The sequence below is a fragment of the Sinanaerobacter chloroacetimidivorans genome (genome assembly GCF_018128545.1).
Lineage (GTDB): Bacteria > Bacillota > Clostridia > Peptostreptococcales > Anaerovoracaceae > Sinanaerobacter > Sinanaerobacter chloroacetimidivorans.
Genome location: NZ_JAGSND010000009.1, coordinates 1 through 201858, shown reverse-complemented (window position 1 = coordinate 201858; position 201858 = coordinate 1). Strand labels below are relative to the sequence as shown.

General features: G+C 42.5%; 168 protein-coding genes, 1 tRNA gene and 5 riboswitches. Of the genes, 42 read left to right on the top strand and 127 right to left on the bottom strand.

Features of this window, described 5'->3' with window-relative positions; genetic code table 11:
• Positions 1 to 230: hypothetical protein (locus tag KCX82_RS14150; protein WP_227019131.1), on the top strand; the 230-nt coding region annotated here is incomplete at its 5' end.
• On the opposite strand, the gene KCX82_RS14145 is transcribed toward KCX82_RS14150, so the two are convergent.
• The 9 genes from KCX82_RS14145 to KCX82_RS14105 form a co-directional block, all read right to left on the bottom strand.
• Positions 218 to 293: transfer RNA gene (locus KCX82_RS14145), tRNA-Arg, on the bottom strand. The two genes, KCX82_RS14150 and KCX82_RS14145, sit on opposite strands and share 13 nt — an antisense overlap.
• Positions 294 to 354: 61 nt before the next feature.
• Positions 355 to 1245 (bottom strand): YitT family protein, encoded by an 891-nt coding sequence (locus KCX82_RS14140; RefSeq protein ID WP_227019130.1) that lies wholly within the window; start codon positions 1243 to 1245, stop codon positions 355 to 357.
• Positions 1242 to 2582, bottom strand: coding sequence for a DNA methyltransferase (locus KCX82_RS14135; RefSeq protein WP_227019129.1), 1341 nt, complete (start codon positions 2580 to 2582; stop codon positions 1242 to 1244). Before KCX82_RS14135 ends, KCX82_RS14140 begins: the two co-directional genes overlap by 4 nt.
• Positions 2579 to 4597: a YgiQ family radical SAM protein gene (locus KCX82_RS14130; RefSeq protein WP_227019128.1), complete on the bottom strand. Its 2019-nt coding sequence runs from the start codon at positions 4595 to 4597 to the stop codon at positions 2579 to 2581. The genes KCX82_RS14135 and KCX82_RS14130 overlap by 4 nt, the downstream gene beginning before the upstream one ends.
• Before the next feature lie 83 nt (positions 4598 to 4680).
• Entirely contained in the window at positions 4681 to 5640 is a 960-nt protein-coding gene (locus KCX82_RS14125; RefSeq protein ID WP_227019127.1) for an ABC transporter permease, read from the bottom strand.
• Positions 5637 to 6860: an ABC transporter permease gene (locus tag KCX82_RS14120; RefSeq protein ID WP_227019126.1), complete on the bottom strand. Its 1224-nt coding sequence runs from the start codon at positions 6858 to 6860 to the stop codon at positions 5637 to 5639. Before KCX82_RS14120 ends, KCX82_RS14125 begins: the two co-directional genes overlap by 4 nt.
• A gap of 20 nt (positions 6861 to 6880) precedes the next feature.
• Positions 6881 to 8410, bottom strand: coding sequence for an ABC transporter ATP-binding protein (locus tag KCX82_RS14115; RefSeq protein WP_227019125.1), 1530 nt, complete (start codon positions 8408 to 8410; stop codon positions 6881 to 6883).
• A 285-nt stretch (positions 8411 to 8695) separates the two neighbouring features.
• A complete protein-coding gene (locus tag KCX82_RS14110; protein WP_227019124.1) occupies positions 8696 to 9784 on the bottom strand; it encodes a BMP family lipoprotein in 1089 nt (362 codons plus the stop codon).
• A 165-nt stretch (positions 9785 to 9949) separates the two neighbouring features.
• Entirely contained in the window at positions 9950 to 10756 is an 807-nt protein-coding gene (locus KCX82_RS14105) for a carbon-nitrogen hydrolase family protein (RefSeq protein ID WP_227019123.1), read from the bottom strand.
• A 140-nt stretch (positions 10757 to 10896) separates the two neighbouring features.
• On the opposite strand from KCX82_RS14105, the gene KCX82_RS14100 reads away from it, so the two are divergent.
• Positions 10897 to 11442 carry a hypothetical protein gene (locus KCX82_RS14100; RefSeq protein WP_227019122.1) on the top strand — a complete coding sequence of 182 codons (546 nt, stop codon included), beginning with the start codon at positions 10897 to 10899 and terminating at the stop codon, positions 11440 to 11442.
• 81 nt (positions 11443 to 11523) lie between these two features.
• Here the strand turns inward: KCX82_RS14100 and KCX82_RS14095 are convergent, their stop codons facing one another.
• The 6 genes from KCX82_RS14095 to rlmN form a co-directional block, all read right to left on the bottom strand.
• On the bottom strand, positions 11524 to 12303 hold the full coding sequence (locus KCX82_RS14095) for a CAP domain-containing protein (RefSeq protein ID WP_227019121.1): 780 nt from the start codon (positions 12301 to 12303) through the stop codon (positions 11524 to 11526).
• A 193-nt stretch (positions 12304 to 12496) separates the two neighbouring features.
• Positions 12497 to 13123 carry an NUDIX hydrolase gene (locus KCX82_RS14090; RefSeq protein ID WP_227019120.1) on the bottom strand — a complete coding sequence of 209 codons (627 nt, stop codon included), beginning with the start codon at positions 13121 to 13123 and terminating at the stop codon, positions 12497 to 12499.
• Positions 13101 to 14039, bottom strand: a complete 939-nt coding sequence (locus KCX82_RS14085; RefSeq protein ID WP_227019119.1) for a DMT family transporter — start codon at positions 14037 to 14039, stop codon at positions 13101 to 13103. Before KCX82_RS14085 ends, KCX82_RS14090 begins: the two co-directional genes overlap by 23 nt.
• Complete coding sequence (locus KCX82_RS14080; RefSeq protein WP_227019118.1) at positions 14036 to 14749, bottom strand: HAD family hydrolase; 714 nt, start codon at positions 14747 to 14749, stop codon at positions 14036 to 14038. The genes KCX82_RS14085 and KCX82_RS14080 overlap by 4 nt, the downstream gene beginning before the upstream one ends.
• Before the next feature lie 144 nt (positions 14750 to 14893).
• Complete coding sequence (locus tag KCX82_RS14075; RefSeq protein ID WP_227019117.1) at positions 14894 to 15313, bottom strand: hypothetical protein; 420 nt, start codon at positions 15311 to 15313, stop codon at positions 14894 to 14896.
• Positions 15314 to 15392: 79 nt separating this feature from the next.
• On the bottom strand, positions 15393 to 16418 hold the full coding sequence (rlmN, locus tag KCX82_RS14070) for a dual-specificity RNA methyltransferase RlmN (RefSeq protein ID WP_227019116.1): 1026 nt from the start codon (positions 16416 to 16418) through the stop codon (positions 15393 to 15395).
• Positions 16419 to 16552: 134 nt separating this feature from the next.
• On the opposite strand from rlmN, the gene KCX82_RS14065 reads away from it, so the two are divergent.
• Complete coding sequence (locus tag KCX82_RS14065) at positions 16553 to 17257, top strand: response regulator transcription factor (RefSeq protein ID WP_227019115.1); 705 nt, start codon at positions 16553 to 16555, stop codon at positions 17255 to 17257.
• A 126-nt stretch (positions 17258 to 17383) separates the two neighbouring features.
• Here KCX82_RS14065 and KCX82_RS14060 read toward each other — a convergent pair whose 3' ends face one another.
• The 5 genes from KCX82_RS14060 to KCX82_RS14040 all read right to left on the bottom strand — a co-directional run bounded on the left by KCX82_RS14060 (position 17384) and on the right by KCX82_RS14040 (position 23670).
• Positions 17384 to 18508 (bottom strand): 2-aminoethylphosphonate aminotransferase, encoded by a 1125-nt coding sequence (locus tag KCX82_RS14060; protein ID WP_227019114.1) that lies wholly within the window; start codon positions 18506 to 18508, stop codon positions 17384 to 17386.
• A gap of 89 nt (positions 18509 to 18597) precedes the next feature.
• Entirely contained in the window at positions 18598 to 19908 is a 1311-nt protein-coding gene (locus KCX82_RS14055; protein ID WP_227019113.1) for an MFS transporter, read from the bottom strand.
• Between the two features lie 110 nt (positions 19909 to 20018).
• Positions 20019 to 20864, bottom strand: coding sequence for an HAD hydrolase-like protein (locus tag KCX82_RS14050; protein WP_227019112.1), 846 nt, complete (start codon positions 20862 to 20864; stop codon positions 20019 to 20021).
• 361 nt (positions 20865 to 21225) lie between these two features.
• Complete coding sequence (locus tag KCX82_RS14045) at positions 21226 to 22362, bottom strand: alkaline phosphatase family protein (RefSeq protein ID WP_227019111.1); 1137 nt, start codon at positions 22360 to 22362, stop codon at positions 21226 to 21228.
• Positions 22363 to 22383: 21 nt separating this feature from the next.
• Complete coding sequence (locus tag KCX82_RS14040; protein WP_227019110.1) at positions 22384 to 23670, bottom strand: MFS transporter; 1287 nt, start codon at positions 23668 to 23670, stop codon at positions 22384 to 22386.
• Positions 23671 to 23806: 136 nt separating this feature from the next.
• On the opposite strand from KCX82_RS14040, the gene KCX82_RS14035 reads away from it, so the two are divergent.
• Complete coding sequence (locus KCX82_RS14035; RefSeq protein WP_227019109.1) at positions 23807 to 25582, top strand: sensor histidine kinase; 1776 nt, start codon at positions 23807 to 23809, stop codon at positions 25580 to 25582.
• On the opposite strand, the gene pduL is transcribed toward KCX82_RS14035, so the two are convergent.
• From pduL to KCX82_RS13970, 13 genes are all read right to left on the bottom strand, one after another.
• Positions 25574 to 26137 carry a phosphate propanoyltransferase gene (gene pduL, locus KCX82_RS14030; RefSeq protein ID WP_227019108.1) on the bottom strand — a complete coding sequence of 188 codons (564 nt, stop codon included), beginning with the start codon at positions 26135 to 26137 and terminating at the stop codon, positions 25574 to 25576. The two genes, KCX82_RS14035 and pduL, sit on opposite strands and share 9 nt — an antisense overlap.
• A 15-nt stretch (positions 26138 to 26152) precedes the next feature.
• Entirely contained in the window at positions 26153 to 26773 is a 621-nt protein-coding gene (locus KCX82_RS14025; RefSeq protein ID WP_227019107.1) for an undecaprenyl diphosphate synthase family protein, read from the bottom strand.
• 97 nt (positions 26774 to 26870) lie between these two features.
• Positions 26871 to 27890, bottom strand: a complete 1020-nt coding sequence (gene namA, locus KCX82_RS14020) for an NADPH dehydrogenase NamA (protein WP_227019106.1) — start codon at positions 27888 to 27890, stop codon at positions 26871 to 26873.
• A gap of 111 nt (positions 27891 to 28001) precedes the next feature.
• Complete coding sequence (gene ileS / locus KCX82_RS14015; RefSeq protein ID WP_227019105.1) at positions 28002 to 31103, bottom strand: isoleucine--tRNA ligase; 3102 nt, start codon at positions 31101 to 31103, stop codon at positions 28002 to 28004.
• 270 nt (positions 31104 to 31373) lie between these two features.
• Positions 31374 to 31871: a regulatory protein RecX gene (locus KCX82_RS14010; RefSeq protein WP_227019104.1), complete on the bottom strand. Its 498-nt coding sequence runs from the start codon at positions 31869 to 31871 to the stop codon at positions 31374 to 31376.
• On the bottom strand, positions 31861 to 32709 hold the full coding sequence (locus KCX82_RS14005) for an MBL fold metallo-hydrolase (RefSeq protein ID WP_227019103.1): 849 nt from the start codon (positions 32707 to 32709) through the stop codon (positions 31861 to 31863). Before KCX82_RS14005 ends, KCX82_RS14010 begins: the two co-directional genes overlap by 11 nt.
• Positions 32702 to 33646 (bottom strand): DMT family transporter, encoded by a 945-nt coding sequence (locus KCX82_RS14000; RefSeq protein WP_227019102.1) that lies wholly within the window; start codon positions 33644 to 33646, stop codon positions 32702 to 32704. Before KCX82_RS14000 ends, KCX82_RS14005 begins: the two co-directional genes overlap by 8 nt.
• A gap of 23 nt (positions 33647 to 33669) precedes the next feature.
• Positions 33670 to 34296 carry a 4'-phosphopantetheinyl transferase family protein gene (locus KCX82_RS13995; protein WP_227019101.1) on the bottom strand — a complete coding sequence of 209 codons (627 nt, stop codon included), beginning with the start codon at positions 34294 to 34296 and terminating at the stop codon, positions 33670 to 33672.
• Between the two features lie 218 nt (positions 34297 to 34514).
• Positions 34515 to 36605 carry a heavy metal translocating P-type ATPase gene (locus KCX82_RS13990; protein ID WP_227019100.1) on the bottom strand — a complete coding sequence of 697 codons (2091 nt, stop codon included), beginning with the start codon at positions 36603 to 36605 and terminating at the stop codon, positions 34515 to 34517.
• Positions 36606 to 36640: 35 nt separating this feature from the next.
• On the bottom strand, positions 36641 to 37009 hold the full coding sequence (locus tag KCX82_RS13985) for an ArsR/SmtB family transcription factor (RefSeq protein ID WP_227019099.1): 369 nt from the start codon (positions 37007 to 37009) through the stop codon (positions 36641 to 36643).
• Positions 37010 to 37244: 235 nt separating this feature from the next.
• Positions 37245 to 37823 (bottom strand): GDSL-type esterase/lipase family protein, encoded by a 579-nt coding sequence (locus KCX82_RS13980; RefSeq protein WP_227019098.1) that lies wholly within the window; start codon positions 37821 to 37823, stop codon positions 37245 to 37247.
• 49 nt (positions 37824 to 37872) lie between these two features.
• Positions 37873 to 39390 carry a sodium:solute symporter family transporter gene (locus tag KCX82_RS13975; protein ID WP_227019097.1) on the bottom strand — a complete coding sequence of 506 codons (1518 nt, stop codon included), beginning with the start codon at positions 39388 to 39390 and terminating at the stop codon, positions 37873 to 37875.
• 115 nt (positions 39391 to 39505) lie between these two features.
• A complete protein-coding gene (locus tag KCX82_RS13970) occupies positions 39506 to 39802 on the bottom strand; it encodes a YerC/YecD family TrpR-related protein (protein WP_227019096.1) in 297 nt (98 codons plus the stop codon).
• A 332-nt stretch (positions 39803 to 40134) separates the two neighbouring features.
• On the opposite strand from KCX82_RS13970, the gene KCX82_RS13965 reads away from it, so the two are divergent.
• From KCX82_RS13965 to KCX82_RS13935, 6 genes are all read left to right on the top strand, one after another.
• Complete coding sequence (locus KCX82_RS13965; RefSeq protein ID WP_227019095.1) at positions 40135 to 42795, top strand: cation-translocating P-type ATPase; 2661 nt, start codon at positions 40135 to 40137, stop codon at positions 42793 to 42795.
• Positions 42796 to 43014: 219 nt separating this feature from the next.
• On the top strand, positions 43015 to 43230 hold the full coding sequence (locus tag KCX82_RS13960; protein ID WP_227019094.1) for a helix-turn-helix domain-containing protein: 216 nt from the start codon (positions 43015 to 43017) through the stop codon (positions 43228 to 43230).
• A 43-nt stretch (positions 43231 to 43273) separates the two neighbouring features.
• Positions 43274 to 44377, top strand: coding sequence for a type I restriction endonuclease (locus KCX82_RS23385; protein WP_465250660.1), 1104 nt, complete (start codon positions 43274 to 43276; stop codon positions 44375 to 44377).
• Between the two features lie 160 nt (positions 44378 to 44537).
• Complete coding sequence (locus KCX82_RS13945; protein ID WP_227019093.1) at positions 44538 to 45710, top strand: iron-containing alcohol dehydrogenase; 1173 nt, start codon at positions 44538 to 44540, stop codon at positions 45708 to 45710.
• 160 nt (positions 45711 to 45870) lie between these two features.
• Positions 45871 to 46353: a Cys-tRNA(Pro) deacylase gene (gene ybaK, locus KCX82_RS13940; RefSeq protein ID WP_227019092.1), complete on the top strand. Its 483-nt coding sequence runs from the start codon at positions 45871 to 45873 to the stop codon at positions 46351 to 46353.
• Entirely contained in the window at positions 46334 to 46885 is a 552-nt protein-coding gene (locus KCX82_RS13935; protein WP_227019091.1) for a nitroreductase family protein, read from the top strand. The genes ybaK (KCX82_RS13940) and KCX82_RS13935 overlap by 20 nt, the downstream gene beginning before the upstream one ends.
• Before the next feature lie 205 nt (positions 46886 to 47090).
• Here the strand turns inward: KCX82_RS13935 and KCX82_RS13930 are convergent, their stop codons facing one another.
• Together KCX82_RS13930 and KCX82_RS13925 are read right to left on the bottom strand one after the other, a co-directional pair.
• Positions 47091 to 47567, bottom strand: coding sequence for a transposase (locus KCX82_RS13930; protein WP_227019090.1), 477 nt, complete (start codon positions 47565 to 47567; stop codon positions 47091 to 47093).
• 17 nt (positions 47568 to 47584) lie between these two features.
• Positions 47585 to 48184: an IS110 family transposase gene (locus tag KCX82_RS13925; RefSeq protein WP_227019089.1), complete on the bottom strand. Its 600-nt coding sequence runs from the start codon at positions 48182 to 48184 to the stop codon at positions 47585 to 47587.
• 270 nt (positions 48185 to 48454) lie between these two features.
• Between KCX82_RS13925 and KCX82_RS13920 the strand changes: the two genes are divergently transcribed.
• From KCX82_RS13920 to ybaK (KCX82_RS13905), 4 genes are all read left to right on the top strand, one after another.
• A complete protein-coding gene (locus KCX82_RS13920; protein ID WP_227019088.1) occupies positions 48455 to 48880 on the top strand; it encodes a DUF2871 family protein in 426 nt (141 codons plus the stop codon).
• A 1-nt stretch (position 48881) separates the two neighbouring features.
• A complete protein-coding gene (locus KCX82_RS13915) occupies positions 48882 to 49334 on the top strand; it encodes a VOC family protein (protein ID WP_227019087.1) in 453 nt (150 codons plus the stop codon).
• A 136-nt stretch (positions 49335 to 49470) separates the two neighbouring features.
• Complete coding sequence (locus tag KCX82_RS13910) at positions 49471 to 51723, top strand: ATP-binding cassette domain-containing protein (RefSeq protein WP_227019086.1); 2253 nt, start codon at positions 49471 to 49473, stop codon at positions 51721 to 51723.
• A gap of 14 nt (positions 51724 to 51737) precedes the next feature.
• On the top strand, positions 51738 to 52199 hold the full coding sequence (gene ybaK / locus KCX82_RS13905; protein ID WP_227019085.1) for a Cys-tRNA(Pro) deacylase: 462 nt from the start codon (positions 51738 to 51740) through the stop codon (positions 52197 to 52199).
• A 318-nt stretch (positions 52200 to 52517) separates the two neighbouring features.
• Here the strand turns inward: ybaK (KCX82_RS13905) and KCX82_RS13900 are convergent, their stop codons facing one another.
• From KCX82_RS13900 to KCX82_RS13890, 3 genes are all read right to left on the bottom strand, one after another.
• A complete protein-coding gene (locus tag KCX82_RS13900) occupies positions 52518 to 52781 on the bottom strand; it encodes a helix-turn-helix domain-containing protein (RefSeq protein WP_002593789.1) in 264 nt (87 codons plus the stop codon).
• 15 nt (positions 52782 to 52796) lie between these two features.
• Positions 52797 to 53981, bottom strand: a complete 1185-nt coding sequence (locus KCX82_RS13895) for a type IV secretory system conjugative DNA transfer family protein (RefSeq protein ID WP_465250659.1) — start codon at positions 53979 to 53981, stop codon at positions 52797 to 52799.
• Positions 53982 to 54086: 105 nt separating this feature from the next.
• Positions 54087 to 55195 (bottom strand): IS3 family transposase gene (locus KCX82_RS13890; protein WP_227019084.1). Its coding sequence is split into 2 segments (ribosomal slippage): positions 54087 to 54931 and positions 54931 to 55195, totalling 1110 coding nucleotides; the frame shifts between segments, so codons are not numbered across the junction.
• 291 nt (positions 55196 to 55486) lie between these two features.
• Between KCX82_RS13890 and KCX82_RS13885 the strand changes: the two genes are divergently transcribed.
• Positions 55487 to 55717, top strand: a complete 231-nt coding sequence (locus tag KCX82_RS13885) for a DUF6550 family protein (RefSeq protein ID WP_227019083.1) — start codon at positions 55487 to 55489, stop codon at positions 55715 to 55717.
• Between the two features lie 38 nt (positions 55718 to 55755).
• Here KCX82_RS13885 and KCX82_RS13880 read toward each other — a convergent pair whose 3' ends face one another.
• Positions 55756 to 56889, bottom strand: coding sequence for a DUF6076 domain-containing protein (locus tag KCX82_RS13880; RefSeq protein WP_227019082.1), 1134 nt, complete (start codon positions 56887 to 56889; stop codon positions 55756 to 55758).
• 211 nt (positions 56890 to 57100) lie between these two features.
• Here KCX82_RS13880 and KCX82_RS13875 point away from each other — a divergent pair, with 211 nt between their 5' ends.
• From KCX82_RS13875 to KCX82_RS13850, 6 genes are all read left to right on the top strand, one after another.
• A complete protein-coding gene (locus KCX82_RS13875) occupies positions 57101 to 58174 on the top strand; it encodes an AAA family ATPase (protein WP_227019081.1) in 1074 nt (357 codons plus the stop codon).
• Positions 58175 to 58365: 191 nt separating this feature from the next.
• The gene (locus tag KCX82_RS13870) at positions 58366 to 58578 is read left to right on the top strand and encodes a hypothetical protein (protein ID WP_227019080.1); all 213 of its coding nucleotides are present in this window, start codon (positions 58366 to 58368) and stop codon (positions 58576 to 58578) included.
• A gap of 3 nt (positions 58579 to 58581) precedes the next feature.
• Positions 58582 to 59046 (top strand): plasmid mobilization protein, encoded by a 465-nt coding sequence (locus KCX82_RS13865; RefSeq protein ID WP_227019079.1) that lies wholly within the window; start codon positions 58582 to 58584, stop codon positions 59044 to 59046.
• Positions 59046 to 60206, top strand: coding sequence for a relaxase/mobilization nuclease domain-containing protein (locus KCX82_RS13860; RefSeq protein ID WP_227019078.1), 1161 nt, complete (start codon positions 59046 to 59048; stop codon positions 60204 to 60206). Before KCX82_RS13865 ends, KCX82_RS13860 begins: the two co-directional genes overlap by 1 nt.
• Before the next feature lie 11 nt (positions 60207 to 60217).
• Complete coding sequence (locus tag KCX82_RS13855) at positions 60218 to 60466, top strand: hypothetical protein (protein WP_227019077.1); 249 nt, start codon at positions 60218 to 60220, stop codon at positions 60464 to 60466.
• Between the two features lie 74 nt (positions 60467 to 60540).
• Positions 60541 to 62196, top strand: a complete 1656-nt coding sequence (locus KCX82_RS13850) for a recombinase family protein (protein ID WP_227019076.1) — start codon at positions 60541 to 60543, stop codon at positions 62194 to 62196.
• A 147-nt stretch (positions 62197 to 62343) separates the two neighbouring features.
• Here the strand turns inward: KCX82_RS13850 and KCX82_RS13845 are convergent, their stop codons facing one another.
• The 3 genes from KCX82_RS13845 to KCX82_RS13835 all read right to left on the bottom strand — a co-directional run bounded on the left by KCX82_RS13845 (position 62344) and on the right by KCX82_RS13835 (position 66003).
• Positions 62344 to 63696 carry an aminotransferase class III-fold pyridoxal phosphate-dependent enzyme gene (locus KCX82_RS13845; protein ID WP_227019075.1) on the bottom strand — a complete coding sequence of 451 codons (1353 nt, stop codon included), beginning with the start codon at positions 63694 to 63696 and terminating at the stop codon, positions 62344 to 62346.
• 53 nt (positions 63697 to 63749) lie between these two features.
• Positions 63750 to 64979 (bottom strand): aspartate aminotransferase family protein, encoded by a 1230-nt coding sequence (locus KCX82_RS13840; protein WP_227019074.1) that lies wholly within the window; start codon positions 64977 to 64979, stop codon positions 63750 to 63752.
• Between the two features lie 163 nt (positions 64980 to 65142).
• Positions 65143 to 66003, bottom strand: coding sequence for a MerR family transcriptional regulator (locus KCX82_RS13835; protein WP_227019073.1), 861 nt, complete (start codon positions 66001 to 66003; stop codon positions 65143 to 65145).
• A 287-nt stretch (positions 66004 to 66290) separates the two neighbouring features.
• On the opposite strand from KCX82_RS13835, the gene KCX82_RS13830 reads away from it, so the two are divergent.
• Entirely contained in the window at positions 66291 to 67856 is a 1566-nt protein-coding gene (locus tag KCX82_RS13830) for a Na+/H+ antiporter NhaC family protein (RefSeq protein WP_227019072.1), read from the top strand.
• A gap of 123 nt (positions 67857 to 67979) precedes the next feature.
• Here KCX82_RS13830 and KCX82_RS13825 read toward each other — a convergent pair whose 3' ends face one another.
• The 8 genes from KCX82_RS13825 to lysA all read right to left on the bottom strand — a co-directional run bounded on the left by KCX82_RS13825 (position 67980) and on the right by lysA (position 75185).
• The gene (locus KCX82_RS13825; RefSeq protein WP_227019071.1) at positions 67980 to 68660 is read right to left on the bottom strand and encodes a polysaccharide deacetylase family protein; all 681 of its coding nucleotides are present in this window, start codon (positions 68658 to 68660) and stop codon (positions 67980 to 67982) included.
• A 149-nt stretch (positions 68661 to 68809) separates the two neighbouring features.
• The gene (locus KCX82_RS13820) at positions 68810 to 69340 is read right to left on the bottom strand and encodes a hypothetical protein (protein WP_227019070.1); all 531 of its coding nucleotides are present in this window, start codon (positions 69338 to 69340) and stop codon (positions 68810 to 68812) included.
• A 179-nt stretch (positions 69341 to 69519) separates the two neighbouring features.
• Positions 69520 to 70212 (bottom strand): 2,3,4,5-tetrahydropyridine-2,6-dicarboxylate N-acetyltransferase, encoded by a 693-nt coding sequence (dapD, locus tag KCX82_RS13815; RefSeq protein WP_227019069.1) that lies wholly within the window; start codon positions 70210 to 70212, stop codon positions 69520 to 69522.
• A 5-nt stretch (positions 70213 to 70217) separates the two neighbouring features.
• Positions 70218 to 70937, bottom strand: coding sequence for a 4-hydroxy-tetrahydrodipicolinate reductase (gene dapB, locus KCX82_RS13810; protein ID WP_227019068.1), 720 nt, complete (start codon positions 70935 to 70937; stop codon positions 70218 to 70220).
• A 7-nt stretch (positions 70938 to 70944) separates the two neighbouring features.
• A complete protein-coding gene (gene dapA / locus KCX82_RS13805) occupies positions 70945 to 71814 on the bottom strand; it encodes a 4-hydroxy-tetrahydrodipicolinate synthase (RefSeq protein ID WP_227019067.1) in 870 nt (289 codons plus the stop codon).
• A 28-nt stretch (positions 71815 to 71842) separates the two neighbouring features.
• Positions 71843 to 72673 (bottom strand): diaminopimelate epimerase, encoded by an 831-nt coding sequence (dapF, locus tag KCX82_RS13800; protein ID WP_227019066.1) that lies wholly within the window; start codon positions 72671 to 72673, stop codon positions 71843 to 71845.
• Positions 72674 to 72675: 2 nt separating this feature from the next.
• On the bottom strand, positions 72676 to 73881 hold the full coding sequence (locus KCX82_RS13795) for an aspartate kinase (protein WP_227019065.1): 1206 nt from the start codon (positions 73879 to 73881) through the stop codon (positions 72676 to 72678).
• Entirely contained in the window at positions 73878 to 75185 is a 1308-nt protein-coding gene (gene lysA, locus KCX82_RS13790; RefSeq protein WP_227019064.1) for a diaminopimelate decarboxylase, read from the bottom strand. The genes KCX82_RS13795 and lysA overlap by 4 nt, the downstream gene beginning before the upstream one ends.
• Positions 75186 to 75431: 246 nt before the next feature.
• A riboswitch (Lysine riboswitch) is annotated at positions 75432 to 75597 on the bottom strand.
• Positions 75598 to 75831: 234 nt separating this feature from the next.
• On the opposite strand from lysA, the gene KCX82_RS13785 reads away from it, so the two are divergent.
• Entirely contained in the window at positions 75832 to 76965 is a 1134-nt protein-coding gene (locus KCX82_RS13785) for a M20 metallopeptidase family protein (RefSeq protein WP_227019063.1), read from the top strand.
• A gap of 123 nt (positions 76966 to 77088) precedes the next feature.
• Here KCX82_RS13785 and KCX82_RS13780 read toward each other — a convergent pair whose 3' ends face one another.
• The 9 genes from KCX82_RS13780 to KCX82_RS13740 all read right to left on the bottom strand — a co-directional run bounded on the left by KCX82_RS13780 (position 77089) and on the right by KCX82_RS13740 (position 88972).
• Positions 77089 to 78267, bottom strand: a complete 1179-nt coding sequence (locus KCX82_RS13780) for a S41 family peptidase (protein WP_227019062.1) — start codon at positions 78265 to 78267, stop codon at positions 77089 to 77091.
• A gap of 133 nt (positions 78268 to 78400) precedes the next feature.
• Positions 78401 to 80047 carry a single-stranded-DNA-specific exonuclease RecJ gene (gene recJ, locus KCX82_RS13775; RefSeq protein WP_227019061.1) on the bottom strand — a complete coding sequence of 549 codons (1647 nt, stop codon included), beginning with the start codon at positions 80045 to 80047 and terminating at the stop codon, positions 78401 to 78403.
• A 1-nt stretch (position 80048) separates the two neighbouring features.
• On the bottom strand, positions 80049 to 81164 hold the full coding sequence (locus KCX82_RS13770) for a murein hydrolase activator EnvC family protein (protein ID WP_227019060.1): 1116 nt from the start codon (positions 81162 to 81164) through the stop codon (positions 80049 to 80051).
• 62 nt (positions 81165 to 81226) lie between these two features.
• Entirely contained in the window at positions 81227 to 82120 is an 894-nt protein-coding gene (gene ftsX / locus KCX82_RS13765; RefSeq protein WP_227019059.1) for a permease-like cell division protein FtsX, read from the bottom strand.
• Positions 82110 to 82847 (bottom strand): cell division ATP-binding protein FtsE, encoded by a 738-nt coding sequence (gene ftsE, locus KCX82_RS13760; RefSeq protein ID WP_227019058.1) that lies wholly within the window; start codon positions 82845 to 82847, stop codon positions 82110 to 82112. The genes ftsX and ftsE overlap by 11 nt, the downstream gene beginning before the upstream one ends.
• A gap of 178 nt (positions 82848 to 83025) precedes the next feature.
• The gene (locus KCX82_RS13755; protein ID WP_227019057.1) at positions 83026 to 83844 is read right to left on the bottom strand and encodes a hypothetical protein; all 819 of its coding nucleotides are present in this window, start codon (positions 83842 to 83844) and stop codon (positions 83026 to 83028) included.
• A gap of 159 nt (positions 83845 to 84003) precedes the next feature.
• On the bottom strand, positions 84004 to 85824 hold the full coding sequence (locus KCX82_RS13750; protein WP_227019056.1) for an amidohydrolase: 1821 nt from the start codon (positions 85822 to 85824) through the stop codon (positions 84004 to 84006).
• 41 nt (positions 85825 to 85865) lie between these two features.
• Positions 85866 to 87566: an APC family permease gene (locus KCX82_RS13745; protein WP_227019055.1), complete on the bottom strand. Its 1701-nt coding sequence runs from the start codon at positions 87564 to 87566 to the stop codon at positions 85866 to 85868.
• A gap of 59 nt (positions 87567 to 87625) precedes the next feature.
• Entirely contained in the window at positions 87626 to 88972 is a 1347-nt protein-coding gene (locus tag KCX82_RS13740) for a saccharopine dehydrogenase family protein (RefSeq protein WP_227019054.1), read from the bottom strand.
• A 77-nt stretch (positions 88973 to 89049) separates the two neighbouring features.
• Between KCX82_RS13740 and KCX82_RS13735 the strand changes: the two genes are divergently transcribed.
• Positions 89050 to 89331, top strand: a complete 282-nt coding sequence (locus tag KCX82_RS13735; protein WP_227019053.1) for a hypothetical protein — start codon at positions 89050 to 89052, stop codon at positions 89329 to 89331.
• Between the two features lie 134 nt (positions 89332 to 89465).
• On the opposite strand, the gene KCX82_RS13730 is transcribed toward KCX82_RS13735, so the two are convergent.
• The 14 genes from KCX82_RS13730 to mgtE form a co-directional block, all read right to left on the bottom strand.
• Positions 89466 to 90227: a Na-translocating system protein MpsC family protein gene (locus KCX82_RS13730; RefSeq protein ID WP_227019052.1), complete on the bottom strand. Its 762-nt coding sequence runs from the start codon at positions 90225 to 90227 to the stop codon at positions 89466 to 89468.
• The gene (locus KCX82_RS13725) at positions 90220 to 91980 is read right to left on the bottom strand and encodes a sensor histidine kinase (protein ID WP_227019051.1); all 1761 of its coding nucleotides are present in this window, start codon (positions 91978 to 91980) and stop codon (positions 90220 to 90222) included. The genes KCX82_RS13730 and KCX82_RS13725 overlap by 8 nt, the downstream gene beginning before the upstream one ends.
• Before the next feature lie 194 nt (positions 91981 to 92174).
• Positions 92175 to 92651 carry a protease complex subunit PrcB family protein gene (locus KCX82_RS23150; RefSeq protein WP_227019050.1) on the bottom strand — a complete coding sequence of 159 codons (477 nt, stop codon included), beginning with the start codon at positions 92649 to 92651 and terminating at the stop codon, positions 92175 to 92177.
• 92 nt (positions 92652 to 92743) lie between these two features.
• A complete protein-coding gene (locus tag KCX82_RS13715; protein ID WP_227019049.1) occupies positions 92744 to 93670 on the bottom strand; it encodes a transketolase family protein in 927 nt (308 codons plus the stop codon).
• Entirely contained in the window at positions 93670 to 94494 is an 825-nt protein-coding gene (locus KCX82_RS13710) for a transketolase (RefSeq protein WP_227019048.1), read from the bottom strand. Before KCX82_RS13710 ends, KCX82_RS13715 begins: the two co-directional genes overlap by 1 nt.
• 2 nt (positions 94495 to 94496) lie before the next feature.
• On the bottom strand, positions 94497 to 95255 hold the full coding sequence (locus KCX82_RS13705) for a WecB/TagA/CpsF family glycosyltransferase (RefSeq protein ID WP_227019047.1): 759 nt from the start codon (positions 95253 to 95255) through the stop codon (positions 94497 to 94499).
• A 34-nt stretch (positions 95256 to 95289) separates the two neighbouring features.
• Positions 95290 to 96387 carry a polysaccharide pyruvyl transferase CsaB gene (gene csaB, locus KCX82_RS13700; protein WP_227019046.1) on the bottom strand — a complete coding sequence of 366 codons (1098 nt, stop codon included), beginning with the start codon at positions 96385 to 96387 and terminating at the stop codon, positions 95290 to 95292.
• On the bottom strand, positions 96380 to 98557 hold the full coding sequence (locus KCX82_RS13695) for a DUF5693 family protein (RefSeq protein ID WP_227019045.1): 2178 nt from the start codon (positions 98555 to 98557) through the stop codon (positions 96380 to 96382). The genes csaB and KCX82_RS13695 overlap by 8 nt, the downstream gene beginning before the upstream one ends.
• Positions 98532 to 98657, bottom strand: a complete 126-nt coding sequence (locus KCX82_RS22995; protein ID WP_264373277.1) for a hypothetical protein — start codon at positions 98655 to 98657, stop codon at positions 98532 to 98534. Before KCX82_RS22995 ends, KCX82_RS13695 begins: the two co-directional genes overlap by 26 nt.
• A gap of 195 nt (positions 98658 to 98852) precedes the next feature.
• A complete protein-coding gene (locus tag KCX82_RS13690; protein WP_227019044.1) occupies positions 98853 to 99281 on the bottom strand; it encodes a hypothetical protein in 429 nt (142 codons plus the stop codon).
• Between the two features lie 9 nt (positions 99282 to 99290).
• Positions 99291 to 99641: a type II toxin-antitoxin system PemK/MazF family toxin gene (locus tag KCX82_RS13685; protein WP_227019043.1), complete on the bottom strand. Its 351-nt coding sequence runs from the start codon at positions 99639 to 99641 to the stop codon at positions 99291 to 99293.
• Between the two features lies 1 nt (position 99642).
• The gene (locus KCX82_RS13680; protein ID WP_227019042.1) at positions 99643 to 99813 is read right to left on the bottom strand and encodes a hypothetical protein; all 171 of its coding nucleotides are present in this window, start codon (positions 99811 to 99813) and stop codon (positions 99643 to 99645) included.
• Between the two features lie 115 nt (positions 99814 to 99928).
• Positions 99929 to 100801, bottom strand: a complete 873-nt coding sequence (locus tag KCX82_RS13675; protein ID WP_227019041.1) for an NAD(P)H-hydrate dehydratase — start codon at positions 100799 to 100801, stop codon at positions 99929 to 99931.
• 108 nt (positions 100802 to 100909) lie between these two features.
• Positions 100910 to 102283 (bottom strand): magnesium transporter, encoded by a 1374-nt coding sequence (gene mgtE, locus KCX82_RS13670; protein WP_227019040.1) that lies wholly within the window; start codon positions 102281 to 102283, stop codon positions 100910 to 100912.
• A gap of 470 nt (positions 102284 to 102753) precedes the next feature.
• On the opposite strand from mgtE, the gene KCX82_RS13665 reads away from it, so the two are divergent.
• Positions 102754 to 105117: a M28 family peptidase gene (locus KCX82_RS13665; protein ID WP_227019039.1), complete on the top strand. Its 2364-nt coding sequence runs from the start codon at positions 102754 to 102756 to the stop codon at positions 105115 to 105117.
• An 80-nt stretch (positions 105118 to 105197) separates the two neighbouring features.
• Here the strand turns inward: KCX82_RS13665 and KCX82_RS13660 are convergent, their stop codons facing one another.
• From KCX82_RS13660 to KCX82_RS13645, 4 genes are all read right to left on the bottom strand, one after another.
• Entirely contained in the window at positions 105198 to 106496 is a 1299-nt protein-coding gene (locus tag KCX82_RS13660) for a TRAP transporter large permease (protein ID WP_227019038.1), read from the bottom strand.
• A 5-nt stretch (positions 106497 to 106501) separates the two neighbouring features.
• Entirely contained in the window at positions 106502 to 107050 is a 549-nt protein-coding gene (locus tag KCX82_RS13655) for a TRAP transporter small permease (RefSeq protein ID WP_227019037.1), read from the bottom strand.
• 100 nt (positions 107051 to 107150) lie between these two features.
• A complete protein-coding gene (gene dctP / locus KCX82_RS13650; protein ID WP_227019036.1) occupies positions 107151 to 108197 on the bottom strand; it encodes a TRAP transporter substrate-binding protein DctP in 1047 nt (348 codons plus the stop codon).
• A 237-nt stretch (positions 108198 to 108434) separates the two neighbouring features.
• On the bottom strand, positions 108435 to 109901 hold the full coding sequence (locus KCX82_RS13645) for a sodium:solute symporter family protein (RefSeq protein WP_227019035.1): 1467 nt from the start codon (positions 109899 to 109901) through the stop codon (positions 108435 to 108437).
• A gap of 129 nt (positions 109902 to 110030) precedes the next feature.
• On the opposite strand from KCX82_RS13645, the gene KCX82_RS13640 reads away from it, so the two are divergent.
• Both KCX82_RS13640 and KCX82_RS13635 read left to right on the top strand, forming a co-directional pair.
• Complete coding sequence (locus KCX82_RS13640) at positions 110031 to 111737, top strand: sensor histidine kinase (protein WP_227019034.1); 1707 nt, start codon at positions 110031 to 110033, stop codon at positions 111735 to 111737.
• Between the two features lie 34 nt (positions 111738 to 111771).
• Positions 111772 to 112485, top strand: coding sequence for a response regulator transcription factor (locus tag KCX82_RS13635; RefSeq protein ID WP_227019033.1), 714 nt, complete (start codon positions 111772 to 111774; stop codon positions 112483 to 112485).
• On the opposite strand, the gene KCX82_RS13630 is transcribed toward KCX82_RS13635, so the two are convergent.
• From KCX82_RS13630 to KCX82_RS13590, 9 genes are all read right to left on the bottom strand, one after another.
• Positions 112482 to 112712, bottom strand: a complete 231-nt coding sequence (locus tag KCX82_RS13630) for a hypothetical protein (RefSeq protein WP_227019032.1) — start codon at positions 112710 to 112712, stop codon at positions 112482 to 112484. The two genes, KCX82_RS13635 and KCX82_RS13630, sit on opposite strands and share 4 nt — an antisense overlap.
• A 68-nt stretch (positions 112713 to 112780) precedes the next feature.
• Positions 112781 to 113842 (bottom strand): flavodoxin family protein, encoded by a 1062-nt coding sequence (locus KCX82_RS13625; RefSeq protein ID WP_227019031.1) that lies wholly within the window; start codon positions 113840 to 113842, stop codon positions 112781 to 112783.
• Positions 113843 to 113863: 21 nt separating this feature from the next.
• The gene (locus KCX82_RS13620; RefSeq protein WP_227019030.1) at positions 113864 to 114850 is read right to left on the bottom strand and encodes a lactate dehydrogenase; all 987 of its coding nucleotides are present in this window, start codon (positions 114848 to 114850) and stop codon (positions 113864 to 113866) included.
• Between the two features lie 74 nt (positions 114851 to 114924).
• A complete protein-coding gene (locus KCX82_RS13615; RefSeq protein WP_227019029.1) occupies positions 114925 to 119811 on the bottom strand; it encodes a hypothetical protein in 4887 nt (1628 codons plus the stop codon).
• A 159-nt stretch (positions 119812 to 119970) separates the two neighbouring features.
• Complete coding sequence (locus KCX82_RS13610; protein ID WP_227019028.1) at positions 119971 to 121191, bottom strand: saccharopine dehydrogenase family protein; 1221 nt, start codon at positions 121189 to 121191, stop codon at positions 119971 to 119973.
• A gap of 298 nt (positions 121192 to 121489) precedes the next feature.
• Positions 121490 to 122917, bottom strand: coding sequence for a sigma-54 interaction domain-containing protein (locus KCX82_RS13605; RefSeq protein WP_227019027.1), 1428 nt, complete (start codon positions 122915 to 122917; stop codon positions 121490 to 121492).
• Positions 122918 to 123074: 157 nt separating this feature from the next.
• Positions 123075 to 124301 (bottom strand): saccharopine dehydrogenase family protein, encoded by a 1227-nt coding sequence (locus KCX82_RS13600; protein WP_227019026.1) that lies wholly within the window; start codon positions 124299 to 124301, stop codon positions 123075 to 123077.
• A gap of 18 nt (positions 124302 to 124319) precedes the next feature.
• Positions 124320 to 125552 carry a saccharopine dehydrogenase family protein gene (locus tag KCX82_RS13595; protein WP_227019025.1) on the bottom strand — a complete coding sequence of 411 codons (1233 nt, stop codon included), beginning with the start codon at positions 125550 to 125552 and terminating at the stop codon, positions 124320 to 124322.
• 21 nt (positions 125553 to 125573) lie between these two features.
• The gene (locus tag KCX82_RS13590; RefSeq protein WP_227019024.1) at positions 125574 to 126947 is read right to left on the bottom strand and encodes a Na+/H+ antiporter NhaC family protein; all 1374 of its coding nucleotides are present in this window, start codon (positions 126945 to 126947) and stop codon (positions 125574 to 125576) included.
• A gap of 707 nt (positions 126948 to 127654) precedes the next feature.
• Here KCX82_RS13590 and KCX82_RS13585 point away from each other — a divergent pair.
• From KCX82_RS13585 to gdhA, 3 genes are all read left to right on the top strand, one after another.
• Positions 127655 to 128941: a Glu/Leu/Phe/Val family dehydrogenase gene (locus tag KCX82_RS13585; RefSeq protein WP_227019023.1), complete on the top strand. Its 1287-nt coding sequence runs from the start codon at positions 127655 to 127657 to the stop codon at positions 128939 to 128941.
• Positions 128942 to 129016: 75 nt separating this feature from the next.
• On the top strand, positions 129017 to 132142 hold the full coding sequence (locus KCX82_RS13580; RefSeq protein ID WP_227019022.1) for a PEP/pyruvate-binding domain-containing protein: 3126 nt from the start codon (positions 129017 to 129019) through the stop codon (positions 132140 to 132142).
• 496 nt (positions 132143 to 132638) lie between these two features.
• The gene (gene gdhA, locus KCX82_RS13575; RefSeq protein WP_227019021.1) at positions 132639 to 133973 is read left to right on the top strand and encodes an NADP-specific glutamate dehydrogenase; all 1335 of its coding nucleotides are present in this window, start codon (positions 132639 to 132641) and stop codon (positions 133971 to 133973) included.
• Positions 133974 to 134060: 87 nt separating this feature from the next.
• On the opposite strand, the gene clpB is transcribed toward gdhA, so the two are convergent.
• The 5 genes from clpB to KCX82_RS13540 form a co-directional block, all read right to left on the bottom strand.
• Positions 134061 to 136643 (bottom strand): ATP-dependent chaperone ClpB, encoded by a 2583-nt coding sequence (clpB, locus tag KCX82_RS13570; protein ID WP_227019020.1) that lies wholly within the window; start codon positions 136641 to 136643, stop codon positions 134061 to 134063.
• 147 nt (positions 136644 to 136790) lie between these two features.
• The gene (locus tag KCX82_RS13565) at positions 136791 to 137483 is read right to left on the bottom strand and encodes a site-2 protease family protein (RefSeq protein ID WP_227019019.1); all 693 of its coding nucleotides are present in this window, start codon (positions 137481 to 137483) and stop codon (positions 136791 to 136793) included.
• A 71-nt stretch (positions 137484 to 137554) separates the two neighbouring features.
• Positions 137555 to 138850 (bottom strand): ATP-binding protein, encoded by a 1296-nt coding sequence (locus KCX82_RS13560; protein WP_227019018.1) that lies wholly within the window; start codon positions 138848 to 138850, stop codon positions 137555 to 137557.
• A 323-nt stretch (positions 138851 to 139173) separates the two neighbouring features.
• Positions 139174 to 139647 carry a hypothetical protein gene (locus KCX82_RS13550; RefSeq protein WP_227019139.1) on the bottom strand — a complete coding sequence of 158 codons (474 nt, stop codon included), beginning with the start codon at positions 139645 to 139647 and terminating at the stop codon, positions 139174 to 139176.
• Between the two features lie 87 nt (positions 139648 to 139734).
• A complete protein-coding gene (locus tag KCX82_RS13540; protein WP_227019138.1) occupies positions 139735 to 139926 on the bottom strand; it encodes a hypothetical protein in 192 nt (63 codons plus the stop codon).
• Positions 139927 to 139957: 31 nt separating this feature from the next.
• Here KCX82_RS13540 and KCX82_RS13535 point away from each other — a divergent pair, with 31 nt between their 5' ends.
• The gene (locus tag KCX82_RS13535) at positions 139958 to 140854 is read left to right on the top strand and encodes a LysM peptidoglycan-binding domain-containing protein (RefSeq protein ID WP_405127700.1); all 897 of its coding nucleotides are present in this window, start codon (positions 139958 to 139960) and stop codon (positions 140852 to 140854) included.
• 78 nt (positions 140855 to 140932) lie between these two features.
• On the opposite strand, the gene KCX82_RS13530 is transcribed toward KCX82_RS13535, so the two are convergent.
• Positions 140933 to 142174: a serine hydroxymethyltransferase gene (locus tag KCX82_RS13530; protein WP_319633356.1), complete on the bottom strand. Its 1242-nt coding sequence runs from the start codon at positions 142172 to 142174 to the stop codon at positions 140933 to 140935.
• 190 nt (positions 142175 to 142364) lie between these two features.
• Here KCX82_RS13530 and KCX82_RS13525 point away from each other — a divergent pair, with 190 nt between their 5' ends.
• Entirely contained in the window at positions 142365 to 142754 is a 390-nt protein-coding gene (locus KCX82_RS13525) for a hypothetical protein (protein ID WP_227019017.1), read from the top strand.
• 21 nt (positions 142755 to 142775) lie between these two features.
• On the opposite strand, the gene cls is transcribed toward KCX82_RS13525, so the two are convergent.
• From cls to KCX82_RS13445, 16 genes are all read right to left on the bottom strand, one after another.
• Entirely contained in the window at positions 142776 to 144236 is a 1461-nt protein-coding gene (gene cls, locus KCX82_RS13520; protein ID WP_227019016.1) for a cardiolipin synthase, read from the bottom strand.
• A 38-nt stretch (positions 144237 to 144274) separates the two neighbouring features.
• Positions 144275 to 144598, bottom strand: coding sequence for a thioredoxin (gene trxA / locus KCX82_RS13515; protein ID WP_227019015.1), 324 nt, complete (start codon positions 144596 to 144598; stop codon positions 144275 to 144277).
• 32 nt (positions 144599 to 144630) lie between these two features.
• Entirely contained in the window at positions 144631 to 145059 is a 429-nt protein-coding gene (locus tag KCX82_RS13510; protein WP_227019014.1) for a SoxR reducing system RseC family protein, read from the bottom strand.
• Between the two features lie 94 nt (positions 145060 to 145153).
• Positions 145154 to 145927 carry an ABC transporter ATP-binding protein gene (locus KCX82_RS13505; protein WP_227019013.1) on the bottom strand — a complete coding sequence of 258 codons (774 nt, stop codon included), beginning with the start codon at positions 145925 to 145927 and terminating at the stop codon, positions 145154 to 145156.
• Positions 145920 to 146852: an ABC transporter permease gene (locus tag KCX82_RS13500; protein ID WP_227019012.1), complete on the bottom strand. Its 933-nt coding sequence runs from the start codon at positions 146850 to 146852 to the stop codon at positions 145920 to 145922. The genes KCX82_RS13505 and KCX82_RS13500 overlap by 8 nt, the downstream gene beginning before the upstream one ends.
• Positions 146853 to 146885: 33 nt before the next feature.
• Positions 146886 to 147881, bottom strand: a complete 996-nt coding sequence (locus KCX82_RS13495; protein ID WP_227019011.1) for an ABC transporter substrate-binding protein — start codon at positions 147879 to 147881, stop codon at positions 146886 to 146888.
• Positions 147882 to 148339: 458 nt separating this feature from the next.
• Positions 148340 to 149959: a hypothetical protein gene (locus KCX82_RS13490; protein WP_227019010.1), complete on the bottom strand. Its 1620-nt coding sequence runs from the start codon at positions 149957 to 149959 to the stop codon at positions 148340 to 148342.
• Complete coding sequence (locus tag KCX82_RS13485) at positions 149940 to 150854, bottom strand: PstS family phosphate ABC transporter substrate-binding protein (RefSeq protein ID WP_227019009.1); 915 nt, start codon at positions 150852 to 150854, stop codon at positions 149940 to 149942. The genes KCX82_RS13490 and KCX82_RS13485 overlap by 20 nt, the downstream gene beginning before the upstream one ends.
• Positions 150855 to 150919: 65 nt before the next feature.
• The gene (locus tag KCX82_RS13480; RefSeq protein WP_227019008.1) at positions 150920 to 151222 is read right to left on the bottom strand and encodes a DUF6506 family protein; all 303 of its coding nucleotides are present in this window, start codon (positions 151220 to 151222) and stop codon (positions 150920 to 150922) included.
• Positions 151223 to 151292: 70 nt separating this feature from the next.
• Positions 151293 to 152708, bottom strand: a complete 1416-nt coding sequence (locus KCX82_RS13475; RefSeq protein ID WP_227019007.1) for an MFS transporter — start codon at positions 152706 to 152708, stop codon at positions 151293 to 151295.
• 121 nt (positions 152709 to 152829) lie between these two features.
• Positions 152830 to 153723 (bottom strand): copper amine oxidase N-terminal domain-containing protein, encoded by an 894-nt coding sequence (locus tag KCX82_RS13470; RefSeq protein ID WP_227019006.1) that lies wholly within the window; start codon positions 153721 to 153723, stop codon positions 152830 to 152832.
• Between the two features lie 250 nt (positions 153724 to 153973).
• Positions 153974 to 155692: a [FeFe] hydrogenase, group A gene (locus tag KCX82_RS13465; protein WP_465250658.1), complete on the bottom strand. Its 1719-nt coding sequence runs from the start codon at positions 155690 to 155692 to the stop codon at positions 153974 to 153976.
• Between the two features lie 17 nt (positions 155693 to 155709).
• A complete protein-coding gene (locus KCX82_RS13460; protein WP_227019005.1) occupies positions 155710 to 157461 on the bottom strand; it encodes an NADH-ubiquinone oxidoreductase-F iron-sulfur binding region domain-containing protein in 1752 nt (583 codons plus the stop codon).
• Between the two features lie 3 nt (positions 157462 to 157464).
• Positions 157465 to 158001 (bottom strand): NADH-quinone oxidoreductase subunit NuoE family protein, encoded by a 537-nt coding sequence (locus KCX82_RS13455; RefSeq protein ID WP_227019004.1) that lies wholly within the window; start codon positions 157999 to 158001, stop codon positions 157465 to 157467.
• A gap of 344 nt (positions 158002 to 158345) precedes the next feature.
• The gene (locus tag KCX82_RS13450; protein WP_227019003.1) at positions 158346 to 161093 is read right to left on the bottom strand and encodes a PAS domain-containing sensor histidine kinase; all 2748 of its coding nucleotides are present in this window, start codon (positions 161091 to 161093) and stop codon (positions 158346 to 158348) included.
• A 232-nt stretch (positions 161094 to 161325) separates the two neighbouring features.
• Positions 161326 to 161979, bottom strand: a complete 654-nt coding sequence (locus KCX82_RS13445; protein ID WP_227019002.1) for a BtrH N-terminal domain-containing protein — start codon at positions 161977 to 161979, stop codon at positions 161326 to 161328.
• A 241-nt stretch (positions 161980 to 162220) separates the two neighbouring features.
• Here KCX82_RS13445 and KCX82_RS13440 point away from each other — a divergent pair, with 241 nt between their 5' ends.
• On the top strand, positions 162221 to 162451 hold the full coding sequence (locus KCX82_RS13440; RefSeq protein ID WP_227019001.1) for a DUF3892 domain-containing protein: 231 nt from the start codon (positions 162221 to 162223) through the stop codon (positions 162449 to 162451).
• A 322-nt stretch (positions 162452 to 162773) separates the two neighbouring features.
• Here KCX82_RS13440 and spoIVA read toward each other — a convergent pair whose 3' ends face one another.
• The 4 genes from spoIVA to KCX82_RS13420 all read right to left on the bottom strand — a co-directional run bounded on the left by spoIVA (position 162774) and on the right by KCX82_RS13420 (position 169130).
• Positions 162774 to 164252 (bottom strand): stage IV sporulation protein A, encoded by a 1479-nt coding sequence (spoIVA, locus tag KCX82_RS13435; RefSeq protein ID WP_227019000.1) that lies wholly within the window; start codon positions 164250 to 164252, stop codon positions 162774 to 162776.
• A 117-nt stretch (positions 164253 to 164369) separates the two neighbouring features.
• Positions 164370 to 166895 (bottom strand): HD domain-containing phosphohydrolase, encoded by a 2526-nt coding sequence (locus KCX82_RS13430; RefSeq protein WP_227018999.1) that lies wholly within the window; start codon positions 166893 to 166895, stop codon positions 164370 to 164372.
• Positions 166895 to 168571: a GH3 family acyl-acid amido synthetase gene (locus tag KCX82_RS13425; RefSeq protein WP_405127699.1), complete on the bottom strand. Its 1677-nt coding sequence runs from the start codon at positions 168569 to 168571 to the stop codon at positions 166895 to 166897. The genes KCX82_RS13430 and KCX82_RS13425 overlap by 1 nt, the downstream gene beginning before the upstream one ends.
• A complete protein-coding gene (locus tag KCX82_RS13420; protein ID WP_227018998.1) occupies positions 168552 to 169130 on the bottom strand; it encodes a hypothetical protein in 579 nt (192 codons plus the stop codon). Before KCX82_RS13420 ends, KCX82_RS13425 begins: the two co-directional genes overlap by 20 nt.
• Before the next feature lie 234 nt (positions 169131 to 169364).
• On the opposite strand from KCX82_RS13420, the gene KCX82_RS13415 reads away from it, so the two are divergent.
• Complete coding sequence (locus KCX82_RS13415; RefSeq protein ID WP_227018997.1) at positions 169365 to 169820, top strand: AraC family transcriptional regulator; 456 nt, start codon at positions 169365 to 169367, stop codon at positions 169818 to 169820.
• A 103-nt stretch (positions 169821 to 169923) separates the two neighbouring features.
• Here the strand turns inward: KCX82_RS13415 and KCX82_RS13410 are convergent, their stop codons facing one another.
• From KCX82_RS13410 to KCX82_RS13380, 7 genes are all read right to left on the bottom strand, one after another.
• A complete protein-coding gene (locus KCX82_RS13410; RefSeq protein ID WP_227018996.1) occupies positions 169924 to 174852 on the bottom strand; it encodes a VWA domain-containing protein in 4929 nt (1642 codons plus the stop codon).
• Between the two features lie 47 nt (positions 174853 to 174899).
• A riboswitch (cyclic di-GMP riboswitch) is annotated at positions 174900 to 174993 on the bottom strand.
• 144 nt (positions 174994 to 175137) lie between these two features.
• A riboswitch (cyclic di-GMP riboswitch) is annotated at positions 175138 to 175227 on the bottom strand.
• Positions 175228 to 175403: 176 nt separating this feature from the next.
• Positions 175404 to 177734, bottom strand: coding sequence for a DUF7507 domain-containing protein (locus tag KCX82_RS13405; protein ID WP_227018995.1), 2331 nt, complete (start codon positions 177732 to 177734; stop codon positions 175404 to 175406).
• Between the two features lie 46 nt (positions 177735 to 177780).
• Positions 177781 to 177874: riboswitch (cyclic di-GMP riboswitch) on the bottom strand.
• Between the two features lie 267 nt (positions 177875 to 178141).
• On the bottom strand, positions 178142 to 180559 hold the full coding sequence (locus tag KCX82_RS13400; protein ID WP_227018994.1) for a DUF7507 domain-containing protein: 2418 nt from the start codon (positions 180557 to 180559) through the stop codon (positions 178142 to 178144).
• Between the two features lie 138 nt (positions 180560 to 180697).
• Positions 180698 to 180794: riboswitch (cyclic di-GMP riboswitch) on the bottom strand.
• A gap of 181 nt (positions 180795 to 180975) precedes the next feature.
• Positions 180976 to 181776 carry a transglutaminase-like domain-containing protein gene (locus KCX82_RS13395; RefSeq protein ID WP_227018993.1) on the bottom strand — a complete coding sequence of 267 codons (801 nt, stop codon included), beginning with the start codon at positions 181774 to 181776 and terminating at the stop codon, positions 180976 to 180978.
• A 25-nt stretch (positions 181777 to 181801) separates the two neighbouring features.
• Positions 181802 to 182014, bottom strand: a complete 213-nt coding sequence (locus tag KCX82_RS13390) for a hypothetical protein (protein WP_227018992.1) — start codon at positions 182012 to 182014, stop codon at positions 181802 to 181804.
• 102 nt (positions 182015 to 182116) lie between these two features.
• Positions 182117 to 182551 carry a hypothetical protein gene (locus KCX82_RS13385; RefSeq protein ID WP_227018991.1) on the bottom strand — a complete coding sequence of 145 codons (435 nt, stop codon included), beginning with the start codon at positions 182549 to 182551 and terminating at the stop codon, positions 182117 to 182119.
• Complete coding sequence (locus KCX82_RS13380; protein ID WP_227018990.1) at positions 182538 to 183782, bottom strand: AfsR/SARP family transcriptional regulator; 1245 nt, start codon at positions 183780 to 183782, stop codon at positions 182538 to 182540. Before KCX82_RS13380 ends, KCX82_RS13385 begins: the two co-directional genes overlap by 14 nt.
• Positions 183783 to 184101: 319 nt before the next feature.
• Here KCX82_RS13380 and KCX82_RS13375 point away from each other — a divergent pair, with 319 nt between their 5' ends.
• Genes KCX82_RS13375 through KCX82_RS13345 form a run of 7 tightly spaced genes read left to right on the top strand, consistent with a single transcriptional unit; the run spans position 184102 to position 188595 of the window.
• Positions 184102 to 184734 carry a class D sortase gene (locus KCX82_RS13375; RefSeq protein WP_227018989.1) on the top strand — a complete coding sequence of 211 codons (633 nt, stop codon included), beginning with the start codon at positions 184102 to 184104 and terminating at the stop codon, positions 184732 to 184734.
• Positions 184735 to 184766: 32 nt separating this feature from the next.
• Complete coding sequence (locus tag KCX82_RS13370; RefSeq protein ID WP_227018988.1) at positions 184767 to 185792, top strand: type II secretion system F family protein; 1026 nt, start codon at positions 184767 to 184769, stop codon at positions 185790 to 185792.
• 10 nt (positions 185793 to 185802) lie between these two features.
• The gene (locus KCX82_RS13365; RefSeq protein WP_227018987.1) at positions 185803 to 186135 is read left to right on the top strand and encodes a hypothetical protein; all 333 of its coding nucleotides are present in this window, start codon (positions 185803 to 185805) and stop codon (positions 186133 to 186135) included.
• Positions 186136 to 186144: 9 nt separating this feature from the next.
• Positions 186145 to 186651 (top strand): DUF4860 domain-containing protein, encoded by a 507-nt coding sequence (locus KCX82_RS13360; RefSeq protein WP_227018986.1) that lies wholly within the window; start codon positions 186145 to 186147, stop codon positions 186649 to 186651.
• Positions 186648 to 187109, top strand: a complete 462-nt coding sequence (locus KCX82_RS13355) for a hypothetical protein (RefSeq protein ID WP_227018985.1) — start codon at positions 186648 to 186650, stop codon at positions 187107 to 187109. Before KCX82_RS13360 ends, KCX82_RS13355 begins: the two co-directional genes overlap by 4 nt.
• Positions 187102 to 187503 (top strand): hypothetical protein, encoded by a 402-nt coding sequence (locus KCX82_RS13350; RefSeq protein ID WP_227018984.1) that lies wholly within the window; start codon positions 187102 to 187104, stop codon positions 187501 to 187503. Before KCX82_RS13355 ends, KCX82_RS13350 begins: the two co-directional genes overlap by 8 nt.
• 15 nt (positions 187504 to 187518) lie before the next feature.
• Entirely contained in the window at positions 187519 to 188595 is a 1077-nt protein-coding gene (locus KCX82_RS13345; RefSeq protein ID WP_227018983.1) for a type IV pilus twitching motility protein PilT, read from the top strand.
• Between the two features lie 80 nt (positions 188596 to 188675).
• Here the strand turns inward: KCX82_RS13345 and miaB are convergent, their stop codons facing one another.
• Positions 188676 to 189998: a tRNA (N6-isopentenyl adenosine(37)-C2)-methylthiotransferase MiaB gene (gene miaB, locus KCX82_RS13340; RefSeq protein WP_465250657.1), complete on the bottom strand. Its 1323-nt coding sequence runs from the start codon at positions 189996 to 189998 to the stop codon at positions 188676 to 188678.
• A 274-nt stretch (positions 189999 to 190272) separates the two neighbouring features.
• Between miaB and ilvA the strand changes: the two genes are divergently transcribed.
• Positions 190273 to 191511, top strand: coding sequence for a threonine ammonia-lyase (ilvA, locus tag KCX82_RS13335; protein ID WP_227018982.1), 1239 nt, complete (start codon positions 190273 to 190275; stop codon positions 191509 to 191511).
• Positions 191512 to 191710: 199 nt separating this feature from the next.
• Here the strand turns inward: ilvA and KCX82_RS13330 are convergent, their stop codons facing one another.
• From KCX82_RS13330 to plsX, 7 genes are all read right to left on the bottom strand, one after another.
• Positions 191711 to 192727: an NAD(P)H-dependent glycerol-3-phosphate dehydrogenase gene (locus KCX82_RS13330; protein WP_227018981.1), complete on the bottom strand. Its 1017-nt coding sequence runs from the start codon at positions 192725 to 192727 to the stop codon at positions 191711 to 191713.
• Positions 192728 to 192739: 12 nt separating this feature from the next.
• Positions 192740 to 193327 (bottom strand): glycerol-3-phosphate 1-O-acyltransferase PlsY, encoded by a 588-nt coding sequence (gene plsY / locus KCX82_RS13325; protein ID WP_227018980.1) that lies wholly within the window; start codon positions 193325 to 193327, stop codon positions 192740 to 192742.
• Positions 193320 to 194645: a ribosome biogenesis GTPase Der gene (der, locus tag KCX82_RS13320; protein ID WP_227018979.1), complete on the bottom strand. Its 1326-nt coding sequence runs from the start codon at positions 194643 to 194645 to the stop codon at positions 193320 to 193322. The genes plsY and der overlap by 8 nt, the downstream gene beginning before the upstream one ends.
• 11 nt (positions 194646 to 194656) lie before the next feature.
• Positions 194657 to 195550 (bottom strand): signal recognition particle-docking protein FtsY, encoded by an 894-nt coding sequence (gene ftsY, locus KCX82_RS13315; RefSeq protein WP_227018978.1) that lies wholly within the window; start codon positions 195548 to 195550, stop codon positions 194657 to 194659.
• Positions 195551 to 196391: 841 nt separating this feature from the next.
• The gene (gene smc / locus KCX82_RS13310) at positions 196392 to 199940 is read right to left on the bottom strand and encodes a chromosome segregation protein SMC (protein ID WP_227018977.1); all 3549 of its coding nucleotides are present in this window, start codon (positions 199938 to 199940) and stop codon (positions 196392 to 196394) included.
• Positions 199930 to 200625, bottom strand: a complete 696-nt coding sequence (gene rnc / locus KCX82_RS13305) for a ribonuclease III (RefSeq protein ID WP_227018976.1) — start codon at positions 200623 to 200625, stop codon at positions 199930 to 199932. Before rnc ends, smc begins: the two co-directional genes overlap by 11 nt.
• A complete protein-coding gene (plsX, locus tag KCX82_RS13300) occupies positions 200618 to 201631 on the bottom strand; it encodes a phosphate acyltransferase PlsX (RefSeq protein ID WP_227018975.1) in 1014 nt (337 codons plus the stop codon). The genes rnc and plsX overlap by 8 nt, the downstream gene beginning before the upstream one ends.
• Positions 201632 to 201858: the final 227 nt, after the last annotated feature.

Genomic DNA, 201858 nt, shown 5'->3' with positions numbered 1-201858 from the left:
GTTCTCGTCCCTTCTTTGATCTTCTCAAAGGCATGAGGGACTTCGCGCCCACTAACGTGTCCGCCGTCCTGCACCTGCCCGTTCAGCAGGCTTGGACCGTCTCATTGCAAAAGGCATCACCGGTGCCTTTTGCAGACATTCGACGCCCTTTCGGGTTCTCGTCCCTCATGCTATTACGGCATAAAAAAATACACCCCAAAAGGAGTGTATTTTTTTATGGTGAGGCATGAGGGACTCGAACCCCCAACCGACAGATTCGAAGTCTGCGACTCTATCCGTTGAGCTAATGCCCCATCTCAAGTGGCACGTTATCTATTTTACTGCTATTTTAAGCAAATGTCAAATGGCAATTGCTTATTCTTTTAAAATATCTCCAAAACCTTCACCTTTTCCCCAGACCATATCTACATGGATCACAGTGACAAAGGCATCTTTGTCGGTTTTGGCTACAAATTGCTTAATCAGCATGCTTTCTCTGGGTGAGCAAATGGTTACGATTTTTTCTCTGGAAATTTTTGTATATTCCCCTGTTACCCTGACATTTGTGACACCCCTGGAAATGTCATTAATGATGAAATCTGCCACCGCATCATGCTTTGTGGTAATAATTTCAAGCTGGACTGCCTTTGTATCAAAGCCGTACATGACAAAATCAACGGTTTTTGAGAAAATGATCTGAGTTACCAGCGCATACAAAGCGATGTTCCGTCCGAAGAGAAAGCCTGATCCTATGATAACAGTGGCATCGATGACCAGAAGTATTTTGCTCAGGCCAACATGAGGCATCAACTTCTTCTGTATAATTTTCGCAATGGTATCTGTGCCCCCAAAGGAATACCCCCTTGTGAATATAAAACCGCAGCAGATCCCTGAAAATACACCGCAATAAATTGCTGCCAGGATGATATCCTTTTCTTCCAGCAGCGTAAAATTCAGCTGTTCAAATAAAAACAAAAATGCAGGAAAAGTAATCGTCAGAAGCAGAATCTTTCGTGCTTCCTTCAAGCCCAGCATCACAGCACAAAAAATCAGGATTGCTAAAGATGCAGCATAATACAGTATGGAAAAGTCGACGGACACAAAATTCTGAACAATCCTGATCATGCCGGTTATACCGCCACCGGTCAATCCGTTCGGAATCAGGATTCCGATAGTAGAAAATGCTCCCAAACTGCAGCCAATCAAAATAAAAATAAGGTCTATCCCAAATTTTTTCATTTTTGTTTTATCCAATTTTCTAATCATAGTTCCCCCTCTAGATCTATTACAGTAAAGCTCCGGTTACCGAATACATCAATTACCATAATGCCTATCTTGTGAAATTCTGCTGCCGTCCGCCGACAGGTAAACGGAATGGCAGGGCCGTTTTTGCAAAAAAACAAATCCGGTATATATTCTATGCCGTCATAATCAAAATCAATACTCCAATAATCCACCAACTGTAAAGAGTCGTTTTTTATAATGTTCCGAACGATAGGTATGTACTTTTCATCAACGGGAACCTCGGCTAAAGAATCAGGCTTGTAGGACTTGACTTCCACCGTAAGTTCCAGTTTATCGGATATGTCCGAAGGCTCTGTTTTTGCCTCTACTTGAAGGACCCCCTGCCCATTCCGGCTCTTTTCATCAACAAGGAGAAGGTACCCGTTTCTCGATCCCTGAACTAGCCGTTTATGGGCATTTGCCACAGCCAGCTTGCCGATATCACAAGATATCCATCTTCGTTTCATCTTATCCGCCGCAGCGGCCAATGTGCCGGAACCCCCGAAAAAGTCAGCGCAGAGATCCCCTTCTTTCGTACAGCTTTCCAAAATTCGTTCGATCAGTTGTTCCGGCTTTTGGGTAGCATATCCGGTTCTTTCTGCCGAAGTTCTTCCTACCATATTGATCTGCCAGACATCCTTCATATTCACCATGGTATACCAGCCTGTCTCGTCCTTGTATTCCTTTACCCCTTTAAAACGATAAGGTTTGAAATCTCTGTTATAGGACTTTTCCTGCTGGGCCTGGAAATAATATTTGGGTGACTTGGCATAAAACAATAGATTGTCATGTTTTCTGGCAAAATAATTTTTGCTGACACCTCCGGATTTATAGGTCCAAATGATCTCATTGATAAAGTTCTTCTCGCCAAAGATCTCATCCAATATGACTTTCACATAATGAACGCTGTGCCAGTCCAGATGAACCCAGAGACAGCCCTCTTCAGCAAGCAGATCTTTAATCAGAAAAAAACGTACCGTAAGCATTCTCAAATATTCTTCCATGCCGTCTTCCCACAAATCATGATAGGCTTTCTGCTTGATGGCAGGAATTTTTTTTATCTTCTCCGAGGATAGCTTGACTTCTGTTCCGTAGTTTGCTTTCGAAAAGAAAGGAGGATCGATATATACCAAATTGATTTTGCCGGACAGCTGTTGTTTCTCCATTAAATATTTCATAAAGAGAGCATTATCGCCGTGGGCCAGGAGGTTCGCTCCGTCTCTTACTTTTTCAGAGACGAAAAATGAGCCAGATTGTAATGACTGGTACTCTATCCTGCTATCCTCTATTATTTTAGCTAGCTTTGCAATAAAACTCATGTGTGCTTATCCTTTTTCGCGGGAGAGCTCTTCTTCTCTATCGTCTTACGGAGTCCGGGTTTCCCAGGGTTTCGCTGAACCCCTGTGTCTTTCGAATTTCCCTGATTCCTCGTATTCTTTGAATTCCTTGAATTTCCAGAATTCGTCTGATTTCCGAGGCTGCCCGGTTTCCCTAGCAGCGCAGGAATCAAATCCTGGCGGTTTGCCTTTTCCAAAGCTTTCTTTACCATATCCCGGTTTTCGGGCTTATGAAAATGCATCAATGCACGCTGCATTTTTTTCTCCTCAGGATCCTTTGCCACATAAACCTTTTCTCCGGTAAACGGATCCATTTCCGTATAATACATACAGGTGGAAAGAGTTCCCGGAGTCGGATAAAAGTCCTGAACCTGATCCGGCACAAAGCCGCTTTTCTTAAGAAATACAGCAAGCTCAACTGCATCCCCAAGGGTAGATCCCGGATGAGAGGAAATAAAATAAGGGATCAGATATTGCTTTAAACCAAGCTTTTCATTGATTTCTTTATACTTTTTACTAAATGCCAGAAAAACCTCCCTGGAAGGCTTTCTCATCTTCTCAAGAACCCTGTTGGATACATGCTCCGGTGCTACCTTCAACGTACCGCTGACATGGTATTTGCATAGCTCTTCCAGAAACTGGCCGGAAGCGTCTGCCATGACAAAGTCGTAACGGATTCCTGACCGGATAAATACCTTTTTCACCTTGTCAAGGCTCCTTACCGCTCTTAAAATGTCCAGATATTCCTGATGATCGATTTCAAGCTGTCCGCAAGGCGATGGATACAGGCAATCCTTATTTTTGCAAACCCCTGCCTTTAACTGTTTTTTACAGGCCGGCCTTCTAAAGTTTGCCGTAGGTCCTCCCACATCATGGATATAGCCCTTAAAATCCTTTTCCTGGGTCATTCGTTCCGCTTCCTTAAGAATGGATTCTTTGCTTCTTCCCCTGACTTCACGGCCCTGATGGTAGGTTAGAGCACAAAAACCACAGCCGCCGAAACAGCCTCGATTGGAAATAATGCTGAACTTAACCTCTTCAATGGCAGGAACGCCTCCCATGCCTTCATACATAGGGTGATAGGTTCTCTCATAGGGAAGCTCATAGATATCATCCAACTCCTGAGTAGTCAGGGGTTCCTGGGGTGGATTCTGAATCACATAGAGCGTTTCTTCATATTTCTCAACGAGCCTTTTACCGCTGATAGCATCGTTGTTCTGGTATTGCAGCAGAAAGCTTTCTGCGTATTTTTTCTTGGCACGGGATTCCTCCCTGCTGCTTGGATCTCCTTTTGTGAGCTCCTGATAGGCCGGAAGCAAGATGGTATGACCATCATCCAGAAAATCTTCTTCAAAAGCTTCCTGGCGAACCCCTTCCTTTCGCTTTGAACGAACGGACTTATATACAGTACCCTTGATCCAGCAGATATCCTTGGCCTCTATACCGGAATCCAATGCTTCCGCAATTTCCACCACAGCTTTTTCGCCCATACCGTAAATCAAAAGATCCGCCTTGGAATCCAGCAGGATGGAACGCCTTACTTTATCCTCCCAATAATCATAATGGGCAAATCGTCTTAAGCTGGCTTCCAATCCTCCGATAATAATCGGGACATCCCGATAAGCTTCCCTTGCTCTGCTGCTATAAACAATCACCGCGCGGTCAGGTCTGTTGCCGGTTTTGCCTCCGGGTGAATAACTGTCGGTCTTTCTTCTGTGCTTAAAGACAGAGTAATGGTTTACCATGGAATCTACATTGCCGGAATTGATCAGAAACCCCAATCTTGGCTTCCCCAGGCTCTTAAAGTCTTCCGTGTTTCTCCAATTTGGCTGAGCCAAAACCGCCACCTTATAACCATGACTTTCGAGAACTCTGCTGATGATGCCATGGCCAAAGGAAGGATGGTCAACATAAGCATCTCCTGTGATCAGCACAAAATCGGGCTGCTGCCATCCTCTCTCCTCTATTTCTTTTTTTGTTACCGGTAAAAATGGCATATAGCCTCCTGCTTCATTACACTGTCTTAATTTTATAAATCTTTATTGTTTATTTTCTATAAGTTGTAAATTTCTATACCAAACTATCTGCTTCCTTTATCATAGGGAACGCCCACTGCTTTCGGTGCCTGAGATTTCTTTGAGCTGAAAGCCAGTACGATAAGCGTTGCAATAAAGGGGACCATCTTATATACGTCGCTTGGAATGGCAGCTGTGGATAGAATGGGTATGACCGAATATGCCGAAGCAATCGTCTTCATAAACCCGAAGAAAAATGCTGCAAACAACACCCGTAAGGGCTTCCACTGACCGAAAATCATTACAGCCAGGGCCAGAAAACCATAACCGGAAACCGTGGCATTAAAATTGGTGGAAGTAGGTACAACGAATACCAGACCTCCGAGCCCTGCCAGCCCGCCGGAAATGATAACACCGGCATAACGCATTCTATATACATTGATCCCTACAGAATCCGCAGCGTGAGGGTGTTCTCCGCAGGCTCTCAGTCGCAGTCCGAATTTCGTTTTGTATAGGATAATTACGGACAGTACCAGGATGGCAAACCCTATGTAGGTCGTAATATATGCATTTCTGAAGAATAAGCCCCCTAAAACCGGTATATCTCCAAGGAAAGGAACGGAACCGATTCGGAAGGTATTGTTGAAGTTGATCTGCTGTACGCCGTTTGTCTGTATCATTCTTGCAATAAATATGGCAAAGGCCGGGGCAAACATATTCAATGCGGTACCGCTGATGATCTGATCGGCCTTCAGGTTTACGGCAGCATAAGCATGAAACAGTGAGAATACCATACCTGTAACCACAGAAATCAGAATGGCAATAATGAGCAGCGTCTGTCCGCTCATGGTATCCTGCATCTGGTTGATAAAAAAGATGCTGGTAAAGGCGCCCATGATCATCATTCCATCGAGTGCAATATTCGTAACACCGCTCCGTTCTGTAAATAAACCACCCAAAGCAACGATGAGCAAAGGAATGGAAAAGAACATCGTCTGTTGAAATACCAGAAAAACAAGACTCATAGCAGCTCACTCCCTTCTTCCTTTACTTCGGTTTGAGCAGTTGCCTCAGTATCTGCCGCTGTTACGATATCCACAGTTGCTTCGGCTTCTGCGACGGTTTGGGCTTCTGCCGGCACTGCCTCATCGGTCCTCGCTTTTTCCCTGCGGGATTTTAAAATCCTCGAAATCAGATTTCGGATAATCAGGGAGAAGGCGCTGAAATAAATGATGCACGCAATAATGATATCAATAACTTCCGGAACAAAATTCAATCGCTGCAGATAGTTTCCGCCCTGTGTAATATAGGATATAAAAATGGCAGAGAAAATAATGCCAAGGGGATTGGACAGCCCCAGTAAAGCAGCCGGAATTCCGTTGAATCCTTCTACAGCGAGAACGTCTACCACTTTGATACGTCTTCCGTTCGCACCGGACAAATACAGCAATCCGCCGCCCAGCCCTGCAAGCATGCCTGCAATCACCATAGACAGTACTACATTACGCTTTTCGTTGATTCCTGCATATTTGCTGGCATTCTGGTTATATCCGCAGGCTTTTAATTCATAGCCAAAGGTCGTTTTATTCAATACGATATAAATGACGACGGCAATCAACAGCGCAATCCAGATTCCGCAGTTTACCGTGGACATATCCTTGGTGTTTCCCAGATGATTATAAAATACATAATCTAGTCCTCCTTTGGGAAGAACAGCAGAATCGGCTACGTTCATGGATAGCGCTTTCTTGGAATCATAGACGGTGACTTTTACCATATGATTGGCGAGGTACATGCCGATATAATTCATCATGATCGTGGCGATTACCTCGTGAACATTCATGTATGCTTTTAAAAGTCCCGGAATCAGCGCCCAGAGTCCGCCTATGACTGCCGCACCGAGGAGAGCTGCGATCCAATGCCAGGGAGCCGGTAAAAAGGTCCATTTGACCCCAATATATACTGCAGCAAAGGCTCCCATAATAAACTGACCCGGTGCCCCAATGTTAAACAGTCCTGTTTTAAAAGCAAAGCCTACGGAAAGGCCTGTCAGGATTAAGGGCGTGGCAAAATACAGCACCTGACCCATTCCCTTTGCTCCGGTACTGAAGCCTCCCTTTAAGATGATGATAAACCCGTCAACAGCCTGAGCGGGGTTACTGATTAATAATATGATAAATCCAAAAACCAGTCCAATCAAAATGGAAAAGACAGATGCGGAAGCATGATTAAAGCCATCACTCATAATAAGATTTTTTAACCGATTCATGCTGTCACCTCACTTCTCTTTGAGCCGGACATGTAAAGACCCAGCTCCTGTACGGTAATTTCTTTCGGATCAAGATCAGCAACGATTTCCCCTTCATAAATCACGAGAATCCTATCGCTGACATTCATGACCTCGTCCAATTCCAGAGATATGAGAAGAACAGCTTTTCCCTCATCTCTCTGTGCGACCAGCTGCTGATGGATATATTCAATGGCGCCTACATCCAGTCCTCTGGTGGGCTGAACTGCAATGAGAATTTCCGGATCAAGGTCGATTTCTCTTGCAACGATGGCCTTTTGCTGATTTCCTCCGGACATGCTCCTTACCTGGGTTCTTTCACCTTGTCCGCTTCGGATATCAAATTTCTCAATCAGTTTTTTCGTATACCGGCTGGCAGCATCGAATTTAAGGAAACCTTTATTTTGAAATTCAGGAGTAAAATATTTTTTTAGTATCATATTTTCCGTAAGAGTATAGTCCAAAATCAATCCGTCCTTATGGCGGTCTTCCGGAATATGGCTCATACCCTGCAGATTCCTGCTTCGTACATTCATCTTTGTGATATCTTTTCCATTCAGCAGGATCTGACCGCTCTCTATAGGCGTTAAACCCGTTAAGGCATAGACCAGCTCGGATTGTCCATTACCGTCAATTCCGGCAATACATACAATCTCACCTTTTCTAACCGTAAAGGAGACATGATTTACCGCTTTTTTGGAACTATGCTTGGAGCTGACCGTTACATCCCGAACCTCCAGATCTATCGGTCCCGGTACAGCGTCTTTTTTATCAACGGCAAAATTAACTTTTCGGCCAACCATCATTTCCGACATTTCTTCCTTGGATGTAGATGCCACATCAACGGTTCCGATATACTTTCCTTTGCGAAGAACCGTGCAACGGTCGGCTACAGCCTTTATTTCATTCAGTTTATGCGTAATAAAAAGAATGGATTTCCCTTCTTCTCTGAGCCCCTTCATAATCTTCATCAATTCTTCAATTTCCTGGGGGGTAAGTACGGCAGTAGGCTCGTCAAAAATCAGAATTTCATTCTCTCTGTATAACATTTTCAGGATTTCAACACGCTGCTGCATTCCGACGGTAATATCTTCTATCAAAGCATCCGGATTTACCTTCAGGCCGTATTGGTTCGACAGCTCCATTACCCTTTCTCTGGCAGCATCCATTTTCAGAAAGCCGTTTTTCGTGGTTTCAACTCCCAAAATGATATTCTGCAATACGGTAAAATTATGAACCAGCTTAAAATGCTGGTGTACCATACCGATTCCTAATTCATTGGCATCATTTGGATTATTAATTTTAACCTCTTGTCCCTCTTTTTTAATTACGCCTTTTTCCGGCTGATACATACCAAAAAGAACGCTCATCAAGGTGGATTTTCCTGCTCCATTTTCACCAAGCAGTGCATGTATTTCACCCTTCTTCAGCTGCAATGTGATGTCATCGTTAGCGATAATACCTGGAAACTCTTTGGTGATATGTAACATTTCGATAATGTAATCCATATCTTCACTCCTTGTTTGAATTTACTAATATAGTACCCTTTATTCTATCATGAACCAGGCTGCCGAGATGATTCAATGATTCTTTCCTTGCGGCAACGCCGTTTTCACTAATAGAATTATTATATCCGATAAGCTATAAAAAATAAATCACCAATTATCAGAAAGCTTAAATAAGAGCTTCTAACATAACCGGATTCCCTTTCATTCAGAAATCACAATATACCATATGAAAAAGCAACAGGCAGTTTACCAGCCTGTTGCTTTTTCATATGTTTGAGTCAATGATTATTCAACTAAAGTAACCTTTGATTTTGTTACTGTTACCTTTGTTACGTCTTCTGCATCGGTATCCTTCTGCAATTTGATTTCACCGGCTACTAATTTTGCAAATACCGCATCATAGTCAGCCTGGGAGAAGGTATTGAACTTAGAGGATTCCATCGGAAGCTTTACGCCATCCATATCGGCAGCATAAATTAAGGATTCTCCGCCTGGGAAAGTACCGTTATAGTATTCACCCAATGCGGACTGCACTGCAGCACCCAGGCCCTTCATCGCAGAAGTGATCACGGTTGGAGATTCACTGCTCTGATCAACGTCTACACCGATTACTTTTGCACTAGCAGCTTCAGCAGCAGACATTACGGAGTTTCCGACAGCACCGCCGCAGGCAAAGATTACTTCAGTGCCTTCAGCATACCAGGAAGCAGCAAGAGTCTGTGTTTCCGGAGTTGCATCAAAGTTACCGGTATAGTGGTATTTAATATCAATACCGTTGATTCCAAGTTCAGCAGCAGCGGCATCCGCACCCTGAACGAATCCATATCCGTAACGAACAACTGCAGGAACTGCCATACCGCCCATGAATCCAAGCTTGGTATATCCGTCTTTTACTGCAGCATAACCTGCAAGATATCCGGACTGCTCTTCCGCAAATACGATTCCAACCGCGTTTTTCTCGGTTCTGAATTCAGAATAATCCGCATTATGTGGATTTCCGTCAATGAGAATGAAGGTTACATCTTCATATAAATCCTGAGCTAGGAAAATTGGCTCTTCAAATAAGAAACCAGGAGTTACAATGACCTTTGCTCCGCCTTCTACAGCAAGCTGAATTGCAGCGAGGTAAGCATCCGTACTTTGTTCTGTCGGCTTGTAGTACTTATGGGTAATATTATTTTCTTCTGTATAAGCTACAATACCTTCCCAAGTACCTTGATTAAATGATTTGTCATCGATGGAACCGATATCTGTGATCATAGCGATTTCATATGTATCCTCTGCCACAGGCTCTTTTTCACCGCCGCCACCGCAGGCAACCATACCAAATACAAGTACGAAAGCCAATAGGAAAGCTAAAACTTTTTTCATCATTTCTTTTTCCTCCTAATGAATTATTTAGAAAATAATCTAGTGTAATTATACCTGATTTCTTCCTATAACAAAAGCATTATTTACAGGTTTGTTAGATTTCTCCAATTTTTTTCAGCCAGCTCCGATAAACAGTACGAAAATTTAGATCCCAAACATCCGGGTTACTTAATATAACTCTTCTTTTCTATGCTTTAGAAGAGGCAATTGGTTTCTAATGTCGTCGAGATATTCAAGATCTATTTCAGAATACACGATGGCTTCCCTAGCATCTGCTTTTCCGCAGAATTCACCCCATGGGTTGGCAACACAGGAACTTCCATAGGCCTGATAAGGTCCTTCCGTATCCCTTGCCGGAGATACGGCTGCAAAGTAGATCTGATTGTCCAGCGCTCTTGCTCTCATGGTAAGATCCCAGTGAGCCGGGCCTGTGGTCATGTTAAAAGCACCTGGAAGTACAATCAGCTTTGCCCCAGCCAGAGTCATCTTTCGGAAAAGTTCAGGAAATCTTACATCATAACAGATAGCGACACCGATTTTACAAAATTCCGTATCAAACATAGTGATTTCATTGCCGGCGGTTAATGTTTCCGACTCCTTAAAGCGAATCCCGCCTTTTACATCAATATCGAACAAATGGATCTTCCGATGCTTGCCAATCATCTCACCATCCTTGCTAAAGGAATAGCTGGTGTTGTAAACCCGGTCTTCTGCCAGTTCCGGAATGGAGCCGCCGATGATGGTAACCTTCAATTCTTTCGCAAGGGAGGAAAGCATTTTGCAGGTTTCCCCATTTTCCGGCTCTCCGTATTCTCTGAAATACTTGTTGGAATAGGGGCAGTTAAACATTTCCGGCAAAGCAATTACCTGAGCACCGTTTTTTGATGCCTCCCGTATCATTCTTTCCGCAGTTTTAAGATTCACGGATTTATCCATAACAACCTTCATCTGGCACAGTGCCAATTGAAATTTCATAAATTGAAACCTCCTTTGTCCGTAATTAAAAGGTTTCCCTTTCCTTCTTATTATATCTGAATTCCTGATAAGATACTATTTCTTATTCAGAAAAATATGGTAAGATAATTTAAGGAACAAAAGAAAGGAATCAAAATAGTATGGGAATCTCTTTTGAGGATCTGAACAGGGTTTCGCGGTTTGGCGTGAAAAAGCATATTGAAATTGTGGATGGCTATATCTCTTCAGGCTTATCCTTGGACGATCTCACCATTCATTATGGTGTTGATCAGGAAAGCATAGCCATGATTTTACATGGATATGGGTTTTATTTAGGCCCTGCCTACGGGGATCCTTTTGACTCCAAAAATAAATATAAGGGGCTCCCCTTTGTTCTGGTACAAGAATTTGTTTCTTCTGCCTTTCCGGGATTTCAGAAGGCGGATAACGGCTCAATCTGTGAAGGCCAGGCGGATGACGGCTCAGTCTGTGAAGGCAGCATGGATAACGGCTCGGTCTGTAAAGACTGTCATCTGGAGAGCTTTCTTGACGCAGCACATCCCGGCTGGAGAATGCCTCAATACAAAGAAAAGAAAAGCCTGTTTTACCTTTCTCCGGAAGAATTAAAAATGGATCCTTCAAAAGAAGAATCCACTCACTACCCCTTAAAAAAGAGTCTTTTTCATAAATTAATAAGAAGAAAATAATTATATAATTTCATGAGGGTGGTTCGGAAACCGAACTACCCTCAAATGGTTTATTCACTTTGTTTTTCTTTTTCGATGTTGTTATGGTCTGATAAACATCTGTACCCAGTATGTATTTCCGCTTGCGTCGGTTACATAACCCACACCGATTTCTGTGTAGCTGGAATTCAGAATATTATCTTTATGCCCCTGAGAATTCATCCATCCATTCATTACTGCGGATGGAGTTTTTTGACCTTTTGCAATATTTTCCCCTGCTGCAGTATAGGTAATTCCAAACTGTTTCATCATGTCAAAAGGTGATCCGTATGTAGGAGAAGTATGAGAGAAGTAATTCTTATCTCTAAGATCTTCTGCTTTTTTCTCTGCAACGCCTGCAAGCTTTGTGTTGACTTTCAGCGCAGGAAGGCCTACTTTTGCTCTTTCCTGGTTTACAAGAGTAACAACCTGCTGTTCATAGGAACCAAGGGAAGCGTTGTCCGTAGTATCCGTAGTGGACGGAGTTGTCGGAGTTGCTGGTGTAGCCGGTGTTGCTGGAGTTGCTGGTGTAGCCGGTGTTGCTGGTGTAGCTGGAGTAGTTGGCTTTGCTGGAGTTGCTGGTGTAGCCGGTGTTGCTGGTGTGGTTGCCTTTCCAGTGGACTTGTTTGTATACTGTTTCAGTAAATCCTGTAACTTTGCAGTATCAAACTTGCCGTTGGCTGCGTTCAAATTATTTAATTGGCTATATAAATTACTGAAATTGCTGTTTAATAGATTGGATGCGTTGATGTTACATTTTTCTGCAGCGAATGCTTGGGTGGGCACTGCCATTACCACTAGCATACTTAGAGTTAACGTGATTTTGACAAATCGGTTTTTCATATTTGTCCTCCTTTTTCGTTTTCACTTTTGCTGACCCGGGATAATTTTCAGTTGGGCCGCATATCTCTTAAACTATATCGGATTCTCTAATGTGTCCCCTTACATGAAAGTATAGGTGGTTGGTAGGAATAAAAAAACCCCTCAAAATTTTCCAACAAGAAAAGGACGATTTTTCGTCCTTATTACTTTTGTGTTACTTTTCAGTGACAATATTCATTAAATTGTACGTAATTCTGCCAGTTAGGCCCCATATGGCCCTGCCTCTATACTCGTAGATGGGAACCACGGATTTCCCCTTTCTCCAATTATAACCAGTCTTAGAATTGATCTTATCATAGGGAAAATCCTCGCCAACATCTGGAATCACATCAAAATTATAGATTTCAGGCTCATTTTCTGCCAGGAATGAAACCGGAACAAGAAACACTTCTTTGACTTCATCCTGGTTTACACACATGTTTTTCACCACTTCGTAGTTAATCATGCCCAGATAGGAGTACATGGTAAAATTGCTGTAGGTATGCATGTAATCCAATTGTGCTATGATCTGAATCTCCTGAGGTGAAATATTAAGTTCTTCAGATGTCTCTCTTATAGCACACTCCTCCGGGGATTCGTCAGGCTCCACTTTTCCGCCGGGGAAGCAGACTTCACCGGGCTGTTTTTTCAAACTGTCGGACCTTACTTCATAAAGAAGATACAATTCTCCGTTTTTCTCTACCAAAGGGACCAATACGGAATAGTATCGGTAGACTCCCAAAGTTTTCGGCGTTCTGCCTTTGAATTTTTCTTCAAAATCATTTAGGGTTAATTTCTTCATTGAAACCTTCCTTTACTTCTATCTCTTTTTCAATTTTACCATTTTTCTTCTTTTGTTCTCTGAGATTGATATAAGAGCTGACAAATATGAGAGCAATTCCTATAAATCCATTGATTTCAATGACTTCTCCCAGAGCAATGACGGCAAATATCGGTGCAAGGCCCGGCTTTACAAAGAAAACAACGGAAGCAGTTGCCGCATCCGATTCTCCCATTGCCAGAAAATATAAGAGGTAGCCGATCCCGGTGATCATAATGCTGATATAAAATAGCATAGGAAGGTGGTTAACGGTAATTCCGCTGAAAATCGGCCTGTCAAAAAGAATTAGAACAGGCAGCATGACAACAGATCCCATGATAAAGCTGATGCTCGTTTGAGTCAACCCTCCAAGTCTTCGTACACTGGTCCTTCCCATTGCACTGTATAACCCGAAAAACAAAGCCGACAAAACGGAAAAGCTTGCACCCATCAGGGTATTTCCAGGGCTAAGATGGAACGGATTTACCATAAAAAGAATTCCCAGAATGCCGATTCCCAAAGCAATCAACTTCTTTCTGTTCATTTTTTCTTCCGTTAAAAAATGTGCGAAAAGCATGGTAAACATAGGATTGATGCAGAAAATCACCGCCGCAGTAGAAGCATTGGAATGGTCCACACCTAACTGGAAAAACACCATGGAAATACAGATGCATACGATTCCCATCAGCAGCATATGAGTATAATCTTTTTTCGTGAATACGGTTCCCAGTTTTTTAATTTCCTTCAATGCAAACGGGAAAAGGAATACTCCGCCGATTAAAAACCTGAGGAATGTCAATTGCAGCGGATCCAGATGATTTCCGGCTGTTTTTAAGGCAACTTCCATGGTACTAAACAAGATGGCGGAGATCAATATGTACGCAATTACTTTTTTCATTTTACAACTTCCTTTTTTACTAATTTCTGATAGATAATCAATTGCTCCCAATCGGACAAATCTGTATATAAATAGTCAGGGGAATGCTCCTTAAGAGACTCATAGGCCATCCAGCCCGTAGCCACCCCGATACTCTTGATTCCAATTTTTTTAGCACATTCGATGTCATATGCGCTATCTCCTATAAGATAGATATTTTCTCGGGAAAAGGTTACTCCGAAGTGGTTTTCTGCTTCAGAAATACCGCGTAAGGCAGCATCCCATTTTTCTCCCAATTCATCTCCGAACCCTCCGACTTCAAAAAAAGAATGGAGGCCTACGGATTGCAGTTTTGTCTCTGCCCCAATCCGAAGATTGCTGGTAAGTAATGCACTGAAGCCATTTTCGCTTTCCTTTATGGAAGTCAGCAGCTCCTGCACGCCAGGGAGTATCTTTTTATTTTGATTTTGTTCCAGAATCTTCTTTAATATATCCACATAGGTTTGTTTGACTCGTTCTAATTCTTCTTTATTCAATTGAAATTGGTCCATGATCCTGTCGAGGATAACGGAATCCATTGCACTTCCGATTCCTGCCTGGTAAAAAGCATTATCAATGCCATAGAGTTCTTCAAACGTTCTGTTTAGCGCTTTTGTACCATCAGAACCGCAGTGCATTAAGGTACCGTCAATATCCCAGAGGATTAAATGGAGATTGCTGCGGTTGTTCATATGATTTCCCCTGCTTCCAAATCAAAGATTTGTGATTTCCTTGCATAAGTTCACCATCAGTTTGCTTCGCAAATTGGGTGAGCTAATATAGAAGGCGGTGAATGAATCACCGCCAGATTTGAATCCTATTATCAAGATGTCCTATTAATTCAGTATTTCAAAATCCTTTACGCTCTCTCCCAATTCATCCGCTTCTGCGCTGAGGCTGACGACAAATTCAATTCCATATTTTTCGGAAATATCCTTCAGACGGGATAAGAACACAGGTACATCAGAGATGTTTACATCTGCATGCTTTAAAATACTATCTATAAAAATAACTTCAATATCATGATCAGAGCTGATGATTCCATAAATGAATCCAATGTATTCGTCGCTATTAGTTATGTGTTCATATTCCTCCATGCATACTACCCGGATCTTATACTTCAAGTCATACATCAGTCTATGATTTTTGTTAATGAAGATAACACTACCATCACTCTTTTCCACACGGTCATTAGCAAGCTGTATCATATTCTTCGTTTTACCGCTGCCCTTGTGTCCGACTAATAACTTAACCATTTAAACCGCCCCCTTATTAAAATTATTGTATTTTCATTATACACTAAGAAATACCTCCGGGCAACAACAGAAAGTATTGTCACCCATTATTTTTTAATCGCAGCTGGCCGCAAGCCGCATCGATATCACTTCCAAGTTCTCTTCTAATGGTGGCCTGAATTCCTTTCTTTTCCAGCATGTACTGAAAACGTTCGGCATCCTGACGGCTTGTCCCATGAAATTCTCTTTCCGTAACTTTATTTAACGGTATTAGATTTACATGGCAATTTATTCCTTTCAGTTTTAATGCCAGTTCTTCCGCATCCTTTTCACTGTCATTTACATTCTTCACCAATGCATACTCAAAGGTAACTCTTCTGCCTGTTTTTTCAGCATGTTCCCTGCAAGCCTGAAGCAAGGTTTCCATCGGATATTTACGGTTGATGGGCATCATGCTGCTTCTTAGCTTATTTGACGGTGCATGAAGAGAAATTGCAAGATTTACCTGCGGATAGTCTTCCCCGAATTCTTTTATCTTGGGAATCAAACCACAGGTGGAAACGGTAATGCTTCTAAGTCCGATGTTCAGCCCTTCCTTTGTATGTATGATATCTATAAATTTAGCCAGATTGTCATAATTGTCAAAGGGCTCTCCGGTACCCATCACCACTACATTGCTGATTTTCTCTTTCGTATCCTTCTCAACTGCCAGAATCTGTCCCGTCATTTCGGAAGGCGTTAGGTCTCTGGCCAATCCCTGTATGGCGGAAGCACAAAACTGACATCCCATTCTGCAGCCGGCTTGAGAAGAGATACATATAGTATTTCCATATTTATACTTCATAAACACACATTCTATTAAATTTCCGTCAGATAACCCGAAAAGATATTTTTTTGTGCCATCTGTTTTTGAAACTTGTACACGCTCGATAACCAGTTTTTTTATTTCTGCCAGTTCTTCCAATTTTTGTCTCAAATCCTTTGATAGATCCGTCATTTCATCAAAATTTGCAGCGCCACGATAAAGCCAGGCAAATACCTGTTTGGCTCTGAACTTTTTTTCACCGATTTGCTCAAAATACTGCCCCATTTCCGGCAGTGTCATACTTGTTAAATCTGTTTTCATAACGTCCTCCACTATTATTGTATCATTATAACATGGCAAACATACATTTTTCTAATTTTGTTTGAACATTTGGATTTCTTAGTGTAGAATCTTATCAGACAAAACTGTTCCTAATATATGAGGAGGGAATTTTCATGTCGCAGGATAAAATTCTGGTAATTGACAACGAAATGGAAATCATCCAGCTTTTAAGGCTTTACCTGTCCAGAGAGGGCTATCAGGTTATATGGACTACGGACAGCACGAAGGCATTGCCCCTTACTCAGAAAGAAAATCCCGACTTAATTCTGCTGGACATTGTGATGCCCGGGCTTACCGGCTACGAGGTATGCCGAAGGATTCGAGAGTATTGCGAAACTCCAATCCTTTTTATCAGCTGCAAGGGGGAAGATATTGACAAAGTTCTGGGTTTTTCAATCGGTGCCGACGATTACATTACAAAACCTTTCAGTCCTTCGGAACTCACTGCGAGGGTAAAGGCTCATCTCAGAAGACGAAATTTAAGCAATCTAAATGATATTCGATATCAATCACAGAATACCCTGTCCTTTGAACAGATCGTCATTGATCTAAATGCTCATACCGTAACGGTATCTGGCCGGCCGGTGTATTTGACAGCAAAAGAGTTTGAACTGTTCGTTTTGTTATGCAAATTCCCCAACCGTGTATTTACTCCAAAGCAGATATTCGACCATCTTTGGAACTCCTACGGCATAGAAGATGATTTCAGAACTGTAATGGTACATATCAGCAATATCAGAAAAAAGATCGAGGCCGATCCCGAACATCCCAAATATATTCAAACCGTACGGGGTGTGGGATATAAATTTGTCATTTAAGTGCATTGTATTATTAAAAAAAAGTGGACGGAATATCAACGAAGAGAAGGGGTAACTTTACCCCTTCTCTGTTCTGTTACAGCCATTTATTATTTTAGTTATGTATATTATTCTAATTTTATATTACTATTTTAATTTTATATGATAATGAAGTAAAGCTTCTTCCAAAACCACAAAGAAATCATCCACATCCGGAGCGTCTATGGCACCAAGGCAGCATAGCCTGAAGGTCGGAAGATTGGATACTTTACCGGGATAGATAGTAAAGCCGCGTTCAAAGCAATAATCATGTATCTTATTAAAATCCCAGTTGGGATCCTCCGGATATTTTACGGATACGACTAATCGCGACTGCATTTCTTTTGGAATCATCGTTTCAAAGCCTAATCTGTCCAATCCCTTATAGATCGCTTCCCATATTCTTTGATGTCTTGCCCATTTTGCGTCTTCCCCTTCCGCCCAGTATTCTTTTATTGCTTGTTTTGTCGCATAAATTGTTTGAACCGGCGGCGTAAAGTGCATTTCTCCTTTTTCCTTAATGAAGCTGTACTGCATATAGAGATTCGTATAGTAAGACCTTGTAGGATAGCTCTTTGATGCTTCGATCATTTCGGTGTTTCCAACCACATAGGACAATCCGGTCATCGACATTAAGCCTTTCTGAGCAGAAGCCATAACGAAATCAAGATTATCTTTGTCCATGTCAATGGGCATCATAGCATAGGTAGAAGTGGTGTCTACAACGAAAATGGCACCATACTTGTGAGCTGCGGCTCCGATTTCTCTGATTGGATTTAAGATCCCAGTTCCCGTCTCGTGATGGCATGCATAGACTACGGCAATGTCCTTGTCTCGCTTCAATGCTTCTTCTACCGCATTTACATCCGCCGGCTCCGTAATGGAAAGCTTCAGATTTATATGATTCAGGTGATAGTATTCACAGACTTCCGCCGCTCTTTCACTGTACGCTCCATTATTGACAACCAGCATCTTTTTGCCTTCGGGTAACAGAGAATTTACACAGGCATCAATATTGACCGTACCGGAGCCGCAGAACAGAACTGCCGTATATTTTTTCAAGTCACCGTGCACGATTTTAACCAGGTCTTCGCCCATTTCCTTCATAATGGCTCCAAACTCTTTTTCCCTCGGGCAGATATCCGGTACGATTTGCGCATATTTTACCGTATCGGTGGTGGTTGCCGGACCCGGATTCAGCAATACATTTCTTTTTACTTTCGGATATTCCATTTTCGATTCCTCCTAACCATGTTTTTCATATCAATCATAAATAACATTTTTATGAATTTTTAACTATTCATTTTGATTATAAAATGATTTTATTGAACTGCTTTTTTGCCAAGGCCGTTTCCTGCTGCAATTGCTGCCACAGCTATGATGATACAGGTAGCAGTGATGACGGCAAATACCAGCGTCCAATTTCCGGTCTTTGTCAATACGCTGCCGAAGTAAATAGCTTGAACAGATGCCCCCAGATACGCAAAGCAGTCGAGAATACCTGTCGCGGTTCCGGCGAATACTCTTCCTCCGATATCCGTGGCATAGGCCCAAACAACTCCGTTGATGGCATAAATGAAGAATCCTGCGATAAACAGCAGTGCTGCCGCACCTGCGTGTGAGGTAATCTGCGGAAACAAAAATACCGTCGCACCTGCAATGAGTGCACAAAGAATAACGGCTGGAAGCCGATTAGTGGGGCAGAACCTGTCTGTAGCCCAGGGAACGATCAAGGTACCAAATCCCATTCCCAAAGGCAGCAAGACCGTTCCGACAATGCCGTCCTTTACGGACATCTCCAGCACCTCCACATAATAAAGGGGGATCCAGGTCAGGAGTCCATATCTTGCAATGCTGGAACCTGCAATGATGATCAGCCATACATCAAATCTCCACTGTTTGAATAAATGCAGGTACGGGTAAATCTTTCCCTTTTCATCAAGGATTCTTCTCAGTTCCTCTTCATGAAGCTTTCTTTCCGGATCTTCTTCTTCATAATCTTCCAATCCTGCTTCCGATGGTCTTCCTTTGACCATAAACTTATAAAACACAACGATGATTACCATGGCTATTACAGGAAATATAAAGGCTGATCTCCATCCCAATCCCGGAGCAATAATGAAAGCTGCATAAACCGATATCCAGGCTGCCACCTGTCCGAAACCAGAAAAAGCATTTGCAAGACCGGTAGCAAAACCTCTGGTATTGCCCGGCCACCACCGGGAAAGCAACGCCATACCGGGGGACCACAGCATGGACTGGAAGTATCCGTTAAGCCCCCATAAAACGGCAATGATCAGTAAGGACGCTTGGAAGCTGATTAGGATATTGGCGATGGCAGATAAAAATACACCTGTAACGATAAATCTGTTTACACCAAAAATTTCCCCCAGCCTTCCATTAAATAAATGACCCATTCCATAGGTCCAGAAGAATATCGCAGATAAGATTCCCAAGTCAGCAGCTGTCCATGATGTCTGCTCTATCATTGCCGGTATAGCAAGCCCTAAATTCAGCCGGGCACAATATAAGAAGCAATATAGAATTGAAAATCCCCAGAGTACTCTCCAGGCATTTTTGCGGAATACTGCAAAATCCTCTGCAGAATAACCGAGCATAATGTTATTATCCATATGTTCAACCCTCCTTTAAAACAATGAAATTTTGCTGCAAAGATGGTACTCCAATGAACAACATCAGAGTACCATTCCAGATTGACCGCTAATGAGCATGAGGTGCCTTTTTAGATTGTTTCAACGATACCCTGACCCGGTCTTTCACCTCTTCGTAATCTCGGTTCAATTTGACCGAAAATAATTTCCGGTACATAAGATACATCCGGAACCAGGAAATCAGGCTTGGAAGCGGCCAATTCGTCATAAGTGTTACTGCCGCTTGCATAAAGTCCGATTGTCCAGCAGCCTGCATTATTTCCGCATTTCATTCCTGCTGCCGTATCGTCTATCTTTACGACGGCTTCACAAGGAATGACTTTACTAGTTAGCTTGTATGCACTCAGCATGCAGTCATACACCATGAAGGGTGACGGCCTTCCAGGAACCTTTTCAGCATTGGTAACCACATCAAACTTCATTCCGAACTTCTCTTCCAGTACCTTATTTAAGGCAAAGGAATCCTCCTGATAATAACCGGTATCGCATCCGACCAATATTCCTGCCTCTCTCATCTTCCTGATGGCTTCCAATGAACCCGGAATCGGCTTGGCCAGATCCTCATCAACTATGTACTTGGACATCAGAGGTCTGAAGGTAGCAAGGATCTTATCAAAATCTTCTTCATTCCAGGGCCTTTTATATTTTTCTTCCCATTGACTGGATATCTCAGGCAGATTTAAAAGCATTCTTAAATGTGTGGGCTTAAAGTTCCCCATAGGTTTTCTGATTGTTGCCCAATCACATTCAATGCCAAATTCACGCAATGCTTCATAAAATGGAACCACCGGAGCTTTGCATCCCCGAAGGTCGTCTAAAGGCCACCTGTGCCGTAAATCTCCCGGTCCGTCGCAGAATGTTCCTGCCGTGTCCAAAACTGCTAATTCAATTTTTCCGGTATACAATCTGTTATACATTTTTGTTCCTCCTTTTTCCCTTCCTTTTCAATAACGAATAGATGTTAAGTGTTTCTTAACTAAACTATAGCTTCTCTGTTTAAAGCAGCCTGCAACGGATTCTATAGATTTTGTCCTATTTTTTTAAATTTTTCTTAAAGAAATAAGGGAATGTAAATGAAGGAGAAAGAAGAGGAAAAACGAAGGAGAAAGGAGAAGGGCAAATAGAAAGAAGATGCAAAAGGGTACAAAAAAAAGAAGCTGATTTTACAGCTTCTTGCTCATTTTTTATTTTATTGCATTCAGTTTTATTGCTTCCTATTTATAAACTTATTTATAGGCTTATACAAAGCATTCTTCAGATACCGGGATCAAAAGAATGTCAATCTTCCAGAATGATCTTTACAATGTCTCTGCTGTATCTGTATTTCTCTGGGACTTCCTTGGCGTTTACGGCGATCAAGGGTATAGCTCTTTCGTAGAGGGATCCATGTGTTCTCACGTTTTCCGTCACAAGTTCCTCGCCTTCGATCTCACCGAAGGCATAGTCTTCTGCGGCAAGTACAACGTAATCTCCAATCAAATCGATTGGCAGGTTGAATTTCTTTGCCGCCTCTTCCTTGGAACAGACCATATCGACGTAAGGCGCTTCCTCCAAAAAGCTCAGGATTTCCTCCGTTTTTTCATCCTGCTCCTTTTTAAAGTAAAGAAAAAGCACGCCGCCTTCCTGATAAATATGATTTTCGATGTATCGGTCCTTGATAGGCGGGTGGCATACCACCTGATAGCCCTTGCTGTCCATGATGTTCTGAAGGTTGATCAGATGCGTTTTCTTACTCATGCCGTGATCCGCAGTTATATAAATTTCTCTGGTATGATCCAAATCATAGATTTTACCGATCCAGCTGTCTATTTCTTTCATCTGTTGAATTGCTTCCTCTGTATCGGGCGCATAATTATGCATCATATAATCATTTGTAGTGCAGTAAACGACATCGGGATTGTTCTTTTTCAGCAGCTTGTAGCAGGCCTCAAGAATCCATCCGTTGGCTTCCAGGCTGCCTACCGGCGGCGGTGGGGGCATCTCCAGATATCTTGCAAAGATATCGTTGGGATCCTGCATGCTGATCCGAAAATCAACACCTTTTCCGAAAACCTCCAGGACCTTGCCCTTTACCGTAAGCAATGCGGTGGAGGCTCCTTTTTGATGCATAATATTTAATATTGTATCTGCTTTTATAAAGTCGGGACTTTCAATAAAGCCCTGTTCGCCGGTATCTTTGTTATAGTAATAATTTCCTACCACACCATGTTCAGAGGGAAATCTACCCGACAATATCGTGGCATGATTTACGTTGGTTACCGATGGTATCGCAGCTTTTACCCCTTTACAAAAGCCGTCTTTCGCAATTCGGTATAAATTCGGCGTTGTTTCCTTAGAAATATATTCCGGTGAGCACCCATCAATAACAATGATTAACAGCTTGTTCATCCTCTTATCTACCTCATTTCCATTCATCTTTTGCTTTGCTTCTGACTTTTATTCCAGCTCCGGCTCTATGGCAGTATCCTTTTCACTGACTACAATACCGCAAATCACCATTGCAATACAAAATACTTCCATAACGATAAATATGGAAATCATCTCTCCGGTGACGTCTACGATCATGGGAAACAAAAATGCTTCCGCCGCCGCGCCTATGTAAGCAAAACAGTTTAAAATTCCGGCAGTCGTTCCTGAATAGATCCTGCCGCCTTCATCCATAGCATATAGCCATAGTATACCATTGATTCCATATAAGAAAAATCCTGTACTAAAAATGCCAAACAGCACTACCTGCGTGGAAATCATAGTCGGAAATATCACGACCAGAGTCCCGCATAACGCCGCACTGATGATGATGATCAATCCTTTATTATTCTGAAACCGCCTGCCGGTGATCCAAGTCAGGATCAAGGTTCCAAATGCCATCCCCAAAGGCAGAATCAGATTTGAGAAGCTTTGACTTAGAATACTTCCACCCTCTTCTCTTGCATAATACAGAGGAATCCATTTTAAAAGCCCATATCTGCATAAGCTGGAGAGCATGGCGATACTGCACCACCAAAGGAAATTCTTTTTTCTAAAAAAATATTTCCAGGGGTTTCTTTTCTTTTCATAAATCTCATGGTACAAATAAGTCTCGACCTCAGCCACGAACCTGTCATCTTCAATAAAGGGCTCCAATTTCAATTCTTCCGGCCGATCCTTTACGATCCAGCAAAAGAATCCGAGGAAAACTGCCATAGCGCCCATCGGTATGATGAAATTGATGCGCCAGCCAAATTGAGGATACATGATGGCAATCCCGGCGGGGATCAAATACGCTGTTGCATGTGAAAGCCCTGAGAAAAAGTTTGCGATACCGCCTCCCAATCCTCGCTCTTTGCTGCTCCACCATTTTGCCAGCAGGCTAATCCCGCTTACCCAAATCATGGACTGAAAATAACCGTTAATCAATGAAAGCAGCAGGATGATCTGCCATGTTTTGGAAAAAGCAACAAGGACATTTGCCAGAATGGAAGCACCGGCCCCTAATAAAATCATCAGCCTGCCGCTCTGCCTGTCCACGATCCTCCCATTGATCATACTGCCTGCTGCATAGGCGATAAATACGCTGGAATACAAAAGCGTTTCCTGATAGGAAATCAGCTTCAGTTCCTCGGATACTTCAGTCAGTACGCTGTTTAAATTAAACCGGCCTATATAAACGGTATTATAAAAGAGTGCAAAGCCTATCAAGTTCATCCATTTATAATAACGAAATGATCTGATTCTCCTAATCATAGCATTGCTCCTTTATAACAGTTCGTGACCTTTTTGGATACCATTACAAGTGTTTTTCTTTACAACTTTGTCTTTTTAATTTATCATAAAACCATATAAGGCGCAATCCATTATTGATTTCAAAAGGAGAATTGTAATGTATATGCTGTCCGGATACTCCATGATGTCAACCGTATCAACAACTTTGGTCTTTGGCTTGATTTTTCTGCTATTGGCAAAGCAAAGCGGCAGACTATATATGACTTTATGGGGATCCTGCTGGATCATCTACTCCTTTATGTTTTTTCTTGATTTTACAAATCTAAGCGGTATTTATACCAGCCTTCATTATATTGCGGAAAAGCAGGCCCTTTCGCTGATTGGCGCCTTGCTGTTTCTTGGCGGAACCCATCATTTTTTTCAGCTTCGGCTGCCGAAATATCTGTATTACGTTACATTCTTCTCGCTGTTTACCATAGGGGCTTCTGTCTTTTCCAGGCAGCTGTATGAATTCATTGTAATTCCCAATATCATGTACAGTACATTTCTGCTTATCTGGGCAGGCTGCATGTTCATTTCCTATACCTGGACCCAGAACATTCCCGAAAAGCTAATCGCTAGCTTTTTGACGATTCTCTGGGCAATTTTCAGCAATCACTTCGGCTTTACTTTAGAGCATGTGGCCATGGCGACCTTCAACTATTTTACCGGTCTTTTTATGGTGAATCTCCTCATCCTGTTTTTAATGATCATTCATTTTAAGAAAACCCGGTTTCTTCTGGTGAAAAGCGAGGTGCGTTACCGGTTATTGGTAGAAAATTCTTCCGACTCCATGTTTCTTTATAGTTATAAAAAGGGTGCCTTTCAGTATATCAGCCCTTCTGTACAGCCGCTTCTCGGACTTTCCTCCATGGAGCTTTACCTCTTCCCTCAGCGATTTTTTGAAAATATCGATATCAGCAACGAAAATAAAGAGCTATTAAACTTGTTTCAGCATCCGATTCACGCTCCCTCCATGGCAGTCCTTTGTCTTCTGAAAGACAACCAGCCCTATCGGTGGTGTGAAATGCATTATCTTCCTATTTTAGACGCTTTAGGGATTCCTGCTGCTGTTGAAGGGATTTTAAGAGATATTACGGAAAGAAAACAAATGGAGGAAAATCTGAAGGCGTCTGAATCAGCCAGAAAGGAACTCGTAGAAAATATTTCCCACGAGCTTCGTACACCGATTACCCTGATCCAGGGTTATGCGGAAAGCATGTTAAACGAAGTTGTACCTGCATCATCGATACCCTCCTGTCTGAAAATGATTCATGCCAAAACATTGATGCTGAATACCCTTTTGGAGGATCTGATTCAGGTATCACATTTTACTTCTCAGACATTAGATTACAAGTTCTATGAAATAGATGCGATAAAATATTTTGAAGCTATTACCGCCCAATCTGAATTTCAGATAAACAGATCCGGCAGAATTTTTCATTTAAAAAATGAGCTGGAGGAACATCTGATCATCATCCTGGATCCCTCCCGGATCGAACAGGTCGTTTCCAACCTGATTAACAATTCCATACGGCACACGCCTCCTGGCGGCACCATATTCGTTGAATGCGCAAACTATAAAAATGAAAGTTATATCCATGACGTATCTATGGAAAAAAACTCTTGCACCATTCCTGATGGTGAGATCATATTCACGGTAACCGATACCGGAGAGGGAATCCAACCGGAGGACCTTCCCCATTTGTTTGAAAGGAGCTATCGGGGAAGAAACAGACAAGGAGAACCTCAGAATTCCAATCATGCCGGGCTGGGCTTATTTATTTCTCAGCAGATTATAAAACAGCACTCCGGACGAATATGGGCAAAAAACAGCGTAAGCGGCGGTGCAATGTTTTCTTTCTCCCTGCCTTACTATAAGTCCTCAGACTAATGTTACTTCATCACCGTTTTTCAATCCCGCTGCATTGGCTTCGTCGGTATCCAGATGCAGTTCCAGTGAGAATAATTCATCGATACGAACGATGACATTCTTAAAAATAACAGCTCTTTCTCCAGAGGTTTCAACCGCTACCCGCTGGCCCTCGTGCAGACCGAGAGTTCTCGCTTCATCCGGGGTCATATGTAAATGCCTGACTGCGGCAATCACGCCTTCCTTCAATTCAATTTGCCCTGCCGGTCCGATGAGCGTCACACCGGAAGAGCCCTCGACATGGGCAGATACACGAATCTTCGCTTCCACCCCTATTGCTCTGGCATTGGTGAGCGTCATCTCTATCTGTGCTTTTTCTCTTGCAGGCCCCAGAATCCGTACATCCTTCAGGATCCCTTTCGGACCTGCAACATCAATCTTCTCATTGCTGACAAATTCATCAGGCTGTTTTATGTTCCGGAAAAAGGTCAGATGATATCCCTTTCCGAAAAGAGCCTCAATCTGTTCTTGTGTTAAATGCGCATGCTTATTTGAAATACCAACTGTGATTTTCATTTCAATCCTCTTCTTTCAGCCTCCCAGTGTCACATCCTGATACTGATACCAATCCAATGCCCGGTAAAGATGTTCCGGGGTAAAGTCAGGCCATAGTTCATCCAGAACGTACATATCCGCATAAACGGATTGAATGGGCAGGAAACCGCTGAGCCGTCTCCTTCCTCCCCAACGGACAATCAAATCCATCCTGGAAATGTCCTTTGAAGCCGGGCCGCCGATATACTTTAAATCCCAGTCCCAGCCGTAATTTACAAGAAAATTCACTTTCATTTTTCCGGCACCGAATTTTACCCTGTGGGTAAAGGGCAGGAGCTCCTTTGGAAAACAAGGTGAGTCCGTATTTCCCACTACTAAAAGCTCGGCATCCCGGTTTGCAAGATCCATTACCGCATCAACACAGGCTTTTTGAAAAGCTTTCTTTTGATTAGCCGGCCTTTTCGTATTGTCTACCGTAAATCCATACAAAGTCAGTTCCTGTACCCCTAATTCCGTACATAGTTCATAGAGTTGGAAGCCCGGTTCAATGCCGTAACGATATCCGTCTTTTTTATCCATTCCTCTTTCAACAGCCCATCTTCTGTTTCCGTCCGGAATAACACCGATATGAGCCGGTATTCTTTTATATTCATTCATAAAGTTCCCCCCTGATACACAAGAAAGGGTATAGTTTCATACCCATATATTTTACTATTGTGCATGAAAAGGAATAGAAATATACGCTGGTTCAGGCTTATTTTGCCCGCTGGTATTGCTCCGGCCAGGTCAAATCATAATCCAGCACCTTTGCCGCCTGTAGTGCCCAATAAGGATTTCTCAGCAATTCTCTGCCTAAATAAGCAGCATCTGCTTTTTCCTGTTCTAGAATATGATTGACTTCTTTGGCATCCGAAAGCATTCCTCCGGCAATCACAGGCAGGCCGGTGAGATTTTTAATTACTTCCCCATGAGGGATCTGATAGCCCGGAAATGCCTTTGGAGTTACAGGGACAAGGCCCCCGGTGCTGACATTGACAAGGTCGATTCCGTTCGCCTTTACCAGATTGATCATCAACGCAAGATCCTCTGCATGATTGCCGCCTTCCTGGTAATCTTCAGCGGTGACCCGGATTTCAATGGGCTTTTCTTCCGGCCATACAGTTCTCACTGCATCGATAACTTCTCTCAGAATACGGACTCTGTTCTCCGGACTCCCGCCATATTCGTCGGTTCTGTGGTTGGTAAGCGGGGATAAGAATTCATTCAGCAGGTATCCATGTGCCGCATGAATTTCAATGATATCAAAGCCTGCTTTTTCAGCACGTTCCGCAGCTGCCTTGAATTCTTCTACGGTATCCCGGATGTCCCCCTTTGTCATTTCCTTCGGTACTTTGCTTCCTTCCTGATACGGTATCGCCGAAGGCGCCTCGATCTCCGCTACGTTGGCTTCACACTTTCTGCCGCCATGGTTCAGTTGGATTCCAACCTTTGCACCACACTGATGAACAGCCTCCGCAATTTCGGATAATCCCCGGATATGATCATCCGACCAAATGCCCAAATCTCTGGAGGTAAGCCTTCCCTCCGGAGAAACTCCGGTGGCTTCTACGATGATTAAGCCGACTCCTCCTACGGCCCTGGTGGCATAATGAGTGGTATGCCATTTGGTAACCATACCGGTTTCCGGCGCACAATACATGCACATGGGCGGCATTACAATTCTGTTTTTTAAAGTAAGATTCTTTACTTTGAATTCTGAAAATAATTTTTGCATCCTTTCATCTCCTATTCCATACTCACTAATATTTTCCATTATAACAAGATCCGGAAAAAAAATCACCAGATACAAGTTATTTTCTTGTTCCGGTGATTTTATACATTTCTATTATATTCTTTCTACGTCGATACCTGTTTTATGACCGTTAATGTCATACTCTACAAGCTCAGAGTCTATCCGTTTCATTTCCACAGCAAGAGTTTCCTTCATAATATAGGCCTTATGCTGTGTGATGGCGTTTTCTACTTCTTCGCCGGCATGATAGAAAATTTTGATCTGGTCCATCATCTCAAAATTTCTCTGCTTTCTCATCTGCTGGATCTTGGAAACGATTTCTCTGGCAAAGCCCTCGGCGATAAGCTCCGGTGTGATTGCTGTATCCAATATGGTAAACACATTGTTTTCCATGGATACCGTGAAACCTTCCTTGGCTGAAATCTGAATTTCTATAAACTCTTTGGTGATGGCGATTTCCTCACCATCGAGATCCAGTTTTGCCTCTCCGCAGTCTTCCAAAGCATCTACGATGAGAATCGGATCTACTTTTGCCAAAGCACTGCCAAAGGCCTTGATCTTTCCGCCAAGTGCCGGCCCTGCCACCTTAAAGTTCGGTTTCAGACCGTAATTCATGTATTGATCCAGTTGTTTTTCAAAAACGACTTCTTTTACATTAAGTTCTTCTGTGATCAGATCCGTCATATCGCCGATGAGGTTTTCATATTTTCCGTCAACGAGAATTTTCTGAAGCGGCTGTCTTACCTTGATCTTTTCCTTTTCTCTGGCTCCTCTTCCAAGGCCTACCAGATCTCTTACCAGATCCATTCTGCTTTCTACGGTTTTGTCGATGCACTCCTCCTTGGCTACAGGATAGAAGGAAAGGTGTACAGACTCTTCTCCTGTCAGCTTGGTGTACATCTCATCCGTTATAAACGGTGCAAAAGGCGCTGCAAGCTGTGAAACGCCTACCAGCACTTCATAGGTGGTAGCATAAACGGATTTTTTATCATCCGTCAGTTCCTCGCCCCAGAAACGTCTTCTTGCTCTTCGGATATACCAGTTGGATAAATCCTCGGAAACAAAATCCTGGATTTTTCGAACGGATTTCATGTGGTCATACCGGTTCATTTCTTCCGTGACATCTTTGACAAGCTGGTTGAACTTGGAAAGGATCCAGCGGTCAAGCTCAGGTCTTTTGCTGTAATCAATCTGATACTCTTTCGGATTAATATGATCCTGGTTGGAGTACAATACAAAGAAGTTATATACATTTTTCAAGGTTCCAAAGAACTTGCTTACGATTTCAATGAGTCCGTCTTCATCGAATCTGGTCGGTGACCAGGCAGGCGATACGTACAGAAGATACCATCTGGTTGCATCTGCTCCATATTTGTCAAAAAGTTGGAACGGGTCTACAGTATTGCCCTTGGATTTTGACATCTTCTTTCCGTCTTTGTCAAGAATCAGATCATTTACCAATACATTTCTGTATGGAGCCTTTCCTTTGATAAAGGTGGAAATAGCGAGCAGGGAATAGAACCAGCCTCTGGTTTGATCGATACCCTCGCAGATAAAGTCAGCAGGGAACAGTTCTTCATCAAATTTTTCCTTGTTCTCAAATGGGTAATGCTGCTGAGCAAAAGGCATCGCTCCACTGTCGAACCAGCAGTCCATTACCTCAGGGATTCTGCTCATAATGCTGCCGCATTTTTCACATTTAATATGCACGTCATCTACATACGGTCTGTGCAGTTCGATATTTTCATCTATAGTTTCAATGGCTTTTTCCACCAGTTCGCTTCTTGAACCGATGGATTCCAGATGTCCGCATTCACATCTCCAGATATTGATCGGAGTACCCCAATATCTGTTTCTGGAAATAGCCCAGTCGTTAACATTTTCCAGCCAGTTTCCGAATCTCTTTTCACCTACGAAATCAGGGTACCAGTTAACCTGATTATTGTTCGCCACAAGCTGATCCTTCAACTTGGTCATTTCAATATACCAGCTCGGTTTTGCATAGTAAATCAACGGCGTGTTGCATCTCCAGCAGTGCGGATAATTATGCTCCACCTTTTCCTTGGAATACAGTTTGTTTTCAGCGGCCAGCCATTTGATGATCTCAACGTCCAGATTCGCATCCATGACAAATCTGCCGACCCAAGGGGTAGCCGTGTATTTTCCCTGCTCATCCACCGGATTTGGCACCGGCAGTCCATATCTTCTTCCTGTATTATAGTCGTCTTCACCGAAAGCCGGAGCAGTATGAACGATTCCGGTCCCGTCTTCAATGGTGACATAATCGGCACAGGTCACATAAAATGCCTTTTTATCCACTTCCACAAAGGGCATCAGCTGGTGATATTCAATATATTCCAGTTCCTTGCCTTTCATCTCCGCTAAAACGTTGTAGGAACCGGCACCCAGCACTTTATCGGCAAGGGCTTTCGCTACATAATAAACGGTGCCCTCCTGTTCTGCCTTGATATAATCAATATCGGCACCTACGGTAAGCGCTACGTTGGAAGCCAAAGTCCATGGCGTGGTGGTCCATGCCAGGAAATACTCCTCTGCATCCTTTCTCTTGAACTTGGCGGTTACCGTATTGGTTTTTACTTCTTTATAGCCCTGTGCCACCTCGTGGGAAGCAAGTCCTGTTCCGCAGCGCGGGCAGTAAGGCAAAATTTTATGTCCTTCATAAATGAGGCCTGCTTTAAAGAATTCCTTCAGAATCCACCAGCCACTCTCAATATAATTGTTGTCCAGGGTAATATAAGGATTGTCCAAATCAATGAGATAACCCATTCTTTTGGTCATTTCTCTCCACTGTTTTTCATAGGTAAAGACGGATTCCTTACATTTCTGGTTGAACTCTTTGATCCCGTATTTTTCAATATCCTGTTTTCCAGCCATATTCAGCTGTTTTTCCACTTCTATTTCAACAGGAAGGCCATGAGTATCCCATCCTGCTTTTCTTTTTACTTCAAACCCCTGCATGGTCTTATATCTGCATACGGAGTCCTTTAATGCCCTGGCGATCACATGATGGATGCCGGGTCTTCCGTTAGCCGTAGGAGGGCCTTCGTAGAATACGAAGGAGGGCATGCCTTTTCTGGTGGTTACACACTTTCCAAGCAAATCGTCCTTTTCCCACCGATCAGCCTGCTCATTCTGCAGATCGGCAATGGCTTTTTCTGATAAATTTTCAAACATAATGCATCTTCCCTTTTCTATATCAAAATTTCATTTATGATGAGGCTATAATAAGGCGAAAAGATGTCCTCCGCCTTGTTGATACGTTCAGATGTAAGAAAATTTTTCTACAGTCGAAAAATTTTCCACAATTGCGTTATAATGTCTCTAACCCTTATATTTTAAACTCTTTGGTCGTATTATGTCAAGGAATAAACGTTACCTTTTCCGAATTGTTATGCGAGCTTTGAATCGGTCTTGGGAAAGAATCAAGTTGAACAAAACAGCAGCTTAGTTTTTTCTAAGCTGCCCAATTATTTCATAGATTATACTCGTATGGTACCCTAAGCCGGAAAGCCTGCGGCCGATTCTGGCAAGGATTTTTTCATCGATTTCTCCCTCATTCCCTTCTCCCCGGTTTCTGAGGATCTTGTCGGCTTCCCTGAGAGCAGCTTCCTTTTCTCTTTGGGGGTCCAGGAGCTCAGTCAATGCAATATCGACAAGTTCGCCTGAAATCCCCTTTTCCAAAAGCGCCTGCTTGATCCTCATCGGCCCCCTGCCCTTTGATCGACCATCGGATGCGTAAGCCATGCAGAATCTCTCGTCATTGATGTAATTCAACTCCTTGAGATATTCAATGGTCTCCTGAATCTCCCGGCCAGAAAAGCCTTTCTCTTTCAAATGCGAAGACACTTCCAAGGTGCTTCGTTCCCGATAACCTATGTATTTCAACGCAGTTGTTCTGCAATCTCTTTCCATGCCACTATCATCCCTTTTTCTAAAATTCAAATGAATCCCCTACTCCGGCAGGAATACAATGATCTCCCATGAGAACCTTCAGATCGCATATGGCCTGGATTCCGGTACAGTGAACAGGAATCACCCGATCGATTTTTTGGGCACAAACCTGAGACAGTGTTTTCTCCCTCGTCTCTTTGTCTGCATTATAAAGATGCATACCTGCAATAAAGGTTGTAATCCGCTCGTCAGGGAACAATTTTCTTGCATAACGAAGACAAGGTACGACGCCCGTATGACTGCAGCCTGAGAAAAGGCAGATCCCCTTGACGTTTCCATTTTCATCCACATTCCTGACGGCCAGAAACTGTTCATGGTCCATAGGATCCGGTATCAGTTCGCCATTTTCTCCTTTGGAATAGAATTTTTCCGTAGGATGATAGCCTTCTACCGGCGGAATGGTGCCGGATACCAGAATGTTTTCCGAGAGCTTCAACGGACCTTCCGTAAAAATCAATCTGTCCTTTATCTCCTCGTATTCCCATCGGGTCCATCGTACGCCGCAATGTTCTTGATCCAGTTTTCCCTTATCGAAACCGTAGGTCTTTTTAAAGGAATTTCTGTGAATATAAATCTTCGCTTTCTGATTGATTTTGCAGAAAGCAGGCAATCCCTGAGTATGGTCATAATGCCCGTGACTGATGATAACATCATCCACCTCTTCCAGATTCACGTCCAGCTGTTGTGCATTTTTTACCAACAGATCCGAAGCACCGGCATCAAAGAGCAGTCTCCTTCCATTGGTTTCTATGTAAATCGCCAATCCGTGCTCTGCCATACAATCCGGGTGAGAGGTTCTGTTCTCTGAGAGAAATAATATTTTAATCAAGATTCGTATCCTCCTTTTTGGCCATCGACGGCAGACTCACGCCGATTACCCCTATAATAATCAGTAGTGTGCAAATCACATGATAAACAGCAAGAGGCTCATGGAGTATCAGAACCCCTGCTACAATGGAAATAGCCGTGGAGAGATTTCCAAAAATGGTCGCTTTTACCGCTTCCATATTTGCAAGCATGTAGCTCATCAGCATAGCCGAAATTAAAGTGGATGGAATGCCTAAATAAGCGGTTGCCAGGGTAAAGCTCCAATTGCTCAACGGCAGAAAATAATCAGCTAGAGTACCGGTTTGCAAACCTTGCACCAATGTAATCAGGTTAAATAGTAAGCAGCCGCCCCCTGTAATAAAAAAGGAAATCTCTATGGGTCTGAAATCGGCCCTCACATACCGCATCATCACATTGCTTATCGCCATGCAGATACTGGATATCATTAAGAATACAAGTCCAATGATATTGACGGTGATATCGGCAGCACCCATGACAAACATGGTGATCACTGCGGTAACGGAAACGCAGACAAAAATATTCTGCTTCCAGCTTGTGTTTTCTTTTAGTAATGCCCCGGCAATTACCTTTGCAATAATCGGCACCACCGCAAAGATGATTCCGCTTTCTATCGTGGTGGAAAACAGGAGTCCAACCGCCTGAAAGAACATAAAAGCAATATAAAACCCGGCGGTAAAGGCCAGTTTTTTTCTTGGTTTCTCTTTTACATTAATCTTGATAAACCCTAAAAGAAATGGGATCAGTACTGCGATGAAAGCAAAATTAAACCGATACGTAAGGGTCTCCATCGGGGTAGCCGTAGAAATGGATGTTTTCACCCCCAGGAAGGAAAATCCTACAATTAAGGAAAAGAGAATCGCACTGGTATATACCTTTAGCTGATTGCTTCCGCTGTTTTGATGATCCTTTGTTTTCATTGCTGTTTTTTCATTTTCTCTAGTCATTGCTTCACCGTAAGAATCTCTGAGATCTTTTCTACCTTTCTTTGATTTTTTATACAATAAGCTGCCGTTATCCCAGCTCGGATCTCTATTGGATTCAGAAAGATCCCGCCATCAATTCCACTGTCATTTTTAGATTTTATAAAACTCAGCAGCTTTCCGTTTCCCACCACGGAAAACGAGTTCAGACCTTCCGACAGCCCTGTACCCCGGTATTTTAAAAATGCTTCTTTACAAACCCAAAGTTGAAAAAAACCCTCTTCTCCGTGCTTTAAAACATACGTGTATTCTTCTTCTGTAAAAAACCGCTTTGCGATTTCTTTATATTTTACTTTCTCTTTGTTCACCTCTATATCCAGCCCTACCGGTTCGTCAGCGAGCAAACAAGCCCACCAGCTTTCGGAATGGCTCACTGAAAAATGAATTTGAGGTTTTTGTCTATGAAAATTGAGATCTGCAAAATAAGGCTTGCCATGAATCCCTCTTTCCACTTTCAAGTGTCTGATTTCATCCGGGGTATAGCCCAATTTTAATTCGTCATTATACTCAAGCAAGGCCTCCTTCACAAGGCCATCACTGACCGTGTCTTTCCCCTGACGGTGTTTCATCAAATCTCGGTTTTCCAAATCCTTGCCTCTTTGACAAATGTACAGATACATAAGTCCTACCTCACTTAGCTTGCCACATGTCGCCTCAAGGGCAACATCGATTATGGTGCTTTCTTTGATATTCCGTCAATATCGCTGAAAGCGATATTTCCTGCATATAAAAAATAACTGAAATACAGTTATTATACATGGATTTCAGCTATTTTCACAGACCCATTTTAAAAAACAATCTAACTTTAACTAATTTTTCCTGCTCTTACAGAGTTTGCAACCGCCAACAGAGCAACTCCTACATCGGCAAATACCGCTTCCCACATGGTAGCAATCCCGAAGGCTCCAAGGATCAGAACAATCCCTTTTACCCCTAAGGCCAGTGCAATATTCTGCCATACAATTTTCCTGGTTTTTCTGGCAATTTGGATTGCCGTAATAATCTTTGAGGGTTCGTCATTCATAATGACAATGTCAGCAGCTTCAATAGCTGCATCTGAACCAACACCTCCCATGGCCACGCCTATGTCGGCTCTCGCAAGTACCGGTGCATCGTTGATGCCGTCACCGACAAAGAGCACATTCCCCGGCTTTCTGGAAGGATTCTTCTTTTTGTTTTCCAGCATCAGCCTTTCCAGTATCTCCACCTTCTGATGCGGCAGCAGTTCTGAATAAGTTTCTCCGATTTCCAATTCCTTGCCGATTTTATCGCCGATTCGCCTGCTGTCGCCGGTAAGCATGGCGATAAGCCCGATGCCAAGATTTCTTAGCCCCTTTACTGCGGCTTTGCTATCCTTCTTTGCTTCATCCGCTATAACAATGGCACCTGCATAAGCATGGTCTACAGCAATATAGACGATAGAGCCTGCCTCCTGAACCTCATTTACTGCAATTCCCGCTTCCGTCATGAGCCGGGCATTTCCGGCCAATATCTGTTTACCGTCCATCTGGACCTGAATGCCAAAACCCGGCCGTTCCCTAATATCGGATATCCTGTTTTCATCGATCTGATTGCCTGATTTTTCTTCAAACATTTTTTGAATGGAAACGGCAATAGGATGTGTGGAATGATTTTCCGCATAAGCCGCAAATTTCAACACCTGCTCCTTTGTAAATTCCGGGCTGTCAAGAATCTTGGCCACCCGGAAAATGCCGTCTGTCAGAGTGCCGGTCTTATCAAAAACCACTGCATCTACAGAATTCAATGCTTCCAGATAGTTGCTTCCTTTAATCAATATTCCCTTTGAGGAAGCCGCTCCGATTCCTCCGAAAAAGCCCAAGGGGATGGAAATTACCAGTGCACAGGGACAGGAAATGACCAGAAATACCAAGGCTCTGTAAAGCCATTCCGAAAAACTGCCAAGGCCGAGCACAAAAGGCGGAATCAGCGCCAAAGCCGCTGCAATGCCCACCACTGCCGGTGTATAATATCGGGCAAACTTGGTTATAAAATTTTCTGTCTTTGCTTTTTTACTGCTGGCGTTTTGCACCAGTTCTATGATTTTTGAAACTGTTGATTCTGAAAACTCCTTCAACACTCGCACTGTAAGCAGACCCTGGCCGTTAATAGAACCGGATAAAACCTTTGAACCGGTCATAACGTCCTGGGGTATGGATTCCCCAGTCAACGCCTTTGTGTCCATGGTTGAATTTCCCTGAATCACTTCTCCGTCCAGAGGAACCTTTTCCCCCGGCTTAATGACAATAATGTCTCCTGCTCGAACCAGCTCTGCAGCCACTTCTTCAATACCCTGATCCGTTTTTCTGTTCGCCGTATCCGGCCTGATATCCATCAGCTGGGCAATAGATTTTTTAGAACGGGCCACAGCCCTGCCTTGCATGTATTCTCCTACCTGATAAAATAGCATAACGGCAACGGCTTCCGGATATTCGCCAATGGTGAATGCACCGATGCTGGCAATGGCCATTAAAAAATTTTCATCAAAGATTTCACCTTTTGCAATATTTTTTCCCGCAGTAAACAGTACGCTTTTCCCTACAAGCAGATAAGCAATAAGAAATCCGGCTGTCTGTAAATAGCTATTTCCCTGAAATTCAAATGCACCCAAGACCAGGCTGAGAATAAATAAGACAATCCCCGCAAGGAAACTCTTTGATGTTAATTCTTCACCTGCATGTTCATGGTCTCCCCCGCAGCAGCAGCCGTCGGAGCCGCAATCGTCTTTCACCGATTCCTGACCGCAGCAGGATTGCTTGGTGTCATGACTTTGGTCCTGTCCGCAGCAGGATTGTTGATGCTGATTATGTATGATGTCGCAGGTACATGACGCTTGTTCGGATGCGAGATCATTTTTTTTAGAATAGTAATTGCTCATTTTCATTCCTCCTCGTCAATTTCATTTCGGCAGCTTTATCGATGTGCCACGTGCTCCAATCCCTGTTTGAAAATAGCATTTACGTGATCATCATCCAATGAGTAATAAACAATCTTGCCTTGCTTGTGATACTTAACCAGTCTCACGTTGCGCAATACCCGCAGCTGATGAGAGACAGCCGACTGGGTCATATCGAGCAAGGCAGCCAAATCACAGACGCACATCTCTTGCGTTGACAATGCAAATAAAATTTTCAATCTGGTTTGATCTGCAAAGCTTTTAAAAAGCTCTGACAAGGCATACAAGCTGCCCCAATCCGGAAGCTGCTCTTTTACTTGATCAACCACATCCTGATGGATCACGTTGCAATCACATTTTGGTGCTTCATCATTTATTTTTTTCATTACGATCCCCCTCTGTAAATGATCTTCTGATTATAGATATGAAACATATGAATAATTGTTCATATGTTTATGATATGCGATAAAAGTACTTTTGTCAACCATTAGAAATAATTTTTATGAATGGACATTGGCGGACAGTATCAAAGTAAATGCTCCTGCAAAATAAAAAATCCCAGCTGTGAAAGCCAGGATATTGGTCCGGGATATGGTCTAGGATATTAGTCCGGGATATGGTCTAGGATATGATAAAGAACTTTCCTATTTTATCTGCGATGATTTTCTGTCCGCTGGAATTAGGATGGAGTCCGTCCAGGAAATATTCCCTGTCATCTGCGGCAGCATATTCATCGGTGAAAATATCAAACAGATCAATGCAGGATACCTGAAACACACTGCAGAATAACAAAATCCATTCCCGGTAAGCAGAAGCAAGCTCCTTTACCGACTCAAAATCAGTGAGTTTTCTCCAGTCCTCCCGGATCTTGGCCGGATCTCCCGTAAAAGGAATCCCCACAATCGGCCGGATTCCGTTATGATGCGCCTGATGCACCATCGCCATCAGGTTGGATTTCACCATTCCTAAATCCCCGCCGGTAATAAAATCATTCAAACCTCCCATGAGGAATACAGAAGCAGGTTTTTCCTCCACAACATCCTTTTGAAACCGGCTCAGCATACCTCCTGTGGTATCACCATTGATTCCTTTATTAATAAATTCATGATGATTTGCTTTATTCAATAAGTTGATCCAGTTTTCCCTCGGGTGGACTCCATATCCAAAAGTGAGGCTGTCCCCCAAGCATACGATCTTCATTTTTATCAACACCTTCTTTCCATAACCCTGCTGGAAGGTACACCGTATGCTAGGCAGTTAAACGGAATACTTTCTCATTATGTTCAGCTGAAAATTTCTTTGTAAAGCTGCTCACCACAGGAACCACGATCACTGAGACTGCCATGGCACTGACTCCAAAAATCGGCGCCATTGATTTGGCTGCATCAAATCCCACAGACATGCTGTGATACGTCAACAAGCCCCCGACTACGATGATACCGGACAACATACCTGCCCAGGCACCCACTTTGGTGATTTTCTTGGAGTATAGACCCCATAGAAACGGTCCGATAAAGGAACCTGCCACAACGCCCCAGGAAAAGGACATGAGATTTACGATGAATGAAATGTTAACCGTGGCAAAAGTAAAGGACATCGCGATGAAGATCAGGCATAAAACCCTCATGAGGATCACCTGACTTTTAGGCCGAATTCCAGGATGCACTTCCTGAACGAAGTCAATGGATACTGCCGAACTGGAAGAAAGAACGATAGATGACAGCGTCGACATGGATGCTGATAGAAGAAGCAGCATAATCACGCTCAGTACTATGGTTGAAAAAATATTCTCGGTCAGAGCCTTCATGAGCAGGCTTGGGATGACTCCGTCAAATCCTCCTGCCACATCAGGCGCTCCATTGGCGTCTGCAGGGATAAAAAGTCTGGATAAAGACCCGGTAAAATAGGCTCCGCATCCGATAAAAACAGCAAACAAGGTTGATACAATGGTGGCGATCTTAATGCTGCTTTCATCTTTGATTGCGTAGTATTTATGAACCATCTGCGGCAAACCCCAAACGCCAAAGCTGGTAAGGCAGATATTTGTAATCAGGAAGCTAGTGCTCTTTCCGCCTGTAAAATCTACAAGCTGCGGATCAATGGCAGATAATTTTTCAAAAGCAGCGGAAAATCCGCCTGCCTCCGGTCTTGTAACAAGGATCATAACCATAGCAACAATACCGAAAATCATGATTATCCCCTGTATGAAATCGTTGGTTGCCGTAGCCACATAACCTCCCAGCACCAGATAAATCCCAGTCAGTACCGCTACGATGAGCATACAGGTAACGGGCGAAGCTCCCACAAAAATTGCGCTGAACAGAGTCCCCAGGCCTTTGTATACGCCTGCAGCATAGGGAACTAAAAACAGGAAGATAATAGCGGCAGCGTATAATTTCATTCCTTTGCTGTCATATCGTGCAGAAAAGAATTCCGGCATGGTTCTGGAATCTAAAGTTCTCGTCATGCGTCTCGTACGCTTTGCCAGAAAAATCCAAGCCAAAAGACAGCCGATAACGGCGTTTCCTACTCCGATCCACATGCTGCCCATTCCGATGTTCCATCCGAACATGCCTGCATAACCAATAAAAATGACGGCTGAAAAATAGGTGGTTCCGTACGCAAATGCGGAAATCCATGGCCCTATATTTCTACCGCCCAATAAAAATCCTTCAACTGTCCCTGCCTTTTTTGTACTGTAAATGCCCACAAGCAACATCACAACTACAAAAACTACCAAAGTAATCGTTGCAATAATCTGAGTCATAATATAATACCTTCCTTCAAAACTACTTTGTGTGCTGAACACACCCTACGCTAATATTTTATTATAAAATCACTTTACTGTAAAGATAAAAAAAAAGTGGCTGGCGCCACTTCCGCTATTTTGATTGCAGTCTTTCCAGTATCATCTTATATCCATCCGCGCCATAGACAAGACATTTATTGACCCTGCTGATGGTTGCGGTACTGGCTTTTGTGATTTCTTCTATTTCATTATAGGTTTTATGCTCCGAGAGGAGCTTTGCTACCTGAAGCCTTTGAGAAATGGCATGCAGTTCGTTAATGGTGCAGATGTCTTCGAAAAAACGATAACAATCCTCTGTTGTTTCCAACGCCAGAATCGCTTTGAAAAATTCATCTACCTCTGCGCTTTTGAATTTTGATTCGTAACCCATCCAAATAACCCTCTCTATTATTCTTTCGTTAAATCATGTAATGATTATTTTTGCCTTTTCATGCGACTTTAATACTTTATCACTTTACAGTATAATTATAACATTCTCTATTTACCTTGACAACTGTTAATTTTTCCATTACAATAATTCCAATAAAAGGGAGTAGTTTTAAGTTTATGTATCAACAATCGGCACAAAAGTGTCTGGTCATAAACCCGTCAGGTAACAAGACTTTTAGCATAATTTTTCAGCTTTCTGCAAATGTTATGTTTAAGGTCTTGTTTTTTTTCGACCATCAAGGAAAGCTGTACATAATGGAGGTAAGATGTAATATGTTTGAACAACAGCAGATAAGTGAGGTACTCACCCATTTGGACGTAAACAGTCAGGAGGGACTGTCTTCAGAAGAGGCAAAAAAACGTTTGGAACAGGACGGTCCCAATGCATTTCAGGACAAAAAACCGAAGACAAAGGTGCAAATGTTCCTCTCCCAGTTAAAAGATCCCATGATCTATATCCTCTTTGGAGCCGTAATTATTTCCGGTTTTTTAAAAGAATTCAGCGATGCCGTTATCATTCTTGCAGTTATTTTATTGAATGCGATCATCGGTATGGTACAGGAATCCAAGGCAGAAAAGTCTCTGGAGGCTTTAAAAAAGCTTTCAAGCCCTACCGCACTGGTAAGAAGAGACTGCAAGCCTGTGGAAATCCAGGCATCTGAATTGGTAAAAGGTGATATTGTTTTGCTGGAAGCAGGCAGGGTCATTCCCGCAGATCTGCGGCTGTTATCCAGTGTGAATCTGAAAGTCGAAGAATCCGCTCTCACCGGAGAATCAGTTCCGGTTCAAAAGGATGCCGACTATATTGCAGAAGGAGACGTCACGTTAGGCGACCGCATCAACATGGCATATCTTTCTACCAGTGTGGCCTACGGCCGAGGTGAGGGTGTTGTGGTCAAAACGGGAATGGAAACGGAAATCGGTAAGATAGCCAAGATGATCAACGAATCCATTGATGAAATGACACCCCTTCAAAAACGTCTGGGGGATCTGGGAAAATTACTTGGAATATTGGCGATCGTACTGTGCGTAGCATTATTTGCGGTAGCGCTGATTCAGGGAAGAGATGTCATGGAAATGCTCCTTACCGCTATTTCGCTTGCTGTAGCAGCAATTCCGGAAGGTCTTCCTGCCGTTGTCACCATCGTACTCGCTCTCGGAGTTCAGCGAATGGTTAAGGTAAATACCATTGTCAGGAAGCTGCCTGCGGTGGAAACCTTAGGTTCCGTCAGTGTTGTCTGTTCCGATAAAACCGGTACTCTGACCCAGAATAAGATGACCGTAACCAAAGTATTTGCGGACGAAAAGCTATCCGATGTTTCGGCACTGGATTATCAGAAAGATAAATTGTTTATCGAAGGTTTTGTTCTCTGCACCGACGCCTCGGTAGATGACGGGGTTCGGATCGGAGATCCTACCGAACTTGCGCTCCTGGACATGGGATCGGCTCTGAATATTTCTAAGAAAGCTTTGGAAGAAAGAAACCCAAGAATTAACGAACTGGCCTTCGACTCCGACAGAAAAATGATGACCACCGTCCATCAGGACGAAACCAACCAAACCATCGCTTACACAAAAGGCGCCATGGATCGGATCATCGAGAACTGTACGCAGATCATCATCAATGGGGACATACGTTCCATTACGGAAAAAGATAAAGAAAAAATAAAAGCAGCTGCCAAGGAAATGGCAACCTATGCGTTGCGTGTATTGGCCCTGGCCGTTAAGCTCAATGATTCCTCTGCAGCAGAAGAAGATTTGATATTTGCCGGGCTCGTAGGTATGATTGATCCGCCAAGACCGGAAGCAAAGCATGCAGTTGAAATATTTAAAGGGGCCTCGGTCACTACCATCATGATTACCGGTGACCATATCGATACGGCCTTTGCCATAGCCAAAGAGCTTGGTATCGCAGAACGTGAAGATCAATGCATTACCGGGGATGCGCTGAACCATATGACGCAGGAGGATCTCAATGCAGCCGTGCCGTCACTCCGCGTCTTTGCAAGAGTCTCTCCTGAAAATAAGGTTATGATCGTCAATGCATTCCGCTCCCATGGTCATATCGTATCTATGACCGGAGACGGCGTAAACGATGCTCCATCTCTAAAATCTGCCGATATCGGCGTAGCAATGGGAATTACCGGAACCGACGTTGCCAAAGGGGCTGCCGATATGGTTCTTACTGATGATAATTTTGCAACAATACAAAAAGCGATAGAAGAAGGAAGAAATATTTATAACAATATTAAAAAGTCCGTATTGTTCCTGCTTTCTTCCAACCTTGGCGAGATCCTGACCATGTTTGTCGCCATCATTGCCGGCCTTGCCACACCGTTAAAAGCGATTCATATCTTATGGGTAAATCTCATAACCGACTCACTGCCGGGTCTTGCCCTTGGAGTAGACTCCGGAGATCCGGAAATTATGAAGGAAGCACCCAGAGATCCAAAGGAAAGCCTTTTTGCAAGGGGCGGTTTGGCAATTACCATTTTCTTTGGTATTGTCATCGGTACCATTACCTTATCCGCTTTTCTGGCAACACCGGTAAACGTCCTGCTGAATGCAGGTCAGTCCATCACTTTGGATAATCTGAAGCTGGCAATGCAGGATCCGTTGGTTTATACCTATTCCCAGACCTATGCCTTCACAACCTTAGCGATCTCACAGCTGTTCAATGCCGTGGGAATGCGGAATTTAAACAAGTCCATCTTTAAGTTTAATCACTTTAATAATGTGATGATGATCATCGCCTTTGTGGTGGGCTTCCTGCTTCAAATCTTTGTGACGGAAATTCACCTGCTTACAGAGGTGTTCGGCACCGTTGAATTGAGTCTGAAAGAATGGCTGTCCTTGACTGCATTATCAACGGCTCCGCTTTGGTTCCACGAGTTGTTTGTACTGATTAAATATCTGAAAAAGAAGGCAGCATAAAACAAACCCGCCCAGGGTGATAAAATGATAAAAAAGAGAGCTGGAAAAGACACAGTCCCATAGGGACAAAATAGGAAACGCAAACTGAATACGGCAAAATAAGTACATCTAAAGCTTAGAAACTTTAGATGTACTTATTTTTATATAATTTATTGCAGTGTGCTATAGCTTATGATATACTGTAAAGTGTAAAGCTACATAATAGCGAGGTGCAAATATATGAATTTAGACGAAGCAATTAAGCGAGTGCGTTCAGATATGGGATTGTCCCAAGAGGCACTGGCACGAGAACTTCATGTTGGTTTTACCTCTGTAAATAGATGGGAAAACGGACATACTAAGCCAAATCAAATAGCTCGGCATGCTTTAATTAAACTTTGCAAAGAGAATAACATAGAACCTGAGCTGATTGAAATAATCGAAAAGATTAGATAGACATTTAAACATTCTTCTATTCTACAAGTAAGGAGACTTTTCTATGAAACTTGAAAAAGAAATTGAGTCGAGCTTTATTCAAAAGCTACAGGATTTAAAATATAAATATCGTCAAGATATCAGAGATAAGGTATCGCTTGAATCTAACTTTAGAGAGCATTTTGAAAGACTTAACCGAGTTAGATTGAGTGATTCAGAATTTACACGTTTACGAGATAGTATAATAACTTCAGACGTGTTTGCTGCCGCTAAAGCACTTCGAGAAATGAATACTTTTAAGCGTGATGATGATACACCTTTGCAATATACTCTTGTGAATACTAAAGATTGGTGTAAAAACGAATTTGAAGTGGTTAGTCAGCTACGAATCAATACTGACAATAGCAATCATCGCTACGATGTAATTATTCTTATAAATGGCATTCCTGTAGTTCAAATTGAATTAAAAACACTGCAAATTACACCTAAGAAAGCAATGGAACAAATCGTGAATTATAAAAATGATCCAGGCAACGGATATACAAATTCACTACTCTGTTTTATGCAGCTTTTTATTGTTAGCAACGAAACTAACACCTATTATTTTGCAAACAATCAGATGGAACATTTTTGCTTCAATGCAGATGAAAGATTTTTGCCCATATATGAGTACGCCGACAAGGAAAATAGAAAAATCACAAACCTCTATGAATTCACTGAAAATTTCTTACCTAAATGTACACTCGGAGAGTTAATCAGCAGGTATGCAATAAAATTAGAGATATTAGAGGAGGAACACAAAATGCCAGATTCGCGAGAACATAAAGTGAGCTGCTCAAACTATCAATGCGAAATTGAACTCACGCTGGAAATCTTAAGTGGCAAATGGAAAGCACTGATTATTTGGGAGCTTCATTTGCACGGTATTATCCGATATAACGAGTTCCGTAAACTTATTCCCGGCGTCACGCAGAAAATGCTGACCCAGCAATTAAAGGAACTGGAAAAGTACGGAATTGTATCTCGTACCGTTCATCCTACAGTACCGCCTACGACGGAATACCAGCTTACAGAGCTTGGCAACGAGCTTATTCCCATTATGAGTGCCATGGATCAGTGGGGGAAAAAATATGTGCGGCTTTATCAGGAGGAGCAGACTCAAAAATAAGTATTCATGAAAAATCCTTGCAGCACAACAATTCCTACCTTTTGGTAATCAAGACACCAAAAAGTGCCTTCTTTTCAAATGCGTTGTCCTTTGCTAAAATGTGAAACGAAAGCGAGGGGCAACGCCCCTACGAAATATAATTTGAAAAGGAGCTACTGATATGCAAAGATTTACTATTCCCAGAGACCTCTACTTTGGTGATAACGCCATTGAATATCTGGCAACTGTCAAGGGAACAAAGGCGTTCATCGTCTACGGTTCCAACCGTCTGGAGTCCGATGGTGTGATTGGAAAGATGCAGGATTACCTGAAGCAGGCCGGCATCGAATCCACTACTTTCTCTGGTGTTGAGCACGATCCTTCTGTTGCAACTGTCCGAGAGGGCGTTCGCCAGATGAACGAGTTCCAGCCCGATCTGATCATCGCTATCGGCGGCGGTTCTCCTATTGATGCAGCCAAGGCCATGTGGATCTTCTATGAGCATCCCGATTTCACCTTTGAAGAAGCTGCAAAGCCCTTCAACCTGCCTGCAATGCGTAACAAGGCACATTTCATTGCCATTTCCACCACCAGCGGCACCGCTACTGAAGTGACCTCTTTCTCCGTCATTACGGATAACGAAACTGGAATCAAGTATCCGATTGCCGATTACAACATCACTCCTGATGTGGCTATTCTGGACACCACTCTGGTAGAAAAGATGCCTCAAAAGCTGGTGGCCAATACCGGCATGGATGCTCTGACTCACGCTCTGGAGGCTTATGTTTCTACCGTTGCAAATCCCTTTACCGATGCACTGGCTATGCGCTCTATCGAGATGATTGTCAAGAATCTGGTGAAGTCTTACAATGGAGACATGGAGGCTCGCAAGCAGATGCATCTGGCTCAGAACCTGGCCGGTATGTCTTTCTCCAATGCCATCTTGGGCATTGCACACTCCATGGCACATAAGTCTGGTGCTATTCTGGATGTACCTCACGGTCTGGCAAATGCCATCTACCTGCCCAATACTGTACTCTTCAACAGCAAGAATGCAGTCGCAGGCAGCCGTTATGCAGAGATTGCACAGCGGATTGGTCTGAATGGCAATAATGAACAGGAGCTTATTACTGCTCTGGTCGATCAGATCAAGAAGATGCGCAGCGAGCTGGGCATGGCCGGTTCCTTGAAGGAGTTCGGTATTGACGAGGAAGTCTTTATGTCCAAGGTTGACAACATGGCAGTCACTGCTGTGGCAGATCCCTGCACCAGCACCAACCCCAGAGAAATCACCCCTGAAAAGATGAAGGCTCTCTACATTGCCGCTTACAACGGTGAAGACATTGCGTTCTAATACGTGATTCCATCTTCTGTGCTGCGGTTCTAAACAAATCATTTTCAGCAATGATGGGATCGGATGAACCGATCCCACCATTTGCTTCTGTCTGGGAAAGTTTTTATATTCGTCTGGAAACGAACAATAAAACGACATATAATGTAGGAGGACATATGCAATGGATACAGTGAGGGAAACAACAAGCGCAATTAAACTGTTAGAGCAGGAAAACATCCCATACACACTCCATTCCTATCCCACTGAAAATGGTCCTGTGGCCGCTGTTGATGTGGCAGCCTATTTCGGATATGCTCCGGAACGATTGTTTAAGACGCTGGTGACCTCGGATCACAAGGGCGGTTACTATGTGTTCTGCCTGCCGGCTGAAAAACGGATGGATTTGAAAAAAGCAGCATCTGTCGTAGGTGTGAAAAATCTGCAGATGTTAAAACCTGAAATTTTCGAAGAACTGACTGGGTATACACATGGCGGATGTTCTCCCTTTGGCCTGCGGACAAAACTGCCCATCTATGTGGATCACAGTGCCAATAATTGGGATGCCATTTATGTTTCTGGCGGAAAAGTAGGCTATCTTGTTGAGGTACAGCCAAAAGTACTGGAGAATTTGGTTGATGCTCAATATGCGGAATTTACGAAATGATAAGAAAGGATATGAGTATATGCGATTTCAGGAATTAGCGGAAAAAAGATATTCTTGCCGAAGCTTTTCTCAGCGAAAGGTAGAGAAAGAACTGGTAGATCAGATCATCAAAGCAGGAATTACCGCCCCAACAGCAGTCAATACCCAGCCGGTTAAGATCTTCCGGCTCAACTCGGAGAAAGCAAAAGAAAATATCCGGCAAGTATGCAACTATACCTTTGGGGCAAATACCTTTCTTGTTGTCGGTTACAAAGAAGCTGAGGGATGGGTTCGCTCGTTTGACCAGCGGAATTTTGCAGATATTGATGCTGGTATTATTGCAACACACATGATGTTGGAAATCGAGGATTTAGGGCTCAGCACTACCTGGGTTGGGTATTTTGATGCGCCCCGTTTACAATCTCTGTACCCGGAAATGAAAGAGTATCATTTAATTGCGCTGTTTCCCATCGGCTATGCCGCAGAGGATGCTGCGCCCTCGGATCGACATTTTAAGCGAAAAACCCCCGAAGAAATCGTTAAGATTCTTTGAACAAGAGCCTAAAAAATCTTAACCAGAATTAAATATAATCTGGTCAAGAAATAAAGAAAGTCCAGTGGTGTAATGTCAAGTAAGAAATAAAAAAGGAAACGCATGGTTTTCACATATTTCATAAAAACAAAAAACATCCACCTAGGCCCTGTCGATTCTGCTTTTAGAAAGAAGCAGGGCTAGATCTATCAGCAGAAGTGAATTGCTATTCTGCTGAACGATATAAACGATTGGCTTTGAGCAGTGCAAAGACTAACCGCACAAATTTACTGGCAGTTAATGCGAGTGCGCGTTTGTGTTGGTATCTGTTTACCTCTTTGTATTTGAGGTGGTAGAAATCTTTATATTCCTTGTCGCATCTTACAAGAGAGAATGCTGCTTTACACAGATAATACTTTAAAAATCGGTTTCCGGATTTGATAAGTCGAGTATTTTCCGCTTCAAAGTTACCGGACTGATACTGAGTCCAAGCAAGGCCAGCATATTTAGCAAGCTGTGCATGATTTTCAAAACGATTGATATCTCCAATCTCAGCTATGATTCCAGCTGAGAAAACGGGGCCAATGCCAGGTATGGATATCAAAACATTTGACAAGAGTTCCATTTGTGCAGCGATTGCTTTATCGAACTCTTTGATTTGAGTTTCTAATGTCTTTATCGAGGTTATAGATATAGAAAGCACCTGGTTAACGGAGTCATTTACCGTTTTGGGGAGATGGTAAGAACTTCGACGGCTTTCTGAATGGCTTTGGCTATTACATCGGGAAAGCGGTTCTTTCCTTTTTCCATAATAAATGCAGTCAGTTCTTGTAAGTCCATGTTTGCCAAGGCTTCTGCGGATTCGAATTCTTCGTAGATAGCTAAGGCAGTATTGCTGAAGGTATCAGAAAATACCTTTTCCTGCGTGAAAGCAGAATACTTCTTAAACAGCACGTTCATAAAGCGTTGTTTCTCTTTAACGATGTTGCAAACGGCGAAATAGCGTGCACGTGCTAGGTTTTGGAGGGCTTTGTAGTGGTAATCGCCCATATATACCTCTTTGTTGATTCTTCCGAAACGCAGGCAGTCAGCAATGACAAAAGCGTCCACATAATCATTTTTAGGCAGGTCATTGTAAAATTCTTTAAACTTCTTTACCTCCTTAGGATTAAGGACATGAATCTTTCTGTTAAACGGTGCCAGAACAGCATCTTCTCTTAAGAAATATACAAGATTGTCTCCATAAACAGAGGTTGCTTCGAGACCAATCAGAACTGTATCAAGGAAATGGGAAGTTAATGCAGAAAGTATTCTTTTCACAAGATGGACAGATGCGAAACCACACTGCAAGATGGTAGTCCATGAACTTAAGCAAACAGCCAGCCGGTTTGAAGCCAACTTCCATGTCAGGGGAACAGACTTTCTATAAAGCAACCATTACTAGTTCAACAGAGGTGAGAAGAACTATTACCTGATTGACACTAGGACAATTATATCATGGGCTTAACTAAGCCTATTGAACAGATATGTAACTAATAAATTTAGTAAATAAAGTAGTATCTAAAGATACTATACGAGAAGGTATTTATTATGAAGAAGATGTATTGGATTTCATTGGCCTATGTCGTGTTTGGTTTGGTGGCTGGACTTTTGAACCACGAGGTAGCATACTGGACCAATTTCACCGGAGAATCCGCGATGTCGGTAGTCCATCCCCATGCGATTCTGCTGGGCGGATTGGTATTTTTGTTGCTACCCCTATTTATGAAGAGTTTTGCAGTTGAAAAACAGAAGAGCTTCCAAGTTTTCCTATGGGTGTACAACATTGGGCTTATCATAACTCTGGGCTTTATGACTGCAAGAGGGATATCTCAGCTGCTTGTGATGCCTTTCCCAAATTTTTTGGATCATATGGTAGGTGGCCTTGCTGGAATCGGTCACATTATTCTGACTGTGGGGCTGGGTTTTCTGTTCCACGCACTCATCAAGTCCGCAGATGAAAGGAGCGACAAATAATATGACTGGTCAAATTTATCATGTGGGATTAACGGTGTCTAATTTAGACCAATCCATCCAATTTTATTGGGATGTGCTGGGGTTGCAGTTTCAGGGTGAGATCCTTATGGAAGGACCTGAGACGGATACGATGTTTCGGCGGGAAAGTTGTAAAGCGAGAGTTGCATATCTGAACGGCACTGACAAAAGCGGTATGCCGCCGGTGAAGTTGATCCAGTTTTTGGATAGTCAGATAAGCAAACAGTCCGCCGACCTTTTTACCACCTCCGTGTCGGAACTGTGCTTCTACACAGAGGATATTGAAAAGATGTATCAGCACTTACAAAAACATGGGGTGGAGTGTCTCTCCGCACCCCAGAGCTTTGATTTTACGGCAAGAGGCTTTGGAAAAAGTAAAGCATTTTACTTCCGTGACCCCGATGGCATCATTTTAGAAATAATGCAGCCAATGTAAATCCTTCCGAAAAGTATAAAAAGCATACGATCAATATTTCTGTTATGCCAGAGACAAATACATGGAGCACTGTCTATGTATGCTGAGCTAACACCGGTATGCAGTACATTTGATTGAAACTCAGGAGGTGAACCTTTTGCGGAAAAAAATGATCCGTGTCGTAGATGCAACACAAAACAACTTAAAACATGTGTCTGTGGACATTCCTAAAAACCAAATCACTGTGGTCACGGGTGTGTCCGGTTCTGGCAAAAGCTCGTTGGTGCTTGATACCGTTGCGGCCCAGTCCATAAGAGAGCTGAATGACACCTTCCCCAGCTTTGCTCAGAGGTATCTTCCGAAATATGGCAGGCCCAAGGTGGGTAGAATTGAAAGCCTGCCTCCTGCCATTGTGGTGGATCAGAAAAAGCCTTCGGGGCAGGTGCGATCTACAGTAGGCACCTATACTGATACCTATTCTCTGTTAAGACTTTTGTTTTCCCGTTTGGGAGAACCCTTTGTGGGATATTCGGATTCTTTTTCCTTCAACCATCCCCAAGGACGCTGTCCCCGGTGTGACGGACTGGGCGAAATTACGGAAATTGATGTACACAAGCTTGTGGACTTCGATAAGTGCTTAAATGATCCTGGTGTAATCAATTATGTGGCCTATGAACCGGGCCAATGGCGCTGGCTCTATTACGGTGCGTGCGGATTGTACGATCCCAACAAAAAAATCAGGGACTTTACACCGGAAGAATTGCACTTGTTCCTCTATCAGGAGCCAATGACTCTGAAAAATCCGCCCCCGGACTATTACAAAAATGGTAAATACGAAGGTCTGATGTACCGGATGAACCGAATGCTCAAGCGAGATGATGCCAAGGTACACTGGAAAAAGCTGGAACCTATTGTGATCCAAGGTGTTTGCCCGGAATGCCATGGAGCCAGACTGAATTCCAAGATCCTGTCCTGCAAAATCGGTGGAAAGAACATTGCCGATGTGACGAAGATGCCACTGTGGGAAATCATCACATGGCTGGGTGCAATCCAAGATCCAATTGCTGTGGATATGAAAGCAGCACTCCAAAGCAGAATTCAGGCACTCATCGACATCGGTCTCGATTACCTTACTCTGGATCGTGCGATGGGAACCTTGTCGGGCGGCGAGGCACAACGGTGTAAAATTGCAAAATATAACAACTCATCCCTCTCCGATATGCTCTACATTTTGGATGAGCCAAGTGTAGGTCTGCACAGCCACGATATTCATCGGCTCAGTGATGCCATTGTGGAACTGCGGAACAGAGGAAATACGGTTTTAATGGTAGAGCACCACAAAGAAATGATGGAAATTGCCGACCATATCATCGATATGGGACCGGGAGCGGGTATCTTGGGAGGCAAAGTACTGTTTGAAGGAAGTTATCAGGATCTGAAGGCGTGTGACACGCTGACGGGGCAGCTACTCCGGCATAATAGCGGACTAAAAGCCGAGATAAGAACACCTACGGATTGGTTCTCGCTGAAAAACATCACCCTGCATAATCTGAAAGACATTTCCATCAATCTACCTAAAGGGCTCCTGACGATCATTGCCGGTGTAGCAGGATCAGGCAAAAGCTCCCTGATGCAAGCTTTTGCCGACCAGTCGGATGAGAATGTGACCCTCATCAGTCAAAAGAGCATTGGCATGAGCCTTCGCTCAACCCCGGCCACTTATATGAGTGTTGCCGACGACATCCGAAAGCTGTTTGCCAAAGCGAGTGGGCAAAAGGTGGGCCTCTTCTCCTTTAACGGAGTAGGTGCCTGTCCTGTCTGTCAGGGTAAGGGCGTTATTATCTCGGAGATGGCTTTCATGGATGCAATCGAAACAGAATGTGAAGCCTGCGGTAGTCTACGATATTCCAGAGAAGCACTTCAATATACGGTAGACGATCTGAATATCGCTGAGGTTATGGATTTGACGGTCAGCCAGGCGATGGAGCGTTTCCGGGGTACCGTCATTGAAGAAAAGCTGAAACCACTTTCCAGCGTCGGTCTGTTTTATCTCCATCTCAATCAGTCCCTTTCCACCCTCTCCGGAGGCGAATTGCAGAGAATGAAGCTGGCCTCCTACTTAGGGAAAGCTGGTCAGATTCTTGTGCTGGATGAACCTACAGATGGACTCCATTTGCAGGATGTACAGAATATCATTGCGCTATTTGATAAGCTGGTTTCTGATGGAAATACGGTGTTCCTGATTGAACACAATCTGGAAGTTTTGAAAGCCGCCGACTATGTCGTAGAAGTAGGCCCTGGCGGCGGTGAAGAAGGCGGCCGGATCATCTTTGAAGGCACACCGGAACAGCTTCTGCAAAGCAGCCTGTCTGTAACCCGCCCTTATTTGGAAAAGGCACTGGGCAAATAACAGGAGGATACCATATGAAACAGGCAAAGACCAACGCAATACGGATGCTGGATCGACAGAAAATCCATTACGAATTAAGAGAATTTCCTTTGGATGGGCAGAAAACAGCAGATTATCTGGGGCTTCCCCATGCCATGATTTTCAAAACGCTGGTGACAACTGATACAGCCGGTAAATATTTTGTGTTCTGCGTTCCCACCAGTGAGGAGCTGGACCTCAAAAAAGCTGCCAAAGCTGTGGGGAGCAAGCGAATCGAAATGCTGAAACAGAAAGATCTTCTGCCTTTGACCGGCTATGTCCATGGTGGCTGCTCTCCAGTAGGCATGAAAAAGCTGTTCCCAACGGTATTGGACTCCAGCGCCAAGCAGTGGGAAACCATTGTTGTATCGGCAGGTCACATTGGTATGCTGATGGAATTAGCCCCTGCAGATCTGATTCAAATGGTAAACGCCACAACAGAGAGCATCACGAAATAAGTGATGTGTGATTTTCCTCTTCTTTATCTTGATGGAGAAACTGTCGCGAAGAGTTCCGCTATATCCACGGGACTCAGTTAGTTTTGCCACATACATCCATATGCTTTTTACTGATTAATACTCTTCTTAAAAACGCTATCCGTAATATTCGGATTCGATTCATGAAACACAGCGGAACTGTGCTTCAGCAAGGCACCCATCTTTATTATTTTTCTCTGATTATTATATTTCTTCAAGTGATACCTTCTCTTCATATGTCATATTGCCATATCCCATATGCCACCAAGAAAACAAACTGATCCCTTGGTGGCGTATCTTCTAGCTGCTGTCTATCAGCGTATACAAAAGGCTACTTTTTCCTCCGTTTTCACGCCACCTCTGTTCCTTTTTTATAAGCCCAGCCTTTACCAGATCCTGAATCGCCCGCTCTACAGTTCTCCGTGATAAGTTTAATTCCTTTGCGATAGTACCAATCGCAGGATAGCATTGTCCGTCTGTATTACTCCGGTCTTTCAAATACATATACACAGCTTTAGCCCGATGAGGCAGATCTGACGAATAAATTTTAGAAAAATAAGCCATCTGTTCTCCTCTCTGCTAATCAGTTCTAAGAGGTGGTCTTCGAGTAGCTGCCTTATGCTGTTTTTCCTTCGCTGTCTCTCCATGAGCCTTTCCTCCTAAAAAAGAAGCCTCCTCCAACTTTCCGCTTTCAACAGATCCCCTCCATAAGTCTTCCTCATCAAAATCAGACCGCCTTACTATTTCCTCCTCCAATTCCAATCGGTCAGCATATACAACTTCTCTTGCTGCCTGTTCCGGGACTTCATAAACCTCCTCAAACCGGATACCCCATTTTAAAAACAAAGGAAGTCTTGTTTTCATAGGGCATACCCCTGTCTTAGCAAGAATGAAATTCCCTTTTGGCAAGGTCTTTAACTCCTCCGGCGCCATTAATGGTCTGCTCATCATCTGCAGGCTCTGGCTGAGGTCATTTTTTCCTCTGGATATAGAACCAGACAACACCGTTCTGTTTCCCAATGCTTTTGATAAGATTTCTGCGCTCTCTGAGTTTGGTGCAAAACCTCCAAACAAAATATCCTGGCAGTTATCGATGATAATACTGGAACCTTCTTTTCCATAATTCTTTTCCAACTGCGCAAAGCTCTGAATGATAGGAACCATGCTGATCCGTCTGGAACGGCCTGCGGAAAACATCATCTCCATGGATTCAATTTTTGGTATGGTTCCGATTTCATCCGCAAACATCATGACTCTGTTGGGCAGCTTTCCTCCATGTTCATCTGCAATCGTCAACATTTCCCGGTAAAGCTGCTGTAAAAACAGGGATACCATAAAATACTTCGTGTTATCTTCTTCCGGCAGCACAATAAAAATTGCTGACTTTTCCCTACAGAATGTTTCCGTGTCCAAGGTACTCTCAAAGCACAGGATCTGTTCCATTTCAGAATCCAGAAACGCATTCAATCTGGACATGGTTGTGGATAGCACAGAGGCCATTGCCTGATCCGCAGAATTTAAAGCTGCTCCTGCAAACCACTTCGCCTTGTGAGTAGGTGGCAGCTTATCCATAAGTAACTGGAACAGGCTCCGGTTCTTCACGGGGGATGGCGCCAGAAGATCCTGAATCAGCTTGAACACAGAAATGATATGGCGTTTCTCTGGCGGGCAATACTCTGCAATCAACAGAATCACAGAAGTCAGCAAACCTTCTGCTGCATCATAGAAAAAAGCATTTTGTCCATAACTGTGTCGTGCCCCCAATTGCCATACCAGGATGTTGTAGAGAGATGCAGTCGTTAGGCAGTAGTAGCAGAAGGAGTTGAACTGTGCGGAAACACAGCGTGTTTTCCACAGTTCAATACCTTTTTATATGGCCCAAAGAAGTGCCTCGGGTGCCGGTGGCCGATAACCCAAAGCGCTATGCGGGCGTTTCGTATTGTACTCCCGTACCCAACGGGAAAGTAATACCTTTGCTTCTTCAAGCGTATCAAACAGCTCTCTGTTCAGGAGCTCATTTGCCATCGTGCCGTTAAAGGATTCAACAAATCCGTTCTCCCAGGGACTTCCCGGTGTGATATACACTGGTGCAATATCCATCTCAGAGAGCCATTCTCGGAGCGTTTTGGCAATAAACTCACTGCCATTATCACTCCTCAGATATTCCGGCGTCCCTTTTTGTAGCACAACAGTTCTGAGGACGTTTTTGACATCCTCAGATCGAATTCGAAAAGCGGCATGACTGATTAAGCATTCCCTAGTGCATTCATCGATAATATTCAGAATCTTAATCTTCCGCCCCTTGCTTGTTTTGGCTTCTACAAAGTCATAACTCCAAACATGATTCGGGTGCTCTGCTCGCAAACGGATACAACTGCCATCATTAGTCCATAGCCGTCTTCGTTTGGGTTGTTTGGTCGGCACTTTCAGCCCTAAACTGCGCCAAATACGATAGACTCGTTTGTGGTTGATCCGATATCCTCGCCCCCGAAGCATGGCCGTGATCATGCGATAGCCATATCTTCCATAGGCTCTGGACAGTTCTACTATTTGTTCTGTAATTTCATCTTCATCGGGTAGCCGATTGCAGACATACCTTTGGCTGCTTCGGTTTTGCCCAATGAGTTGACACGCCCGCCGTTCGCTGATTCGATAGTTCTCCATTATTGTCTTTGCTGCTGCTTTGCGCTTCGGCGGGCTTAAAAGTTTCCCGAGTTGATATCCTTTAGTATCTGGTTGTCCAGCATCACTTCTGCAAGCAGCTTCTTCAGACGACCATTCTCTTTTTCCAATTCCTTTAGTCGCTTTGCCTGGGCCGGGTGTAGTCCAGCATACTCTTTCTTCCAACGGTAGTAGATCGCCTCACTAATTCCTTTGTCCCGACAGCAGTCGGCGATGCTTTTTCCTTTGCCGTTTAGAATTTCAATATCTCGGAGAATTCCGACGATCTCTTCCGCCCCATATGTTTTTCGTGGCATGTTTCATCAGTCCTTTTTGTTATCTTACCACGACTTTTCTCTACGAGCAATTGGTTTGCTTTTCGGGGGGCAGGTCACCACCAATGAATATCTTTCATTTTCATAGAATTACCAGCACTTATACGTTCTCCTAGCATTTTAATCTTATAATTATCTGTCTCTGTTTTAGCAAATAAATAAAACCATACATTAAAATATCTAATTATGTATACCTCACAATCTCCATTGTACATCATACACACTCCTGTCTATACAGTAATATATTTTCCACTTTTCTACAATATCCACATAATGTATACTGTAGTCTATGGGGTAAATATTTCTACACAAATGGCTCCAAAGCCAACTGCACCGACTAAAACGGAAGAAACAACCCCTAAAAACGGTGATACCCGAATCGTAAATGGCAAACAGCAAAGTTACCTGTTAGGCTTCGGCTGGGTGGATTATATGGGCGAAAATGAGGTTATCTACTGCGAGGGTATGTATGAAAACGGCAACAAGGTTGGAGTGATGGACTGACCCACATAGCACAAAAGCTGAGAGAACAACTCGTTCCCTCAGCTTTCATTGTCATAAAATTTTGTACTGTACTTAAGTGCTTTTAACAGTTCTTCACCATCGAGTTTGCCTGCTTTATAGTCAAGTCTTAACTGGGAAGCATGAGATGACCAATGTCTAAATTCTTCTTCTGTGATACTGTTTGTCTCCCTGTTAGAGTCCCAGGCATCAATGCGATAATACCTTGAATACATACGATTATAAATTGTCTGAAACTGTTGCAAATAAGTATCTTCTTCCACAGACTTATTAAATTTCAGCTTTGCTCCAATCTGCTTGCAGGTGCGATTGCCTTTATAAATCCTGTCGCAGTATTCTCGTTTGCGCTTATCAGCAAGTACGAAATACTTGTCACACAAGGCGCAATGCTTAATACGGATACCACGTTTAAGCATTTCCATAAATTCTAAATACAGCATTTCCTCCAAAGTCTGAATAACAAAATAGCTTGCCATATTGATTGGCGTTTGACTGTCTCTGTGGATATCGGCAAGTTTCTTTTTCATATCAACTTCGTCAGGGTCAGAATACCGAAGAACCCTGCTTTTATCAAACTCACCATAGCTCATGGGTGCAATTCCATATCGTGTTCTAAGCATATAGCGATTAAAGGTTGGAAAATTATTTCCGAAAATTAAAAATCGCTCCGGCAAGGTATATTCGTTCAGGACTTCCTCCGACAAACAAACTTCAAGTGCGATGCGATAGGTGTTTTGCAAATCCACATAGTAATGAAACATATGGATAATGGAACCCACCTGTTCTTCTTTGCTTTTATCAGAGCCATAAAAAGTCAGCACCATTTGGCTGTTAAGAAAAAACTGTACATAAGGGTGCTTGTCTTTCAGCAAATCAACAATGTACCAAAGCCTATTTTTAATCTCTTCAAAATTACTCGATACCTCTTCGGTATTGAGTTTTTTTAATTCCTCTAAACATTCAGAAAAATCAAGCTCGCAAAACTCCACAACACACTTGCCCATGTCCTTTAGCTGTACAAATGTATTGGCAGTAGGACTTTCGTCAAAGAAAACATTCAAATTATTGGTTTTGTCTGTAAAAACTCTTGCGAATGGATAAGTTGCCTCCATATATTCACCACCTTGTAAAGAATAGATTTTAACTAATTTCAATTCTTTTAATTCACGATATAAGCATAACACAGATTATTCTAAAATGAAAGTACAGAGTTAACTGTACCTTGAAAATTGAATGATCGGCTAAAGATGATACTACGCCAAGACCTCGAAAGAGCGAGCGACGAAAACGATGGAGAGAACCTCGGTCAGGAACGGTCTTTAGGTAGAACGACAAATCACAAATCAAAATATAAAGGAGATAGAAATGAAAGAATTTAAAACAATGACCGGCGAAGAAATTATGAATACCCCATTACCACAAACAAACTTTATAGTATCAGACTTATTACCAACAGGGGTGCACATCTTAGGCGGTGCTCCGAAAATTGGAAAGAGCTGGCTTATGCTATGGATGTGCCTGCAAATTTCAAAAGGTGAAAAAGTTTGGGACTACGACACGAGGAAAGGCACGGTTCTGTATTTATGTTTAGAGGATAGCTATACAAGAGTACAAAACAGACTATTTGAAATTACCGATGATGCACCTGAAAATTTGCACTTTTCGGTGATGGCTGAAAATGTTGAAAATGGTCTTGCCGAGCAGATTGAAGCCTTTGTTGCTCGGCATGAAGATACAAACTTAATTGTAATTGACACGCTGCAAAACATTCGTATGGTGAGCGATGGCAGCAATAGCTATGCTGACGATTACAGGGAACTGAAAATTCTCCGTGAGATTTCAAACAAACACAATATTGCAATTTTACTTGTTCACCATTTGCGAAAATCAAAAGACGATGACCCAATGAATATGCTGTCAGGCACAACAGGAATTAGCGGTGCAGTGGATACTGTGTTTATTCTAAATCGTAAAAAGAGAACTGAAAAATTAGCAACACTCTTTTGCAGTGGCAGAGATATTGAATCTAAAGAATTCAGTTTAGAAATGGACAGCAATTTTATTTGGCAAAAGCTTGATGATCAACAAGCTGAAGTTAAATTTAAAGAGGTCGATGAGTTTGTAAAATGTGTCATTCACTATTTTTGTTTCTCTGCAAGTAACGCTGAGTTTATCGGAACAGCAACAGAATTGTCTAATTTGTTTGAAACGAAGTATGAAAAATATTTTGCTTCTACAACGATTAAAAAGAAACTTTTAAAAAACCATAGTTTCTTTTTTGAACATGGTATCACCATTGAATTTAAGCGAACCCATACTGATAAAATCATTCACATAAAAGGTAGTGCAACGATTATTAATGCGGATATTGCGTTCGGTGCGTCGGTAGAACAGGACATTACGGGTGGACTAATTTCACCGTACGCACTGGACGCATAACCTCCTACTGCTGCCCCCTGTTCGCCCCTGTGTGGGCTTTTTAAGCAAAAGGTAGAGGAGTAATGCCACAATCGATTTTGAGAGCCAGTTGTGCCGACTGTCATAGGCGATTTTGGCACTCAGAACATCTCATAGGTCAGTACCCTCACTAAAGGTATAGATGTGAAAACTCAAGGCGACAGCAAGCGATTTTGATCAAGGTTGCACCGCTGGCGATATTGCCTTTTTCTGTGATAACACCAAATATTCGCATGGTGGTGGCTACGCTTTTTCCCACCTCGGGTGGGGCGAGCAGAGCAGGCGTGTATACGCCCGCCTCGGCGACACCTGCCGCCTATTTTCGGGCAGAAGCCCGTACCCACTTTACGAGAGTTAAAATTCAAAATAACAAGGAGTTGAAATAACCAATGAAAGATAAATTTGAAACCTTTAGAGCCTCAGAAAAAGAACGGCAAGAATTAAAACGTATGGCGAAGAAAGCCAAGATGAGCAAGTCGGACTACATTCGTCACTGTGTTTTTGATAAAGAAATTACCGTTATAGACGGAATTGATGATTTCGCTAAACAGCTGAAAGCTATTGGAAACAACCTAAATCAGCTGACTACAAGAGCTAATATGGGGCACTTTGAAGCGGTAAATTTAGCGGAAACCAAGGAGCAGTTAGGCAAAATTTATGATTTGCTGGCACACCTTTGCAGGCAAGAACCTGTGGAACAGGTAGTTAAATTTGTAGATGAGGAAGAAAGTATTTTAGTTGTTGAACCAGAAAATCCGCCTGTTGCCAACCAAATAAGTCAAGAAGTTTTGCCCATATCTGAGATTGAGAATGAAAGAAAAGGTTTCTTTGCATTCTTAGACAGGAGGTCTTGATGGCAACAGTCAACTACATTCCCTACAAAAAGCAATCAGCCTTCACTATGCGAGCCGTGATGATGTATGTCTGCTTAAAAGAAAAAACGCTCTTAAAAGACCAAGGCTATCCATTAATCACAGGGCAAAACTGCTGTGCTGAAACGGCATTTTCTGAATTTACTGCAACCAAGGCACGCTACAAAAAGAACGACCAAGTACAATTCTATCATTACACACAGAGTTTTAAGGTGGGTTTAGATATTACTCCACAGCAGGCACACAAAATTGCCGTAGAGTTTGCACAGAAAAACTATCCCGACTATGAAGTTTTAGTAGCAACACACACCGATGCACCTCATATTCACTCCCACTTTATTATCAATTCTGTTAGCTTCGAGCATGGCAAAAAGCTACATCAAACACCGCATACCTTGCGTGAATTGAGATTATCCTCTGACGAAATATGTATGGAACATGGCTTTGAAGTTCTGCCAACCTACACCTTTGGCAGAAGTAAAACTCCCAGCCGTGCTCAGCGTAAGGCTCAGCAGCGAGGTGATAGCTGGAAAGACCGGCTCCAACAAGCCATTGAGTTTGCCATGACACGAAGCTCTGATAAAGAAGATTTTGTGTTCAATATGGAGCGACAAGGCTACTTTGTAAAGTGGACAGATACACGCAAAACCATCACCTACACCTGCCCCAACGGCAAGACCTGCCGTGACGATAGGCTCTTTGGTAGCAAATTTTCCAAGGCTAACATGGAATTGGAATTTGATTACAGACAGCAGAAAAAAGAATTTGATGAGGAAACAGGTTGGGAGTATGAGCGTAAGCAATTTGAAAATCAGTATTGTAAGCAGTCTGAAAATGAAATTTATAAACCGAGAAACACAAGCAAAAAGCTAACCAATGAGATTTTGCACAACCTAAGATTTCTCGAAAAAGGTGTCAGTGAAGATGATGAGCTGGAAACAATCACTCACCTTGCAACCCTCACTGCCTTGTCCTTCGCAGGGGTATATATTTTGCTTGGGGCAATGTCCAACAGCCACTCACAAGATGAGTTAGACGACCAAGATGTAACTGATTATATAGAAAAGCTAAAACAGGAGCCTGAAAATTGTATCGACTATGAGGAAGAACAGAAACAGGGCTTCACTATGACGATGATGTAAGGAGATTGACTATGAAGAAAAATGAAAATTTGAACACAGGATTTTACGGAGAAACTATGCCGCTTGTCTATAACGTCGGCAACACAGCACGAACAATTTATCGTGATACAGCAGTTACTATGACTGATGCAGAGTGCTTTACCGAGCGAAAAATGGTGGTGGATGGTAAAAACTTTTATGTGAAATCCATCTTTCCTATGATGCCCAAGTCCACTTCTACAAGAGAACTAATTGCTTTGGTAGACAGCGAAAAAGAATAAAAAAACAATAGACTTGTGGCACTGAATAGGGTATGTTTGTGTTACCGTATTCAGTTTGTCGGAAAGGAGCTAAAATGAAACAGACAACTGAAAAATATACAATTTTATACGCAAGACTAAGTCAGGATGATGGCAGCCAAGGAGAATCCAACAGTATCAGCAATCAGAGGCTTATCTTGGAGAAGTACGCAAAGGACAATGGCTTTGAAAATCTCAAATTCCTATTTGATGATGGATATTCGGGAACCAATTTTAATCGTCCAGCCTTCAAAGAGCTGATGGAGCTTGTGGAAAATGATGAGGTAGAAACCATCATCGTCAAAGACATGAGCCGATTTGGCAGAGAGTATTTAGAGGTGGGCAGATACACCGAAATTATATTCCCAAACTATGATGTAAGATTTATTGCAATCGGTGACAACATTGATAGTCGCTATGGAGTTGATGATTTTGCTCCGTTCAAAAATATCATCAACGAACTTTACGCCAAAGATTGTAGCCGTAAAATTCGTGCAGCCAACAGGGCAAAAGCTGAAACAGGTGCAAGGGTCGGCACAAGGGCACCCTATGGTTATATCAAAGACCCCGATGATCCAAAGCGTAAAATCGTTGTTGATCCCGAATCTGCTGAAATAGTCAAGTACATCTTCAAGCTCTGTGTTGAGGGTAATGGTCCCAGTCAAATTGCAAAAAGGCTCTCAGAAGAAAAGATTTTTATGCCGAACTATTATTGGTACACAAAGGGTATGCCATATACCTCAACTACTGATATGAGTAATCCCTACCGATGGGAGCAGACAACAATTCGGCACATTCTTGAAAATGAAGTTTATTTAGGTCATACCATCAACCTCAAAACAACAACCAAGTCCTTTAAAAACAAGAAGAAAATTGAAGTGCCAAAGGAAGAACAGCTTCGTTTTGAGAATACGCACCCTGCTATTATCTCTAAAAAGGTATGGGATATCGTCCAAGATATTCGCCAGCATAAACGCAGACGAACCAATATGGACGAGCAGGATATGTTCTCCGGTATGGTCTACTGCAAGGACTGCGGAGCAAAAATGGTACTGCATCGTGCCTCAACAATGAAGAAAAGTGATTACAATTTCGCCTGCCGAACCTACAAGAAAAAAGGCAAAGAGGTCTGTACCGCACACTTTATAAAAGAGGATCAGCTTGCAAAAATTGTTCTTGATGATTTAAGACGAGTAACCCATTATGCAAGACAGCACGAATTGATGTTTGCAGAGGTTGTCGCAAAGAAAAACAGCAAGGAAACACAAAAGGAAATCAGCTTGCTGACCAAAGAAATCGCTACTTTAAAACGACGTGACGATGAGCTTACCAAGCTGTTTAAAAGGCTGTATGAGGATAATGTACTCGGTAAAATTCCAAACGAGGTGTTCCGAAAATTAAGCGATGACTACCTAAAAGAGCAAAACGAAATCCAGTCTACGATTCCCATAAAGGAAAGTAAACTGGAAAAACTTAAGGATTCGGTTGCAAATGTCACTGCCTTCATCGAGGAAGCCAAGGAGATTACTGAAATTAATGAGCTAACGGCAACCATCCTCCACAGGTTCATTGACAGGATTGTTGTGGGAGAACGCACCGAAAAATACTCAAGAACAGCACTGCAAGAAATCCAAATCCATTACCGCTACATTGGACTGCTTGACGATGTCATCGAGCAACCCGCTTCAAGAGAACAGAAAGAGGTCGCTTAGAAACAGCAAAGGGCAGACAGCGAAAACTCACTATCTGCCCAATACCACACCGCTTAGCCATAGTTTAGGATAATGTCCCTATGGGACTACGGCTAAACCAGTTCTCTTTTTTTAGGAAAAGTTATTGAACTACTTAAACTACTTATACTACTTGAAATGCTTGTTATATACAATTTCCATAGACTCATCCAAAATTTCCAACGCCTTCCTGACATGCTCTTCCGTAATATTCAAAGGCGGTTCTATACGAATGGTCTTCGCATTGATCAAGGATCCTGAGAGCAGCAGCTTTCTGTTGAAGGCCTCAAACACCACTTCATATCCTAAATCTCCGTCGCAGAATTCCATTGCGATCATCAAGCCTCTTCCCCGGTATGCTGTCAGCAGTTTCGGATATTTCTGATGGAGCTTTTCCAATCCTTCCATGAATATAGCTCCTGATTTCTTGGCTTTTCCGCAAAGATCCTCAGAAAGAATTACATGGAAGGCTGCAATACCGGCAGCCGTTGCCAGCGGATTTCCCCCGGTTGTAGTGCTGTGAAGCAGCGGATCCGGGAACATGCCTCTGAATGCTCTTTCGGTACAAACGCAGGCACTGAGCGGTACTACACTGCCGGATATGGATTTCCCCAGGCAAAGGATATCCGGAGTTACTTTCGAATAATCTGTGGCGAAGAGGTACCCGGTACGTCCCATACCTGCCTGGACTTCATCTGCAATCATCATGATATCATATTTGTCGCAAATTTCTCTGATTCCCGGAATAAAATCATCCGGCGGAATCTGTACACCGCCCTCTCCCTGGATCGGTTCATAGATAATGGCAGCCGGAAGTTCTCCTGTAAACTCCATGCAATCGATAAGCTTCTTTAAGAAATCAAGATCCCCGAAGGGAGCGTGTCTGACTCCCTGAAGCAATGGGAGAAATGGGCCACGGAAATGCTCTTTTGAAGTCAATGAAAGGGAACCCATGGTCTTTCCGTGAAAGTCTCCCTTAAAGGCTACATAATAATGTCTGCCGGTTGCAAGGGTGGCCATTTTCAAACCGCATTCCACCGCTTCCGTACCAGAGCTTGTAAAGAAGGTGTATTGAAGGTCTCCGGGGGTAACATCGGCAAGGATTCGGGCCAGCAAGCTGCGATTGGCATCAATCAGTTCGGCACTGGACAATGGCTGTTTGGCCAGCTGATTGGTTACGGTTTCGATTACCTTGGGGTGTCTGTGCCCACAGTTAAAAGCGCCGAATCCACCCAGGCAGTCTATATATGTATTTCCGTGGAGGTCTACAAAGGTATCGCCATTGGCCATCCATTCCATTGCCATATCGTCAGAACCGGCTGACTTTCGATATTCCAGGAATCCCGGGTTGATATGGTTGTCAAAATTATGCCTTGTCTCGTTGATAAAGAATTCTTTTTCGTCCTCAGTCATTGATTTCTGTGAAATTGTTTTTATTGCATATTCGGTATATTTTAATACCTCGTCAAAGCTTTTTCTCATTTCAAACCTCCCTATTTTATTTAAAAAATAATTTTTAATAGATTGCAGTAAGCTTACCTGTCTTTTTCTTCTTTTAATGCTTCCTCAACGGAAGCTTTTAAAATTTCAAAGGCAGTGTCACAGTCTTTTTTCGTTGCAATAAGAGGCGGAACCATTCTAATGATGTTTCCTCCAATGGCCGTAACAAGCAGCCGTCTGTCCAAACAACCGTGTTTTATCGCAGCCGCACCCGGGAAGTCAAATTCTACGCCCACCAGCAAGCCTTTACCCCGTACTTCTCTTATGTTAGGCAATGCCGCCAGCTTTTTCATGAAGTAATCCCCTACTTCTTTTGCATTTTTGTCCAGCTCTTTTTCGAGAAGCTCACTGACCTGTGCATAGGCAGCCGCACAGCATACCGGACTTCCGCCATAGGTCGTTCCGTGGGAGCCTGGATTGAAAGCAGCCGCAACTTCTTTCTTTGCGCAGATGGCTCCGATAGGCATTCCGCCTCCCAGCCCCTTGGCCATAGAGATGATATCGGGCTTCACATCGTAATTCATGTAACCCATCATCTTTCCGGTTCTGCACCATCCGGTCTGAATTTCATCAATGAGCAGTAAAATCCCTTTTTCGTCACATAGTTTTTGTATCCCCTGCATAAATTCCTTTGTTGCCGGCCTTACGCCACCTTCTCCCTGTACCGGTTCCAGCATGATGGCAATGGTGTTTTCCGTAACTGCTTCCCGGAAGGAATCCAGATTGTTGAATTCCGCATAGGAAAATCCCGGAACCATGGGCTTAAATCCAAGCTGGCATGCATTGTCGGGCTGCCCGGTGGCGGACATGGCTCCATAGGTTCTGCCGTGAAAGCTATTCCTGGCTGTAATAATGTGGTATTTTTCCGGCCCAAAACGATCCGTTCCGTATTTTCTCGCCATTTTAATCATAGCTTCATTGGCTTCGGTACCGGAATTTTGATAAAAAATCTTATCCATTCCCAAGGTTTCGCAGACCAGCTCCGCAAGGACTGCCTGCGGAATCGTATAAGGATAATTAAAGGTGTGCATGATATCGCCCACCTGATCCCGAACTGCCGATACTACCTTTTCGTTGCAGCTGCCTGCATTATTTACTGCAATCCCTCCATAGAAATCCAGATAAGCATGACCCTCTTCATCGTACAGATACATCCCTTTTGCTTTCACAGCGAGGAATGGGAATCGCTGGTAGGTTTCTATCATATACTTGTTTGTCAGGTCCATGACTTCCTGTACCGTTAATTTTACATCTGATAATTGCATTTTCTCAAATCCTCCGTTCTCTAAGAACTATCGACTCTTAGACAAATTTAAACTGATACGGATCTTTCTTGTAAAATGACATCCAGGATTTTTGGCAGATTTTACAAATTATCTTTTGTTCACGGTAATTCTAAACCTTGTAGTAATTACAAAGTCAATAGACCTAAAATATTTTTTTCATTTTTTGTTTTACAGGCACCTGAAGCTTCAAAAAAGCGTTTCTCTCAAAGTGATTAAAGGTTGGAAATTCAATCAAAACTTCACTGATACAGTCACCCTTCACCTCGTAATTGTGTTCGGGAATATAGTCCATAAGGGATCTTAGGGATTCTTCCTCCTTGTTAAAACCATAACAGTATTTGCATAAGTACATGTCTTCCGGAATCACTTCAATGCCCCCGTCAGACTGGAAATCATCCTCGACAAAAAGAAATACCTCGGTAGCCCACAGTTCTCTTTTTCTAAAATTTTCCTTTCGCATGATGCTGCCTACGTTGCAAAAATAACTCATAGGCAATTTATGAAGGACATAGTTTTTTTTCAAGGAACGAAGAATATGCTCATAGTAATCCATACCGTAGCTGTAACAATTGATTTTCGTATCGAAACAAAATATTTTTCTTGCTTTTATGTATTCCAAAACAACGGTATTTTCTTCGGGAGCAGCATCATAACGGCGATAGCTTTCAATAGATCGTTCGATAGCCTGTTTCGCATGATGCAATTCCAGCATTTGTTTTTCGATATTATTCTTTTGAAGTTCCAGGATATGCCGCATTTTTTTGATATCCTTTTCTTCAAAGCACTCTTTGATCTGAACCAAATTCATGCCCAATGCCTTCATATATTGGATCATATCCAGTTGGGCACATTGTTTTATGTTGTAATACCGATATCCTGTTTCCGGGTTAATTTCGCTTGGTCGAAGGAGTTTCATCTTGTCGTAAAGTCTTAGTGTCTGTTCAGAAATACCATTAATCTTAGCCATCATTCCGATCGTAATGTGATCCATAACTTTGTCCATGATTTTATCCCTCACTCTTCTTGTATATTTATATTTAATAATATTAAGGTTTCGTTTATTAAATAACAGAAAACTTTATACCAGGTATATAGTTTTTTCAAAATTCAGAATATTTTTACTGTTTTTCCATTTACATTAAATATAAGGGCGATTATAATGGGCCTCAGTTAGAATGCGATTTGTATTCTGTTACCATATTCTATATCCAATTCTATATAAGCACAATTGAGAATACAAATTGTATTAAAAAAAAATTGCACTGAGTAAATGTTAAGGAGGATATTTTTATGGAAGTAGGATTTTGGGCAATCGTGCCGCCCCTGCTTACAATTGTGCTGGCAATCATTACAAAAGAAGTCCTGTTGTCTCTATTCATCGGTGTCTATACGGGCTGTTTAATTATTGTCGGCTGGAACCCTTTAGCCGGAATGGAAAAAATGGTGGAAATCATTATCGCCAAGCTTACGGATCCCTGGAACATGCAGGTGCTGATTATCGTGGTACTTCTGGGAGGATTGATCGGTTTGCTTACCAGATCCGGAGGTTCTACTGCCTTTGGAGATCTGTTAGGGCGTAAAATCAAAACAAAAAAAGGAGCACAGGGTACGACTTGGCTTATCGGACTTATCATTTTCTTTGATGATTATTTCAACGCATTAACAAACGGAGCAATCATGAGGCCTATTAGCGATAAATTCGGGGTGTCCAGAGAAAAGCTTTCTTATATTATCGACTCTACTGCGGTAGGGATCTGTCTGGTTGTCCCGCTTTCGAGCTGGGTGGCCTTTATCTGTTCCCTTATTGCAGACAGCTATGCCACTGCCGGAGTGGAAGAAGATTCATTTCATGCCTTTTTAATGTGTATACCTTTTAACTATTATGCCTGGCTGTCTATCATCATGGTAATCGTAGTTGTTTATTTGGGTTTGGATTTTGGACCTATGGCCAAGGCTGAAAAGAGAACGATGGAAACCGGTGCACTCTGCGATAAGACCTTTAGCGGCGGCGGGGCTGACGATGACGATTTTTCTTCAATCGAGCAAAAAAATGGAGGCGCGATTGACCTCCTTGCTCCGATTCTTTTATTGATTATATGCGCACTGACCTTTATGCTGTATACCGGCGGTTTCTTTGAATCCTTCAGTGTTCTTGATGCCGTAAACAATATGGACGGAATGCTTGCACTCACCTATGCAGTCTCAATCTCCGTCATCTTTTCCATTATTTTCTATTCCGTCAGAAGACTTTCCAAGGTCAGTGAATCCATCGCAGCTTTTGTAATAGGAACAAAATCCATGCTGTTTGTCGTAATACTGCTGGCATTTGCCTGGGGGATAGGCGGTGTCGGCGATGAACTGGATACTGCGGGCTATGTCGCATCCCTGTTTATCGGAAATGTACCTCCATTCCTGATTGCGCTCATTATATTTGCCTTCTCCTGCGTGATGACCTTTTCAACAGGTGCTACCTGGGGAACCTATGCCATCATGATTCCGCTGGCTGTTCCTCTGGCTCTTGCCATGGACATCAGTGTGTATGCCTGTGTCGCAGCCGTAATCGGCGGCGGCGGATTCGGGAATCATTGTTCTCCCCTTGCAGATACCGCTATTTTATCGTCTGCAGCTGCGAATATCCGCCATACCGATCACATTAAGACCCAAATCCCTTACTCGGTTACGTGTGCTTTAGTAGCCTGCGTAGGCTTCCTGATCTCCGGCTTTATGGATAACTGGGTTATTCCTATGGTGGTGGTTCTGGCTCTATTCCTGGCTTCGGTATTTACACTGAACAAGATATTCGGAGCAAACCGTTACCAAATTGACAGGGAGCAACAAGATGAAAACATTGCGTAAATTCAAATTCATCCTTAAAAATAGATCCATTCCTTAAACAGGAAGAGACAAGTCGAATGCCCAAGACTTGTCTCTTTCCTTTTCGGTACCAGAATCGTTTCCATGAATTCACCCAGGAAATGATCAGTATAAGTTGCTGTAAATGTTCCCTGCCTGTAGCGGTACTTCCCGAAGCCTGCTCAATTCACTTACCGAAACAACCTGGAACCCCCGCTCGATCAATTCTGGAATGATCTGTTTCACAGCCTCAGCCGAGCTTTCATAAATATCATGCATTAGGATAATATCTCCGTCTTTTACATTCTCAAAAACCTCGTCATAAATCTTTTCAGGATCTCTGCTTTCCCAGTCACGGGTGTCAAGTGACCATAGGATGACCGGCATATGCAGTTCTTTCATCAAATCTACATTTACAAAACCGTAAGGGGTTCTCAGTACTAACGGCGCATATCCCGTTGCCTCTTCTATAATATCTTGCGTCGTATTAATCTGATAGTTCAGCTCTTCAATTGATAATTTGGTAAAATCCCGATGATTTAGGCTATGGTTTCCGATTTCATTTCCTCTTTGAATGATTTCCGCCAAAAGCTCTCTGTTTCTATCTGCCTCGGTTCCCAAAACAAAAAAAGTTGCAGCCGAATTATGTTCATCTAACACATCAAGAATGACGGGAGTATAGAGCGGAGACGGCCCATCATCAAAAGTTAACGCTACCATTGGTTTGTAGGGATCCAGCACCCGATTGGCCCCCACCCCCTGCTTTTCCAGCCGGAACTTGTTCGGTTGATTATATGTCGCTTTCAATTTTATACCTCCGTAAATCTCTTTTATTTGATATGTTATAATATGACGATAATGGCAGGAAGGAAACGTTGCTTCCAATGGGATAAAAAAAAAGAGGATTGCCTCCTCTTTGATATTGCAATATCCTCTTTTATATCGGAAAGTTCTCTTCATATTGAAACGAAGCTTTCACCTATGGAAATCTTGTTTTCGATCATGTCACGGTTCTCGATCCGGTATCCCGCATAAATCTCAGATTGTTTAAATATTTCTCTTATATCCTGTTCGCTCATGCCTCTGCTGTCAAAAATAATCCAGGCCGCACTTTCTGCTGTGTCATCAGTTCCAATATTATTTTGTTCAAAGGAACCGGCACTGGTTGACCGAACCCTGTCATATCTGTCTATCAATGTAAGATCCGGAATTCGGATTTCCCGTTTTACCGCGTTTTTCGAATGGATTATTTTTACAGAAACAGATAATTTCTTTAAATCGTTAATGGATACGCCTTCCTCCGGTTTACTTCCAGTTCCAATCTTCTGGTATTCTTCTTCCGTAATGCTGCTGAGTACAGCCTCCGTTTGTATTTCCGGCGCAGACTTCGATTGCAGTTCGGAATCAGGTGTTTTGCATCCGACAAACATGACTGTAGGCAGCGCCAAAAGAATCAGCAGAGCAGATATTCGTACTTTTAAAGACATGTTACATCCTCCAGATTGATTTTATAATAAAATTATATCATTTCTTCATCATTTATCAAATTTTATATGATGATATAAAAAGAGGACAGTCTCCTTTTGTTTCAAATTGAAACTGCCCTGTTCCTTTTCATTGATTATATTTTATTGATTTTCATTCTTTCATTATAAATATTCAGGATTTAAAGCTGTCTTAAAGCTTCTACGATACCCGTCTTCTCAATGGATTTATCGTCCTTCATCTTTATCACTTTAGCAGGAATCCCGGCTACCACCGCATTTTCGGGAACATCTTCAATCACCACGGCACCGGCGGCAACCACTGCCCCACGGTGTACATGGACGCCCTCCAGTATTACAGCATTGGCCCCGATGAGAACATCATCTTCCACAATGACAGGTTTTGCACTGGGAGGTTCTACGACACCGGCAAGAACACTTCCCGCTCCGATGTGGCAGTTCTTCCCTACCATGGCGCGGCCGCCAAGTACCACGTTCATATCAATCATGGTACCTTCTCCTATGACAGCACCGATATTGATCACAGCACCCATCATAATAACAGCACGTTCTCCGATCTGAACCTTTTCTCTGATGATGGCTCCAGGCTCTATTCTTGCATTGACTTCCTTCAAATCGAGCAGCGGAATCGCTGAGTTTCTGCAATCATTTTCAATCACGATATCTAAAATATCATCCTGGTATTTGTCCAAAATTTCCTTAATTTTAGACCATTCACCGAATATGATCTTATCGGTAGACCCGAAAATCTGACAATTGGGGAATGGAATTGGATTTTTTTCTTTCAAATAAAGCTTTACCGGCGTTTTCTTTTCCGAATCTTTAATGTATTGTATGATCTCATGTGCATTCATTTCTATTACCTCTTTCCAAACAGGACATCGTTCATGTCATAGAGTCCCGGTTCTTGTTTTACAGCGAACTTTGCGGCCACAACAGCACCATTGGCAAAAATCTGTTTGGAATGTGCCTGATGAGTAATTTCAAAAACCTCATCGTCTCCTGTAAACAGTACCGTATGTTCCCCTACTATGGTGCCGCCTCTTATGGAATGAATGCCGATTTCCTCTTTTCGTTTGCTGTTTCCTTCTCTGCCGTATACCTTCTCCCTTTCGTTGTTTTCGTCAATAGCAGAGAGAAGCATTTTCGCTGTTCCGCTTGGGGCATCAAGTTTTAAACGGTGGTGTTTTTCTATAATTTCAATGTCAAAGGTATCTCTTAAAATCGGAGTAATCTGCTTTAAGACCTGTTGGAAGACGGTAACACCCAAAGAGAAATTGGCGGTATACACTACCGGAACTTTCTGCGACAGGGCTTCAATGGACCGTATTTGCTCCTCCGTAAAGCCGGTTGTGGCTATCACTACCGCTTTGGGATTCTTTTCAACATAGGAAAGGATCCCGCTTAAATTATCCGGATGACTGAAATCTATGATGGCATCAAAGTCTGACGGGAGATCCGTCAGATCCTTTGATTCTTCCGGGCTGGCAACACCCACACATTCCATATCCTTTGACTCTTCAATGGTCTTCTTTATCAGTTTACCCATTTTGCCGTATCCTACGATTGCTATTTTCATTTTTCACCTACATTATTTCCTTCATTGTCTTCAGTAACTGTTCTCTTGTATGATTTTCCATTTCGTATAAAGGCAGTCTGTATTTGCCTACGTTCATATTGGCGATGTTCATGGCTTCCTTGATGGGAATAGGATTGGTCTCAATAAACAATGCATTGATAAAATCCAAATATTTAAGCTGCATGTCTCTGGCTTGTCCTACATCACCATTGAGATATGCCATCGTCATACGGTGCATCTCTCTGGGGATGATGTTTGCCGCTACGGAAATGACTCCTAAACCGCCCAGTGACATTAGCGGGATGATCATATCGTCATTGCCGGAATAAATGGCAAAGTTGTCACTTGCAAGCCTTGAAATCTTGCTGACAAAGGAAATATCGCCGCTGGCTTCTTTGATGCCTACGATATTCTGATGCTTGCTCAGTTCCTTTACCGCTTCGCAGGAAAGGCTGCAGCCGGTTCTTCCCGGAACGTTGTACAGGATGATAGGAATTGATACCGCATCGGCAATCTCTGTAAAGTGATGGATCATTCCTGCTTTATTGGTTTTATTGTAGTATGGAGTGATGACCAGCAGGCCATCCGCTCCCATACTTTCATATTTCATGCTTTGCTCTTTTGCCACCAGCGTATTGTTGGAACCGCTGCCTACGATAATGGGAATTCTTTTATTTGCTGCTGCAATGGAGACTTCCACAATTTTATCCCTTTCGGTGACAGTCAGGGCCGGAGTTTCAGCCGTGGTTCCCAATATAACGATTCCGTCTGTCTCTTCTTCTATATGCCATCTTATCAATTCGTCTAATTTATCATAATTTACACTTCCATCTTCATGAAACGGTGTAATTAATGCAACCATAGATCCTTTAATCATTGGTCTTCCCTTCCTTTCCTTTTTTTCCTCAGGTATTTTCCCCTATATAAGATCCCTGCCCGATTTTCACAGCAGGCCCGGTCATAAAGACTTCATCATTCTCTATCTGCTTAATATGCAGTGTTCCGTAAGGCAGCAGAACATTTGCTTCTTTTTCACATCTGCCCTCCAGGGCGCCTATTACAACACTGGCACAGGCACCGGTTCCGCAGGCATAGGTCATTCCGGCTCCACGTTCATATGTAGTCAATTTTAAGGTATTCTTATCGATGACCTGAACCATATTGACATTGGTTTGCTCTGCATAAACCGGGTGATGAGAGATTTCCCTTCCCAACGATTCCAAATCCGCAGTATCTGCGTAATCCTCAAGCCAAAGCACCGTATGAACGGTTCCCATAAAACAACTGCTTACCTGAACCCGCTGTCCGTTCACATCCAGATCTTGTTTCAGGAACCGGTCCAGATCCGTGCGAATTGCGGATTTTACCGGATCAAAGTCGGGTTTTCCCATATTGATCTCCACTAGAAACGGATCCAAGCCGGCAACATGAACGCCCATGATTCCTGCCAGGGTTACCACCTCATAATCGGCATCTTTCGTGATGCCTTCATCATAACAGTATTTGGCGAAGCATCGGATCCCGTTTCCGCACATGGGAGCTCTGCTTCCGTCGCTGTTATAGAAAATCATCTCCAGGGGCGCCTCTTTTACGATGATCAATCCGTCAGCACCTATTCCCAGTGTTCTGTGGCAGATGGCTCTGGCCAGTTCCGGATATGAATATCCCGAGGCATTTTGCTCCTTGAGAATGATAAAATCATTGCCGCAGCCATGATATTTAGAAAAGCTGATCATGACTACAGACCAAAGGCTTCGCAGAGTGCGATGACCGCTTTAATCTTCTCATCCTTGCTTACAGTGACGGATATGGAAATTTCCGACGTTGTGATCTGGTAGTACATGATTCCTTCCTGAGCGAGAATGGAGAAGACCTTGCTGGCTACGCCCGAGCAGGTTGCCATTCCCACGCCCACCAGGGACAAGATGGAAAGATTGGCTTGCTTTTCTATATTGATCTGCTTTAAAACTTCATTTGCCTCAATGGCTTTGTCGAGATCCCTTGACTGGGCATCGGTGCAGCTGAAGGATACGGTACATTTGTTATCTCCGTAGGTCTGCTTGGATATCATATCCACATTGATGTTTAAATCTGCCAGCAGCTGGAAAAGCCCCGCAACAGCAACGCCGTCGTTTTCCATTCCTCTCATGGAGTAAATGGAGCAGTCATCTGAAATACTGATACCGGTGATTGGCATATCTTCAATAAAAATACTTTCGTTCATTACGTATGTCCCCTTTCTTTTATCCGTTTCCAATGATTTTCCAATAAAAAGTCTTACATTATATTTTTTTGCAAGCTCCACACTTCTGGTTTCCAGCACTCCTGCGCCGGATGCGGAGAGCTCCATCATTTCTTCATAGGTAATCCGGTCTAATTTCTTCGCTTTCGGATAAATTTTCGGATCTGCGGTAAAAATAGCATCTACATCCGTATAAATCTCACAGTCCCAACCCAGCTGCGCTGCTATAGCCACCGCTGTGGTATCGGATCCGCCCCTGCCCAGAGTAGTAATGTCACCGTGTTCGCTGATTCCCTGGAAACCTGCCATGACCACTACTTTTCCTTCTTTCAGGAACTGTTCTGTTCTCTCCGTATTGATTTCTTTGATTCGGGCTTTGGAATGCTGATCTGTCGTAATGAATCCTGATTGGAATCCTGTCATGGATACTGCCGGAATTCCCAGGTTCTGAAGTGCAATCGCCAACAGGGCTACCGTCTTCTGCTCTCCGGTGGCAAGAAGAGCATCCAGTTCACGTTTTGGTACTTCCTCACCCATCTGCTTTGCAAGAGCAATCAACTCGTCGGTGGTTTTACCCATGGCGCTGGCCACAATGACGATTCCGTCTCCCTCCTTTCGAATGGATGCGATGTGTTCCGCAATTGCCCTGATTTTTTCTACGCTGTCGATACTGGTTCCTCCATACTTTTGCACTACGTTCATATCAATACCTCCTCATCCGTTTCCAGTCTGATCTGGTCGCTATAACTTTCACCTTTGATAACCATTCGGGCTTTCCCGTTTTTTACAAATACCACCGGCAGCTTTCTCATGCGGTTGTAATTATTTGACATGGAGTAACCATAGGCCCCTGTGGCGTACACTGCCAACAGGTCTCCGCTTTCCGCTTTCGGCAGCATAGCCCTCTCTATCAGGATATCCCCCGACTCACAGCATTTTCCTGCTATAGTATATTTATTCTCTTTCTCTTCATCCATCCTGCAGGCAAGATCGCAATCATACTTTGCATCATACAGAGCGACTCTCATATTGTCCGTCATACCGCCGTCCACGAAGAGAAAGGATTTATTGGGCGTATCTTTCATAAATCCGATGGTGTACAGTGTGTAGCCCGGTTCTGCAACAATTGATCGGCCTGGCTCTATCAGGATCTGTTTCAATTTGACTTCTTTCTCTCTTATTTCTTTCTCACATTTTTTTATGAGGGTTTCACAGGTTTCCTCAATGGCTTTCGGCTGATCCTCCTGTGTATAGTACGAGCCGAAGCCTCCGCCGAGATTCAGACAATTTATTTCTATTTTATGCTCGGTCTCACATTTCTTGATAAATTTCACCAAACGCTCTATAACCGTTTCGTACGCTCTCAAATCAAAGATCTGGGAGCCGATATGGCTGTGAAAACCTTGGAAATTCAACTGACTGCATTGATTAATGCTGCTGATCATGGACAGAATCATTTCTTCATTCTGCATCATAACTCCAAATTTTGAATCCAAATCTCCGGTAATGATATACTTGTGAGTATGTGCGGTAACACCGGGATTGATTCTGATCATGACGTTGATCTGATGTTCCTGTTTTTCAGCTGCCTCGATCAGTCGTTCACATTCCATTTTATGATCCACTACGATGGTTCCGCACCCATAAGACAGGGCCATTTCGATTTCCGCATCAGTTTTGTTATTGCCATGGAAATAAATTTTATCCATCGGCACACCGGATTCCTTCGCCAGAAATAATTCGCCTCCGCTTACCACATCCAAACCAAAGTCATACCGGTTCAAAAGCTGATACAAAGCCTTACAGGCGAAGGCCTTGGAAGCATATAAGACTTCCGTATCAAAGAGGTCAGACCGAAAGTGCTGTTTATATGCTTTGAGGCGAGCCTCAATCATCCCTTCATCGTATACGTACAGCGGTGTTCCGCAGGCTTTTGCCAGTTGATCTGCTGCTGCGCCGCCAATTTGCAATATTCCGTTTTCAACATTTCTCTCCCTATGTAACATCTTGCTCTTCTCCAATCTGCATAAGCTACCATTCATACGGCTGTATATTAATTAATAATTTTCCTGTTTTTACCTGTTGCTCTGCAATAAAAACCGCAACAAAGCGGCTTTTCATTAGACAAAACAGTGTTTTATTTAATAAAAAAAAGCCAGTAAGCATCCCTTACTGACTCTAATAGCCTTTTGTTATCAATGACTTGACAACAATCCTCTATCACACATAACCGTTCCGTTACATGCCGGTCATCAAAGGATAGCACGCCTACTTACGTAGACAGTCACATGGTTATTCACCATGAGCCCACCCGACTTTTATGCCTAAAAGAAGGGTTCGGCGAAGGATACCTCCAATATGGATCATTGCCCGCCGGCCATCCATATCTTCATTTGCTTCGCTGCCTCTATCAACATTAATGGGTTTAGTCTAAATCATTTTGAACAATAATGCAAGTGTTTTTTATATTTTTTTAGAAATCCATTATTTAACCATTATTTACAGGCAATTTTTTCAGGATTGACTTGACGATTGCCTCAGTCTGTTTTATAGTTTCAAATAATAACAAGGCAAGATGTAAGAAAATTTTTCTAGTATTCGAAAAATTTTTAACGGCTGCATGATAGCCAAAAGGAATAAGGAGAAGTCTCCATGGAAAATTCAGTAAGAAAATACCGCCGGGATCTCCATCAAATCCCGGAGCTGGGGTTTGATGTTTTAAAAACAAAAAATTATATTGTCAAGGTTTTGCAACAGTACCGATGTAAAATCACGGAAGTCTGCGGTACCGGCATTTGTGCTTTTTTTCAAAGTGAACAAAAGCAGAATCAAGGCGGTTTTATGGAAACCGTCGCTTTCCGAAGCGATATGGATGCACTTCCCATTGTGGAACAAACCAATGCCCCCTATTGCTCCTGTCACGAAGGAAAGATGCATGCATGCGGACATGACGGCCATATGGCTATGCTCCTGGCTCTGGCAGGTGAATTGAACGAAAGGATAGAAAGCCTTTCCTGCAATGTTCTTTTGATTTTTCAGCCCGCTGAAGAGACAACGGGCGGAGCAGGCGATATTTGCGCCACAGGTATCCTATCTGATTATTCCGTAAAAAAAATTTACGGAATCCATTTGTGGCCAATGATAAAAAAACATGCAATCGCCTCAAGGCCCGGAGAATTCATGGCAAAATCCAGTGAAATCGATATTGAGATCCGCGGGAAAAGCGCTCATTGTGCCGAAGCCGAGGAAGGTATCGATGCCCTGTGGATCGGCTGCAGATTGCTGAACGATCTTTATGAAATGGTACAGAACGAGTTGGCAAAGCAAGCCTTCTGCCTTTTAAAATTCGGTAAGCTGACCAGCGGAACAGTGCGCAATGCCATTTCCGATAGGACGGAGCTGCAAGGTACCCTGCGATGCTTTGATATGGAAACCTTTCATTATGTATTAAAACGAATGGATGAGATTGCGGCAAACTACGAGCAGAAATATCTTTGTTCTATCACCCTAAAACATACCGAAGGCTATCCTCCGGTAATCAATGATCCAAACCTCTTTGAAGAGTCTCGGAAAGCTTTGCAGGAGTTTGATTTTACAATATTCGAGAAGCCATTTATGCTGGCGGAAGACTTTTCCTTTTATCAGCAGAAGGTACCGGGTTTATTCCTTTTTTTAGGAACAGGAACGAGTATCCCCCTGCATAACAACAAGTTTGATTTTGATGAGGAGATTCTGGAAACCGGAGTTCAGGTTTATTTAAAACTATTAGAACTGGAACGCAAATGACTGGTGATAAATGGTAAAAAATCATAAGGAAGGCCCGTAAGTTTGCTCTTACGGGCCTTTAAGGTCTCTTGTAAACTTTTGTTCTATTTTCATTTCCATCTTAGATCAAATCAGACATCCATCCTATTTTAAAAGCTCTAATGCCTTCTCCAACTGTTTGTCGGTCTTATCATCAGGTAATGCTTCCACAACGATATCCGGTTCAACTCCTATACCATGTATGACGTTTCCGTCTGGAGAGAAATACTGCATGATGGTGAGCTTAATGGCATCACCGTTAGGCAGCTCTTCGACACTTTGAATGATCCCTTTTCCATAGGTGGTGGTTCCTACAATTTTACCACCCTTATGATCTTTGATAGCGCCTGTAATGATTTCCGATGCACTGGCCGTGCCGCCATTAACAAGAACAACATAAGGAAGCTTCGTCGCACCGGCTTTTGATTTATAATAACGCTTTTCACCCTGGCGGTCTTCTGTATAGGTTACGATTCCTTCGTCCAGAAGCATATCTGCTACTTCGACACTGACCTCAACCAAGCCGCCGCCATTGTCTCTCAAGTCCAGAACAAGGCCGGAAACGCCTTTCAGTTCCAAATTTCTAAGATGCTGTTTAAAATCCTCCGCTGTTTTTTCCTCGAAGGAGCTAATTCGGATATAGCCGATATTTCCTTCCAGCACCTCTGATTTTACAGACTGCATAACGATATTCGCCCTGGTTATTTCAAATTCCAGAACCTTACCATTACGTACGATGGTAAGGGCTACCTTGGATCCGGGTTTGCCTCTCATAGCGGCTACAGCTGCGTCAATATTGCTGCCGCTAAAACTCTCTCCGCCTACTGCCGTAATCTTGTCACCGGATTTGATTCCTGCCTTTTCGGCAGGAGAATCATCAATAGGAGATACTACATTGATATATCCTTCCTCATCGGGAGCAATGGTAACACCTATGCCCTGATATTCACCGGAGGTGGAAATCATAATCTCTTCGTATTCTTTTTTGGTAAGATAAGCAGAATAGGGATCCCCAAGCCCCCAGAAAAGACCTTTATACATACCCTGCTCAAGCTTATCTTCATCTACGGGTATATAATAGTTTTTCTTAATATAGGCTTCCAGTTCCACTAATTTCGCATATTTTTCATTGGTTTTTTTATAGTTTTCATATTCTGAATTGGTGATTGCCGTATAACCGCCTGAAGACAAGCCAATAAAGTAAATTGCTCCGCCTGACACCAATGCGCCGATTAACACGGATAAGAAAACAACAAAGAGAAAATTTCGTTTTTTTATAAACATAGGATCGTCCTCCACTTCGGCACCTAACCTCATTTTCGGCACTTAACCTCATTTTTTAAGAAAATGTCTGGTAGGTGCCATACGGGAATTCCCCAGCCTTAGCTGGGCTGGAATTCTACCGTTAAGAGCTATTTTAACATGTGATACCCTTTAATACAAATTGAATTTTCGAGTTGCCGTTCCAATGATTGATGTCAGGATAGCCCGAAAGATTCAGAGCAACACCTTTTTGAAGAAGCTCGCTGTAATCCTGGGCTTTTTGAAAAAGGATGCAGGAAAAACCATTGCTTTTACCTTCAGATCCTGCAAATCTTACATGCTGCTTATTATCCCCCATATAATTGATTTCCGAGGGGTAAATGGATTCCAGCAGAAAAACAGGCTTCTCATTCTGACAGCCAAAGGGCGCCAGCTTCTCTATTTCCATGGCGAATGCAATATCCAGATCTTCCTGCCTGAGAATGGCATCGATAACCGTTTCCTGCTGAAACAGATCCGGCCTGCTTCTGTATAACTCCTCGGTTTCCTCGATAAGGGAGTTTCTCAATTTTTCAAGAAAATCTGCTTTCATTAGAAATCCGCAGGCTCCTGAATGTCCGCCAAATTTTAAAAAGAGATCTTCGTATTTTTTCAGCATATCATAAAGATTGATTCCAGGTATGCTTCTTCCGGTACCTTTCAAGAAGCCTTCCCCTCCGGAGGGAGTTACGATAATAACCGGTCTGCCGTACTCATCTTTTAGTTTCCCTGCCACAATTCCGGCAATTCCTTCATGGATCTCCTTGGCATCGATAAGAAGAAAGGAATCTACTTTATGTGCCGATTTTACCATCTCACTGCAAGCACAAAAGGATTCTTCCTGAATTCTTTTTCTTTCCCTGTTGTTTTCCATCAGAAGCGCAGCCGCAGAGGAAAATTCCTGTTGATCTTTTGATGTCAGCAGAGTAACCCCAACTTTTGCATCCAGCATTCGTCCTGCTGCATTGAGGTGCGGTACTATAATATATGCGATATTTTCAGATTTAATCTTCCCAGGTACTAAACCGGTCCCTTCTATGAGGCAATGCAATCCCGGCCTCTTTTTACTGTTGATGATTTCCAGTCCGTATTTGGTCAGTGTTCTATTCTCATCTATAAGCGGAACAATATCGCCGATCGTTGCAATTGCCACAAGATCCAATAATTCCGTCAAAACCGATTTCGGCAGTCCGGCTTTTCGCTGTATGGCCTGCGCCACCTTGAATGCTACACCACAGCCGGACAAATGCTTGAACGGATAGGTGCAGTCTGTCTGCTTCGGATTGATTAGAATGCAGTCTGCTGATTTCTCATTAATATTATGATGGTCCGTCACAATAAATTCCATTCCAATATTCTTGCCGTATTCCACTTCTTCATAGGAAACGCTGCCGCAGTCAACGGTAAGGATCAGCTGTGAACCATCCGCTTTGATCAGTTCAATGGCTTCTTTATTCAATCCATATCCCTCATCAAATCTGGAAGGGATATAGTAAGAGACATTGTTTGTAAGATGTGCCAGTATTTGCAACATCAGACTAATGGAAGTTACGCCGTCTGCATCGTAGTCTCCGTAGATGCAAATCTTTTTATTCTGTTCAATTGAAGATAACAGCAAATCCACTCCCGCTTCCATATTTTTCAGCAAGAATGGATCATAAGTACGCTTCGGTTTCTCCGATATAAATTCCAGGATATCGGATTCCTCCGATATCCCTCTGCTTTTTAAAATCTCTCGAATCGTTGGATGTATGATGTTCATGCTATAACCAGTTCCTTGGATTCTGATATTCTCCGTTCACACGTACCTCAAAATGAAGGTGCGGTCCGGTGGACATTCCCGTACTGCCGGAATAGGAGATCAATTGGCCTCTTGAAACCACATCGCCGGTTTTTACCACAAGGCTGCTGTTATGTGCATACAGCGTTACAATCCCACCTCCATGGTCGATCATAACCATATATCCATAGCTGTTGTTCCAGCCTGCCTTGATTACCGTTCCGTCATTGGCGGCTACAATCTTTGTTCCTGAAGGCGCACCAAAATCCATACCTGTATGTAACTTCTTGACCTTAAGAATCGGATGGATACGATATCCGAATTCCGATGTGATTCTTGTAACACCCGGAGCCGGCCAAGCCAATTTTCCGCCTACATAGGCAGCATCGCTCTGCAATTTTCTGATTTCCGCAATCAGCCTGTCGGCTTCCGCATTTAATTGATCAAGTTCTTTTGCTATTTCCTGGTTATCTGCTGAAACCTGAGCTTTAAGGTTTGCAACTTCTCCTCTGTTGGCCTGAAGGTTGTCTTGTTTATCTGCTTCCTGTTGTTTCTCCAGAACCAGTTTGGCTTGCAATGTCTCTAGTTCTTTTTTCTGAGTTTCAATTTTTTGATGCTGTTCCTCCATCACCTTCAAGATTTCCACATCATTGTCAAAGATTTTTTGAACCATGTCCATGTTGGTCATAAAATCTGTAATATCTTCAGAACCCAGCAAAATTTCAACCAAGCCCACATCACCATTTTTATACATGGCACGAAGACGTTTTTCCAGGCTGTCATTTTGTTCTTTCATTTCCTGTTCCACAGTTGCAAGATTTTGTCTTACCGTTGCGATACTTTGCTCGGTTTTGCTGATATCTCCCTGAATGCTTTGAATTTCTTTTTCCGCCGCACTGATCTGTGCTTCCAATTGTTTAATCTGATTGCTTAACTGTTTTTCCTTTTTCTTTCCTTCGTTCAGTTCCTTCTTGGTCTGACTGATCTGACTGTTGAGGTCATTTAGCTGTTGCTCCTCATTACCGGCATAGGCCGCTCCCAAGGTAATGACCGAGGCAATTAATACAAATGTTAGCGCATAAGAGACCAATTTTTTCACTATGTATTCCCCCTTTTATCTTATCCCCTGCTACATCTTATGTCTTGTCCAATAAAATTCGTTTAGGTATCTAAAAATCTTCTCATGGAAACGATACTTCCGCAGGCACCGATGCTTACACCCAAGGCTACAAAAATCCAGACCAGGTTATAGACCAGGAACAGACCCGGCACCATATTGGTAGAAAGCATAACGAATACTTCCTGTCCAATCAGCTCTGTGATCTTATAATAGACCAAACTGACCAAACCGGCGGAAACCAGAGCCGAAAGGATTCCAATCAGGATTCCTTCGATCAGGAAAGGTCCGCGGATAAACCAGTTGGTAGCACCCACATACTTCATAATACTGATTTCTCTCTCTCTTGCCAGTACCGTAAGTTTAATAGTATTGGAAACTACAACCACAGAAACGATGACAAGGAAGACAATTACGATTAAAGCTCCGATTTGAACGAAGTTTGTAACCTTCATTAACTGGTCTACCGTACTTTTGTAATATTTGATATCCTCTATTCCGTCAAAGGTCTTTACCTTCGCTACCACCGCATCCGCAGCCTCAAGCTCCGTTACTTTAATGAGTATGGAATTGGGAAGCGGGTTGTTTTCGAGTCCGTCAAGGAGATAAGCATTATCACCCCATTTGGCTTTCCATTCTGCCATGGCCTGCACATCTGTCAAATAGGTCGTCTCACCTACCCCGGACATTTGATTCAAGTTTTCCATCATCACTACCGCATCCTCATAGGACGTCTCGTCCAGCAGATAGACCTGAATGGTATCAAATTGCTTTTTGGCGGTTTCGGAAACCATATTGATATTGACAACAAGAATAAAGAATAATCCTAAAATCAGCAACATGGCAGTAATGGAAAACATGGATGCCATGGTCATTGTACGGTTTCTGAAAACCTGTTTGAATGCCTGTTTGATGGCACAACCGATACTATTTAACATGACTGTCGAACACACCTCCCGCACGCACACAGGGAGTTCTCTCGTCCTCATATGCACCATAACTGCCGCTGGCATCGTCTCTGACAATACGTCCTTTGTCAATGGCGATAACGCGTTTTTCCATTTTATCTACGATATCCTTTGCATGGGTCACCATCAGTATGGTTGTCCCTCGAATATTGATCTGTTCTAAAAGCTTCATAATTTCCCATGCCGTATCCGGGTCCAGATTTCCGGTAGGCTCGTCCGCTATTAAAACAGTAGGATTGTTGACAATGGCTCTGGCAATGGCCACTCTCTGCTGTTCTCCGGCAGACAATTCATGCGGATATTTTCCCGCCTTGGAGCTGATGCCAACCAGACTTAAAACCTGCGGTACCTGCCTTCTGATGGTACGCGGTGTAGTATGTATAATCTCCATGGCAAATGCCACGTTCTCATAAACGGTTTTCTTGGGGAGAAGTCTGAAATCCTGAAAAACGATGCCTGTATTTCGTCTCAGCTTCGGGATAAACCGGTTGGGGAGATTGGTAATCTCCATCCCATTGAGCTTAATGCTGCCTTTATCTGCTTCTATTTCCTTTAAAATCAGCCGGATAAAGGTAGACTTGCCAGCACCGCTTGGTCCAACTAGAAAAACAAAGTCACCTTTATCGATCTGAACCGTCACATCCTGTATGCCGATGTTGGTACCATATGACTTTGTTACGTTATTAAATGCAATCATAACCAGGGGCCCTTTCCTCTGTCAAATATATTCAAATTCTTACAATTTCTCAGGTTAGCCTTTCTACAAAATATTATAATACAAAACAATTTATTATGAAACACCTAAATACATTACAAGTTCATTACATTTTTTGGATTACAAAATTTGACAAAGAGCCAACTGGTTTTATCATAAATTAATATAATTTTATACTTTCCGCAATCTCTTTCATAGGTTCATGAAGCTGATTTCTGACCTCCTGAATGCTATACGGGATTTTGCAGATATACTCAGCCGTATAAATATTCTCAGCGGCTACCATCGGCAGGAAAATAGGCCTTCGCAATCTCAAAAAATCCATCATTTCACGGCGGTTGATTCCCCGGTTATATTTGTTTATGATGTAGATCACATTTTGGCAGCGAGATTCGACTGACTTAAGCTCGCAAAGCCGGTGATAGCCTTCGAGCATTCTGGACGGAAGGGGATCGATTACCGCAATAATCTGATCCATATGGGAAAGGAGCCGTTGATTTCCTTTTTCATATTGGGAACAATCGCAGAGAATCAGATTCCCCGATGCCTGATTGATCAAGCGGAGCTTTTGATCCGTATCCAGTGTGATGTCCATTTCAGCCGGAGATTTCAAAACCCAGTTGATCCCTTCCTCCATATTCCTTTTTCCTCGAATACTTCTTCCTTCCCTTAGTGCCTTGAAAAAATAAAAATATTCCCGTCCTGCAAAACGCTTGTCCATTCCGGCGGAATCAAATATACAGCCGTTTCCCAGTTCTACTACCGCAGGATGAAACTCTCTGGTGTTTGCAAGATATTTTGCGAGGCAGGCAGTCAGGAAACTAACTCCCGCACCATGAGAAATACCGACGATTCCAACTTTGATTTTATCCAGCGGCGTTGCCGTTTCTCTTCGTTCTCCTTCTCTGGAAAGGACTCTGTTCATACGCTGATTTCCATGATCAAGATCCTCTGTTATCAAATGTAATTGATCTGCCATATCCGCTCCTCCTTTTTTACATATATTACCATATATAATTTTATATGTAAATCGTAAAAAAACCTGGCAGGCAATCCGATCAATTATAATCTGATCAAGATCACTGTCAGGCTTTTTATATTGTAATTCTATTGGGAAATCGGATTGTTTCAAAGCTTACTATGGATTTATTTCTTCTCCATGGACAATCTTTCCATCAAATAAGGTCATCATAGGTGCAATATCAGCGATCTCCTCTGTGTCAAGAGCAAATAAATTCTCCGAAAACAAAACTAAATCTGCCTTTTTTCCTTCTTCTATACTGCCTATTTCATTTTCCATAAAGTTGGCATAGGCGCCGTTATAAGTGGCAGCTTTTACAATCTCCTCCAAGGTCAATCTTTCATCCGCGGTTTTTAACGGTCCGATCATCCCATCTTTTACAGGACTATTTGGATCTGCTGTCCTGGTCAGATTCATCCCTTCATACCAGTTCTGAAAAATTTTGTCCGGGATTGTTCGGGTTATCGCTCCATAGAACAGCCATCCTAAATCTGGTTCCGTCACAAAGAAGTCGCTGTGCGTCGTTACATTCATTCCCTTTTCTATAAGACTTTTTGCAGGGTACATCCTGTCTGCCCGTTCTCTTCCCACATAAGGGACATACAAGTTCCAATAATAATCATCCATAGCCATCCAATAGGGAGCAATCACGGCCGTCATACCTAAGTCCGCCATTCGTTTCTGGTCTTCCTCATTTACAAACTGCACATGTGCAAAGGTATGTCTGGAATCACGTTTCCCGTTTGCTGCCACAACTTTTTCCAAGGCATCAAGGGTATATGCAGCAGAGGCATCACCGATTTGATGAACATGAATTTGGAAGCCCTCCTTATCGATTCTTGTAAACAGTTCTTCCATCAGTTTATCATCCCAGACCTTGATCCCTCTCCAGCCATCCTCTCTTCCTTCATAGGGCTGTGACAGATATGCCGTTTGTTCCTCTAAAACCTGATCTGCAAAAAACTTGAAGCTGTTCACTTGAAAATAGGGGGTTTGAAAACCTTCAGAGATCTCTATCCCCTTTGTAATCGCTTGTTCCAAACCATCTTTACCCATTTCCGGTGTCAGATGCCAGGCACCGCGCACCCTCAAAGTCAGCCTGCCTTCTTCCGCAAGTTCTTGATAGGCCATATAATACTCTTCTTGATCAACAGGAATCAGTGCATCGAATACCGTTGTCAGACCTGCTTGATTAAACCATTCCTGAAGCCAAAGAATGGCCTCTTTATATTGTTCTTTTGTGTAGGCAGGTTTCAGTTCTTCAACCAGCTGCATAGCAGACTCCTGCAGCAGACCGGAGGGTTCACCCGTGAAAGGATCTCTTTGTATGACGCCTCCTTCCGGATCTGGTGTATCTTTTGTAATCCCGGAAAGCTCCATAGCTTTCGAATTTATCCACAAAGAGTGTCCGTCGGCAGAAGTAATCATAACAGGCTTATTGCTGCAGATTCTATCCAGACTTTCTTTTCTGGGGCCTACGGCATCAAATGAGGATCTCATAAATCCGGCGCCTACATAAACTTCTAAAGAATCATTTTCATCAACGAATTCCTGAATCTTTTTCAAATATTCGTCTACCGTAAAGACATCCTGAAGAGTTATTTCAAATCGATAGGTAACTGCACTCATGGCAGGATGCATATGATTATCAACGATTCCGGGTAATACCGTACCGCCCTTCAGATCTTTGATGACAGTATTTTCACCGATATAGGAATGTAAACCATCTGCATCTCCTACATATGCGATTCTGCCGTTTTTAATTGCTATAGAATCGGCTACCGTATTTTCTGAGTCTACAGTATATACATTTGCATTGGTTATTACAATATCAGCAGCATTCCCGCCACTCGTACTGCAAGCATCAAACGTCACCATGAATGCAATAACCAACAGGAGACAGATTAATTTATTTATGATACGATTCTTATCAAGCATTCTTTTCTTTCCTCCTTACTATCTGAACTTTGATCTGAATTTTACTTGATTTCTCCGCTCAGATCGTCAATATAATGGATGGATTCTCTTGTGTCCTGCTCTTTTTGTGTTGGTACTTCGATCTTTTTTCCTATAAAATATACGATAATTCCCGCTGCCAGCAGAAGAATGCCGCCAATCCTGCAGGTATCCAGCATACCCCAGAAGTTGCTGAAAAACCCGCAGCCGTATTCTTCAAGATAATAGCTCTCTCCCCATTCGCCTTCGTACAGATACAGGAAAACAGAACCCAATAAAGCGACAAAACCGCATAACGTGAGATACACGCCGATCTGCATCATATCTCCAAAGGCCAATTTCGTTTTGGGATTTAGGGGATGATTGACAGGATCCTCTATAGAAAGACCTCCGTAAATCCATTTGCAAACCAAATATCCCGCCAGGCTGACAGCCAGCATTAAAAAACCCGAAATAAAATACTCTGTTCCATTCACATAAAGGGCGATGATGGAAATAAGAAAAGGTGATGCTGTCATAAAGTGAAGTCCTAATCTGCCGCCGGGGATTACAAATAATCCTTTGGCTTTTCTTTCTTCAACGGGATATTTTTTTCGCAATCTTCTTGTTGCTACGGCGATAGCCATATATAAATACAGCATCAGAGGAGTTGTCGCCATAACCAGAGTGGTGAAATCCCATTGACACAGTAATATGGTAAAGAAAGCCATGATAAGAATGCTCACTGCCGGAACCTTTCTTTTTTTGCTGACTTTTACCATAAACCTGGGGAACAAATGATCATCCGCCATTACAAAAAAACCTCTGGAGCCTGATGCTATATATGCGTTGAAAATAGAACACTGGGATAGGATTGCAATCACCATGAAAGCAATCCCGAAAGCAGGCCCCAGATGCTGGATCAGAACATCCATGTAGCCTACCGCATTTTCTCCTTCCGTAGCCCAGTTCTCCCACTGACCCACGGAAGCGAGGCCTGCAAGGGTAGGAAGGAAGTAACTCAGCGCAATAAGAGGCATGGCGATAATCAAGCCCTTCGGAATTACCTGTGGATCTTCCACTTCTCCTGCCACATTAGACATGCATTCGTATCCGCAGTACATCCATATGGCGATGCAAACAGACCCGCCCAGATTACCCACAATGTCTTTCTCACCGTTCATAAACGGCACGATGGGATTGTACTGCCAGTTCAAGAAGCCCACGATTGCCACTACAGAAAATCCAATAATCACAGCAATGGAAAGAACGGTACTGACGCGCGAAACTTCTTTGATCCCAAGTAAATTAATGGCAGTAAATAGAATGATGATTAATATTTTAAATACATAAGCCGTTACCGGAGTCATGGGAATAAATTTCTCCATGTAGCCTACCACAAGGACTACATACATAGCCTGTTGAAGCCAAGTGCCAATGGTCCCCCAAAAACCTACCTGCCACCCCCAGAATTCTCCCAATCCTTCTCTTGCCCATACATAGGCACCGCCCTCCGACGGAAGAACCGATCCCAGTTCCGCTACCATTTCACTGATGGGAAATGCCCAGAAGATGGGAAACAAAACCAACATTAAAAGAGTAAGTCCCGGCCCGCTGATTGGGATCATTTCTTCAATGCCGAAAGCGCCTGCAGCAACAAGACAGTAGATCATAAAAACGATTCCAGGTATCTTTATTTTATGCTTCTTTAGCCCGGCCACCCCATGGACTTGATTATCGCTCATTTTTTTATTCTCCTTTATCAAATATTTTAGAAATAAAGGCCTTTCTTTATCGTCCCTGTTTATGCTGTTATGGTCTTCTTTTTATTGTTTTGCATTTTGGCAGCGTCCTTGAATAATTGAGCCATAATCTTTTTATCATTGACCGTTTTATATTCCGAATCCATTTCAACGATTCCATATTCAAATCCGGCTTCATCCATAATCTGCAAGAAAGGAATCGGATCAAAATATTCTGGTGAAAATACGCCTGCATCCTTCCAAATACCCCGTCCGATGAGCTCAATACCGACTGCGGCTCCGAAGCCGGTCTGCGCCACTACCACCTGCATTTTCCAGTTTTTCATGGAGATCTGATTGTCAAAAGGCTGATACATAAACACTTCTCTGGTTTTTCCATCCTTCAGGCCCTTGCAGTGGATTCCTACACACATTTTGCCGATCATCTCATCTCCCAGATCTTTAGGCTGGGGTGCACAGGCTGCCACCACATCTCTTGGAATCACCTTTACATTTTCAACCTCAACCGGTTTTAAGCTTCGTAAACCAAGTGCATTGATTACCTTTAGCGCCTTTACCAAATTGTCATCCAAGGCGATTTTATAGGTGCACCTTCTCAGTCCATATTGTTGAAGATATCTTGGAATGGTAACCGTTTCTTCATGCTCAATCTTGACAAGCGTATTCATTCCAACCCCGGCAGGCATCTCAAAAGTTTCTTCTCCGGCAAAAGGCCTGTCAACAATAAAGCCATAATCTCTGTTCCATTCGACGTTTGGATTGATGCATTCATCCAATACGGTCCAAACGTTAAAGCCGAAAGCAATGTCATCTTCACCGGCACTTGGTATGGTGAGATTGCCCCCATCCTTTACATGTACTTCATAGAGTTCGTCAAATAAGTACTCTGCGGCAAATTTAGCGAATACGTTTACAACACCAGGGTCAATGCCAAGGCAGATACATGCCATATTGCCTCTTTCAGCCCATGCCTCATGCCTGTCAAAGTTATACTTTGTCATAGGCTCCTTGTAGCAGTTTTCCAATCCGATCCCATACTGCGGCGGATCAACCGGAACGGACCAGGTTCCCATGTTTGCATACTTTGCACCCGCTTCAAAGGCTGCATCAAAGATCTTGTTTGATACAAATGGAGACGCAGCATCCATTACAAAATCACAATGGAACTTTTTAATCAGCTCAATGAGCTCATTTTCATTGTGTGCATCCACTTTCTCCGGCGTATACCTGTCACTGCTGTTTAAATGCTCACATACCACCCTGGCACGACTTAGATTGTAGTCGGCTACTACAACGTGCTCCAGCCACTCTCTGTTTGGATCCCGGGATTCCAGAATTTTTAAGATAGATTCTCCTACTGCTCCCGCTCCGACTAATAACATTCTCATCTTTTTTTCCTCCTTGCTTTTGGCGGCAGGCAACTAGTAAAACAATTTAGAATTGCCTGCTAAATCTTACTCAGCAGTTGGAAACCAAATATTTCTATGACCCAATTATGTATCATAATTCCTCTGTCCTTTTGCCTGTTGGTTATATCCCCGTTGGCTCTCCAATTAAATGGAGCATCTCCAGAGTATCGTCCAACAACCTTCCTTTCGCCTGTCAGTTTCCAGAAGGTGACTGCCACCACCTTCCTTTGCTTCTTCGGCCTTCTGATTTAACAGAATGTCTAGGGTTGTTTTCATCCGAAACATTTGGTTTTAATCAAATGTTTATTGCAATAAAAAAAGACCACCACGAAGCATAGCAATGCTTAGTGTTGGTCTGTAGAAAGCTAATCTATAAGACTCTCATTCTATTACTGCAACATTCATTTGATGTGTTAAATCCTGCACCTCATTCATGATTTGCAAAATCCTCACATTGACATTACCATATTTTTCATTGGATTGTCAATGTTATTTTATCAATTCTTTTTACTCCGTCAACAATCACTGAGGTCAGATTCGATCCGCAGCCAGTGGCTAGTCCGACTACTTCCTCCAGTTTCATTGATATTTCCTCATAAAAAAGTTTTCTGAACTGTTCCACAACGGATAGGTTCTTTCTATTAGAAGACAGAGTTTTTTCCATAACCGTAACGGCGTCAACAGCGATAATCTCTACCTTATTTTCAAAAAGCAGCACTTTAACATCCTGGGGGCCTTTTCCGGTGTAAGTTTTCATAAGCTTTAGAAATTCACGGCGAATCGCTTCTTCCATGATCCCTTTTTGAGCAATGGTCTCAAAGCGAAAAGACTGCGCTCTCTCCTTTCGGTTGCTCATTACGATGGAACCAGCCATACACTCCAGCTTTTTCTCCAGTTCATCCGTATCTATCGGCTTGATGATATAATGGTCAATACCAAGATCTACGGCTTCAAGCACGGTATGAACTTCACTGATGGTGGAAGTTATCAGAATTCTGCAATCCTTGTTCGTTTTTCTGATTTCTCCTATCATTTCAAGACCCGACAGACCCGGCATAATCAGGTCGGCAATTAATATACCAGGTCTGCACTCATGAAATTTTTCGATTCCCTCTTCTCCGGAAGCAGCGGTAAACAACTTTCCAACCCTCAACTTTATAAATTTTGACAATGCTTCCCTTGTTGCTTCATCATCTTCGACATATAGAACCCGTAGTTGTTTTAAATCACTCATGATACGTTTCCTCCTTTGGAACCACGATTCTGCAGCAAACCCCGCTCTCTGTATTAAAGAGGTCAATACTTCCGTTCATGTGAACTTCAATGATCTGTCTTGTCAGATACAAGCCTATGCCGGTCCCGCCTTTTTCTTCCTTTGTCGTATAGTACGGCTGGAACAGCAGAGGTTTCACTTCATCTGCAATTGGTTTGCCGTTGTTGAGGATATCGATAACGGTATCTTTTTCTTCATTTTTGTTTTTGATATAAATTCGTATTTTAATTTCCGGCCTTTCCGGATTTGATTCTATAATGGCATCCCTTGCATTATTAAGCACATTAAAGACCGCCTGACAAAACTCATTTCTGTAGCCATACACGGTGAGCTCCTCTTCACTTTCCACTTCTACAGAAATTCTGTTTATTTTAATGCTTTCGGCCATTAGGCTTAAGGCTGTTTCGATCTCCTGATTTAATGAAAATTCCTGTTTTTTTCTTGCCGGCTTTAAAAATTCAGCAAAATCATCCACAGTATTAGACATGTTCTTTATATAAAGCCTCATATTCTCAATATGATCTTTCAGCTGCTTTTCTGTAAGTTTCTCATTTCGGAAATCATCCCAGAGGTTGGAGAGGCTTATGCTCATTACGTTTAGTGGCTGTTTCCACTGATGTGCAATATTTCCGACCATTTCTCCAAGCTTAGCCTGTCTCGATTGATGAAGTAAAACAATGTCCTTTTGCTCATATTCTTTTACAATAGGCATCACAGACCTTTCAGAGAAATAGACAGCATAAGCGATAACGCCGGTAAGAATCAGAAGGGCCATTGCAATCAGCATTTGATTCATGTACTTAATGGGGAGCAGCATGCTGTCTTCACTTTGAATCAATGCTAAAATCCATCCATTGGACGTACCGGCATAGGTGGTTATATATCTTTCGTTATGTACTGTGGAATGGCTTATATTTTTATTGCTCTTCGGATCAGCGATTTCCGGCAGCAGATTCAGAACGCCGTTTCGCTTCATTTCGTTAAAAAGGTTTTCCGGCTGACTTCCGGCCAGATAATTAAAATTTTCATCCATTAAAAACGCAGATCCGCCTTCATTAAGCTGAATATTTTTTACCGTCTCAAAGATATCGTCAATGAATATATCCGTGCCCATAACTCCAATCAGTTCCCCATTTTTGTCCCAGCAGCTGCTGGCATAGGTTACGGAATAGGTATTGAGATACATGTCATATTCGACGCTGCTCCAATTTTTACCGTTTTTTATGGCATCATAATAATAATCGCTGTCTTCGTTTCCTTCCGTCAGCCATTCATCTACGGTATTATCGGCTTCCATATAAAAGACCTCGCCATTTTCATTTCTAAGGTACCAAACCTCATCGTTTCCACCGCTTGTTTCCGGGTTAAAAGTCAGGTAAAGACTCTTTGTTTCGGGGATCGTTTTCATCGAGTGTTTTATGATCTCATTCAGTTTTTTTTCCAGTGCAAGAAACACCGGTCTGTTATCCGCGTATTCCTCCGTGACAAATTCAGCGGATACCATTGTGCTTATCAAATCAACTACATTTTCCTGTGTTTGCAGTACTGAACTGAATTGATTGGCATATTTCTGGGATGCATATAGCAGCTCTTTCTTCACTTCTCCTCTCATTACATTTTTACTGTTTGTAACAGCAGTCCAGCTTAAAACAAGAGTAATGATAAATGAGCAGCATACCAAAGACAATATAATTTTAAGAGTAATGTTCTTCATAAACCTATCCCTCAGCATAAGATCTTCCAGATAAATCCATATAGGTGCTTGAATTTACTATACCATAAAAAGAAGAAAGAACAAACAACAAAAGGGTGTTTATAAAAATTGAAACATCTTTTGAATCATCAAGAGACAGAAAAAGCCGGCAACCGTATCATTTCAATACGATTACCGGCTTTTATCACATTTGATTACTCTGTATACTGGACCTTTAATTCGATCTGATCCGGTAATACAGCAAGATCGGTTTCGGCTACCTGCAGCGGATAGGTCAACACCTGAGTCAGAGCCGTACCAGGCTGAGGATCCTTGAATTCCGTAAACACAACTAATGTTTTCAGGCCGTCTTCTTCGGTGACTTCCATCTTTTCTATGGCCACGTCATATCCTGAGGTCGGTTTCTCTCCACGGGATGCAATGACATAAATTTTGTCATCCACCATACATGCCAATGCTCTTTCCAGTGTACGGTATTCCGGTATCACTTGGCTGGCAATCTGTTGAGGAATTTCTGTCTCTCCCAATACCTTGTAGTTCACCTTCTCATCACCCTTAAAAATATTCATCCCTGCCATAACTGCAACTATTGCAATTATGATTATAACTATTATGATTACCATTTTCTTGTTTGGCTTACGCATTTTTCTCAAAACACCTGTCTTACTCACAATAAAAACTCCCTCCTGCCATAAATTCTTATTAAAATTTATTCAGGGAGGGAGCTTATTATTCTTAATTTCTTTAGATTCCTTATTTTACTTTACAATCCTTTTACGGCAGCCACAATGTCTTTTGCGGTAAGTCCATATTTTTCCATCAGTTCTGCCGGTTTTCCGGATTCTCCAAAGGTATCCTGCAAACCAACAAAAGCCATTTTTACAGGTGCATGTTTTGCAACTACTTCAGAAACTGCTGACCCCAGCCCGCCAACGACAGAATGTTCCTCTGCCGTAACGATGCCTTTTGTTTCCTTTGCAGCCTGAATGATAATATCCGCATCAATAGGCTTAATGGTATGCATATCGATAACCCGCAGGCTGATTCCTTCTTCTTTGAGGATTGTTGCCGCCTGCAGAGCTTCATTTACCATAATGCCCGTTGCGATGACGGTATAATCGGACCCTTCGTTCACACACATGCCTTTCCCTATTTTGACCTCGCTGTCAGCCTCGTAAATACCGGGAACTGCAGCTCTGCCCAATCTTACAAAGACAGGACCCTGCATAGCTGCTGCCTCTTCGATGAGAATTTTTGCAGAGGCACCGTCTGCAGGACTGATCACCGTCATTCCCGGAATGGTTCGCATCAAGGCTATATCTTCAATGGTCTGGTGGCTCCCCCCGTCTTCTCCCACGGTGATGCCCGCATGGGTTGCACAAATCTTGACATTTGCCTTGGTATAGCCGATAGAGTTACGGATAATTTCAAAAGCCCTGCCTGCCGCAAACATGGCAAACGTACTTGCAAAAACTATTTTTCCGGAGTGCGCAAGACCTGCGGCGACGCCAAATAAATTTTGCTCGGAGATCCCCATATTGAAAAATCTGTCCGGATATTTACCGGCAAAATGGGTGGTCATGGTAGATTTCGACAAATCCGCGTCCATAACAATAATATTCTTATTCTTCTCACCAAGCTCCAGGAGAACTTCTCCGTACGCTTGTCTGGTTGCCATTTTTTCAGACATTACCATTCACCTCCAAGTTCAGCCACTGCTTTTTTTGCTTCTTCTTCATTTGGGGCCTTCCCATGCCAGCCCGGATGATCATTCATGAAAGATACTCCGCAGCCCTTGCATGTTTTTGCCACGATAACAGTGGGCTTACTTTTGTTTTCTCTGGCCTGTTCAAAGGCTTTGACGATTTCTTCCAGAGAGTGGCCGTCTATGCTGATGACATGGAAGCCAAAGCTTCTGAACTTTTCATCAATGGGAGTAACCGTCATGACTTCCTCATTTTTTCCGTCGATTTGAAGCCCGTTCCAATCAACCACGGCCACCAGATTATCCAGCTTGTAATGAGATGCAGACATGGCTGCTTCCCATACAAGACCCTCCTGTAATTCTCCGTCACCCAGCATGACATAGATACGTCTTTGAGACTGATCAAGTTTGGCTGCAATGGCCATTCCTACAGCAGTGGAAAAACCCTGACCCAGCGAACCGGTAGACATCTCTACCCCCGGAACACGTTTCATGTCAGGGTGGCCCTGGAGCATGGAACCCAGCTTACGCAGTCCCTTCAGTTCCTCTTTCGGGAAGAATCCTCTTTCTGCCAACGCCGCATAAAGTACAGGAGCAGCATGACCCTTGGAAAGCACGAAACGATCCCTGTCAGCCATCTTCGGATCCTTTGGGTCAATGTTCATTTCATGAAAGTAGAGTACTGCCATGATCTCCGCTGCGGATAACGACCCTCCAGGATGCCCGGAACCAGCGAAATAAGTCTCTTTAATAATATCAAGTCTGATTTCCCTGGCTGCCTGTTTCAATTTTTCATAATCAATCGCCATTCTTATTTTCCTCCTCTTATTCTGCTGATTACTACTTTTATCATAAAGAGCGGCAACGCCGCCATTCTTTTATATCTGCTTGGCTGCTGAATGAATCGGTAAAGCCATTCCAACCCATGATTTCTGTAAAACTCTGGTGCTCTCTTCAGCGTTCCGGCCCAGACATCCAGGCTTCCGCCTACTCCGATTGCTCCTTTTACGTTTAACATTTCCTGATGCCTGAATACGAACTTTTCCTGCTTCGGAGATCCCAGAGCGACGCATAAGAAATCAGCTCCGGAACCATTGATGCGTTCCACGATTTCGCTTTCCTCCGGCTCTCGGAAATATCCGTGATGGGTACCGGCAATCTGCAGCCCCGGATATTTTTCCTTCATTTTCTGAGCTGCCGCCTCAGCAATACTCGGAGAATTTCCCTCTCCCGGCTTGCTCCCAAGGAAGAAAATCGATTGCCCGGTTTCCTCCAGGTATCTCAATATTTGCTCTAAAAAATCAATACCCGTAACTCTCTCCCTCAAAGGCATACCCATAATTTTAGATGCATATACCAGGCCGATGCCATCCGGAATAATCAAGTCTGCTTTTTCGATAATTCCTTTTAATTCAGGGTCCTGCGATGCGTTCACGATAATTTCGGAATTCGGTGTTACGATTAAACTACATTCCGGGCTCTTCATCAGTTCCCTGAAAATATCCATGGCTTCTCCGGTATTGACCATATCTACAGGTACATCCAAAATTCGTATTCGTTTATTTGACATTCTATACTTTCCTTTTCCATCATAATCTATCAAATTATTTCTTCATTAATTCCTTGATCAAGTTTTCGTTGGTATCCAGCTTTTTAATCAGCAGCTCGATACGGCTCTTTACTTTCTCTCTGATACGGTCCGCGCTTAGAATCGTTTTCTCAAATTCCTCAATAAAAAATTCATTCTGAAAATCATACATGCTGCACATGGCTTTCATATCCATAGAGTGCATGAAAGAATTGATTTTCGGATCATAGGAAATAGCAATCATAGGTACATCCATGATAGCTGCGTGAATCAGAGCATGAAGCCGGACACCCACTAGAATATCCATATTTCCAATGATACTAAGCATTTCTTCTGTCAGATATTTATGTTTTATACAGCAAACATCATTGCCGAGCCTGGACTCAATTTCTTCGATAACAGCCATATCCTCGGAAAAATGAAAAGGAATCAATACAATCTGTGCCTGATATTCCGACACAAGTCTTTGTATTGAAATGCAGATTTCATCTACAAAATTGCTCTTAATCTTTTTTTCCCGGATGGCCCAACCCACCATCATACGGGTTTCATCCTTCACAAAGCCTTCTTTTTTCAGAATTTCCTGCCCGATGGTCAGATCTGCCTTTTTCACTCTCAAAACAGGGTCAGCTGTAACGATGATGCGATCGGAAGGAATGCCGATTTCGATCAAAAGCTCCTTGGAAGCCTCATCTCTAACCACAATTCCGCTGGCTTTTTTTAAGGTTGCAGCCGTCAGATGCCGATTCAATTTTGAAAGAATGGGTCCAATACCCTGACTGTAAATAAAGAATTTTTTACCGAACAGTTGAGCCAGCCACATCATCATCAGATAATATAAAATGCTTTTCTTGCTTGTGACATCCTGAAGCAGGCTTCCTCCTCCGCTGATGAGAAGATCACAGGATTTCATAGCTCGGAGAATGTCCTTTACAGATTTTCTGTTGACGGAGTTCACACCGTATTTCTGAGAAGTAAACTCTGGATTCTGGGACAAGACGGTAATTTCAATCTGATCCAGCTTTCCGCGAAGATTATCAATCACCGCACGAAGTATGGACTCGTCTCCTATATTATTAAATCCGTAATAACCTGATATCAGTATTTTATACATTTTTGCTTATCTGCCTTTCCAGCTTCTTATATAGTTGATAGGCCACATCGAACAGTACAACGGCAACGATACCTACTAGAATTCCAAAGAGCAGGGAATAGCCTGTTCTCACAAAGCCAAGATAAAGCGGCGTCCTGATGTGCATAAAGGTATTTACCACAGATGTCAAGCCGATTACAGAGGCAAGTCCGAAGATGATCGGCCATAGCGGAAGCCTCTTCACGGTGGTATATACCAGCAGCAGAATTGATGGGAACGCAAATAAAAACTCTTTATTTCTTGGTCTGGCCGTCAGATGATCTTCCAGCATATTTCTGAATATCATTTCCAAATTGGAAACCTCTATAGAAGAGTCATGTCCTGTTCTTATCAGATAGTAGTATCCTACGCCTCCAAGAACCATAGCAAGAAGGATCATCCATACTTTGATATCCGTATACAATACATCCCTGATATCATGGAATTCCAGTCTTCCTGGGTTCTTCTTCCCGGTTCGGTAGCCGTAGTATGCAAGATACACCACAAGATAGAATGCCAGGGGCAGCAGCTGTGCCAGTTTTACCCCTCTGAAGATATCGATCTCCAGCATAAAGTTTGCAGAGGAAATAGGCGCTGCAGTCATAACGCCGCCCAAAAGGGATATTGCCACGCCGCAAATCAGAAGGATAATACCTTTGCTGATGATTTTTACCAGCTTAACGGAAGGTTCCTCCATATCGCCGAACTCTTTACTCTGTTTCACAATCAGCAAAATCCCCATGCAAGGGAACATCACCGCAGCCGCGAAGGCGGCAAGATGCTCGGCATAGCCCGGCAGCACAGTGTAAAAGCCTATGACCCCCAGGGTTCCCAGTATAAAGAGAAGCCATTTGTATTTCTTTCCAATGGCAAGGAGCGCATCAATAATCAGTACCGCAGCAGCGATACAGCCTATCACCATGGCAAGCTTCTCCCAAAAGCTCACCTGATAATTTTCCATTACGGAAGCTTGTCCGAATTTTATATCGTGCTTTGCAAGTCTCGTTTCCAGGTTGGAGAACATGGTCTTATACTCTTCCACATCCGTCACATACACATGCTGGTCTTTATATTCCTTGATGGGCTTAAAATAGATGAGCCTTACGTTTCTCTCCACCACCGCACGGAACAAGGTATTCTCGATTTCCTTGGCTCCTGCGTAACCGTAATACTGATAGCGGTTTTGTATATAATCCCATACGCTGAATATTCTCACCGCGTCATAACCGGTACTTTTTACGATATCATTGACACCATATTGCAGAATATTCTGCAGTTGAGTGGTATTTTCGATCAAACCGATGGTAATGTTATTCTCCGTAATATAGTCTTTGGCCACGTCAATGCCGTCATCCCAGCCTATAACGCTTTCTCCCCCGACAATCATGTACTCAGGAACCTTTCCAAGCTCCTGATAACTGGCGATTACGGCTTTCGCATAATTTGTATCATTCCAGCCGTCGTAGCTTGCCGTACGCGGAATAATTTCCATCCCTGCATCTTTTACGATTTTGGTCTTGGAATCCAACAAGCCAAAATTAAGGTACATCAATTTTGAGCTTACGATCTCATCCTTTTCAACGAAGCCTTTCTTCATTGAATTCAAGTATTTATATTTCTCAGAATAAAGAGTCTCTTTGGCGGTCCCGTCCAATACAATGAAGCCGCCATCCTCTGCAGGAGAAATAAAATAACGATCCGGCTGATATCTTTCCTTGACAGCGTTGGCTACAAAATCAAAAGTTTCCTTGGAAGCGGATTCGATGAGCAAATCATACCGGTCAAAACCATGATCATATAGTCCCTGAATAAAAGCTTCCGGATAGTTGGCTTCCCAGTCCGCCTCTCTCGTAATAATATCCATAATCGTGGCGTTGATGGGCAGATCGGTGCCTTCCATCAAGGAAACCATGTTTTCCTCCGCAAGGCCAACTTTGGTAATCCCCATATCTTTAAATTGTTTCAGCCACCAGGAGACGTCGTGCTCCGACTGATCCGCCATGGCTTTTATCTCATTGTAATCCAATACGATATCATAACTTTTGTTCTTTGTTTCCACCCCAATTCTCCCGCCGATGGTCACAAAAGAAACCAAAATGGATAAAATCAAAATGAACAGTAATATTTTATTCTCTTTCAACAGCAATTTCATTCCCCAGTCTTCTTCCTTCCTTTTGTATATTCCTTTTTATTTTGCTATGTACGGCTTGCAGCAGCATTTTCTCCCCGGCAACCGCAAACCCATGTAACATTGTACCTTTTTTTACCACGGTAGTAAATAGGGACCTAAATTTTTAAATAAGTTTGTTCAGCTTTGTTCAGCGGGCCGGATGAAATCCGGCAAATGCAGGCAGAACGTAAAATAGAGACTGATTGAATGGGCAATGGACTCTAAAAGCCACGATCTCCTGTTCTATTCAGTCTCTATTATTTTAAAAAATAAATATTTATTGTATTGTATAGGAACCTCGGACCATAATCCAAACTTCCGTTGCAGCCAGTATTCCTCTTCCATCACTTCTTGGGATCAGCAGCAAATGATTCTGGGCCACCGTTTGGCCAGTCATCAGATCTTTTGCTCCTGTGATGTCCGAAACTCCGTTTGCTCCATTATCGATCGCTGTTGCTTCTCCGCTTCTCAGGATCACTTCTGTACCCTCATTGCCAATGAGCTTCTGTCCCGCAGTAAGCTGTACTGCTTTATAGGTGTCAGAAGCGGACCCCCCGCTTTTAAGCTGAGCGATTTGGGCATCCACATAACTTTTTGTTACCACGGGGTCACCCTCTGAGCCGGGAGTAGTATCCACTGCTCCAGCCACTGCTGTCAAGCCTACGATTGCAATTAGAACTACCAATACTGTTACAACTTTTTTCATCTGTTCCTCCTAAAAATCAACAATCCCAAGACTGATGGTGAGTGCTTCATTGACATCTGCAATGATATCATCATCCACCCTTCCTATTTTCTCCTTCAATCGTTTCTTATCAATGGTTCTCAGTTGTTCCATCAGCACGACAGAATCCTTATTCAGGCCATGACCTAATGCACCGATTTCTACATGTGTAGGCAGCTTTGCCTTATTAATCTGAGAGGTCACCGCTGCTACAATTACAGTAGGGCTATATTTATTTCCAATATCATTTTGCACTATCAGAACCGGTCTTACTCCACCCTGTTCGGAGCCAACCACCGGGCTTAAGTCTGCAAAAAAAATATCACCTTTCTTAACTATCAAGTCATTCACTCTCCACTAAATATTTTTCATAGCTTTCCAGATTTATTATATCTTGATACAGCCCTTCTTCAGAAAGACTCACATTAAGCTTTGCCATTTCCATATAACCGAATTTCATCATCTCCTGAAATTCCGGTCTTAGACATCTATCGTTATTCTTCAATTCAGACATTTGGTCACCTCATCACTTTCTCTTACAGCAAATGGTATATATCTAAATTTTTTCTTTAAATATATACAGACTACAATAATAATTATATTGTCGGTAATCCTGCGTGTCAAATGCCTTATTTCTCCAAAATGTCCTGCTCATCCATTGTGGTCTTAATCGCAAGGGCGATCCTAGTCGCTATGTCTGATGCAATGATACCATACTCTCCCAGTACCTGAGCAGCCATATCTCCCGCCAAGCCGTGAAGATAAACGCCTGCCGCCGCGGCAGCTTCCGGGTCAAGGCCTTGACCTGCAAGCGCTGCAATGACCCCCGTCAAAACATCTCCGCTGCCGCCGGTTGCCATACCGGGATTTCCTGTTGTATTAATATATGTTTTCCCTTCTGGTGTTGCCACAACAGTATCAGCACCCTTCAGTACTGTTACCGCTCCTGTTGCAGCTGTTAATTCCCATGCCGACTTGACCCGATCTTGATTGATGGCCTGAGTGCTGACCGAGAGCAGCCTCGCAGCTTCCCCCGGATGAGGGGTAAGGATCAGCTTCGCTTTCGCATTTTTCATGGCATCCAAATCATCTTTAAGTAAATTCAAACCATCCGCATCCAACACCACCGGTTTATCTCGGCATTCTAAAATTTTTTTTAAGTATAGTCCATTTTTCTCATCATCCCCTAACCCCGGACCTGCTGCAATGGCATGATATTGCATGAGATCCTGCATGGAACGTTCACGGGATATACATGTAGCCTCCGGCACTCCGATCTGAAGGATGGGAAATAATTCTTCCGGGATGGAAACCCGAACCAACCCGGCTCCTGTTCTCAATGCTGCCCTGGCGCTAAGTACAGCCGCACCTGCCATGCCCTTAGAGCCGGCAACGATGAGAACTCGTCCACAATCACCCTTATGTATATCCTTATCACGTTTCCTGATAAAAGTATTGACATAAGATTTTGTTATTAAACTATAATTTTTTAAATTTTTCATAATACCACCAAAAAAAGGATATTATAACGCATCAGCAGAAAATTTTCAGCTGTGGAAAATTTTCTTGCATTCATGCGTTAATGAGACGGGGAACATCTTTTCGTCTCGTTATATCCCTAAAATAAACGTTGCTAGTGCAAAATAAGTAACAACGGAAACCATATCCGTCAGAGAAGCAATCATAGGACTTGCCATCAGTGCAGGGTCGATACCAACCTTCTTAGCTCCCATAGGCAGCATGCTTCCGATGGTTTTTGCTGCGATAACAATCACCAGCATGGAGCCGCATACCGTTAAGGCAATCCATGGGCCATGCCCCTCCACCCAGCAGATTCTTATAAAATTCAGCAGACTCAGCACAAGACCAATCATGAAGCTGACACGGAGTTCTTTCCATAACACCTTCCCTACATCCCTGAGATCCACATCGCCTACCGCCATACCACGAATTACCAAGGTGGCAGATTGTGAGCCGGAATTCCCTCCGGTACCCATCAGCATAGGGAGATACGCAACCAGTACGATCACCTGGGAAAGCACCGCTTCGAAGCTTGTGATAATGCTGCCGGTAATAATATAGGAGCACATCAGTACAAACAGCCAGGGCAGTCTGTTTTTCACATGCTTCCAGACACTCATATCCAGATATTCTTCCGTAGAAACAGCCACACCGGCCATTTTTTGAAAGTCTTCCGTAGTCTCCTCGTCGATAACATCCAAAATGTCGTCAACGGTGATAATTCCTACCAGCCTTTTTTCGTTATCTACTACTGGAATAGCAAGGAAGCCGTATTTTTTAAACGTGTCGGAAACATCTTCCTGGTCATCCAGCACATTGACGTAGATAATGTCCTCATGCATCAGGCTTTCTACAACCACATCATCGTCAGAGACCACCAAAGTCCTCAAGGATACGATACCCAAAAGCTTACGTCCTTCATCCTTGATGTAGCAGGTATAAACGGTCTCCCGATCCATGCCTTCCGATTTAATATGGGCGAGGGCCTCAGCCACCGTCATATTTTTTCTCAGGCTGATATAATCCGGCGTCATCAAACTGCCGGCACTGGTTTCCGGATAATTTAAAAAGGTATTAATGAGTCTTCGCTCTTCTTTTGTGGATTTTTCCAGAATTTTATCGACTACATTGGCAGGAAGCTCTTCAAGAACGTCGATCATATCATCGAAATCCATTTCATCGATTATATGCTGGATTTCTCTGTCCGTGATCCCGTTAATAATGGCCACCTGATCATCTATAGGAAGATAGGCGAATACCTCCGCCGAAACATCCTTGGGCAGGGTACGAAATAAAATGATAGCTTTTTCAATGCCAATGTCTTCAATGACTTCTTCCAGGATTTCCGCTATATCTACTGTGTTTGCTTTTAAAATCTCATCTCTTGCTCTGCTGTATTTCTTTCCCTCTAACAGTTCAAGAATCAGCTGGAGTCTTTCTTCCGTTACAAATTCGTTCTCCATTGGGTTTACCTCCTCTCTTAGCCAAGCCGCTCAATCTGTAAAACAAATTGATGGCAAACGTTCACCACTATGCCACTGCGAGATAAAAACCGATAGTCCCAACTTATAACGTAACTTCCAAAGAAAAAAACAATTTTCAGACTATAAATAAACAGAAGCTACAGTGAAAGTAAGGACTTGATTTCTGTCGTTATGTATTTTATGCATTTCTATCCGCTCGTGACTCGGTCCTAAATCCATTACTCTCACTCCTTTTTTGAAATAATTTCAGAGAAATTATCGTACTTAAATTTCGACAAAGTATTTTTACGATAACTACAAAATTATACCTTATTTTTTAATAACAATGCAAGGTTTTCTTTTATTTGTAATATTCAAATTTTAAATTTTTGATTTTTCTGACTTCCGGGTGTAGAATATTCTGGAAAGTGTAAATCTATTCCAATTAACCAGTATGGAGGTGAAATCATTTGAAAAGGAAAATACTGAGTTTCATAGTAGTGCTGGCCCTTATCGGAGGCAGTTTTGGATTTGCCTTCGCAGATACCACCTATGTCGTGAAAGACGGTGATGTTCTGTGGAAGATTGCAAATCAATATGAAACCACCTGGCAGACTCTTGCAGAGTATAACAAACTGACAAATCCCAACCTGATTTATGTCAATCAAAAAATCAATATTCCGGATGGAAAAGGGTCTGCTCCTGCACCTATTCCTGCTCCCGCACCGGTACCGGAACCCGTTGATGAAGGGGTAACGGTTCCCGCAGCAGCACAAACGGATTTCGAAAAATTCATTGCGGCTGTTGACCAGCAATATGCATACAGCATTGCACTGGAACTCTCCACCAACCCAAAATATATGTCCTCCAGCATCGGAAGCAGAACAGCCGGCAGCGATGCAGAGCATGCTGCAGCAGACTATCTTCTGTCCGAGATGAAGAGGCTTGGTCTGGCCGAAACAGAAAAGGTCGCAACGGATGTCACCAAATGGCAGTTCAATGGCGCTTCCCTGACTTTTGCAGGGGATGACAAGGTGATTCTTCCTCATTCCTATGCTACCGGTGCAACACCGAAGAACGGAATCACTGCAGAAGTGGTTTTTGTTGGAGACGGCACCATGTATGATTACGAAGATATTGATGTAAAAGGCAAAATCGTCCTGATTGATCTGGATCAGAGAGCAAACTGGTGGATTACTTATCCGATGCTGGAAGCTGAGTTTCAAGGGGCGGCAGCCATCATGAGCGCCAATGTCGGTGGTTTTGCTCAGGTAAGCAAGGATGCTTTAAATTCGCAGGATATCTGCGGTCCTGTCAGCATTCCCTGTGTCAGCATCAGTGTCAATGATTCCGACTATATCAAGGCCAAACTGGAAAAAGGACCTGTAACGGCTACCTTGAAGGTGGACAATGTCGTTCAGGACGGCGGTACTTCCTACAATATTATGGGAAAAATCAAGGGAAAAAGCTCGGATCAGCAGATTATCATAGGCGGTCATTATGACATGTATTTCAAAGGCTTCCAGGATGATAACTGCGCTGTAGGTCTTGTGCTTGCCATGGCTAAGGCTATGAAGGACAGCGGATTTGTTCCGGAGAACGACATTGTTTTCTGTATTCACGGAGCAGAAGAATGGGGTTCCACATACAGCATGTTTGACTGGACTACAGGTGCCTGGAATATGATCAATAAAAAGCATCCCGAGTGGGCAGGAAAAACGCTGGCCTTTGTGAACTTTGAGCTGCCTGCTTATGAGTTTGGTTCCTACACCAGTGTTTATTCAGCTCCTGAATTATACAGCATGATCGACTATTACGTGAACAAGTACCCTCTTTCACCGAAGCCTGTCAACTGTTTTCCTGATGGAGTCAAGACAGAGGGATACCAAACCTACACCTATTCCGACGACTTCTCTTACTATGCCGCCGGAGTTCCCTCCACAGTAAACGGCTTCCTGCTTCAGGAAGATATGGAGACCGTGTTCCCCTTCTATATCGAGAGATACCACTCCCAGTTCGATGATCCCGGCACCTATGATAAGGATGTTATGGATTTCAATATCAAATTCTACGGAGCACTGGTGTCCTATATAGACAGAACACCGGCACTCTTCCTGGATTTTACTTCCCAATACGACAGGCTGCTCGCCTCGCTGGATGAAAATATCGCAGCAGCATCCGGAATTGATACCTCGGCTTACAAAAATGCCCTGTCAAATCTGAAAACGGCTGCCGAAAGCGCAAAGCAAAAAGTAACGGATATCAATACAAAGTACAATAACGCGCTGATCTCCGGGATAGATCCGGACAGCCCCGAGTTGATTGCCCTGAAGACCGAAGCAAAAGCTTTGAATGCAAAGAACCTGAAGATATTCAAATATGTTCAGGATGAATTCCTTGGTCTGATGTATGAAAGACCCATCGTACCTCACGAGGCACCCCAGGAGAATATTCTCCTGATGCAGGAAATCGTAAAATGTCTCAAAGCCGGCGATGTTGTCACTGCAGCAGATGAATATGCGTGGCAGGTAAACAATATTTTGGAATGGTATTCCATGTATTTCAGTCCGGAAGTCATCAATATTCAAAATGATATGTTCTGGGGGAAAAACAATCAGAATAATTTGTTCTGGGGAACAAACAAGAACTTTACTCCTGCAGACGTAGAAGCGGCAACCCGGGGCCTCATGGAAAAATATGAAGCGGAAAAACCGGATGTCACTGCTGAAATAGCAGTTTACGAAAAGGCGATTCAGGATCAGAAAGTGATTTACAAGAATCTGATCACAAAGGAAACTGCCGCCATTAAGAAGCTTACAGAAATGCTGCAATAAATCAGACTCACAAAAAGACTGAACCCTGCGGAAGGGTTCAGTCTTTTTTATTGAGAATTCCAAAAAGGGGATACTCTTTTTTATACGAAACCAAATAAGGACGGCAGCCATAATGAAAGTCCCGGTAGATAGGTGGTGATAATCAACGTTGGAATCCATGCAAAGGCAATGTAGTACATCGTCGGTCTCATCATTTCATTGATTGGAGCGTTTCCTATTCTGGCACCCAGATACAGGAATGGTGCTGTCGGCGGTGTAACACAGCCAAGACCAAGATTAACACCCATGATCGCTGCAAAATGGACCGGGTTGACTCCCAGTTGTATTACCACTGGAAGCAGAATCGGTGTCGTAAGAAGGATCGCGCTGGTGTCATCCATTAACATACCAATAATGATCAGGAATAAATTAACGAACAGAATCAATATAAAGGTATTCTCTGTAACTGACGTCATGGCGTTCAGGATCATTTGAGGAACATCTTCCATGATGTAAAGCCGGGACAGCATCATAACGGAAAGCAGCATGATCATAACCACTCCCGCTGTGGTGCTGGCGGTGACCAGGGCATCCTTGAACGTTGTTTTGTTCAATCCTCTATAGAACCAGATGCCGACAGGTACTGTATAGACAACGGAAACCGCTGCTGCTTCGGTTGGTGTCAGGAAGCCGCCGTAAATACCGCCAAGGATGATGATGGGTGCCACCATAGCCGGAAGGGCTTTGGTAGTGCGTCTTCCAAGGGTCTTGACGTAGACAGCCGGAGGCATGGGATCACGCAGTTTGATATCCTGATTCTTGCGCAGCTGCCAGAAGGTGGTGGCACTCAGCAAAATTACAAGGATGATCCCCGGAATGATCGTCGCAAGAAAGCAAGCCAATACGGACTGACCGCCAATAAAAGCATACACGATCATATTCAGGCTCGGGGGAATCAACAATCCAAGCAGCGATGCACTGGAGATCAATGCGGCAGATATTCCACGAGGATATCCTGCTGCTTCCATTCTGGGAAGCATGATGGTGCCGATACAGGAAAGGGTTGCAAAGCCGCTTCCGGAGATGGAGCCGAACAGAGCACAGGATATAACCATGACTGCACCCAGCCCACCTTTGACACGGCCTACAAACATTTCAACCCAGTTGATCAAGCCTTCTCCAATTCCGCTTTTTTCCATGAGATTTCCTGCTAAAATAAATAACGGGATCGCTACCAGGATAAGGGAGCTGACTTTGCTGAATCCATAGGGAAGCAGGAAGGTATAGTCATAACCGCCTCCTACAACGATGACCAGGGATGAAGCAAAAAAGGCAAAGGGAATCGGAACTCCCAATAATAACACAACGATTAACACGATAACTGCAATAATGACGATCATGTTGTTTATTCCCCCTTTCTTTCATCTGACGGCGAATCAATAGCAATTTTTTTTGTAATATGTTTGCCGATAAACAGCTTGATATCGTTATAGAGATAAACCGCATGGTAAAAAGATGCCACAGTTAATCCAAACAAAAGGGATGACTGGGATACGGTCATAGGGATTCTCCAAACCGGTGTCTTGTTCGCCATTACGATAGTCCATTGAAACAGCTGAAAAGCCCATAATAAGAAAATAATACCCAGTATTAATGACAATGAATTCCTGATGATCGCAAGTAATGATTTTGCAAAGCCGTCAGGCATCATGACAACGATAACGTCTGCCTTGATATGGCTGTCTTCGAAGCTTCCGTAAGCAGTTCCCAGCATATAAAGCCAAAATGCACAGATGATGAGAATTTCTTCATAGCCCAGGAAATTGATATTCAATGCACGGGTAATAACTGCAGCAAAAGTGATTATGGTGACCAGGCAGGAAGATAAAATCAATCCGAACCGTAGAAACTTGCTTAAAGCTTTCCAAAAAGCTGTTTTTTCCAATTTATTCATAAACAGTCTCCTTTCTTGTCACGATCAAATCAAAGGGAAGGTTCCGCCTTCCCTTTGATTCATTAAAGTCTATGGAGAAGATTAAAAGTTACTGTAAATTTTACAGTTTTTCAACTTCTGCTCTCATTCCGTCCATCAATTCTTTTCCCAGAAGTTCTTCCAGTTTAGGCCATGATTTTTCACGAACGTATGATGCATAGGCATCAATTTGTTCCGGAGTAAATTCAACAACTTTTACACCATAATCATCAGCCAGTTTTTTCTTATAAGTTTCTTCATTTTCCTGTGCAAGATCGAAGCTCTTCACACTTTGCTCCTGGAATACTGCGATAACAGTTTCGGCATCTTCCGGAGTGAGCTTGGCAAGAGATTTTTCACTGATAACGTAGCTTGTAGCTTCAGCGTGGATATAATTGACATACATGAATTTGATTACCTGGCCTACCCATGCATAGTTAATGTTAGGAGTACCGCCGACCCAACCGTCCACAACTTTTGTCTGAATGGCTGTAGGCACTTCTGCGTAAGGAACTGTAATGGGGTTGAAGCCCAGATCTTCCTGAGCAACTCTGAAGGTAGCCATGGCAGGACTTCTGGTCTTTACTTTTTTATTGGTTCCAGGAGTAAGCATATCGCTGGGCTCGGTTACAAAGGCCATACCGATAAAACCTTCAAGTACGGTACCCAGGAATTTAACTCCATTTGCTTCCGTCAAATCACCGATGACTCCGGATAGATAAGAATCCGGTGCAAACAGAACCTTTGCCTCTTCAAAGTTTTTCGCATAATAAGGAACATAAGCTGCTCCCAATCTGGCATCTAACGCATCCGGAATGGTAATCTGACCAAGATCTATGGTTCCTCTGACAATTTCTTCATATACTGTTTCATAACCGCCTAATTGGCTTGCAGGGAAGTATTCAATCTTGACTCTTCCGTCGGTTCTTTCTTCCACCAATTGACATGCTTCTTCATTCAAACCAGTGGCAATATGCTCCAATGGCGCATCGGAAGCCAGTCTCAAAACGATTGGTTTTCCGGCATCTGCTGAGCCTTCCTCTTTTCCGCCGCCGCCTCCGCAGGCTGTAAAAGCTGACAGTACTAACGCTAACGATAGTCCTGCAGCAATAATTTTTTTCATTTTCATTCTTTTTCCTCCTTCAAGATCTGTAAATGAACCAAAGAAAATGATTTACTCTTTACGCAATCAGTAAAAACGTCTCTCCTTTCCTTCCATTTTTTACAAAATAATATGAGCACAACTAGTTAATCTAATATTATGATTATTCAGAAAATTACACAAGATACTTAAGCCATACTTTAGGTTATTTTAAACAAATCTTTAGATTCTTATAAGGTTGTCCCTGAAATTTTTTAACTAAATTTATATTTTATTGTCATATTCCTTCTTATATTTTACGATTTTTTCCCGGGTGGGTAGATTGGTTTTAAACGTCATACTTCCGATGACAAAGATGGCCCCGTTAAAGATTAATGCTAAAGCTGCACAATAGGTAACATTCAGTGCTGTCACAAATGCCAGAACAGAAAGAACAAAAATGCCCGAAAGGATTCCCGCTGCCGCAGCTTTTCCATTGGATTTAGACCAGAACAAAGCACCTATGACAGGGACAAAAACCTGAGCAGTCCCCCCCATTGCAACGGTGCCGGTATCGATGATAAGCACAGGATTGTTTAACAGTAATACATAAGCAATCAAAGATATAGCCAGAACAGCCCATTTTCCCACTGCAACGAGCTTCTTTTCGGTACTGTTTCTGCTGATATATCCTTTATGAATATCAATGGTATAGATAGCTGCAACGGCATGGATTTGGGAGTTGGCGGTAGACAGAGCAGATGACGCGATGCCGCAGAAAAGCAGAGTACATAGTACCTCATCACTATATTTCAGAAGCATCACCGGAATGATCTTGTCCAGCTGAGAAACCCCGGGAACCAGCAGGATTCCCGTACTTCCCGCCAGCAAGGTTCCGATGCATTGAATGGCAGCCAGACAGATGAAAACCGGTATGATATCGAAGGTCGTTTTCTTTTCCACCGCATAGCAGCGGATCCACATCTGGGGACCCATCAGCGCCCCGATGGGAACCATAACGAACATACTCAGCCAAAGCAGTGCTCCCTCATTGCCCTTCGGACCCGGCAAAGTCACATTCCCCACATTCAATTTTGTTATGGTTGCAAATACATATTCCATTCCGCCTGCCTTATTCACCATGAAAAATCCGATAAAAAGCATGGAAATAAAAAGACACGCTCCGTAGAATATGTCTGTTAATGCCACCGCGCGCAATCCGCCTGCCCAAAGATAAATAATAATGATCAAATAGAAGATCAATCCGGAAATTCTCCAGGGGATTAAACCGCTTGTGGCCACTTCGATCAAATAAGCACCGCCGGATAGCTGAATCTGTAAATATGGAATTGTGAAAATTACCATTACACAGGTAATGATAATGCTCAGCGGTTTATAGCCAAAAATATCCCGAAAAAAATCCGTCGGCGTCACATAATTATTTACCTTCCCGTAGAACCAGATCCTCTTTCCGATGATCATAAAAAGGAGTCCGAAAAATATGTCCCACGCGATTGCGGTCATATATACAGGTCCCATTTGGTAGAAATAAGCGCTGGCACCTAAAAATGCAAATGCACTCATCCAGGTTGCATAGACGGTAAAAAACACCATATAGGTGGGCATTCTCCTGCTGAGAAGAAAGAAGTCCTCTATCGTCGGCAGCGACTTGTTTCTGGCAAATTCGGCCAGAATCAGGGGGAGAAAAGCAAATATGAAGATAATCAATAATACCGGTGTAGATGCAGCCATATTTTATTCCTTTTGTTTCTCTGATTTTCTCTGAGTTTCTCGGAGTTTCACTTATTTTTGCTTTATTATATCATGAGTATAATTTATAATGAAGTTAACTTTTATTTTTATACAAAGGAGGAAAAAGAATTGTATTTGCCAAGTTTGATTATGACATTCATCATACTGACGCTTTTAATGTCCTTTGTATATTTTTATATGTTTGCCCGAAGCCAGGAACGATACGTCCGTTTCTGGGGTTTATGCTGGGTCGCCTACTCCTTCAGCCTGCTTTTTTTAATTCTTTACCTGAATATGAATGCTATCCAGCTTATGGAATTCCGCAAGATATTCGATATGGCAAACATTCTGTTTCTGCTCTTCGGTGCTTACGCCTTCATGCATACGCAGATCCCTACTTATTGGCATCGTTTTACTCTGTACTTGGCAATGTGGCTTATTTTAGGCATTTATTACCGCTTTGACCTGCTCTCCATTTATCTTCCCATCTCCCTGTATCAAATTATTATTACGGCAATGCTCTGCCATATTGTGTACCGCTATTGGAAAGTCCCCCAATTTGAAAAAGGACTTTCCATTGCTGTGTTTATTCTGTGGGGAGCCGGAAAAGCAGTCATGTCTTTATTTGAAGTGCATTATTATAATTTATCGTCTCTGTATCTGATGGAGATCATTTTCTCCAATATTCTGAACTTCTGTATTTTTATCATTTATCTTCAGAAAACAAGAACTGAAGTTGCTATTGCTGAGCGGTTGTATCGAATCATTGCCGAAAATGCTACCGATGTAATTTTTTATTATACGCTGAAGCCGCAGCCGGCTTTTACCTATATTTCGCCTTCCATAGAATCGCTTACCGGCTATACTTCGGACGACTTCTACAACAATCCGAGATTTTATTTTGAACTGGTACCGTCTGAATTCTTTGACGACATCAAATCCATATTTCAGGGCACTTCCCATTATGGTCATGACACCACCTTCCTTCTCCTGCATAAAAACGGAAGCACTCTTTGGGGCGAATTCAACAGTACCGTGCTCTACGAGGATCAGGAGCCCATGGCTGTGGAAGGAATCATCCGAGATGTTACCAGAATGAAAAATGCGGAAAACCAATTGCGTTCCTCCAAGCATTCCAGGGACTTGCTCCTGTCCTACATCTCCCATGAGTTGAAAACTCCTATCACTTCCATTCTTGGTTATGTAAATGCACTGAATGACGGTACGCTGCATCAGGAGGATGAGAAAAAAGCAGCCATGGAGATCATATCGTCCAAAGCATTAACCCTGGAGCATCTGATCAATGATCTTTTCCAGCTATCAAAGCTGGAAAACAACCAGTTTTCTTTTACCTTCATGCATTTTTCTGCATTGGAATTATCCAGACAGCTGGTTCACCAGCATCTTCTGGATATTAAAACAGCCGGTATCAAACCGGTTATTGAAATCGATTCCGCATCCTTGACCGATATCAATGTGATAGTGGATCCGAAACGAATTGATCAGGTATTCTCAAATATTATATTTAACGCCATAAAATATACGAAGCCGGGGGATAAAATTAAGATCAAATTCTGCACAGATCGAATAGCAAAGAAGTATGTGGTAAGTATATCGGATACGGGGAAAGGGATCTCTCAGGAAGATCTGCCCAATATTTTTGATCGATTTTATAAATCCCATACCCCTGTCTATAACGGCAGAGAAAGCGGCAGCGGCCTGGGGTTGACCATATCCAGAGAAATTGTAACGTCCCACGGCGGCGAGATTTCAGCAAAGAGTACTTTAGGAAAAGGAAGCACGTTTACTTTTTCCATTCCGATTTATGAAGAGTAAAAATTATCGTTTACAGAAAGGATGAAACGCCAGAATGGTTAAGAAAGTTCTGATAGTTGATGATGAAAAACCAATCAATGATCTGATTCGCTCCTATCTTGTCAAGGAAGGATTTACACCCCTTTCCGCTTATACCGGCGAAGAAGCATTGGAGTTGGTGAAAAAAGAAAAACCCGATTTTATTATACTGGATATCATGCTTCCGGATATGGAAGGAATCGATTTGTGCCTGGAAATCAGAAAGACAAATAACTCCCCAATTTTATTTCTCAGCTGCAAATCGGAAGAAATCGATAAGATCGTCGCATTGTCCGTAGGTGGTGACGATTATATGACAAAGCCATTTCTTCCCGGTGAGCTGATCGCCAGAATCAAAGCTCATTTACGAAGGCAGAAGTCCGTCTCACAAAATGAGCAAACGATTGATGAGGACCGCTACGAATTGGAAGGCCTCATTGTAAACATGCAGACACATGAAGTGATCGCGGATGGGCAGCCTGTGAACCTCACCGCAAAAGAATTCGACATTCTTCAGTTATTAATGAAAAATCCAAAGAGAATCTTCAGCGCGGATCAAATTTTTGAATTAACGTGGAAAACCAACCATCTGGAAGGTGATTCCAGAACGGTCATGGTATACATCAGCACGCTGCGAAAAAAATTGGAAATTAATCCGAACAATCCGAAATATATCATCAATATCCGTGGTGTGGGATATAAATTCAACCATCAGCTGCTGGAAAGCTAGCTTTTGTTATGGAAGCGTCCCCAATTATTTTTATAAGCATAAAAAATAACCACACAAAGATATAACCACCAAAAAAGGATATAAGCGTAGAGAAACGGGATACCGAACAGAAAGGGATACGCCTTATCCCCTACAAACAGGATTCCCGGGAATTCCATCGCCGCAAATCCAATTACAATCAAAATCCAAATGAGCTTCGATTTCCGTGACATTTTCCTTTTTGACATTTTAGAAACGTCCTTTCTTGTGATAACACTTGCGATACCATCAGAAAAAGGCTTAAAGCCCTACAACTTTAAACCTCTCCGATATAACTTAAAATATTATTTGCAAAAGCTGAGGCACGATCCTGAATTCCATCCACATGGTAAATGCTTCCGGCATTATTAGCAGTTTCCAGCATAGAAAACCTGCCGGGAAGAATAAAAGTTTTATTCATGTTCAAGCCGCTGATCAGCTGCTGCGCAACGATATCGCTTCCGCTGTAGCCTGAAACAATAATGCTGAAAAGGTACTTGTCATAAAACTTTGTCATTCGCAGCAGTGCCGTCAACCGGTTTATAAAAGCTGACAAATTGGCACTGATGGCATCATTGTAATTCGGACAGAGCATAACCAGTGCATCACAATCCATAATAGCCGGGTAGACCTGCTCCACGATAACGCCTCCGTAAACACAGTTCCCGGTTGTTCCGAAGTGCTTGCAGGTCTTATAGGGACAGCCGATACAGTCAACAACGGCTCCGTTACGAAGAGATACTTCCGTCACCTCACAGTCCCCCAAATGGTCATGTACCATATGCCAAAGATTGATGGTGTTGGATTTCTGATAATTACTGGCATGGAGCACCAGTATTTTGGGCTTTTTATGTCTTGGAGGATTAAAATTCATAATGCTGTCCACCAAAGCATGCCCCGAATGCATATAAGCCTGGAGATTGTCCGTATCCAATTTTCTTGCAACAACATTAAAATTATTTAAGGAACGAGTCCCTTCAACCAGCGGCTTTCCCGGAAAGGTACAGCCTGCAAGGTTTGCACTGAAAGCCAGCTCTCTTGCAATAGATTTTGTGTACAGCTCGCTGTTGCCGTCCACAATAAATCCGCCTACGGAGCCTTCGAAGCAGCTTCTGTCCAGCCGGATCTTCTTTAAAATTCCATAGAGCTCCAGATTGATACCCGACTCTCCAAGGGATATTGCGAACAGCAGTTTTTTATTTTTCAGCTCTTCAAATTCCTCGACGGTCGTTATGGTATCATAAGTATAGCCCGCCAGGCTCGATTCAAGAATAGCCGACAGACGTTTTGTCTTGCTCTTTTCTCTGCAATGGGGCCTTATGAGTATGATATCAGCCACCTATATTCACCTCCCTATAGGTCATTTGATTTGTTCCAGATTACGATAGGCATGCTCGATTCTTTTGAATAACTTCTCAGGCAGTGGAATCCTTTCGATTTCAACTCCGGTTTCCGTCATCCTATTTTTAGCGCCCAGATAAATCCCTCCAATGGAATTGGAACTGTAATGCCATTCCCCTCTCATGGTGAGCAGCAGCGAGATTGCCCCTGATGATAAAGCCGGTGCAATGTATGGCTTAAATCCAATCTCTCTGGTTTTCATATTTGCGTTAACAGCAAGTGCTGTTAATTCTCTCGATAAGGCATCGTCATAATTTTCGATACTGTTGGCTATAACAAGATCCTGACCATGAGGTCCAAAAGCTCTTCCTTCCTTTAAGAAGGAAGTAAAACGGTCCTCTCTTTTCGCATAATAGGCAGCTCTGCTGTTCATAACACCAAGTCCGTAGCCTTGTATCTGTTCCGCTTTCAGGCCATTCCAGTCGAAAATTCCCTGTTCATTTTTATTGCTTTCCAGAAACGCTTCCCTGCAAAGAGGATCCACCGGGTCGGAAACCACCGCAAATAAGCCTTTGAATTTTTTATTCCTCGCTATTACGGCATATTCCTTTATAATATTCCGATTGGCCTCAAACTGAACCATTCTTACATCGGATACCTCATCCCCCACTGCAGGAACAGACTTGGAGGCGCAGAATATAAAGACGTCGCATTCGAACAGCTGCTCCTTTCCAATGATTTCAATTTCAGGCAGCCGGTCATAATCCCAGGGATATGCGGTTTGATTCATTTCATATTCATAACGTTTCGCAACATTTTGATTTCCGTTATAGACCCCTATGGAAGAAATCGTATCCCCTCCCAGGAGCTTCAGCCCGGTCAGAAGGGTGCCTCCCACATCGCCAAGTCCCAAAAGGTTGACTCTTTTTTTCTTATTGATTTCAAACAAGGGCTCTTTACTTGCTACCTCTGATTTACCCTTTATCAGATCGTCTAAAACATACATTACCGTACCTCTTTCATGGAAAAACAGGCCGCTGATTCAACCTTTTCAAAAAACCTGTTCTTCCTTTTTATTATCTATAGAATTATATTTCTTAATCGTTTCAGCTTCTCGATATCATTAGCCAGGTATATGGAAGGAGGAAGATTTTGATCATAGCTCATGTAAACACCCTTATCCGGACATCTCGGTGATACAATTGCTTCACTCAACCGGTTTAAGGTAAGGTTCCTCTCAAAAATAGATTGATATTCCTCTTCCAGCACCGACAATATGGCTTTGGCATTTTCCAGGCAGGTCATGGAATAATGATAAAACGCTGCTTTCGGAGCATCTGCCAAAAAGTTTGGTGCCGCATATGGCAGTATTAAATTCACAGAAGAGATCAGGCTCGTGTTAACATTTTCTTTCCTTCTTATGCCGTCTCCGCCGATGAACGGATACATGCTGGATTCATCAAACCAAGCCAGCAGATTGGGGATAAAGTACACACATTCCACCTCTCTCCCCTGAATGGTCATAAGGTCTTTGCCCCTTCCCGATAATATGCCCACGATGATTTTATGGACATCCACCTCTTCTTTTTTTAATAAAGGATCCAGTTCTTTCATCCTGTAACCCTTGTGAAGCAGGTCATCTACCAGCAAAACGGGACGGCGGAAGGACTTTATGGTTTTAATCTGATTCTCTAAAGGTGAATAATAGGGAAATTCCCGGATCTGAAACCCATCGATTTCAGGTTCAAAGATCTTTTCGGTGTGCAGTGATTTGGTTACCGTATTGGGAACTGCCATTCCCCTCAGTATTTTACCGAAAGGCACGCACATATATCGTCCAAGGATTCTGATCTTTTGGGGTTCTGCCGGTACCTGATTTTCCGTGGTAATGAGTTCCGCAATCCGATGATGCATCACTTCAGCATCAAAGGAAAGAATTAAATTTCCAGGATACAGTTTGGTCAGGGCCAATTGAAATCTTTCATGAGACTCTTCCACAACCTTTCTGACTCTTTCACACTGATGGAAGGGTTCCTTTATGATGGTTTCGATGTCCTGAAATACGGTAATGGGTGATTTCATATCAACCGCAAAAATCGGATCGAGATCACTGCTTCCCCGGACGCGGAAGAATCCTTGCCTTTTCAGCCGCAGGACTGCCTTTTCATTCAAGGTGCCCAGGCGGTCGTGATAGATCGCATAGGTAAAATCATTCTTCAGACAATAGGCCAAAGTTTCCGCAAGAGTCAGCTGTTCCGGATTCTTGACTGAAGTTTCGGAAGAGATCAGCATACCGGAAAGGACTACCAGATTGCCCGATGCTTTTCTTCTTACATAAGAAGCAATTTCAATATTTCCGAACTCATGGTAAAGCTCTGACATACCGGTCTGATGGAAGGTTGCAATCCCCGCCACCTTATGGTTCTTTCCTGCCTCTCTCAGGATGACTCCACTGGTGTTATCCCTCTGAAGATATTCTCTGATTTGATTTTTGTTCGGTCTATTTTTAAATAAAGTTTCCGATAATTCGTCAATCAATGATTTATCAAATTTTTTAATAATTTCAAAGTAAATTTTATTCCCATCCATGGTGTGTTTATATTGCGGCTCCCGTAAATATAAACTGTTGTCATAAATATAATTTTGAGCCAGAGGATCGATCAAATTCGAAATATCTCTGTTATAATCAATATTCTCCCGGATTCTGGTCGAACTGATGTCCTCCAGATAAACCGGCAGAGAAAGCTCGATAATTTCTCCGGTAATATTTCCATAGGCCTCCGTTTTCTCGTCGTTCCAACGCTCCTCCTGATCGGAATCACCATCCTCTGCAAGGGAAGCGCGTTTAAATACCAGATGGTTAAAATGATGGATCGAGTCTTCCTCCGGTTCAGACAAATAAGAGGAGGCTTCCCTAACCACATCGCTGCCTACAACAATATAAATTTCCCGGTTGGTAAAAATTGATTTTAATAATCGTAAATCTGCGGGATTCGCAATATTTACAGGAATATCATCCGGGAACAGATAAACATCATCTTCCCCGGCCACCGACATGTTGATGATCTTTCTGCGAATCATTCTCGGCTGTGTCTTTTTTGACCAGGAAAATTCATCAAGAGCCAGATAAACCTCAAACCCCAGCTCTTTGATAGCCTTTACGATACCCTTATGGCTTAAAGCAAAGGGATCAAAGGTTCCTGGGAAAAAGGCCACTTTTTCCGGTTCATTCACGCTTATCTCTCCGAAATGGAACGTGTAATCGGCTATGAAACGGTAAATATGGTTCAAGGATGCCGCACGATTATAGAAAGAAAGCTGGGTTACTTTCTGATCTGCAAAAAGAGTCAGCATTTTCTTGTAAATATGTTGAAACACTTCATATTTATCGTGAAGGGTAAGATGCCTGGATCCAAAGATATACTTTCCGATGACTAAAAAGGCTTCCTGACTGATGGCATCGTGGTAATTGGAAAACCCTTTTAATATCATGCCCAAAATTTGCTGTCTGCGCTCCTCATAGATTTGATAGGTTTCCTGAAATCTTTCCCTGTAAACGGGATAATGCTGAATTAAAACCCCCAGGGTATGAAGCGTTACGGAACACACTCTGTCATTATTACTTTCCAAAAGCTTTTTCAAATCATAGATAGACTCATCCAATTCGTTCGGATGCAGATACAGGGCCAGAACGCCCAAGTATTCCGGAATATATTTTGAAAATTCGTATTCTCCGATTTCCAAGCCCTTGGTCAACTCGATCACTACCTCGTTGATCTGATCCAGGGAAAGTCCAGGTGCAATAGAAAGCAGGGCTTTACCGGCACTATGCCTGACCGCTACCGTTGAACTTACTTTGATCAGATTAGAAAGATGGGTAGCCACATGAAGCACTTGCGTGTTCCGGCCTTTGGCAATCTGATCCAAAAGGAGTTCAATATTGACTGATTTGATCACCCAGGGTGTCGCAACCTTTAAATTTTCAAGGAAAATGTCCGAGATAACTTCAGATTCAGAGAAGCGAGATTCTTCTCTTTTTCTTTCCGCCTCATTCCGAAGATTAAGATGCTCCCCGATAGAGTACTTCAAATATGCAATAGCAACGGAGCTGTCATCTCGGATCCTACTCAGAATTGCTTCTGCTGCCGGTATACAACAGGATTTATCATCCAGATTCTCCGAAATATACTGCAGAAATCTCAATACGGCAATTTGCACTTCCGGTGAATCCTTGTCAGCAAGGCGTTGTACGAAGGAAAGAAGCCGTGTAATATCTTCCTGCCCGCATAAGGGCAGCGGCAGAACAAGCATGGAGTCCAGCAGAATAAAGGAAGTGGATTCATCCCTCACCTCATCATCGTAATACGATAACAACTCATTTAAATAATGACAGTTGTCCTCTTTTTTACACCGTTCAAATACAGATCCAACCACCAGCTTCAAGGCATATCCGATCCATCTTTTATGCTGGTCCGTAACCTTATGATCTGGCAGAATAATGGCTTCCAGATATTTTCTCCATAAGTCCAGGCTGGTGACCTCATCCAGCTCCATCGTGACACCCTCAGGAATTTCTTTCCGATATTCCACATCGTAATGAACGATGATATTCCCGATAAGATCCGCAGCCTGCCTTCTGATATCGCCTTCACGGTGCATCAGCAATTCATAGAGAAAATTCAACGTCATTATTTTCTGCTTCTGGGTCATATACGTAAAATATTCTTCAAAAATATTAATGTAAGCTCTGATATTTTTCCAGTTTTTTTCACTTCGGGCAGCTTCCAGAATGTTGGCAAAGGCGGTCTCACTGTTGAGTTTATGCATAAGAGCAATATTATTTTCAATAGCCAGATGTTTTAAAGTCTGCACCACTTCCCGGGCGCGCAGCAAGGATGCTTCCTTTTTGTCCGGTATCTTCATCTGCAAAGAAGTCAAATCCGTATTGATCCCAAGGTTTTCCATGTAGTCCTCAAAGTCCTTGAGTTTGGCATAAACCCGCATATACCGATCTTTTTTTGCTTCATCAACATTATCCAGCTTAGATAGAATTACGTCAAAGGAATCATCCAGGCTAAAGAAGTGCACGACTTCTTTTCCTTCCTTATCTTTTTTGCTTTTGACACGAAAATCGGCATAAATCAATACCAGGGACTCAACAGACAGATTTTCCAGCTCCAAATCCCAGGTAGAATGATTGGTTGCGATGTGACCGATAACCGGCATATTTCTCTTTTTAAAATAGCGGTCCGTATAGAAATAGTGAAGATACGGAATTCTTTTGGCTTCACTGGGCTTACATCCATATTTTCCAATATCATGGCCTACGGCAGCGCCGGATACCAACGCAAGGTCAATGGGTACCTCTGCAAGATGAAGCTGTTTTGCTACATGCATAGATATATAATGGACACCTGAGATGTGAGCCAACGTTTTATGTCTGGTAATCTCAGTGCCGATTCTCATGAATTCATAAAAATAGTCTTCTCTGAAGATCCTCATCAGCCTTTGATATTCCGTACCTACAGCTGCATTTTTCAGTTCTTCTTCCTTTAAAAATTCTATATGAAGAAAGGGACTGAATGAGATATTCCTCTTCTCATAATTCAGGAAGGTGCTGAGCACTTCCAGGTAAAACAGGCGCCCTGGCTCACAGGCAGGAATTATTTTGGTACCGGGATTTTCCGGGAACATCCTGCTTGCAATAGAATGATAAATATAAGTCAGCCAGCCCGTCTTCGGCGGTACGGCAAGCATATTCAAAGTTTTCTCACAGACAAGCAGAACTTCCTTGCAGGAAACGATATCATGCTGAAGCACTTGACTGATATTTTCTTTCCAGTCATCAGCCTGAAGAAATTCAAGCATGGCTTTCTTTGATAATTTCATTGATTTCAAAAATGGTCTGTCTGTGAGACGATCTGTCAGCTCTTTATACAGATTCTGTACAACAACTTTTTTCTGCATGGTCCACCTCGATTACATTATTATTATGTATCATTATGCATTTTTTTCTTTTCTTTTACAATGCCATTTTTACGTTCTGCAAACGACTTTGTATATACGATACCCAATAATATTTATTATAACACAGAGGCCGGGAAATTGTTTCCCGGCCTACTATTTTTAAATCTTTATCAGTTCTTCTTTCCATTTGTAAGGATATCCTGTACCCATCATCAGCTCCAGAAATCTGCCGGGATCCAGCTGATCCGCAAAGATCACGCCAGGCTGGGGTTTTTCAAGAATCTGAACGGCTCCTATGGACAGCGGAAGCGCTACATTCACACTGGCAGTACCGTAAAGCTTCAGCAATTCCGGTCCCGGTGCATTCATCTTCGGACAATTAATCTTATATTTTACCCTTTCTCCGTCTTTTTTTCCGGCAACTTCAATGATCATTTCAAAGAAAGCCGTTTTATCCGCCTCTGCCAATGCTTCCGCATTTTCGTGAAAAAAGGCGTTGCCGGGGTTCGGAATTCTGGAAACCACAAGATCCAAAGGTCTCACCTTGACACCGTTGACCTCAACCTCTTCCTGGGAAGTTAAACCCAAAGCATATAGCATTGCGGAAGGCGGCATGATAAAATATTTGAAATTGCATTCCACCAAATCGGGAAAAGTTCTTGGCATGCTGTAAATTTCCTCATGGGAATGATGTGTTACCGGCAAGATACCAACAGGTTCAGGAAACTCACATTCCTCGATGCCGCTGAATGGCGAATATAGGACGAATTCTCCCTTTTCCAGTGCATAGGTCGGATTGGAGCAGTCAAGTAATGCCTGTTTCGGCGACCATCCTGGATTCCAAGGTGTGATGAGATCCTCATACTTCTCTTTTGCAAGCTTCTTTTTGCCTACTCTCATATGGATTTCTTCAACTCGGTCCAGTTTGTTACCATAATATTTGGCTATGACATTGGTAAAGCCCGGTGCCATACCGCATCCAAGAAGCGCGGTAAGTCCCGCCTCTTTAAATTCTTGATCCATCGTAAGCTCTTTTCCGGTCAAAAGCTCATCCCAAAACGGTGTGTCAAAGGCCGTATTGATATAATTGGCACCTGCCTTGAGCGCACCTCTCATCACATAGGTCGCCATCCAGGGCATAACCACATCAACGACAATATCCACTCCCTGTGCAGCCCTGGCTACATCCTCGGAATCGGTAGCATTCACCTTTCCGGTGGTAATCTTCGTACTGCCTATGTGTGATGCTGCCTTTTCAGCTGTCTTTTCATCAATATCAACCAGTCTTATCTGTTCAATGTTTTCAAACCTCGATAAGATAGAAGCGCATGGTCCCCCCTGTCCTCCGGCTCCCATAATTAAAACTTTGATCTTATTCATATCCGTCTCTCCTTTTTCATTTTTTGTTTTTCGGAAAAATCTATCAGCGCATCATAATTTTTTATTGCAAATATTTTGCCAACCTAAAAAAGTAAAGAAAAGCCTGCATTATCAACAGTGATAACGCAGGCTTCCATACTTTTCTTATTGTGATATTGGCAAAATTTCAATTTTGAAACTAGCGATCGATAAAACTCTTATGAAAGACCTATTATATAGAAAATTATGAGGAACAGTTTGCCTTTAAAGTCTTGATTTTTCTTGAGGTTATCTATTTCTTCAGATTTTAAAATTGAAACTATATTTGTTTCAATTTCGAAACCTCTTCTTCATCTCTTATATTGTATTTGGCCAGTCTTCTCGACAGCGTGGATTTGTTGATATCCAATTTCTTAGATATCAGAGAAGCTTTTTTATATTTTTTCATCATTTCCTTCAGGATCTGCCGTTCATATTCTTCCATCAGCTGCTTATAGGTAGCTCCTTCCAAGATTTTTATCTTCTTCGGATTGTCACTGTCTCCGTAAAGCAGCCTGTTGACCTGAAATTTAGTAATTTCAATACCATCAAAGGAAATAATGATTCTTTCAATTACATTTTCAAGCTCCCTTACATTTCCCGGCCAGTGATATTTTTTTAAAGCTTGAATCGCTTCATTAGTAATTTTTTTTTCAACAATATATTTTTTCGTATATTTGTCCATAAAATGATAGGTCAGCTTTTCAATATCGCCTTTTCTCTCACGCAGCGGAATCAGTTCTATGGGTAAGATGTTCAGACGGTAATAAAGGTCCTCCCGGAAGGTTCCCTTTTCAATGGCATTTTTTAAATTGGCATTGGTCGCAGCAATAATTCTTACGTCCACCGGTATGGATTTTTGACCGCCGATTCGCATGATTTCCTTTTCCTGTAAGCAGCGCAGCAGCTTTGATTGAAGATGGGTAGGCAGCTCACCGATTTCATCCAGAAACAGCGTTCCGCCGTCAGCCAATTCAAAAATTCCCATTTTCCCATCTTTGTCGGCCCCTGTAAAAGCCCCCTTGTCATAGCCGAAGAATTCAGATTCCAATAGATTTTCCGGAATGGCGGCACAATTGATCTTAATAAATGGTTTCCCGACTCTGCTGCTGTTTTTATAGATCAAATTTGCGAAAACCTCTTTTCCGGTGCCGGATTCCCCTGTCAGCAGAATCGTAGTATCATGCCTTGCGGCTCTTAAGGCATTCTCTACGATGTACTTCATTTTTTGATCCTCGGTTATGATATTTCCGCTCATTTCCAGGCTTTTATTTCTTAGATATAATATTTCTTTTTCATACTTTTCCTCTCGTTCTTCCTTTTCTTTCAGCAGATCCTTTAAAATAGACATTTCAGTGATGTCTCTTTCCGTGCAGACCACATATTCTATTTTATGATTCCGGCAGCAAGGTACACCAGTAACAAAGATCTCTCCCCCATCACCTAAGTTTTGGATCATATTTTCTTCCGCACCGCTGTTCAACGTTCGAAGAACACAGGATTCCTTGATAAACCCCATCTCTTCCAGCTCCCGCATGTTTTTTCCCACCACTTCATCTCTTGTCAAACCTCCTGTTTTACAAGATTCATCGTTCAGCAGGATCGTATTTCCTTTACCATCGGTAATGTAAATACCTACCTTGATACAGTTTAAAATTTCGGACAATTCTTCATAATGATTTTGAAACAATCCGTTAAAGTTGACCAATAGCTTCACCCCTATCTTAAGAAGAGAATAAGTTACCTCTATTATGCATTTTTTAGAGATTCTTTACAAGAAAAAGAGGAGTATTCCAAAGGAATATTCCTCTTATAATCACATAATCAGGACTTTGTAACAAGAAACAATTCAGGAAACCCAATCCTTATTTCGGTTTTGAAACTACACGGTTTAAGCAGGAAAAATCATCACTGGAAAGCGGGCTTTTTTCCAGAACATAAACAGGCATCTCTCTTTTTTCCAGTTCTTTAAAATAGGGAATAGGAGGAACACACTGTTCAGGGGAGCAAACTCCCCTTGCTGTTATTTGCCCTTTTTCAATCATCTGCGCCACTATGGAAGGGGGCACGCCGGTATCCAATGCTCCTGCCATGAATCCCCATTTCTCACTTGTCCGGATCACGGATTCCACAACGATTTCTTTTTCCATCTGATCTTTTTTGCCTTGTACTACCATGCGGAGAACATCGCAATCGTTCAGGGCTCCGTCCCCTGAATCATCATACCGTTCAAGGTATCGATTGATCACAGCAATCATGGTCCTCAGAGGGTTTATTTCATTACCGTCTACCCGTATTGTTTCCTCACTGCCGAAGCCAATTTCCGAAAGAAATTTGATTTTCTCTTCAAAAGATGCCGGCAGGGATAATTTAAAGCTTGCTTCTTTGATACCTTTTTCTTTGAACGAACGATAAAACTGTGCCGGCTCAGAATGGATGCAATACCCGGCTTCTGCCAGTCCGATAGGTTCTGAAAAATGGATCATCTCTTTCCCGCTTCCTGCCGGTACAGAAACCAGTTCCCCATTTCTCAGTATCCAGGGATCCAGCGTGTGTTCTTCCATAACGGTTTGCAGAGAATAGGGAATCCCGATTACCGCATTGGTTTTCGTAAAATCTCCGCAGGCACAGATGGCATGGGCTTCCCTTACCGTATCCAGAAGGCCTGCCGCATATCCTGCCATAACATTCATAGTGCCCGGAGTGCTGCCCATCCCTAAAACCGCAAGCAAACCTGCCTGGAGGAAATCATCATGAAGTTCAAATTGTTTTCTGGTAACATGGAAAAGTCCGCCAAGATCAATATAATGAGACCTTGTCTCCAGGCAGGCTTTCATGATGCCGACATTCCAATGATACTGAACGCAATTGACCACGATATCCGCGCCTCGAATGATGTCGACCAATTGTTCATGATTCGCAGCATCACATTGCCTGGCTTGGATTCCCAATTTCTCTCCGATGTTTTTTGCTTTATGAGCTTGATAGTCACAAATAGTAAGATCCCTTTGCCCCGGGCTCAATTCTGCATCACACAAATCAGAAGCAACGATGCCTCCCTGTATTCCGGCCCCTAAAATTACGATTTTCATAAGCTCTCCTCCCAATGATTATCTGCCCTGCTCGATCAGTTCCTTTTTCCTGGCAGCTTCCCAATTCTCTGTTCCAAGGTATGTCCTTTGAGTTGCTTTTATATAAATTTCACGTTTTGCCGCTTCAGCAAAAAACTCTTCCGGCGGAATGCATTCTTCCGGAGCGAATGCACCGGGCCCTTTGATTTGTCCTTTTCGGATCATTTCAGCCGCCCATGCCGGGGCACCGCCGATATATACCTGTGCGCCCAGCAATTCAGGCCACTCCTCTACCGGACGGCAGATTGCTTCCAGTTCATATTCCAGCTTTCTTCCGTCCTTTGTTCCGGTAACAACGGTCTTAATAATATCACAGTCGTTGATCGTGGCTTCGGGATCATCAGGCTGCAGATCCATCAGTCTCTTTAATACATTGACAGGTTTTATTTTGCAGTCACCTACCGGAATGAAATCTTTCCTGCTGAATCCAAGTCCATGGAGAAATTCTAGTTTTTCTTTAATGGCTTCCGGGAAACCGATACGGAAGGTGCAATTTTTGATTCCTTTATTCTTGTATACCTCCGGAAGAGACCCTATTTCTGAATGCATGATGAAATAGGAGTACTGGTCTCCGATTGGTTTCGCATATTGGATGATCTCGCCCCCGCTCCTGGGCTCTACCTCTTTATACTTTCCGTCTATGTACTGAATAGGCTTCATATAAAACTCATCCATAATGGTTTCAATGGCATAGGTTACTTCAAAGGTTTTCTTTGATTTGGACCAATCATCACAGCCGCAGCTGATATTGATTTCCTCTACCGTATCCAGACGGTCGGCAGCCCATCTTGCACAGACGTTGGTAACACCGGGAGTCCCTCCGATTCCGATAATGGCAAGCAGGCCTGCTTTTTCAAATCGGTCTTTGTATTTCATCTGCTTAATGGTCTCTACATAAAGCCCTCCGATATCCACATAATTTACGCCGGCTTCAAGACAGGCATCCATGATATGGCAGTTGAAATAATAATTTACCTCATTGATTACAAGATCATAACCCCGAATCAACTCGACCAAAGCGGCAAAATCAGAAACATCACAGCTTACTGCCTTTACCTTATGTCCATATTTCCTGTTACATAAGGCGGCAACGTATTCCGCTCTTTCCAAATTAAGATCCGCCAGCAGAATCTCCTTCATGTTTTCATTCCAGGCTAAATCCAAAGCAGTTGCGATTCCCTGCAATCCTGCTCCCAATACGACTACTTTCATTTTGAAATCCTCCTATCATGATTATATTACGTAGCCAAATACTACGAAGAGTATCAGTGACAATGCTGCTGATATGAGCGCATAGGGTATTTGTGTAAAAGCGTGTTCCAAATTCTCAATTCCGCAGGACTGGGAAGTTAATACGGTAGCATCCGAATAGAAGCAGGCATGGCTTCCAAAGGTTCCTCCCGAAACAATGGCTGCGAATACAAGAATAGGATTGGCGCCGCCTGCAAGGGCAAGGGGTATGAGAATCGGTACGGTAAGCGCAGGAATTCCCCAATTGCTTCCGGTAACAAAGGATAGACAAGCTACTACGATTAAAGTAATGGCAGGAAACAGCTGTGCATTCATATACGGCAGGACTCCATTGATTACGTATTGAGGAAGTCCGATTTCATCCATGGAAGCCTTAATGACAAAAGCGCCGGCCAAGATAAACAGCATGGGGATCATTGAAGCAAAGCCCGCTGCCAACTCCTCGGAAAATTCAGTAAAGGTCATTACTTTTGCCGGCAAATAAAGAATGAGTGCGAGAACTATGGCTGCAATGAGACCGATCAGCATATCGCCTGTATAAATGGTAACGGCAACGATTACCACCAAAGGAAGTATAAAGTTCCAGATATTTGCTTTTCCGCTTGCCTCTTCTGCTGCCGGAGATGCAGCCACTTTGTTGTATCTGTCACTGGCCTCGGAATAAACTCTCCCCGTCGTATCCACTCTATGATAGGCTTTTTTCATACCGAACATCAAAGGAATGACTCCAAGGATCACAAGTGGGACTACGATAATGGCGACCCAGCCGTAGAAAAGGAACGGTATTGATTGTATGTAGATGTCCATCCCGGAACCGTAGGCATCCATTCCGGCCTGTTCCCCGATAACTCCTCCATAAAAGATCGCCCAGGTGGAAATCGGAATCAGTACACAAACAGGCGCACCTGTGGAATCTATTACGTAAGCCAGCATTTCTCTCGGCGTTTTTTGCCGGTCACACAAATCTCTCATAGAGGAAGATATGGTAAGAATATTCAAGTAATCATCCATAAAAATTAAAATCCCAAGGATCCAGGAAATAACTAAAGATTTTTTTCTTGTGTTTGAAAATTTTTGTACAAGATTGGCAAATCCGTAAGTTCCATTAGACTTTTTCAGCAAAGCAACAAAGCTTCCGAAAAGTCCCAAGGTGATGAACATCCAGATATCATCGGCAACCACCCCTTGCAAAGCATCTAAAAAAGGGCCGAAAAAACCGGTTCCGTATGCTATGATATAGCCTGCCACAGCGCCGATGATCAATGCTTCAAAGGTTTTTCTCGTAATTAATGCAAATGCGATCACGATAATTGGTGGTAATAAAGTTATGAGTCCATAATTTACAGTAGCTTCCATGTTCTGATATCCCTTCTTTCTATAGGTTCGTTATTCTTACTTACTTTCTTTCTTACTAGAGCAATTACCATGCCAATCCGCAGTATGTCTGTAATCCTTGATTTTCACTCATTTTATAGCAGCCGATATCATGATTCAGTAAAAAAGAGTTTCAAAAATGCAACTGTTTGCCATATTTTTTTCAAAATATTTTTAATATTCATATATTAATGTTGATTTGCTCAAGATACCACATGTTTTTTTCCGTTGCATTATTGAAACACAAATTGTTGCTGAATTGAAACTACCTACAATCATTTGTTTTGAAAGGTTTATAGTGTATATTAAAAATTTTTTTTCATTGTTTTTTTATAAATCTTACAGTAAATGTAAATGAATAGTCAGCCGAAGATCTTTCAGAATCTTATGATAAAATCCTTGCTCATGCTAAATTCAAGCCCTTTCTACGTATATTATCAGAAGGGTATGGGAACTATTTATACACATCAAGGATAGATTATTTGCCGGCTTACATTTAATTACAACCGTTGAATTGGCGCAATATTCTCTCTAAATTGTTTCGTATTGACAAGTATTTTTCAATAGAATATTATGTGCATAACAAATTATGCTGCATAATTTATGGCGTACTGAGCAACTAAAAATCAGTTGTCCGGTACCGGCTATTTCCCCAAACTATGTGAGGAAACGATTAGGAGGTTTTTTCTATGAATCAGCAAGGCTACAATCCTTACGCAGCAGCGCAATCACAATTTGATCAAATAGCGGATGTGCTTGATCTTGATCCTTCCGTAAGGGAACTGTTACGTCAGCCAAGCCGTGAATTTCATTTTACTATTCCCGTAAAAATGGATGACGGCTCAACTAAGATATTTCATGGTTACAGAATCCAGCACAATGCTGCACGAGGCCCGGCAAAGGGCGGGATCCGTTTCCACCCTCTGGAAACAGTGGATACCATAAGAGCCCTTTCCATGTGGATGACCTGGAAATGTTCTGTGGTAGATATTCCACTGGGTGGCGCCAAGGGCGGAATTATTTGTGATCCTCATAACCTTTCCAAAGGAGAACAGGAAAGGCTCTGTCGGGGATATGTGAGACAAATCGCAAAAAACATCGGCCCGGTAATTGACGTTCCGGCTCCTGATGTCATGACCAACGGCCAGCATATGTTATGGATGCTGGATGAATACGAGACTATTTTCGGGGGGCACTACCCCGGAACGATTACAGGAAAACCGGTTGGCTCCGGCGGATCTTTAGGCAGAACGGAAGCAACTGGCTATGGGGTGATTTACTCGCTGAGAGAAGCGTTAAAGGCTCTGGATATTCCTGTTTCCTCTACCACTGCCAGCCTTCAGGGCTTTGGCAACGTTGCGGAATACGCATCCAGGCTTTATACCAGCATGGGAGGCAAAATCGTGGCCATCTCCAGCTGGGATAATCATGATCAAAAGTCCTATACTTTCCGAAAAAAAGACGGACTGGATATAGATAAGATGGTTGCTATCAAGGATTCTTTCGGTACCATTAATAAGGAAAAAGCAGTTGAACTAGGCTGTGAATTACTGGACGGCGGCGAATGGATCGCACAGGATGTGGATATTCTCCTTCCATGTGCTCTTGAAAACCAGATCACAACGGATACATTTGAAAAAGTCAGCAAAAATGTAAAGGTTATCTGTGAAGGTGCAAACGGTCCTACCGCACCGGAATGCGATGAATTGATCAAGAAACGTTCTATTTTTCTCGTTCCCGATTTCCTGGCCAATGCAGGAGGAGTTACCTGCAGCTACTTTGAACAGGTTCAATGCAACTCCAATTATTTCTGGCCTAAAGAGGAAGTTCTGGAGAAGCTTGATGAAAAAATGACCTCAGCATTCCAGGCTGTCTATCGTCTGGCAAAAGAAAAAGATTTATATATGCGGGATGCCGCATACATCATTGCAATTAATCGCGTGGCCGAAGCGGTAAAGCTTCGGGGTTGGGTGTAAAAGATAGACTGACCGCCACTTTTTAGACTATATCCTTTTGGGTATAGTCTAACTGTATTTCCAGGAGGATCTCATATGATAGACGATACACAAAATTTTTCAGTAACCTTTTTAAAAGAACGGGCTAAAGAATTAGAATGCCTGTATTTAGTTGATGATGCTCTGACCAACAGCTCACTCTCGGATATTTTAATGGAAGTTTCCAAGGTTCTGCCCTCAGGGTTTTGCAATGTGAATGACTGCATCGTGACCATATTTTTTGATGACGAGATTTATTCCGCCAAACCGGTCATATCCAACGGAAATGAAATCCAATCGGCCATCGTTGTTAACCAAAAGGTTCGGGGATACATAAAAGCAGCTTATGAAAAGAACGAGGAAGAAACCGCCTTCCTGGTGCAGGAAGAAAAACTTCTAAAAGCCGTAGCCAATAAAATCGCTCAATTTGTACATCAGCAGGAAATTCAGAGCCAGAGTGCTACCAGAAGCAACTGGAAGGCGATCATCAACCTTCTTCAGCGAACCGATCACACCATGCTGCTCCACGTTTGCGAGAAGATGCTTGCTCTTCTTGCAAAGGATCATCCGAATGTGGTTCAGGACATATTGAATGAAATGGACTGGGTCAAACAGGATTATCTGGGAGAAATCAACTTCCCTCACGGCAGCCTTCCTGCCGTCGATGTCATCCGTCTGAGCAAAGGCATATTCCGTGCCGCCAAATCCTGCCTTGACGATACGCAGATTTTTGATGAGATCAGTCTGTGGATCTATCAGGGAAAAACCTATGAGTTAATTAAACTGGTTGGAAAAAAGGATTCCGATGTCAAGGATATCTCCCATGCGCTGCTGCAATACGGGAAAGCCATGAGTACCAGTGAAAATTCCAGCAGAACAACGAAGAGATGGCTTATTGTGGAATTGATGAGGAGATTTCTTACCGACGAGCCCAGACTGATGGAGAATGCCAGAAGATATTTGTCTACGGAAGACTTTTCCCAATTGCTGAGTACCCTGATCTGTTCACCGAAAAGTTCCGGAAGAGTCGGCGGAAAAGCAGCAGGATTCTTTCTTGCAAATAAAATTGTACAGGCTTGTCTGGGACAAGATCCGGATTTTAAAAATATTAAAATGTTAAAAACTTGGTTTATTTCCGCTGACGAACTGGAAAATCTCCTCCACGACAACCATCTGGATGAGCTGAACGAACATAAATACCGGGATATTTTTGAAGTGAGGATCAGCTACCCCAAAATTGTTCAGTCCATTAAAAATTCCCGTTTGTCTCCCTACGTTATGACAGAATTGAGCCAAATTCTGGATCAATGTACGGATAAACCTTTAATTATACGTTCCTCCAGCTTGCTGGAGGATCAGAAGAATTCCTCTTTTTCTGGGAAATATAAAAGCCTGTTCCTGACAAATACCGGTACAAAAGAGGAACGTCTTCAAAGTCTTGTGGACGGAATTTTGGAAATCTACGCATCTATGTTCAGCCCCGACTCCATACAATACCGTAGGGAGCGGAATTTGCTGGATTGCGCGGAGCAGATGGGTATTATGATACAGGAAGTTGTGGGAAGACGGATCGGACCCTATTATTTCCCTTTATATGCGGGAGTTGCCTTCAGCAACAACGAATTCAGATGGTCTCCCAGAATCAACAGAGAGGATGGCCTGCTGCGTATGGTGATGGGTTTGGGAACCCGAGCAGTTGACCGCGTGGGAGATGATTTTCCCGTGCTGATCTCTCCGGGTCAGCCAAAGCTTCGGGTAAATCAGGTGCCACAGGAAATTCGAAGATATTCTCCTCAGATGATGGACGTCATTGATGTGGAAACCAACCGCTTTGTATCGGTTCCGATCTCTGAAATGATCAGAGAATACGGAAGGGAGATTCCCTTCCTGAATCATGCGGCATCCATTTTAAAGGAAGATTTCGTATCGGAACTCAACACTTTTGATGTGGATTATAGAAATGATCAGTTTATTGTTACTTTTGACGGATTGATCAGCAGAACGGGCATGATTTCACAGATGCAGACCATTCTTTCCTTATTGAAGGAAAAGCTGGGCTATCCGGTTGATATCGAGTTTGCCAGTGATGGTGAAACCTTTTATCTGCTGCAGTGCAGACCCCAAAGTAAAAGCAGGGGCAGCTTCCCCGTTCCCATTCCGACGAATATATCGCCGCAAAGCACCATCTTTACCGCCGATAAATATATTTCCAACGGCAAAGTCACCGGAATCAAAACGGTGGTCTATGTAGATCCGGAGGCCTACGGCAATCTGGAACGCCATGAGGATCTCGTCCGAGTTGGAAACGCCATTGGGGAACTGAACAGAATCCTCTATCGAAGAAGCTTTATTTTGATGGGTCCCGGCCGATGGGGAAGCCGCGGTGACATCAAGTTGGGAGTCAAGGTCACCTATTCCGATATCAGCAATGCTGCCATGCTGATAGAGATTTCGCAAAAGAAATCAAAACATCAGCCGGAGCTTTCCTTTGGAACCCATTTCTTTCAGGATCTGGTTGAGGCTGATATCAAATACCTCCCCTTATATCCGGAAAATAGCGGAATACAGTTTCAGAAAAGCTTTTTTACGCAGAATACAAACGCACTTGAAAAAATTCTCCCTGCCTATGCGGATCTCGATGACGTCATAAAGGTGATCAATATCGGCGAGAATTACTATCGAAAAGAATTGAACATTTTGATGAATGCGGATCTTGAAAGAGCTGTGGCCTATTTGGATCATTCCCCTAAGCCGGGGCAGCGACCCTCCTCTTTTATTGAAGAACCTGAGGATAAAACGGAGCAGGATGAGGGGCAAGGCTGGAAATGGAGACATTACATGGCTGAAAAAATTGCGGCGAAAATGGATTGCAAGAGCTTCGGCGTAAAAGGAATCTATCTGTTCGGAAGCACCTGTAACTGTACGGCAAGGCTGAACAGCGATATCGATCTGCTCATTCATTTTAACGGAACCCAGAAGCAAAAAGAGGAGCTGGATACCTGGCTCTCCGGATGGAGTATGGCTTTATCGGAAATCAACTTCCTGAAAACCGGATATCAATCCGACGGACTTTTGGATGTTCATTACGTAACGGATCGGGATATCGAAGAAAAAGACTCCTATGCGAGTAAAATAAACTCCGTCTATGACCCCGCTACACCGCTGAGAATCGTAGAAGACTAATTTTTAATAAATTTTTTTGATATATTCTATAATAGAAAGAAATTAAATAAGTATTGTATTTCAAAGGTGCATCGTGAATGTCGGTATAATTTCAACCGCATTTGCGGTGTATTTTTTTGTATAAATAAGAAGTTTTCTGAGGAAACTATGATTCAAAGAGAGGGTCGTATTCCATTTTTTTACAACTCTCTGATGCTGAGTTTAACTCATTCTGTAATAAAATGGTACTTTTTCGATAGTTTTTACCTTTAAATTTTTTCAATATTTCAACTATTTTTCGGCAAAATAAACGGTCATTTCCCCATTTGTGTATACAGTATTACACTCTGCAAACGTTTAAATTTCATCGTTTTCAGAATATTACAACTTTACAAAAACGGCATTTTTTACGCTTGTTTTTATTGACTGTATTTTCACAATATGATAATGTTAAGCCATAAGATAACTTACTTTTTATTACAGTTAAAAAATAAAAATAAGAAAGAGGAGAAAAAAAATGTCAAGTATTGTAAAAAAGTATTTAGATGACGTTAAGAAAAGAAATCCTGGAGAAGTTGAATTCCACCAGGCTGTGGAAGAAGTTCTAGAATCTATCGCTCCTGTTTTGGAAAAAAATCCTCAATACGTTGAAGCTGGTATCGTTGAAAGACTTCTTGAGCCTGAAAGACAGATCATGTTCCGTGTTCCTTGGGTAGACGACAAAGGAGTAGTGCAGGTTAACAGAGGTTTCAGAGTACAGTTTAACAGTGCAATCGGACCTTACAAAGGAGGACTTCGTTTCCATCCTTCCGTATACCTTGGAATTATCAAATTCTTAGGATTTGAACAAATCTTTAAAAATTCATTAACAACTCTTCCAATCGGCGGCGGCAAAGGCGGTTCCGACTTCGATCCTAAAGGAAAGTCTGATGCTGAAGTAATGAGATTCTGCCAGAGCTTTATGACAGAGCTTTGCAAGTACATTGGTGCTGACACTGACGTTCCTGCTGGAGATATCGGTGTAGGCGGAAGAGAAATCGGCTTCATGTATGGTCAATATAGAAAAATCAGAAATGAATTCGTTGGCGTACTTACCGGAAAAGGTATTGGCTGGGGCGGTTCATTAGCTAGAACAGAAGCTACAGGTTATGGCTTGATCTACTTCACAAGAGAAATGCTGAAAGCTAACGGAAAGAGCTTCGACGGACAGAGAGTTGTTATCTCCGGATCCGGAAATGTTGCTATCTATGCTTGCCAGAAAGCTCAGTCCTATGGCGCAAAAGTTGTTGTTGTTTCTGACTCCAACGGTTATGTAATTGATGAAGACGGAATCGACGTAGCAACAGTAAAAGAAATTAAAGAAGTTCAAAGAGCTAGAATCAGTGAATATGTAAAAGCTCGTCCAAATGCAACTTACGTTGCCGGCGGATCTGTTTGGGACGTTAAGTGCGACATTGCTCTTCCTTGCTCCACTCAGAACGACATCAACGAAGAATCTGCTAAGAAATTAGTTGCTAACGGATGCTACGCAGTAGGTGAAGGCGCTAACATGCCTTGTACAAACGAAGCTGTTAAGTACTTCTTATCCAAGGGCATTCTTGTTGGACCAGCTAAGGCTGCCAACGCTGGTGGAGTTGCTACTTCCGCTCTTGAAATGTCACAGAACAGCCAGAGACTTGAATGGACATTCGAAGAAGTTGACGCTAAGCTTGATAGCATCATGACTAGCATCTTCAAAGCTTGTGACGAATCTTCCAAAGAATTTGGTATGACTGGAAATTATGTAGCTGGTGCTAACATTGCCGGATTCCAGAAGGTTGCTAAAGCTATGCTGGCTCAGGGCATTATCTAAACCATAAAAGATTACAATTAACTACACATAAAAACAAGACAGGTGCTCCTGTCTTGTTTTATTTTAGCTGCCAGCCTGTAATTCAGATTAGAAGCTTAGCCCATCATTCTTGATGTCGATGGTGATATTATCGCCATCCTTAACTTCACCTCTAATGATCTTTGAGGCGATTTCGGTTTCTATATGCTTCTGAAGATATCGTTTCACAGGTCTGGCGCCATATACAGGCGAGTAGGCCTCCTCGGCAATAAATCTTTTTGTTGAATCTGTCAGTGTAATGGTAATTTCACGTTCTTTCAATTTCTGCTGGATATGGATCAAGGATAGATCGATGATCTTCATGATTTGTTCCTCTGTTAACGGCGAGAATACAACAACGTCATCGATTCTGTTTAAAAATTCAGGTCTGAAATGACGCTTCATCTCAGCCTCTACCCTCTCCTTCACCTCTTCGGTAATGGTCCCGTCCTTGCTGATGTTTTCAATGAGGTATGGGCTTCCTATATTGGAGGTCATAATGACGATAGTATTTTTAAAATCTACAGTTCTCCCCTGATTATCCGTCAGCCTGCCGTCATCCAAAAGCTGCAGCAGAATATTGAATACATCCGGATGCGCTTTCTCTATTTCATCAAAGAGTATAACGCTGTAAGGTCTTCGTCTGACAGCCTCGGTAAGCTGACCGCCTTCGTCATAGCCCACATATCCCGGAGGAGCTCCTACCAATCTGGAAACTGCATGTTTTTCCATATATTCGGACATATCGATACGAATCATATTTTTTTCAGTATCAAACAGAGCCTCGGACAAAGCCTTTGCCAATTCTGTTTTTCCCACACCGGTAGGACCCAGGAAGATGAAAGATCCGATAGGACGATTGATATCCTTCAGACCGGCTCTCGCTCTCAATACAGCCTCAGAAACTGCCGATACGGCGTTATCCTGGCCAATGACCCTTTGATGGAGCACCTCACCCAGCCGAAGCAGTTTTTCTTTTTCCGCTTCCACCAGCCGGCTCACCGGAATTCCCGTCCATTTGGAAACCACTTCGGCAATTTCTTCTTCCGTGACTTCTTCTTTCAGCAATCTTTTTTCTTTGGCCTCTTCCTGAACTTCTTTTAGTTCCTCCAGCTTTTTCTCCAGTTCAGGTAAGGTACCATATTTCAACTGGGCAAGCTTTTCCAGGTCATATTTTCTTTCGGCGTCTTCAATTTGAAGCTTTACTTCTTCAATTTGCTGCTTGGTAGCTTTTAACTCCGTGATAGATTTCTTTTCATTTTCCCATTGGGCTCTCATTGCGAAGTTGGCTTCCTTTAGTTCCGACAGTTCCTTGTCGATATGATCCATTCTTGCTTTGGATGCATTGTCGGATTCCTTGCCTAAAGCCTGCTTTTCGATTTCCAGCTGCATGATTTTTCTTGCACTTTCATCCAGATCTGCAGGCAAGCTGTCAATCTCCGTACGGATCTTGGAGGCAGCCTCATCCATTAAGTCGATGGCTTTATCCGGCAGGAAACGATCACTGATATACCGGTCGGACAGAGTGGCGCAGGCAATCAGCGCATTATCTGTGATTCTGACCCCATGATGAATTTCAAATCTTTCTTTCAGCCCTCTTAAAATGGAAATGGTATCTTCTACAGTGGGCTGATCCACCAAAATTTTCTGGAACCTTCTTTCCAGAGCGGCATCCTTTTCAATATTCTTTCGGTATTCATCCAATGTAGTGGCTCCGATGCAATGCAGCTCTCCTCTGGCAAGTTTCGGTTTCAGCAAATTTCCTGCATCCATAGAGCCCTCTGCTCTTCCTGCCCCTACTATATTATGGATTTCATCAATAAATAGAATGATTCTTCCATCAGATTTTTCAATTTCATTCAATACTGCCTTCAGTCTTTCTTCAAATTCACCGCGGAATTTTGCACCGGCAATGAGCGCACCCATATCAAGAGCATAGATGGTTTTATCCTTTAAACCTTCCGGAACGTCTCCGTTTAAAATTCTCTGGGCGAGACCTTCTACTACGGCAGTCTTTCCGACACCAGGCTCTCCGATCAGAACAGGATTGTTCTTTGTTCTCCTGGAAAGGATCTGAATGGTGTGCCTGATTTCTGAGTCTCTTCCGATGACCGGATCCAGCTTCCCTTCTCTGGCTAACTGGACAAGATCTCTGCCATATTTGTTCAGGGCATCGTAATTATCCTCCGGATTTTGGCTGGTCACTCTCTGGTTACCCCTGACTTTGGTAAGCGCCTGAAGAAAGCCATCCTTGGTAACGCCATGTTTTTTAAAGATTCTGCTCGAAGGCGTATTCTTTTCATCCAGAAGTGCCAGATATAAATGCTCGACGCTGACGTACTCATCCTTAAAGTCTGCTGCAATCTTCTCTGCATTGATCAGAATCTGGTTCAGCCGTCTGGAAGAGTACATATTGTCATTTCCTCCCTGGACTTTCGGCAGCTTTTCCATTTCTACTTCCAACTCTCCTATGATTTCGCCCGTATTGATTCCCATAAAGCTAAGGAGCTTTGGAATCAATCCATCCTGCTGCATCATAAGAGAAAGATGCAAATGCTCTCCATCCAATTGCTGATGCCCTTCCTGAACCGCAATATTCTGACAGTCAATGACTGCCGCCTGAGCATTTTGTGTAAATTTATCAAAATTCATAGGTAACCCCCCTTTTTTTATCTCTTTTACTGTTATTATATACCACTTGTTTCGGATTATAAACAAAAAATTTAGCACTCTAACCAATAGAGTGCTAATCATTGTTTTCTTCTTATTTCTGCATTCCTGTAAAGGCAGCTAAGCTATTTAAAAGAAGATTCCCATGACGAAATCAAAAACGATTCCAACCAGCGGCGTCAATACCCTGCCTGTAATATTGAACAAAATGAGGATCATCAAAATAAGAAAGCCTTTATCATAAATTCGATAGTAGATCTCTTTCTTTCTGAGGTCAAAGATTTCCGTTACGATACCAAAACCGTCCAATGGCGGTATGGGCAGGAGGTTAAAAACCATCAATACGATATTGATAGATATGATGGATAGGATAATCTGCGCCACCACATCTCCCATATACGTATAAAGAAACTCTCCCTGAAATGCAGCCAGAAGCCACAGTATCCCGGCAAAGAGAACGGCAAGAATAAAATTTAACGTCACTCCCGCCAGATCTACCAAAAGGCCGTCTCTTCTCATATTCTTAAAGTTCATGGGATTCACCTGCACCGGTTTGCCCCATCCGAAACCGATAAAAAGTAAAGCAATGATCCCCATAGGGTCAATGTGGGCAGCAGGGTTAATGGTAACGCGGCCCTGTAGTCTGGGGGTATCATCCCCCAGCATGTTGGCAACCTTTGCATGAGCAAATTCATGAAAGGAAAGTCCGATTAATATTCCGGGCAGCAGGATTAATTTATTCATCAACCAATCCATTGGATTACTGAATTCGCCATTGAATAAAGATTGGGATGCCAGCAATAAGATTAAAAGGATCGCCATAGGGTTATTAAAAAATAGTCTCAATCTTTTTCTTCCTTTCCAAGTTTCCTTACTTTGTTACAGATATAGGTTTATTCCCCCCGCCTTTTGTAAGGTTCCTGTTTCAATGTTTTTGCCTGCATATGATAAATGAACTGTCTGGCAGATCTTCCGGATCTGCCGTGCTGCCTCAGCTCCCATCGCAGGGCTTCCTCTTTCAGCAAATCTTCATCGTAATCAAGGCCTTCCTGACAAGCTATGCTTTTGACAATTTCCAGATAGGAAAGCTTATCCGGTGCACTGAAAGTAATGGTCAGCCCAAAGCGATCCGCCAGAGATAATTTTTCCTGAAGTGCATCATTTCTATGCACTTCATTTTCAGCACTTAGATCTCCTCGATCCCGCCAGGTTTCTCTGATAATATTTTTTCGATTAGAGGTGACATACAGCACCGCATTGGTCGGTTGTGCTTCTATTCCGCCGTCGATGATGGATTTGAAATATTTATACCCTGTTTCCGTGTCTTCAAAAGACAGATCATCGATATAGATGATAAACTTGCATCCTCTGTTGGCTATCGATTCAATAATCTGATAGAGATGATTCACATCATTTTTATTCAAGGAGATAATTTTCAGTCTCCTGTCTTTAAATTTATTCAATAAAGCCTTCACACAGGATGATTTTCCGGTGCCTCTGTCCCCATAAAGCAGCACGTTGTTGGTCCGGTATCCGTTTAAGAAGACCTCCGTATTCTCAATAAGCGCTTCCTTCTGTTTTTCATAGCCAACCAATTGCTCAAAGGAAATTTTGTCGTAATTCCTGACTCCGATCAATCTGCCGTCCCAGACAAAGGCATCGTATTCCTGATAAATGCCACAGGCGTTATCATGATAATGTTCAAAAAGCAGCTCTATGGATTCCTGGTCGTCATCCGATTCCATAGCTAATCTGATTTTCTCACGTTTTTCCTGAAATTCTTCAGGTATTTCAGACCGATCCATCAGACAGATGCAAGTTTCACGATCGTGAAAAAGACCTGAGATTCTTTCCCAATCAAACGCAAAAAGCAACTTAAGCACGCTGACTTCTCTGGAGGCAATCCTGAATATATTCGTATCGAAACCGCCCTTTTCTCCAAGCAGACTGAATTGGTTTTCACTTTCGGCTATGAGCCGGCATACATAGTTCTCCCAGTAAGTACCTTTGGCTTCTTTTCCATCAGTGCACGCCAGAAGCTCTCTTTGTATCGCATAATATTCCGGCTCCAGATGGGATATTTCTTCTTTTTCAGCCATTTCGTTCAATATTTTAACAGCAGTCATTACAATCTCGTTCTGCCTGATATTATCATATAGCAAGAGAGTATCTAAGTTGATTTTATTCAATGAAGTGCTCCTTTCTTAAAATTGTGAAACAAGGTAACTACTGGTAGTCCCTAATTTCATTATTTTATCACAATTTAAGCTTATTTTAAATAATATGATAGTAAATTTTGATCGAGAGGTGATTGATAAATTATGGTTCACAATAATTGTATGAGCCCTAGCTTTCCTAAGACTCCTAGCCTCCCAACCGAGTATGTATGTGTTGAGGTATACACAGTAAGAACCGGTGATACTCTTTATTCCATATCTCAGAAATATGGCGTTTCCGTATCAATGCTTATGGAGGCCAACAGAATACTTAACCCCTATAATTTAAGAGTCGGTCAGAAAATCTGTATACCCGGTCTCATGACAGAATGCCCACCAACAAAACCAGCGCCGAAACCAGCACCGGCTCCAATGCCAACCCCAGCACCGGCTCCAATGCCGACACCAGCGCCAGCTCCCAGACCAACTCCAGCACCGGCCCCAATGCCGACACCTGCGCCAGCTCCCAGACCAACTCCAGCACCAACTCCAGTACCAACACCTGCACCTGTCCCCAGACCGACACCGCCACCGGCTCCAATGCCAACACCAACACCGGCTCCAATGCCGACACCGGCGCCAGCTCCCAGACCAACTCCAGCACCGGCTCCAACACCAGCACCGACTCCAATGCCAACACCAACACCGGCTCCCAGACCGACTCCAGTACCAACACCTGCACCTGTCCCCAGACCGACACCGCCACCGGCTCCTATGCCAACAGGACCTGTTATGCCGGCACCGGTATGTGACGGAAGACTGCATACCATAAGGAGAGGCGACACACTTTACATGCTTTCAAGACATTATAACATAACGCTGGATGCTCTCTTAAATGCAAATCCAAACCTGGATCCTTACAATTTACAGGTAGGAATGCAAATCTGTATTCCAAGATCCAACGGAGTCGTGTCACCAGCGCCGACCCCAGCACCAGCACCAATGCCTACTCCTGCGCCTATACCAGCACCGGCTCCCAGACCGACTCCAGCACCAACTCCAGTACCAACACCAGTACCAACACCTGCACCAGTCTGCACCGGAGTCATTCATACAATTCGAGCAGGAGATACCCTTTACATGCTGGCAAGAAATTATAATGTAACGTTGGACGCTATTTTAAATGCGAATCCAAACGTAAATCCGTCGAATCTGCAGATTGGATCACAAATCTGTATACCCAGAGCTCCAGGAGCTCCAATGCCGACACCGATGCCTACTCCGGCTCCTGCACCAATGCCTGTTCCAACACCTTCACCGACACCAGTTTGTGACGGCATGATTCATACGGTGAGACCCGGAGATACCCTTTACATGCTGGCAAAAGAACATAATGTAACGTTGGATGCTATTATCAAGGCGAATCCGCAAGTAGACTGCTATATGCTGCAAGTGGGTATGAAGCTTTGCATCCCCAGGTCCGCAGGCGGAGCAGCTCCCGCGACACCGGATTACCCCACACCGGCTTGCCCCAATGGCATGATTCATACCATTGTAGCAGGTGATACGCTTTACGCACTTGCCAGACACCATAACATTACGTTGGATTCCATCATTAAGGCTAACCCGAATCTTGATCCATATAATCTGAGAATCGGTATGAAAATCTGCATTCCCGGAGGAGCCAGCAATCAGCAAGGAGGCGGCTGCCCAGGCGGTACTTTGTATAGCACCCAAAGAGGTGATACCGTAACCCGTATCCTGGATCGATTTGAAATATCCTTTGCAGCGCTTCAAAACAGCAATCGGGGAGTTGATTTCAGCGGATCTCTGGAAAATATGACTCTTTGCATTCCTTCAGACGATATGTTTAGAACCTGCCCAATGGCAGATGCTTATATGGTAAAATCCGGAGATACGCTGGATTCTATCAGCAGAACACTTCTCGTATCTCCTGACAGACTATTAATAGCAAATCCGGTGCTTGCCGTAGAAGACTTTTCTATCATAGGCACAAAGGTTTGCATCCCCAGCTAATTATAAAAGCCAGAGTTTCCTAGGATTCTCTGGCTTTTTCTATTATATACTTATAATATATGATTTTTTCCTCTTACACTATTTATATAATGGGAATGCTTCACAAAGTTCCTTAACAATGCCCTTTGCTTTCTCTGCTGCCACAGCATCTGTTGGATGATTCAATATTAAACCGATCGCTTCCACGACACGTCTCATTTCTGCTTCTTTAAAACCTCTGGTAGTCATAGCCGGAGTTCCCAGCCTGATACCACTCGTTACAAAGGGACCGTTTGGATCATTGGGTACCGTATTCTTATTTGTTGTGATACCTGCTGCATCCAGAAGCTTTTCCGCCTCTTTTCCGGTAATATTCTTATTCGTCAGATTCAATAATACCAAATGGTTGTCCGTACCGCCGGATACCAGTTTAAAGTCCTGCGCAAGTAATTCTTCCGCCATCACCTGGGCATTCACAAGAACCTGTTTTTGATATTCTACAAACTCCGGTGCTGCTGCTTCCTTAAAGCAAACCGCTTTTCCGGCTATAATATGCATTAAAGGACCGCCCTGAATTCCCGGGAAAATAGCTTTATCTATTTGCTTTCCGAATTCCTCTTTGCACAGAATTGCGCCGCCTCTTGGTCCTCGCAGAGTCTTATGAGTAGTGGTGGTTACCACATGAGCATGTTCTACCGGATTAGGATGGAAACCTGCTGCTACCAGACCGGCGAAATGCGCCATATCAACCATTAATAAAGCGCCTACTTCATCTGCAATTTCTCTGAACTTATCTGCTTCAATGATACGAGGATACGCACTGGCTCCGGCTACAATCATTTTGGGCTTATTTTCTTTTGCCAGCTTTCTTACTTCGTCAAAATCAATTCTTTCCGTTTCGGAGTCTACTCGATAGGGAACAAAGTTAAAATATTTTCCCGACATATTGACCGGGCTGCCATGAGTCAGATGACCGCCGTTTGAAAGATCCATTCCCAGAATGGTATCTCCGGGCTCTGCCAATGCAAAATATACGGCGATATTAGCACTGGATCCTGAATGCGGCTGAACATTGGCATATTCCGCATGAAACAGTTTTTTCATTCTTTCAATGGCCAGGCTTTCCGCCTCATCCACGTGCTCACAGCCACCATAGTAACGTTTCCCAGGATAGCCTTCAGCGTATTTATTTGTAAGGGCACTGCCGCATGCCTCCATTACTGCGCTGCTTGTAAAATTTTCTGAAGCAATCAATTCAATTTTGTTTTCCTGTCTTGCCATTTCCGATCGAATGATGGCGCTGATTTCAGGATCTACCTTGTCCATGTTATCAAAATACATATAAGCTCCCCTTTCGTCATAATGTAACATTATATAGAAATTTTCTATAATTAGCAAGTTTTTTTATCATATCTTTCCTACAAATCAAATCAAATGAAAATCGTGTAATGAGACATAATAAACATAAGAAAAAAATCACCTTCGGTAAGTAATTCACACAAGCGTATATGCAAAATCAGGGAGGTACCTCATGAATCATTTAAACAAAAATTACTGGTTCCAATTTCTTATTTTCACCATATCTTCTTTTGCAATGATTTTTTTAGGAATCAGAATTATTTCATATAAGCTGCTCACTGGTGAGAATGTTCTGGCATTTCTTATCCTGTCGATGATTTTAGGCCTGATTTCTTCGGGCCTCTACTCTATGAGATATAAAACCGCCGGTATCATTTTTATTTTCTCACTATTGATCGGATTTTATGAGATGTATCAGCTGTTTTTGGGGAGCAATTGGGACGCGAAAGGCGACCTGGCCGGGCTGATTCTGTTATTTTCCTGGTCCATTATCGGTCTTGGAATCGGTTTAGTCGCTGAGCTGTGCCTGTTTTCCTTTCAAAAATACTACAAGGCTGGGTAGACCAGCCTTGAGTACTCGCTACTAAAGTAAATCCGAAAGAAGCCTTGATACGGATTCTTTAAATTTGATCTGAAGTGACCGTCTTCGGTATAACTGTCTGGTAAGCTCATGAGATTGAGCCATATCCGATTCAAATATAGCTTCCAGCTTATAGACCTCAGCTGCATCATAAATAAAAGCGTTGGCTTCAAAATTCAAACGAAAACTCCGAATATCGAAATTGGCAGAGCCAATGGAAGCTACTTCCCCATCGACACAGAGGGTTTTTGCATGAAGAAAGCCGTTGTCATAAATATAAATCTTTGCTCCGACATCCAAAAGTATCCCTATGTAGGAATAGGTAGCCCAATATACAAACATATGATCCGGCTTACAGGGGATCATAATCCTCACATCCACACCGGAAAGCACAGCGGTCTTCAGGCACTCCAATATGCTGGAATCCGGGACAAAATAAGGAGTCTGGATATAAATATTCTTTTTCGCGGAGGAAATCATTTTCAAATATCCTTGCTTTACCTCTTCCCTTGAAGAGTCCGGGCCTGAGGATACAATCTGTATGCCCGTTGTCCCCGCATGGGTAGGGGCATTATAATAAGCCTGGGAGAGTACCAAAGTTTCCTTGGAGGCAAAGCGCCAGTCCAGGATAAATCTGGCATTCATATCCTGAACACAGGATCCCAAAAGTCTTAAATGAGTATCTCGCCAGTATCCGATTTTCTTCACCTTTCCAAGATATTCGTTTCCTACGTTAAAACCGCCCAGGTATCCGATTTCGTCATCAATGACGACAAGTTTCCGATGATTTCGATAGTTTAATTTCATATTCAGATATTTAAATTTCGGCGGGAAGAAATAGGCATGCTTTCCTCCGGCACGCTTAAAAGCTTCCAATATCTTTGGCGAGATTTGCCTGGAGCCCATGGCATCCAAAAGCAGCCTGACTTCGATTCCCTGAAGAGCCTTTTCGGTTAGGGCTTCAAGGAGCATTCTGCCTACTGCATCATTCTTTACAATAAAATACATGACATTGATGGTTTTGGTGGCATTTTTGATATCCTGAAGCAGGCAGTCAAATTTATGCTTGCCGTCGGTAAGAATCATGATTTTATTGTCCTGAGTAAAAAAGGCATTTCCGTAGGTTTGGTGCAGGCGAATCATATCCTGCCATTTTTTTGCCTCAGGATTGGTGAAAATCATCTCTCCATCTTTGATACTTTCAATCTGTTCATTCAGGGAAGCACTGATAACTGCTTCTTCAAATTTTGAAAGTCGGAAGATTCGCTGCCTCGCAATATTCTGAGAAAGCAAAAAATAAAAAATAATCCCTGCCACTGGTACGAGAAAGAGTATCATAATCCAGGCTAGGGTAGCAGAAGGGTTTTTCCTCTCAAGAAAAATGATGGTTAACGCGATCATAAAATTGACGAGGAAAAGCCCTGTTATTAAAGCTGACATATTGATAAATGTAATGGAAAACACCAGATCCTCCACTTATTATTATGAAAAAGCTATCGATCCTATAATAAAGCTTCCAGTTTTTCCTCCAGAACAGTCTGAGGCAGCGCTCCGGAAATTCTTTCTTTAATTTCGCCATTCTTAATGAAGAATAAAGTAGGTATGCTCATTACTTTATTTGCTATAGCAAGTTTACGCTGTTCATCGATATTGATCTTGCAGATCTTTGCCTTGCCCTCATACTTACCTGCCATTTCTTCCAAAATAGGACCAACCATTTTGCAGGGGCCGCACCAGTCGGCGTAAAAATCTACCAATACAGGAACATCGGATTCCATAGCCTCACTATTATAATTATCTTCTGTTAAATAAACAATATCCTTCATTTTTTTCCTCCTCAATACTTTGTATATGTAATTTATTTGAGTCTTGGTTCTGCCGGCTGTATTCTTTTTAAAATGGACACGCTGTATCTGGGCTGATAGCTCTTGCGATAAATTACATTTATTATAATAGCTCCAATAAGCAAAATAAATGCAAGTCCCACAGAAATTGCCCCTTCATTTTTTCCATCAAAAATAAAGGCTCCCAGAAACAATCCGGCAAAAAACGATAGTGTAGGGAGGATATAAACGATGAGAAACTCCGTTATGGAAAAGGCTTTTGTTACCTTTACATCCACCATATCCCCTTGCCTGGCATGAATCTCATTTTCGGCCTGAAAAATGGATCCGGGATGAAGATGCTTGTTGCATGAGCCGCAACCATGGCATTTTTTATGCTTGTATAGCATAATCTTTGCGGTATTATCGTCCAATACTTCTAAAACGTCAGCTGTTTTTCTCATATATTATACCTCGATACATCATAGTATAGACTTAACATAGTAAATTATACCACTATTAAAGAGTTGTAAACAACAATTGTTTTTAGCTTTGAAATCAGAGCAGCATTCTGTCGTTATCAATGTCAAACTGAGCGATGAGCTTCTCAACGGACATATTTGCCCGTTCTTCTCCGATGAGATCCAGAACTACCTTGCCGTCCTTCATAAGAATCGTCCTGTTTCCATATTCCAGTGCTGCTTTCATATTATGGGTGATCATCATGGTGCAAAGTCCCGGAGCCTTTGAAAATTCCTCTGTCAATGCCAGGACCTTCTGCGCCGCATTGGGATCCAGAGCGGCCGTATGCTCATCAAGCAGGAGAAGTTTCGGATTGGAAATGACAGCCATAAACAGGGTTAATGCCTGCCTTTGTCCTCCTGACAGAAGTTTGGATTTCTGCTTCATCCGATTTTCAAGCCCCATATCCAACATCGCAAGTTTTTCTCTGAAATATTCCCGCTCTTTACCTGAGAGACCTTTTTGCAGCCCAAGGCTCTTATTTTTACTGCCGGCAATGGCCAGATTCTCTTCGATGGTCATGTCAAAAGCCGTGCCTTTTAAAGGATCCTGAAATACCCTTCCGATGAATTTGGACCGCTTATATTCAGGCATACGGGTGAGGTTGATGTCATCAAGAAAGATGCTGCCTTCATCAATGTCCAGAACACCGGAAATGCAGTTCATCAAGGTTGACTTCCCCGCCCCGTTGCTGCCTATGATCGTAATAAAATCCCCTTTTTTCACTTCCAGGGTTACGTCGTCAATGGCTACCTTTTCATTGATTGTACCTTTGCCAAAGGTTTTGGATATCCCGTGAATTTTAAGCATGCTTTACACCGCCTTTTTCTTTGTCCCTGACTGAGAACGACTCTTTGGGCTTCTTCCGGAAGGTAAGCTTTTCCCCCATGATTCCTGTTGATAAAGCAATGGTTACAATAACAGCAGAAACCAGCTTTAAATCATTGGATGGCATTCCGGATTGCAGCGCAAATGCGATGACCAGCCGATACAGTATGGCCCCCAGGGAAACTGCGATAAGCCTTCTTCCCATGGATTTCGTGCCAAAGATCGCTTCACCGATAATGACGGAAGCGAGCCCGATCACTACCATACCGACTCCCATTCCTACATCCACAAAGGATTGATATTGAACCAGCATGCCGCCGGCCAAACCAACCAAACCATTCGAAACGGCCAGCCCTATCAATCTCATTAAATTGCTGTTTATCCCGGATGCTTTTACCATATCTTCATTATCACCGGTAGCTCTTAAAGCAAAGCCTAATCTTGTTTTCAAGAAAAGATACAGGCAAATGGTGACAATGATCAATATGAGAAGTCCCAATAGAAGGGAACTGTATTTCCCGGGGAATACAGTCTCAAAAGACTTGTAAATCGTATCATTCTTTATTAATGCCATGTTGGATTTTCCGCCCATAATTCTGAGATTTATGGAGTAAAGCCCTAACATGACAAGGATTCCGGCAAGCAGCGGCTGAATTTTCAGCCGGGTATTCATCAAAGCGGTTATCGAACCGGCAAGACAGCCTGCCACGAAGGCCAGCCCCAAAGCCAGTATGGGGCTCCATCCGATGCTGCAGATCATAGCAGAAGTGGCAGCACCTGTAATGATGCTGCCATCGACGGTCAAATCCGGTGTATTTAGCGTGCGGAAAGACAAAAATACGCCTAATGCCATCACCGCATAGATGAAACCCAGTTCCACGGATCCTAAAATCGCTGCGAAAGTCATTTTATTATCTCCATTTCGGTATTTATCTAAGAATTATTCCCCTAAAACCGTTGCTTTATCTAATACGGACTGCGGGAATACGACTCCGATCTGATCGGCTGTTTTCTGATTGATATAGATATCCATATCTTTCATAGTCATTACCGGCATTGTTCCGGGATCGTCACCTTTTAAAACTTCAGCAGCCATTTTTCCCGTTTCTTTGCCCAATACGGTATAGTTGATTCCGTAAGTTGCGAGACCTCCGTCGTTTACCATGGAATCTGCGCCAACATAGAACGGAATCTTTGCATCGTTCAGTGTCTTTGTAATAATCGGCATAGCGGATGCTACCGTATTGTCAATGGGTGAGAATACCGCATCTACCTTGCCTGCAAGATAGGTGGCAGACTGCTGCACTTCGCTGGCATTCATAACCGGCCCTTCAACTACTGTCAGCCCTTTCGCTGCTGCATATTCTTTCAGATCATTGATCACCGATACGGAATTTACCTCACTGGTATTATATAATGCACCGATGGTTTTGATGTCCGGCGTAATTTCCAGAGCCAAATCCATGATCATTTCGGCAGAAACGGCATCGGAGGTTCCCGTTACGTTTCCTCCGGGAGCTTCAAGGCTGTCAACCAGCTCCGCAGCCAATGGATCCGTTACGGCTGAGAATACGATGGGAATCTCTGTGGTTTCACCGAGAGCCGCCTGAGCGGAAGGTGTTGCTATGGCAATGATAAGATCGTAATTGCCGGAAGCAAACTTCTGACAGATGGTTTTCAGAATCGTCTGGTCATTTTGTGCATTCTGATAATCTACAGTCATATTTTCCCCGTCAACAAAGCCTTCTTCTGCCAGTTGATCCAGAATGGAGATACGAATGGTGTCCAGGGATGGATGCTCCACAATCTGTACGATTCCTACGGTTGGGAGATCCGCATCCTGCCCGCTGCTGCCTTCTTCCTTACTACAACCGGTCAGCAATGCAATTACCAGCATAGCCGCCAAGATCAATGCAAATGTTTTGTTCGTTTTCATTTTTTTTTCTCCTTTTCTCACAAATTATTTTGTGTTTCAAAACAATTAAAATTCCATTCAAACTTATTTACAATAAAAAAAACACTTATCCTGATAAAAAATCAAGGACAAGTGTTAACTTGCGGTACCACCTTGTTTGACATGCAAAACATGCCCACTCTGCAGAGTGCCATCACACCCTTTGCCAGATAACGCCGGCTTGCGTCTCCGCTACTTGATGAATCAATCTTTCGCTTCGCCCTCTGAGGCCCACTTGCTGTATCTGCATCTGTCCGACTTCCACCATCTCGGATTCGCTGTGAGACCGTTTTACAGTTTAACTCCCTCGTCTACGGTTTATAGTCATATTAGCATCACTGACCGCTATTGTCAATCCATTTTTATTTACAGAATTTTGTAAAAGTACAGGTTTGTAAAATTTTTCAAGGTTTGGTTCATTAGCTTCAAACTGATAAAGGTTATTGAAAAATGGTCATATTATCACAGCCAAACTCCGAATAGGGAATGTCAAGCACCATGGTATAGTTCATTTGTTCTTCTTTCAATCCATATACAGGAATGACCACAGAATCAGGCGAAAGGTTAAATCCACTGATTCCATTATAATATTTCAGGACTTCCGCCTCATCGGGCTCCTCAGCGTTGCTGATTCCTGAATTTCTGACCTGCTCCAGAAGGGATTTTTTCATAGCCTCTACGATCAACGGCTTATACTCAAATCCTGCAAGGAACAAATCTTCTAGTTCCAGCTCTTTCAGCGGTGACAGTCCATAGCAGTGATACTCCAGTTTCGAGTTGAAATAATTGGGAATGGATGTGTATATCATATGAGAAACATTCACATATTCTCCGATGAAATCTGCATATACGGAGTTCTCATAGCTTCCTTCACCTCTTTGCGCCAGTTCTTCCTGAGAGAATGCCTCCAGCTTTTTCTTTATGTCCTGAACTTCCTCCGGTTTTACTTCCGTATAGGAAATCAACAGTCGCTGCAGTTCTTCAGGGAGTTTGGAGGAAAATCTCCAATTGGTATAGATATTCAGGTTCCCGTCCTTGTAGTAATCATTTCCCCCTACATCCTGTGTTTGGTATTTGAAGGACAATGACTTTACAGGAGCCTTATCACTCAGAAAAAGGTCCGTATTTTCATCATAAAAGCGCTCCGTAACAGCAATCGTATCCCCGATTTCCGAGAAACTCAGGGAGATTGTCATTGCCATCATTCTGGTATCAAACTGCGGTGTTTCATAATCCATAAGAAACCCGATTCCATACGGATAAATGTTAAATTTCTGATCTCCGGTCAGCCCCTGAAAAGGTGAGACCAGTTTGAGATCACCGCTCATGGTATAGTAATATCCTTCATCCTCTGCATAGTTGGCTGCCAGATAGGATTTTAAATTTTGATTCAGTATTTCCAGATAGTCCACATTATCACAGAATAAATCCTCTAAAGTAATCTCCTCTCCGGTATTCAGATCAAGATTCAGACTAGCGGCTTCCGAAACGTACTGGGTATTATTGAAATACTTCAGTTCCTCTTCCGTCATGGTCTGTTCCTGATTGCCTGCCGCATAGGTTGTGTTTTTCTGAATCATTACGGAAAGGATATGATTGAAATTGCCGGTCACCATCATATAAATATTTTCTTGTACGATGGCCGAGCCTTCAGGAATCCTCGCTTTGATCCCCCGATACGGCGGCAAATCCTGGACTTTCATATCCTGATAAGCCTCCAGAAGTTTATCGTTTATTTTTTTCTCAACGGCAGAATCTTTCAGCCCTTTTATCTGAATATAATTGTAGGAAAAGAAATCGCCGTCCCGTACTGCTTCCGGCGTCGTGTCGGCAGCAGGGTCCTCCTTGATATCCAAAATTTCAATCGGATTGCTGACCGTATATTTGATGATAACAGGAGCATTGACAGGGTTATTCGAGGAGAGTTCTTCCGCTTCTTGATTTACCGCTGGATTTCCGGCACAGCCTGTTATATTCAGCAGGACCATCAAGGCCAGCAAAGCAGCGGAAACGAAAGTCCTTTTCGATTTTCCGAACCCTTTACGTACCCAGCTTGACATAGCCTGCCTCCTCAGCAATCTGCTGACCCTGATTACTTAAAATCCATTTCAGAAGTTTGCTTGCATTGCTGTCTTCCGGTTCATCATTCCTCAATACGGCATAATATGCGGTCTGAATCGGATAAGAACCGTCCCGGATCGTTTCCTTGTCCGGAGGAACGCCGTCTATAGCCAACAGCTTTACCTCATCATTGCTCCACATATCCGTGGCATAGTAAAAATAGGAATATCCGATAGCATCTTCTTCATTGGTATAAACGGCCACTGCGTCGATCAATGCACCCATCTCACCGATAATCTGCTCAACAGGGGCATCCATGATCTCCTCTGGCCCCAGGACCAGATCCAGCATGCCGGTTTGACTTCCGGAATTCTGCGGTCTTTGATAGGCAATAATTTTTCTGTCTTCTCCGCCTACCTCTTTCCAGTTTGTAATCTTTCCCGCATAGATGTCCTTCACCTGCTGCAAACTCAGATCTGAAACAGGATTGTTCCTGTTGGTAAGAAATACAAAGCCCTCACTGACAACGGGCACCACATTCAGCGTGACACCTTTTCCCTTTGCATAGGCCAATTCTTCCTTCGACGGCGAGGTTACAAAAATGATATCTGCATTGCCGTCAATGAGATTTACATAGGCTTCATGCGTTTTATTATGTACGATATACTGTCTTGCTTCTTCAATGCTCATATCCAGAACGGCCGTTGCCACTGCTTCCGAAAGAGGAATGGTAGCGGTGGAACCATCCACCTTCGGGTATTCCGCAACCGAAAGTTTAAGCGATGCCTGTTCTGGTGCAGGCGTTTGATCCGGCTCTTTTGAATCACTGCCGCAGCTGCTGACGCTTCCTGCAAGAAGCAGCGTCAGGAATAGAAATGCAATCTTCTTTTTCATTTTTCATTTCCCCTTCTCCCTTTTTTGGATAACCTGGTTTTACCCTTTCACGACATTCTAAAGGCTTACAGCCACCTTGCATCCCCTGACTGATTGTCATAACCAGGATGATTATCGAAACGTACAACACCTACCTGAAGCTTCCCTGCGACAGCTTCCGTCACCTTTGCATGGCCGATGGTCCCAAAGCCTCCGCAGAGTTCGACCATGATAACCCCTTCTTCTGCAAGTTTTTTCGCTTCTTCACAAGCCATATCATAGCTTCCTACGCCTACCATGATCATCAGCCCCTGCCCTAGGTCCATTTCCACTCTTCTGGCCTCCGTAATACTGGCATTGATAAACATAAAAACAACTTTTCTTTTCATAACATTCACCTTTCCTGACTTAAATTTATTTATTTTATAGTATTTCTATATCTATTTCTTAAAAAGTCCATTATTTTTCGGTATCCGTATTTGGTTTTTGTTTCCGCTTCAAAGAAATAAAAATGCCTACCGCACATACGCATGTAAAAACGATAAACGACGTGTGCATGGTTCGAATCAGCATTTCCGGCTCCGCCTCGGAGAGGGTTACATTTCCCATCTGATTGGCTACGATAAAGGTTACCACCGCCATACTCAAGCTATGCCCCATCGAACGCATCGTAGCCAATATGGAAGAGGCTACACCGTAATCGTGCTTCTCTACACAAGCCATCACCGCATTGGTATTCGGGGAAGAGAAAAAAGCAAATCCCACTCCTACGACGGCAAGGTTGACAATAATCAGAATCAGCGGATAATTTTCTGAAATAAAAATAAAAGAGAAAAGCCCCAGCGAACAGAGTGCCATACCAAAAGACGCAAGCTTGAATGGAGAAACCCTATCGGAAAGCCTTCCTGCATAGGGTGATAAAACGGCCATAACGATAGGCTGGCTGATAAGGATCAAGCCGGAGATCTGAGATTCAAAGCCCATGACGACCTGAAGATAAATGGACAGCAGGTAGCCGACGGCAAAGGTTGCTCCATAGTTCATCAGGGCTGCAAGATTTGAGAAAGAATAACCTATGTTATGAGCAAACAAGCTCACCTCAACAATTGGGCAATTTGTTTTCAGTTCGTGCCGTACAAAAAGAATAAAAAGTACAATCCCTATAAGAATTAAGAATTTTGCATAACCGGCGGTAGAAAAAGAAGACAGGCCGTACATGATGCTGGTAATCATCGCCACATATAAAGTAATTCCCAGAATATCCAAAGTCTGTCCATTCTTGGATACTTTCACAGCGGGCAGCTTTTTAGCCGCAATAAAAAAAACAATGAAGCTGACTGCAGCTGTGACGATAAAAATCGAACGCCATCCGAAATAATGGTTCAAAAACCCTCCGGCTACCGGCCCGGCGGATAATCCTATATAGGTAGCAGCAATGGAATACCCTAGAACCTTTCCTCTTTTGTCCGGAGGAAAAGCACTGATCAAAACTGCCGTATTGGTGCTGAAGATCATAGCGGCTCCGATACCCTGTAAAACACGGAAGCAGAGCAATGCTGCAATGGACCATGCAAAGGCGGAAGCGACGGAGCACAGAGTAAAAATGAAAATACCTGTTACCAAAATTCGCTTCCTGCCTGTTAAGTCCGCGATACGTCCAAAAGGGACGGAAAGAACGGCTGATGCCAAAATATATCCGGTTACAATCCAGCCAATAAACGTTGCGCTGGCATGATATTCATGTCCGATTGCAGGAATAGATAAATTTAAAGCGCTGCCGGTGAAGGTTGTAATAAATGCAGTAATTATGACTACACTAATGGTTGCCAATTGTTTTGGCGCTGTTCGATTTGTATTAGTCGATCCTTGTTCCATACTATCTTCATCCTTTTCAAAGTTTCAGTATACTGTTTACGTATGCTACGTATAGTATATGACTTTTTGCAGGAATAAATCAAGATAAAGTAGCAGCTCGGATCATCTTCGTAATTCAAAATTAAAATACGCGTATCACCTTTGCTTCTACAGAAGGCGGATAAATCATGAGCATGGGACCTTCCACAAAGGTAGCCTCTACAGCGGCGCCTTCTTTCAGGTCTTCCGCAGTCAATGCTATGTTGGTATTTCCTTTATATATTTTTGTATTGCTGCCTATTATGACATTGGCTTCCTGATAGGTGCCTCCATTGTTGGCAGATCCTGTCACAAAGATACTTTTTATCTTTTTGTCATCACCCAGGGTTACAGATGTGATCTTTCCTTTTACATCCACTTGATCGATGGAAGATACAAGCCAGGAAGTTTCCCCTTTTTCTGCAGTGATGTACCAGTTTTCAGTATAAACGGCATTTGTGGAGTCCGTATAGGTAAATACTACGGAGTACAGGTAAGCGGCATCGCTTAGCTTTGATAGTTCCTTGACTTCGTAATTCTTCACCCAGGGACTGGAAACTCCGGTTGACCAGTTTGCTTCTGCAAAGCTGTTATAAGTTTCCTTTTTCAGTTCCGGCGTCATCACCGCGTACTGCCAGGCGCCGTTCCTCGTCTTCACCCCCTCAGCCCAGGAATTTACAGCGGAAAGCTGATCCTTAGGGGCAAGAGCCTGTTCCAGATAACTAATTTGCTGCTTTTGGCTGTCTGTTGACTGAGAATTGATGATTACGGTATTGGTACTGCTGTCCCAGTCTACCTTTGCACCCAATCCTTCGGAAATAACTCTCACCGGCACTAAAATCTTGCCGTTTATATTAATGGGTGCCGTATCTGTCGCCAATTCCTTTCCATCCAGATTCAGCTTGATGGGTTTAGGCTGATTTCCTGCAAAAGCAGCTGTTCCAAGACCTGCTATTAAAACACCTGCCAAAACTGTCGTAAGTAATTTATTTTTCATATGATGTACCTCCTGATTTTTCTTTCGATAATAGATCTTATCTGCGCAGTTCAATTATTTAGACGGCAAAGAGAAAAAAAAGTTCCAATAGAAAAGTGTTCTCAGTACTCCCAGCTTTTTCAATTTAGCCATTGACTTTCTCTAAATGGTCTTTATATGATAGGAAATGATGTTTTCCTATCATATAAAGAAGCTGCCGCACCTGAAAAAGAGGTGCGGCAGCATAAGCGTCGGACTCCGATATACGATTTTATTTATGATAATGTACGTGAAGCAGCTCGTGAGATCTGTCTTTTAAAATTCCTTCATATAAGGATGAAATCATTGGGTTCTCATCCGCATGTCTTAGCTGAGTCTGCTTATCAGAAGCATAAAGAGCCTTGGCACGCAGTTTCTTTTTATCCGTCAGCCCAAATGGCTGGCCGGCACCGGCAATGCAGCCGCCCGGACAAGCCATCACTTCAACAAAGTGATAGAAAGCTTCCTTGGATTTTATTTTTTGAATCAGTTTTTCCGCATTTCCCAGACCGCTGACTACAGCGATCTTGAGAACAGTTTCCCCATCTTCTAAAGGAAGTTCAAATTCCTTTGTACCTTCAAGTCCTCTGGCGCCGCAGAATTTAATATTATTGATACTGGTATGGCTCTTGTCCTGAATGACTTTTCGTATTACTGCTTCCGTAACACCGCCGGATACTCCAAAGATCAATCCAGCTCCGCTGTACATGCCAAAGGGCATATCCATAGCTTCCGGCTCCAAATCTTTGAATACAATACCGGACTCATAGATCATATCAGCAAGGCCTTCGGTGGTCAATACGATATCAACATCTGAGATACCATCGGTTTTGAGTTCTTCTCTCCCGGCTTCCGCTTTCTTTGCCGTACATGGCATAACAGAAACAACCACTGTTTCTCTGTCGTCTTCAGGATTGGATTCCTTCCAATAGGCTTTCATGAGGGATCCAAACATCTGCTGTGGGGATTTGCAGGTGGAAACCTGGGACATCAGTTCCGGATGCTTGTTTTCCACATATTTTACCCAAGCCGGACAACAGGAGGTAAACAAAGGCAGGTCATTGCCATTTTCCAGTTTATGTAAAAATTCGTTAGTTTCTTCTATGACGGTGAGGTCTGCCGCAAAGGAAGTATCATAGACTTCATCGAAGCCGATTTTTCTCATTGCCGCTACAATCAAAGGCATCACGTTCTCGCCTTCTTTCATTCCGAATGCTTCACCGAGAGCAACTCTGACAGCGGGTGCAACTTGAGCAACCACTCTTTTTTTCTTATCATGGATTGCTTTCCAAACTGCCGGTACATCATTTTTAATAATGATGGCTCCGGTAGGACAAACGGCAGAGCATTGACCGCAATTCACGCATTCCGTTTCAGCGAGAGGCATGTCAAAGGCAGGACAAACCATCAGGTTATAGCCGCGCAGTGCAAAGTCGATGGCCCCTACATTTTGGGTTTCACTGCACATTCGGACACAGTCACCGCAGTGGATACATTTATTTGGATTTCTGGTGATGGACGGACTGGAATCATCTATCTTATATTCATCTTTAAATGCTTTTTCCGATTTATCAAAGCGTACCTCGTCAATCCCGAATCTCTTTGATAAATCCTGCAGCTTGCAGTTTCCATTCTTTGAACAGGTCGTACATTCTCTGCAATGGGAAGCCAGCAGCAATCTTAAAAGAGTCCTTCTATGTTTCTGAAGGGTTGGCGTATTGGTCCATATCTCCATTCCATTTTTAGGCGGAGTTGAACAGGACGCATGGATGCTCCCCCTGTGATCTTCCACAATACACATTCTGCAGGCACCATAAACGGAAAGTTCCGAATAATAGCAGAGAGTAGGAAGATCAATTCCTGCTTTTCGAACGACGTCGAGAATGTTCTTTTCATTCGTGAAGGGAACACGCTCGCCGTTAATCATCATAAATTTATTTGCTTTAGACACTTTTGTTCACCTTCCTTTTAATTTTCCACGATAGCATCAAAGTTGCAGGAGTCAAGGCACATTTTGCATTTTACACATTTGGCAACATCGATAACATAGGGTTCTTTTCTCTTTCCGCTGATGGCATTTACCGGACATACCATTTGACATTTTGAACATCCTCTGCATTTTTCAGGAATGATTACAATCTGTCTAAGCCCTGGACAGCTGCCGGTTGGACAGTGTTTATCCACAACATGGGCCAGATATTCGTCTTTAAATTCACGTATGGTGCTTACGACAGGAGAAGCCGCCGTTTTTCCCAATCCGCAGAGGGCAGTTTTTGTGATTGTGTCTGCAAGTTCCTGGAGCATATCAATCTGTTCCACAGTCCCTCTTCCGTTTACAATATCTTCCAGAATCTCATTCATAACATGTGTACCTTCTCTGCAAGGAACGCATTTACCGCAGGACTCGTGCTCCGTAAAGTTCATAAAGTACTTGGCAATGCCCACCATGCAGGTGCTGTCATCCATAACAACCAAGCCTCCGGAACCGATCATCGCCCCTGCTTTTGTAAGTGAATCAAAATCAAGACTCAGATCCAGATGTTTTTCCGTAAGACAGCCGCCGGAAGGTCCGCCGATTTGCACGGATTTGAACGCTTTTCCGTTCTTAACGCCGCCCCCTATCTCGAAGATAACCGTTCTCAGTGTCGTTCCCATGGGAACTTCAATCAAACCGGTATTGTTCACGTTGCCGGTCAGTGCGAAAGCTTTCGTTCCCGGACTTTTTTCAATGCCGAACTGACGGTAGCCCTTCGCTCCATGAGTGATAATATAAGGTACATGAGCAAAGGTTTCAACGTTATTTAATACAGTGGGTTTGCCAAAGAGTCCCTGCTCTACCGTACGAGGAGGCTTTACTCTCGGCATTCCTCTATTTCCTTCAATAGAGGCGGTCAGTGCGCTTCCTTCTCCGCAAACAAAAGCCCCTGCACCTAAATTAATTCTGATTTGAAAACTGAAATTGGTTCCTAAAATGTTATTTCCCAGATATCCTGCTTCCTCTGCCTGAGATATGGCCACCTGCAGTCTGTGAACCGCCAGAGGATATTCTGCACGAACATAGATATACCCTACCTGTGCTCCTGTTGCAATACCTGCAATGATCATACCCTCAAGCATCTTATGAGGATCTCCTTCCATGACGCTTCTGTCCATAAAAGCTCCCGGGTCTCCTTCGTCTCCGTTGCAGACAATATATTTTACGGGCTCCTGCTGGCTGCGAACCTGAATCCACTTTTTCCCTGTCGGGAAGCCACCGCCGCCTCGGCCTCTGAGTCCGGACTTTTCAATTTCCTTGCAAATCATATCCCCATCCATTTCAAGAAGGGCTTTTTTTACAGCCTGATATCCGCCTGCTGCAATATAATCATTGATGTCTTCCGGATTAATAATTCCACAGTTCTTTAAAGCAATTCTTGTTTGTTTTTCTAAAAATTCCCGGCCTGATTCCGGTATCAGATATTCGGAAACGGGTTTGTTTCCGATTAAATGGCTGTTCACCACAGCTTCAACTTTGTCCGAAGTCATATGTACGTATCTTGTTAAACATCCATCATTATCGATGATGTCAACAATGGGTTCCAAATAACAGCTTCCGATACAGCCGGTGATGGATACCGCGACATTTAAATTGTTTTCGTCAATGAGTCTTTTAAATTCCGCTTCCGCCTTTTTTGCACCGGAGGCGATTCCGCAGCTTCCCTGCCCAATGATAATTTTCATTTATTACGCCTCCTTGCTGTTTTCTTCTTTAATGCGCTGTATGATTTCCAATACTTTTTCTTTGGTGAGTTTTCCATAGGTTTCCTCTCCTTTGGAACTTTGAACCATCATTACCGGTGCCAAGCTGCAGCAGCCAAGACATGCTACATTATTTAAAGTAAAAATTCCGTCTTCTGTGGTTTCTCCATCAAATATGCCCAGTTCATCATTGATCACAGCTTCTATTTCCTGTGAACCGCTAACGTGGCAGGCTGTACCCTGACAAAGCATAATGAGATTTTTTCCAATGGGGTTCAGTCTGAATTGTGTATAGAATGTTGCAACTCCGTAAATTTTAGCTAAGGTATTTCCGGTTTTTTTGGAGATGTATGTAAGTACTTCTCTTGGCAAATAGCCATAAATATTCTGGGCTTGCTGAAGAATGATAATAAGATTTCCAGGCATATCTTTTACATTTTCTAACAGTTGATCAAGCTCGGTATAATCAAATTTACTTTGACTTCCGCATGTACATTGGCCGCTTGCATCGTTGGGGTTCATAATATTCCTCCTTGCTATTTTTGTGGACACAGAATAAAAACGTTAATAAATTATCAAATAAAGTATATAGTATCACCGCAAATTTGTAAACATAAAAAATCTATGAAACCGGTTATATTTAGGGTTTTTATAAAATCAATTTATGTTTATCAGCAAATTAGTAATTTCTTTGTTCCCCGAAGACGTTTCTTTAGTTTTGGAAATATTGTGAATATTATATCAAATAGTACGACTATTCTGAAAATTGCACAAGGCAAAAAAAGAACCCCTTGGCGCAGTCTGTTACCAAATCGTTGGCAGACCGCAGTCCTGGGGTTTTGTCTATTTATTTCCATTTACAGAATTTACAGATAAATGTCTGAAAATTCAATTGCGATTTCCTGTATCAGCCTGCTGTCCCTATGTACTAATTGTGCATCCGTCTGCTTGCTTTCTTCATCCTTATTTCCAGGCAGCGGTTTTTTAGCAGGGAGCATAACAGTAAAATTGCTGCCTTGCCCTTCCTGACTTTCCAGGGAAATTTGACCGCCCATGGCATTCACCATGAGCTTTACAAGATGAAGCCCAATGCCGGTGCCTTCCGCCTGACGCGACAATATGGTGTTCACTTGGCCGAATCTCTCAAAAATATCCGTTTGCTTGTCAAAGGGAATTCCGATTCCTTCATCTTGTACACTAATGCATATCATATTTTTATTTTTATATTTTTTCACATACAATGTAACATTGATCAATTTGCCTACAGGTGTAAATTTTAATGCATTTGACAGTAGATTCAAAAGAATGCGCTCGAATTTTTCTTCATCAATCAGAATTTCTTTCTTATGAATGCTGGTAATAAAATTCACCTTCACATCCTTTTGCTGTGCAATAGATTGTATAGAATTTACGATGGAGTTGGTAAGGTATACAATATCATAGGTGCCGTCATTCAACTTAATATTTCCCGAATTGATCCGTGCAACATCCAAAAGATTATTGACTAACCGCAGTTGTCTGTTGGTGTTTTGTTTGATGGTACTGATAAATTTGTGTGCCTTCATGGGCATTTGATTTTGACATACCAAATCAAGTGTTTGCAAGGCAGAACTGATGACTGCCAGCGGAGTCTTGAATTCATGCGTGATGAGGTAGAGAAACTCATCCTTTAGCTTCATGGCGTTTTCCAGTGCTTCATTCTTTTCATATTCTTCTTCAAGCAATCGCTCCTGCTGTATCCTCTGATCGGTGATATCCCGTACCGTAAGAATGGTGATGATCACTTCCCCGTTCGTACCATAGACTGAGTTGCCGGAATAGCTGCACAACCTTTTTATCCCCGTATCCTTCTGGCACAGCCAGACCTCAAGATCATAGACAAATTCGCCTCTGAGCACTCTTGACAAAGGCCATTCTTTATAGGCCAATGGACTTCCATCATAAGTAAAGAGATCAAAATTCCGGGCGAAATCCTCCGAAAAGATTGGCTTTTCAAATGAACTTAATCCGCAGATCTGCAAAGCAGTTGCGTTCATTCTCAGAATATAGCCTTTAGAATCAACGATGACTATGCCTTCGGTCATATTGTCAAGGATTGCGTCCAGCTGCTCTTTTTGCTCCTTGATCTCTTGTTCCTTTTCCATCAATTCCGTGACGTCCAGGGAGGTATATACACCTAATTCCACATCATCATTGGAATTAAAGATCGGAATCCCACTGGTAATGGAATATCGAGTCTCATCCTTTTTAACCAATTTTATTTTGACGTTTTTAACCTTTTCTCCCTTTTGAAAAACTTTATAGCCAATGGTATCCTCCAGAATATAAGGGTTACCGTCAAAATCAAAATATTGGATTCCGTCTGCAGGCAGCATGCAGTTATCCGAATGTTCCATAGAGTCGTTAAACAAAGAATGGCTATTCAGAATATTTCCGTTTTTATCCACGATATAAATAATATCTTCAACGCTTTCTAAAATTACCTTTAATTGTTTATTTTTTTGTTTGATCTGTTTTTCCTTTTCAATCAGCTCCGTTACATCCCGGCTAAGCAGGACCCCCAGTTTAAAGTCTCCTTTATCATCATATAAAGGGCTGCCGCTGTATTCATAATAGAAAACTTCTTTTCCTTTCTTGAACATAAGCCTTTGGTTATTGACTTTTTCTCCTCTTAATACCTTAAAATTGGGCAATTCTTCCTTTGATAATTCCAATCCGTTGATATCGTAATATCTTTCATTCAAATCCACCGAGCCGCCTACATTTTCAACGGTTTTTCCTATGTTTGTAGACCGCTTGGCAAATTCCTTTACTTTTTTATTTTGCAATACATAATTGCCATACTTATTAAAAGCGACAACTCCTTCAGACATATTATCCAGGATCGCTTCAAATTCTTCTTTCTGCTGTTTGATATATTCCCTGTTCTTGACTCTTTCCGTTACATCGTCAAGCATGGAAACCAGATATTTTACCTTGCCGTTTTCCTCAATTGGGGTTAACGTATTATCCCAGTATTTAATATCCTCACTTTTGAGCAGTCCCGGTCTTTCTTTTACATAGATAGACTTGCTATGAGCAACAAGTTCATTCCATGTCGTTTCACCAGGACTTCCCTCAAAGTCATCGAAAATCTCTTTTAATTTTTTGCCGTATGACATTTCTTTGGAACGAAAAGGTACAGGCAGGTAATTTAAATAGGTTTGGTTTGCTCTGATAAGAATAAAATCAGGTGCAGTATAAACACCGATCCCAGTAACATTATCGGCAATCAGCCTTTCAATAAATTGATTTTTATCTTCAAACCTGGAATTATTGATTTCATAAATGCTATATTTTATTTTATCCGAACGGTCATACTGTGTCTTTTGAATATAAACATTTCTTACTTCCAGTTTCTTGGTAAATAAAAAGGCTTCCGTAACACCGGCAATCTCATTGAGATGAATCGAAACACGAAGAAGTTCCTGAAAAACAGAATGAACGGTTTTTCCTAACAGTTCATCCTTATGATACTGGGTAAATTCACAAAAAAAAATGCTTACTTCCGTGATGATACCCTGTGTTTCAATAATATACTGCATATTCTTGTACTTATCAAAATAACTGCTCATTGAATTAGCTCCCTACTGCGATTCTTACTATGTTTGAGAATAGTCCACCAAGATCATTGTGATAGCGACACACTCCAGAAAATGAAAATGTAATTGAATGTAACGGTACTATTAATATACCATATTTTATGCACCTCCGTAACCACCTAAACAAATCAAAAAAGAGTTCGATGAACTCTCCCCTGAAAAAAATAGTATCTAAATTTTAGATTATAACGTTAACCATAATTTGTCAATTATTATTTGTGAAATATTCTGATATTTTATGAAAGCTAACCATACGGATTTTATTGATCCTATGTACTTCAAATAAATCAACAGCCTTTACTGTTTCCCTTTCACCGCAGTTTGACATGATGATCTCTGCAGTTTCCAACCCATCACCATCAAGTGTGTAGCCTGTGATGGTGACCCAATGCCAGTTATCCTCCCTGAGATCATAAGCACGGTGAAACAGGATCAAAAGTGCGATAGGCTGTCCGTCATCAATATTTTGTTTTACATAACAGAAAGCCTCCTCAGCATTTTGATAGGAATTGCAAAAGCTTGCCTCCAGGGAAATGCCATGGTCTTTGCAAAACCGGATAAATTGATTTGCAAATTTTTTCACATAAGGGAACCCGAAAAGACCCGGCCGCATATAGGTAAACATTTCTTCCATTGCCGAAAGGTATTCTTTGATATCAAAATAACGGGTATCACCGTCATAGATTCCTGCCATTTTTTCATGATTGGCAGCATAATAGACAGCCAGATTGGCCCCGGTGGTGCACCCGCAGCCGGCTTTCCTTTTGATAAGATGCGGAAACCATTCCTGATTTCCGCCATAACCTATTTTTCTGCCATTTTGATATACAATTGGAAAATTTAATTCTCTTTTAATCATAACCTTTTCTTCTCTATGTTTAACTAATTTTAAACTGTTATCTTTCTTATTGGGATAACTCTTTTAAAACGAATATCTGTTGCGGAAAGATGTCTTTTAAATGTATTACAATTATATAATAGAAGTCAATGCCCGCCAAGATGAATTCTTTTCCAACCAACTGAAAAGTCTATTTTGCATATTTCCTGTTCTTTTACAAATACTTTTACCAAGCAATCGAAAAACAAGAGGAGAAACAAGTATGAACGATCATAAAATTATAAAAATAAAGAAAAATGAAGATGGAGAAATTACGGATGTTATGCTTGATAACGGCAGTGTAATGCCGGTCAACCAGGCCATACTGCTGGCAAAAAGAGGCGAACTGGACGATACCATCGTCGTACGGGGGAAAGACGGGGGAGAGTTTTTACGTATTGATCCAAATCAGTCGGATTTTGATAACCTGGCCGAGTTCCCAACGTTTAAATAGCTCCTAAAAGGCGACAACGGCTGCGCCTCCAGCTTGCTTCGCGCGCTGCTGTCCGTTTTGCCAAGCCAAGCAACGGCCTGCGGCCTCCGACTCGCTTTGCTCGCTGCTGTCCGTTTTGCCATTGCGGCTAAAGCCGCGGCAAAAAGGCAAGCTTGGGGCAAAAAGGCAAGCTTGGGGCAAAAAGGCAACGGTTAAGGTGCTTTCTTTGATGTTCCGTCAACATCGCTTTCAGCGATATTTTCTGCATAATAAAAAACCTCCCCTGACCAAACCTAAAGTTGGATCATAGGAGGTTTTCATATAAACTCAATTCCGGTTTTCATTACAAAACGATGCAGATAAAATATTCCTTCCCCTCATCCGAGATCTTTTGCAGAGAACGCTGAACCTTGTAACGAATATGTTCAGGCACATTGGAAAGTTTGTTCTCCATTTGCTCCGTCACCATTTCATACAGGGATTTTCCAAAGATATTGGTCTCCCAGATCTTTGACGGATCGCTCTCGAATTCCGTAAGCAGATAACGGATCAAGTCCTCGCTTTGCTTCTCTGACCCTACTACCGGCGAAACTTCCGTAGTGATATCGGTCTTGATAATGTGTAGTGAAGGTGCTTTCGCTTTGAGCCTTACGCCGAACTTGTTACCCTGCTTGAAAATTTCCGGCTCCTCAAGCACCATTTCCGTCAGCTTCGGCTGAACGATTCCATAGCCGCTCTCATCGACCTGGGCCATAGCCGTCCGCAGTTTATCATAGGACCTCTTAGCCTGAGCGAATTCTTTTATCAAGCCGAAGAACTGATAGTCATTATTGACTTCTTCACCCATGATTTCTTCTATGACCTTATAGAACAATCCGTTTACAGCAGCAACTTCCACGTCAATATCTCCGGTTCCGAGATCCATGGAGCTGACATCCATACTTTGAATGATGCTTCCGTCTGCCAAAAGACCGATTGAATTCTTGATGTCTCTGATATTATCGAAGCTTTTGCTCCACTCTTTGATATTATGTATAATAGATGCTTTGATCCAATGATCGTTGGAAAGTCCGTCAATGAAGCCTGGAAGATGGAATTTGATCTGAGCAGCAGGGAATTCATATAAGGTTTCACTTAGAATGGTATTCAGTACTGCGGCATTCATTCTTGCACAGTTGGTTGCAATAACCGGAACCCTGTATTTTTCCTCCATGCTCTTTTTCAATTCCTGAGCCGACTCCTCATCAGGTTTGGTGGAATTTAAAACTATGATAAAAGGCTTATGCAGTTCCTTCAGTTCTCTGACAACTCTCTCTTCGGCAGGAATGTAGCTTTCTCTTTCGATTTCACCGATGGTTCCGTCCGTGGTGACTACAATCCCTATGGTGGAATGGTCCGTAATCACTTTCTTCGTACCAATTTCCGCCGCTTCTTCGAAAGGTATTTGCCTCTCTTGCCATGGTGTGCTCACCATACGGGCCTTACCGTTTTCCTGATGACCCAGGGCGCTGTTTACCATGTACCCGACACAATCTACCATGCGTACTTTGAAGTTGATATTTCCGGGCAGTTCCAAAGAGACTGCCTCAGCAGGAACGAATTTTGGTTCCGTAGTGGTAATGGTGCGGCCCGCTCCACTTTGGGGGAGTTCATCACGTACCCGTTCTTTTACATAGACATTTGTTACATTCGGAATAACCAGCAAATCCATAAAGCGTTTAATAAAGGTGGATTTTCCCGTTCTTACCGGTCCGACTACCCCAACATAAATGTCACCCTGAGTCCTCTCAGCTATGCTTTCATATATATTTAGGTTTTCCAATTTTTTAACCTCCTCCAATTTTAGTTCCACTCATGTCTGTACAATATATTAGAGGATACCATAGTTTATTCATATTTTTTAAAACTTACAAAATGAAAAAAAGAGACTTGATTTTCATCATGCCTCTTCCTCACCGATTCGTATTGTTCCGTTGTTTACCAATTCTATGAACATGAATGCAAGCTTCGGATCAAACTGCAAGCCTGCCTGTTCTTCTATAATTTTCAGAGCCGTAGCGACAGAATAGGGTTCTTTGTAGGACCGCATCGAGATCATAGCATCAAAGGAGTCTGCAATGCACAAAATTCTCGCGGATACCGGGATATCCTCCCTGGCAATCCTTCTTGGATAACCGTTTCCGTCATATCTTTCGTGATGGTGGATAACCGCCGGGATTACGTAATCCAGAGACGGCAGATGGCGAATGATACCGATAGAATTTTCTACATGCCCCTTCATGATCTCATATTCCTCCGGTGTCAATTTCCCCGGTTTATTCAGGATTTGCTCCGGAATGCCGATCTTTCCGATATCATGCAGCAATGCCGCTTCTCTGATTATTTCAACACAATCGGAGTTCATGCCGTAAGCGTATGCCAGTTCGGTGGCATAATAAGCAACACTCTTGGAATGATTGAAGGTGTAATGATCCTTCGTATCGATAGCAGCGGTCAGTGCATAAATGGTAGGTGCATATTCGGAATAAATATCAGCCTTATGCTCGCTCAGTTCCTTTTCGTCAGCTGTAACATGGTGCTCTCCGGCAGAATATACCATAATGGCGTTCTTCCCGTTTCTCTTTACATTATAGATGGCCATATCAGCGTTATCGATAAGCTGCTTTACGTTGTTCGCAGCATACGGAATGGAACAGACGCCGCCGCTTACCGTGAGCATTTTCAAAGAATAATCCGATTCTCGCTTATTCATATTCAAAATCTGCTTTCGAATGGTCTCCGCCAGATTTTTTGCTGCCAGCATATCATAAAGCGGAAGAATGACCGCAAATTCCTTGCCGCTGTATCTTGCTACGTAACCGTTATTTCCTACGGTTGCCTGAATGATCCGGGCGATATTCTGAAGAGCAATATCCCCCTCCTTGTTCCCGTAAAGCTGGTTGTACAGCTTAAAGTCGTCAATATTTAAAATCACCAGGGCAAGAGAGTTGTTCTTATGTTTTTCATATTCTGTCTGGATCACTTCATAGAAATACTTGCGGTTCAGAAGTCCGGTCAATTCGTCGGTTCTGGCTTCCAGGTACGCCTTCTCATAAAGCCGGGAATTTTTAACGGCAATAGACCCGATTGAATTTACGGAATCCAGAAAACTAATATCATTAAAGGAATAATGTCCGCCCTTTTCCTTCCCGGACAACAGCACGATCCCCACCATGCCGTCTTCATCCTTCAGAGGAACGAAGCATTCGATATCAATATCCGCAATTTGCTTTTTTTCCGTCTCCCACATGGACTTATAGTCTACAGTTCTCCTGAAGTCTTTCATCAGAAGGCATTCGTTGTTATTTGCGAGCCAGAGGGCAATAGGATTGTCCTTATTGATTCTAAACGACTTGACATCCAGAAGGCTTGTGCTGTGCGCCACTTCATAGCAGTTGCTATGAACATCCAGCACACAGATATAAACTCTCTTCACGGAAATGGTTTTCTGTATGACATCCACAAGCTCCTGCATGATTTCATTTACATTCAAGCTCCTTGTGACGGCAAAGCCAAACTCCTTCAGGTTTTCTGCCTGCACAATTTCTTCCCGTATAAATACTCTGTCAATAAAGCGCTTCATAATGTAATAGATCAAAAATGTTGCAATCGTAAAAATAAACGCAATTATCAAAACAATATGATCCGCGAAAATTGTAAAGTTTACATTGATAAAGCGTTCCAGGGGGCGTATCAGATTAAAGAAAATAGCAAAGGAAAGCCCTGCCGCAATAACATAGCAGCTCCCCCTTGATACCAGCAAAGTAAGTTTAAAAAGCCTCCGTTTATACAATGCGTAGAACATAAAAAAGGCATTGAAAATTCCGGAAAGGATATCCGCGGGAAATCCCCTGAAATACGGTATCATAATGATGATGTGGCCGATAAATAATATGATGATTCCAGATATGATCGGCGTAAACTGTTTTCTTGTCATGTCATTGGTCTTACTGTATTTGAACAAAAGAAACAGCATATGAAGTACAATAACGGCACAGACGCCAAACATAACAGAAACAAGCCAGGTGGTGTGATAAACGAAGCTCACCTCGCCATTGCCGGCAAAAACAACCTCCGGTGCCCTCAGAAATGCTCCGGTAGAAATATTGATGGCATTGGTGACAATAACAAGAAGAAGCCACAGGCGTTTTGAGAAGGTACCGCTGGCTCCGACAAATTCATAGACAAAACGAAAAAATGCATAAGGTAACAAAGTCAGCCCAAGAATAGAAGCATCATACCAAAACTTTATGGATGGCCAAAGCTGCATACGCATGCAAAAAGAACCGCCTGTCCATAAAATTAACGCAGCCAGTATCATCAGAAATGCATTGATAATATCATTCTTTTTCGCCGCAATAAAAGCAAGGAATAAGAACGTATAACAAAGCAAGGCTATGATTGGTATGTAAACAAAGTTACCCATTAAACACCTCTTCCTCGGGTTACCCTGAAATCCTGTTGTTCAATTCTCAAAAGCTCCATGATCTCATAGGAGGATGGGTTGATATGTCTTAATGTTTTCCCCGTCTGCCTTTTATACTCTTCAAAGGTTCCACATTTCAGGATGGTGATTTCCAGAGGATCCATACCCAAAATGTGTTTTAAATCCTTATAGTCGTGATCTACATATTTGAAATAAACGCCGAGATGTTCCCTTAAAATTTCCTTGCTGATGGCACTGCTGACCAGGGATTCCAGGTTCATCTCCACATACATGTGCAGCAGAGGCCGATTATTTTTATTGTATTCCTTTACCGCAATCCAGTTTTCTATTGCCAGGCCTGATAACTCCACGACACTGCGAATAGAATGTTCCGAGATACGGGTAAAGCCTGCAATATCAATAATGGTCGGAATACGGTCCACATATTGAAAACGTGGGATTCTCGTCTTATCCTCACTGCTTTCCAGGCCGACACAGCGATAGACATCTCCCACTCGATAGCGTACAAATGCACCGCCTTTTAAAACTGAAATTGCAATTTCATATTTTTCACCCGGCACCACTTCATTCATCAGATAAGTCTTCGGCTGATAACTGCTGTCATCCAGGCTTTTATTCATTTCATCTTCCGGTATAAATTCATAAAAACAGGTATCCGGGAAAAAGTACATCCCGTTCCTGGTCCAGGTCTCCGTGCCGATGCAGGAAGGCTCTGTACCTGCAAACAATTCCATCGGCCTGATTCCCCAGAGGTCTTCCAGATCATCTTTATAACAATGGTTATCCGTACCGGCGCACATGAATCCTTTTAATTTGAATAAATCCTTTGGTTTTAAATCTCTGCCTTCTTTCTTGCAGCGATACTTTGCAAGAGCAAATCTTAACAGCATCGACGGAGAATAACGGAACAGACTCTTTGAGGAGCCGCCTGTTGAGCTGCCCGATGCCTTTGATTGATCTCTTCCCATTGATGACAGACTGAGGCTGACATAATAAGCTACACTGCCCAATCCGAAGAAAAAATCGATTCCTTTTCTCAGACCCAGCTTAAAACCTTTTTTATTTCTTTCACCGAAAGACATTTTCACTGCCTCCTTTACAGGTGGCAAAAACTCTATGCTGATTTCATCGTTGAGAGCCAGCGGGAATAATCCCGTGGCATACGGTAAAGGAGCCAGTGCATATAAAAATTTATCTGTAGCACGAACATTAAACTTTCCCTTTTCCGTACTGGTGGAAAGCATCAGACACGCAAGGACATTATTCCGATAGGTCTCCAGCATGCTTTTTGTGTAAGGAGCCAGCTTTATAGGATGCTTTCCTCCCTCCCAGGTAGTTTGAATCCAGATGATGGGCTGGTCCGGCAGCATATCCCCTTTTTTCTGAAGAAGGACATCTGCATAATCAATATAGGTAGTTAATGGTACACTTTTACGAAATTCATCAATGGTTTTGGGCTGCTTCCCCTTCAGCATCTGCTTGCCCAATTCACTTTCACTCCAAAGGGAAATCTGTTCAAGCATCAAGCGATACTGAATCTGCATATAGGAATCGATATCTAAATCCAAAAAACCGCAATACTCCTGCCATAGCCGGTCATATTGCTGCATTTTCAGTTTATCTTCAAATTTCAACCTATCGCCTTCTTTCTTCATGCAATGTATGAATACAGCTTTTGATGCTTTCATAATTGGGGAGCAAAAACGGTGTTGACTTTTTATATTCTCCGTAATCCTCAAAGGATTTCATAAAGGTCCATCGATCCTGAAACATTACGTATAATAAGTTTAGTAAACTGAACAGGATGCCTGCTGCCAGCAGCAATGGCATCATGAAGGTAAGCCCCAGAAACAGATAAAATCCTGCAAACCATAACACTCCTGGATGTCGGCACAATGCATAAACTCCCTTTTTACACACTTTGGGAAGCCCCTGGGATTGGATATAGGTTTCCTGAAAGGGTAAGGCAAAAAAAAGAGTATAAATGAGCAAGAGAAAAAAAAACAGGGCTAATATCCCGGACAATATGATTCTCAAGACATTGAACTCCATTTGACTCCAAGAAGCGGCAATCATTCCCCCTGTAGATAGTATCAATAGCATAATCCCAATAAAAAAACATCCTTGAAGCACCTTACGTTTGAAAATAATGCTGTTGATATCGTAAAGGAAAAAGAGCGGAAATGCTGCTAACCCTAAAAATAAGTATGTCATACGCAAAGTTCTCCAAAATAGCGTTTTTGTGTATACATGATAACAGATTTTTCATGTCATTTCAATAATTTTATCTAAGATTTTCCATTATTTTTCGATTGTTAGAATAAATGCGAAGATTTGCACATTCATGTTAATTTTTAAAAGTTTTATTGAATTTGATTTTATAACATGTTAGCCTCAAGCATATGAAACATAATCAGGCAGTATCAAACAGATAAAGGAGTAATTGCAATGATATTTAAGATTGAAGAGATACCCGGATACCGAATCGCCTATATGAGAAAGGTTGGCCCTTATGGTGCGGATAATAAAGATCTGATGGAACGATTAAAGAGTTGGGCAATGTCAGAGAATCTGCTTCATGATTCCGCAATCATTCTGGGCATTGCCCAGGATGATCCTGCAGCAACCTTGCCCGAAAATTGCCGTTATGATGCCTGCATCGTTATTCCAAGGGAGTTTGTCACGAAAGACGAAGATACAAGCGTAAATGAATTTCCCGGCGGCAGATATGCTGTTTTTACGCTTGCTCATACGGCACAAGAGATCCAGAAAGCCTGGAACGAAATTTTTCCGGAGTTAGCAGACCAGGGATATCAAATGGATACCGCAAGGCCGATACTGGAACGTTATATTCCCAGCATGGTCAAAAAACATCTGTGCGAAATTTGTGTACCGGTTTATTGATTTGGCTGCGCCCAGCGCCCAGCCGTGCAAACCACAAAAAACTGGCAGATAAGTGAACTTATCTGCCAGAAAAACACTGCATGATATAGGATTCTCTGCTATTTTATTTTTCGCTTTTCTTCTCTTTTCTGCGAAGAGCAATTCCTCCGCCGGCTAACATTGTACCGATACCATAGAGAAGAATCGATGACAATCCACCTGTTTTAGGAAGCGGACCTGCAGGAACTTCAGTGTCCAAAGCTTCCAATGGGGCCGCCGGAGTTTCATCATCTAAAATTTCTATTGGACCTGCCGGGATTTCATCATCTTTGATGATCGGTGTCCCGCCACCTCCGCCGCCGCCTTTGCCGCCGCCATCGTCGGTGCCGCCATTGTTCGTTTCTTCATACTCATAATAAATATCAACTACATAATCCATGTCTTCATCAAAGAGATAAGCACTAAGCAAGGCAATATCATCTAACTTGGATGGATCAAAGTTCTTGACTTGTGACCTTTCAATGGCATCCTGAAGATCTTCCTGTGCGTCCCTTAGAGCCGCTTCTGCCGCCTCAAGATCGGCTACCATCTGAGCTCCGCCATCTTTTTCTTTTACAAGTTCACGAATTGCAGCATCATAAGCATCCTGCGCATTCTTTAATGCTTGGTTATGAGCCTCTTGAGCTTCTGTTTTTTCTTTATATTCATCAGTATCTTTAAGGGACTCTTCGTAGACATCCCAAGCAGCTGATTTTGCATTCTCGTAGCTGGATTCCGCAGATGCAAGTGATCCTTTTTCTGCCAGAGAATCTTCTGCATCAATAAAGTCAGTTTTATATTCTTCTATTGACTCAAGTTCAGCTTTCGCATTCTCTAAATCCGTGGTAGTCGCTTCCGAAGTATCTACTGCATCTTTTGCTGCTTCTAACTGTTCTCTTGCATCATCTACAGCAGATACCAAAGCATCATATGCCGCTTGTTCCTCAGGAGTTGCATCCGGTCCGGGTGCAACGGCTAAATCAAGTGCTGCTTCCGCACTATCAAATTCTGCTTGAGCAGCTATTACTGCTAAATCAGAATTAATAATTGCTTCAACTGCCGCAGCATATTCCGAAGAGGACTTTGCAGAATCAATTGAATCAAGGGCTGCCTTTATAGCGTCATCATATTTTTCGAGAATGCCTCCATAGGTGATTGTCAATGCTTCTTCTGCAGTGATTGTAATTCCTTCCGGTGTCAGCGTTCTGACAGCATTGTTATATGCTGCTTGCGCCGCTTCAAAAGCTGCCTTTTCAGAAGAAACGCTGTTATCCCTGATTTGAATCAATTCGGCATCTTTAGCCTGGAAAGCAGTTTCTGCATCAGCTAAGCGTATTGCAGTAGGTGAGATCGCTTCATCATAAGTCTGCTTGGCATCTGCCTTTTCCTCATCAGTTAAAGTATCTACCATTGCATTATAAAGAGCTCTTACGTTTTCTAGATTTGCGGTAAACTCTTCAATAGCATCTCCCAACTCCACTCTGATGTTCTCGATAAAGGTAGATTCTATTGTCGCTCTTACTAACTTGTAAGTCAAGCCTCCAAATACTCTCTTGGATTCTTCAATAAGATTGATTGCTGCCGTGGTTGTTTCCATATCTTCAATTGCCTGACCTGTTGTCCCGGTTGTTTTGTTCTCATAGTGTCTGGTAATCACGATAGCAGAATCAACCTTTTTATAAATAAATTCTACTACTAAGCCTGTTTCTAAGTCATCAGACATTGAACCTTCATAGCTAGTCGGTGTAGAATCGCCTCCCCAATGACTTCCATTTTCCCTGATTTCATCGAGAATGTATCCATATGATCTAGATTGACCGGCATATACGGCTTTTCCGATTCTGACCTGCTGCTCTACTCTCTTGGTTTCATCCTCAGTTCCGTCATAAATATGCTTAATAGTTAATGGTGCTTTTATCTGTTCGTAATAAAGCTTTAATTTTGTAATTCCATTGCCATCTATTGCCGCACTTGTCACAGAATCTTCCGTTACAACATAGCGATAACCATAGTACTCAGATTCAGCGGACGTATCCAGAATAAAATCATCTGCCAATACGATAGCGCCTGTAGTACCCGCTTCACCTTTCACTTCTGATGCTGCAGCCGGATAAGAATCATCATCATTTTGGAAATAATGCTCAACGCGATAATAGATGCCAGTGGCCGGCTCATAATATACCCTAATGACGTTATCTGAATTACTTGAAATAATCAATGGACCTTGGCCGTCTTCTCCGTTCCAGTTAACTCTGTCAACGAGATACCCAGAAGGTTTGCCATTGCCTTGATCTACCGAAGTAATTTCATCTCCTTCATAATAGACCGTCCCTGAAGAATAAGTCAGACCAGCCTGTATATTCCCACCAATATAGTACTCAACCGTATATCCAAATTTTTGATCCTCAACATAATATACGTTGATTACTGTACCTTCTTTGGTAACGGCAAAAGCACTGCCGGCTGCTGTGTCTCCCACCATTATGGCATTTACATGGTGATGTGCAGGCTTATTTTGCTCTACATCAATGATATCTACCCCTAATTCTGCTCCGTCATAATACCCTTCTGCGGCAACGGCAGGAACGGTAGCTACCTGTACGCCATCATCAAAGTAATTAACGGTATATCCATAAATCGGAGCATCCTGATAGTAAATTTTCACTACATTTTGTTGGGATGTGATCGTAAAGCTTTCTCCTAAAGCAGTATCATTAAACTCGATAGAACCGTTGTGTGAAAATCTTTTATTTTCATATCCACCAAGGGTTTTGATCGTAGCATCTGATAAAACCTTATTCTCTATAGTGCTTTTGCCAATCATGGTTCCTGCATACTCAGAAGTTCCGTTTTCTGCTGATAAAAGAGTTTCATTGCCCTGTCTATCGACTGCAATGTGTTCAATAGTATACAGATATTTGTTTTCAGCGGTATAGTATACTTTAATGACATTTTGTGCAGGATTTGAGGTAACCACTAATGAGGTTGCCCCTGGGCTGCCATAATCCGTACCGCTATGATTCCAATGAGAGAAAGTCTTTATGGTAACATTACTAATAGAGGTGCCAGCTATGGCCGAGCCTGTAACAGTTTCGTTATCCTGACGGGTTTCTCCAAGGTAATACTCAATCCGGTATTCATATTTCGGAATAGGTTCGTATACAACATTTATGATATTGTTTGAAGCTGTTTCGCTGATGATTAACGGAAGACTCACGCTCTTAACCCGGTAACCGTTCTGCATATAAAGTGTTTCCAACTCCCCAATTGTGGTGATACTGGTACCTGTAACATAATTCATTGCACTGGTAGTTGTGCCTATCGGTGTACCACTCACTGAATTATTGTAGTAGTTTACTTGATAAGGCATTTTTAACTTTGCCTGATAATTAACTTCAATTACATTATTTGTACTGGATACCGTATTTGTCGGATTAACGATTACGCCTTCATAATAATTTTCAGCTAGAATAGCGCCAGTATTGTAGTATCTATTTCTTTCAGAATCGGCTGCTGATACAAACGTGGTACCCTTTTGTATGAGTCCCAAGGAGTAATCTTTATCATTGAGGTAGGTCCTTACGTTATTGTTATCAACCGTGTAATATTTTACTGTAACATTAAAGCTTGGCAGCTGACCTTTTACTTTAGGTACAACGAAATTGGCACTTCTTAATTGTAAAAGTTCCGTTGCTTCATTGCCGATTGTATAGGCCAAAGTCGTTGTTCCGTTTGTTTCATACGGTGTTTCAGGTACAAAGCCATCGGCATCAGTATTCAATTTCACTTTATAATTCAGCGTATAGGTATACTTTGTCGGTACACCATTTACGATATCACTTTCTACCGGAGTTACGGCATTCGATTTTAAATCCCAGTAGATCCCTCCGCCGCTTGTCACTGCACCATTTGAGGGTACGAAATCTTTTAGCTGGATAAATGAGCCCATTGGATCAGATACATACCATGCTTGTGTTTTAATCAGGATATTTTGACTGATTCTCTGGAACACGGTAGTCAAATTATTATTGCTAACTGATTGATAATGATTTGCATCTGACGCAACATTTCGAAGTGTAAATTGAGCGCTTGCATTGCTGCCCACATCACATCCGATAGAATAAACCTCTATGCCCGAGCCTTTCGCCATCAATGCTTGGGAGATTGTTGGAACACCATTATCACTTACAGTTTTACTGCCTATAGAATAACGTTCATCTTCCCAACCCCAAAGAGGTATATAATAGTATAGACTATAATCACCCCCGCTTCCTCTTAAACTACTAGTATAATTAAAATCTGTTATTTTAAAATTCGGTGCAGTAACACCGCTATAATTTATGATCTCTCCGTTATTGCTTGCGGTAGCAGTTCCTTTATAACTATAGGTGGGTTCTCCGTCACTAAGAAGAACGATATATTTCTTCCCGGATGCTCCGCTAAGCATATCTTGTGCTTTGCGGATTCCATCCTGAATGTTGGTTCCGCCGCCTGCACTTAAATTTCCTATCTTACCGCCGCCAGCGCCAGTGTCATTGCTTCCATTAAGCTGAGACTTTTCGTTTGTTAATTCTTGCACTCTTGTTGCTGTTTGTTGAAATGATACAAGTCCTACTTTATTCTCCGAATCTCTTAAGATTTCTGCAACAAGAGCTTTTGCTGCTTTCTTTGCATTATTTAAACGCTCTCCACTCATGCTTCCCGAAACATCCATAACGATAGCAACATTTACTTTGGAAGTTGTCTGGGTTTCGATTTTACTTTTTGTGACTACTTTCAAAGTAATATCGAATTCATTTTCAATTGCAGTACCTGTAATCGTTTTGCTGATTGTAACTGCTCCACTATCAAAAGATTGGGAGCTTCCGTTGCTGACGATTTGACTTGCACTTCCTGTGGCAGGTGCTGCAGCAAATACTGACATCGGTACTGAGTACGTAGCTATCAAGGTTAAAATCAATATACTTACCAGTAGAATTCTTGATCTCTTTTTCCCATTAAAAAAAGCCACCATTTTTCATTTCTCCTTTCATTGTTTCCTTTAAAAGTCTGAATGAAATATGTGGCAGACGGACTATCCTGACAACCTTTGACAGGCTGTTTTAGACTCCTGACTTTGCGTCCCTACCTTTCGATAGGTTTGCCGTTTCAACAATTTCACTTCGAAAATTTTACACTTTCACACACACAATTAATTAGATATTATACAGCTCAGGGTTTTGTAAATCTTATTCCATTAAAAAAAGCCATGTTTTCATTTCTCCTTTCATTGTTTCCTTTAAAAGCTTGGAATGAATTCTATGGCAGTCGGACGACCATATCAGTTTAGAACTGATTTAGGTTCCAGGCTTTGCGTCCCTGCCTTTCAGCAGGTTTGCCCTTTCATTTCTTCTAATACGATTATTTAGATTATTATCACATTTACGGGTCACATTTTAGTCACATAATGTTTGAAATATAAAACAATATTTTCTTAATTCTTGCCAAAAGAAAGAGGACTTAAACCCTATGCCTAAGTCCCCTATTGTACAAGAAATAATTTTTAGTTATTTATTTTTTAGTTATTTATTTTTGACTTTTTCTTTTTATTGCGAATCCGCTGCCAGCAAGCAAAGCACCAATGCCGTAGAGCAGTAATCCCGGAATACCTCCGGTTTTCGGAAGAGCGCCAGCTGGGATCGCGTCATCCAAGATCAATTGATCATCAAGGGCTAACTCTTCAGTCGGAATTGGGGCGGCAGGAATTTCTTCATCCCGTAAGGTTACACTCCCTCTTAAAGGCGGGTTTGTTTCAGATGTAACGGTCTTTTTTTCATACCAGACGGTTATAATGTATCCCTCCATATCATCTTCTACACTGAAAGACACTGTGATAGAACCATTTGTTGCAATTGTCCCTTCTGCACCTTCAATCTCTTTTGGTTCATAATTGCTATAAGCCCCATAAAGAGTAGGCGTAAGAATTACAGAACTGCCTGTTGTTGTAGTATTAGGGATTGGATCCGCTACATATTGTTCATTCCTTGCCATATAATAAACACTATAATGGAAGGTTGGATATTCTACGTTCGATTCTTCCTCATACCATACAGTTGTATTATAATTGGTCTCTCCAGCATCAAAATTAAATGTTACTGAGCCATCATCATTTAATACACCAGGGCCGGTTTTGCCTACTGGCACATAGGTCACATATTCTGGTTGGATAGCCGGTGGGCTGACTACAAAGGAAGAACCTGTTGTTGAACCTGATTGGATAGCCGCCACAGTGATGCTGCTTCCCGTTACCATATAATTTACTGTATAATTTTTAACAGTAGGCTGCGGCGGTTCTTCGTTACCATTCGACTGCGTGATCGTTACGGTAGCGGTAGCCTTAACAATTTCGTTCAGATCAATCCCAATCAATTTCAGTAGATTAAGCAACCACGGAGGCAATTCAAACACGTTGTTATCAATCAATGTCAAGATGCTTCCAAGGACATTATCAGAAGGTTTTTCTGCAAAGCCAATTAATTTTGCAGTATTTACATATGGAAAGACAGCATTATCTGGTATTTTGTGCGTTATTGCAGAGAAAGAAGCAGTCTCTCCCTTGCCTAAATCTGTGATGATAACCTTTTTCCATTCTTTACCTAATTTAGGATCCGATAATATGATATATCCCAGGTTTTTCTGACCAGTATTTGTTACCGTAAGTGTGTAAGTCACCTCATCTCCAGGAGAGGCTTCTGTTACGGAAGCAGTTTTTTCTAAGGATATTGCATATTCGGGCATAATCGTAATAACTGCTGAGTCCGTAGCTGACACTACGCCGTCCTCACCATATTGGCCGGCAACTTCAGCAGTATTGTTTAAGGTTGTTTCACTATAACTTTTAGGGATTCTATAGTTTTTAGTAAAAGTTTTACTTTTTCCAGCACCAAGCTTATCATAAGTTTTAATGATATCCGATCCACTGGATCCAAGTAGAGGATCCTTCAGCTTAATATTCTTTAACTCTTTAGCTCCTGTATTTGTAATAACAAAGGTATATTCTACAGTCTCACCAGGTGATGCTGTTTCTTTCACAGACTTCTCTAAAGAAATATTATATGCTTCAACTTCTTCAAAATAAAAAGTGATATGGTTGATTAATGACACTCTATCTTGATTATCAAGGGCTGCCATTAATTTACGATCACCTGATGCATTGACATCAAGGTAGGAGTATACGTTGTTATGCTCAGTCCCCTGGCCCTTTACTATAACATACTTTACTTGATATGCTTTTGAAGGAGAGTCAACTAAAGACCAGTTAACCATTGTTTTATCCGCATTGAATGTTAACCTGACTTTAAATTCTGAGTTTTTAGCGTTATCCTCATATACGCCATCGTTCTTCGGCCCGATCTTATATTCTAAATAATCATCTAAACTTAAATCTTTCAATTTATCCTGTTCATAACCTTTAGGACTAATCCCCAATCCTGAAGGAGTCACCTTTGCAGACTCGATTAGCATAGGAGCCGCCATAGTCAACATCATTTCCCCCGGGATAAGGCTATTTTCTTCTTCGTCATCTAATTCCTTATCTTCATCAGTTATAGCCGGACCGGAGGTTTCATCATCCAAGATTGCCTCTGGTGTGGTTCCCTCTTCGCCATCATCCGAACCGTCCTCTATAATGGCATCATCAGAATCTTCTAAAACTACCTCTTCACCATCTCCTCCATCTCCGGAAGGATCGTCCAGTAAATCAGATTGCGTTTGCTCAACCACTTGCTGCTCACCCGTTCCGTCCAGATCCTCCGCGAATACCGAAACAGGGGCAGTATAAACTGCGATCAATGTAAAAATAAGAATTACTGCGAGTGCAATTTTGGATTTTTTTCTTCCATTAAAAAAAGCCATCATGTTTCATTTCTCCTTTCTTTTCTTCTTAAAAGTTTGGAATGAAATATGTGGCAACCGAACGGCCATGGCAGTGAATTGGATGCTGCTTTAGGCTCCTGGCTTTGCGTCCCTGTCTTTCGGCAGGTTTGCCTTTTCAATCGTTTCACTATCTTTTAATATTACTCACCTGTAAATTATAGCTTATTATCACACAGCTTAGTCACAAGGCGGTCACAAGTTGATCATATTTTAAAATATTTCAAATAAATCTGTGACCGTTCTATTCTATCTAAACAGATGACTAAGAAAAGCCTAATCTGTCCGGCTCTACACGGTCTCAGAAACGCAGAAAGGGCTTAAGCCATCGCCTAAGCCCTTATTCGATTCTTTTCCTCGTCATCGTTTTCATTGTCAGGATTCGGAAAAATTTATTTGATTTTATCTCTTCTCTTCATCGCAAAACCGCCGCCAGCCAGCAACGCACCCAACCCATATAGAAGAAGTGAATCGATACCGCCAGTCTTAGGCAGTTGTCCTGCAGGGATTACATCATTTAAAACGACAGCTTCCTCTGTGGCAATGGGAGCAGCCGGAATCTCTTCCTCCGCTATCAGAACTGTGCTGCCGGTTCTGTTTCGGGATGAGCTCCCACTGCCGGTGTCCGTGCTGCCGGGAACATATTTTTCAATTGTTGCATCGTCTTCATCAGAAACTTCCTGGTTTGTCACAACCCTAGCCGTATTTTTAAAGGGGAAGACAACATCATTGGGAAGCGTAAATTCCTGGGTTACCGTTTTTTCTTCGCCCGGTCCCATTTCACCAATTTCATATCTTCCATATCGGTCAAAGATCGTTGTCTGAGCTGCAAGCAAAGTAAAGGTTGGAATCATCACCTCTTCATCTTCGAAGAGCGGATCAATTAAGGTGACTCCCGAGAGCGTTGTTGTACCGGTATTTTTTATGAAGAATGTATAAGTTACTTTATCCCCCGGACTTGCTTTATCGGGATTTACCGATTTATCCAATGAAATACCATAGTTCGGATCCGGTTCGTCACTCTTTGCTCTCACAATAGCGGAAGCAGTGGCGCTCACTTTCTCAACACATCTGGGCTCAGGGCCAGATGAATAGCACTTTTCACCGGTTGCCGTTGCTTCGTTTACATATGGGAATACGGCATCATCAGGCAATACATGGACCGCGCTGCAGCTGACAACATCACCGCTCTTTAGCCTGCCAAAGGACTCCTTCCACACTGTACCGGGCTCTGCCGTCAGCTTAGGATCTGTAACTGTTACATTTTTCAAGTCATACTTTCCAATATTCTTAACGGTAAAGGTATACGTGACGGAGTCTCCAGGCGAAGCATATTCCGGAGATACGGTTTTTTCAAGAGAGATTCCATACTTTGGTATGATTGTTACGAGGGCTGAATCAGTGACTGTTAAGGTTTGCTTTTGGGGGATGCAGCGAGATTGATCGTTTTGAACATAATAGTCCCCGGAAACGATTGCAGTGTTCGTTAAGATGGATTCGGAATAATGATCAGGTATCTTATACTTTTGTGTAAAGGTTTTTACATCACTGTATTTAAAATTAACATTCTGTACCCATTCATATTTCAATGTTCCATTTTTATCATATTTATTGAAAAGTTTATCCCTGAGTTCTACATTGTCCAGCTTATATTTACCAATATTTGTAACCTTAAAAGTGTAAATTACCTCTTCTCCTGCTGTCGCAAATTCTTTATCAACGGTTTTCTCCAGCAGAAGCCCATATTTCGGTATTATTTTTACTTCTGCCGATGCTGTTGCTGAAACTTCCAGCCGAACAGAATCGGGCTTCGGATCAGGTTTTGGCATTCTACTGGATTCTGTCTCTTCCTGAACCAACTGAGGAATGACGGCATCATATTTTCCTGTCACGATTGCTGTATTTGTTAAAACAGAATCCGAATAGGGATCAGGAATTACATATTTCTCTGTGAATGTCTCTACTTTATTCCTGCCTAGATTACGAATGGTTTTTTCCCAATTTTCCCCGAAGAGTTTATCTTTTAATTGAATATCTTCTAATTGGTTTTTCCCAATGTTCTTTATTTTAAAAGTATAGGTAACCGTATCTCCCGGTGCGGCAGTCAAAGGCCATACGGTCTTTTGCAACGATATCGCATATTTGGGTATCATTGTAACTTTGACTGAATCACTATCGGTAACTTCAAGTTTACTTTCCCCGCTTTCATAGTATCCAACGACACTAGCAGTATTGACTAATTCGGCGGCATCAAAGTTCTCCGGGATTAAATAATCTACTTTAATTGATTTATTACTATTGGCTCCAATGGCTCCAAACGTTGTACACCAATCATTTCCCAGTAACGGGTCTGTTAATTTAATATCTTTTAATGGTGCACGATTTGATTTATTAATAATTTTAAAAGTATACGTAACCGTTTCCCCTGGTGACGCACTCTTTTGAGATACTGTTTTGACTAAATCGATTCCTCCGGCCGCCGGCGCCGCCAGAGTGAACATCATTCCCTGTTCACCTTCACCGGAATCCTCTTGGTCATCAATCACATCCACCCCTCCTGGAGTTGGCGTTTTACTGTCTGTCGGAAAATCCGGATCTGGGTTTCCTTCCGGATCCTGTTCTCCTTGCTCATTACCAGGAACTGTTTGTTCTTCGGACTGAGGTGGATTCAATTCTCCGTCTGTGGCAAAAACAGACATCGGCACCGCATAAGCGACTACCAGTGTGAGCACAAGGATCGTTACCATCAGTATTTTGGATCTTTTACTGCTCTTGAAAAATGTCATCACGTTTTCCATTTCTCCTTTCATAATTTCATACACACTTTACTTTTCTTTTTGTATTCTTTCCCGGACCGGGTGCCTACCCGTCAAATGGAACCGTACCAATAAAAAAAGCCATCATGTTTCATTTCTCCTTTCCTTTTTAAAGATGCAAGGGATGAAATATGTGGCAGTCGGACCGCCCTGACAGCAAATCATGTTTTACTGTTTTAGACTCCTGACTTTGCGTCCCTGCTTTTCAGCAGGTTTGCCCTTTCAATATTATCGCTATTTTTTAAACCTTATGTGATACCTTCTCTGCTGTGAGCTATTTGGTCTCAATAAAATATGTTTTAAAAAATATGTATATTACTGAAATTAGGTCAAGAAATTTGTTTGGGCGTCTTTATGAAATTGTTTTTTAGTTATATAAATTTTTTAAATTGTATTCTATTAATTCTTGATCAGTATTCGTATACCTTGTTAAAATCTGCGCTGTTTTTTATCATGGAAACTTTCGGGTTTTTGGGGAGTATCTGCAGGTCATAAGTGGTATCGATCACTACCCATTTCCCCTGACCTTCATCGTAGACTTCATTCCAGGCATGATAGCCGGCTGCATTCTTTGGAGCATAACCCTTCACCAGTTTTGCAGGTGTGCCTTGACTTCTGAGCATGGCGGCATACAAGGAAGCGAAATCATAACAAATGCCGGTTTTATCCGTATAGGTTTTATCGACAACGGGAATATAACCTGGGGAAAGAGTCGCTAGTTTATTATAATCGTAGGAATTATTTTTCACCATGTAATTCCATAAAATACTGGCCTTCTTCTCTAAGTTTTTTTCATCTTTCGTCAATTCCGCCGCTTTTTTTACAGCCTTGGAATCTACTTTCCAATTAATATTCTGTATGGATGTGAGGTAAACAGCATTCTGCTTGGTCAGTTTCAGATCTATGGTTTTGGACGCCACCAGTTTGTATGCACTTCCGGAGGTATTCTTCAGCAGACTGACTTTATAGGATCCGTTTCCAAGCTGCAGGGGGAAGGTCTCCGTTTCACCGGCACTGTTGAGGTCATATGTATATTTTTTATCTCCTTTTTGAATCATTACTTTTAATTTTCCGCCGTCATCGCAAGTAACATGAATCAAGCCTTTGTCTATATCCTTGGTATCAAAATATTCTTCGGCCATAGCGGAAACAGCAGTAGTCAGAAATAAGAAAACAGCTATTGTAAATACAAACAAGATTCTTTGCTTCATAGTATCACATCTCCTATCTTCACCTTTATCCCCAGGAGCTGCTCATCCCCGGTTCCTTATCTTCATCATCACGAGGAATTGCCTCCATCATGAGCTTAATCATTTCCAGTTCACTTCTGAATTTCTGGATCTTGCCGCCTTCTGCCCAGGCAATGGTGCCTTGCCAGGTAGCATGTTGCTGAAATTGAATTTGTATGGTAAACGTTGCCTTGCCGTCTTTTCGGGTGCACTCGGTCATGGTAAGTCCTCCTTTAGAATCAATCTACAATCAGTTTGCAACTATAACAAGCATATACACCAATTATACACGCTTGCGGTCACAAATCAGTCATAAATAGATTCAAGATAAAGCTTCAGCCAACAACCGAATCATTTCAAGTTCGCTGCGGAACCTCTTTGTCTTATTCTCTGCAATCCAGTGTAAGGTTCCCTGCCAGGTGGAATGCTGCCGAAATTGTACATGGAGGATAAAAACAGGTTTCTTTCCGCTTAATTCTCCGGAAACCGGTTTTCTCATAGTAAGGGGCGGCTTATCTTCCCCTTTCTTTTTTCTTTCATCAAAGCTTCTTTTTTCATGACTTGCCTGAGGAAAATTTACGTAATCAAAAAAATCATCCAAGACACCTAGAAAATCTTTAATACCATTAAAATCTAAAATAATATCATAAGTGTCGTTATATAAAATTCCTTCGATATCAAAGTTATCAGTATCTTTTATAAAAATTTGAAATCTCGAGATGTTACTAGAGACTACTTTGTCATTAAGCTCCAGCATGAATACCCTCCAGTTCTATAGGATCTAAGGTCTGCATTTGCCCATAGACTTCTATTTGATCACTGATACTGTCGTTTATTTTTTTGACTAATCTGCTCAGTACCATGTTACTGTTCTCGTATGTCAAATTGGATAACATCAGCAAAAACTGCGTTCTGCCGTATCGTGTTACGACATCGTCTTTTCTCAGCGACAATATGACTGCGTTTTTTATTTTTTCAAAGATTTCATCAATATTTTTTGTAGAAAGCTCTTTTCTTCCTTTTCCCGTTACGCTAAGCAAAGCAATAAAGATTGATTTACCGGATCTCAGAGCCGCTCTTGCCTCCATTTGATAAATGGTTTTGAACATTTCATAGTTACAATACATCGCGCCGGTAATATCGGCGATTTCTTTCAGGTCATTCTTAATCAAAGAGATGTCCTTTTCCGTAGCCGTATTATGATCAGCAATTTCCTGATAAAGCTTGGTTATGATGTCAGAAGGCTTGACACCCAATTCATCATAAAACAGCTTGCAGACCGAATTGTAGTGCTCCAGCGCTTTTCCATGACTATTGGAACCCAACAGAGCCTGGATCAGATTGGCGTGGTTGATTTCCACAAAGGGATCTACGGCAATGGCCTTTCTGCAGACCTCTTCCGCCGTCTTGTAATCCTTTCTGTCCAGAAAAAGATTGCTGAACCGTTCGACAGATTCCATATAAATGCGTTGGTAATAGACTGTAAGCGGAACTACCCAATCCTTATAGGAAGATTGAGGCAGAAAATTACCTTTGTAAATCTCAACGATCCTGGCATAATTGGCCAATAATGTTTCCGAATCACAGGATTCCTGTAAAGTTGCTTTGTAGGCATCTTCCAGAATATCGACATCTACCCTGCAGGTCAGTTCCTGATTCCACGCATAGGCGCCATGCTTATATACGATAAGCTCTCCTTCTTTGATATCCAGTGATTTCTTCAATGCGCCCCGTAAACGATAGGCCAGATTTTTCAGTGCATTTCCCGGATCTTCTATTTCATCATCCCGCCAAAGGGTTTGAATGAGTCTGTCCATAGATACTTCCTTATGGCGGTTCACTAATATGTACTCTAAAAGATTCCAGACTTGCTTTCCTCTTACTTTATCACCGGATAGCACTTTATCCCCATATTGAAGGGAGAAGTCTCCTAACATTTGAATTTCCAGGAAGTCATTATTTATTTGTAATATTTTTCCATTAGACATAAGTCTGCCTCTCATATTTATATTTATAATAAAATCTAGAAACAAAGAAATAAGAAGTAACAGCAATCTAGATGGATGAATTTCGTTATAATCCAATTGACTATTTATAGGTATTAACATTATCTAACATTTTTTAAAAAAAATCAATATTTTTATTTTTTTGTTGAAACATCAGTCAATATGAATTATATTCTTGTTTCTTTTCCTCTTTTTCCTTATAATGCTAAGTAGAAATCTGCAAATCAAAGATTTCTTTCATAAGTTCGCTGCCAATTTGCCTGCAAACCGGGCCAGCGAAGAACAGTAGGAGTGGTGTGATATGAAAAAAATATCTACTTGGCTTATTATCGCAGGGGTTGTTATTTTTCTGATACCCATTGTGGGGGCCATCTACACAAACTATCAACAGGATAAATTATATGAAGAATATTTAAATAGTCAGGAAATGACCGAGTCCATCGCAGAATTAGACGAGGCCTTTACGGAAAGTACTTCCTCGGCCGCTGTTACCTCAGATGCCATTACCTCTACAGCCCCGGCTGTGGCGGCGTATAAACCGAAGGTGCTGGGGCGTATTAAAATTGATAGTGCTTCCATCAATTTGCTTCTGGTGGAGGGCTCCTCATCCAAGGATCTGAATTGGGGCGCAGGACATATGACGGCAACCCCCATGCCGGGCCAAACGGGGAATTGTGCCATCGCCGGGCATAGAAATTACACCTTTGGTTCCTATTTCAGCAGACTGGGAGAAGTGCAAATCGGAGATTCCATTACCGTAGAATATAACGGAGGCACTTATACCTATAAAGCCTACGAAATTTTAACTGTGCTGCCGGATGACACTTCCGTACTGGGTCAGACCAAAGACCATTCCATCCTGACGCTCATTACTTGTACCCCAAAGGGCACAAATACACACAGGCTGATTATACATGCGGAACTGGTCTCTTAAGAGGCTTTTCATTCACGAGAGGAGATTATGCTATGAAACAACTCACAGATCGAGAACTCGCAGGCTTTTGTGAACAATTTGCAATGGTTTTAAAATCTGGCATTATGATACACTCCGGAATGCAAATGATTGCTGATGATACTGCAAATCCGGACCGGAAAGCCGTATTTCAAAAGATATCGGATGCACTGACCGATAATGGTTCACTGGCTCAGGCATTGAAAGCCTCCGGAGCTTTTCCGGAATATATGGTACATATGATCCAAATCGGGACGGAATCCGGGAAACTGGATACGGTGATGAGCGGACTTTCAACCTACTATAATAAGCAGCATACCATGAGGGAAAATCTGAAAAGTGCCATCCTTTATCCCTCCGTACTGGTTGTTATGATGCTGCTGGTACTGATTTTTTTAGCGGCAAAGGTGCTCCCTGTCTTTCAGGGTGTTTACCAGAGCCTTGGATCTGAAATGTCACCGTGGGCACAATCCATTATGAAAGTGGGAGCATTGCTTTCCCAATATTCCTTTCTATTAATCCTCCTTCTTCTGATTGCTGCTATCACAGCTTTATTTATGACAAAGACAGAACGAGGCAAAGCTATGTTGTCAGACTTCATCGGAGGAAGAAAAGCTTCTCAGGGCTTTTCCATCGCCTCTTTTACCTCTTCCATGGCTATGATGATTTCCAGCGGTCTGGATATTCAGCATTCCATGCAACTATCTATGGGTGTTATAGGGAACCGGTCAATCAAGGAAAAAGTAGCACATTCCTATGAGTTATTGGAAAAGAATGATTCATTTATCGAAGCATTGGAACAATCCGGACTGTTTTCCAATGCCACCATTGGAATTTTATCCATGGGGAAAAATTCGGGTTCGCTGGATTCTGCAATGCAATATGTGGCAGATATTTATGATGAAGAATACCAGTGGGAACTCGCCAAGAAAGTATCCTTGATCGAACCGGTGTCCATAGCGATATTATCTGTTTTAATAGGAACCGTTTTGGTTTCCGTCATGTTTCCGTTGCTTGGCATCTTATCTTCAATAGGTTAGGAGAATCCCTATGTTGAACAGGTATTACAAGAGAAAGGAACGCATCTGGCATGAGCTGATTCTGCCCATTGCCATATTTATCTGCCTTGCCGTATTTCTTTATACAGGTGTAGGCAACGTTTCTCTGGCCTCACAGGAAGAAAACAAGGCAATTCTGCAGGACGCTTTAAAAAGAGCTGTTGTGCAGTGCTATGCCATTGAAGGTATGTACCCTCCAAGCATCGAATATCTGGAGGATAATTACGGAATTGTCTATGATCATGATAGCTTTATCGTTCATTATGAAGTTTTTGCCGGCAACATTCTGCCGGATATCACGGTAATCCTATTGGATGGGAAATAGGAGCAGATTATGAAGCAGAGTATCAAGTTCAATTTGAATCATAAGCCATTGGATTTTATCTTTATACTATCATTGCTATGTATCTTTGCCATAGGATCTCTTTTAGTTGTGGTCCTGGGAGCGAATATTTACAAAGAAATCACAAGCAGCATGGATTCCAATTTCCAATTTCGTACCCCCTTGTCTTACATAAGCACAAAAGTTCGTCAAAATGATGATTATCAATCCGTCCGAGTAGAGGAAAAAGAAGGAACGGATGCTTTAGTGCTGTCCCGTTCGGACGGCGGTGAGATTTGTGAAACCTGGATTTATGAATATGACCAATCCCTATGTGAAGTATATATTACAAAAGGAACATCCTTCCAGCTTGCAGACGGAATTGCCATGATTCCCAGTTATGGTCTGGAAATCTCTCTGGAAAACAATCTGCTGAAACTGCAGGCTAAGGATCAGCAGGGAATGGCCAGATCCTTAACAATTTCCCTTCGAACGCAACAGGGAGGTGATTCCCTATGAACAGAAAAGGAATCTCCCGATCCGCTCTCTTTCTGACAGAATTGATTATTGTCATATTGTTTTTTGCCATAGCCTCTACCATCACGCTGCAGCTGTTTGTGAAAGCCTCCGGACTGGCTGACAGAACCAGCGATCTGAATGGGGGTATTATGGCAGTTCAGTCAGCGGCAGAAATAGATAAAAGTACTGATCTAATGTCTTTGGATCAAAAGAGCAGGTTTGAATATTACGACGAAAACTGGGAGAAAACAGACGAAGCCAATAAGGTTTACACCCTGACCTCCCAGGTGGTTCTGGAAAACCGTTGGGCAGGTACCATGGCAATCTTTACTTATACTCTTTCTGCCAGGGAAACGGTCATATACGAACTTACAGCGAAAAAATACTATTCCAATCAGTTTTATTCCAATCAAATTTATAGCATCTTAACCCAGGGAAGAGGTGAAACGGATGAATAAAAAATTCCAGATGGGCGTCGGTCTTGGAGGCCCTTCCATTATCATGATATTTGTTGTGCTATGCCTTTCCACCTTGGGCGCACTTTCTCTGGTAACAGCAAATGCCGACTGGAAGCTGACCCAAAAAGCAGCGGAAGCCGTTACTGCCTACTACCACGCTGATTGCGAGGCGGAAGAAATTCTTGCTTCCGCGGATGCCACCTTAAAAGCCGGGCAGCCTTTGGAAGCGAATAGCTTTTATATTCCGGTATCCGAAAATCAGGATCTTTTCCTCTCTCTTACACAGGAAAATGGAAGGCTGGCAGTGCTCTCTCAGAAACTCATTGTAAAATCTGAATGGGATTATAACTCTTTTGAAACAGAATATAACGATACACTTGTAATTGAAAAGTAGAAAGAAGGTGTTCCTATGGATATCAGACTCACTCTTGAAGAAGCTGTAAAGAATCATGCTTCCGATATTTTTATCATAGCAGGCAAAGCGTTATCCTATAAAACCAATGGCTGTCTTGTTTCCATGGGTGAAAAGCTTTTGCCTCCCGATACGGAAAGTCTTATCCGGCAGATTTATGATTTAGCATCGAGAGACATATGCCTTTTGGAAAAAAATCTTGATGACGATTTTTCCTTCTCCCTTGCTTCCATGGGAAGATTCCGGGTAAACACTTTCATGCAAAGAGGATCCATGGCTGCTGTATTGAAAGTAGTACTTTTCCAGCTTCCGGACCCTTCAGTTTTAAGAATTCCCAAACAGGTCATTGATCTTTATGAAAAAACAAAAGGTTTTATTTTGGTAACAGGTCCTACCGGCAGCGGAAAATCCACTACCCTGGCCTGCCTTATTGATAAAATAAACAAAACCAGAGAATCACATATCATCACCTTGGAAGATCCTCTGGAATTTCTGCATAAACACGATAAAAGCATTGTCAGCCAACGTGAAGTCTATATGGATACGCCCAGCTACGAGAGAGGATTGCGGGCAGCGCTCCGTGAGGCGCCCAATGTTATCCTGCTGGGAGAAATGCGGGATCTGGAGACCATTTCCATCGCCCTGTCGGCGGCGGAAACCGGTCAACTGGTATTTTCCACCCTTCATACCCTGGGGGCCGCCAATACCGTGGACCGTATTGTAGATGTTTTTCCTGCCAATCAGCAGCGTCAGGTAAGAATTCAGCTGTCTATGGTACTGCAGGCGGTGATTTCCCAACAGCTGATTCCTTCTACAAAGGGAACCCTGGTACCCGCTTTCGAGATTATGCTTTGTAATAACGCCATCCGGAATATGATACGGGAATCAAAGGTGCACCAAATTGATTCCACCATCTATTCCTCTGCCGAAGCCGGAATGGTTAGTATGGATTCCAGCATTTACAATCTCTATTCGGAGGGACTGATCACAGCAGAAAATGCTGTAGCTCACAGCATGAATCCGGATGCTATGAAAAAAAAGCTGGGGTTGAAATCCGAACCAGTAATTCCGTAAAAGAATAAGACAAGATAAAAATGCGCCGCCAATAGTAATTTCAGTCTTGCATTTGGGGCGCATTTAAAATGTTACGTGATTCAGATAAGCTCCCCTGTTAAACTAAAGGTTTTGCCTTCCGTAATCCTTACTTCTATGATCTTTCCTACCTGTTCCAAAGAACCGTTGAAATTTACGATCTTGCCGGACTCTGTTCTTCCGGTCAGGGTTTTGGGATCTGTTTTGCTGGGGCCTTCCACCAGGATCGATACAATTTTTCCCTCATAGGCCTTATTTTTCTCTGCTGTAATCTCATTCATAACGTCTACCAAACGATTGAATCTTTCATGTTTTACCGCCTCCGGAACCTGATCCTGGAAGCTTTCCGCAGGAGTACCCTTTCGAATGGAATACAGGAAGGTAAAAGCAGAATCATAGCGCACCTTCTGTACCAGATCCATGGTTTCTTCAAAATCCTCATCGGTTTCTCCGGGGAAGCCAACAATGATATCTGTAGTAATGGCAATATCAGGACTGACTACCTTCAGCTTTTCGATCAGTTTCAAGTAATCCTCTTTCGTATATTTCCGGTTCATCCTGTTTAGAATTTGCGTGCTGCCGGATTGAACCGGGAGATGAATGTAGTTGCACAGTTTCTTGCAGTCACCATAGGCCTGAATTAACTTATCAGATAAATCCTTAGGATGCGAGGTCATAAACCGGATTCTTTCCAAGCCTTCTATTTCGTTGAGCCTATAGATCAGATCAGCAAAGTCCATGGAAAAGTCCGCACCGATTCCGTATGAATTAACATTCTGACCCAGTAATGTAATTTCTTTAACGCCGGTTTTTACCAACTCTCTGACTTCGCTCAATATTTCTTCAGGCTGCCTGCTTCGTTCTCTGCCTCTGGTATAAGGAACAATGCAATAGGTGCAGAAGTTATTGCAGCCATACATGATATTGACAAAGGCCTTAAAGGGATACATCCGTTTGGCAGGAAGTCCTTCTACAATATCTCCGCCCTCTTCCCAAATATCCACCACCTTGCTTCTTTCATTCAGTACGTTGGTCAAAAGTTTCGGAAACTCATGCAGGTTGTGCGTTCCAAAGACCAAATCCACCCAGGGATATTTTGATTTTAACGTGTCTATAATATGCTGCTGCTGCATCATACAGCCGCAGACTGCCACCACGACATCCGGCCTGGCTTCCTTCACTTTCTTTAGCTGGCCCAGCGTTCCAAAAAAACGTTTATCTGCATTTTCTCTGACGCTGCAGGTATTTATGATTGCGACATCCGCCTCTTTTTTATGGTTATTCTCTTCGTATCCCATTTCCTCCAGCATTCCTGCCAGCGTTTCCGAATCATGTTCATTCATCTGACAACCGAAGGTTTGGATATGAAAGCTCTTATTTGCCAATTTTATTTCCTCCAAATTTCTAATTAACATTTTCAACTCTATCATCTTATCATTTTTCATAGTATGGCACAAGAATATGCCGTCTGAACCGTGAAAAAATATTACGGTTATTGGGTTATCATGTAATCGAGGTCTTGAAAGCAGCTGATAAAAGCTTCCATGTTTATTTAATGAAAGCTTCCCCTTTGTATTTGATAAAAGCCTCTCATGATTATTGACAGAAACATAATTAACCAGTAAACTGTTAATATTATTCTTTAAGAGGAGGGATTTCATGAATGCAGATCAGGTAAATTATTATCTCGGGCTCGATCATAAGGAGCATATTTTAAAAGCGCAAGAAAGTTTAAACGGTGTAATAAAGAAGACTCCTCTGATTTACAGTGATTTTTACAGCAAGGAATATGGCTGCAATGTTTACATTAAACCGGAGAATTTTCAGATCACCGGCTCTTTCAAAATTAGAGGCGCCTATAATAAAATTAATAATTTAACGGAAGAAGAAAGCAGAAACGGCATTATCTGCTCTTCTGCCGGGAATCATGCCCAAGGAGTTGCTTTTTCCGCCCAGAAGAAAAATCTTAAATCCACCATCGTCATGCCAAACGTAACTCCGCTTCTGAAAGTGGATGCAACAAAAGCCTATGGATCAGAAGTGGTAATCCATGGGGATGTCTACGACGAAGCTTACGGAAAAGCAATGGCTCTGGCCAACGAATACGGTTATACCTTCGTCCATGCCTTTGATGATTATGATGTTATTTGCGGACAAGGCACTATCGGATTAGAAATTTTGGAAGAATTGGATGGCATCGACGAAATCCTGATTCCTATCGGCGGCGGAGGGCTTATCAGCGGTATTGCCATGGCGGTAAAAGCGGTTAAGCCGGAGGTGAAGGTGATCGGTGTAGTACCGGTGGGTGCAATGGCCATGAAAATTTCCATAGATGAAGGCCAGCTGACAAGACTTGCCTCAGTCAAAACAAGCGCGGAGGGTGTAGCTGTACGTCAGCCCGGAGATCTGACCTTTGCATTGGCAAAAAAGTATGTCGATGAAATCATTACGGTTACGGAGAAAGACATTATGGAAGCGGTGCTTCTCACCCTGGAAAAGCACAAGATGATTGCGGAAACTGCTGGTGTCGTGCCACTGGCAGGGTTAAAGAAAAGAGCAAAACCCGGAAAAAACATCGTTTGCCTGGTCAGCGGCGGAAATATCGACGTCGTAACCATTTCTTCCATTATCAATCAGGGTATGATCAGCCGGGGCCGTATTATGTGCTTTGCAGTAGAGCTTCCTGATAAACCGGGACAGCTTGTGAAGGTTGCCCAATTGCTGGCAGAGAACGGAGCGAATGTTATAGAGCTTGTTCATAACCAGTTTAAAGCCATAGACCGGTACTCCAATAAGGTCGCTTTGGAGGTAACCGTAGAAACTAACGGGCATAACCATATTAAGCAGATCATGGAAGCATTGGAAGATAATAACTTTACAGTAAATAGAGTGTATTAACATAAAGGTTTCGGAACGACTGCACGTTATCCTAAAGAAGAAAGAAGATGATTTATTCCTCTTTCTTTTTTTATTATTATGAATATAAAATAAAATAAAAAGCCCCAAGATAGCATATGAAAACTTTAAAGTTTTTCGTATGCCATCTTTGGGCGTAGTCCTGAAATTTCACTATTTTGATTATAGAAAACCTAACTCATTAGGATTTTCTGAAAACATCTTCCTTTTCATGTTTTTTCTGTCTGGTCATAAGGCTTGTTACAGCTTCTCTCGCATCGATCTTTTCATTGATCACGTTATAGATCTGTTCCGTAATCGGCATTTCAACCCCCACTTTAAGAGCAAGCTGATAGGCCGCCTCTGTGGTAAACATACCTTCAACCACCATTCCGACTTTTTTCGTAGCCTCCGAAGGTTTCATTCCTTCCCCGATCATAATGCCGCATCGTCTGTTCCGGCTGTGCATGCTTGTACAGGTGACGATGAGATCGCCGATGCCGGTAAGTCCGGAGAAGGTACTCTCGTGAGCCCCTAATGTCACACCCAATCTGGCTATTTCCGTAATTCCTCTGGTCATCATAGCCGCTTTGGCATTGTCGCCGTAACCCATTCCATCAGAAATTCCGGCACCCAAAGCAATAATGTTCTTCAAAGCACCGCCCAGTTCCACGCCGATAATGTCGGTATTGGTGTACACACGGAGCCAGTCCGTCATAAAAACATCCTGTATATATTCTGCCAGTGCCACATCGATAGAGGCCGCTACAAGGGTGGTTGGAAGTCCTCTGCCTACTTCTTCCGCATGGGATGGCCCTGAAAGAACAACATATTTTGCATTCGGAAGCTTTTCAAAAGCGATTTCAGAAAGACGCATCAGCGTTTTCTGTTCGATCCCTTTGGCTACGTTTACCAGAACCATTTCCGGAGTCAGATAGGGAATGGCACCATCCAGCGCACTCCTGAAATGCTGTGCCGGAGCAGAAAACAAAACAATCTCTGCATCTCTGACAGCCTCTTCTACGGTATAGGCAATCTCCAGATGATCATCAAATTTGATATCCGGAAGATATCTCTTATTTTCTCTGTTCTCAGCGAGCTCCTTTAAATGCTCCTGGTTTACATCCCAAATCCTCACCGAATGTCCTTTGCCGCTTAAGCTGATAGCAAGTGCCGTTCCCCAGCTTCCTGCGCCAATGACAGCAATTGATTTGTTCATCCTGATTCCCTCCTATTTTTTAAAACTAATCTTTGGTTCTTCACCCCGGAATAGTCTTCTAATGTTTGAACGATGTTTGATCAGTGCAATGACTGCCATAAATGCCGACCATAAAACGTAGATCGGATCAAAAAAATAAGCAACCAGAGGAAGCAGCAGGATAGCCACTACGGATCCCACCGACACCCTTCTGGAAATTGCAATAACAGATAAGGCAATAGCAGCCATCAAAAGACCCAATCCAGGCTCCAAGGCAACGATGACGCCAAAAGCTGTTGCAATCCCTTTTCCTCCTTTGAATCCGAATATCAAAGGCCAGATATGCCCGACAAAGGCTGCTGCGCCGCAAGCCATAGCAACCTCAGTACCACCTATGTAATTGCCGATCAGTACTGCAACAGCGCCTTTCAGAACATCGATGACGAAAGTGGCTGCTGCCGCTTTCTTACCCAGAACACGTAGCACATTGGTGCTTCCGGCATTTCCGCTGCCCTGATTTCTGATATCAATTCCTGCCATTTTTCCAATCAGAATTGCCGGCGATATGTTTCCTATAAAATAGGAAAGGACGATTCCGGCAATTGGATAAAAGCTAAACATAGTTTTCTTCTCCCTTTTCTCGGAATACAAATTTAATGGAGGTGCCTTCAAAGCCAAAGCCCTCTCTAATTTTATTTTCCAGATATCTAGCATAAGAAAAGTGCATCAGTTCTCTATCATTTATTTTAAATGAGAATAGCGGCGGCTTGACACCAACTTGTGTTGCATAATAAATCTTTAAACGTTTTCCCTTGTCGGAAGGCGGCTGCCTCATCATAATAGCATCGGCAATCAGGCTGTTCAGCTGGCCCGTCGGTATTCTGAGGGCACGCTTTTCCGATACATACTTCACCATGTCCATGACATTGGCAAGTCTTTGCTTTTTCAACACGGAAATAAATACAGAAGGTGCATAGGACATGAACACCAGCTCTTTTGCAATTTCTTTCTGGTATTCTTTCATGGAATTGGTATCCTTTTCAATCAGATCCCACTTATTTACCACGACAATAATTCCTTTTCCTGCTTCATGAGCGATTCCTGCAATTTTTTTATCTTGATCCGTAATTCCTTCAACTGCGTCGATCATCAGAAGGCAAACATCACATCTCTCTATGGCTGCGATTGCTCTTATGACGCTGTATCTTTCAATATCTCCCGTAACTTTGCTCTTTCTTCTGATTCCGGCAGTATCGATAAGAATATATTCCTCATCACCTCTTTTAAATGGAGTGTCGATGGAATCCCTTGTAGTTCCGGCAATATCGCTAACGATCACCCGTTCTTCACCAAGAAGGGCATTGATCAGTGAGGATTTGCCTACATTCGGTTTTCCGATAACAGCAATTTTCGTGATATCCTCATCATCATCTGCATCGGAAACCGGGAATTTTTCAATAATGACGTCAAGAACATCACCAAAATTCAGCATATTAGCTGCTGAAATAGGAATGGGCTCTCCCAAACCCAGTTCATAAAAATCGTAAAAATCATCCGGCAGTTTCGGAGAATCGATTTTATTTACCAATAGAACGACGTCCTTGCCGGTTTTCATCAGCATACTGGCCACTTCTCTGTCGGAAGAGGTCAATCCGTCCTTTCCATCAACCATGAATAAGATCACATCAGAAGTCTCCATAGCAATTTCCGCCTGGATTCTCATTTGTGACAGAATCACATCATCCGTATCCGGTTCAATTCCTCCGGTATCAATAAGGGCAAAATGGATGCCTCTCCATTCGGCTTCCGCGTAAATTCTGTCTCTGGTGACGCCGGGCGTGTCTTCTACAATGGATATTCTTCTTCCTACCACTTTATTAAAAAAAGTTGATTTTCCTACATTTGGTCTGCCTACTACGGCAACAATTGGTTTTGACATGTAAATTACTCCTATTCAAAGATTCCTTCCGCAAATTCGGCAGGGTCAAACTCCTTCAGGTCATCCATGCCTTCTCCGACTCCTATAAACTTAACAGGCATTTTAAACTCATCTGAAATTGTTATCACAATACCGCCTTTTGCTGTTCCATCCAGCTTCGTCAGGACAATGCCGGTTATGTCGGCAATCTCTCCGAATTCTCTTGCCTGAGATATGGCATTCTTGCCGGTGGCGGCATCCAATACTAAAAGTGTTTCCCTATCCGCTTCGGGATATTCTCTTTCTATTACTTTGTTCATCTTTTCAAGCTCTGTCATGAGGTTTTTCTTCGTCTGTAATCTTCCGGCCGTATCACAGATCAGTACATCGACCTGTTTTGCTTTTGCTGACTGTATGGCGTCAAAAATAACCGCGGAAGGATCTGCTCCTTCCTTATGCCTAATTACATTTACCCCGATCCGGTTTCCCCAAACCTCCAGTTGTTCACTGGCTGCGGCACGGAAGGTATCGGCGGCTGCAAGAAGTACAGTTTTTCCCTGGTCTTTGCATCGTTTGGCGATCTTGGCTATGGAAGTCGTCTTTCCTCCGCCGTTAACGCCTATCATCAAAATGATTAAAGGAGTCTTTTCCGATAATTGATGAGCCTCACCCTTATCGATCAGTTCCTTTACGATAGTTTTAATCCTGGTTTTGACGCCTTCCGGATCACGGATATTTAATTTCTTAATATCTTCTCTCAGTTTTTGAGTAATTTTCATAGTTGTATCCATGCCGATATCGGAGGTGATCAGAACCTCTTCCAGTTCGTCCAGCATTTCTTCATCGATTTCAGGCCGCATGAAGATGACATCTTCTATTTTTTCCTGCAATCTTCCGAAAAATGATTTTTTTACTCCAAAAGCCATAAGTTTTGTCCTTTCTTAAGCTATTATATTTTACAATTAGTATTTATTAGTTTGTGAAACTAAGTCACAATTTTTGTCTGATCAGCAAAAGGTCTAATTTTATGTGATAACGCAAAGCTGGTTCGCAGTTTTGATATTTTCATAACCTCATCTCATGATTTTTCGTGCGCAAAAATGTGAAGGGTCACATTATTTGCTGAGATTGCTGATGCAATCTACGAAAAATCCTACTCGATTCGGTTGAAAATACTTCAAACCTGCTCAAGGCTTTGCTTATATCCCATAAAGATTATGACCATTTCGGATAAGACCAAAGCAAAATCATTCCGACGTATTGTTATAGCCCTTTTGCTGATCAGACAAATTAAATCACATAGTTTACAAACAATGGCATTCCGCTGTTATTAGCGGTAAGCAAATTTTTCTTAGTTTTTTAAATTTGCTTTTTTAGTCAGGCCACCTGTTAGTTAAATAAGATTATGTATTAGTACACTATGAAACTGTCAGCTTTAGTTTTTGCAAGGTTTTTTACTAAGCCGTAATGGCTGAACTTTGGATTTAAGAAAATATCCGAACAGGTTTCGTCAATGATATAGGATGAAGATAATGTTATTTTTAATGTTGGCATTCAAGTTTTGCCATAACCCAAAAACACCGATTAGGGATTCCGTTTGTTTTTGGGGTTAAAAATAACGAATCGAGACCATATCATTAGAGACCTGTGAGTATTTTCGTGATACAAAGTCAGACCTTTGGCTTGTCAAAACTCAACTACTTCGATCTGGCAGTTGAATGATTCGGTTTAAATACTAATAAATGAAATTTGACTAACTAATAAATATTATAGTTGAATCTCATCTCCAAGCCTCAAAGAAATAATCTTCGATACCCCTTGCTCCGGCATAGTTACGCCGTAAAGGACATCTGCATATTCCATCGTCGCCTTTTGGTGGGTTACCAGGGCAAACTGTATTTCCTTGAAATTGGTCAAATACTTTGCAAAGCGGTCGATATTGGCATCGTCCAGAGCAGCCTCAACCTCATCCAGAATGCAAAAGGGAGTGGGTTTTGCCTTGAGCACCGCAAACATGAGGGCGATGGCGGTCATAGTTTTTTCTCCGCCGGACATGAGATTGATGTTCTGCAGTTTCTTTCCCGGCGGCTGAGCGATGATTTCAATACCGCTTTCCAGAGGACGGTTTTCATCCTCCAGCCTTAATTCTGCCATACCTCCGCCGAATAATTCTTTAAAAGAGTTTTCAAAATTGATAACGATTTTATCAAAGCTCTCTTTGAAGTTCTGTTTGATGGTTTTATCCATATCGTCAATGATCTGCTTTAATGTATTCATTGCACCCAGGATGTCATTTCTCTGCTCTGTGAGGAATTCGTACCGTTCTTTTACGGACTCGTATTCCTTGATAGCCCCGATATTCACTTCACCTAGCTCTTTCATCCGATTTTTGATTTCTCTGCTTTCCTTGACTGCAGCGGCAAGATTGAAATCTCTCTTTTTAAATTCAATAGCCTGCAGATAGGAAACTTCGAATTCTTCCCAAAGCTTATCCTTGTAAGTTTCCAGCTGGGTTTCATATTTCGCTTGTTTGATTTCCAATTCATATTTCTGAGTCTGGTAACCGGAAAGAATTTCGTCCAGTTTATCTTTTTTCTGACCGATTTCATTCAGGAATTTCGTTACACCGGATTGCTCCTGCAGGATTTCTTCCAGATAACGGTCAAGGGCAGCTTTCTCCTCTTCCTTCCTGCTGATATCCAGTTTGACGTGTTCTTCGTCCTCATGCAGAGTTTGCTTCTGCGCCTCTAAATTCTTTAAAAGTGCTTCTTTTCCGAGTTTTTCCTCAGACAATTCCTTTTGATAAGCTTCAATTCTGCTGAGATTCTGGTCTGCATGCAGTTTCTGACTTTCCGATGCTCCCGCTGCGATTCTTGCCTTTGTGATATCTTCATTCATCACTTCCAGCAAAGCTTTCTTCTCTTCATATTTGGTAAGCCCCTCATCTGTCAGCTGTTCTATTTCCTTTATCTGACTCTCGGCTTTTTGAACAGCTTCCTTGACCTCAGCGATCATACCTTCAGAAGAATGTTCTTCTACCTGAATGCTGTCCAGTTCTTTTTGCCGCCTTTCCTCTCCTGCTTCCAGGTCAGAAAGCTGCCGCTTTACGATCTGAATAGAATTATCTTTAGCTAAAAGTTCCAGTTCCGTTTCACGGTAGGATTGCTCCAGCCTCTGCATTTTAGAAGATTGTCCGGATATGGATTCTCGCAATGCTTCCAACTCTTCTGATTTATTCTTTCTGGTTTTTTCAAATTTTTCCAGTTTTTCTCCAAGCTGCTTTACCTCTGCTTTTCTTTCCAGGAGATTGGAGGTATTGCTTCGATAGGTACCACCGGTAATAGCACCTCCTGCATTGATGACTTCTCCCTCCAGGGTTACAAACCGTAAACCGCCGGCAGAATTTTTGGAGAGTTTGATGGCATGAGCAAGGCTGTCCACAATGACAACTCTGCCAAGAAGGTACTCCATAACCTTCTGATATTTGGGGGCAAATTGAATGCATTGAACGCCAAAGCCTTTAAATCCTTCCGCATTCTTAATGGAAGCATCAAAATTTAAATTGGATGATTTGATGCTGCTCAGCGGCAAGAAGGTAAGCCTGCCGGCTTTATGCTCTTTTAACGCATTGATGGCAGTCTGTGCACTCTGGTCATTTTCACAGACGATATTCTGAAGAGCTGCGCCAAGTGCGGTTTCGATGGCTGTTTCATAACCTCTGGGAACTTCGATCAGTTCCGCTACCACACCATTGATGCCGGAAAAATTCGACCTCATAATAAATTTTACGGCATTATTATACCCCTCATAAGAGCTTTCCATTTCTTCGATCATCTTTTTCCTGGTGGAAACTTCACCGATAGAAATTTTTAGGTCTTCCAATTCTCTTCCGAGGCCTTTTTCTTTTACGATATTTTCGTTATAGGAAGTATTTAAGCGGTGTTTTTCACCGGCCAGATCGTCCAGTTTGCTTTTAATGGCAAGCTGTTCCTTTTCCGACTCCTGGTATTGACGGAACAATTCCTGATTCTGTTCTTCCGAAGCCGCTCTCTCGGATAAGATCTGCTCTTTCCTCCTGAGTAATGTATTCTTTAAATTGACAAGACTGTTTATTTCACTGTTTTTGCTGCTGATGAAATTATGAAGTTCAAATAGCTTATTCTTCTTTTCATCGATTTCTTCAGCTTCCGTATTCAGGGCGCCTGTCATTTCCGTATAATTTCTGATTTTATCGGCCAGTTCCGCCTCCAATTTTTCCAGTTCTTCATCCATTTTCTGTTTATTCAGAAGCAACTCTTCGGCGTTTTCTTTTTCTTTTGTTAATTTTTGATCAATCAGGTCGATTTCATCCCTAAGGCGGCCATTGTCCTTTTCAATGGTTGCCAGCTTTTCTTTATAAAGCTGGCTTTGATTGGAAAGGGAGCTGATTTTCTCTACGCTAAGAAGAAGCTTGTCCCTCACTTCGTTCCCGAGATGGGTAAGCTCCTCGCTGCGATTTCTGTTTTCTGTAAGCTCAGAGTCTATGGAAATCTTCTCTTCCTTACTCTCATTTATTTTATTATCAATCTCTGCAAGATCGTCTTTTATGTATTCATTCTTTAATTCTATGTTTTCAATATTTTTCAGAGTGACATTGATTTCCAGTTCTTTGTACCTGTCCCTCAATATCAGGTATTCGGAAGCTTTTTCACTGTCTGTTTTCAATCCGTCGATTCTGGATTCGATTTCAACGATGATATCGTTTACCCTCTCCAGATTACCGGCGCTGGCCTCCAGCTTCCGTTCCGATTCAGCTTTCTTCGTTCTATATTTTACGATTCCTGCTGCTTCCTCAAAAATCTCTCGTCTGCTTTCCGGCTTGTTGCTGACGATTTCTGCAATTTTTCCCTGTCCAATGAGGGAATAGCCGTCAACACCGATACCGGTATCCATGATTAACTCTCTGATATCCTTCAGTCTGCATTGATTATTGTTAATAGAATATTCACTTTCACCGGAACGATACATTCTTCTGGTAATGGCGACTTCCGAATAATCGATAGGCAGGATGCCGGTGCTGTTATCGATGACCAGCGTGACTTCGGCCATTCCTCTGGATTTTCTGTTTGCGGTGCCGGCAAAAATGACTTCTTCCATTTTACCGCCTCGAAGCATTTTAGGACTTTGCTCTCCCAGTACCCAGCGGATTGCATCGGAGATATTGCTCTTGCCGCTTCCGTTAGGGCCCACGATACAAGTGATTCCGTCATGAAATTCTATACTGACAGGCTCTGCAAAGGATTTAAATCCATGCATGTCAATTCTTTTAAAATACAAATTTGCCACCTCGTTCCAGCGCTTGCTTTGCCGCGTTCTGCTCCGCTTCTTTTTTGCTTCTTCCCGAACCGCTTCCTATGATCTGTGCATTGAAAATAAGGTTCGAATAGAAGGTCTTGTCATGATCAGGGCCTTCTTCCTTCTCGATGACATAACGTATATCTGCTTCGCCCAGGGCTTGCAATTTTTCCTGTATTTCCGTCTTATAATCCATATGGAGCTTTCCTGAAAGGGCATCCTCTATGGTGGGCTCAAAAACTCTTAGGACAAAGTCCTTTACCGAATTCCACCCGCCATCCAGATACATGGCACCGATAACAGCTTCCATGGCATCTGCAAGTATGGATCCCCGCGTTCTGCCTCCGGTGTTTTCTTCTCCTTTACCCAACTTGATAAAACGGCTCAGGCTGACCCGATTAGCACATTCCGCCAAAGAACGCTCACATACCACGAGGGCCCGAAGCTTTGTAAGATCCCCTTCCTCCACCGATTCCAGACGATTAAATAAATATTCGCTGATGATGGCGTCGAAGATGGCATCTCCTAAAAATTCAAGCCTTTCATTGTTGAATGTGTGTCCTGGTTTTCCTTCATTCACAAAGGAACTATGGGTTAAGGCAGTTTGCAGCAGGTTGTTGTCCTGAAACTGATATTGAATTATATTTTCAAACTCATGATCACTCACTGATTATTATTTCCTCCAACTCAAGTACTGAATTCTGAATGGTTTGTACAACATTATTTTCGGCATAAGGGATCCCTTTTAGTATGGTATTTTTTACCGCGTTGGCATTGGACGATCCATGCATCTTTACCACTGCACCTTTTACTCCTAAAATAGGTGCGCCGCCATATTCCGAATAATCAAATTCTGATTTTAGCTCTTTTAATTTGCTTGAGAGAAGCAATGCTCCCATCTTCGGCAGCATCCCATCGGTAAACTTATTCTTTAGAAGCTTCAGTATATTCCAGGCCAGTCCCTCTGTGAGCTTTAATATGACATTTCCGATAAATCCATCGCAGACGATGACATCACAGATTCCTTTCGGCACATCTCTGGCCTCGATATTGCCAACGAAATTGGTGCTGCTTTTCGAAAGCAATTCGTGAGCCGCTTTCAATACAGTAGGGCCTTTGTTCTCTTCCGTCCCCATGTTCACAAGACCCACCGTCGGTTTTTTTACATTGAGCACTTTCTCCATATAAATACTTCCCATTGCTGCAAATTCCAGCAGATTGTTTGGCTTGCACTCGGCGTTGGCCCCGGAATCCACAAGAAGGGAAACCCCTTTCCCGAGGATCGGATACGTGCTGGCGATGGCTGGACGGTCAATTCCCTGAATCCTTCCTAAAATAAAGAGCCCGGCAGCCATGATGGCTCCCGTATTGCCGGCTGAGATAAACAACTCTCCCCCGCCGCTTTTTAACAGATTAATCCCTTTTACAAGAGATGAATCCTGTTTTGTTCTTACCGCTTTTACAGGTGCATCGTCGTTTGTAATCACATCGGATGCATGTACGATTTTGATCTGCTCTTTTTTATACTTATATTTGGCCAATTCTGCCTCAATTTTCTTTTCATCACCGACTATATGAATTTCATGATCTATTAACGCCGCAGCATCAACTACACCCTTTACAATTTCCGAGGGTGCATTGTCTCCTCCCATACCATCAATTATTATTCTCATAGGACAATACCTCTCTATCCAAGATTTTCATATATCATAGAATATAACATATAACACGTACAAATGCAAATCTTAACCCTTGTTTCAGAGCCCATGAGACTAATGTTACCAGAAACCAGAAATTGATACAAAAAAGAACTGCCTAACCTTTGTTCAGCACCCCAAATGTTGGACGTTAATTTAAGCAGCAACTTGGGAATGAGTTCGATATTCAACAGGACTCATTC

Excerpts from the sequence above, each read along its gene's own strand:
- KCX82_RS13455 (WP_227019004.1), bottom strand. The coding sequence starts at position 158,001 with ATGAACCCCAACGATGCAAGCGGCCAATGTACATGCGGAAGTCAAAGT.
- trxA (WP_227019015.1), bottom strand. The coding sequence starts at position 144,598 with ATGAAGGATATTGTTTATTTAACAGAAGATAATTATAATAGTGAGGCT.
- ftsE (WP_227019058.1), bottom strand. The coding sequence starts at position 82,847 with ATGATTGCATTTAATAACGTAACAAAGTCATATGGTACCAACATCGGC.
- KCX82_RS14080 (WP_227019118.1), bottom strand. The coding sequence starts at position 14,749 with ATGAACAACCGCAGCAATCTCCATTTAATCCTCTGGGATATTGACGGT.
- KCX82_RS13365 (WP_227018987.1), top strand. The coding sequence starts at position 185,803 with ATGTTGAACAGGTATTACAAGAGAAAGGAACGCATCTGGCATGAGCTG.
- KCX82_RS13855 (WP_227019077.1), top strand. The coding sequence starts at position 60,218 with ATGAAGAAAAATGAAAATTTGAACACAGGATTTTACGGAGAAACTATG.
- KCX82_RS13865 (WP_227019079.1), top strand. The coding sequence starts at position 58,582 with ATGAAAGATAAATTTGAAACCTTTAGAGCCTCAGAAAAAGAACGGCAA.
- lysA (WP_227019064.1), bottom strand. The coding sequence starts at position 75,185 with ATGTTACATAGGGAGAGAAATGTTGAAAACGGAATATTGCAAATTGGC.
- KCX82_RS13985 (WP_227019099.1), bottom strand. The coding sequence starts at position 37,009 with ATGAAAAAAATAAATGATGAAGCACCAAAATGTGATTGCAACGTGATC.
- KCX82_RS13875 (WP_227019081.1), top strand. The coding sequence starts at position 57,101 with ATGAAAGAATTTAAAACAATGACCGGCGAAGAAATTATGAATACCCCA.
- KCX82_RS13715 (WP_227019049.1), bottom strand. The coding sequence starts at position 93,670 with ATGTCTGAAAAAATGGCAACCAGACAAGCGTACGGAGAAGTTCTCCTG.
- KCX82_RS13400 (WP_227018994.1), bottom strand. The coding sequence starts at position 180,559 with ATGAAAGGAGAAATGGAAAACGTGATGACATTTTTCAAGAGCAGTAAA.
- ybaK (WP_227019085.1), top strand. The coding sequence starts at position 51,738 with ATGAAACAGGCAAAGACCAACGCAATACGGATGCTGGATCGACAGAAA.
- KCX82_RS14135 (WP_227019129.1), bottom strand. The coding sequence starts at position 2,582 with ATGAGTTTTATTGCAAAGCTAGCTAAAATAATAGAGGATAGCAGGATA.
- KCX82_RS14110 (WP_227019124.1), bottom strand. The coding sequence starts at position 9,784 with ATGATGAAAAAAGTTTTAGCTTTCCTATTGGCTTTCGTACTTGTATTT.
- dapA (WP_227019067.1), bottom strand. The coding sequence starts at position 71,814 with ATGATTAAAGGATCTATGGTTGCATTAATTACACCGTTTCATGAAGAT.
- KCX82_RS14095 (WP_227019121.1), bottom strand. The coding sequence starts at position 12,303 with ATGAAAAACCGATTTGTCAAAATCACGTTAACTCTAAGTATGCTAGTG.
- KCX82_RS13885 (WP_227019083.1), top strand. The coding sequence starts at position 55,487 with ATGTATACTGTAGTCTATGGGGTAAATATTTCTACACAAATGGCTCCA.
- KCX82_RS13945 (WP_227019093.1), top strand. The coding sequence starts at position 44,538 with ATGCAAAGATTTACTATTCCCAGAGACCTCTACTTTGGTGATAACGCC.
- namA (WP_227019106.1), bottom strand. The coding sequence starts at position 27,890 with ATGCAAAAATTATTTTCAGAATTCAAAGTAAAGAATCTTACTTTAAAA.
- KCX82_RS13725 (WP_227019051.1), bottom strand. The coding sequence starts at position 91,980 with ATGAAGAACATTACTCTTAAAATTATATTGTCTTTGGTATGCTGCTCA.
- recJ (WP_227019061.1), bottom strand. The coding sequence starts at position 80,047 with ATGAACATCATACATCCAACGATTCGAGAGATTTTAAAAAGCAGAGGG.
- KCX82_RS13850 (WP_227019076.1), top strand. The coding sequence starts at position 60,541 with ATGAAACAGACAACTGAAAAATATACAATTTTATACGCAAGACTAAGT.
- KCX82_RS13935 (WP_227019091.1), top strand. The coding sequence starts at position 46,334 with ATGCGGAATTTACGAAATGATAAGAAAGGATATGAGTATATGCGATTT.
- KCX82_RS13820 (WP_227019070.1), bottom strand. The coding sequence starts at position 69,340 with ATGTCTTTAAAAGTACGAATATCTGCTCTGCTGATTCTTTTGGCGCTG.
- gdhA (WP_227019021.1), top strand. The coding sequence starts at position 132,639 with ATGTCAAGTATTGTAAAAAAGTATTTAGATGACGTTAAGAAAAGAAAT.
- KCX82_RS13845 (WP_227019075.1), bottom strand. The coding sequence starts at position 63,696 with ATGAGAAAAAGCTTTGACGAGGTATTAAAATATACCGAATATGCAATA.
- KCX82_RS13840 (WP_227019074.1), bottom strand. The coding sequence starts at position 64,979 with ATGCAATTATCAGATGTAAAATTAACGGTACAGGAAGTCATGGACCTG.
- KCX82_RS13915 (WP_227019087.1), top strand. The coding sequence starts at position 48,882 with ATGACTGGTCAAATTTATCATGTGGGATTAACGGTGTCTAATTTAGAC.
- clpB (WP_227019020.1), bottom strand. The coding sequence starts at position 136,643 with ATGAATTTTGATAAATTTACACAAAATGCTCAGGCGGCAGTCATTGAC.
- KCX82_RS14050 (WP_227019112.1), bottom strand. The coding sequence starts at position 20,864 with ATGTATAACAGATTGTATACCGGAAAAATTGAATTAGCAGTTTTGGAC.
- KCX82_RS13655 (WP_227019037.1), bottom strand. The coding sequence starts at position 107,050 with ATGAATAAATTGGAAAAAACAGCTTTTTGGAAAGCTTTAAGCAAGTTT.
- KCX82_RS13425 (WP_405127699.1), bottom strand. The coding sequence starts at position 168,571 with ATGAAGAAAGAAGGCGATAGGTTGAAATTTGAAGATAAACTGAAAATG.
- KCX82_RS13585 (WP_227019023.1), top strand. The coding sequence starts at position 127,655 with ATGAATCAGCAAGGCTACAATCCTTACGCAGCAGCGCAATCACAATTT.
- KCX82_RS13525 (WP_227019017.1), top strand. The coding sequence starts at position 142,365 with ATGAATCATTTAAACAAAAATTACTGGTTCCAATTTCTTATTTTCACC.
- KCX82_RS13600 (WP_227019026.1), bottom strand. The coding sequence starts at position 124,301 with ATGAAAATCGTAATTTTAGGGGCCGGAATACAGGGAGGCATCGTTGCT.
- KCX82_RS13860 (WP_227019078.1), top strand. The coding sequence starts at position 59,046 with ATGGCAACAGTCAACTACATTCCCTACAAAAAGCAATCAGCCTTCACT.
- dapD (WP_227019069.1), bottom strand. The coding sequence starts at position 70,212 with ATGAATGCACATGAGATCATACAATACATTAAAGATTCGGAAAAGAAA.
- KCX82_RS14130 (WP_227019128.1), bottom strand. The coding sequence starts at position 4,597 with ATGCCATTTTTACCGGTAACAAAAAAAGAAATAGAGGAGAGAGGATGG.
- KCX82_RS13615 (WP_227019029.1), bottom strand. The coding sequence starts at position 119,811 with ATGCAGAAAAAAGTTGTTGTACAGAATCTGTATAAAGAGCTGACAGAT.
- KCX82_RS13620 (WP_227019030.1), bottom strand. The coding sequence starts at position 114,850 with ATGTATGTTTTAGACGATCTGATAAAGGGTAAATCAGAGGTAGCAAGT.
- KCX82_RS13965 (WP_227019095.1), top strand. The coding sequence starts at position 40,135 with ATGTTTGAACAACAGCAGATAAGTGAGGTACTCACCCATTTGGACGTA.
- KCX82_RS13480 (WP_227019008.1), bottom strand. The coding sequence starts at position 151,222 with ATGAAAAGAAAAGTTGTTTTTATGTTTATCAATGCCAGTATTACGGAG.
- KCX82_RS13970 (WP_227019096.1), bottom strand. The coding sequence starts at position 39,802 with ATGGGTTACGAATCAAAATTCAAAAGCGCAGAGGTAGATGAATTTTTC.
- KCX82_RS13485 (WP_227019009.1), bottom strand. The coding sequence starts at position 150,854 with ATGAAAAAGAAGATTGCATTTCTATTCCTGACGCTGCTTCTTGCAGGA.
- KCX82_RS13705 (WP_227019047.1), bottom strand. The coding sequence starts at position 95,255 with ATGTCAAATAAACGAATACGAATTTTGGATGTACCTGTAGATATGGTC.
- KCX82_RS14075 (WP_227019117.1), bottom strand. The coding sequence starts at position 15,313 with ATGGTTAAGTTATTAGTCGGACACAAGGGCAGCGGTAAAACGAAGAAT.
- KCX82_RS13445 (WP_227019002.1), bottom strand. The coding sequence starts at position 161,979 with ATGATTAAAAGAGAATTAAATTTTCCAATTGTATATCAAAATGGCAGA.
- KCX82_RS14125 (WP_227019127.1), bottom strand. The coding sequence starts at position 5,640 with ATGAGTCTTGTTTTTCTGGTATTTCAACAGACGATGTTCTTTTCCATT.
- csaB (WP_227019046.1), bottom strand. The coding sequence starts at position 96,387 with ATGTATAAAATACTGATATCAGGTTATTACGGATTTAATAATATAGGA.
- KCX82_RS13835 (WP_227019073.1), bottom strand. The coding sequence starts at position 66,003 with ATGGACAAAGTTATGGATCACATTACGATCGGAATGATGGCTAAGATT.
- KCX82_RS14085 (WP_227019119.1), bottom strand. The coding sequence starts at position 14,039 with ATGAAAAAAGTAATTGCGTACATATTGATCTCCGCCATCTTGTTTAGT.
- ybaK (WP_227019092.1), top strand. The coding sequence starts at position 45,871 with ATGGATACAGTGAGGGAAACAACAAGCGCAATTAAACTGTTAGAGCAG.
- KCX82_RS13490 (WP_227019010.1), bottom strand. The coding sequence starts at position 149,959 with ATGTCAAGCTGGGTACGTAAAGGGTTCGGAAAATCGAAAAGGACTTTC.
- KCX82_RS13440 (WP_227019001.1), top strand. The coding sequence starts at position 162,221 with ATGAACGATCATAAAATTATAAAAATAAAGAAAAATGAAGATGGAGAA.
- plsY (WP_227018980.1), bottom strand. The coding sequence starts at position 193,327 with ATGTTTAGCTTTTATCCAATTGCCGGAATCGTCCTTTCCTATTTTATA.
- KCX82_RS13330 (WP_227018981.1), bottom strand. The coding sequence starts at position 192,727 with ATGAACAAATCAATTGCTGTCATTGGCGCAGGAAGCTGGGGAACGGCA.
- KCX82_RS13535 (WP_405127700.1), top strand. The coding sequence starts at position 139,958 with ATGCTGGCAAGAAATTATAATGTAACGTTGGACGCTATTTTAAATGCG.
- ileS (WP_227019105.1), bottom strand. The coding sequence starts at position 31,103 with ATGTTTGAAAATTTATCAGAAAAAGCCATTGCCGATCTGCAGAATGAG.
- KCX82_RS13635 (WP_227019033.1), top strand. The coding sequence starts at position 111,772 with ATGGTTAAGAAAGTTCTGATAGTTGATGATGAAAAACCAATCAATGAT.
- KCX82_RS13550 (WP_227019139.1), bottom strand. The coding sequence starts at position 139,647 with ATGGTATGCAGTCTTCCGTCACATACCGGTGCCGGCATAACAGGTCCT.
- KCX82_RS13990 (WP_227019100.1), bottom strand. The coding sequence starts at position 36,605 with ATGAGCAATTACTATTCTAAAAAAAATGATCTCGCATCCGAACAAGCG.
- KCX82_RS13385 (WP_227018991.1), bottom strand. The coding sequence starts at position 182,551 with ATGCTGGAGCTTAATGACAAAGTAGTCTCTAGTAACATCTCGAGATTT.
- KCX82_RS13390 (WP_227018992.1), bottom strand. The coding sequence starts at position 182,014 with ATGACCGAGTGCACCCGAAAAGACGGCAAGGCAACGTTTACCATACAA.
- KCX82_RS13675 (WP_227019041.1), bottom strand. The coding sequence starts at position 100,801 with ATGAAAAATTTAAAAAATTATAGTTTAATAACAAAATCTTATGTCAAT.
- KCX82_RS14120 (WP_227019126.1), bottom strand. The coding sequence starts at position 6,860 with ATGAGTGATGGCTTTAATCATGCTTCCGCATCTGTCTTTTCCATTTTG.
- KCX82_RS14025 (WP_227019107.1), bottom strand. The coding sequence starts at position 26,773 with ATGAATGAATATAAAAGAATACCGGCTCATATCGGTGTTATTCCGGAC.
- KCX82_RS13430 (WP_227018999.1), bottom strand. The coding sequence starts at position 166,895 with ATGGGTAACTTTGTTTACATACCAATCATAGCCTTGCTTTGTTATACG.
- KCX82_RS13530 (WP_319633356.1), bottom strand. The coding sequence starts at position 142,174 with ATGTATTTTGATAACATGGACAAGGTAGATCCTGAAATCAGCGCCATC.
- KCX82_RS13785 (WP_227019063.1), top strand. The coding sequence starts at position 75,832 with ATGGAAAATTCAGTAAGAAAATACCGCCGGGATCTCCATCAAATCCCG.
- KCX82_RS13495 (WP_227019011.1), bottom strand. The coding sequence starts at position 147,881 with ATGAAAACGAACAAAACATTTGCATTGATCTTGGCGGCTATGCTGGTA.
- KCX82_RS13920 (WP_227019088.1), top strand. The coding sequence starts at position 48,455 with ATGAAGAAGATGTATTGGATTTCATTGGCCTATGTCGTGTTTGGTTTG.
- KCX82_RS13975 (WP_227019097.1), bottom strand. The coding sequence starts at position 39,390 with ATGACTCAGATTATTGCAACGATTACTTTGGTAGTTTTTGTAGTTGTG.
- KCX82_RS13680 (WP_227019042.1), bottom strand. The coding sequence starts at position 99,813 with ATGTCTGAATTGAAGAATAACGATAGATGTCTAAGACCGGAATTTCAG.
- KCX82_RS13900 (WP_002593789.1), bottom strand. The coding sequence starts at position 52,781 with ATGGCTTATTTTTCTAAAATTTATTCGTCAGATCTGCCTCATCGGGCT.
- KCX82_RS14045 (WP_227019111.1), bottom strand. The coding sequence starts at position 22,362 with ATGAATGGAAATGAGGTAGATAAGAGGATGAACAAGCTGTTAATCATT.
- KCX82_RS13750 (WP_227019056.1), bottom strand. The coding sequence starts at position 85,824 with ATGCTTGATAAGAATCGTATCATAAATAAATTAATCTGTCTCCTGTTG.
- KCX82_RS13740 (WP_227019054.1), bottom strand. The coding sequence starts at position 88,972 with ATGAGAATGTTATTAGTCGGAGCGGGAGCAGTAGGAGAATCTATCTTA.
- KCX82_RS13695 (WP_227019045.1), bottom strand. The coding sequence starts at position 98,557 with ATGAAATTGCTGTTGAAAGAGAATAAAATATTACTGTTCATTTTGATT.
- KCX82_RS14115 (WP_227019125.1), bottom strand. The coding sequence starts at position 8,410 with ATGGATTACATTATCGAAATGTTACATATCACCAAAGAGTTTCCAGGT.
- KCX82_RS13595 (WP_227019025.1), bottom strand. The coding sequence starts at position 125,552 with ATGAAAGTAGTCGTATTGGGAGCAGGATTGCAGGGAATCGCAACTGCT.
- KCX82_RS14055 (WP_227019113.1), bottom strand. The coding sequence starts at position 19,908 with ATGGATAATAACATTATGCTCGGTTATTCTGCAGAGGATTTTGCAGTA.
- KCX82_RS13755 (WP_227019057.1), bottom strand. The coding sequence starts at position 83,844 with ATGGCAGATCAATTACATTTGATAACAGAGGATCTTGATCATGGAAAT.
- KCX82_RS13460 (WP_227019005.1), bottom strand. The coding sequence starts at position 157,461 with ATGAAAATTATCATTGGGCAGGGAAGCTGCGGAATCGCCTCCGGTGCA.
- KCX82_RS13980 (WP_227019098.1), bottom strand. The coding sequence starts at position 37,823 with ATGAAGATCGTATGCTTGGGGGACAGCCTCACTTTTGGATATGGAGTC.
- KCX82_RS13630 (WP_227019032.1), bottom strand. The coding sequence starts at position 112,712 with ATGTCAAAAAGGAAAATGTCACGGAAATCGAAGCTCATTTGGATTTTG.
- KCX82_RS14060 (WP_227019114.1), bottom strand. The coding sequence starts at position 18,508 with ATGGAATATCCGAAAGTAAAAAGAAATGTATTGCTGAATCCGGGTCCG.
- ftsX (WP_227019059.1), bottom strand. The coding sequence starts at position 82,120 with ATGTTAAATAGTATCGGTTGTGCCATCAAACAGGCATTCAAACAGGTT.
- KCX82_RS13405 (WP_227018995.1), bottom strand. The coding sequence starts at position 177,734 with ATGATGGCTTTTTTTAATGGAAGAAAAAAATCCAAAATTGCACTCGCA.
- KCX82_RS13610 (WP_227019028.1), bottom strand. The coding sequence starts at position 121,191 with ATGAATAAGATCAAAGTTTTAATTATGGGAGCCGGAGGACAGGGGGGA.
- KCX82_RS13475 (WP_227019007.1), bottom strand. The coding sequence starts at position 152,708 with ATGGAACAAGGATCGACTAATACAAATCGAACAGCGCCAAAACAATTG.
- KCX82_RS13395 (WP_227018993.1), bottom strand. The coding sequence starts at position 181,776 with ATGAAGCAAAGAATCTTGTTTGTATTTACAATAGCTGTTTTCTTATTT.
- KCX82_RS13730 (WP_227019052.1), bottom strand. The coding sequence starts at position 90,227 with ATGAGTGATTTAAAACAACTACGGGTTCTATATGTCGAAGATGATGAA.
- KCX82_RS13420 (WP_227018998.1), bottom strand. The coding sequence starts at position 169,130 with ATGACATACTTATTTTTAGGGTTAGCAGCATTTCCGCTCTTTTTCCTT.
- mgtE (WP_227019040.1), bottom strand. The coding sequence starts at position 102,283 with ATGGAGAACGAATTTGTAACGGAAGAAAGACTCCAGCTGATTCTTGAA.
- dctP (WP_227019036.1), bottom strand. The coding sequence starts at position 108,197 with ATGAAAATGAAAAAAATTATTGCTGCAGGACTATCGTTAGCGTTAGTA.
- KCX82_RS13690 (WP_227019044.1), bottom strand. The coding sequence starts at position 99,281 with ATGAAAAAAGTTGTAACAGTATTGGTAGTTCTAATTGCAATCGTAGGC.
- KCX82_RS14100 (WP_227019122.1), top strand. The coding sequence starts at position 10,897 with ATGGGAATCTCTTTTGAGGATCTGAACAGGGTTTCGCGGTTTGGCGTG.
- KCX82_RS13565 (WP_227019019.1), bottom strand. The coding sequence starts at position 137,483 with ATGGCGATCCTTTTAATCTTATTGCTGGCATCCCAATCTTTATTCAAT.
- KCX82_RS13795 (WP_227019065.1), bottom strand. The coding sequence starts at position 73,881 with ATGAACGTAGTGCAAAAGTATGGAGGAACCAGTATCGACAGCGTAGAA.
- KCX82_RS13710 (WP_227019048.1), bottom strand. The coding sequence starts at position 94,494 with ATGGCGATTGATTATGAAAAATTGAAACAGGCAGCCAGGGAAATCAGA.
- KCX82_RS14105 (WP_227019123.1), bottom strand. The coding sequence starts at position 10,756 with ATGAAATTTCAATTGGCACTGTGCCAGATGAAGGTTGTTATGGATAAA.
- KCX82_RS13960 (WP_227019094.1), top strand. The coding sequence starts at position 43,015 with ATGAATTTAGACGAAGCAATTAAGCGAGTGCGTTCAGATATGGGATTG.
- KCX82_RS13380 (WP_227018990.1), bottom strand. The coding sequence starts at position 183,782 with ATGTCTAATGGAAAAATATTACAAATAAATAATGACTTCCTGGAAATT.
- KCX82_RS23385 (WP_465250660.1), top strand. The coding sequence starts at position 43,274 with ATGAAACTTGAAAAAGAAATTGAGTCGAGCTTTATTCAAAAGCTACAG.
- KCX82_RS14000 (WP_227019102.1), bottom strand. The coding sequence starts at position 33,646 with ATGAAAACAAAGGATCATCAAAACAGCGGAAGCAATCAGCTAAAGGTA.
- ftsY (WP_227018978.1), bottom strand. The coding sequence starts at position 195,550 with ATGGCTTTTGGAGTAAAAAAATCATTTTTCGGAAGATTGCAGGAAAAA.
- KCX82_RS13470 (WP_227019006.1), bottom strand. The coding sequence starts at position 153,723 with ATGAAAAATAAATTACTTACGACAGTTTTGGCAGGTGTTTTAATAGCA.
- dapF (WP_227019066.1), bottom strand. The coding sequence starts at position 72,673 with ATGATCAGCTTTTCTAAATATCATGGCTGCGGCAATGATTTTATCATT.
- KCX82_RS13830 (WP_227019072.1), top strand. The coding sequence starts at position 66,291 with ATGGAAGTAGGATTTTGGGCAATCGTGCCGCCCCTGCTTACAATTGTG.
- pduL (WP_227019108.1), bottom strand. The coding sequence starts at position 26,137 with ATGAAAATCACAGTTGGTATTTCAAATAAGCATGCGCATTTAACACAA.
- KCX82_RS14090 (WP_227019120.1), bottom strand. The coding sequence starts at position 13,123 with ATGAAGAAATTAACCCTAAATGATTTTGAAGAAAAATTCAAAGGCAGA.
- KCX82_RS13415 (WP_227018997.1), top strand. The coding sequence starts at position 169,365 with ATGATATTTAAGATTGAAGAGATACCCGGATACCGAATCGCCTATATG.
- KCX82_RS13410 (WP_227018996.1), bottom strand. The coding sequence starts at position 174,852 with ATGGTGGCTTTTTTTAATGGGAAAAAGAGATCAAGAATTCTACTGGTA.
- KCX82_RS13360 (WP_227018986.1), top strand. The coding sequence starts at position 186,145 with ATGAAGCAGAGTATCAAGTTCAATTTGAATCATAAGCCATTGGATTTT.
- KCX82_RS13660 (WP_227019038.1), bottom strand. The coding sequence starts at position 106,496 with ATGATCGTCATTATTGCAGTTATCGTGTTAATCGTTGTGTTATTATTG.
- KCX82_RS13375 (WP_227018989.1), top strand. The coding sequence starts at position 184,102 with ATGAAAAAAATATCTACTTGGCTTATTATCGCAGGGGTTGTTATTTTT.
- KCX82_RS13645 (WP_227019035.1), bottom strand. The coding sequence starts at position 109,901 with ATGGCTGCATCTACACCGGTATTATTGATTATCTTCATATTTGCTTTT.
- KCX82_RS13580 (WP_227019022.1), top strand. The coding sequence starts at position 129,017 with ATGATAGACGATACACAAAATTTTTCAGTAACCTTTTTAAAAGAACGG.
- KCX82_RS13350 (WP_227018984.1), top strand. The coding sequence starts at position 187,102 with ATGAATAAAAAATTCCAGATGGGCGTCGGTCTTGGAGGCCCTTCCATT.
- KCX82_RS13780 (WP_227019062.1), bottom strand. The coding sequence starts at position 78,267 with ATGTTTATAAAAAAACGAAATTTTCTCTTTGTTGTTTTCTTATCCGTG.
- KCX82_RS13500 (WP_227019012.1), bottom strand. The coding sequence starts at position 146,852 with ATGACTTTCGCAGCGATTTTAGGATCCGTGGAACTGGGTTTCATCTAT.
- KCX82_RS13355 (WP_227018985.1), top strand. The coding sequence starts at position 186,648 with ATGAACAGAAAAGGAATCTCCCGATCCGCTCTCTTTCTGACAGAATTG.
- KCX82_RS14040 (WP_227019110.1), bottom strand. The coding sequence starts at position 23,670 with ATGATTAGGAGAATCAGATCATTTCGTTATTATAAATGGATGAACTTG.
- der (WP_227018979.1), bottom strand. The coding sequence starts at position 194,645 with ATGTCAAAACCAATTGTTGCCGTAGTAGGCAGACCAAATGTAGGAAAA.
- KCX82_RS14065 (WP_227019115.1), top strand. The coding sequence starts at position 16,553 with ATGTCGCAGGATAAAATTCTGGTAATTGACAACGAAATGGAAATCATC.
- plsX (WP_227018975.1), bottom strand. The coding sequence starts at position 201,631 with ATGAGAATAATAATTGATGGTATGGGAGGAGACAATGCACCCTCGGAA.
- KCX82_RS13450 (WP_227019003.1), bottom strand. The coding sequence starts at position 161,093 with ATGAGCAGTTATTTTGATAAGTACAAGAATATGCAGTATATTATTGAA.
- KCX82_RS14140 (WP_227019130.1), bottom strand. The coding sequence starts at position 1,245 with ATGATTAGAAAATTGGATAAAACAAAAATGAAAAAATTTGGGATAGAC.
- KCX82_RS13370 (WP_227018988.1), top strand. The coding sequence starts at position 184,767 with ATGAAACAACTCACAGATCGAGAACTCGCAGGCTTTTGTGAACAATTT.
- rlmN (WP_227019116.1), bottom strand. The coding sequence starts at position 16,418 with ATGAAAACAGATTTAACAAGTATGACACTGCCGGAAATGGGGCAGTAT.
- KCX82_RS13540 (WP_227019138.1), bottom strand. The coding sequence starts at position 139,926 with ATGACTCCGGTGCAGACTGGTGCAGGTGTTGGTACTGGTGTTGGTACT.
- KCX82_RS13345 (WP_227018983.1), top strand. The coding sequence starts at position 187,519 with ATGGATATCAGACTCACTCTTGAAGAAGCTGTAAAGAATCATGCTTCC.
- KCX82_RS14035 (WP_227019109.1), top strand. The coding sequence starts at position 23,807 with ATGTATATGCTGTCCGGATACTCCATGATGTCAACCGTATCAACAACT.
- KCX82_RS22995 (WP_264373277.1), bottom strand. The coding sequence starts at position 98,657 with ATGTTACATGGGTTTGCGGTTGCCGGGGAGAAAATGCTGCTGCAAGCC.
- dapB (WP_227019068.1), bottom strand. The coding sequence starts at position 70,937 with ATGAAAATAGCAATCGTAGGATACGGCAAAATGGGTAAACTGATAAAG.
- KCX82_RS13505 (WP_227019013.1), bottom strand. The coding sequence starts at position 145,927 with ATGCTTAAAATTCACGGGATATCCAAAACCTTTGGCAAAGGTACAATC.
- KCX82_RS13590 (WP_227019024.1), bottom strand. The coding sequence starts at position 126,947 with ATGGAAGCTACTGTAAATTATGGACTCATAACTTTATTACCACCAATT.
- KCX82_RS13745 (WP_227019055.1), bottom strand. The coding sequence starts at position 87,566 with ATGAGCGATAATCAAGTCCATGGGGTGGCCGGGCTAAAGAAGCATAAA.
- ilvA (WP_227018982.1), top strand. The coding sequence starts at position 190,273 with ATGAATGCAGATCAGGTAAATTATTATCTCGGGCTCGATCATAAGGAG.
- KCX82_RS13510 (WP_227019014.1), bottom strand. The coding sequence starts at position 145,059 with ATGAGAAAAACAGCTGACGTTTTAGAAGTATTGGACGATAATACCGCA.